General features: G+C 51.6%; 209 protein-coding genes, 4 tRNA genes, 1 other RNA gene, 3 pseudogenes and 2 other annotated features (1 of these 219 cut by a window edge). Of the genes and pseudogenes, 26 read left to right on the top strand and 191 right to left on the bottom strand.

The window, feature by feature from the left end; translation table 11 throughout:
• Nucleotides 1–9: the start of a DUF1292 domain-containing protein gene (locus ACH6EH_RS10580; RefSeq protein ID WP_397332280.1), read on the bottom strand. Its footprint begins 285 nt before the window's first position; 9 of the gene's 294 nt are visible here — the first part of the coding sequence; it begins with the start codon at nucleotides 7–9; its stop codon lies off the left edge, out of view.
• A gap of 134 nt (nucleotides 10–143) precedes the next feature.
• On the bottom strand, nucleotides 144–698 hold the full coding sequence (locus ACH6EH_RS10575; protein ID WP_397332329.1) for a copper amine oxidase: 555 nt from the start codon (nucleotides 696–698) through the stop codon (nucleotides 144–146).
• Between the two features lie 193 nt (nucleotides 699–891).
• On the opposite strand from ACH6EH_RS10575, the gene ACH6EH_RS10570 reads away from it, so the two are divergent.
• On the top strand, nucleotides 892–1,629 hold the full coding sequence (locus ACH6EH_RS10570) for an MBL fold metallo-hydrolase (protein ID WP_397332279.1): 738 nt from the start codon (nucleotides 892–894) through the stop codon (nucleotides 1,627–1,629).
• Nucleotides 1,630–1,750: 121 nt separating this feature from the next.
• On the opposite strand, the gene ACH6EH_RS10565 is transcribed toward ACH6EH_RS10570, so the two are convergent.
• From ACH6EH_RS10565 to ACH6EH_RS10495, 15 genes are all read right to left on the bottom strand, one after another.
• A complete protein-coding gene (locus ACH6EH_RS10565; RefSeq protein ID WP_397332278.1) occupies nucleotides 1,751–2,194 on the bottom strand; it encodes a GNAT family N-acetyltransferase in 444 nt (147 codons plus the stop codon).
• A gap of 297 nt (nucleotides 2,195–2,491) precedes the next feature.
• Nucleotides 2,492–2,755, bottom strand: a complete 264-nt coding sequence (locus ACH6EH_RS10560; RefSeq protein ID WP_397332277.1) for a hypothetical protein — start codon at nucleotides 2,753–2,755, stop codon at nucleotides 2,492–2,494.
• Nucleotides 2,756–3,035: 280 nt separating this feature from the next.
• A complete protein-coding gene (locus ACH6EH_RS10555; RefSeq protein WP_397332276.1) occupies nucleotides 3,036–4,157 on the bottom strand; it encodes an Ig-like domain-containing protein in 1,122 nt (373 codons plus the stop codon).
• Between the two features lie 11 nt (nucleotides 4,158–4,168).
• A complete protein-coding gene (locus ACH6EH_RS10550; RefSeq protein WP_397332275.1) occupies nucleotides 4,169–4,513 on the bottom strand; it encodes a hypothetical protein in 345 nt (114 codons plus the stop codon).
• Nucleotides 4,514–4,586: 73 nt separating this feature from the next.
• The gene (locus ACH6EH_RS10545; protein ID WP_397332274.1) at nucleotides 4,587–5,237 is read right to left on the bottom strand and encodes a hypothetical protein; all 651 of its coding nucleotides are present in this window, start codon (nucleotides 5,235–5,237) and stop codon (nucleotides 4,587–4,589) included.
• Between the two features lie 401 nt (nucleotides 5,238–5,638).
• Nucleotides 5,639–5,989, bottom strand: coding sequence for a hypothetical protein (locus tag ACH6EH_RS10540; RefSeq protein ID WP_397332273.1), 351 nt, complete (start codon nucleotides 5,987–5,989; stop codon nucleotides 5,639–5,641).
• A 434-nt stretch (nucleotides 5,990–6,423) separates the two neighbouring features.
• A complete protein-coding gene (locus ACH6EH_RS10535) occupies nucleotides 6,424–7,746 on the bottom strand; it encodes a phage portal protein (RefSeq protein WP_397332272.1) in 1,323 nt (440 codons plus the stop codon).
• A gap of 10 nt (nucleotides 7,747–7,756) precedes the next feature.
• Nucleotides 7,757–9,340 (bottom strand): phage terminase large subunit family protein, encoded by a 1,584-nt coding sequence (locus tag ACH6EH_RS10530; protein ID WP_397332271.1) that lies wholly within the window; start codon nucleotides 9,338–9,340, stop codon nucleotides 7,757–7,759.
• 63 nt (nucleotides 9,341–9,403) lie between these two features.
• Nucleotides 9,404–9,823, bottom strand: a complete 420-nt coding sequence (locus tag ACH6EH_RS10525) for a phage holin family protein (RefSeq protein WP_397332270.1) — start codon at nucleotides 9,821–9,823, stop codon at nucleotides 9,404–9,406.
• A gap of 246 nt (nucleotides 9,824–10,069) precedes the next feature.
• Nucleotides 10,070–10,456, bottom strand: a complete 387-nt coding sequence (locus ACH6EH_RS10520; protein WP_397332269.1) for a hypothetical protein — start codon at nucleotides 10,454–10,456, stop codon at nucleotides 10,070–10,072.
• A 305-nt stretch (nucleotides 10,457–10,761) separates the two neighbouring features.
• Nucleotides 10,762–12,219: a TOTE conflict system archaeo-eukaryotic primase domain-containing protein gene (locus tag ACH6EH_RS10515; protein ID WP_397332268.1), complete on the bottom strand. Its 1,458-nt coding sequence runs from the start codon at nucleotides 12,217–12,219 to the stop codon at nucleotides 10,762–10,764.
• A 39-nt stretch (nucleotides 12,220–12,258) separates the two neighbouring features.
• On the bottom strand, nucleotides 12,259–12,450 hold the full coding sequence (locus ACH6EH_RS10510) for a hypothetical protein (protein ID WP_397332267.1): 192 nt from the start codon (nucleotides 12,448–12,450) through the stop codon (nucleotides 12,259–12,261).
• A gap of 36 nt (nucleotides 12,451–12,486) precedes the next feature.
• The gene (locus ACH6EH_RS10505; RefSeq protein ID WP_397332266.1) at nucleotides 12,487–13,317 is read right to left on the bottom strand and encodes a hypothetical protein; all 831 of its coding nucleotides are present in this window, start codon (nucleotides 13,315–13,317) and stop codon (nucleotides 12,487–12,489) included.
• Nucleotides 13,318–13,711: 394 nt separating this feature from the next.
• On the bottom strand, nucleotides 13,712–14,602 hold the full coding sequence (locus ACH6EH_RS10500; RefSeq protein ID WP_397332265.1) for an SU10 major capsid protein: 891 nt from the start codon (nucleotides 14,600–14,602) through the stop codon (nucleotides 13,712–13,714).
• 28 nt (nucleotides 14,603–14,630) lie between these two features.
• Entirely contained in the window at nucleotides 14,631–15,056 is a 426-nt protein-coding gene (locus ACH6EH_RS10495) for a hypothetical protein (RefSeq protein ID WP_397332264.1), read from the bottom strand.
• A gap of 466 nt (nucleotides 15,057–15,522) precedes the next feature.
• On the opposite strand from ACH6EH_RS10495, the gene ACH6EH_RS10490 reads away from it, so the two are divergent.
• Nucleotides 15,523–15,771 (top strand): hypothetical protein, encoded by a 249-nt coding sequence (locus ACH6EH_RS10490; protein WP_397332263.1) that lies wholly within the window; start codon nucleotides 15,523–15,525, stop codon nucleotides 15,769–15,771.
• Nucleotides 15,772–17,348: 1,577 nt separating this feature from the next.
• On the opposite strand, the gene ACH6EH_RS10485 is transcribed toward ACH6EH_RS10490, so the two are convergent.
• From ACH6EH_RS10485 to ACH6EH_RS10470, 4 genes are all read right to left on the bottom strand, one after another.
• The gene (locus tag ACH6EH_RS10485; RefSeq protein ID WP_397332262.1) at nucleotides 17,349–17,693 is read right to left on the bottom strand and encodes a LytTR family transcriptional regulator DNA-binding domain-containing protein; all 345 of its coding nucleotides are present in this window, start codon (nucleotides 17,691–17,693) and stop codon (nucleotides 17,349–17,351) included.
• Nucleotides 17,690–17,911 carry a hypothetical protein gene (locus tag ACH6EH_RS10480; RefSeq protein ID WP_397332261.1) on the bottom strand — a complete coding sequence of 74 codons (222 nt, stop codon included), beginning with the start codon at nucleotides 17,909–17,911 and terminating at the stop codon, nucleotides 17,690–17,692. Before ACH6EH_RS10480 ends, ACH6EH_RS10485 begins: the two co-directional genes overlap by 4 nt.
• 10 nt (nucleotides 17,912–17,921) lie before the next feature.
• Nucleotides 17,922–18,842 carry a tyrosine-type recombinase/integrase gene (locus tag ACH6EH_RS10475; protein WP_397332260.1) on the bottom strand — a complete coding sequence of 307 codons (921 nt, stop codon included), beginning with the start codon at nucleotides 18,840–18,842 and terminating at the stop codon, nucleotides 17,922–17,924.
• Between the two features lie 134 nt (nucleotides 18,843–18,976).
• Nucleotides 18,977–19,048, bottom strand: a tRNA-Val gene (locus ACH6EH_RS10470).
• A gap of 109 nt (nucleotides 19,049–19,157) precedes the next feature.
• On the opposite strand from ACH6EH_RS10470, the gene ACH6EH_RS10465 reads away from it, so the two are divergent.
• The gene (locus ACH6EH_RS10465) at nucleotides 19,158–19,685 is read left to right on the top strand and encodes a L,D-transpeptidase (protein WP_397332258.1); all 528 of its coding nucleotides are present in this window, start codon (nucleotides 19,158–19,160) and stop codon (nucleotides 19,683–19,685) included.
• 128 nt (nucleotides 19,686–19,813) lie between these two features.
• Here the strand turns inward: ACH6EH_RS10465 and ACH6EH_RS10460 are convergent, their stop codons facing one another.
• The 10 genes from ACH6EH_RS10460 to ACH6EH_RS10415 all read right to left on the bottom strand — a co-directional run bounded on the left by ACH6EH_RS10460 (nucleotide 19,814) and on the right by ACH6EH_RS10415 (nucleotide 35,246).
• Nucleotides 19,814–20,197: a VOC family protein gene (locus tag ACH6EH_RS10460; protein ID WP_397332257.1), complete on the bottom strand. Its 384-nt coding sequence runs from the start codon at nucleotides 20,195–20,197 to the stop codon at nucleotides 19,814–19,816.
• Nucleotides 20,198–20,350: 153 nt separating this feature from the next.
• Nucleotides 20,351–23,089 carry an alpha-mannosidase gene (locus ACH6EH_RS10455; RefSeq protein WP_397332256.1) on the bottom strand — a complete coding sequence of 913 codons (2,739 nt, stop codon included), beginning with the start codon at nucleotides 23,087–23,089 and terminating at the stop codon, nucleotides 20,351–20,353.
• A 20-nt stretch (nucleotides 23,090–23,109) separates the two neighbouring features.
• A complete protein-coding gene (locus tag ACH6EH_RS10450; RefSeq protein ID WP_397332255.1) occupies nucleotides 23,110–26,238 on the bottom strand; it encodes a beta-galactosidase in 3,129 nt (1,042 codons plus the stop codon).
• Entirely contained in the window at nucleotides 26,235–27,554 is a 1,320-nt protein-coding gene (locus tag ACH6EH_RS10445) for a glycoside hydrolase family 125 protein (RefSeq protein ID WP_397332254.1), read from the bottom strand. Before ACH6EH_RS10445 ends, ACH6EH_RS10450 begins: the two co-directional genes overlap by 4 nt.
• Before the next feature lie 138 nt (nucleotides 27,555–27,692).
• Nucleotides 27,693–28,610 (bottom strand): carbohydrate ABC transporter permease, encoded by a 918-nt coding sequence (locus ACH6EH_RS10440; RefSeq protein ID WP_138225357.1) that lies wholly within the window; start codon nucleotides 28,608–28,610, stop codon nucleotides 27,693–27,695.
• A gap of 47 nt (nucleotides 28,611–28,657) precedes the next feature.
• The gene (locus tag ACH6EH_RS10435) at nucleotides 28,658–29,596 is read right to left on the bottom strand and encodes an ABC transporter permease (protein ID WP_397332253.1); all 939 of its coding nucleotides are present in this window, start codon (nucleotides 29,594–29,596) and stop codon (nucleotides 28,658–28,660) included.
• An 84-nt stretch (nucleotides 29,597–29,680) separates the two neighbouring features.
• The gene (locus ACH6EH_RS10430) at nucleotides 29,681–31,174 is read right to left on the bottom strand and encodes an ABC transporter substrate-binding protein (protein ID WP_397332252.1); all 1,494 of its coding nucleotides are present in this window, start codon (nucleotides 31,172–31,174) and stop codon (nucleotides 29,681–29,683) included.
• 133 nt (nucleotides 31,175–31,307) lie between these two features.
• Complete coding sequence (locus tag ACH6EH_RS10425; protein WP_138225354.1) at nucleotides 31,308–32,819, bottom strand: response regulator transcription factor; 1,512 nt, start codon at nucleotides 32,817–32,819, stop codon at nucleotides 31,308–31,310.
• Between the two features lie 6 nt (nucleotides 32,820–32,825).
• Nucleotides 32,826–34,634, bottom strand: coding sequence for a cache domain-containing sensor histidine kinase (locus tag ACH6EH_RS10420; protein ID WP_397332251.1), 1,809 nt, complete (start codon nucleotides 34,632–34,634; stop codon nucleotides 32,826–32,828).
• Nucleotides 34,635–34,778: 144 nt separating this feature from the next.
• Nucleotides 34,779–35,246 carry a general stress protein gene (locus tag ACH6EH_RS10415; protein ID WP_397332250.1) on the bottom strand — a complete coding sequence of 156 codons (468 nt, stop codon included), beginning with the start codon at nucleotides 35,244–35,246 and terminating at the stop codon, nucleotides 34,779–34,781.
• Between the two features lie 140 nt (nucleotides 35,247–35,386).
• On the opposite strand from ACH6EH_RS10415, the gene ACH6EH_RS10410 reads away from it, so the two are divergent.
• Both ACH6EH_RS10410 and ACH6EH_RS10405 read left to right on the top strand, forming a co-directional pair.
• Nucleotides 35,387–35,725 (top strand): L,D-transpeptidase, encoded by a 339-nt coding sequence (locus ACH6EH_RS10410; protein ID WP_397332249.1) that lies wholly within the window; start codon nucleotides 35,387–35,389, stop codon nucleotides 35,723–35,725.
• Nucleotides 35,726–35,865: 140 nt separating this feature from the next.
• The gene (locus ACH6EH_RS10405; RefSeq protein WP_138225350.1) at nucleotides 35,866–36,942 is read left to right on the top strand and encodes an AI-2E family transporter; all 1,077 of its coding nucleotides are present in this window, start codon (nucleotides 35,866–35,868) and stop codon (nucleotides 36,940–36,942) included.
• A gap of 96 nt (nucleotides 36,943–37,038) precedes the next feature.
• Here the strand turns inward: ACH6EH_RS10405 and ACH6EH_RS10400 are convergent, their stop codons facing one another.
• The 3 genes from ACH6EH_RS10400 to ACH6EH_RS10390 form a co-directional block, all read right to left on the bottom strand.
• A complete protein-coding gene (locus ACH6EH_RS10400) occupies nucleotides 37,039–37,434 on the bottom strand; it encodes a hypothetical protein (RefSeq protein WP_138225349.1) in 396 nt (131 codons plus the stop codon).
• Between the two features lie 6 nt (nucleotides 37,435–37,440).
• Nucleotides 37,441–38,133: a uracil-DNA glycosylase gene (gene ung, locus ACH6EH_RS10395; protein WP_397332248.1), complete on the bottom strand. Its 693-nt coding sequence runs from the start codon at nucleotides 38,131–38,133 to the stop codon at nucleotides 37,441–37,443.
• 110 nt (nucleotides 38,134–38,243) lie between these two features.
• A complete protein-coding gene (locus ACH6EH_RS10390) occupies nucleotides 38,244–38,531 on the bottom strand; it encodes a hypothetical protein (protein ID WP_397332247.1) in 288 nt (95 codons plus the stop codon).
• A 1,895-nt stretch (nucleotides 38,532–40,426) separates the two neighbouring features.
• Here ACH6EH_RS10390 and ACH6EH_RS10385 point away from each other — a divergent pair.
• Nucleotides 40,427–40,654 carry a DNA-binding protein gene (locus tag ACH6EH_RS10385; RefSeq protein WP_138225344.1) on the top strand — a complete coding sequence of 76 codons (228 nt, stop codon included), beginning with the start codon at nucleotides 40,427–40,429 and terminating at the stop codon, nucleotides 40,652–40,654.
• A 438-nt stretch (nucleotides 40,655–41,092) separates the two neighbouring features.
• Here the strand turns inward: ACH6EH_RS10385 and ACH6EH_RS10380 are convergent, their stop codons facing one another.
• On the bottom strand, nucleotides 41,093–42,688 hold the full coding sequence (locus tag ACH6EH_RS10380) for a hypothetical protein (protein ID WP_138225343.1): 1,596 nt from the start codon (nucleotides 42,686–42,688) through the stop codon (nucleotides 41,093–41,095).
• A gap of 727 nt (nucleotides 42,689–43,415) precedes the next feature.
• A pseudogene (locus tag ACH6EH_RS10375) lies at nucleotides 43,416–44,502 on the bottom strand (transposase).
• A gap of 434 nt (nucleotides 44,503–44,936) precedes the next feature.
• Here ACH6EH_RS10375 and ACH6EH_RS10370 point away from each other — a divergent pair.
• Together ACH6EH_RS10370 and ACH6EH_RS10365 are read left to right on the top strand one after the other, a co-directional pair.
• Nucleotides 44,937–45,566, top strand: coding sequence for a hypothetical protein (locus ACH6EH_RS10370; protein ID WP_397332246.1), 630 nt, complete (start codon nucleotides 44,937–44,939; stop codon nucleotides 45,564–45,566).
• 149 nt (nucleotides 45,567–45,715) lie between these two features.
• Nucleotides 45,716–46,522, top strand: a complete 807-nt coding sequence (locus ACH6EH_RS10365) for a hypothetical protein (RefSeq protein WP_138225341.1) — start codon at nucleotides 45,716–45,718, stop codon at nucleotides 46,520–46,522.
• 570 nt (nucleotides 46,523–47,092) lie between these two features.
• On the opposite strand, the gene ACH6EH_RS10360 is transcribed toward ACH6EH_RS10365, so the two are convergent.
• The 7 genes from ACH6EH_RS10360 to ACH6EH_RS10330 all read right to left on the bottom strand — a co-directional run bounded on the left by ACH6EH_RS10360 (nucleotide 47,093) and on the right by ACH6EH_RS10330 (nucleotide 51,532).
• Nucleotides 47,093–47,236 (bottom strand): hypothetical protein, encoded by a 144-nt coding sequence (locus ACH6EH_RS10360; RefSeq protein ID WP_397332245.1) that lies wholly within the window; start codon nucleotides 47,234–47,236, stop codon nucleotides 47,093–47,095.
• Nucleotides 47,220–48,005 carry a helix-turn-helix domain-containing protein gene (locus ACH6EH_RS10355; protein WP_397332244.1) on the bottom strand — a complete coding sequence of 262 codons (786 nt, stop codon included), beginning with the start codon at nucleotides 48,003–48,005 and terminating at the stop codon, nucleotides 47,220–47,222. The genes ACH6EH_RS10360 and ACH6EH_RS10355 overlap by 17 nt, the downstream gene beginning before the upstream one ends.
• Complete coding sequence (locus tag ACH6EH_RS10350; RefSeq protein WP_397332243.1) at nucleotides 48,002–48,946, bottom strand: tyrosine-type recombinase/integrase; 945 nt, start codon at nucleotides 48,944–48,946, stop codon at nucleotides 48,002–48,004. The genes ACH6EH_RS10355 and ACH6EH_RS10350 overlap by 4 nt, the downstream gene beginning before the upstream one ends.
• A gap of 145 nt (nucleotides 48,947–49,091) precedes the next feature.
• Nucleotides 49,092–49,177 (bottom strand) — tRNA-Leu (locus tag ACH6EH_RS10345).
• Between the two features lie 75 nt (nucleotides 49,178–49,252).
• Nucleotides 49,253–50,089 (bottom strand): YitT family protein, encoded by an 837-nt coding sequence (locus ACH6EH_RS10340; RefSeq protein ID WP_397332242.1) that lies wholly within the window; start codon nucleotides 50,087–50,089, stop codon nucleotides 49,253–49,255.
• A 241-nt stretch (nucleotides 50,090–50,330) separates the two neighbouring features.
• Entirely contained in the window at nucleotides 50,331–51,191 is an 861-nt protein-coding gene (locus ACH6EH_RS10335) for a manganese catalase (protein WP_397332241.1), read from the bottom strand.
• 131 nt (nucleotides 51,192–51,322) lie between these two features.
• Nucleotides 51,323–51,532, bottom strand: a complete 210-nt coding sequence (locus ACH6EH_RS10330; protein ID WP_138225327.1) for a hypothetical protein — start codon at nucleotides 51,530–51,532, stop codon at nucleotides 51,323–51,325.
• Between the two features lie 162 nt (nucleotides 51,533–51,694).
• Between ACH6EH_RS10330 and ACH6EH_RS10325 the strand changes: the two genes are divergently transcribed.
• Nucleotides 51,695–52,138: a hypothetical protein gene (locus ACH6EH_RS10325; RefSeq protein WP_397332240.1), complete on the top strand. Its 444-nt coding sequence runs from the start codon at nucleotides 51,695–51,697 to the stop codon at nucleotides 52,136–52,138.
• Between the two features lie 417 nt (nucleotides 52,139–52,555).
• Here ACH6EH_RS10325 and ACH6EH_RS10320 read toward each other — a convergent pair.
• From ACH6EH_RS10320 to lspA, 16 genes are all read right to left on the bottom strand, one after another.
• Nucleotides 52,556–52,629, bottom strand: a tRNA-Ile gene (locus tag ACH6EH_RS10320).
• Between the two features lie 45 nt (nucleotides 52,630–52,674).
• Nucleotides 52,675–52,751, bottom strand: a tRNA-Met gene (locus ACH6EH_RS10315).
• A gap of 116 nt (nucleotides 52,752–52,867) precedes the next feature.
• Complete coding sequence (locus ACH6EH_RS10310; protein WP_175415243.1) at nucleotides 52,868–53,032, bottom strand: hypothetical protein; 165 nt, start codon at nucleotides 53,030–53,032, stop codon at nucleotides 52,868–52,870.
• Nucleotides 53,033–53,152: 120 nt separating this feature from the next.
• Nucleotides 53,153–53,833, bottom strand: coding sequence for a TetR/AcrR family transcriptional regulator (locus ACH6EH_RS10305; protein ID WP_397332239.1), 681 nt, complete (start codon nucleotides 53,831–53,833; stop codon nucleotides 53,153–53,155).
• Complete coding sequence (locus ACH6EH_RS10300; RefSeq protein WP_397332238.1) at nucleotides 53,834–54,634, bottom strand: ABC transporter permease; 801 nt, start codon at nucleotides 54,632–54,634, stop codon at nucleotides 53,834–53,836.
• Nucleotides 54,631–55,548, bottom strand: coding sequence for an ABC transporter ATP-binding protein (locus ACH6EH_RS10295; RefSeq protein ID WP_397332237.1), 918 nt, complete (start codon nucleotides 55,546–55,548; stop codon nucleotides 54,631–54,633). The genes ACH6EH_RS10300 and ACH6EH_RS10295 overlap by 4 nt, the downstream gene beginning before the upstream one ends.
• A 227-nt stretch (nucleotides 55,549–55,775) precedes the next feature.
• The gene (gene pyrE / locus ACH6EH_RS10290; protein ID WP_397332236.1) at nucleotides 55,776–56,423 is read right to left on the bottom strand and encodes an orotate phosphoribosyltransferase; all 648 of its coding nucleotides are present in this window, start codon (nucleotides 56,421–56,423) and stop codon (nucleotides 55,776–55,778) included.
• Nucleotides 56,420–57,157: an orotidine-5'-phosphate decarboxylase gene (pyrF, locus tag ACH6EH_RS10285; RefSeq protein WP_397332235.1), complete on the bottom strand. Its 738-nt coding sequence runs from the start codon at nucleotides 57,155–57,157 to the stop codon at nucleotides 56,420–56,422. The genes pyrE and pyrF overlap by 4 nt, the downstream gene beginning before the upstream one ends.
• Nucleotides 57,158–57,174: 17 nt before the next feature.
• Nucleotides 57,175–60,387: a carbamoyl-phosphate synthase large subunit gene (carB, locus tag ACH6EH_RS10280; protein ID WP_397332234.1), complete on the bottom strand. Its 3,213-nt coding sequence runs from the start codon at nucleotides 60,385–60,387 to the stop codon at nucleotides 57,175–57,177.
• Nucleotide 60,388: 1 nt separating this feature from the next.
• Nucleotides 60,389–61,531, bottom strand: a complete 1,143-nt coding sequence (gene carA / locus ACH6EH_RS10275) for a glutamine-hydrolyzing carbamoyl-phosphate synthase small subunit (RefSeq protein WP_138225318.1) — start codon at nucleotides 61,529–61,531, stop codon at nucleotides 60,389–60,391.
• Nucleotides 61,532–61,606: 75 nt separating this feature from the next.
• Nucleotides 61,607–62,890 (bottom strand): dihydroorotase, encoded by a 1,284-nt coding sequence (locus ACH6EH_RS10270; RefSeq protein WP_138225317.1) that lies wholly within the window; start codon nucleotides 62,888–62,890, stop codon nucleotides 61,607–61,609.
• A 112-nt stretch (nucleotides 62,891–63,002) separates the two neighbouring features.
• On the bottom strand, nucleotides 63,003–63,914 hold the full coding sequence (locus tag ACH6EH_RS10265; RefSeq protein ID WP_397332328.1) for an aspartate carbamoyltransferase catalytic subunit: 912 nt from the start codon (nucleotides 63,912–63,914) through the stop codon (nucleotides 63,003–63,005).
• Nucleotides 63,915–63,916: 2 nt separating this feature from the next.
• A complete protein-coding gene (gene pyrR, locus ACH6EH_RS10260; RefSeq protein ID WP_138225315.1) occupies nucleotides 63,917–64,477 on the bottom strand; it encodes a bifunctional pyr operon transcriptional regulator/uracil phosphoribosyltransferase PyrR in 561 nt (186 codons plus the stop codon).
• Between the two features lie 251 nt (nucleotides 64,478–64,728).
• Nucleotides 64,729–65,982 (bottom strand): LL-diaminopimelate aminotransferase, encoded by a 1,254-nt coding sequence (locus ACH6EH_RS10255; RefSeq protein ID WP_397332233.1) that lies wholly within the window; start codon nucleotides 65,980–65,982, stop codon nucleotides 64,729–64,731.
• Nucleotides 65,983–66,123: 141 nt separating this feature from the next.
• Nucleotides 66,124–67,098 (bottom strand): RluA family pseudouridine synthase, encoded by a 975-nt coding sequence (locus ACH6EH_RS10250; protein ID WP_397332232.1) that lies wholly within the window; start codon nucleotides 67,096–67,098, stop codon nucleotides 66,124–66,126.
• Complete coding sequence (gene lspA, locus ACH6EH_RS10245; RefSeq protein WP_138225312.1) at nucleotides 67,098–67,604, bottom strand: signal peptidase II; 507 nt, start codon at nucleotides 67,602–67,604, stop codon at nucleotides 67,098–67,100. The genes ACH6EH_RS10250 and lspA overlap by 1 nt, the downstream gene beginning before the upstream one ends.
• A gap of 201 nt (nucleotides 67,605–67,805) precedes the next feature.
• Between lspA and ACH6EH_RS10240 the strand changes: the two genes are divergently transcribed.
• The gene (locus ACH6EH_RS10240; protein WP_397332231.1) at nucleotides 67,806–68,540 is read left to right on the top strand and encodes a TraR/DksA C4-type zinc finger protein; all 735 of its coding nucleotides are present in this window, start codon (nucleotides 67,806–67,808) and stop codon (nucleotides 68,538–68,540) included.
• Nucleotides 68,541–68,559: 19 nt separating this feature from the next.
• Here ACH6EH_RS10240 and ACH6EH_RS10235 read toward each other — a convergent pair whose 3' ends face one another.
• The 38 genes from ACH6EH_RS10235 to ACH6EH_RS10050 form a co-directional block, all read right to left on the bottom strand.
• A complete protein-coding gene (locus tag ACH6EH_RS10235) occupies nucleotides 68,560–68,859 on the bottom strand; it encodes a DUF5665 domain-containing protein (RefSeq protein WP_243895882.1) in 300 nt (99 codons plus the stop codon).
• Nucleotides 68,860–69,077: 218 nt separating this feature from the next.
• A complete protein-coding gene (gene ileS, locus ACH6EH_RS10230) occupies nucleotides 69,078–72,164 on the bottom strand; it encodes an isoleucine--tRNA ligase (RefSeq protein WP_397332230.1) in 3,087 nt (1,028 codons plus the stop codon).
• An 83-nt stretch (nucleotides 72,165–72,247) separates the two neighbouring features.
• Nucleotides 72,248–72,515 (bottom strand) — a binding site (T-box leader).
• 68 nt (nucleotides 72,516–72,583) lie between these two features.
• On the bottom strand, nucleotides 72,584–73,078 hold the full coding sequence (locus ACH6EH_RS10225) for a DivIVA domain-containing protein (protein ID WP_397332229.1): 495 nt from the start codon (nucleotides 73,076–73,078) through the stop codon (nucleotides 72,584–72,586).
• Nucleotides 73,079–73,149: 71 nt separating this feature from the next.
• Nucleotides 73,150–73,932: a YlmH family RNA-binding protein gene (locus ACH6EH_RS10220; RefSeq protein ID WP_397332327.1), complete on the bottom strand. Its 783-nt coding sequence runs from the start codon at nucleotides 73,930–73,932 to the stop codon at nucleotides 73,150–73,152.
• Nucleotides 73,933–73,959: 27 nt separating this feature from the next.
• The gene (locus tag ACH6EH_RS10215) at nucleotides 73,960–74,208 is read right to left on the bottom strand and encodes a YggT family protein (protein ID WP_397332228.1); all 249 of its coding nucleotides are present in this window, start codon (nucleotides 74,206–74,208) and stop codon (nucleotides 73,960–73,962) included.
• Between the two features lie 25 nt (nucleotides 74,209–74,233).
• Complete coding sequence (locus tag ACH6EH_RS10210) at nucleotides 74,234–74,671, bottom strand: cell division protein SepF (protein ID WP_138225305.1); 438 nt, start codon at nucleotides 74,669–74,671, stop codon at nucleotides 74,234–74,236.
• A 12-nt stretch (nucleotides 74,672–74,683) separates the two neighbouring features.
• On the bottom strand, nucleotides 74,684–75,364 hold the full coding sequence (locus ACH6EH_RS10205; RefSeq protein WP_397332227.1) for a YggS family pyridoxal phosphate-dependent enzyme: 681 nt from the start codon (nucleotides 75,362–75,364) through the stop codon (nucleotides 74,684–74,686).
• Nucleotides 75,365–75,372: 8 nt separating this feature from the next.
• Nucleotides 75,373–76,221, bottom strand: a complete 849-nt coding sequence (gene pgeF / locus ACH6EH_RS10200) for a peptidoglycan editing factor PgeF (protein ID WP_397332226.1) — start codon at nucleotides 76,219–76,221, stop codon at nucleotides 75,373–75,375.
• Between the two features lie 63 nt (nucleotides 76,222–76,284).
• Complete coding sequence (locus ACH6EH_RS10195) at nucleotides 76,285–76,599, bottom strand: YlmC/YmxH family sporulation protein (RefSeq protein WP_397332225.1); 315 nt, start codon at nucleotides 76,597–76,599, stop codon at nucleotides 76,285–76,287.
• A gap of 153 nt (nucleotides 76,600–76,752) precedes the next feature.
• A complete protein-coding gene (sigG, locus tag ACH6EH_RS10190; RefSeq protein WP_138225301.1) occupies nucleotides 76,753–77,535 on the bottom strand; it encodes an RNA polymerase sporulation sigma factor SigG in 783 nt (260 codons plus the stop codon).
• Between the two features lie 78 nt (nucleotides 77,536–77,613).
• The gene (gene sigE, locus ACH6EH_RS10185; RefSeq protein WP_138225300.1) at nucleotides 77,614–78,336 is read right to left on the bottom strand and encodes an RNA polymerase sporulation sigma factor SigE; all 723 of its coding nucleotides are present in this window, start codon (nucleotides 78,334–78,336) and stop codon (nucleotides 77,614–77,616) included.
• An 82-nt stretch (nucleotides 78,337–78,418) separates the two neighbouring features.
• On the bottom strand, nucleotides 78,419–79,381 hold the full coding sequence (gene spoIIGA, locus ACH6EH_RS10180) for a sigma-E processing peptidase SpoIIGA (RefSeq protein WP_397332224.1): 963 nt from the start codon (nucleotides 79,379–79,381) through the stop codon (nucleotides 78,419–78,421).
• Between the two features lie 225 nt (nucleotides 79,382–79,606).
• Nucleotides 79,607–80,725, bottom strand: a complete 1,119-nt coding sequence (gene ftsZ, locus ACH6EH_RS10175; protein WP_397332223.1) for a cell division protein FtsZ — start codon at nucleotides 80,723–80,725, stop codon at nucleotides 79,607–79,609.
• A gap of 57 nt (nucleotides 80,726–80,782) precedes the next feature.
• Nucleotides 80,783–82,069: a cell division protein FtsA gene (gene ftsA, locus ACH6EH_RS10170; RefSeq protein WP_138225297.1), complete on the bottom strand. Its 1,287-nt coding sequence runs from the start codon at nucleotides 82,067–82,069 to the stop codon at nucleotides 80,783–80,785.
• A 216-nt stretch (nucleotides 82,070–82,285) separates the two neighbouring features.
• Nucleotides 82,286–83,056, bottom strand: a complete 771-nt coding sequence (locus ACH6EH_RS10165; RefSeq protein ID WP_138225296.1) for a cell division protein FtsQ/DivIB — start codon at nucleotides 83,054–83,056, stop codon at nucleotides 82,286–82,288.
• Between the two features lie 65 nt (nucleotides 83,057–83,121).
• Nucleotides 83,122–84,405, bottom strand: a complete 1,284-nt coding sequence (gene murA, locus ACH6EH_RS10160; protein WP_138225295.1) for a UDP-N-acetylglucosamine 1-carboxyvinyltransferase — start codon at nucleotides 84,403–84,405, stop codon at nucleotides 83,122–83,124.
• Nucleotides 84,406–84,421: 16 nt separating this feature from the next.
• Nucleotides 84,422–85,330 carry a UDP-N-acetylmuramate dehydrogenase gene (gene murB / locus ACH6EH_RS10155; protein WP_138225294.1) on the bottom strand — a complete coding sequence of 303 codons (909 nt, stop codon included), beginning with the start codon at nucleotides 85,328–85,330 and terminating at the stop codon, nucleotides 84,422–84,424.
• Nucleotides 85,331–85,485: 155 nt separating this feature from the next.
• Entirely contained in the window at nucleotides 85,486–86,595 is a 1,110-nt protein-coding gene (gene murG / locus ACH6EH_RS10150; protein ID WP_138225293.1) for an undecaprenyldiphospho-muramoylpentapeptide beta-N-acetylglucosaminyltransferase, read from the bottom strand.
• A gap of 5 nt (nucleotides 86,596–86,600) precedes the next feature.
• Nucleotides 86,601–87,698 (bottom strand): stage V sporulation protein E, encoded by a 1,098-nt coding sequence (gene spoVE, locus ACH6EH_RS10145; protein ID WP_397332222.1) that lies wholly within the window; start codon nucleotides 87,696–87,698, stop codon nucleotides 86,601–86,603.
• A 51-nt stretch (nucleotides 87,699–87,749) separates the two neighbouring features.
• Nucleotides 87,750–89,171 carry a UDP-N-acetylmuramoyl-L-alanine--D-glutamate ligase gene (gene murD, locus ACH6EH_RS10140; RefSeq protein ID WP_397332221.1) on the bottom strand — a complete coding sequence of 474 codons (1,422 nt, stop codon included), beginning with the start codon at nucleotides 89,169–89,171 and terminating at the stop codon, nucleotides 87,750–87,752.
• 2 nt (nucleotides 89,172–89,173) lie between these two features.
• Entirely contained in the window at nucleotides 89,174–90,139 is a 966-nt protein-coding gene (mraY, locus tag ACH6EH_RS10135) for a phospho-N-acetylmuramoyl-pentapeptide-transferase (protein ID WP_138225290.1), read from the bottom strand.
• Nucleotides 90,140–90,143: 4 nt separating this feature from the next.
• Nucleotides 90,144–91,562 (bottom strand): UDP-N-acetylmuramoyl-tripeptide--D-alanyl-D-alanine ligase, encoded by a 1,419-nt coding sequence (locus tag ACH6EH_RS10130; protein ID WP_397332220.1) that lies wholly within the window; start codon nucleotides 91,560–91,562, stop codon nucleotides 90,144–90,146.
• Entirely contained in the window at nucleotides 91,559–93,046 is a 1,488-nt protein-coding gene (locus tag ACH6EH_RS10125) for a UDP-N-acetylmuramoyl-L-alanyl-D-glutamate--2,6-diaminopimelate ligase (protein WP_397332219.1), read from the bottom strand. Before ACH6EH_RS10125 ends, ACH6EH_RS10130 begins: the two co-directional genes overlap by 4 nt.
• A gap of 63 nt (nucleotides 93,047–93,109) precedes the next feature.
• A complete protein-coding gene (locus tag ACH6EH_RS10120; protein WP_138225287.1) occupies nucleotides 93,110–95,056 on the bottom strand; it encodes a stage V sporulation protein D in 1,947 nt (648 codons plus the stop codon).
• A gap of 83 nt (nucleotides 95,057–95,139) precedes the next feature.
• Nucleotides 95,140–97,374, bottom strand: a complete 2,235-nt coding sequence (locus ACH6EH_RS10115; RefSeq protein ID WP_397332218.1) for a penicillin-binding transpeptidase domain-containing protein — start codon at nucleotides 97,372–97,374, stop codon at nucleotides 95,140–95,142.
• A gap of 18 nt (nucleotides 97,375–97,392) precedes the next feature.
• Complete coding sequence (locus ACH6EH_RS10110; protein WP_138225285.1) at nucleotides 97,393–97,797, bottom strand: cell division protein FtsL; 405 nt, start codon at nucleotides 97,795–97,797, stop codon at nucleotides 97,393–97,395.
• Between the two features lie 33 nt (nucleotides 97,798–97,830).
• A complete protein-coding gene (gene rsmH, locus ACH6EH_RS10105; RefSeq protein WP_138225284.1) occupies nucleotides 97,831–98,784 on the bottom strand; it encodes a 16S rRNA (cytosine(1402)-N(4))-methyltransferase RsmH in 954 nt (317 codons plus the stop codon).
• Between the two features lie 63 nt (nucleotides 98,785–98,847).
• Nucleotides 98,848–99,285, bottom strand: a complete 438-nt coding sequence (gene mraZ / locus ACH6EH_RS10100; RefSeq protein ID WP_208203002.1) for a division/cell wall cluster transcriptional repressor MraZ — start codon at nucleotides 99,283–99,285, stop codon at nucleotides 98,848–98,850.
• Nucleotides 99,286–99,502: 217 nt separating this feature from the next.
• Nucleotides 99,503–100,771 (bottom strand): adenosylhomocysteinase, encoded by a 1,269-nt coding sequence (locus ACH6EH_RS10095; protein WP_397332217.1) that lies wholly within the window; start codon nucleotides 100,769–100,771, stop codon nucleotides 99,503–99,505.
• A 28-nt stretch (nucleotides 100,772–100,799) separates the two neighbouring features.
• Complete coding sequence (bshC, locus tag ACH6EH_RS10090; protein WP_397332216.1) at nucleotides 100,800–102,431, bottom strand: bacillithiol biosynthesis cysteine-adding enzyme BshC; 1,632 nt, start codon at nucleotides 102,429–102,431, stop codon at nucleotides 100,800–100,802.
• 200 nt (nucleotides 102,432–102,631) lie between these two features.
• Nucleotides 102,632–103,570, bottom strand: coding sequence for an ABC transporter ATP-binding protein (locus ACH6EH_RS10085; protein WP_138225281.1), 939 nt, complete (start codon nucleotides 103,568–103,570; stop codon nucleotides 102,632–102,634).
• Nucleotides 103,567–104,562, bottom strand: coding sequence for an ABC transporter ATP-binding protein (locus tag ACH6EH_RS10080; RefSeq protein WP_397332214.1), 996 nt, complete (start codon nucleotides 104,560–104,562; stop codon nucleotides 103,567–103,569). Before ACH6EH_RS10080 ends, ACH6EH_RS10085 begins: the two co-directional genes overlap by 4 nt.
• 12 nt (nucleotides 104,563–104,574) lie before the next feature.
• Entirely contained in the window at nucleotides 104,575–105,525 is a 951-nt protein-coding gene (locus ACH6EH_RS10075; protein WP_138225279.1) for an ABC transporter permease, read from the bottom strand.
• Entirely contained in the window at nucleotides 105,525–106,457 is a 933-nt protein-coding gene (locus ACH6EH_RS10070) for an ABC transporter permease (protein WP_397332213.1), read from the bottom strand. The genes ACH6EH_RS10075 and ACH6EH_RS10070 overlap by 1 nt, the downstream gene beginning before the upstream one ends.
• Before the next feature lie 25 nt (nucleotides 106,458–106,482).
• Nucleotides 106,483–108,132 carry a peptide ABC transporter substrate-binding protein gene (locus tag ACH6EH_RS10065; protein WP_397332212.1) on the bottom strand — a complete coding sequence of 550 codons (1,650 nt, stop codon included), beginning with the start codon at nucleotides 108,130–108,132 and terminating at the stop codon, nucleotides 106,483–106,485.
• Nucleotides 108,133–108,262: 130 nt separating this feature from the next.
• Nucleotides 108,263–108,637, bottom strand: a complete 375-nt coding sequence (locus ACH6EH_RS10060; protein WP_208202908.1) for a DUF3397 domain-containing protein — start codon at nucleotides 108,635–108,637, stop codon at nucleotides 108,263–108,265.
• A 14-nt stretch (nucleotides 108,638–108,651) separates the two neighbouring features.
• The gene (locus tag ACH6EH_RS10055; RefSeq protein WP_397332211.1) at nucleotides 108,652–109,632 is read right to left on the bottom strand and encodes a ketopantoate reductase family protein; all 981 of its coding nucleotides are present in this window, start codon (nucleotides 109,630–109,632) and stop codon (nucleotides 108,652–108,654) included.
• A 172-nt stretch (nucleotides 109,633–109,804) separates the two neighbouring features.
• Complete coding sequence (locus tag ACH6EH_RS10050; RefSeq protein ID WP_397332210.1) at nucleotides 109,805–110,455, bottom strand: RsfA family transcriptional regulator; 651 nt, start codon at nucleotides 110,453–110,455, stop codon at nucleotides 109,805–109,807.
• 288 nt (nucleotides 110,456–110,743) lie between these two features.
• On the opposite strand from ACH6EH_RS10050, the gene ACH6EH_RS10045 reads away from it, so the two are divergent.
• A complete protein-coding gene (locus tag ACH6EH_RS10045; RefSeq protein WP_138225274.1) occupies nucleotides 110,744–110,980 on the top strand; it encodes a DUF2626 family protein in 237 nt (78 codons plus the stop codon).
• 296 nt (nucleotides 110,981–111,276) lie between these two features.
• A complete protein-coding gene (locus ACH6EH_RS10040; protein WP_397332326.1) occupies nucleotides 111,277–112,278 on the top strand; it encodes a hypothetical protein in 1,002 nt (333 codons plus the stop codon).
• 103 nt (nucleotides 112,279–112,381) lie between these two features.
• Here the strand turns inward: ACH6EH_RS10040 and ACH6EH_RS10035 are convergent, their stop codons facing one another.
• Nucleotides 112,382–113,539 carry a hypothetical protein gene (locus ACH6EH_RS10035; RefSeq protein ID WP_397332209.1) on the bottom strand — a complete coding sequence of 386 codons (1,158 nt, stop codon included), beginning with the start codon at nucleotides 113,537–113,539 and terminating at the stop codon, nucleotides 112,382–112,384.
• Between the two features lie 232 nt (nucleotides 113,540–113,771).
• Here ACH6EH_RS10035 and ACH6EH_RS10030 point away from each other — a divergent pair, with 232 nt between their 5' ends.
• A complete protein-coding gene (locus ACH6EH_RS10030) occupies nucleotides 113,772–114,032 on the top strand; it encodes a hypothetical protein (protein ID WP_397332331.1) in 261 nt (86 codons plus the stop codon).
• Nucleotides 114,033–114,260: 228 nt separating this feature from the next.
• On the opposite strand, the gene ACH6EH_RS10025 is transcribed toward ACH6EH_RS10030, so the two are convergent.
• The 13 genes from ACH6EH_RS10025 to ACH6EH_RS09965 all read right to left on the bottom strand — a co-directional run bounded on the left by ACH6EH_RS10025 (nucleotide 114,261) and on the right by ACH6EH_RS09965 (nucleotide 125,699).
• Nucleotides 114,261–115,592, bottom strand: a complete 1,332-nt coding sequence (locus ACH6EH_RS10025; RefSeq protein ID WP_397332208.1) for a PhoH family protein — start codon at nucleotides 115,590–115,592, stop codon at nucleotides 114,261–114,263.
• Between the two features lie 159 nt (nucleotides 115,593–115,751).
• A complete protein-coding gene (locus tag ACH6EH_RS10020; RefSeq protein WP_397332207.1) occupies nucleotides 115,752–115,889 on the bottom strand; it encodes a hypothetical protein in 138 nt (45 codons plus the stop codon).
• A 92-nt stretch (nucleotides 115,890–115,981) separates the two neighbouring features.
• Nucleotides 115,982–117,070, bottom strand: coding sequence for an LCP family protein (locus ACH6EH_RS10015; RefSeq protein ID WP_397332206.1), 1,089 nt, complete (start codon nucleotides 117,068–117,070; stop codon nucleotides 115,982–115,984).
• Nucleotides 117,071–117,188: 118 nt separating this feature from the next.
• A complete protein-coding gene (locus tag ACH6EH_RS10010; protein WP_138227681.1) occupies nucleotides 117,189–117,485 on the bottom strand; it encodes a YlaH-like family protein in 297 nt (98 codons plus the stop codon).
• A gap of 66 nt (nucleotides 117,486–117,551) precedes the next feature.
• Nucleotides 117,552–119,393, bottom strand: coding sequence for a translational GTPase TypA (typA, locus tag ACH6EH_RS10005; RefSeq protein WP_138225269.1), 1,842 nt, complete (start codon nucleotides 119,391–119,393; stop codon nucleotides 117,552–117,554).
• 146 nt (nucleotides 119,394–119,539) lie between these two features.
• Nucleotides 119,540–120,049: a LiaF transmembrane domain-containing protein gene (locus ACH6EH_RS10000; RefSeq protein ID WP_397332205.1), complete on the bottom strand. Its 510-nt coding sequence runs from the start codon at nucleotides 120,047–120,049 to the stop codon at nucleotides 119,540–119,542.
• A 157-nt stretch (nucleotides 120,050–120,206) separates the two neighbouring features.
• Nucleotides 120,207–120,869 carry a TerC family protein gene (locus ACH6EH_RS09995; RefSeq protein ID WP_397332204.1) on the bottom strand — a complete coding sequence of 221 codons (663 nt, stop codon included), beginning with the start codon at nucleotides 120,867–120,869 and terminating at the stop codon, nucleotides 120,207–120,209.
• Nucleotides 120,870–120,911: 42 nt separating this feature from the next.
• Complete coding sequence (thiI, locus tag ACH6EH_RS09990) at nucleotides 120,912–122,159, bottom strand: tRNA uracil 4-sulfurtransferase ThiI (protein WP_138225266.1); 1,248 nt, start codon at nucleotides 122,157–122,159, stop codon at nucleotides 120,912–120,914.
• Nucleotides 122,160–123,311 (bottom strand): cysteine desulfurase family protein, encoded by a 1,152-nt coding sequence (locus ACH6EH_RS09985; RefSeq protein WP_397332203.1) that lies wholly within the window; start codon nucleotides 123,309–123,311, stop codon nucleotides 122,160–122,162.
• Between the two features lie 121 nt (nucleotides 123,312–123,432).
• Nucleotides 123,433–124,194: a lytic transglycosylase domain-containing protein gene (locus tag ACH6EH_RS09980; RefSeq protein WP_397332325.1), complete on the bottom strand. Its 762-nt coding sequence runs from the start codon at nucleotides 124,192–124,194 to the stop codon at nucleotides 123,433–123,435.
• A gap of 174 nt (nucleotides 124,195–124,368) precedes the next feature.
• Nucleotides 124,369–124,764, bottom strand: coding sequence for a hypothetical protein (locus ACH6EH_RS09975; RefSeq protein ID WP_397332202.1), 396 nt, complete (start codon nucleotides 124,762–124,764; stop codon nucleotides 124,369–124,371).
• 75 nt (nucleotides 124,765–124,839) lie between these two features.
• Entirely contained in the window at nucleotides 124,840–125,064 is a 225-nt protein-coding gene (locus tag ACH6EH_RS09970) for a DUF1540 domain-containing protein (protein WP_397332201.1), read from the bottom strand.
• 128 nt (nucleotides 125,065–125,192) lie between these two features.
• Nucleotides 125,193–125,699, bottom strand: coding sequence for a YpuI family protein (locus ACH6EH_RS09965; RefSeq protein ID WP_397332200.1), 507 nt, complete (start codon nucleotides 125,697–125,699; stop codon nucleotides 125,193–125,195).
• 236 nt (nucleotides 125,700–125,935) lie between these two features.
• Here ACH6EH_RS09965 and ACH6EH_RS09960 point away from each other — a divergent pair, with 236 nt between their 5' ends.
• Nucleotides 125,936–127,861 carry a S8 family peptidase gene (locus ACH6EH_RS09960; protein ID WP_397332199.1) on the top strand — a complete coding sequence of 642 codons (1,926 nt, stop codon included), beginning with the start codon at nucleotides 125,936–125,938 and terminating at the stop codon, nucleotides 127,859–127,861.
• Between the two features lie 122 nt (nucleotides 127,862–127,983).
• On the opposite strand, the gene ACH6EH_RS09955 is transcribed toward ACH6EH_RS09960, so the two are convergent.
• From ACH6EH_RS09955 to ACH6EH_RS09805, 31 genes and pseudogenes are all read right to left on the bottom strand, one after another.
• The gene (locus ACH6EH_RS09955) at nucleotides 127,984–128,244 is read right to left on the bottom strand and encodes a hypothetical protein (protein WP_138225259.1); all 261 of its coding nucleotides are present in this window, start codon (nucleotides 128,242–128,244) and stop codon (nucleotides 127,984–127,986) included.
• A gap of 149 nt (nucleotides 128,245–128,393) precedes the next feature.
• An RNA gene (gene rnpB, locus ACH6EH_RS09950) (RNase P RNA component class A) lies at nucleotides 128,394–128,796 on the bottom strand.
• Between the two features lie 92 nt (nucleotides 128,797–128,888).
• Nucleotides 128,889–130,004 carry a Nif3-like dinuclear metal center hexameric protein gene (locus ACH6EH_RS09945; protein ID WP_397332198.1) on the bottom strand — a complete coding sequence of 372 codons (1,116 nt, stop codon included), beginning with the start codon at nucleotides 130,002–130,004 and terminating at the stop codon, nucleotides 128,889–128,891.
• Entirely contained in the window at nucleotides 129,980–130,738 is a 759-nt protein-coding gene (locus tag ACH6EH_RS09940; protein WP_397332197.1) for a tRNA (adenine(22)-N(1))-methyltransferase, read from the bottom strand. The genes ACH6EH_RS09945 and ACH6EH_RS09940 overlap by 25 nt, the downstream gene beginning before the upstream one ends.
• Before the next feature lie 169 nt (nucleotides 130,739–130,907).
• On the bottom strand, nucleotides 130,908–132,038 hold the full coding sequence (rpoD, locus tag ACH6EH_RS09935) for an RNA polymerase sigma factor RpoD (protein ID WP_397332196.1): 1,131 nt from the start codon (nucleotides 132,036–132,038) through the stop codon (nucleotides 130,908–130,910).
• 42 nt (nucleotides 132,039–132,080) lie between these two features.
• Nucleotides 132,081–133,904, bottom strand: coding sequence for a DNA primase (dnaG, locus tag ACH6EH_RS09930; RefSeq protein ID WP_397332195.1), 1,824 nt, complete (start codon nucleotides 133,902–133,904; stop codon nucleotides 132,081–132,083).
• Between the two features lie 48 nt (nucleotides 133,905–133,952).
• Nucleotides 133,953–134,420, bottom strand: a complete 468-nt coding sequence (locus tag ACH6EH_RS09925) for a YaiI/YqxD family protein (RefSeq protein ID WP_397332194.1) — start codon at nucleotides 134,418–134,420, stop codon at nucleotides 133,953–133,955.
• A gap of 204 nt (nucleotides 134,421–134,624) precedes the next feature.
• Nucleotides 134,625–136,700 carry a glycine--tRNA ligase subunit beta gene (gene glyS / locus ACH6EH_RS09920; RefSeq protein WP_397332193.1) on the bottom strand — a complete coding sequence of 692 codons (2,076 nt, stop codon included), beginning with the start codon at nucleotides 136,698–136,700 and terminating at the stop codon, nucleotides 134,625–134,627.
• Nucleotides 136,693–137,580 (bottom strand): glycine--tRNA ligase subunit alpha, encoded by an 888-nt coding sequence (glyQ, locus tag ACH6EH_RS09915; RefSeq protein ID WP_138225252.1) that lies wholly within the window; start codon nucleotides 137,578–137,580, stop codon nucleotides 136,693–136,695. The genes glyS and glyQ overlap by 8 nt, the downstream gene beginning before the upstream one ends.
• A gap of 326 nt (nucleotides 137,581–137,906) precedes the next feature.
• Nucleotides 137,907–138,662 carry a DNA repair protein RecO gene (recO, locus tag ACH6EH_RS09910; protein ID WP_138225251.1) on the bottom strand — a complete coding sequence of 252 codons (756 nt, stop codon included), beginning with the start codon at nucleotides 138,660–138,662 and terminating at the stop codon, nucleotides 137,907–137,909.
• Between the two features lie 36 nt (nucleotides 138,663–138,698).
• Nucleotides 138,699–138,839, bottom strand: a complete 141-nt coding sequence (locus ACH6EH_RS09905) for a YqzL family protein (protein ID WP_138225250.1) — start codon at nucleotides 138,837–138,839, stop codon at nucleotides 138,699–138,701.
• Between the two features lie 139 nt (nucleotides 138,840–138,978).
• Entirely contained in the window at nucleotides 138,979–139,881 is a 903-nt protein-coding gene (gene era, locus ACH6EH_RS09900; protein WP_138225249.1) for a GTPase Era, read from the bottom strand.
• A 74-nt stretch (nucleotides 139,882–139,955) separates the two neighbouring features.
• Nucleotides 139,956–140,333, bottom strand: coding sequence for a diacylglycerol kinase family protein (locus ACH6EH_RS09895; protein WP_397332192.1), 378 nt, complete (start codon nucleotides 140,331–140,333; stop codon nucleotides 139,956–139,958).
• Complete coding sequence (gene ybeY, locus ACH6EH_RS09890) at nucleotides 140,330–140,830, bottom strand: rRNA maturation RNase YbeY (protein WP_138225247.1); 501 nt, start codon at nucleotides 140,828–140,830, stop codon at nucleotides 140,330–140,332. Before ybeY ends, ACH6EH_RS09895 begins: the two co-directional genes overlap by 4 nt.
• A gap of 28 nt (nucleotides 140,831–140,858) precedes the next feature.
• A complete protein-coding gene (locus tag ACH6EH_RS09885; RefSeq protein WP_397332191.1) occupies nucleotides 140,859–143,129 on the bottom strand; it encodes an HD family phosphohydrolase in 2,271 nt (756 codons plus the stop codon).
• A gap of 14 nt (nucleotides 143,130–143,143) precedes the next feature.
• Nucleotides 143,144–144,115 (bottom strand): PhoH family protein, encoded by a 972-nt coding sequence (locus tag ACH6EH_RS09880; RefSeq protein WP_138225245.1) that lies wholly within the window; start codon nucleotides 144,113–144,115, stop codon nucleotides 143,144–143,146.
• 6 nt (nucleotides 144,116–144,121) lie between these two features.
• Entirely contained in the window at nucleotides 144,122–145,315 is a 1,194-nt protein-coding gene (gene yqfD / locus ACH6EH_RS09875) for a sporulation protein YqfD (RefSeq protein ID WP_397332190.1), read from the bottom strand.
• A complete protein-coding gene (gene yqfC, locus ACH6EH_RS09870) occupies nucleotides 145,312–145,605 on the bottom strand; it encodes a sporulation protein YqfC (protein WP_397332189.1) in 294 nt (97 codons plus the stop codon). Before yqfC ends, yqfD begins: the two co-directional genes overlap by 4 nt.
• A gap of 162 nt (nucleotides 145,606–145,767) precedes the next feature.
• Nucleotides 145,768–146,346 (bottom strand): hypothetical protein, encoded by a 579-nt coding sequence (locus ACH6EH_RS09865; protein WP_397332188.1) that lies wholly within the window; start codon nucleotides 146,344–146,346, stop codon nucleotides 145,768–145,770.
• A 17-nt stretch (nucleotides 146,347–146,363) separates the two neighbouring features.
• Nucleotides 146,364–147,374: a flotillin-like protein FloA gene (floA, locus tag ACH6EH_RS09860; RefSeq protein WP_397332187.1), complete on the bottom strand. Its 1,011-nt coding sequence runs from the start codon at nucleotides 147,372–147,374 to the stop codon at nucleotides 146,364–146,366.
• A 106-nt stretch (nucleotides 147,375–147,480) separates the two neighbouring features.
• Nucleotides 147,481–148,851 carry an NfeD family protein gene (locus tag ACH6EH_RS09855; protein ID WP_397332186.1) on the bottom strand — a complete coding sequence of 457 codons (1,371 nt, stop codon included), beginning with the start codon at nucleotides 148,849–148,851 and terminating at the stop codon, nucleotides 147,481–147,483.
• A 216-nt stretch (nucleotides 148,852–149,067) separates the two neighbouring features.
• Nucleotides 149,068–149,511 (bottom strand): GatB/YqeY domain-containing protein, encoded by a 444-nt coding sequence (locus ACH6EH_RS09850; protein WP_138225239.1) that lies wholly within the window; start codon nucleotides 149,509–149,511, stop codon nucleotides 149,068–149,070.
• Nucleotides 149,512–149,527: 16 nt separating this feature from the next.
• Nucleotides 149,528–149,701 carry a 30S ribosomal protein S21 gene (gene rpsU / locus ACH6EH_RS09845; RefSeq protein WP_005547957.1) on the bottom strand — a complete coding sequence of 58 codons (174 nt, stop codon included), beginning with the start codon at nucleotides 149,699–149,701 and terminating at the stop codon, nucleotides 149,528–149,530.
• Nucleotides 149,702–149,859: 158 nt separating this feature from the next.
• A complete protein-coding gene (locus ACH6EH_RS09840; RefSeq protein ID WP_138225238.1) occupies nucleotides 149,860–150,219 on the bottom strand; it encodes a histidine triad nucleotide-binding protein in 360 nt (119 codons plus the stop codon).
• A 93-nt stretch (nucleotides 150,220–150,312) separates the two neighbouring features.
• A complete protein-coding gene (locus ACH6EH_RS09835; protein ID WP_397332185.1) occupies nucleotides 150,313–153,768 on the bottom strand; it encodes an AAA family ATPase in 3,456 nt (1,151 codons plus the stop codon).
• Nucleotides 153,765–154,943 (bottom strand): exonuclease SbcCD subunit D, encoded by a 1,179-nt coding sequence (locus ACH6EH_RS09830; protein ID WP_397332184.1) that lies wholly within the window; start codon nucleotides 154,941–154,943, stop codon nucleotides 153,765–153,767. The genes ACH6EH_RS09835 and ACH6EH_RS09830 overlap by 4 nt, the downstream gene beginning before the upstream one ends.
• 66 nt (nucleotides 154,944–155,009) lie before the next feature.
• Nucleotides 155,010–157,805, bottom strand: a pseudogene (locus tag ACH6EH_RS09825) (3'-5' exonuclease); the annotation flags it as partial.
• 129 nt (nucleotides 157,806–157,934) lie between these two features.
• Complete coding sequence (locus tag ACH6EH_RS09820; RefSeq protein ID WP_397332182.1) at nucleotides 157,935–159,347, bottom strand: reverse transcriptase/maturase family protein; 1,413 nt, start codon at nucleotides 159,345–159,347, stop codon at nucleotides 157,935–157,937.
• 590 nt (nucleotides 159,348–159,937) lie between these two features.
• Nucleotides 159,938–161,275 (bottom strand): annotated as a pseudogene (locus tag ACH6EH_RS09815) (UvrD-helicase domain-containing protein); the annotation flags it as partial.
• Nucleotides 161,276–161,283: 8 nt separating this feature from the next.
• Nucleotides 161,284–164,775 (bottom strand): helicase-exonuclease AddAB subunit AddB, encoded by a 3,492-nt coding sequence (gene addB / locus ACH6EH_RS09810; RefSeq protein WP_397332181.1) that lies wholly within the window; start codon nucleotides 164,773–164,775, stop codon nucleotides 161,284–161,286.
• A gap of 254 nt (nucleotides 164,776–165,029) precedes the next feature.
• On the bottom strand, nucleotides 165,030–166,394 hold the full coding sequence (locus ACH6EH_RS09805) for a class I SAM-dependent rRNA methyltransferase (RefSeq protein WP_397332180.1): 1,365 nt from the start codon (nucleotides 166,392–166,394) through the stop codon (nucleotides 165,030–165,032).
• 138 nt (nucleotides 166,395–166,532) lie between these two features.
• Between ACH6EH_RS09805 and ACH6EH_RS09800 the strand changes: the two genes are divergently transcribed.
• A complete protein-coding gene (locus ACH6EH_RS09800) occupies nucleotides 166,533–167,507 on the top strand; it encodes a Na/Pi cotransporter family protein (protein WP_397332179.1) in 975 nt (324 codons plus the stop codon).
• Between the two features lies 1 nt (nucleotide 167,508).
• On the opposite strand, the gene ACH6EH_RS09795 is transcribed toward ACH6EH_RS09800, so the two are convergent.
• The 18 genes from ACH6EH_RS09795 to gpr all read right to left on the bottom strand — a co-directional run bounded on the left by ACH6EH_RS09795 (nucleotide 167,509) and on the right by gpr (nucleotide 186,257).
• Nucleotides 167,509–167,940: an NUDIX hydrolase gene (locus ACH6EH_RS09795; protein WP_397332178.1), complete on the bottom strand. Its 432-nt coding sequence runs from the start codon at nucleotides 167,938–167,940 to the stop codon at nucleotides 167,509–167,511.
• A gap of 84 nt (nucleotides 167,941–168,024) precedes the next feature.
• Nucleotides 168,025–169,362 (bottom strand): tRNA (N(6)-L-threonylcarbamoyladenosine(37)-C(2))-methylthiotransferase MtaB, encoded by a 1,338-nt coding sequence (gene mtaB / locus ACH6EH_RS09790; protein ID WP_397332177.1) that lies wholly within the window; start codon nucleotides 169,360–169,362, stop codon nucleotides 168,025–168,027.
• A gap of 2 nt (nucleotides 169,363–169,364) precedes the next feature.
• The gene (locus ACH6EH_RS09785) at nucleotides 169,365–170,132 is read right to left on the bottom strand and encodes an RsmE family RNA methyltransferase (protein WP_397332176.1); all 768 of its coding nucleotides are present in this window, start codon (nucleotides 170,130–170,132) and stop codon (nucleotides 169,365–169,367) included.
• Nucleotides 170,133–170,241: 109 nt separating this feature from the next.
• On the bottom strand, nucleotides 170,242–170,925 hold the full coding sequence (locus tag ACH6EH_RS09780; RefSeq protein WP_397332175.1) for a site-2 protease family protein: 684 nt from the start codon (nucleotides 170,923–170,925) through the stop codon (nucleotides 170,242–170,244).
• A 2-nt stretch (nucleotides 170,926–170,927) separates the two neighbouring features.
• The gene (prmA, locus tag ACH6EH_RS09775) at nucleotides 170,928–171,902 is read right to left on the bottom strand and encodes a 50S ribosomal protein L11 methyltransferase (RefSeq protein ID WP_208202932.1); all 975 of its coding nucleotides are present in this window, start codon (nucleotides 171,900–171,902) and stop codon (nucleotides 170,928–170,930) included.
• A 158-nt stretch (nucleotides 171,903–172,060) separates the two neighbouring features.
• Complete coding sequence (locus ACH6EH_RS09770) at nucleotides 172,061–172,261, bottom strand: YfhD family protein (protein ID WP_138225225.1); 201 nt, start codon at nucleotides 172,259–172,261, stop codon at nucleotides 172,061–172,063.
• 63 nt (nucleotides 172,262–172,324) lie between these two features.
• Nucleotides 172,325–172,696 carry a hypothetical protein gene (locus tag ACH6EH_RS09765; protein WP_138225224.1) on the bottom strand — a complete coding sequence of 124 codons (372 nt, stop codon included), beginning with the start codon at nucleotides 172,694–172,696 and terminating at the stop codon, nucleotides 172,325–172,327.
• A gap of 197 nt (nucleotides 172,697–172,893) precedes the next feature.
• Nucleotides 172,894–174,012, bottom strand: a complete 1,119-nt coding sequence (gene dnaJ / locus ACH6EH_RS09760) for a molecular chaperone DnaJ (RefSeq protein ID WP_138225223.1) — start codon at nucleotides 174,010–174,012, stop codon at nucleotides 172,894–172,896.
• Nucleotides 174,013–174,110: 98 nt separating this feature from the next.
• On the bottom strand, nucleotides 174,111–175,955 hold the full coding sequence (gene dnaK / locus ACH6EH_RS09755; protein WP_138225222.1) for a molecular chaperone DnaK: 1,845 nt from the start codon (nucleotides 175,953–175,955) through the stop codon (nucleotides 174,111–174,113).
• Between the two features lie 93 nt (nucleotides 175,956–176,048).
• A complete protein-coding gene (gene grpE / locus ACH6EH_RS09750) occupies nucleotides 176,049–176,645 on the bottom strand; it encodes a nucleotide exchange factor GrpE (RefSeq protein WP_233281173.1) in 597 nt (198 codons plus the stop codon).
• A gap of 33 nt (nucleotides 176,646–176,678) precedes the next feature.
• Nucleotides 176,679–178,241: a TCP-1/cpn60 chaperonin family protein gene (locus tag ACH6EH_RS09745; RefSeq protein WP_397332174.1), complete on the bottom strand. Its 1,563-nt coding sequence runs from the start codon at nucleotides 178,239–178,241 to the stop codon at nucleotides 176,679–176,681.
• Between the two features lie 15 nt (nucleotides 178,242–178,256).
• A complete protein-coding gene (gene hrcA, locus ACH6EH_RS09740) occupies nucleotides 178,257–179,291 on the bottom strand; it encodes a heat-inducible transcriptional repressor HrcA (RefSeq protein WP_397332324.1) in 1,035 nt (344 codons plus the stop codon).
• Nucleotides 179,292–179,536: 245 nt separating this feature from the next.
• Nucleotides 179,537–179,998: an N-acetyltransferase gene (locus tag ACH6EH_RS09735; protein WP_138225221.1), complete on the bottom strand. Its 462-nt coding sequence runs from the start codon at nucleotides 179,996–179,998 to the stop codon at nucleotides 179,537–179,539.
• Nucleotides 179,999–180,075: 77 nt separating this feature from the next.
• Nucleotides 180,076–181,254, bottom strand: a complete 1,179-nt coding sequence (gene hemW / locus ACH6EH_RS09730; protein ID WP_397332173.1) for a radical SAM family heme chaperone HemW — start codon at nucleotides 181,252–181,254, stop codon at nucleotides 180,076–180,078.
• A 139-nt stretch (nucleotides 181,255–181,393) separates the two neighbouring features.
• Nucleotides 181,394–183,211 carry a translation elongation factor 4 gene (gene lepA / locus ACH6EH_RS09725; protein ID WP_397332172.1) on the bottom strand — a complete coding sequence of 606 codons (1,818 nt, stop codon included), beginning with the start codon at nucleotides 183,209–183,211 and terminating at the stop codon, nucleotides 181,394–181,396.
• Between the two features lie 86 nt (nucleotides 183,212–183,297).
• Nucleotides 183,298–183,684, bottom strand: coding sequence for a hypothetical protein (locus ACH6EH_RS09720; protein WP_138225218.1), 387 nt, complete (start codon nucleotides 183,682–183,684; stop codon nucleotides 183,298–183,300).
• Between the two features lie 51 nt (nucleotides 183,685–183,735).
• Nucleotides 183,736–185,049, bottom strand: a complete 1,314-nt coding sequence (locus tag ACH6EH_RS09715) for a stage II sporulation protein P (RefSeq protein WP_397332171.1) — start codon at nucleotides 185,047–185,049, stop codon at nucleotides 183,736–183,738.
• A gap of 206 nt (nucleotides 185,050–185,255) precedes the next feature.
• Entirely contained in the window at nucleotides 185,256–186,257 is a 1,002-nt protein-coding gene (gpr, locus tag ACH6EH_RS09710) for a GPR endopeptidase (protein WP_397332170.1), read from the bottom strand.
• A 192-nt stretch (nucleotides 186,258–186,449) separates the two neighbouring features.
• On the opposite strand from gpr, the gene rpsT reads away from it, so the two are divergent.
• Nucleotides 186,450–186,722, top strand: a complete 273-nt coding sequence (gene rpsT / locus ACH6EH_RS09705) for a 30S ribosomal protein S20 (protein ID WP_138225215.1) — start codon at nucleotides 186,450–186,452, stop codon at nucleotides 186,720–186,722.
• 111 nt (nucleotides 186,723–186,833) lie between these two features.
• Here the strand turns inward: rpsT and holA are convergent, their stop codons facing one another.
• From holA to ACH6EH_RS09675, 6 genes are all read right to left on the bottom strand, one after another.
• Nucleotides 186,834–187,853, bottom strand: coding sequence for a DNA polymerase III subunit delta (gene holA / locus ACH6EH_RS09700; protein ID WP_397332323.1), 1,020 nt, complete (start codon nucleotides 187,851–187,853; stop codon nucleotides 186,834–186,836).
• 267 nt (nucleotides 187,854–188,120) lie between these two features.
• A complete protein-coding gene (locus ACH6EH_RS09695; RefSeq protein ID WP_397332169.1) occupies nucleotides 188,121–189,428 on the bottom strand; it encodes an anti-sigma factor family protein in 1,308 nt (435 codons plus the stop codon).
• Nucleotides 189,425–189,973: an RNA polymerase sigma factor gene (locus tag ACH6EH_RS09690; RefSeq protein WP_138225213.1), complete on the bottom strand. Its 549-nt coding sequence runs from the start codon at nucleotides 189,971–189,973 to the stop codon at nucleotides 189,425–189,427. Before ACH6EH_RS09690 ends, ACH6EH_RS09695 begins: the two co-directional genes overlap by 4 nt.
• A 118-nt stretch (nucleotides 189,974–190,091) precedes the next feature.
• Nucleotides 190,092–192,791, bottom strand: a complete 2,700-nt coding sequence (locus ACH6EH_RS09685; protein WP_397332168.1) for a ComEC/Rec2 family competence protein — start codon at nucleotides 192,789–192,791, stop codon at nucleotides 190,092–190,094.
• A gap of 103 nt (nucleotides 192,792–192,894) precedes the next feature.
• Entirely contained in the window at nucleotides 192,895–193,413 is a 519-nt protein-coding gene (locus ACH6EH_RS09680; RefSeq protein WP_397332167.1) for a deoxycytidylate deaminase, read from the bottom strand.
• Between the two features lie 53 nt (nucleotides 193,414–193,466).
• Entirely contained in the window at nucleotides 193,467–193,994 is a 528-nt protein-coding gene (locus tag ACH6EH_RS09675; RefSeq protein WP_397332166.1) for a ComEA family DNA-binding protein, read from the bottom strand.
• 123 nt (nucleotides 193,995–194,117) lie between these two features.
• Here ACH6EH_RS09675 and comER point away from each other — a divergent pair, with 123 nt between their 5' ends.
• Nucleotides 194,118–194,960 carry a late competence protein ComER gene (comER, locus tag ACH6EH_RS09670; RefSeq protein ID WP_138227675.1) on the top strand — a complete coding sequence of 281 codons (843 nt, stop codon included), beginning with the start codon at nucleotides 194,118–194,120 and terminating at the stop codon, nucleotides 194,958–194,960.
• Here the strand turns inward: comER and leuS are convergent.
• The 20 genes from leuS to spoVAC all read right to left on the bottom strand — a co-directional run bounded on the left by leuS (nucleotide 194,941) and on the right by spoVAC (nucleotide 214,905).
• Nucleotides 194,941–197,382 (bottom strand): leucine--tRNA ligase, encoded by a 2,442-nt coding sequence (gene leuS, locus ACH6EH_RS09665; protein ID WP_397332165.1) that lies wholly within the window; start codon nucleotides 197,380–197,382, stop codon nucleotides 194,941–194,943. The two genes, comER and leuS, sit on opposite strands and share 20 nt — an antisense overlap.
• An 86-nt stretch (nucleotides 197,383–197,468) precedes the next feature.
• Nucleotides 197,469–197,704, bottom strand: a binding site (T-box leader).
• Nucleotides 197,705–197,746: 42 nt separating this feature from the next.
• Nucleotides 197,747–198,619 carry a helix-turn-helix transcriptional regulator gene (locus ACH6EH_RS09660; RefSeq protein WP_397332164.1) on the bottom strand — a complete coding sequence of 291 codons (873 nt, stop codon included), beginning with the start codon at nucleotides 198,617–198,619 and terminating at the stop codon, nucleotides 197,747–197,749.
• A gap of 53 nt (nucleotides 198,620–198,672) precedes the next feature.
• The gene (locus ACH6EH_RS09655) at nucleotides 198,673–199,746 is read right to left on the bottom strand and encodes a Gfo/Idh/MocA family protein (protein ID WP_397332163.1); all 1,074 of its coding nucleotides are present in this window, start codon (nucleotides 199,744–199,746) and stop codon (nucleotides 198,673–198,675) included.
• A gap of 53 nt (nucleotides 199,747–199,799) precedes the next feature.
• On the bottom strand, nucleotides 199,800–200,966 hold the full coding sequence (locus ACH6EH_RS09650; RefSeq protein ID WP_397332162.1) for a Gfo/Idh/MocA family protein: 1,167 nt from the start codon (nucleotides 200,964–200,966) through the stop codon (nucleotides 199,800–199,802).
• A 23-nt stretch (nucleotides 200,967–200,989) separates the two neighbouring features.
• Nucleotides 200,990–201,838, bottom strand: a complete 849-nt coding sequence (locus ACH6EH_RS09645; protein ID WP_397332161.1) for a sugar phosphate isomerase/epimerase family protein — start codon at nucleotides 201,836–201,838, stop codon at nucleotides 200,990–200,992.
• A 286-nt stretch (nucleotides 201,839–202,124) separates the two neighbouring features.
• On the bottom strand, nucleotides 202,125–202,895 hold the full coding sequence (locus tag ACH6EH_RS09640) for a class I SAM-dependent DNA methyltransferase (protein ID WP_208202941.1): 771 nt from the start codon (nucleotides 202,893–202,895) through the stop codon (nucleotides 202,125–202,127).
• A 15-nt stretch (nucleotides 202,896–202,910) separates the two neighbouring features.
• Nucleotides 202,911–203,831 carry a CvfB family protein gene (locus tag ACH6EH_RS09635; RefSeq protein ID WP_397332160.1) on the bottom strand — a complete coding sequence of 307 codons (921 nt, stop codon included), beginning with the start codon at nucleotides 203,829–203,831 and terminating at the stop codon, nucleotides 202,911–202,913.
• Nucleotides 203,828–204,172 carry a ribosome silencing factor gene (rsfS, locus tag ACH6EH_RS09630; RefSeq protein WP_208202943.1) on the bottom strand — a complete coding sequence of 115 codons (345 nt, stop codon included), beginning with the start codon at nucleotides 204,170–204,172 and terminating at the stop codon, nucleotides 203,828–203,830. The genes ACH6EH_RS09635 and rsfS overlap by 4 nt, the downstream gene beginning before the upstream one ends.
• Nucleotides 204,169–204,783, bottom strand: coding sequence for a bis(5'-nucleosyl)-tetraphosphatase (symmetrical) YqeK (gene yqeK, locus ACH6EH_RS09625; protein ID WP_397332159.1), 615 nt, complete (start codon nucleotides 204,781–204,783; stop codon nucleotides 204,169–204,171). Before yqeK ends, rsfS begins: the two co-directional genes overlap by 4 nt.
• Nucleotides 204,746–205,330 (bottom strand): nicotinate-nucleotide adenylyltransferase, encoded by a 585-nt coding sequence (gene nadD / locus ACH6EH_RS09620; RefSeq protein ID WP_397332158.1) that lies wholly within the window; start codon nucleotides 205,328–205,330, stop codon nucleotides 204,746–204,748. The genes yqeK and nadD overlap by 38 nt, the downstream gene beginning before the upstream one ends.
• A gap of 26 nt (nucleotides 205,331–205,356) precedes the next feature.
• Nucleotides 205,357–205,647: a ribosome assembly RNA-binding protein YhbY gene (yhbY, locus tag ACH6EH_RS09615; protein WP_397332157.1), complete on the bottom strand. Its 291-nt coding sequence runs from the start codon at nucleotides 205,645–205,647 to the stop codon at nucleotides 205,357–205,359.
• A gap of 61 nt (nucleotides 205,648–205,708) precedes the next feature.
• Nucleotides 205,709–206,569, bottom strand: a complete 861-nt coding sequence (aroE, locus tag ACH6EH_RS09610) for a shikimate dehydrogenase (RefSeq protein ID WP_397332156.1) — start codon at nucleotides 206,567–206,569, stop codon at nucleotides 205,709–205,711.
• A 48-nt stretch (nucleotides 206,570–206,617) separates the two neighbouring features.
• A complete protein-coding gene (yqeH, locus tag ACH6EH_RS09605; protein WP_138225198.1) occupies nucleotides 206,618–207,745 on the bottom strand; it encodes a ribosome biogenesis GTPase YqeH in 1,128 nt (375 codons plus the stop codon).
• Nucleotides 207,742–208,269 carry a YqeG family HAD IIIA-type phosphatase gene (locus tag ACH6EH_RS09600; RefSeq protein WP_138225197.1) on the bottom strand — a complete coding sequence of 176 codons (528 nt, stop codon included), beginning with the start codon at nucleotides 208,267–208,269 and terminating at the stop codon, nucleotides 207,742–207,744. The genes yqeH and ACH6EH_RS09600 overlap by 4 nt, the downstream gene beginning before the upstream one ends.
• 182 nt (nucleotides 208,270–208,451) lie before the next feature.
• Nucleotides 208,452–210,686 (bottom strand): DUF4129 domain-containing transglutaminase family protein, encoded by a 2,235-nt coding sequence (locus tag ACH6EH_RS09595; protein ID WP_397332155.1) that lies wholly within the window; start codon nucleotides 210,684–210,686, stop codon nucleotides 208,452–208,454.
• Complete coding sequence (locus ACH6EH_RS09590) at nucleotides 210,683–211,930, bottom strand: DUF58 domain-containing protein (protein ID WP_397332154.1); 1,248 nt, start codon at nucleotides 211,928–211,930, stop codon at nucleotides 210,683–210,685. The genes ACH6EH_RS09595 and ACH6EH_RS09590 overlap by 4 nt, the downstream gene beginning before the upstream one ends.
• Nucleotides 211,931–211,933: 3 nt before the next feature.
• Nucleotides 211,934–212,890, bottom strand: a complete 957-nt coding sequence (locus tag ACH6EH_RS09585; protein ID WP_138225194.1) for an AAA family ATPase — start codon at nucleotides 212,888–212,890, stop codon at nucleotides 211,934–211,936.
• A 192-nt stretch (nucleotides 212,891–213,082) separates the two neighbouring features.
• Complete coding sequence (gene spoVAE, locus ACH6EH_RS09580) at nucleotides 213,083–213,433, bottom strand: stage V sporulation protein AE (RefSeq protein ID WP_138225193.1); 351 nt, start codon at nucleotides 213,431–213,433, stop codon at nucleotides 213,083–213,085.
• Between the two features lie 5 nt (nucleotides 213,434–213,438).
• A complete protein-coding gene (gene spoVAD, locus ACH6EH_RS09575) occupies nucleotides 213,439–214,452 on the bottom strand; it encodes a stage V sporulation protein AD (protein WP_138225192.1) in 1,014 nt (337 codons plus the stop codon).
• A 3-nt stretch (nucleotides 214,453–214,455) separates the two neighbouring features.
• Complete coding sequence (gene spoVAC / locus ACH6EH_RS09570) at nucleotides 214,456–214,905, bottom strand: stage V sporulation protein AC (RefSeq protein ID WP_397332322.1); 450 nt, start codon at nucleotides 214,903–214,905, stop codon at nucleotides 214,456–214,458.
• 477 nt (nucleotides 214,906–215,382) lie between these two features.
• On the opposite strand from spoVAC, the gene ACH6EH_RS09565 reads away from it, so the two are divergent.
• Nucleotides 215,383–216,456, top strand: coding sequence for a M42 family metallopeptidase (locus tag ACH6EH_RS09565; protein WP_397332153.1), 1,074 nt, complete (start codon nucleotides 215,383–215,385; stop codon nucleotides 216,454–216,456).
• A 475-nt stretch (nucleotides 216,457–216,931) separates the two neighbouring features.
• On the opposite strand, the gene ACH6EH_RS09560 is transcribed toward ACH6EH_RS09565, so the two are convergent.
• On the bottom strand, nucleotides 216,932–217,789 hold the full coding sequence (locus tag ACH6EH_RS09560; RefSeq protein ID WP_397332152.1) for a phytanoyl-CoA dioxygenase family protein: 858 nt from the start codon (nucleotides 217,787–217,789) through the stop codon (nucleotides 216,932–216,934).
• Between the two features lie 133 nt (nucleotides 217,790–217,922).
• On the opposite strand from ACH6EH_RS09560, the gene ACH6EH_RS09555 reads away from it, so the two are divergent.
• The 7 genes from ACH6EH_RS09555 (at nucleotide 217,923) to ACH6EH_RS09525 (ending at nucleotide 226,744) form a co-directional block, all read left to right on the top strand.
• Nucleotides 217,923–218,816: an AraC family transcriptional regulator gene (locus tag ACH6EH_RS09555; RefSeq protein WP_397332151.1), complete on the top strand. Its 894-nt coding sequence runs from the start codon at nucleotides 217,923–217,925 to the stop codon at nucleotides 218,814–218,816.
• Between the two features lie 60 nt (nucleotides 218,817–218,876).
• Complete coding sequence (locus ACH6EH_RS09550) at nucleotides 218,877–219,881, top strand: LacI family DNA-binding transcriptional regulator (RefSeq protein ID WP_138225188.1); 1,005 nt, start codon at nucleotides 218,877–218,879, stop codon at nucleotides 219,879–219,881.
• Between the two features lie 169 nt (nucleotides 219,882–220,050).
• On the top strand, nucleotides 220,051–221,901 hold the full coding sequence (locus tag ACH6EH_RS09545) for a cache domain-containing sensor histidine kinase (protein WP_397332150.1): 1,851 nt from the start codon (nucleotides 220,051–220,053) through the stop codon (nucleotides 221,899–221,901).
• Entirely contained in the window at nucleotides 221,867–223,534 is a 1,668-nt protein-coding gene (locus ACH6EH_RS09540) for a response regulator (RefSeq protein ID WP_397332149.1), read from the top strand. The genes ACH6EH_RS09545 and ACH6EH_RS09540 overlap by 35 nt, the downstream gene beginning before the upstream one ends.
• Before the next feature lie 93 nt (nucleotides 223,535–223,627).
• A complete protein-coding gene (locus tag ACH6EH_RS09535; RefSeq protein ID WP_138225185.1) occupies nucleotides 223,628–224,920 on the top strand; it encodes an ABC transporter substrate-binding protein in 1,293 nt (430 codons plus the stop codon).
• 93 nt (nucleotides 224,921–225,013) lie between these two features.
• Nucleotides 225,014–225,895 carry a carbohydrate ABC transporter permease gene (locus ACH6EH_RS09530; protein WP_397332148.1) on the top strand — a complete coding sequence of 294 codons (882 nt, stop codon included), beginning with the start codon at nucleotides 225,014–225,016 and terminating at the stop codon, nucleotides 225,893–225,895.
• A 12-nt stretch (nucleotides 225,896–225,907) separates the two neighbouring features.
• On the top strand, nucleotides 225,908–226,744 hold the full coding sequence (locus tag ACH6EH_RS09525) for a carbohydrate ABC transporter permease (RefSeq protein ID WP_397332147.1): 837 nt from the start codon (nucleotides 225,908–225,910) through the stop codon (nucleotides 226,742–226,744).
• 120 nt (nucleotides 226,745–226,864) lie between these two features.
• Here the strand turns inward: ACH6EH_RS09525 and ACH6EH_RS09520 are convergent, their stop codons facing one another.
• Nucleotides 226,865–227,272 (bottom strand): rhodanese-like domain-containing protein, encoded by a 408-nt coding sequence (locus tag ACH6EH_RS09520; RefSeq protein ID WP_397332146.1) that lies wholly within the window; start codon nucleotides 227,270–227,272, stop codon nucleotides 226,865–226,867.
• 204 nt (nucleotides 227,273–227,476) lie between these two features.
• Here ACH6EH_RS09520 and ACH6EH_RS09515 point away from each other — a divergent pair, with 204 nt between their 5' ends.
• Nucleotides 227,477–227,836: an alcohol dehydrogenase catalytic domain-containing protein gene (locus ACH6EH_RS09515; RefSeq protein WP_397332145.1), complete on the top strand. Its 360-nt coding sequence runs from the start codon at nucleotides 227,477–227,479 to the stop codon at nucleotides 227,834–227,836.
• Between the two features lie 23 nt (nucleotides 227,837–227,859).
• Here the strand turns inward: ACH6EH_RS09515 and ACH6EH_RS09510 are convergent, their stop codons facing one another.
• From ACH6EH_RS09510 to ACH6EH_RS09500, 3 genes are all read right to left on the bottom strand, one after another.
• Complete coding sequence (locus ACH6EH_RS09510) at nucleotides 227,860–228,402, bottom strand: YdhK family protein (RefSeq protein ID WP_397332144.1); 543 nt, start codon at nucleotides 228,400–228,402, stop codon at nucleotides 227,860–227,862.
• 248 nt (nucleotides 228,403–228,650) lie between these two features.
• A complete protein-coding gene (locus ACH6EH_RS09505) occupies nucleotides 228,651–229,622 on the bottom strand; it encodes a tRNA dihydrouridine synthase (RefSeq protein ID WP_397332143.1) in 972 nt (323 codons plus the stop codon).
• A gap of 324 nt (nucleotides 229,623–229,946) precedes the next feature.
• Nucleotides 229,947–230,444 (bottom strand): hypothetical protein, encoded by a 498-nt coding sequence (locus tag ACH6EH_RS09500; protein ID WP_397332142.1) that lies wholly within the window; start codon nucleotides 230,442–230,444, stop codon nucleotides 229,947–229,949.
• Between the last annotated feature and the right edge of the window lie 242 nt (nucleotides 230,445–230,686).

Genomic DNA, 230,686 nt, shown 5'->3' with positions numbered 1-230,686 from the left:
ATCACTCATTGAATGTTAAACCTCACTTCAATTAAATTATCAATCCTTGGTATGGTAACACGGAAGCCGGGACCAGGTCAATTTCAGGCAGAGCCCCGCTTGATCACTGCGAGGTCCATCGGGTGAACCTACAATGATCGGGCTTATTTCAGCACAGTAATGATTTTTTCGGCAACCTTTTCATAGCCCGAGTTTCCCGTCAGCTTGACATAGAAGCCTACCGAATATTTGCCGACGGTATCGAAATCGTACGTAAAGTCATAGGTTCGAAACCAGAAATTATCCTTGCCCTGCAGGTTGCTCTGAGACTGAATGTCCTTGATGCTGCCTGAAGGATCTTCAATCGCTACCTTGACGGACTCCACATCATCATGCACGGAATCCACCTGGCTGAACACGTTAAACTTTAATTTGCCCCGGTTCACGTTCCCGAATGCCGTATCTCCCTTGAACAGAAAGATATGTACATTCGGCTTCACGACCTGTACCTTGCCGGCACTTTTATCCCAGTCTGAGGCTGCATTCATATCCCGCAGCGGCACATAAATCTTATTATCAATCAGATAGGCACCATCCTTCAGCTCCCGACCATTCATCAACACCCGGATCTTGTCCTGAATCGAATCTGCAAACAACAGCGTGCTTCCGCTCATTAACGTGATGACCAGAGCTGCGGCTGTGATTTTTTTCCAACCCAGCTTTACCTTCATGTCCATTAATCCCCTCCATTGATTCTCGCTGATACATGTGTATACTACACGACAAAAAGTAAAGTTGCGGAGAATCACGTAATTTATGTGTATTTTACCGGGAATGGTGCAGAAGACGTTGATTAGGTACAATATCAGTATGTCCAATCGCATGAAATGGATAAGAAGGAGGAGGATTCCATTGACCTTGAAATTGCAAATGCTAGGTACCGGCAGCGCTTTTTCCCGAAAGTATTTCAACAATAATGCATTGATCTTTGATGAGAACTTTACACTCATGGTCGACTGCGGCGTCACCGCACCTACGGCCCTCCATCAGCTGGGACGCTCCTGGGACTCTATTGATGCCGTGCTAATCACGCACACCCACGCCGATCATGTAGGAGGACTGGAGGAGCTCGCGTTCCAGATGAAAATGAGATACCAGCGTAAAATCCCGCTGTACCTTGCAGAGCCTCTGGCAGGCCCGCTGTGGGAAAACACCCTGAAAGGCGGTCTGTACCAGGAAAAATATATTGAATCGCTGGAGGATGTGTTTACTGTCATTCCGCTGCCGGTAGGGACGCCCGCCGATCTCTCGCCCGGCATCACCGTGGAGCTGATTCATACCCGGCATATCCCCGGAAGGGACAGCTATTCCTTGTATCTCAATGGCCGCGTCTTTTATAGTGCCGATATGACCTTTGATCCCCAGCTGCTGCACCAGCTGGTCACAGAGCGCCGCTGCGATACGATTCTGCACGAGTGTCAGCTGGAGGGAGAAGGACAGGTGCATACCACGCTTTCCGAGCTGCTGAGCCTGCCGGAGGAGCTGCAGTCCAACATCCATCTCATGCATTATGCCGACAACATGGAGCAGTTCCGCAACTCCACCGGCCTGATGAAGTTTCTGGAGCAGCACCGCGTGTATGAGCTGTAGCGGCTGACTGGCTACAATCCACTAAGGCAAGAAAAGCCTACCCTCCGCGTTAGGAGGACAGGCTCTTTTTCGGTTTCACGTCTGGCCTCTCATGCAGCACGCATGCAGTCTTGGCAAGACCCTACAGCTCCTTCACCATGCGTACATGCGGAATTCCGGCATCATCGAAAGGCTCGGTAGAAGTGGTAGTATAGCCCAGCTTGGCATAGAAGCCTTCCGCTTGACACTGGGCGTCCAGTACGGAGGATTCCAGCTTCAGCTCCCGCGCTGCATTTTCCATAGCCAGCACGAGCACCCGGCCGAGCCCTTTGGTACGGAATTCCTGCCGTACAGCAATTCGCTGCATTTTGGCTGCATCCTTGTTGTAACGAATGACGCGTCCGGCTGCGGCAAACTCCCCGTCATATTTAATCAGGATATGCTGGGCTTCAGCATCCAGGTTGTCGTATTCATCAATCTCCAGGTCCTCAGGAACCTTCTGCTCCTCCACGAACACTTCCTTGCGGATTGTGAGCGCAGCCCTGAGCTCTTCCTCTGTCGATACATTAATGATTTCTGCTGCCATGTTCTGCACCTCTTTCACGCCCTGCTTGTTCTATTAGCGGTCATTATAAATGTCTGTGTATACAGCTGAACCATTATACAAAACAATTGATTTTCTGTATAGTGAAAGGAATAGCTTCACTGAAGGAGGAAATATTTATGGGTCTTGGAGGCACGATTCTGGCTGCGGTTGTCATCGCCGTGATCCTGATTGTTCCGATGTTCTACACCATCAAAAAAGGCTACTCCCGGAAATGGGACGAGGAATAGCTTCACCATTCCTCGTCCTTTCTCATACGTACAGAGTGCCTTCATATCATTATCGTCCCTGCAGCGGGCTTGACGGCTTCAGCGTCGGCTCCTGAATCAGCCGCTCCCCTCTCCCGCTAGATGGGTACACGTCCTCACGTACCGAACGCTCATACACATCCTTATGCACCGGTGACGACGGAGCCTCCAGCAGCGGCAGCGTGTCCGCCCGGCTTGGAATATTGCACCCGGCCAGAAGCAGCATGCAGCCCAGCGCTATGACTGTACCGGCTTTACGAGCCGGCAAGCTGTCGTCTTTATTCTTCAACATCATCCCTCCTGCTCACGCTACCTGTTAAGGATAGCATTGACTAGTAGAGGGAATTTTATAAACAAAAAAACCTTGATTTCTCAAGGTTTTCTTCATATAGGACGGATGGGGATCGAACCCATGACCCCTACCCTGTCAAGATTACTGGGAGTCAGCACCGGTTTATCCCTTATCCATCAACGTTTATAATTCAATGACCATCACTCTTAAAAACTCGATAGTGTAATTATATAGTGGTCAACTTTGAATGTAAAGTGGTTTATCCAAATTTTAGGTTAGTGGTCTAAAGAGCACTCTTAATTCTAATTCTATACCAAGCATGTACTGATGGATCATCAACCAATGATACCTTCAATTGAACGTAACCTAGATTGTCACCACGAACCACACAGGAATTATTTGTTCTGCTTGTTATCACTGCTAGTGCTGTAGTAGCAACTTTATCGTCAGCGAACATTTCCCATAGGATTGTTTTACCTGTTGTAATATCTGCACCGTTGTAAACAGTAGCATTATAAGTCTTACTTTTGTTTTTGAGAATTTCTGTAGGTGTTGATTCAGTACTTGTAATGGTAACTGTATAAGATGCTGGAATTTCCTCAACCGTAACAATGATGAAATCCTGAATTGATTCACGTGTTGCATTGTACATTCTAATTGTAACTACACCTGCTCTAATGGCTGTTACTAGCCCTGTATTAGAAACTGTAGCAATTGATTCATCTGTACTTGAAAACGTCACAGGGGCGTTATTGGTGCTTGTATATTCCAATTGGAAAGTGGAACCCACGTAAACACTTGATTCGATATCAATGATGTTTACAGGGCAGGACAATGCTCCTGCAATCCCATTTACAACATCATCTGTAGCAGGATTAATGGAATCTTGTTCACATCTAATAATCATGATTCCTGGCTGACTGAAACGGTCAATTCCGACTATTTTAAATGCCTGTCCGTATAGGATGAATCTAGTATCAATTTTAAGTCCAGAATCATTATAATACTGTGTAGTGTAGACAGTTATCTCCCCATCTTGGATAGATAGTACCTTCCCATCAGTTATACCTGAATTTCCAACAGTAATAAAGCAATCCAGAGCAATAAAACGACATCCAGCATTGACTGTAATAGTATGAGGTAATCGGCGCATGATTCCTTTGTATTTGTCATACCGCTGCCCATTAACTTCACTAACAAGCAGATACTTATTATCTTCATAAATAACAATGTCACCCCTATGCAGAGGTGACAGACTAGAAATTTTCTTATCATCATATTCCTGTTCAAGATTCGTATTATCTATCATTGCTTGAGTCGGATTGTTATTGACTAAAACATCTGTCCCAAACTGTTCCATCAGAAAAGCGTAATCTTGATTATCATGGTCAAATAAATTAATCATACATTCACCTCTTATCGGCTAAACAACATAAATGTGTTTGAATTGTTACTTGATTGATTAATGGTCATGCTGCGTATCTTCCGTTCAAGTTGGTCAATCCGGTTTTGAAGGGACTCAGCAAAATCTGAAACGGTAAGATCATCTTTCTTATAGGCCTTCATGAGCGCTGGATTGTTCGCTACACTGTGCAATATGGATAATGCTGCCGAATAAATTTTACGTTTATCATCAGCAGATGAAGCATCATATTCAGATTCTGGATTTGTAACTCCCTCTTCTGCTAAATAAATAGAAAACTCAGCCGAGGTTAACGTGATGTTTTTTGTTTCGAGTTCAAGCCGTTCAATATGATTCATTTATAATGCTCCTTTCAATTTAAGGTAAACAAAAAACCTACCCGAGAAGGTAGGTCTGATAGGCGCTGTTAATTTAAGTTATGTTGCGGATTGCATGTTGTCTTCGAATGATTACACTCATTATACTGTGCCAATGATGGGCATCTTGTTGTGCTTGAATTAATCCTGGGCTATCCTTTGTTAAACCAATTGGTGTGTTGAGAAAGTAAATATAGAAGTTCGGCTTTTGAAAATCATCGACAACTACTTTTAATCTGATGCTGTTAACAGTAGTACTACTACTTTTAGTACCCGATAAACCACCAATGACTGCTCCGGCTCCTCCTGCTAATACTCCTCCCACAATAGCGCCACCCAACTGACTTCCTCTAGATGTTTTAGTTACTGAAGATTCATTTTCAATAATTTCGGATTCAACAACATCTGAGAAATTAATTATGTAATCACCAGATTCATCCGAAAACAGAAGTTTACTTGAATTTTCATCAATTGATATTGAACTATCTTTAGATACATATTGCTGACTAGGCTTGAATCCTTCAATTGTATATTGTCTGTCTGCAATTTCTTGACTTCTCATCTGTTCTTGTCTATTTTCCTGAGAAGAGACAACGATAAGCCAGATAACCCCTATTAGCGATAACCAAAGATAAGAAGCGTTAACATTAAAAGCGGCGAACATTAAACCAAATGCAATCAATGCACTACCAATGAATATTTTCATATAATATCCCCTTTACGATATACAATAATGATCCAATTTATATTTCGATAATACCACATTGGTAAAATATAGGTTTATGGATTCGGAAAATTATGTAGTTAGTGGTCTGAAATTGGTGGAAAGCAAAACACAAGCACTCGATTAAGAGTGCTTATAAGCGAGAATATTCAATTAGGTTATCCTGCTTACATTTTGGACACCAAATACTAACTAGATATTTGTCATCGGTAGTGTTTATTATTTTTCCAACTGGTTTGTCATACTTCTCCACATCAATAATTCTTGAATTTGCATGTTGACGGATTTGGGCCATCCATTCAAACTCATGATTACAATTATTATATCTGCTATTGCACGTATGCTTCCCTTCTATACGCATAGAGCGACCTCCCCATAATAGTTTAATTCCATGATACGCGCATTAAGTCAAAGTCATGCACTTTGTTTACCAACTCACTGTACTTTGTTTTAAATAATGCTCTGTCTTCCAATGAGAAAGAAAACATATGAGGAAGTTGACATATCTTGTTGAGCGCAATCTCATATTTACCTAATTCCATTTCCATGATAACAATATCTTCTCTTTGTAATTTATGTGGGAGATGTTTAGTAATCATGTAACTAATAATGTTGTCGCAGCCATCAAATATCTTCTTAACATCATCATCGGTATTGATTGATCCGTGAATTTCACTTCTACCATCATATTTAAAATGCTTATGAGAATATGGGCGTAGTTTATTATCCTCCATTATATCTCCCTCCATTTTTCTTTTTTTGTTCATGTGTAATTACATATGCTAGCGGAACATTTTCCAGATTTGGGGTATTGGCTCCATCATAATCCACCGCCGATCACTTGTAAATATGCAGATTAATACAAATGACTGGCTAAACGGCTCTAAAACACACCAAAATAGACCACTATCTACTCAATATAGTGGTTTATATGGTACATAATATATCTTATATACCATCTAGGGGGGATTCAGCACACTCCTCAAAAAAAGCGAAAAAAATGTGACGAAATTGTGACTCAATACTGTCCAGCGCTATATATAATGGGACACCTGCACTATACTTTCTATAGTAACAGGTGCGCGTTGGCGAACATTACACTTTACATTACATCCCCATATTATCGCTACATTTTCACATAATCAGCATCCATCACATACACTTACTTTTAGTTAGCAATATTATCTGCTTCACTGTTACGCTTGCTTTCACTGTCTCTCTCACTGCTTAACCTTACCATCTCACTGTTCACATCATTTGTATACGGACTATGCCCAAGTATGCTTTCAATGCTGATAGCACCCATCTCCTTCAACTTAGTCAGATTATCAATGATATCCTTCTCAGATTGTGGCATAGCATATTGGAATACAATATCTAACGTTTCCCATTCTTCATCCGTAAACCGTTTCCCCTGTAACTCCAATAGTTTTCTGAACTTATCATGCCTTATCTTCATACCTTCACGGATAAACTTTTCACTCATCATTGCTCTAATATTAGCCAAACTAAAGAGCAGTTTAATACTGACCTCAGACAGATTGCTAATATCAACCTTGCCCATACTTACAGCAGGAGTACAACTAATATCAAGCAAACTGGTCATCAAATGTTTATACAAGGTTTCAAATGCATCATGATCAAATTGATTCTGAGCAAACATAAAATCTGCATCTGAATCAAGAACAAGCCCACCACCTAATACATCAGTAGGCAATCCTTCTCCTTTTAATGGCTGACCTTTCACAATAGGAATGCCTGTAATGTATTTATAGAATGCATCCACACTCTTACTAATCAGGTCTTCCATGGAGTCCAGGATTGTAATGTAGTCCTCTAAATCGCTTCGTCCATATACATCATTGATAGGATTATCATTACGATAGATAACAGGCAACCCAGTTAGATTATTGTATGAATTCTTGAAATGTAAATCTCCACCTGCATTTGTATACTTCTCTACACGGTCAGGATAGTAAACATTATAGAAAGTAACATGATTGATTGTATAACTCTCTACAAACGCAATGTATTCATTCTCACTGTCTACAACTGGATATGAGTCGGCTGCATCAATCAGTTTGCTTGTAATCTTGCCATCCTTCACGTACACATACTCATAGGCGTTACCATAGCGATTCACATTATGTACAATATCAAAATCAATCTTATCGTATCCGTTCTTATATATCCCCCTCAGGGCTTCAACAACCTTCTCATTCCCTGTTAGAGTAACTTTATTGCCAATCAGATACGCTGTCCCAAACTCAAGCAATCGCTTGGCATATTGAAGCACGATCCGTCTCGGAACAAACTCTTTACCATTGAACATTTCATTGGGACGCTTATTGATACCATGGACACCAGCCAGATATTCTTTAACGTCTAAAATATTCATGATTCGCATCTGGTTCTGAACTTCACCAACATAATCTACAAACCAATTGTTACTATATCCATATTCATCAATAAATTCATTAACGGTTCCCATTTCATCGCTCCTATACATACCATTTATTGTTTTTCTTTGCTTGAACGGCTAAAGCATGGGCAATGACCATATCATCATGGTTATTAGCACCCTTCTTGTTGCCCATTTTTCCGTTTACCTCAATAAAAAGAATCATTTGTTGAAGAGTTTCCCTATCGTTAATAAGGATCAACCCTTTTTCAAATGATTCCTTGAAGTCACTTATCATAATTGCTTTTGTCTTATCTGTAGTAAGCCAGCCAAGAGCAAACTTCTTATTACCCTTCTGGTCAAAGGTTTTGTGCTTATATAAATTCATATATTCATGGTCATTCCGTAACCGTTCGATCACTGGAAGCCCATAACTGTTCTTCTCACAAGCCAGGAACGCATAGTTATAATATCTGCCGATTGTATTCAATATCTCTGCAAATTCATATACACTTACCTTATTATGAGCAAAGGCAAGCACCTGAACCCCATCAAGATCCATCAATGTTAATGTTGATGAGTCACCGCCTGAGCCGCTTGATACGTCACTTCCACCGTAGTATTTAACACCACGTTTAGGTAAATGGTAGACATTCAAACCTTTACCTATAAACTTATGCAACGATTCAGGTAATTCAGTTTTCAACTCATCTTTTGCCATAGGTTCAGGAACACTTTCTAAACGTTCCAGAATCTTGGATTGGTCAAATACATTCTGTCCACTTGTCTTAAATGCTTCTTCTGGATAGGAAGGAAACTCTGTCTGAAAATCCGTTAATGACATGGATGACAGTTTCCATTGTCTCCACATCAACATTCTCAGATTAGCACCCATATCCATAATGCGCTTTTCTTCTTCTGTCAGGTCATTTTTACTTAGTCGCTGTCCTTTGTTCTGCACCTTATACCACTCTTCGGCTATATCATGTTCAAACCTGAACTGATCTTTATACGCATTACTTGTCCAGCCATAGAAGAACGCCTTATAGTTCGTCTTACCTTTCCAAGAGCGAATAAACAAGTCATAGTAATAGTTACCTGTACCGTTAGCCGTTGTTTCAATTACTAATTTACTTGTAGGGTTTTTGGCTAATGCTTGCTCTAAACTGGTTAGTACCTTGGATTGGTCACCTTGATAAAAGGCAAACTCAGATAAGAGCACAAATTGATATGTATTACCTCGGCCTATCTGCTTACCGTCACTTGCCGCAATCTGTACCCGTGAACCGTTGCTTAAACACAGTTCACCACGGTTATCTCTGTCTGTCTTAGGGAACGGATATTTAGTTCTCGGCAGATTATCATTCATGAACTTCAGACGTTCAAACAATGCCGTTACTGACTCACCGGACAATGAGACAATCATGTAACTGGTGTTCGGATACTTGACCGCATTGTATAAGCAATATGCCAAACTCATAGTACTGAAACCAATCTGTCTGGACTTGGCTATAATATTGAATTTCTGCATCTCGTCAATGAACTGACTTTGTTCGGAATTGAGAAGAAAAGGAACTGTATTCCCTTCATTGTCTACAATCTTTACAAAGTTCTTGGCAAATGCCTTAAAATCATCCATTACCATCTCAAACTTAGTTTTTTTCTTAGTTGTTGCTACTGCCATTACATGACTCCTTTCAGAAACACAAAAAAGAGCCGCCATATCTGACGACCCATTCTCAACTCATTATGTATTTGATTCTTGCTTATCTCGACTCTTTAAAACCTTAATCACATGCTTAACCTTCTCAGGTAACGGAACACCCAACTTACCACCGTTTTCAGTTAGGCTAATAAATTCAATGACACAAAAAGCACCCGATACACCATCAGTGATTATCCCACCACTCTTCAACACAGCAATTTCAATGAGATACACTGCACCTATCAGCAAGATGATATATATTTTCTTGATTAATCCTTTGGTTCCGATACGGCTGCTTATGTTCTTTTCATACACCCCAACCATGATACCAGTTATAAAATCAATTGCCATTAGTCCAATGAGCACAGTAAATACTAATCCAAATCCCCCTACCATCCAGGACACTAATCCTGTGGCTAGACCAATCAGGAATTTAATAAAGACATCTATCCTTTCCACCATTTCACCTCCTTATTATAGAGCCATCCGTCAATGTTGGGAAAGCGGGACAAGTAGTGACATCCCATCCCATAATGCTCTATACAGTGAACAGCACACTCACTACACTTCCATAGGTTTTGCCGTGAACTTCTATGTTTGGCTACATGTCTGAACTTATGGATACAGAATAACTGTCTTAACGTCCTCCGTCCCCTACCCATCTTCACTTGCACCTTTTCCCCTATCATCATCAATTATCAAGATTGTTTATAGTTCCAGTTCATCCTCTTCCTCATTTTCAGGAGTGGTAAAGAAACTTTCCGCTTCTTTGTTATGTAAGTTGATTTCCTTCATCAATTTGAGCATCATTTCAATATCTTTGGGATTCGGATTCGCTTCAACCTTGAGTTTTAAAGTTTCATAAATCTTCAACAGATCATTCGCCTGTTTAGTCGCCAGAACAATGGAAGTAATATGTTTAAACTCCGGTGTCCGTTCCCAGCGGTAATAGGTTCCCATGGACTTCAAATCCACTTGCTTGAGAAATTCTTCTTCGGTCATCTGCTTCTCTCTATCCATCCACAGATTGAATTTATACTTGATGTAAAGTTGCTTCTTGTAAGGTAGTTTCTTTAATACTTCATAGATTGTCATTTCCTTAACCTCCAATCACTTGATACAGATATTTTGCAACATTGGATATAGTCACCCATACATTGAACACCACATATCCGATAAGGATGTACAGTATCACCTTATTGATTTTCTTTACGATTGCTTTCTTCATTCCAATCTCTCCTTTAGATAATTTCATTTTCACTTACTTTTATATAGTTGTACGATATTAGGGTTAATACATTATTTATATTATTTTAGGCACTCTAGGAATCACTTAAAGCATTGAAGCCCTGTATATCAAGGTATTAGAACCATATCGGGCAACAATATATAAATATGAATCAACTAATCAAACTCTGATACTGTCTTCTAGGTAACAACTTTTTCAATTCCTTATCTGTAAAATAAAACTTCAAACACAATTCAATGTCTTTTGAATTCTGAGTAATAAATACATTGGATTCATTCTGACTAAGGCCATTTTGTCCTAAGGACAAACGGTACAGATTAGGTGGCTTCCTTTGTAATCCTTTTCCTGTTGGTTTTCGATTTCGGTCTTCAACTTCAATTACTCCTAATTTAATCAATTTGTTAACCTGAGAAATTGCAGTCATCTCAACTAGTCCTGTTGCTGCTTCAATGTCCTTAAATGGCATATAAAAAACGCCTTGCATATTCGCATGACGTTTAGAATGGATGAGCATCGCATATGTAATTAGTTTTTGATTCTTTTCTGGACACTTCTCCATAATCCACTTAATTTCATCGAACGTAACGGTTAAATCCTTATTGCCAGCACTCAGATTATAATCCTTAGCGAACATGTTATTGATCATCAATTCAATCTCTTTGTAACATTGCTCTAGTGGTGTAGAGAACAATTCTGGATTCTGTCGTTTCATCCATTCATTTAGTTCCAGTTTGCATTGCTCTTTCTCAAGCCCTTGATATTTCAGATATAAGCCAATCAAGAACAGTGTATTGTTTCGGCTGCCCTTAACCTTCAATCCATTCTGCAGAAGGTCAATCGCCCGATCAATGGAATAATCCTCTGACTGGTCATAGTTCTTCAATGGTTTGTGTGGACTTATTGCATCTTCGGTTTTAATCATATCCAGTGTGTCAATGTCGTCTAAATCCTCGGTATTGATGATATTCAGAATCGTTTCGGATTTCATTTTCTGTATCGTGTGCAGATATGATTCGCTTTGTTCCTTATCCATTACCTTGAGTCCATCTTCAACGTTGCAGAAACCACAATAGCGGCCTGTCTTTTGATGAATCCCCATTGGCAACTTAACACCTGCTTTATCCGTTACTCTAAATTCAACCTTGTTGCCTGTATCAGAATGACTAAGAACGCCAGATTTTCTTACAACGTAATTGAAGAACTGTTTACCGTGTTCATTTTTAATCAAATCTTCAAAGAACATGTCAACGTGATAACCTTTGTTACCGCTGAAACTAATGTAGTACTTGTTGATTCCCAACTCATCTAATGTGTTCGTGATTTTGTATGTGATCCATTTCGCCATATCTAATCCACATGGGAAATCCACATCAAACGTAATAAACTTGGTCATCAGTTTGCCGCCAAATGTACCCACAGTAAATTCACCATTCAAATGCTTCTCAAACTGCCAATCTAATAATGACTTTACTTTTTTACCACTGCTGTTCATCTGACCTGCAATATGCGTGCTGTATTTGTCTTTGTTATATCCGTTTTTGTATTGAATTAAGTAATGCCCTCGCTGGATAATATATAAATCGCTTAACTTTTGAATCACCTTGTTCATTGAATCCCTCCATTATAAGCCATTCCATTTAATCAGTAGTTATTTTCCTTTTCTTTGTTCCATGAACGCTGTTACTGCCTTGTACAATTCATCTGATTTATTGAATTGCCAGAACTGATCTTTAGATTTGATGTTCAAACCCGTACAGTTAAACTCAATGCCTTTGTCATAACGCAAATGCTTAACCAATCCCTTGTCATAAACATAGAAAAAGTTGTTATCTCGCTCCATAGTTACTAATCTCCTTTGTTATAGGAAAGGCAGTAATTAAACTGCCAATGTTCCTGCTGTGTATTTGAATTTATTCTTGTGAGTAAGAGCGATACTGTATAGACCTTTAATATCGTGTTTGCTGTATTCTTTGCCTTTGTCCAATTCGTATGGCCTTGAAGTCTTGAAGGTGTGTGTTAGATTGAATTGCTCTGCTGATAAACTTAATGGAAACTCAAATAAGCCCTGCATGGCTGCAAGGTCGATGTTTGACGTTAAGATTCCATTATCATTCACCTGAATCTGTGCGTCTAAGTTGTATTGTTTCTTAACTCGGTAAAACTCCTGTTTAGTCGGTTCAGATTCCAGTAGGTCGATTAACTCATATAATTCAAGCCGCTCTAACCAGTTTCTATTTGTCTCTTTGAAATCTTTACTGTAATAACCAAGAAAGGTGCTATCAATTGCCATCAGAATTAACTTGGCTTCTCTATTCTTAGGCAACGGAACCTTATAATAACTCAGTATTTGCAGTAATGTAGAGCCACAGAACTTATGATAGTAATTGTCCCTGCTGATTCCTGTTACCGCATTAACATTTGCCGCATTTGGATTTACTCGATCAAGTTTATGTAATTTGGTAATATGGTTATCCCATATCATTCCTTGTTCTAGGGCAATGTCTACCCCGATAACTTTTTTCCCTGTAACGTTCGCTTTGTAGACATGATTGAAATCATAGAAATAGTTGACCTCATAACCCTTAATCCATTTCAGATACAAGCATGACAGGAGCGAATCCAGGTCATTGGATAAACACAAATCATATTTGCCTTGCTCAGTTTCATTTGTCCATTGTGGAAATTTATCTCTTAGTGTTTGTTGCATATTAGATGATTGGATCTCATCTAACCCTTACATTTTGATACTCCCTATTTTATTGACTCCCTGATATTTTGGCTAAATTGAAATCTAACCGTTAATCAAAAGGGAGTTAAATTGAATCTAATCATTTTCACACCTGCCTTTTAATTGGGATAGTTATTAATGTACTGTTGATACTTTTCGACTCGTTGATCTGACATTTCACCTTTGTTGTTCTCATAAAGTGAAACCAGTGTACTGCTGCATTTCAGATGTTCTGCAATCTCTATCTGTTTTATTTTTCTCTGTATTCTTTTCAACTTCCATTCCATTCGTTCTGGCATGATTGATCTCCCTAAAATTTTTTATAAAGTAAGAGGACAGGCCATAATGACCTATCCTCGTTAAATATTATTGATTAGGCTTTAAGAGTGTACTGTGCTACGGCTTTCTTGGAACCAACACGCAGAGTTGCTTCTGCAACAACATGACCACGTACAGAGTCGCCCACTTTTGCCAGTGCTTCAAATTCAGGTTGACGCAAGAAGTCGATTGCCAATTGATTCACATCAAATACAGTCATCTTGTCGGCGGCAGCGTGACGGGAAAGCAGGAAGTAAACAGTACCATAGTTAGTTTGGATTCCCGATACTTTCAGACCGAATACATCATGGTCGGCAATGTAGGAATATTTGCTGTCATACAGTGCGTCAACTTTCTCTTTGATGTCAGCATTAACAAGTGCAAAGTATTCACTAGATGGATTGCCCTGTTCCCACAGTTTCTTAACAGTTGCTTTAACTTCTGCTTCAATAAGAGTTGCGGAAGTTGCACCTGTAATTTTGTTAGCGGCATCTGCCCACTGTTCCAAACCATCCATACGACGAACAAACGGGGATACAGAACCATCGTTACGAGTACCAGAAGTAAATGCTTTCTCCATTGCAACTTTCATTTCAATAAGACGATCAGCCACTTCACCGCTGAACACATTGCCTTGACCAGTTACATTGATTGCATTTTGAGTACCGGAAATGGAAACACCTTTCTCAAAAATTTGAAGAATGTTGTTCAGTTCAGCACGTCCAGATTGATAGAATGCAGGGTTCTCATTTCCCTCGACTACACTAATATCAGAAGTTGTGTCAAAAGTGCGCTCTCTCCAAGTTTGAACAGTACCGTTTGCTTTACCGACAAGCCCACGTGCCAAAAGCAGGGAAGTCAGCGGAGTGTCTTGAATACCAATTTTCGTAATTTCATTCACCAAAGAAATTTTTTCACTTGCAGTCAGGTTAGTAGATTTAAACATGATTAATAATCATCCTTTTCGTAATAGTTTAATTGAACATCTTGCCTAATTTAGCGCCAATCATGCCTACAACGTCATTGTTTGACGCTGCCTTCTCATATGCAGAAGTTTGTTTATGCTCTCCTGGGACATATGAGGTGTTTACTTTTCTCGTTTCAAGAATGCCTTTCAGAGTGTCAATCTTCGTCTTTAATTCATCCACACTGGATACACTCAACAAGTCAGCAAAATCTTCAAAGCCGCTTGCCTTCAACTCGATTGATAATTCTTTCTGGAACAATTCCTGTTCACGTTGCTCAATGGCTTTTTCTGCATCTGTCTTCTCCACTGGCTTGAACTGAAGCAGGTCATTACGTTCAGTCATCATTGGTGCAAGAATTTCAGTTTCCCATTTCGCTTTCTCGGCTGTAACAAGTTCATTCACCTGTTCCTGCGTAAATGTTTGGTCTGACATTTAATCCATCCTTTCTTGATTCCTCCGACTAAATTTTTTTATAAAAAATAGACACCCCATTACGGAGTGCCTTAATTCGGAGGTTATAAATTTGGAAATCAATATGTGAAGGTTGATCAGTCCTTCATTCATCCTACAGGCAATTGTAGAATCAATGAAAAATTCATCTTCTCTATCACTATATAAAAATAATTAAAAGTGTCGTAAAGCCCTGATACGTAAGGGGAAATTGGCTGTTTCTAAACTGTCTTATTTACTATCCAATCTGATAAATACGACATAGCAAATGTTCTAATACGTCAATGTTAATAAGGACATATTGACCTTTTTTAAAAGTTTTCTAAACCCTTAACATTCCTTTCCCTATCTCCTTCCACATGGACACCTTTGACCCTTCCAAAAATCCCTTGTTATATATGGCTCATTTGCTCATTATTTTTAAAAAGTGTGGAGTTTTTTTGCAATTTTGAAGGAGTATTGGGGAGTTAAGCAGGGCAAAGGTGGGGATGTGAGATCAAAGGACAAAATGCCTTTGAAAACTATCTCTGACGTTGCCGAGTTTATAGACGAAGACGAACGAACAGTTAAACGCCTCCTCAAACTAAATTCCCTAATCCCACAATTGCAAAAACTTGTATCTGCTGGTGTTTTAGGCACAACGGCTGCCGAACAATTGGCATATCTGACTGAGGATGAACAGGAAGCACTGTTCTAACATGGTGAATCACCATGTTACGTTTTTTGTGAAAATTCGGATGTAACGGAGGTACACCCGTAAACTTAATCATGATGCACGAGTGAGTTTAAACTAACACTTGATAGGAAATTATCTCATTACCGTAATGGAAATGAGTTTTGATTATCGTGAATTGTGATATCCCACCAAAATGGGTACACCCGTAAACTCACTAACGAGATGTTATTGAGTTTCGATTATCGTGAATCGCGATATCTGAAAACTCACTAACCATTCGTTATTAAGTTAACTCTTTGCTTTGTATATTAGGTTAAGATATGCTCTCCCTTAAAGACCATCAGGTTTTTATGTATGTTCAGTTGATGGGATGCAAGAAACGTTATTCTATATGGTTTTTTTACCAAGATGTTAGAAACTCAAAGGTGGATTACCATTGAAAAAAGTCAATAAAAACAACGTATAATGAAAAAATCCTAAACCCTTAACATTTTCTTTTTCTTCTCATGCTTTCTCTAGCATGTCCCCTTAAAGGGCATCATGTTTCTGCGTATGTTCAGATGGATAACTTAAAAAGGCGCTATTTTATAAGAGTTTTTTAAAGTGTTGCCATCATAAAGGAATGCCGAAAGATTGGATTATCGTTCAAAAAAGTCAATAAAAATAGGCTATAATGAAAAAATCTCATTTCAAACACCTTTTTCTCTTTCTGTTTCCATGACACTCCCCCTTAAAGGGCATTAAGGATTTTGGGGAAAAGTCAGTAAATATAAGGATTTTTTCATTTATGGAGACAAGGAGACAACATGAAAACAGTCAAAAAACTCAATGTTTATAAGGCATAATGAACTTGTGTCAATTGTCGACACTATCTATTCCCTTAAAGGGCATCGTGTTCTTGCATGAAATGCTTATAAAATAAGGATTCCCAACAATCTGAGAAGCATGAACCAGTGAAAAAAGTCAATGTTTATATGGGAAAATGAGAATTTCTATTTTGGTAAAGTTTTGCGTGCCATTATGTCGTGCAAACATCCCTATCATATGGACACCTTTGCAGTGTTCAAAAAACTCAGAATAAATAAGCGTTATTTGCCTGTGTTTGCTTAGTCAGCGGTACGTTTTTTTACAAAATGGTAGGATTACCTCTCCTTCATCGTGCAGGAGTGTATCTCTGTTTCACTATATAAAACTTTTGAGTAGTGCCGTAGACCGTTGGTACATATGGTTATTTTGGCTGTTTCTAAACATCTAGTTTTTTATATTTATTTTTATTCTGTATCACTATATAAAGTTTTTGCAATGTAGTCGTAACCCTTGGTGTATGTGGATTTTTTAGCCGTTTCTAAACTTGGACATTATTTCTCACTCTGTATCACAATATAAAGTTTTTTTAGATATCCGTAACCACTTGATACATAAGGGATTTCTGGACATTTCTAAAGTATGACGCTGTATTCATACTGATAAATAGAATTAAACAAAAGACCGAGAAGCCTTATGTAGTAAGGGATTTCGGCGTTTTTATTGAATTTCTAAAGCGGTAGTTTTTTTACAACACAACATAAAAGACAGGGGATAATCCCTGCCTTATATGCTTATGATATTAACCTTTTGATTTTACGCTCATGAGATACTGCTACAGGAACACTACCATCTGGGAATTTAAGCATCCGTAACTCTTTATCATAGTCTGTAGCGTGCTCAGGATTAACAATGATCCCACGATTTGAAACAGTAAGGTTGAATTGTTCCAGCGCTTCTCCTAAATCGTCAACTCTGGTGATGGAGTAATAAATTCCTGTACCAGTATGATATTCAAACTTGCCTGTTTCCTTGTTTGCAATGACTACATAGTGAATATCCTCCAGTGAAAGCCATGTTACATTCGGCTTCGCATACGACATATTAGAATCTACAACTGGAATCATTGGTAAGTTCATAAATTAACCTTCCTTCCATATTCAAGAATAATATGATTTCTGACTTGACGTATACCCTCTATTTCCTTGTCTATTTGCTTTTTGCGTTCAGGAGTAGTTGTTGGTTCAGCCGCTTCTCTAACGAGCCGTAGATGCTCACTCATGTGGATTAGCAACCTGTCACAAGTTGCTTCATCCATTCTTCGGATGATGTGATTCAAATCAGTTTGTTCAGTCATGGTATCCACCTCACAAGTCCAGAGAATTAAGAGGGTTAAATTTCTCATTCTGTTCCGCTAACGCTGTTCCCCATAGAGCAAAGTATTTCAAAGTCATCGTAACGTTGGAATGTCTCAGCAATTTCTGTACAGTACCAATGTCACAGCCAGCCATGATCATTCTGTGGGCAACGGTATGTCTGAATGTATGAGCAGATAACCTTACATTTTTAAAATTCATAATGGCCTTTAGATGCTTGAATACCATTTTCAGTGCATTATCAGTTAGTTGCTTCCCATTCCGATCTGTAAACACATATTCAGGCATGTCAGAGAAGTACTTTTCAATGAACATCCGGTACTCAATAAACTCACGTTTCAATTTGTCTGTCATAGGGATACTGCTGGCAATTCTCTTTTTACCTGTAACCGTGATTACTTGGTTTACAAAGTCCATGTCTGACCATCTAAGATTGATTGTTTCACCTAACCGACAAGCAGAGCCAAGTAAGAAGATGATCAGGAAATAGTCACGGTAAGCATAGAGCGACTTGTCACGGTATTTAATGGACTGATAATAACGTAACATCTGTTTAATCTGTGCATCCGTGAACACTTCAATTTTAATTTCTTCTTTTGCAAAGATGATTCGTTTGGTCGGATTCGTTTTAGGCGTGAAAACTTCCATTTCAGATTCAAAAAAGTTAAAGAAAATCTTGAGGATATGCAGTTTAGAATTCACCGTTGTAGGATTATTCCCTCTTTCCTTTGCAGCAAGAAGATACTGTTTGACAAGTGATGCTGTACAGTCCTCAACGTTGATGATTTCATTCTGAACACAAAATTGATGGAACTTGTCTAACTCAGCCATATAAGCAGCCAGGGTACGATCAGACACATTACGGTATTCACGGTCAGATTTAAACTCAGACAATGCAAACTTTAACAACATACAAAAAGCCACCACCTTCAAGGATATGAGTCCCTAAAAGTGATGGCTTGTTTGCTTATAAACGTGTCACTGTGTGACCACTAATCATAGATGAGGGAAGAAAATGCTTCAAACCCTTGCTACGACTCTTCATATAGGACGGATGGGGATCGAACCCATGACCCCTACCCTGTCAAGATAGTGCTCTCCCGCTGAGCTACCGTCCTTCAATAAAATATATAATAGCATGATCGCTATCTATAAAGCAATATATTTTTTTGAGGGCACCATTCATTTCTTCGCGCATATACTGGAGGGCGAAAGAGGTGAGTGCTCATGCTACGGCTATGGTATTACAGTCTGATCTGGGCTCTGCTCCTGGCTGCAGGAGTACCCGGTGTTTCCAGCGGCTTCGCTGCAGCAGAGGCTGCAGAAGCGTCTGCTGCTCCGAAGCTAACCAGTACTTATGCGCTGCACGAGCAGTTTATCCTGATCGAGAAATCAACGAACACACTGACGTATTTCGAGAAGGGAAAGGCGGTGAAAAGCTTTAAGGTCGCCACTGGAAAGAAGCCATCCTTCACCCCAGAGGGCTTGTTCTTGATTCACGAGAAGGTGAAGAACCGCCCCTACTACAAAGAGAAGATCAAGGGTGGAGCCCCTGACAATCCGCTCGGTGCGCGCTGGCTCGGCCTGAATGTCAAAATAAACGGCAAGCTCAGCTACGCCTACGCCATCCACGGCACGAACAGTCCCTCCTCCATCGGCACATATTCATCCGCAGGCTGTATTCGAATGCATAATGAAGATGTCATCTGGCTGTATGACACGGTGAAGATGAATACTCCTGTACTTATAAGATAAATACTTTCCCATCTTCGGAAATCGGAAAAGACTGCAGCAGTGGAGCAGGACATGATCGCCTTCTACTCCAGCTGCTGACCGCCCTGCTCCTATAGAAGCCGCAAGGAAACGCGTCGCTGTCACGCTGCCTATGAGCCGTAAGGCGCACCAAACTCCAGGATGTTCCGATCGGGGTCCAGCACATAAATCTGAGCAAAGCCGGCCACACTGTCCGGCCGAGCTTCATAAGGGATGCCCTGCTCCTCCAGCCATGCTTTTGTGTCAGAGTGACTCTTGACCCAGAATGCAAAATGACCGTCTACCGTATCAATCCCCCGCTCCCTTAATGTATCTCCGCCTGGATGCTCCAGCAAATGCAGCTGCTGATCTCCGACCGCATACCAGACTCCAGTGGAATTAAAGGGAGGCCGGGGAATCTCCTGCAGCATCAGCTTCTCTGAATAAAAGACCCTGGCGATGTCCAAGCTTCGGACGGCCAGGCTGACATGATGTAATCCGTTGAAATGAATCATTTCTTGCCCTCCTTGGATCATTGTATTCCTTTCATTATAACGGATCACAGGGGCGCTGTCCTTGTCCAGTGAGGGTGCAGTTACGTCCCCTTCATCCCACATAAAGAGGGCCGCCTCCCGGAGAATGCATTCTCCCGAAAGGCAGCCCTGTTTTTACTTCGAAGAAGCCTGAACACCAACCGTCACAATCTCATACGGCTTAACCGTCAGCTGCAGCGGCTGTGTGCTGCTGAAGACCTGCTGCTCTTCCTGCTTCTGCTCCAAAATCGTCGTTTTGTACGCAGCAGCTTCTGCAAGCGTGGTGCCAAGCTCCAGCTCTGCGGCTTCGCCGCCCAGGTTGAACCAGCGAAGCATCCAATCCCCGGAATCCCGGTTCATCTTCATGGAAGAGAACGCCAGCTGCGGATGCTCCCAGGTAAACATGGAATAGCTGGCTGGCAGCTTTCCTTCATGGACCCCGGTCTGAACCGCTGCCCATGGCACCTGGAACTGGTAGGCCTGCGCAAAAGCGCCGTCCTGAATGCCGCTGCCCTGATGTGGAATGACCTCCAGATGAACGGTGGACTCCCCGATGCATTGAGCTTCCGGCGTCGGGAAGAAGCCCCAGTCGCCCAGCTCACCTACGGCGCGAAGCAGCGTAACGGCAATCGTATTGCGGCCGTCCCGCAGCACTTCATATTCGTTAAGGCCCAGGTTCGCTACCGTCAGGCCGGCACCCTCACCGCTGACATCCACGAAGGCCTGCTGATGTGCTGTATTGCTTGGATTCTCCCACTCTGCTGCCGGCTCGTTGCTGCGCTCCGCCACCTCAAACATAGAGTCCGCCCGGTGAACCGCGGTCTGCAGATCTGTCGGGAACCACACACGCAAGCGATGATCCTTACTCTGATTATTGAAGGTAACCGACATTTGCACGCCTTTAGCGTCACGCTCCAGTGTAATCACCGTCTTCAGCTTCAGTGTAACGGTCTCGCTTGCACGCTGTGCTTTCCGCTCCGGATAATAGATGAGCTCAATCTGCTCCTGCAGCAGCTTGTCATCCGCCGATACCGGTATATCCCACTCATGCACCACTTGAAGGGAAGCACGGAACGGAGTATCCGCAACGACCGTAATTTGTGCTTCAAGCCCTTTTGTACTCAGAGCTTCTTCCCCTTCCGGCTGCTTGAACATATATTCGTTACCGATGTCGCCTGTGTTCTCAAATATCCCTTGATCACGGTATACCTGTCCGCTCAGCTTATCGGTCAGGGTAAAGGAGCCGTCTGCATTCAGCTCGACCTTCAAGGCATCATTCTCCATGATCCGGTCGCTGCGGAGCAACGAGCTGTCATGGGACGAGGCGGCTGCGCCTTTTACCAGCGCCAGCGTCTGATAGCCCAGTGCCGGTACATTGGCGGCATAAAGGGTAACATTCACCCGGCGGCACATATACGGCTGACGGAAGCGGTCATCCGGCAGATCATAGCCGAATTGCAGCCCCAGATCCTCCAGCGTAAAGAGAACCGGCTGTCCCTGCTCGTCCACAACCGTCATCCCGGAAAGATCAACCTGCTTCATGCGCTCTGCTGTTTCCTTCAAAGAATAGCCATCGCGGAAGTAGAGCCGCTCGGCATCCAGCGTTACCGTCACTGTACCGGTTCTCTTCCAGCCTGTCGTGTTAAAGACGACGAATGGTACCGCGCCCTCACCCCACTGGGAGAATGCCGAGGTATCAATGACGTTCGCGATCGCGGCCTTGCTGTCGTCCGCGATATTCTCCGCTACATGGCGGCTCTTCTCGAAACGGGTCACCATCTCGCGGTGCACCTCATCGACACTGCAGCCGCAAATGCTGTCATGCGGATGATTCTGCATCAGTGTCTTCCACGCATAGGTAAACAGATGATGCGGGTATTCTTGTCCTGCCAGGCTTGCCATAGAAGCGAGCGGCTCCGCTACCTTCTCCAGTATGCTCTGTCCGGTCTGGTTCATCTGCTTCAGATATACCCGGGCGGAGGCTGTATTTACCAAGGTCCCCCAGCCGTCGGTACGCTGGCTGCGCAGCTCGCCTTCTACGGTGGACAGCTCTTGGCCCAGATGCTGCCGCAGCTCAACCAGATACTGATCAAAGGTAGAGTGTACAAATTCCGTATCCGGATACAGCTTGCCCGCCGTCTGGATCGCTTCCGGCAGATCGGTCTGGATCGGCTGATGGTCACAGCCGTTCATGTATAGCAGCTGACCCGTCGATGCATATTTCTCCGCATCTGCCAGCTTTCTTTCCCAGTAAGCCTTCGCTTCCTCTTTATCTGCCGGCACCTCATTACCGTTGCTGTACCAGTTGGCAAACAGAATTCCGAGTACCTTCGAGCCGTCCGGACCCTGCCAGGTCAGCTCGGAGAAGGAGGATTCATAGCCGCCGTCCGATACGGTATTATTGAATCCGGTAGGCTTGACGCCGCGCCCGAAGAACGCGTTGTCGATGCCGGACTGCACCATCAGCTGCGGCGTTTGGCCGGCTAAGCCGAAGGTATCCGGAAAGTACCCGATTTTGGACACCGTACCGTATTTAGCCGCATCCTCATGGCCAATCTGCATATTCCGCACGTTCGCTTCACTGCTTGTTAGAAATGCATCCTGCAAAATATACCATGGACCGATCTGAATGCGGCCGTCATGAATGAGCTGATCCAGCTGCTCTTTTTTCTCCGGCCGCACCTGCAGGTAGTCATCCAGAATAATCGTCTGGCCGTCCAGGAAAAAGTACCGGTATTCCGGTTCCTTTTCCATGGTCTCCAGCAGGGTATCCATCAGCTCGATCAGACGAACGTGATGCTTCTCATAAGGCAAGTACCACTCTCTGTCCCAGTGGGTGTGCGAAATAATATGTGCTTTTCTGGACTGCGTCATTGTGAATTCATCCCCCTTGGTTAGCCTTTAACGACCGCAACGTGAACTTCTGCCGGGCGGTACACGGACATCAGGCTTCCGTCCTGATCCACGGCAAACAATACGCTGCGATCGGTTTCCAGATTGAAGAAATAAGTGCAGCCTGTTCGGGGATCGCGAACCTCCACCGGAACATCAAACGACTGCTCTGAGCTGAACACATACAGCGAGCCCTCGGCAAAACGCAGCACAGTTCCATATACGCCGGCCAGATGGCCGCCATGAATCCACTCCAGCTCGGACTTGGCGCAAGCCTGCTTCAGCATATAGCTGTACAGAGCCGCCACCGGCTCTATGCGATCATTCAGCTCCACAGGCAGCGGACACCAGATCAGGCGACCGGTCCCCATCTGAACACTGTGCAGACCCGTAACCCCCTGTTCAAGCTTACCCCCACTGCGGACTTCCTTGCTGACCTGAGCGATTTTGCGGCTGCCGTAGGACACCGGGTAAACGGTGTTTCCAATTTCAAGAGCTTCCTCGCGGCGGACATTCACCATTTTGGCTTGGCCCAGCTCATTCTCAAGGCGACCGACCTGACGCCAGTAAGCATCGAGGCTAAGCGGTCCCGTCAGGAGAAGTACAGCTCCGGTCTCTTCCACGATCGACACCAGCTCTGCAAAGGCCTGGTCATCCAGGTTATGAGCGCTCGGCAGCAGGATCCATTTGACCGGCTGCTTCCGCAGCGAGCTGAGATCATATTCGCCCACGGCGCGGAAAGGCATGTTCAGCTCATAAGCCAGAACGCGCGTAGCCGTGGTGGTTGCCTCTATGGCCAGCTTCCGGTTGGAGAAATCATTGGAGTATGGGAAGACGACAGCGCCCTCCTCCAGCTCGCGACCCTTGAACAGATCCCGAATGCCATTCATAAAGATTCCGAAGTCATAGGATACGTCGGCCTCCGGCTTCTCCGTTCCGTCCGCGCGAACCGCCCCAATGTGGGATTCATTCGCATTATCCATATAGAAGTTCGTATTCCAGATCCATTGCACCGCTCCGGCACCGCCGGTTGAGAAGGCATAGGCATATTTACGCTCCAGTATGTTTCGCAGCTCTGCCTCACTGCGCTTTCCGCGGCCTTCCGGAGTCTCCACATACATGATGCCGGTTTCCTGAATGAGATTCGGCTTATCCGGCGTTTTGGCGAAGATCCCATCCCACACCAGATTATCGTTCAGCCACCAGGAATGCACGGTTGTATAGTCAGCGGCTTCGGCGTAGAAGAACGGAGATGGACGCTGGGCGCCCAGCGCCTCATCCTGTCCTACTGTGACCAAATGATCCGGACATTCGTCCTTGATCGCATCATACAGCTCCTTGGCCCAGCGGTTGTGCATGTCCATCGAAAAGAGTGCGTAATCCAGCCAGCGTGTTCCCTTCTTGGCCTGATGCATATCCTGAACGTCGAAATTAATTTCCTCCGCTTCCGGCGGAACCACATTGTCGAAATCCGGTAGCTGCACCGGAGTCATATTCCAGCGCTCCTGCAGCACCTCAATCTCACCATGACGCTCGCGCAGCCATTCAATGTAAGCCTGGCGCTCAAATTCATCTCTGGCTGAACGCGGACCATCCGAGAAGATGCGCGGCGGATCAAACATGGACGGCTCGTTGATCAGATCCCAGTCTACATGCTTGGTGTTCTTGTGACGCGATACGATCGAGCGGATAAAGCGCTTCTGAGCCTCAACGCTTCGGGGATCCAGATAAGGATTCTTGCCCTCCCACGTTTCCGGGGTAAAGGAGAAGAACGTAAAGGTCACCTGCAGATCATGCTTTTTCGCAGTTAGGAAGAAGGCGTCAATGGAACGCATGACCTCCTCGGACGCGTGTCCATCCACCTGCATAACATTGCGGTAAGCCGTCCACAAGCCGGTACGGATCCAGTTGATGCCGGCTCGCTTCATCTGGGCCATATCGCGGTCCCACACATCCGTATTGGGCAGGAACAAATATTTACGCGCCACATCTGATGTCATATAGGTCATCCCCACCACCGGCAGCGGCCGTCCGTCTTTGATAAAGTAGTCCCGGTCACAGGTGATCGGCGTGCCCTCTGACAGCAGCTCTGCATCCAAGCGCCAGAAGCCCTGGCGGAGTGTCCGCGTTTCACCGTGAGGACCGGCGGCGCTGCAAATGACGCGGTAGGCGCCCGGTATCAGCTCCATCGGAACAGGAATACGGATAAAGTCCATCTGGCCGCTCACCTCGACGGTCAGCTCATGCTGCCATACTTGAGATGACTGCTCTGTATGCTGAACCGTGATCCGGAACGTCCAGGATTCCTTTTCACCTGCCGTCAGGCGCTTGGACAGCCGCTGCGTTTGCAGCGTCAGCTGTGCCCGCTCTCCAGCTTCGAAGGAAGCGTAGTTCGGCTTGATCCACAGCTCGGTAATGCCTCGGGCTGCATAGTCACACCAGGAGCCCAGCGCCTTCAGGCCTTCTTCTCCCCATAAACCGCGGCCGGCCGGCTGATTCACAAAAATCCAGCGGCTGCCGATAAAAGGACCGCCCGTGTTCTCCCACAGCACGACCGGTGCCGATACCTCTCTGCCATTGTCCATGATTCCCTTAACCAGCGGGTAAATCCGGGTATCCATCGGTCCAGCCGAGCCCATCTGCTCCGGCAAATCACTGCATTTCGTGACATGCGGGACGAGATTCCAGGTCGGCTCTACCGGAAGCCATGCGTCACTGCCGCTAAAAACAGAAATATCCTGATGGCTGATCAAGCGCGAGACACGCGCACTGTCAACCGGCAGGGTTTCATGAATGTGAAGCTGCTGATGATAAGCGGTTTGCTCCGGCTCACAGACCCAGCTCTCACGCTCTTGCCGGACCGGAATTTTGAACGGTGCGCCGCCGATGGATAGCAGCCCGCCGCCATTTTTCAAATATGCAAGAATGGCAGGCCAGGCCTGCTTCGGGAAATAAGGCGCATGCAGATTGACGAAGCAGCTGCCTTCCCCGGCAGAGGCCAGGGCCTCTGACAGCGTGGAAGCGTCCTGCACCGAGCCCAGCGCCTGCAAGCCTTCCGCTGCAGCAGGAAGACTGCTGTCAGCGGCGGCAGGAAACGCGGGATCATACAAAAAGATCACGTTATTCTTCATAGAATCCCATCCTTCATCGCTTTGTACACGAGCTGGGAGAACAGGCTGTTCGACCAGGCAAACCATTTTCTTGTAAATACAGCCGGATCATCGACATGGAAGCCCTCATGCATGTACCCGGTATCTGCGTCTGTAGCCTCCAGCATGGAGATCATCTCCAGTCTTTCCTCGTCGGTCGATGACGTTATGCCCTGCATGGAGAGTGCCATATGCCATACATAATCCGGCGGCGTGTGCGGACTTCCGATGCCTCTGGCCACTTTACCCTCGAAGTAGAACGGGTTCTCCTTGCTCAGCGCGAATCGTCTCGTGTTCTGGTAGATCGGATCATCAGCACTCACATAGCCCAGGTAAGGAATAGACATGAGACCTGGCGTCCCGGCATCATCCATCAGGGAGTAGTTGCCGAAGCCGTCCGTTTCGTAAGCATAGATCGGACCGAATTCCGGATGACGATAAATGCCGTAGAGCTTAATGCCGTGGTCAATCTCCGCTTCCAGCTGCTTCAGATCTGCCAGCAGCGCCATATCGCGGAAGATCCATTCTGCAAATTCCTGCATATGGCGCAGCGCAACGACAGCGAACATATTGCCTGGAATGTTGTAATGGAAGTCGCATGCATCATCACTGGAGCGGAAGCCGGACCAGACCATGCCCGTATAGTTCACCGGCATGCCGAGACCGCCATTGCGGATGGAATCCTCCGGAATGCCGTTGTTGCGCATAAAGCGGTACGGGGACTGCTCGAAATGATGCTGCTCTACCTTGAACAGCTCGATCACCTTTAGCATCGCCTGCTTGAAGCCGGCATCGAACACATCGGTCAGGCCCGTTTCCTTCCAGTACAGATATGCCAGACGAATCGAGAAGCATAAGGAGTCAATTTCAAATTTACGCTCCCAGACCCAAGGAGACATTTCTGTAACATCTGTCGTATTCCAGTGCCAGTCATTGGCTGATTCGTTAAAAGCATTCGCATAAGGATCAATCATAATGTAATTCATGTGCCGCTTGATCAGTCCGCTCAGAATGCGCTGAAGATCAGGGTCATTCTTCGCAAACGGAATGTAGTGCACGACCTGTTCTACCGAATCCCGCAGCCACATGGCCGGAATATCACCGGTAATCACGAAGGTTGTTCCGTCCTCCATCAGCTTCGTCGTCGTCTCCAGCGTATTAGGAAAAGTGTTCTTGAACAGCTGCAGCAGCTTCGGACGGTGAGAAAGCTTGTCCTCTGCTTCCTTTAGCACATCCTGGATGGACTGGGGAAGCTCCAGTGTCGGCATCGGTATTTTGGGAAGTCTGAATTGTTCCATGCTATAGATTCGCTCCTTTGACGGCTTGAAATTAGAATTAGGCAGCATCTGTTTCTTCATTCGTTTATTCGAAAGACCTTCGGTCAAGCATCGGCCTGATCGAAGGTTTATTGGCCTCCATTACTCATCCATATTGAATTATTCCTTTACAGCACCAATAGTCAGACCTTGAATGAAGTAACGCTGGAAGAACGGATAAGCCAGCACGATCGGTCCGGTTGCCAGCACGACCATTGCCATCCGGGACGTATCCTGCGGCAAGGACTGCAGGGCTGCCATGCTCAATGAAGAGTTCTGGGAATTTTGCAAAATAAACTGCATGCTTGTCTCAATCCGCATCAGCATGGATTGCAGTGGAACCAGATCCGGATCATCGATATACAGCAAAGCGTTGAACCAGTCGTTCCAGTAGCCCAGGGTGCTGAACAGGCCGATTGTGGCAAGGCCCGGCAGCGACAGCGGGATCACCAGCTTGTAGAAAATTTTGAACTCACTCGCTCCGTCAATCTTGCCGGACTCAATAATAGCATCCGGGACACTAGTGCTGTAGAACGTCCTGAGGATCATAATGTAGAACGCATTGACCGCCAGCGGCCAGATGAGCGCCCAGATGGAATCCTTCAGGCCCAGCAGCTGCGTCGCTACGATGTAGGTCGGAACGAGACCACCGTTAAAGAGCATCGTGAAGAAGGCGAAGAAGGAGAAGAAGTTGCGGTATCTGAAGCTTTTTCTAGATACAGCGTAAGAGTACAGTGCGATCACGAACAAGCTGATCAATGTACCCACAACCGTTACAAAGATGGTGACACCGTAAGAGCGCAGCAGTGCGTCTCCGGTCTGAAATACATATTTATAGGCTTCCAGGCTCCATTGCTCCGGAATGATCTGATAGCCGTTGGTGGCAAGAGATTTCTCATCGGTAAATGAGATAATAAGAACGAACAGGAATGGGAACACACACAGAAAGGCAAAGATGCCGGCAATCAGGTTTGCTCCGATATTCCATCCCTTCGACAGCTGGTGAAAATCCTGTGGTTTAGCGTTGCTTTTAGACACGGCGCGAACCTCCCTTGAATTAAACTCGGAACATACATGGGTAAAGCCTAGAACAAAGCGTTATCTTTATCGTACTTGCGGACAATATAGTTAGATGTAATGACCAGGACGAAGCCGACAACGGACTGATACAAGCCAGCAGCGGTCGTCATGCCGATTTCACCGGTTGTTTTAAGTCCGCGGTATACGTAAGTGTCAATAACGTTGGTAACGGAATACAGTGTTCCGGAATCCCGCGGTACCTGGTAGAACAGACCGAAGTCAGCGTAGAAAATTCTGCCGATTGCAAGCAGTGTCAGAATGGTCATGAGCGGCTTCAGCATCGGAAGCGTAATCGCTTTGATCTGCTGCCACTTGTTAGCACCGTCAATCATAGCAGCCTCATACAGCGATTTATCAATGCCCATGATCGCGGCCAGATAAACGACACTGTTATAGCCGATCGCTTTCCAGAGACTGACGAGAGTTAGGATAATCGGCCAATATTTGGCTTCGGAGTACCACTGAATCGGCTCGGCTCCGAACCAGCCAAGAATTTGGTTCAGCATCCCTTTGTCATAGCTCAGGAAGCTGAATACGAAGTAGCCGACGATAACCCAGGACAAGAAGTAAGGCAGAAACATACCGGTCTGGTACACTTTCGCCAATCGCTTATTCACGATTTCAGAAAGTACGATCGCCAGGGCTACGGAGAGCACCAGGCCCAGCACAATAAAGACAAAATTGTACAACACCGTGTTTCTTGTGATGATATATGCATCATTTGTACTAAACAGGAATTTGAAATTATCAAACCCTACCCATTCGCTATTGAATATGCTGGCCAGAAACCCGTCCCGGCTAAAGCGATATTCCTTGAAGGCGATAATCGTTCCGAACATGGGCAGGTATGAGAAAAAGAGAAACCAGATCGCACCCGGCAGCACCATCAACAGCATTGCCTTGTTGGTCATAATATTTTTAAAAAAGCGCCCAATTGCTCCCATGCTTGCGTCCTCCTCTGTATGAAAGAATAGGAGGGGCGGTTTGTACAACCGCCGCCCCTCCTATACTAGTGTTGTCTTCAATAATTACTTGCTCGCTTTCCACTCGTCGATTTGCTTTTGAGCTTCAGCGATGACTTTGTCCATACCTGCGGACTTCAGTCTTTCATTTGCTTTTGGAATGAATTCTTCCGGACTTACTGTACCCGTCATCAGCGGGGACCAGAACTCTTCCTTCACGTTGTTCAGTGCAGCCAGCTCAGTGGACACATTCGAAGGATCGAAGTTGAAGCCGAGAAGCGGGCTTGCTGTACCAGCGTCATTGAACTTTTTGAACTCTTCCCACTTGTTCTCAGGGTCTGCAGGGTTCAGGTATGTCAGCATGATGTTACCCAGAGCAAAGGTAGGCATATCGTAGTTCTTGGATTCTGGCAGGTTCTCCATCACGTTCTCGCTCACTTTCTTGTAGTGAACGCCTTCGATGCCGGAGTCAACCATGTTACGCAGTGCTACGTCCGTGTTAAGCAGGTTCAGGAACTTCATGGCCTCTTCCGGATGCTCGGAGTTGGCAGAGATGGCCTGCAGAGATCCCATGACGGACCAGTTGTAGATGGTTGCTTCGCTCGCAGGGGTGGATACTACAGGGTATCCATAGCCTTGGCTCCACAGGTTGTCTGCAAATGGCTGGGAAGTTGCACGGTCCATAAACCAGTTGCCGGATGTGAACAGATCCTGGGTAGACGTTGTTGTTGCAGCTTCAGGCGAGATGTAACCAGCCTTGTAGTACTTGTTCATCGTTTGCAGATCTTCCATAAGGTCCGGCTGATCCAGCACGTTGATGACCTTCAGCTCTGGATCGTTCATGTCCACAGCCATTGGCAGATTCTGAATAATGTAGTCGTATGGCAGCGTGTTCAGCGGAGAGTAGTCCTTGCCTACCGCAAATGGAACAACATTAGGCTCGTTTTCCTTCACAGCTTTCAGCAGCGGCTCCATATCTTCCAGCTTTTCCACGCCTTCAATGCTCAGGTTGTGCTTGTCAAGGAGCGTTTTGTTAAAGCGCCATACCTCTTGGGCAGGAAGCTCTTTGTTTGCAGGAATACCGTAGTTATGTCCATCGACCTTGGAGCCTTCCAGGAACGCTGGGTCCAGCACTTCCTTGATGCCTTGGCCATGGTCTTCAATGAGCTGATCCAGCTCCATGAATGCGCCTTTTCTTGCATTTTGAACGTAGTCAAATGCCCAAGAGCTTGTGAACAGGATGTCCATTGGCTCACCGGAAGCCGCCATAACCTGCATTTTTTGCGTATAGTCACCATAGTCGATCATCTTGATGTCAACGGTAACGCCAATTTTCTCGGCCGTGTACTTATTGATTTCCTCTTCCACCATATCAATGTCCTTCTGTGGAGCACCGATGGTGTACCAGATCAGTTCAGTCGCTTCAGCGGGCTTCTCGGACTCGTTGCCTGCGCTTTCATTTCCAGCTTCATTGTTGCTTCCTCCGCAAGCGGAAAGCAGCATGGATGCGGACAGCATTACTGTCAGTGGCAACAGCCATTTCTTTTTTGTTTTGCTCATGTTTTACGTCCTCCCTTTTATGTCTCTCATTGCTTGCTACACCTATAAGGTTACCGGATGAAAACATTTTCATATAGGCGAAAAATTAAAGGTATTATGGTGAAAATAAAGAAAAACTGCTCTGAACCTTACATCAGAGCAGTCCTCGAAAGTCACCGGGTGACATGCCAGCGAACTTTTTGAATTGTTTATAAAAATATCCTGTTTCCCAATATCCTACCTGTTTTGATATATCCTGCACCTTAAGAGGCGTCGTTCTAAGCAGCTCCTTGGCCTTCTCGATGCGATATCGGTTAATGTATTCAGCGAAGGTTTCACCGGTTTCTTTATGAAACAGATGCCCCAGATAGACGGGATGGATATGATACTGCGCACCCAGCAGCTTCAGGGACAGGTCCTCGTGATACGCCTCATGGATATGCTGCAGAATCTGCTGGATGACAGGGCTTTTCACATCACTGTTCAGTGCGTCTACCAGATCGCTGACTGCAGCCTTGATGACCGAAATCAACTCATCGATTGCTCCCGCAGCTACAATCCCGTTTAACGTTCTTTTCAAAAAATCCGGGGCTGCGCTGTACTGAATATCACTCAGCTCCATTTTGAACCTGACGATCAGCTCCACCGCTGCACTATGCAGTATACCCGGAACGATCCCCGGCGTATTCCGCAGCGACGCAAAGTCATGATCGATCTGCCGGAACAGCTCCTCCTTGTTCCGGGCCGCAATCGCCTTCGCATAGTCAGGCCAGTGCAGCTGAAAAGCCTTGGCGGTCTCTTCCTTCCGCTGCTGAATATCTACATAGTCCACATAAGAAGGCTGCTGCAGCACAAGAAAATATTCCTGCGCCTCCTTGGCGTGCAAATAGCTGTCCGTTCTGCCTTCACCTAAGTCCTCCACGCTTCCCAAAGAGATCGAGATCACTTCATCATAGCAGCGCTCCCTGATTTGCCGTAGCTGGCGGATCGCCCGCGGCTTCTCCAGCTCCGGGTCCTGCATCGTGAAGATGACAACAAAATCTCCATCATCATCGACAAAATAAAGCACCTGCTCCTGCTGCTCCGCCAGCTCTCTGAGCACCCGCTCCAGCCTGACGCTTTGTCCCCGTAGCACCGATACCAGCACATAAGGCTCATCAAGAGACAGCCCCAGCAGAGCGGCGCGTTCCGCCAGCTCTTCTTCACGGATTTTGCCGGTGAGCCAGCGATACAAAATATTGCTTTTTAGAACAGACATATCATATTCATCCAGCAAGTAGCTGGCCTTCACCGCATTTAGCTTGCTGATCGTAGCTGACAGCGTCTCCTCCAGCTCCTCCAGGTTGATCGGCTTCAAGAGATAATTCTCAATCCCCAGCCGCATTGCTTCCTTCAGGTAGTCGAAATCGTCAAAGCCGCTCAAGATAATCACCTTGAGGTTCGGATGAACGGCTCGGGCCTCCGCAATGAGCTGCAGTCCGGTCATGACCGGCATGGAAATGTCCGTAATGAGCAGATCCGCCGGCACCTCCTTCAGCTTCTCGAGCGCCTGCCTGCCGTTTCCGGCATGTCCCACGATCTCCAGGTTAAAGCCCTGCCAATCCACAGCATCATACAATCCCTCAATGATAAACGGCTCGTCATCCACAATGAACACTTTATACATGCAGCTTCACTCCTTTGCCGTGACCGGAAACATGAGCTTCACGGTGGTCCCTTCATCCTCGGTGCTGTCTATTTCCATTCTGCTCTGCGGGCCGTAGGTCAGTCTCAGGCGCTCGCTGACGCTCCGCAGCCCGAACGACTCACCCGGCGCTTCCCCCGTGGAAAGACGCAGCTGCAGCGATTCCAGCTCCTCCGGACTCATGCCCTTCCCGTTATCTCTTACCGTTACCTCGACCTGATCCTCGTGACATTCAGCCAATATTTCAATGCGGTTATCCTCCCGTTCCGGAAGAATGCCGTGGACGATATAATTCTCGATCAGCGGCTGAAGAGACATCTTGATCATCGGCATCTCTTTCAGCTCTTCATCCACATGTAAATTATAAATAAACTTGTCTTTATAGCGGATCCGAAACAGCTCCAGATACAGCCTGCAGGCTTCCAGCTCATCCTTGAGCGTGTAATTCTCTTTCTTCTGCACCATGTTCTTGAACAGGACCGACAAGCTGTAGATCATATCTCCGACATCTCTCGCTCCACGGGACAGCGCCCTCATCCGGATGACCTCCAGCGTATTGTAAAGAAAGTGAGGATTGATTCTGGCCTGCAGCGCCGACAGCTCGGCATTCTTCTCATTAATTTCGGCTTTATAAACCTTATCGATATATTGAACAAGCTCATCTAACATCTCATTAAAGCTATGGGCGATCTGCCCCAGCTGATCTTCCTTCGTATCCTGTATTCGGGCTACAAAATCTCCCGTCTCTACCTTGCGCATAAACCGGATTATGTTATTCGTTCTTTTGGAATAGTTCACAATCAGGAGAGCGGGCAGGCTGATTGCAATCAGGATCCCAATGGAGGCGACCAGCACAATCGTATCCCGAATCCCCTGATAGCCTTCGGCCATTTCAGCCACGGGGGCTACCCCAACGACCGTGAAGCCGCCCTGGTTGTTGGACAGAGTGACCGTATAGGACTCCTCTTCCAGCTGGACGGTTGCTTCTGAATTAACCAGCCGGTCCGCATAGGGATAGCGTTCCCCATTGTACCGGCCGGAGGAATCATACATTACCTTGCCGTCAGCCGACAGCATCATGACATATCCCTTAATCCCTGGCGCATAGCTCTCCAGCAAACGATCCAAATCCTCTGCCTGGTAATAGACAAGCAGCTGTCCCAGGTTCTTATAGGTTCTCATATCATTGATCGGCATGCGAATGGAATACACCGGCGTCTCCTGATCCTTGACCAGGTTCCTCACCCATTCATTCGGTACCGAGACACTCGGACTCTCCAGCGCCATCGCATCCGGAATGTAGGAGCGGCTCTGATTCGCCTGGTACAGCTTGGACATTCCGCCCTGGGTGTACACATACATATACTGCTTCTCTGCACTATAGAGCATTAAATTACGAATGCCGGGATCATCGTCCAGCGCCTGCCGGAAGTAGTGAAGCACGCTTTCGCTGTTCCCGATCGGAGACTGGGTCATCCGGTCAATCCGCTTGGCCATATATTCATCGAAATCATTAATTAAAAAGTAAGAGGTATCCTGTCCCAAGGATGCACTCCGATACAGATCATTCGTATAGGATTGCACATTTATGTACTTCTGGTGCACGTAACGCTCCACCCGCTCTACCGCTTCCCGCTGATTCCCCAGCTCGTTGCGAATGACGGACTCAGACATCAGATTAAACATCAGGTAGGACAAGGTGACAATCGTCGTTACCGCAATGACCACGAACAGCAGCAGCATCTTGGTAAACATATTATTTTTCACATACGTGCGATACACGCTGCCGGCAGACATGGGTCCGTCCTCCTTAGCATGAGTTTGTTACAATTCGTACCCCATATCATACCACGAATTTCCCCGCTGTCCCGCTGTTATTATCAGGAAAAAATAAAAGATGTCCTTCTCAGAAGGACATCTGCCAGAGCCAAGTGTCTAGTCTTAGCGATTTACTACACTGTTGCGGTTGAATATTTCGCTGACTCTTCGGCGATACGCGGGCTCACAGGCAAGCAGTACGAGAACCTGATCCTGCTCAATCTGCTTCTCATACCAGCTTGCTTCATCTTCCGGTATGCCCATTCCGGCCAAAGCCTTGGCGAGCGAGTCCTCACCGCCTCCGATGCCGGCCCCTGCAGCACGTTCGGCAGCAGGCCCTGACACCGCCGCCGGCTCCGGCAGCACTTGAAAGCCTGCAGCAACCTCGCGGAGGATACCAACCACCATTTTTGATGAATCCCCGGTCTGAGGCGGCTGGGTGCCTGTAAGCTGGCTCAGCTTCTCCAGCATTTTGACACGCCTTGAAACGACCGAGATGTCTTCGGCCTGAATTCCCGCTTCCTTCAGCTGCCGAACCGTGTTGTACAGATCCGCCTCGGAGTCAAACACCCCTGCCATCAGTATATTCATGCCCCTATCATCTCCCTGAGTCTGAGTTAACAAGTATTAACCATAAGCGGCGGCACGCCAAACGCACAGATGGGAATACCGGAGTTGCATTCTCCAGATTAAGTATTACTGCATAAGATGAAGTTAAGGGAGGGAGCAAAATGCCCAAATACCGCATCATTGTCGATCTATCCGACTTCGCGCTGTACCTGCTGGACGGAGACATCGTCATCCGGCAATTTCCGGTGGCGATCGGGAAGCTGGCAACGCAAACACCGCCCGGCGAGTATACCATCGTCAATAAGCAGCCCAATCCGGGAGGTCCTTACGGCTCGTATTGGCTTGGGCTTTCCAAGCCTCACTATGGCATTCACGGTACGGACGATCTAGGCTCGATCGGCAGAGCCGTGTCGGCAGGCTGCGTCCGAATGTATAACGAAGACGTTAACACCTTGGCTGCGCTTGTTCCTATCCACACCCAGGTTACAATTCGGCCGTAAGCTAGCGGTTGGCAAAGGCAAAGAATGGACCTGGGACAGATGTTGTCCAGGTCTGGCAATATGGTTAATGAGAACTGTCAAGTGAGACGAGCCGCTTGATGCGGCGGCTCCAGATTACATACCCGGGAGGGATTTTCGCAATGCTTCAGAACAAGTATTTCCGCACCTGTCTTGGCATTATCGCCTTTTTACTTATTGTATATCTGCTTACGAAGATCAGCTTCCTGTTTCGGCCCTTTGTCGATATCTTCAATCTTCTGCTTGTACCTATTGCACTGGCCGGCTTCTTCTATTATTTACTGCGGCCGGTCGTCGACTATTTAGAGAAGCGGAAGATCAAGCGGGCACTTGCCGTACTGATGATCTATTTCGTCTTCGCAGCCCTGTTCGCCCTCTTTATTGTCACCGTTTGGCCGACGCTGCGCGAGCAGATTGAGAATTTCATCTCCAACGCACCAAATCTCGTACAGGATGTCCAGAAGCAAATGGATGAGCTGAAGAAGAACTCCATCATCGGCCAGTACATTCCTTCCGAGTCGGAGCTGTACAATCGAGTGTCTGAGTATGCCAATCAGGCTGTGGACTGGGTTACCAACTCCATGAGCAATGTCATCTCCGCTGTGTCGAATTTCTTCATTATCGTTGCGACCGTGCCGATCATTCTCTACTATATGCTGAAGGAAAGCGGCAAGCTGCCTCCGAAAATCCTTGGCATGCTGCCCCGCCGCTACCGGCGTGAGGGCCATGAGGTGCTCGGTGAAATGGATAACGCCCTCAGCAGCTTTATTATCGGCAAGGTTATCCTGAACCTGGTGCTCAGTGTTCTGATTTATATCGGTTTTCTGATCATCGGCCTGCCGTACTCTCTGCTGCTGACACTGATCTCCTTCGTGCTGAACTTCATACCTTATGTGGGAGCGATCCTGGCAACGATCCCCGTCGTGATCGTCGGCTTCATTGAATCCCCCGGCACGGCGATCTGGTCTGTGGTTGTCATTATTGCCGCCCAGCAAATCCAGGATAACATCCTGACGCCAGTCATTTATGGCAAGCAGCTGGATATCCATCCCTTAACAACCGTCGTGCTCATTCTGGTGGGAGGAAACTTCTACGGTATGCTCGGCGTACTGCTGGCTATTCCTGCTTATATGGTGATCAAGATTCTAATTGTACGTATTTACGAGCTATTCCTTGCCGAAAAAGTCGAAAACGCCTGACCTATCCCAAAAAACACCCTGATCTCAACGCCAAGCAGCGGCAGCGCTCTTGGCCTGAGAATCAGGGTGTTTCATTGTCAGTGGCTAACGCAATGGTTAAGCCTTGCCACGAAGAGACCGCACGACGAAGCAGTGTTCGTCCTTACGCAGGCGAAGCCCATTCGATAACGTAACCGTATCCCGGTCGTGGGCAGTCAGCGTCTCCTGGTAGGCTGTTAACGTATCTCCTTTCCACACCATAACACTGGAGCGGAAATATACGGCATTATCAAACTGGATGGAATGCTGGATGATATATCCGATTCCGTTCAAGGCAGGAGCATGATCGCTTGGCTCTACCTTGGCTACTAAATGAAAGGGAATGCTGACTTCCCCGGGAGAAAGAATCATCCGCTCCTGGACGGTATCCCAGGATTTCAGCACGCCTTCAGTCAAGGTCTTATCCTTATCCCGCTGCTGTACTGCAATGCGTCGGCCCACCCAATGCTTCAAAGACAATCACCCCCGATGATGTGTTTCGTCCGGAAGCTCCGGCAGCTTCCAGTCGACAATCTCCATGTCGTGCTCTTTCAAGAAAGCATTGGCTTTCGTGAACGGCCGGCTGCCCAAGAACCCTTTATGCGCTGCCAAGGGGCTTGGATGCGTCGATTCCAGCACCAAATGGCGCGTCCGGTCGATGAAGGAGCCTTTTTTCTGTGCGTAGCTGCCCCATAGCATAAATACCAGCGGCTCCTGCCGCTCATTCAGCTTGTGAAACACGGCATCCGTAAAGGTCTCCCAACCTAACCCTTTATGGGAATTCGGCTGTCCTTCCCTAACCGTCAATACCGCATTCAGCAGCACCACACCTTGCTTCGCCCAGTGCATCAGCGACCCATGATGAGGAGCAGGCACCCCCAGATCCTGATTCAGCTCTTTATAAATATTATGTAATGATGGCGGAATCCGGATGCCCGCACTAACCGAGAAGCTTAAGCCTTCGGCCTGCCCTGCTCCGTGATACGGATCCTGACCCAGAATGACTACCCGGGCTTCCCGGCAGGCCGTCTCTTTCAGAGCTCGAAAAATATCTTCTTTCGGCGGATACACCGTGTGTTCCTTGTATTCTACAGCCAGCTTCATACGCAGCTCTTGAAAATATGGCTTGCTGATCTCGTCCTTTAGCTGCTCGTCCCAGTCGTTGTTAAACAAAGTCCAGCGTCCTCCCCGTCATTTGCTGCTGTCAAAGGTTTGTATACCGATACTACAACGTTTTGGCATAAAAATAAACCGGCTTTTTTCCTAATTTCAGGGAAAACCGGTTATTTTGATGCTTCGCTTCCACGCTCTATACGGCGAACTGTGGTCAAATCCGGATCATAAGAGTCGCCAGGCGCCCGGCTTTCGATCTCCGCTATAACATACTCTCCTACCATAAAGCGCTCATGCTCCCGGACTGGCAGCCAGAAGCCGTCTACAAGGATCTGCCCGGTCTCAGAAGAAATGTCTTCAATCTTTCCTTGTACGATAAAGTGACCGTCCCCTTTCGCACACCCTGCGAGCATCATAGCGACCGCCAGCACCATGAGGCTGGTTGAAAGCCTAGTCATAACATTGTTTTGTATTTTTTCCAGCTTCCTGTCGTTTTCTTGAAGAATAACAACTTCTTTCTGAAGCGCTTTATAGACAGAATATACGGATGTACCGATCAAGATCATAATAATGCCAGCAATCGGGAGAAGAAGACGCAAAATGGCTATGTTGTAATAATACATTTCGGGGGTGTCCGATCTCGTTGTTTGAGGACACTCCGGATAAGCAACGAGCGCACGGGTGAGTTTCCAATCTTATTATCATTTGATATCATGCGAAGGGAGTTCTCATTAATCCTATTCGGCAATGGTCCCATCAACGGCACTTTTTGTAACTTTCTTCCTAATATTGCGTCTTTTATGTTACCCACATATAAACACAACATGAAACCAAAATAGTTGCGCTGCATAACAATCCCATCAAGGTGCTCAAGCAGCCGCTGCGGCATGCCAAATCCTCTGCCGCAGCCATGGCATTACTTCTGCGTCAGGGCGGCGCGTCCGCCTTTCAGATGATCTCCAACGGATGGAGAGGGAAGTAATTTGCTTGCCACGCAAACCAGAAAGCTGTTCATGGCAGCTAGGCGCTAACGAGAATGCCACCGGCCTCCTCCGTGAGTTTTTCCCGCAGGGACACGATTTCTCTTCTGACCTTTTTTTATTCGTTCCTATAACTTAATCTATTTCAAATGAGTCTTATAGTAATGAAAGTCAAAAGGTGAGTAGCATTGAATTTTATGGAAAGGTTGTGAAATTTTGAACATTGCGGGAAGCAAATTATTATACCTACTTGGACTTGCAAGTGTAATCAGTTTGCTTTCGACCATTTTCTTTATGATTTTCCAAAGCGATTTTGAACTGTCGACTGAATACTTCAGTGATGTAATCCAATTCACGACGATCGGCTACACTTCGCTTATCTACATCTTAGTGCCCCTATTCTTTTATTTGTATAGGGATGCTAGAGTAATAAATCTAATCATCATCGCTGCTGCAGTATTAGTTGTGCTCGCAGTTATCGAACAGATCATGGTAAGTCTAGATATCCATTCAGTCGGGTCGTACCGTATCTCTTCTGCATATTTATCGTATGGATTGTTTATAACGGGGATGATGATTTATAAGAAGCTCAATCCTTCTAAAAATGCTATGTCCGTCTTTGCAGCACTATATCCGATCAGCCTTATCGCTTTTTTGTTTATTATCTGATGCATATGACCCGTTTGACCATATTCCAGATATACCGACCTGTACTATCAAACCAACCAGTATTAGTATCTCGCTCCATGACTTGAGTCCTGTCTTCCTTCTTGCAGCGAATTTGTTCAGAACCAGAACCGTCCAAGAAGATTGCATCAAAGCAGCCCTCTGCAATAAACTGTAAGCGTACAACTTTTGTGCCACATAAGCACTTCCATCCTTCTTGATTGTACAAATTGATCCAAGCAGACTCGAAAAGATTGCTTTGATTTGAGCCCGCTGGCAGACTGAGGTAATGTCTAGCTGGATCAAGCAACACCTTAACATTCCCACACGATTTGGCAAAAACACAACATTAACCGAAGTGTTCAGATACGTCACTCTGCGGACAAATCGTAGTCCGAGTTAATTACAGATATTGGTTAATCGACAGGCCTGATTTGATATAATAAATTTATAGTGGGAGGTGAACAAGATGCAATGAACGAGAAAAGAAGAAAGACGAGATGGATGAACCGGTCAGGAGCCTGCAACGGGCTTCCAGAAGGGCTCGTGCATATAAGGTGTCATTCTTCTTTACTCGACCATATCTCAGGGAGCTGATCAAATGAACGTCCACAAGATGAATAAAGCAACGATGATTCTCATCGTTGCTTCTATGATCATCAGCCTTACAACAATAGCCATACTCATTGTAAAATGGTGATATCAAAATGACTTACAATTTCGCATCCAAAGAAGAATTGGCTGACTGGATCTCTAATGAACTTGTCAGCACTGCCGAAGCCATCGAGATCCTTGAGAGCACACGCCAGAACCTTCACTCGTTTGTAAAACGCGGAAAGCTTACGCCAGTTAAAGAAACCAACCGTGAACGATTATTCTGGCGATCTGACGTCCTCGCTCGCAAAGAAGAAGCTGCCGTTTATAACCGGAAATAACCCGCCTCAATGGCGGGTTTTTTATCTCAGAGATATCTTTCATTCCGGATCGGGCAAACACTACTATCGCAAAAATCCGTTCCCAACGGCAAAAAGGCTGATGAAAAACCAATCCTGAATTAATGCAGTTGATTAGCTGTAATTCGGTTTCAATCAGAACGATTTCATACGCTTGTTGATAGTTCTCAAGCATGTGTTCTCCTAATCTTTCTACTATGTTTTATAGTGATAGTTTTGGGAGGTTACACTATCTATTTTACAGACTCCGTCCAAACAAACCAAGCTTCGCAACGTGTGCAATACATCCCTTTCGGATGACCTCTTGATCGAATCCACAGCATGGACAGCATTGACTGTCGCTCAGTAGTAAAGCTTTTATATGTAGTTTATCTCGTCAAGCACTGATTTCGGTTTTGAACCCATTTTAATTTACAGATTTTAAATGAAATCAGGACCATGGTAAATGAAATCAATTAATCTGAGACCTTTTCTAACAGCGGTCTTAATTGATGAGTTTTGCTCATTTTTCAAAGCATATAGTAACCCAGGAATGTCACCTATTTCACGACAACACTCCGCAAGTGTCCGAATCCAATATATTCTCCTAGAAGGTTCTATTTCTCCCACGTTCATTATAGCTGTAATTGCGGTACTGATATCGATCTCCTCATTGACAGTCTGTTCAATAATAGTATTAGTTTCTGCGCTATCTCTTCCTTTGTTTTGTTCAAAGAATTCGTGTAATCTCGATTGTCTATCGTCAATCTTCTCCGCTAGTGCTAACATATCATCTAATAACACTGATCCCTCCATGAGTGGTTCATTATTGTTAATTGATACTACTCCCTCATAAAGTTCAACAATCTTTTTCCTGAAGTAACCATTGCTAAACTTCTCAACTCTTTTCAGATAAGCTATTAGCTCTTTTAAGTCCTCTGTTTTCTTTACCAAAAACCAATAAGGCAATGACGTCCCTTGAACACCAAGACTTGCAGAAATAAACGGCCAAGTCTGTTGGGCAGGTATCCCTAACTTATTTTCTCCAATATTTAATTTATCCAGACCCACCCCAAAGATGTCTAAAATAAAGTCTGGATGTGGAAGATCAACTACCTTATTCTTTAACCTACCATTAGCAATTCCCACATCTGCAAACCATTGGTCATTAATTTGGTTGAATTCTCTTCGCAAAAACTGTGGGGATACCGACAATGCGGCGGGATTTTGCTGATCTATCCTAACTGGAAATGCTTCACCACTGCCTGCAGCTCGAAGTAATGTTGTTGGAACTGCTCTGTTTAGCGCATCCAAAAGAAGCACTATATCACTTGCTGTGGGCGTTACGCTTACTCTTTCAAATGCATCAATCCACTCTGGTTTTACATCATTTAATTCCGGTAGAATAAGGAACGCTGAGCTGATAAGGACGCTCTTTTCTTGGGGTACATTCGAAGCATTTACTTGATTAGCCAACTCCTCAATTAACGTAGCTCTATCTTTGGTAATATCGTGTGGTTTCGGAATAAAACTCAGGTAAGGTTTGATTCTAGAAGACTTTGATAAAAGGAATAAAAATTCTGAAACATCATTAGCAAGTATTACTACAACTTCCCTTGAAGGGCCAAATCCTGCATGAAATCCTCCTGCTCGGGATTTCGCAAGAATTCGAAATTTTGAGGTCTTATCTATTAACTCCTTCAAATGCTTTTCTGGATCAAGGACACCCTTGACTAAAAAACTATTTTTCGCATTTTCTTTTTTTAGCAACGTGATAAACTCATCGAATATCTGAGAGGCTGACTTAAATTTACCATCACTAGTTAACAGTCCTTTAAAACCGTAATTCTGCGTCATACAGGCATTTATTGCCTGCTCAGCAGCTGCGCCTATTAATCCTACTTCAGACGCATACAATGCATTTGTTTCTCTAATGCCGCTTCTCAACGGTAAGGACAAGCCAATTAAGGCTAGATTTAGGCTACTTACACTAGCTTCTAGTAATCTTATGCTGTCTTTACATAAAAAAATAGGCATTTTGATACTCCTGACATTAACAGTATATGTAATCTGTGCATCCAATTACCTATAATATACCAGATAATAAACTGAGTAACTATGTTTTTTCCTCTACAAGGAACGTATTCTACAATCCGAATGAGATGTCATAACTTACCACCTGATCAGTATAACCTTGTACATTATAATTACATAGAGGTTTTTATATGTTTATTGATCCGATGTTACTCGCAACCGCGCAATCACCGTTCTCGGACTCGCGCTATATATTCGAACTTAAAGTATCTCTATAAATCAACGTGTACATTATTAAAAAAACAATCCCAATCCTTTTGTACCATGTATAATTAGCTAAACTTAAATTTGCACATAAATATCATACTGTACAAAATATCCGAATTGAGTAGCCTTGAATCCTTACTTCTACAACAGAAAAATGCTTTTATAACCCAATCAATCTCCAATCAAATTTCTGAAGCTTCAGGTTTCATAAATGGTGACTATTATGATAGCAGAACTAAGATAGAGACAATAGTGAAGGCCTTGTACGGCAAAAAGGCACTTGCTCATGGAGCAATAGTGAAATAAGTCTAGTGAATCGATATGAAGCGCTTATTTTAATTGAGCATTTTGCATAATTCCTTTTTTGACCTCAAGACAGTATGATCTAATAGCGCTCAACTTTGTTAGAGCACTCCGATTCTAAAAAAGGGCAGACCTGCAGAATTTTTGACTTTGCTCATTTTTAAGCTGCTGTTTGGTTCTTTTTACAAGCTGCAGAAAGTGCAGAGACAAGCAGTACAATCGCGTTTAGATACTGGTGAGTCGTCACTTTCTGAATCCTCCAGACATGCATCTCGTCTGCCGTACGTAAGATAGGTTTTCATTCTGGAGTTACATCGCTCTACGCTGGTGCGTTCGTTCCTTCCAGCGCTTTGTATCCCGATGCGGGCTGCAATATCACCGGAGGTCATCCTTTGCATCTACTTTAACTACCATGCCGTAGTTAGAAGATGAGCAGGCGGTCATACCCAGGGGACAATCCACCTTGCCGGTGGCGTGAGGGCATCGGAACTTCAAATAATCGCCATCGGCGCCCCAATACGTCATCGCAAATCCCATCGAACACCGAGGTGTTCCGTTGGTTGTCATCCCGACAGGAGGCTCTTTCTCGCCTCGGGGATTGAGAGGAATAATGGCTTGCGCCTTCACGTTTCGGGCGGCTTCATAGACCTTCATTTGGTCGTACCACGCATCAAGGATGAAGAATTTCGTGCGTTTATCGACAGCGAATTTCTCGATCAGACCGGGAGCCATTTCCCCGTCGTTCACATGTGCGGGCGTGACTTCGAGAGCTAATGGAAGCTCGCTTTTCTTCTTAGGCTGTTTTTTTTCGTAAGCATGGATAGCGGCGCTATCGATCGCAACGTGACTTCCGTCGATGATGCCGTCTTGCCTACAACGTTTGACCAAGTCTTCAGACAGCTGCTTAGCCAGATCTTCTTCGTCAGTTCGGCAAAAACTCGGCTTAATGTAGCGATAGACTGAGCTTCGCGATCAAGCGGAAGTCCACATTGACAACGAAATCGAAGATCGGTATCCAATCGATGATGCAAATCGGTAAATGTCTGAATGTGCTCGAGAGGAGCAGCGAGAAGTGCACGCAAAATGCCTTCTCTACAATGCCCATTAGCCCCTCGGGGTGAACGACTTATCAGCTCTTTAGCGTACGGACGAAGATCCAAAGTTCTAAAAAATATAGGCAATCGATCTTTTGAATGCATTTTTAACAGATCTTCAAAGGAAAATAGACTTTCTTGGAGAATATACAATTACAAGTGACTTCACTTCCTTGGCTCGTTTTCTGGTTTGGTCACTTGAAAACTTCTCCAAGTTGGGGTGAAGTCCTTTTTTTATGTTTGAAACTCCTTGTTTATCAAGGGCTCAGATTAATGCAAAATGCTCAATTAAATAAATTCCAAGTGGTTTTAAAAAACCGATAAGGAGCTCTATTGCAGCGAACGAACGGTAGTAGCAAGGCTCCAAGTAGGACAGGCAGGGCGACTAGTCTGGCTTGGGTCTGCAGATGGGCTGCCTAGTTTATTAAAAAATAGTTTTTTAAAAAAACGTAACCTTTTGTGTTTGGAATTGTTTATTAATATGAATATCCATCCTTAAAGAAAGGAGAACACAATTAACTAGGGAAGGTGAGACTTTCGCAGACCAAATTTTCACGAAAAATTATGAAATGAGAGGATGTATCTTGATGTTTAATGCGAAAAGATTACTTTCTTTCTTGTTGGCATTTGCTCTAGTTTTTTCGGCTATGGGAGTCGTTTCAGCCGATGTTTCACCTGAGGAAAAACACTTACAGACAGCAATCACAGAAGGGCGATCTACCACCCCAATTTCAGAGCTAAGTGAAGAAGAAGCCAATCGAGTAATCGAGAAGCTCAATGAAACTGCTGAGGTAATCGAAGTTGAGGTTACTAGACCAAGTACGACACCTGGAGCAAGTACGACACCTGGAGCAAGTGTTCAAGCCGTTGATGTTGCTGTTGTTAAAGTACGTCCAACATACGGGTTTTACAAAGTTAATGGTGCAACCGGCCATGTTTCCGTACACTTAGAAGTATGGGTTGAAGGTGGTGACATAGCTACCTTAATCAACAGGGTCAGGGGCTATGCAGCTTTTGCGACAAATGTTGAAGGCGTACGAGAAGATATTAATTACGTTCCTTTCCCACCAAATAAGGTGGTGTATGTTACAGAAGAATCAGATATACGTATAGATTTTGATACTGATCTGGTATTGTGGGAGGGTTATGCGACTGTTTCTTTATTAGGTGGATGGTCTGACGCAGATATTTTCTTCGATAACGAAAGGTACTTATAACCCATTTTGTTACTACTTAAAGTAATGAGATCATGACGCGTGAACAAAAGTGTATTATTGGCGTGCAGCGCACAAGACTGCACGCCCATTTTTATTCGGCCATTCGTTGACCTGGTTTGATAAATCCTATTTAAGGGAGTTTTATTAAAATGAAGATTCTTTCTAAAATCGATAGGCAGGCATCTAACGATCAATATGATGTTGCTTCTTTGCATCAAGATACGATTAAACAGGAAGTGCATTCTGTCAGAGACAATAAAATAGTAACCCGAACAATTGTTGATGGTGATATAGAGTTCACGGAATCAGTATTCGACCCAAAGGTAATAGCAGATGTTATCGTTGAAAACATAAACATTCAATTATCATTATATCAATTTTATGTCTATTACAGTGGAGTTAAGAATAAAGAAGCGCATAAAAAGGAGAAATTAGTTTATGAGCTTCGTTATCCTAATGAGGGAAGCAAGGTAAGTAATGAGTTATTATCTAGTTTGCTTACTGTCTTTGATTCCTTGAATGTGGTTTACAAAAAAAATATGATGATTATTGCTGCGATGCTATCCGATATAGATACAAAAATAAAAATCTATGATCTATATAAAAAATTATATGAGAAATCTCTGTTGAATCCATTTATTGTAGCATTTACAAACGAAATGAAAGTAGGGGAAATGGAAATCATGGGGAGTGCTGTCTTTCAATATGAGCCTTTCCTCGACGATATAGAATCGATTATTTTGAATCAGAAAGAAATAATGTTCATTGATTATATTGAGCAACAATTGAACCTATCCGATTATTTCATGTTTTATTGCTATGGTTGGAATGAGGATGAAGTTGCGGCCAGTGTATTACTGAAAAAGCTAGCCAAATATTTTAAAAGAATATTTTTAACTTCAAAGCCTGATCCATTCTCTTCGGAGCTTCTCATGATATATGCGGAACGTAAGTGATACTTTAAGGTGGTATGGAAGCGGTTATTATGTAGAGTAATAGGCTCCCAGCACCAGTTCAGAGGGATACAAAATGGTCAGTGATGCGATAGCTAAATTGAAACAGGCTCGACAAGCTCCAGAAGCTCGATAATAGGCGTGCCTCTTTTAGTAGGTAGATGCAAAGAGAGGGATATGGCCAGTCGTTCTCTTATCACCGGGATCCGGTGTAGAACGCGATATGTATCTAGGGATTATCTTCAAATCTTGTGCCCATGGAATATGTTATTGTCACTATTTGTGCCCCGTACGAATCCGTGTTTACCGTATATCCTGATGGTAGCTATACTAAGCAAGGCAAACTTTTCAATGGGGAACCTCTCTTTTTTATCCAGATTATACCATGATATTAAAATACCAGCTATTAATATTTACAATTAAAACATGTACGCTAATCGAAGTTTTTCCGTCATTTTAGCGCACCATTATCGCAAAGGTATACTCCCCTTCCGGACGTGTCAGAAGAGTTAACTCAACGGTAATATTCGCTTACAGCGTCCGGCATACGTATACGGAATCGCCTACCTCCGCCTACCCTAAACGGATCGACACCGGTATGCCGTTAAACAGGACGTAGAGTATTACAGCCGCGATTACAACGCCGATAAATATAGCCGTCATTGTATCCGCCGTGTCTACCGTTTCGGGTTCGTTCCTCTTATCCGGATCGTTCATGGCGCGCCTCCTTCCGCTTGTATCGATTCGCCTTATACTGCGTTATCGCCGTCTTGTACGATTCGACAAATAGGCCGACCGGATTCTTAACGTCAATCTTCGGCTGGTTCGTGCGCAGGTCTATCGCAGTATACGCGTACTGTTCGGCTGCTATTGCGATAATCTCCGTATCCAGGCGGCCGCCGAAATGACGTGATAATGCCGCGTAGATGTCCGCGAAATAGAAATCAGCGACCGAATGCGTATCGTTTAGCGGTAGTCCGGAGAGGTGGCGAGATAAGGCGGAAAGAATCGGATTGGCCGCGTCATACATACATTCATTCTGTAAGTCATTATTATTTAAAGTCTTAATACCTTGGGTCGGATTCTCCGCGCTTGAGTTTTCCACGTCCGGTATTTCCGATTGTGGAGAATCAACGTGTGGGACAGGCGTATCCACTTCCGGATTATCCGTATATGGATCTGGCCGCTCATACACTACCGTTTCATAGCCGGTTATGCGTCCGTTCTCACGCGTCTGGTGGCGTTCAATATATCCGGCAGCTTCTAATTCTTTCAATGCGGAATAAACCGCGTCTTTGCCGTCTTTTGACCGCTTAACGAGATCGGATACGTATACGCGCCAGTTTGACGGCTTAGACAGCAGATAACCGAGTAGCCCCTTCGCTTTCCATGATAGGCGCTCGTCCGATAGGAAATACGGATCTATAATTGCGTAGCCGCTATCACGCTTCTGGACGCGGACGATGCCGCCTGATGGCTTCGTCATGTTATCGCCCCCCTCCGCTTAGTTTTAGCGGTAAGCTTCTGTACCGGACTCGCCTTTGAATGCTGCGCTTTGAGATCGTCATTGACTAGCGCAATATACCGCCTTGTCATTTCCATAGTCGCATGGCCGAGCGCTCGCTGTGTCGCAAAGGCATTCGCGCCGTTTCGTAAGAACTCAAGCGCAAATACATGGCGCAGATCATACGGACGGATATGCTTTCCGATCTGTTTACCGTATAACTCCAAGCGGTCGCCCCAGGTATGGCGATTTAATTTCCGCCCTTCATACGTGCAGAATATCGGAACATCATCCGACCACTCTTCCGCTCTGACGGATATAAGTTTGCGAATAGATTTAATTGTGATATCGCAAATAGGTAAAGTACGCGCGATTCTACTTTTCGCTACCTTTGACGGCACGTAAATTTCTTGCGCGGAATAGTTGAAATCTTGCGGCAGCAAGGACAGCGCCTCAGACGGACGTATGCCGGTGTCCAGCGTCAAAAGGATTAACGTGTAATCTCGCAAGCCTGCGAATGTCTTCTGGTCTGGCGCGTCCAGCAGCGACTTTAAAACGTCTGTTTCGACTGCTACCGCCCGATTCTCTATCTTGCGTTTCTTTAGATTGGCGAGTGGATTTGCGGAGATATACCCTTGTCCTACGCAGTATTTAAAGAATGCGCGAAGATAGGTTAAACGGCTGTTAAACGTGGCCGGCTTAATATCATCGGACATATGCGTAAATACAGCTTCCTTAAGCGCCTCCATCGAATCCCAGGCGTTAGGATACCGCTTGAATAGTAAATTGACGGTTCGATCGTAATCGTGCGCCGTCTGTTCGCTGATTCCGTCTAACTGCTTATGGCGCTGGAACTCCGATAGGACCTCGCGCCAATGCGGACAGGCGGATTCTTCCGGTTCTATAATCCGTAATCTGGACAAAACAAAAACGCCTCCTTATTCGGAGACGTCTTCGAGTACCTTGCGCGAGTCCTGCGTACCTGCGGAATGTTCCGTTACAGATACGAAGGACCTCACCGCTATTCCGCCCAATTTTCCGTTGATGTGAGCGCATTTTTCCGCGTAATGCCGAGGACGGGGGTCGAACCCGTACGGTAGTCACCTACCGCAGGATTTTAAGTCCTGTGCGTCTGCCAATTCCGCCACCCCGGCATGATATATCGTCTTGGCGACAAGAACGATAATAACATGCTTGGCAGCTCATTGTCAACGACAAATGATTGGCAGCTATTTAGAAATATCAATAAAGCCTTCCCCGAACACATCCCGCACGTCATGAATACTGACGAAGGCATTCTTGTCCTCGGCGCGGACAATTTTTTTCAGCATGGCGATTTCCTGCTTGCTGATGACGATATACAGCACATCCTTGGGCTGGCCTGTATAATAGCCATATCCCCTCAGTACGGTCACTCCCCGATCCAGCAATTCCATCACCCGAACGGCAATCCGGTCATGATGGCTGGATATAATTGTGACCGCTTTTTTCGGATTCAAGCCCTCAATAATAAATTCCATAGCTTTCGTTCCGATGTACAAAAGGACCACGGTGAACATCACCTTCTCCACACCAATAACAAATACTGAAATTGCCGCCACAATCAGGTCAAAAAACAGCAACGCATAGCTCACATTCCAGTCCCAATACTTCGTCGCCAGCCGCGCCAAAATCGTCGTGCCGGCCGTCGTACCGCCTACCCGGATGATCAGCCCGATCCCGACACCTGCCAGCAGGCCCGCAAAAATAGCGTTAATAACCGGCTCACTCGAAGCTATCCGCCAATGCTCCGTCAAATGGAGAAACAGCGCATTAAAGCCCACCGCAATGATCGTGTACACGGTAGTTGTTTTATCCAGCAGCTTGTAACCGACCAGCAGCAAGATCCCATTCAACAGAATGCTAACCACCGCAGGTGACCAGCCCAGCAAATAGTAAAGGATAATCGAGATCCCGGTCACTCCGCCCTCCCCAAAATCATTCGGGATGACGAATACATTCACAGCCAGCGCGAACAAAAATCCGCCGATGATCAGCATCAGCATATCGTATAGTCTTTTTTTCATCCTCTTTCATTCCTCCACCTGGCGATAAATCACCATAAAAAAAGCGATTAAAGGAATAAACATCCCTTTAATCGCTCAAAGTGCATCGCTGCAGTCTTTAGCTCTTTTAACAATCTCCATTATAGTAATCGTGCTCCAGTTTGTAAACAACAAAAAGACACTGCGATATCCGCAGCATCTATGGTATATGCTCTAAAGTATAAACCATCCGGATCTCTATGTATGGCCAGGCACGAAATGTCTAAGCCATTGGCGGCTGATGGGGTCCCGGATTCTGATCCCTCAACACGTGAGGAGGCGTATCAAAAACATATGGCGGTGCTGGTGGAAGCTGTGGTGCAGGCGCAAGCGGCTCCGGATGTGCAACGTATTGGAATGTTCCTCCATCCGGTGCCGTACCCTGAGCCCATGGCCCGTAGGCGCTGGCGTCTCCCCGGGAGAAGTTATACAGCACATGGGACACCGCTTGAATCTCGCATTCCTTCGGGAAGGTAGACGGAACAATTACCCCTTCCTTCTCCTCCAGCTCCCGAATTGCAGCAATCCACTGATTCTGATGCATGGTGTCTCTCGCCAGAAGCCAAGACAGCATATCACGCACGCCACGGTCATTCGTCATCTGGTACAATCGGGATACCTGAAGACGCCCCTGGGACTCGGCCGTTAGATTCATGCGGAAATCAGCTAACAAATTCCCGCTCGCGGCAATGTATTTACCATTCCAGGGGTAACCGTTGCTGTCAGACGGCGCCGCACCCAGACCCGTAACGATCGCATGCTGTGGATTACTCCCCCCGATAATGGCAGCCACCACCGGATCTCCCATCGCCTGCTCCAGCGTTTCCATGGGTGCATTCTCCAGCAGCCGGGCGATCATGGTAGCAAGCATCTCAACATGAGCCAGCTCTTCCGTCGCGGTATCCATCAGCAAATCCTTATACTTGCCGTCCCCACGCACGTTCCAGCCCTGAAATAAATACTGCATCGCCACCGTGATTTCTCCAAATTGACCTCCCAATACCTCCTGCAGCCTTCTCGCAAATACCGGATCCGGGCAGTCTGGCTTAGCATGATATTGCAGCTCTTTAATATGAAAGAACAAGGATCGTCACCTCTTTGTAGAGTTATACCTGACTGTATGTGGCGAATGTCGTCGGTATGATACCTTTACTGCAAAATAATAATCCAAAACGATCAACTCCTTGTACCCGAAACAAGGTCCAAGCCTTACATTCAAGAAGCGCGGTTCGTGCCTTTCTTACGACGCATAGCCAAAATGTTCTCTGTTCGAAACACCCTTGGAGCACCTGACTTCAAGCAATCTGCCCGTACCAGATGGCCCCTAACGCCAAGCACTTCGATCTCCCGCTGCGTGATCGCTCCCAGCCGGTCTATATAAATAATTTCAACAATATCTCCAATGTACTTGCGTATATTATTCATGAACAGCCCCTCCTCATCCAATAAAAGAGAACACTTGTTTGTGTTATATACTTATTATACCCGAACACTAGTTCTCTAATCAATGGCTAAATATCGATGTGACGGTGCACTAAGGAAGTATATGGAACTTTATCAACGCGCCTACGTAGTCCTTTTTACGAGGTGATTGAGATGTTTTCCATGGTTCTGGGATTAACACTGTTGTATGTTGGAATTCAAATATTTCGCCATCCTGATGCTGATCTTCTTCGCTGGTTCTCCCAAATTCCGGAGGAAGTAGTTCGAAGCAAAGAAGAATTGCTAAAAGAACGAATCGGTGCTCTGCTCACCATTTTTTTAGGCATTGTGATGTCATTGTCAGGAGCGCTTTCTTTTTTCGATGCTTCCAGTCTCGGGCTATTTATCTTTAGTTTCATATTGGGCTTGATTACAGTAATATTTGGCATTTATGCGGTCAGAAATCCGGAATGGGGCTGGCTGCAAATGCTCGGATTGGATACAGAAAACGACGATTTGCATCGTTGGTTTATCCGAATCATTGCTAAAGGCGTTGTGATATTTGGGCTCCTGTGTATGCTGCTAAGCGCCCAGTTTCTTTTTGCATAAAATATGTTCACGCTGAATGTCATCCTTCATAGGAATCAAATCTGTTTCGAAATGAGGTGTAGCTGCTTGAAGAAGATCGAACATTTATTGCATTTGTGTATTGGAGGCACTGTACTTTTCGGAGGAATTTTTGTGTCAAGATATTTTATAAAGAAAGAATTTAGTGGAATTGAGCTAGGTCTAGCCAGTATCTTGCTTCTTGCTATCCTATTTATTAGATATTGGAAAAAGATGAGGAGATAAACAGCGGCGCCTACGGTCAGAAACGATGATGCTATAAAATCAGCTCATTAAATGTTATGTGACCATTTATGTGACCAAATTAAAAAATCAGGAGTAAAACGGTATTAATTTACTTTCCCCATCAACCCCCATAAACAGCAAAAAACCCTTGCAGCGCAAGGGTTTTTCAATAAGTGGGCCCTGAGGGACTCGAACCCCCGACCAGTCGGTTATGAGCCGACCGCTCTAACCAACTGAGCTAAGGGCCCTGATCATATACCAAATCCTATAAGTACATTATCAAGTAAGAACATTGGTTGCGGGGGCAGGATTTGAACCTGCGGCCTTCGGGTTATGAGCCCGACGAGCTACCGAGCTGCTCCACCCCGCGTCAATAAAAAATCAAACAGCGACAATAAATAATATACATGATCTCGCAGCAGCAAGTCAAGTCTGAAATTCTGGAATTCACAGTGTGGCCTCGGGTTATCTTTGCCAGTTATGAATTTAAGGAAGATATCGGACTCCATATTTGCCCTTTCGAGAGCGGTACACTTCAACGGCTCGAGGATCACCATAGCCAAACAGCCAGGCATCCTGCTCCAACCGCTTGGCGAAGCAGCCTGCCTGGAATTTGGTGGTATACAGCTTGCCATAATAAACCCAGTTCATTGGTATCATCTCCCTTTGAGCATGTCTAACGCAGTGTCGTTAGTATGCCCAAAGAGCCCGATTACATGCCAGGCTCACCCTGATCATTCTTCAGCTTCACAAGCTTCCATAGATCGTAATTTATTTATCATCCGGAGACTTTACCGCAGAAGCCTCTTTACTGTCATCCCTATCGGGATCATCAGCGGTACCGTTAAGCTCCGGTTCAGCAGCAGAAGCTGCAGAACTCCGGGAGTCCGGCTCAAGAAAGCCGTAATAAAGAATGCGCATCATTTGCTCCCCCACAGCATTAGGACTTCCCAATCCTTCATACCAGGGTACTCGTGCAGAGTATTCTTTGATGAAGCTAAGAAAGGCCACGAGAATATGGGGAGAAATATCCTTACGGATCTGCCCTTTTTGCTGACCTTTAAAAATCAGAAGCTGCAGCTCAGGAAGCACCTTTTGTTGATGAAAAGACAGCATTTTGTCCATCTGCTCCGGAAATTTTGCCAGATCCGATACGAATGGCTCACTGACGGCCGGAGAGAAGCGTTCCTGCTCTTGATACAGCCTCGTAAATGCTTCCAGAGGGTCCTTCGCCTCATCCAGCAACTCCTGAAGCTGAGCCCAGGACTCTGCTATCATTAAATTCACAACCTGATCCAGGAGGCCTTCTTTACTCTGAAAATGATTATATACCGTCATCTTCGACACCGGTACAGCTTCAGCAATCTCCTCCATGCTTGTCTGCATGATGCCTTGGGATAGAAAAAGAGACTTGCCGGCCTCCAGCATCGCTTTTCGTTTCGCAGTTGTCATCTACGGAATATCCTTTCTCTGCAGCAGCGCAACACCCACGACCAGCCCGGCAGCATACAGGCCTAACGGCACCAGCCACCCTGCCGCGCCCAGTCCCCCGCCGCTGACGATATCTGTTGCATCCACCAGCTGATACGGAGAGAGCAGTGCAATCAGCTCCATCCATTCGCTACTCCCGGACAGCATATCCAGGAAAAAAGCCAGTACAGCCACCCCGCACGCAATCCCCATAGCCGTCCGATCGGAAGCGAACCACGAGGTCAGCATATACCCAATCCCCATAAAGCACAGCACGAGCAAGTAGCCCGACCACAGCAGCAAAAGCACTTGGCTCCATGAAAGCTCACCCGATGCCTTGCTGTAAAGAAGCACCAGCAAAATGCCGCTGCCTGCAATATACACCAGGCTCATATAAATCCAGTGCGCTGCCGCTTTGGACCAAAATATACCCGAACGACGGTAAGGAAGCGTGAACAGGTATTCACCTGTGCCGCGATCCTTCTCCTTGGCAATGCTTCCCGCAGCCCAGGCAGCAGCAAATGAAGATAAAATCACGATGAAATATGGAAACACCTGTGTCGCCAAATACCCCTGCAGCGTGCGGAAGCTTTCGACATCCAGACCAAAGGCCTGAACCAATCCCGGCGGCATGCTTCCCAGCAGTCGCTCCATTTCGGGATTATCCACGAATGCATCTGCCTTAGCCAGCAGCAGCAGAATGAAGACGACCGTTACCCCAAGACACGTAAAAAAAGCACGTCGATTCTGCCGCAGCTCATGAGAAACAATGTTCCAGCTCACGCTTCTTCCCCCTCTTCATTACGTGCCTTGTAATCGTCCATGAACAGCTCCTCCAGCGTCGGCCGGCGAATTTCCAGATCCTGCACCGGCAATCCCGACAACGCGGCAAGCAGCGAAGACAGCTTCGGTCCTGATGCCTCCAGCGTATGATATATGCCGTCAAACTGTATTTGAGCATCCAGCTCCTTTAGCGGCAAGGTCTCCCTCTGATCTCCCGGGGTATCAAATTGCACGGAGACCCGGTGTGTACGACCAGAAGACAGCTCTTCAAGCCGATTGACCCGCAGCAGCTGTCCTTCCTTAATAAAAGCAACCCGCTCACAAAGCTTCTCCACCTCAGATAACACATGCGTCGAGAAAAAAATAGTCATGCCCTCCTGACGGTTCAGCTCTGACAGCAATTGAAACAGCTCTCGCTGGATCAGCGGATCCAGTCCAGAGGTTGGCTCATCCAGAATAAGCAGCTCGGGCTGATGCAGCAGGGATAGGATGATACCGAGCTTTTTCCGATTACCCAATGAGTAAGATTTCATTTTCAAATTCGGATTCCACTGCAGCCGTTCTGCGTAATTCATGGCTGGTGTATCCTTGAGCCTCCGTCCGTAGGCCCGGGCAGTGAGCTCCAGCGCCTGCTTTCCCGTCATTTGGGGATAAAGCATCACTTCAGACGGCAGATAACCTATACGCTTGCGCAGCTCCGGCTTTTCTCGATCCAGAGCCTCTCCCAGCACCTGCAGGGATCCGGATGTCGGATGAATCAGCTGCATGAGCATACGGATGGTTGTAGACTTTCCAGCTCCGTTGGGACCAATAAACCCGAAGATTTCCCCTTGCCGCACCTCCATATTCAGTCCCGTAACCCCGATCCGTTGTCCATATTGCTTGCTGAGGCCTACCGCTTCAATGGCGAGCATAACCACACCTCTTTTATACTTTTATTTTACTCATAGTCTAATTATATGTTAATAAAAAGCTATAATTCAATATATTTTATACTTATAATCATAATCATATAAAAATCACGAGTCATCAATGCCACTCCACCACCTACATCCACGCAAAAAAAGACCGAAGCTCAAAGCCGCCCCTCAGGCAGCCGTCTTCGGTCTTTGTCATATAGCTCCAGTTAAGTGAAAATGCGCTACTGCTTCTCGCCGTAGGCAGCCGGATTGGCTCTAAAGGATTGCAGCAGCTCCAGATCTTCCTTCTGGATTACACCCTTTTCGAGAGCTACTTCGGTCAACGCCGTGTAGTTAGAAAGGCTTTGCAGCGGCACACCCGCTTCCTCAAACGCCTTCTCGGCCTTGTCCAGCTGATAGCTGAAAATCGCCAGGACGCTTTGAACCTGTGCACCGGCTTCCTCTACAGCCTTCGCCGCTTTAATAGAGCTTCCCCCGGTGGAGATTAGATCCTCAATTACGATGGCCTTCTGACCCGGCTTGATCTGTCCTTCGATCAGATTCTCCTTGCCATGGCCCTTGGCCTTATCGCGGATATAGGCCATAGGCAGATTCAGCTTCTGGGCAACCCAGGCAGCATGAGGAATGCCAGCTGTTGCCGTGCCTGCAATGACGTCCGTGTCCTGGAACTGCTCCCGAATGATCGCCGCAAAGCTCTCCGCTATGAAGTCCCGAACTTGTGGATGAGACATGGTCAGCCGGTTATCGCAATAAATCGGAGATTGAATGCCGGATGTCCAGGTGAAGGGGTGATGCGGACGCAGGGCGACAGCTTCGATCTCCAGCAAATACGATGCGATTTGCTGAGGTACTCCGTTCAAGGTATTCATGTCAACATCATCTCCTCTATAATTTGCTCTGCAGCTTCCCTCGGATTCTGTGCAGCTGTAATCGGACGTCCCACCACCAGATAATGGCTGCCGCGGGCAATCGCTTGTCCCGGGGTAAGCACGCGGGACTGATCGCCAATACCGCTGCCGGCAGGACGGATACCTGGGGTCACGGTCTGAAACTGCGGACCGCACGCCGCTGCAATAGCTGTCACTTCGAGAGAAGAAGCTACCACACCGTGAAGGCCTGCCTGCTGCGCCATTTTAGCATAACGAACAACCGCATCCTCTACAGTTCCGGAAACGCCAATCTCCTCGTTCATCATCTGCTGACTCGTGCTGGTGAGCTGAGTGACCGCTATGATGGAGGGCATGACAAGGCCCGGGGTTTCCGCAACGGCTGCTTCGGCCCCGTCCTTGGCTGCTTCCATCATCTGCACGCCCCCGGCTGCGTGCACATTAAACATGTCCACACCCAGACGTGTTACGCTATGAGAGCCGCCCTTTACAGTGTTGGGAATATCATGCATCTTCACATCCAGAAAAACACGGTAGCCCCTAGCTTTCAACGCCCGGACAAAATCAGGTCCCGCCGCATAAAAAAGCTGCATGCCTACCTTCATATAGCACGGGATGCCTTCCAGCTGACGGATCAAATCAGATGCTTGGGAAGCATCCGGATAATCCAGGGCCACCATCAGGCGGCCCGCCATGGATTCATAACCGGTATTCATGAAATTCCTCCCTCTTTTTACTGTAGAACCGGCATCGCTTCCGAAGTGAAGTTAATTGTCTCCAGCATCGTCAGCAACTCACGTACAGTATCCAGAGAGGTCATGCATACGACTCCGTTCTCAACCGCTTCACGGCGGATTCGGAATCCGTCACGCTCCGGAGTCTTGCCTTTGGTCAAGGTGTTGAAGACAAAGTTCGCTTCACCCGTCCGGATCATATCCAAAATGTTCGGGGCACCCTCAGACAGCTTGTTGATCGTCGTTACATCCAGCCCTGCTTCCTGCAGCGCCTTCGCAGTACCGCCTGTCGCGAGAATTTTGTAGCCCAGCTTGTGGAAGCCCTTCAGCAGTTCAGTCGCCTCCGCTTTATCCTTGTCGGCAATCGTCGCTACAATGGCTCCTGTGGAAGGAATCTTCATGCCTGCACCGATCAGACCTTTGTAAAGTGCTTTGGCATATTTCACGTCACGGCCCATAACCTCACCCGTGGATTTCATTTCCGGACCCAGGGTTGGCTCAACACGGCGCAGCTTCGCGAAGGAGAATACCGGTACCTTTACCGATACATACTCGCTCTCTGGCCACATGCCTTCCTGATAGCCCAGATCCTTCAGCTTGCTTCCCAGAATCGCCTGGGTTGCGAGATTCGCCATCGGGATTCCCGTCACTTTGCTCAGGAATGGAACTGTCCGGGAAGAACGAGGATTCACCTCAATCACGTACACCTCATCCTTGTAGATGACAAACTGGATGTTGACGAGTCCGTAGGTTTTCAGTTCCTTCGCAATCTTGATCGTAATTTCCGTGATCTTGTCCTTCAGCTGCTGGCTCAGATACTGCGGCGGGTATACAGCGATGGAGTCGCCGGAGTGAACTCCTGCACGTTCCACATGCTCCATGATACCTGGAATCAGAACGGTCTCTCCGTCACAGATCGCATCCACTTCCACTTCTTTGCCCAGCATGTAGCGGTCAATCAATACCGGATGCTCCGGATTAATCTTCACAGCCTGCTCCATGTATCCCAGCAGCTCGCTGTCGGAGTAGACAATTTCCATCGCGCGTCCGCCAAGAACGTAGGACGGTCTTACCAGTACCGGATAGCCCAGCGATTGCGCAGTGCCTACCGCTTCATCCACTGAGGTCACGGTGCTGCCCTGAGGCTGTGCAATGTTCAGACGGGAGAGCAGCGCTTCGAATTTCTTGCGGTCCTCCGCTTCATCAATGCTGGCAAGACTCGTACCCAGAATGTTAACGCCTGCTTTTGCGAGCGGCGCAGCCAGGTTGATCGCCGTTTGACCCCCGAACTGGACAATTACGCCGATTGGCTTCTCCTGCTCGATCACATTCATGACATCCTCGAAGAACAGCGGCTCAAAGTACAGTCTGTCAGATGTACTGAAGTCCGTCGATACGGTCTCCGGGTTGTTGTTAATAATCACCGCTTCATAGCCGGCTTTTTGAATGGCCCATACGGCATGGACGGTCGAGTAGTCGAACTCGATGCCCTGTCCGATACGGATCGGTCCTGATCCCAGCACGACAATCTTCTCTTTGGCAGAGCCGATCACTTCATTCTCGGTTTCATACGTAGAGTAGTAGTACGGTGTGGACGCTTCAAACTCGGCCGCACAGGTGTCTACCATTTTGTATACCGGACGAAGTCCGTGCTCATGACGCAGGAAGCGGATGGACTCTTCCGTTGTGTGGGAGGACGCCCCGCCTTCTGTGCGAAGCTCGGCGATTGCGCGGTCGGTAAAGCCCATGCGCTTGGCTTCGTACAGTGTTTCATAAGTCAGCGATGCTTCGCTGCGGATGTGCTCCTCATACTTGATAATGCCCTCCAGCTTGTCAAGGAACCACCAGTCGATATGGGTAAGGTCCTGAATTTGCTGCAGTCCGTAGCCGCGGCGGAACGCCTCGGCAACCAGGAACATCCGCTCATCATCCGGCTTGACCAGGCGCTGCTGCAGAACTTCCTCGCTCAGAGAAGCAGCCTCCTTCAGATGAATGCGGTGCACGCCGATTTCAAGGGAACGAACCGCTTTGTGCATCGACTCTTCAAACGTCCGGCCAATCGCCATAACCTCGCCGGTGGCCTTCATTTGCGTACCCAGCTTACGGTTGGCCGAAGTGAACTTGTCGAACGGCCAGCGTGGAATTTTGCTGACGATGTAATCCAGGGTTGGCTCAAAGCAAGCGTAGGTTTGGCCTGTAACCGGATTGACAAGCTCATCCAGCGTGTAGCCCATCGCAATCTTCGCTGCCATTTTGGCAATCGGGTAGCCTGTCGCCTTGGATGCAAGCGCGGAAGAGCGGCTTACCCGCGGATTTACCTCAATAACATAGTATTGATAGCTGTTTGGATCCAGCGCAAACTGCACATTACATCCGCCTTCAATATTGAGGGCACGAATAATTTTCAGGGATGCCGATCTCAGCATCTGGTATTCACGGTCGGACAGCGTCTGGCTCGGTGCCACAACGATACTGTCTCCGGTGTGTACGCCTACAGGGTCAAAGTTTTCCATGTTACAAACGACGATACAGTTATCGTTCGCGTCCCGCATAACCTCGTACTCTACTTCTTTCATGCCGGCGATGCTCTTCTCGACGAGACACTGGTTGATCGGGCTGTAGCGGATGCCGGAGGATACGGTCTCACGCAGCTCCTCCTCATTCGCACAAATACCGCCGCCGGTGCCGCCCAGGGTGTATGCCGGACGCACAATCAGCGGGTAGCCGATTTCATCGGCGAAATCCAGCGCTTCCTGCAGTGTAGTTACGATCGTGCTCTCTGGAACCGGCTGCTCCAGCTCATGCATAAGTGCACGGAACAGATCACGGTCCTCCGCCTTCTCAATAGAGTTCAGCTGGGTTCCGAGCAGCTTCACATTCTCCTGCTCCAGAATGCCGGCACGAGCAAGCTCTACCGCCATGTTCAGGCCCGTCTGGCCGCCAAGCGTCGGAAGCAGTCCATCCGGACGCTCCTGGCGGATAATCTGTGTTACAAAATCCAGCGTAATGGGCTCAATGTATACTTTGTCAGCCATATTGGTATCGGTCATGATGGTGGCCGGGTTGCTGTTAATCAGGACAACCTCGACGCCTTCTTCCTTCAAGGCCTCGCAAGCCTGGGTACCGGCATAGTCAAATTCTGCAGCCTGACCGATAACGATCGGGCCAGAGCCGATAACCAGAATTTTTTTGAGTTGTTCGTTTTTAGGCATATTAGCGAGCTCCTTTCACGGCTGCAGCGAGTTCCGCCTGGCGCGGCTTGCGAATTTCATTGGTTTTATGCTGACGAATCATTTCCAGGAAATCATCGAAGAGGTAGCTGCTGTCATGAGGACCTGGCGCAGCTTCCGGATGATACTGCACGGAGAATGCCGGATACTTCTTATGCTTCAGGCCTTCTACGGTTTTGTCATTGTTGTTGATATGAGTTACTTCAAGATCAGTGCTTGCCACTGAATCCTCTTTCACTGTGTAGCCATGGTTCTGCGAAGTGATGTAGCAGCGGTCTGTCGCCAGTTCTTTCACCGGATGGTTGCCGCCGCGATGGCCGAACTTCAGCTTCTCGGTGTCTGCACCGGAAGCCAGCGCGAATAGCTGGTGACCCAGGCAGATGCCGAAGATCGGGTATTCTCCGAGCAATTCCTTAATCATATCCACGGCATATGGAACATCTTTCGGGTCCCCAGGACCGTTGGACAGCTGGATGCCGTCCGGATGAAGGCGGCGGATTTCATCAGCCGTGGTATCATGCGGAACCACGATCACGTCACAGCCGCGGGCAGTCAGCTCACGCAGAATGCCGCTTTTTGCGCCGAAGTCAACCAGAACGATCCGTTCTTTTTGACCCGGGCTGGTGAACATTTGCGGAGTTGAAGTACGCGCAACCTGGTTGCGCAGCTGTGGAATCGACGTGTCTGCCATCATCTCCATCAGCTCTTCGACTGATTTGCTTGACGTGGTCAGAATTCCCTTCATCGTACCATGGTGGCGGATGATTCGGGTCAGCATACGGGTGTCAATGCCGCTGATACCGGGGATGCCATACTCTTTAAGCAGGCTGTCCACGCTGTATTCTGCACGCCAGTTGCTTGGAACAGGCTCATGCCGGCGGACGACAAAGCCGTGTACAAAAGGACGGATGCTTTCAAAGTCATCCCGTGTAATCCCGTAGTTGCCAATCAAAGGATACGTCATGGTCACGATCTGACCGCAGTAGGACGGGTCGGAAAGTACCTCCTGATATCCGGTAATCCCTGTATTAAATACGACTTCGCCAGTCATTTCAGCATCTGCGCCGAAGGATTTGCCGTTGAACAGCGTTCCATCCTCCAGTAACAATCTAGCCTGTGCCTGCATTCCATTCACTCCTGTCATCTATATGTTAAATAATTTATAATGTCAAACGCCTAAATGTGACTGAGCTGGACTCTTTTATGAGTATTTCAGCTCTCCATCCACCCAAGTCATTACCGGCCAGCCCTTGAGCTTCCAGCCCGTAAACGGGGTGTTGCGGCCCTTGGTTGCAAAGGCTGCAGGGTCAACCGCCTGCTCCAGATCCAGATCAATCATCGTGATGTCTGCAGGTGCCCCCGGCTTCAGCACTCCGCTGTTCAAGCCGAATACGCGTGCAGGATCACTGGTCATTCGCTGAATGAGAAACTCCAGGGTCCATTGACCGGTTTCGACGAACTTGGTGTACAGCAGCGGAAACGCGGTTTCAAACCCGACGATTCCGAATGGAGCCAGCTCCATCCCTTTCGCCTTCTCCTCTTCACTATGAGGAGCATGGTCGGTCACAATCATGTCAATGGTACCGTCCAGCAGGCCCTCAATGCATGCCTGTACATCCCGCGGCGATCTCAGCGGCGGGTTCATCTTCCAATTGGCGTCCAGGCCGGGAATGTCCTCATCGGACAACACCAGATGATGCGGACATACCTCTGCGGTTACCTTGATTCCGATTGCCTTGGCCTGGCGGATCAGGCGAACCGACTGCTCTGTGCTGACATGGCACACATGGTAGTGTACTCCTGTCGCTTCTGCGAGCAAAATATCACGGCCGACGTGAATCGCTTCCGATTCGTTCGGAATTCCTTTCAGTCCGTGGCGCTCCGCAAAAGCCCCTTCGGTCACACATGCACCCTTGACGAGCGAGTCGTCTTCGCAGTGCGCGATAACCGGCATGCCCAGAGACACCGCCTTTTTCATCGCGTTCTTCATCATCTGTGCGTTCTGCACACCCACGCCGTCATCCGTAAAGCCGATCGCTCCCGCTTCCTTCAACGCTTCAAAATCGGTAAGCTCCCGGCCCAGCTCGTTGACTGTAATGGCGGCGTAAGGCAGCACCTTGGCAAGCCCGGCTTGCTTCGCCTTCTCCAGAATGAGGGATACCGTCTCCGCCGTATCCGTAACCGGCTTGGTGTTCGGCATGCAGGCAATTGTCGTAAAGCCGCCTTTCACAGCGGAACGACTGCCGCTTTCAATCGTTTCCTTATGCTCAAAGCCCGGCTCTCTCAAGTGAACATGCATATCAATGAATCCCGGGGCTACCAGCCTTCCTGCTGCATCCACGATTTCAGCCTGCTCACCCTGCTGGGGAAGCTCTTGATCACCGTTCATCATGGCTTGAATTTGTCCGTTCTCGATTACAATGTGCTGGAGTTGAAGCTGTCCCTCTTCGTTGATCACCTTGGCGTTCTTAATTATTTGTAGCACGTTTAGGTTCCCCTCCGCTGGAGAAGCGCGACCGCTTCTTGTATATTGTATAATATTAATTCAGTTTTGTGTATATTTATTAATTTTGTCCCTGAAAAAAATATTCCTGCTGCTAATCCCTCATCGCCCGTTCCATGACCGCCATGCGCACTGGCACGCCGTGTGCCATCTGTCTGAAGATGTAAGAGCGGTCACATTCAACAACGGCATCGTCGATTTCCACGTTCCGGTTAACCGGAGCTGGATGCATAATAATGGTATGTCCCGATAAGGAGGCTGCGCGTTCCTCGGTTAGACCGTATTGCTCGCGGTATTCCTCACTGGACTGAAACAATCCGCCGCTATGCCGCTCCAGCTGCACTCGCAGCATCATGACGACATCCGCCTTCAAGGCTTCTTCCATACTTACATAAGGAGCATGCTCGGCAAGTTCCGGAGCCGACATCACGGACGGGGCGCAGAACTGCACCTTCGCTCCGAGCTTCTGTAGTGCCCAGAGATTGGATCTGGCGACCCGGCTATGCTTAATATCTCCGATAATGGACACCGTCAAGCCCTGCAGCTCGCCGAACACTTTGCGCATCGTGTATAAATCCAGCAGCGCCTGCGTCGGATGCTCGTTGTTTCCGTCTCCCGCATTAATCAGTGGAATCCTCACTCGCTGCGCCAGCTCCTGCAGCACGCCGGACGGCTTCAGTCTGACCACACCTGCATCCACGCCCATGGACTCCAACGTGCGTACTGTATCGTAAATGGATTCACCCTTCTCGACACTGGAGGCCGCTGCGGTGAAGTTCAACACCTGAACACCCAGCCTCTTCTGCGCCATTTCAAAAGAAAATCTCGTTCTTGTACTGTTCTCAAAAAACATGTTGACAGCAAACTTTTTGTTCAGAATCGGCACCAGCTTCTCGCTTTGCTGCTCCCAATATGAGGCCCGGTCAAGAATCGCCAGAATGTCCTCGCGGCTCAGATGCTTTAATCCCAGCAGGCTGCGCTCCTGGATCGCGGTTGCGGTACTCATCATTATCGTTCCTCTCTCTGTGAGATGGTGACCTCGTCCTTGCCGTCATACTCCTGAAGCGCTGCCGTAATTTCTTCGTGCTTGGAGGTCGGCACATTCTTGCCGATGTAGTCCGGCCGGATCGGCAGCTCGCGGTGACCGCGATCTGCAAGAACAGCCAATTGAATCATCCGCGGCCGCCCGCAGTCCATCAGCGCGTCCAGCGCGGCCCGGATCGTGCGGCCGGTATAGAGCACGTCATCGAACAGGATGACTTTTTTGTCGTGGACATTAATCTTCTCTTCCGATGATGACATCAGCACTTCCTCACACGGCTTCGGTGTCGTTCCGTCCCGGTCATCCCGATAAGAGGTTACATCAATCTCACCCCAAGGAATCGGCGTACCTTCAATCTCTTCAATTCGTTCTGCAATCCGCTTGGCCAAAAATACACCTCGGGTCCGAATGCCGATCAGAACGCAGTCTTCAATGCCCTTGTTCTTCTCCAGGATCTCATGCGCAATTCTTGTCAGGGCGCGGCGGATTGCCGTTTCATCCATAATCACATGCTGCTCACTGCTCATGGGTTACCCTCCTTCTAGCTTGATTAGCGCCTGGTGTCAGTGTCCGCGGATACAAAAAACTCCTTGCCGCAAAGGCAAGGAGTATATGATATACACGTAGAGATTCCGATAAGTCTCTTGCTGTCCGCAGACAAATAGAGCCTACCCTGTAATGAACCTCGGTTCACGTTACCTTGCCAGCCTCACGGGACTGATTTAAAGGTGCTATTCGATTACTTGAAGTATGACAGGTCTCACAAGGAATGTCAATGTTAAAATTCAAACTCCACATCACTCAGACGCTTCTGGATTTCCTCAATGACCCGCTTCTCATCTTCAATGCCGTTCGCAATGAAGGTCACGGAGAAACGCACGAAGCTTCCAGCATCATCCCAAGGCACTGTGGAGATCAGCTTCTCGCGAATCAGGTACTGGGAGAAATCCTCACCGGAGGCAAAGCGGGCGCCGCCCTTGATGCCTTTCGGTGCTTCAACATACAGGAAGAAGGAGCCCTTCGGCTTCTCCGCCTTGAACCCAAGCCCGTTCAAAGCATCAACCAGCATATTGTGGCGGCGGGAATATTTCTCGGCGATTTTCTCGGTAATCTCCGGATGGTCCAGCCCCCACGCTGCCGCCTTTTGAATGGCGATAAATTGCCCCGAATCGTTGTTATCCTTCACATCACCAAAAGCCTTCACAATAAGCGGGTTCCCAGCGACGAATCCGATCCGCCAGCCGGTCATGTTGTAGGATTTGGACAGGGAGTGAAGCTCGATCCCTACATCCTTCGCTCCGGGAACAGACAGAAAGCTCAGTGGCTTCAAGCCGTCATAGGTCAGTGCTGCGTAAGGTGCGTCATGAACGACAACGACATTGAACTTGCGGGCCCACGCCACTACCTCTGTGAAGAACTCAACGGTAGCGCTGGCACCGGTTGGGTTATTGGGATAGTTCAGGTACAGCAGCTTCGCGCGCTTCGCGATCTCTTCAGGAATTGCAGTCAGGTCCGGAAGGAAGCCGTTCTCCTTCTTCAGCTCTACCGTGTAAACCTCTCCGCCCAGGTACTTCGTATGTGTTCCGAGTACCGGGTAGCCCGGCACCGTCATAATTGTGACATCGCCCGGATTAATAAAAGCTGAAGGAAGCATCGCCAGAGCGGGCTTGGAGCCGATGGAGTGCAGCACCTCGGTCTCCGCATCTAATCCTTCCACATTAAACACTCGGCTCAGGTAACGGACGGCAGCTTCTTTGAATTCAGGAATCCCGTTGTCGGCATACCCCCGGTTCTCTGGCTTCGCCGCTTCTTCAGCCAGCTTGCTGATAATGCCGCTGTCTGCCATCTCATCCGGCTCACCAACACCCATATCGATTAGTTCTACATCCGGGAAAGCTTTTTTGGCGGCTGCCTTGGCACGCTTGATCTTCTCGAATTTATAGATGGATGTGTCTTTCCCGTAATTTGCTCCGCCAATGCGGTCAGCGAAGTTATTCTGAATATATGTTTCCTGATATTGTTCAATATTCATAATTTGCATTCATCTCCTAGATTAGCATTTGTTCCATTCCTTCATATTGAAGCAAAACCGCAGAATGAGCCATGTATAAATCATCAAATGATTTGTACTTTTGCGGACAAGAAAATAAAGGCATTAAGTAGAAAAAAACTGCTAGCGGCTCCGGAGTGCCGTTAACAGTTCTTCCATATCACGGGGCAGCGGAGCCGTAAACTCCATATATTGCCCTGATTGGGGATGCAGGAAGCCAAGCACCGCAGCATGCAGAGCCTGCCCATTCATCTTGATGCCCTTGCTTCGCCCGTATACGGGATCACCCACCAATGGATGTCCGATATATTTCATATGCACACGAATCTGATGCGTCCGACCCGTTTCGAGCTTGAGCTCCACCAGATTGTAGTCACCAAGCCGCTCCACCACAGAGAAGTGGGTTACAGCATGCTTGCTGTTCTTATCTGTAACTACATACAGCTTCCGGTCTTGCGAATCTCTGCCAATCGGAGCATCAATCGTACCCTGATCATGGCTGATATTGCCGTGGACTACAGCAAGATAGCGCCGGGTCACACTGTGCTCCTTCAGCTGTGCAGCCAGTGAAGCATGTGCCTGATCATTCTTCGCCGCCATAATAAGGCCGGAGGTGTCCTTGTCAATACGGTGAACAATTCCGGGTCTCAGCTCTCCATTGATGCCTGATAAATCCTGACAGTGATACATCAGGGCATTGACCAATGTGCCCGACGGATGTCCCGCTGCCGGGTGCACAACCATGCCGCGCGGCTTGTTCACCACGATGACATCTGAATCCTCATAGCTGACCTCCAGCTTGATATTCTCCGGCACAATTTCAACCGGCTGCACCTCAGGCACCGTAAGCACCACATGATCGTCTGCTGCCAGCTTATAGTTGGATTTCACCGGCTTGCCGTTGACGAGTATATGGGCATCCGTAATCCACAGCTGAATTTGTGAACGAGATGCCGTGCCTGTCAGCTCCTCGGCAAGAAATTTATCTAATCGTAGCTTGGCCTGCTTCTCCGACATCTGCCACTCCTGCACGCGCTCCTCCAGTTCATCAGCCGGCTGTCTGCTCTCATCTGCAATATATTGGTTATGCTCCATCATTAGGATTGTCCTTCCTGATTTGTGCTCGAAGAAGACGATTGCTGGGCTTCCTGCTCCCGCTTGCCCTCCATAAATGTATCGAGGAGAATCAGCCCTACACCGATTACAATACAGGAGTCCGCAATGTTAAAGATTGGGAAGGTGTATGATCCGAAATTGAATTGAAGGAAATCAACAACCTCACCCATAACAAGCCGGTCGATAAAATTGCCGAGCGCGCCGCCCAGCACCAAAGAAAGAGCTACGGGCAGCAGCCTGCGCCCTTCGGATTTCACTTTTTGCATATACCAGATAATTCCGATCACAACCAGCGAGGTAACCACGATAAAGAACCACAGCTGATTCTGCAAAATACCAAACGCAGCACCGCGATTTCGGCTGGACGTAATTAAGAAAAAGTCGCCAATGACGGGAATCTGCTCTCCCAGCGCCAGACGGCTAGCGATCAAATATTTCGTTCCCTGATCGATAAGGAACACAATTAAGGCAATCAAATAATACATCACAGCAGCTTGTCACTCCGATCTTCTCTCGTCACTCTAGAACTCTGCCTTTACCGGGCAGAACTCGTCTTATTGTAGCACAGCGTATTTGAAACCGTCCATTCCTGCCCAAGTAAACGTACATTTTCCGCCTGTAAAAACCTCGCTCTCCGTGCAACCTATAAGCAAATACACCGCCTTAGGGCTTGAAGGGAGAGTGTAGCTATGCCGCATCTCAGCAATGCCCAGCTTCAGGAGCTTCGCAGCCAGCTTCTAGAACGCAAGCAAGAGCTGGAGCGATTGAACGCCAGCCATAATCATGGTCTTAGCATTTCGGAAAGGGATACTACCGGAGAGCTGTCCCATATCGATAACCATCCCGGGGATTTGGCTACAGAGCTCTATGAGCGTGAAAAGGACCTTGGCCTTCAAGATCGTGCCGAGCTGGAGCTCGAGCGCGTCATGACTTCCCTTGAGCACATGGAGGACGGCACATACGGGATCTGTGTCATTTGCAGGCAGCCGATTCCGTTTCAGCGTCTGCAGGCCGTTCCAGACACCCAGTATTGCAAAGATGATTCTCCCCGCAATATGCCATCACAGCGCCGTCCGGTCGAAGAGCAGGTGCTTTATCCGCCTTTTGGAAGATCCAGTCTCGATGAGCACGAATACTCCGGATTTGACGGTGAGGATACACTGCAAACTCTCGAGAGTATGGGCAGCTCCAATACACCGGCGATGGCAGAAGATCGCGAGGTGCACAGCTATAACGACATGGATTATGAAGAAAATGATGATCTTGGCGGATTTGTCGAGCTTTACGAGAACTTTGTTGCGACCAATATAGACGGCACCGAAACCTTTGTGGTACGCGGACCTCATTACGACAGCTATATAGAACAAGGTGAAGGAAGCTACCTGCTGGATCCCGGCAGCCAGGAAGACGCTGACTATGAATGACAAGCCTGTCCTGCCTGCTCTATCGCAGCTCCAGCTGGCGCTGAACAATCTGTACAATATCTGCGATATAATCCCCGACAATCGGAAGATTTAAGGCACCCAGTGCCTGAAGCAGATAAATAATCGTCGCCGCAAAAAAAGTAAATCCAATCGCAATCCCGATCCCCCGGGCTGTACCGGCAAGCAGGTTCAAGCCTACCAGCTTCCAGGGGCGGTGCAGCAGCTGCGTATATTCCTGAATCCGGGATTTCTCCAGCTGCTGCGCCATGCTTACGGTCAGCTGGTACATCCGGCTGACCTTTTCTTCTTCCGTGTTCAGGGACGCCTCATGCGCCGGAGCTGCACCGGTTTCTGTCCTTTCCGCCACGACCTGTTCCCCCTTGTCGCTTTCATATCCTACCTATTATGTGACAGGAGCCGCATTGGCATTCTTCAAGGCTTCTTCCACCAAAAAAAGAGCTGTTCTGCAGCCGGAGATTTCTCGTCTCCGGCTGTCAAGAACAGCTCCTTCGTTAGGGTGATCACCTTCACCAGCAGTTAGGCCATGTGAATGCCTACGCTTTTACCGCCGAGCTCTACCCGTTCCATCTCTCCTTCAGTACCAAAGGACACGCCCGTAACAAGGACATTTTCCTGCAATACGTCCTGGAATGCCGTAATGGCAGCCTGCAGCACCGGATCGCATTCCAGCGTCAGCTTCACACGCTTCTCAATGGGCAGATCAAGCTTCTTGCGCGTATCCTGAATTGCACGCACAACCTCACGCACCCAGCCCTCCTGCTCCAGCTCTGGCGTAATATCGGTGTTGAGCGCTACCGTCAGGCCATAGCCGGAAGCAGATGCAAAGCCTTCCTTCGCCTGCTTCTCCACCAGCAACTCCTCTGCAGTCAGATTCAGCTCCTGCCCATCCGGTGACGTCACGTTCACTCCGCCGTTCTGCACAACGGTCCGCGTTTCGTCCGGATTCATTCCTTTCAGGAAGCCCTGCAGAAAGCCGACATTCTTGCCATACTTCTTGCCGGCAGCCTTGAGGTTCAGCTTCAGCGTGAAATCAACAAAGCCGCTGTCGCTGTTTTCAACCACAATGCTCTTCACATTGATCTCGTCCTTAATGATGGCCTCGTAATCCGCCAGATGGAACTCGCGGTCCATGGAAATGATCAGCTCCGAGAGAGGCTGACGCGTCTTGATTGCCGTCTCGTTACGCACATTCCGGGCTAATTCAACGATTTGGCGAGCCGATTCCATATCCTGCTCCAGTGTCTTGTCAATCATGGACTCATCGGCTGCAGGGAAGTCGGCCAGATGGACACTTTCGCCGCCGCCCAGGTTCACGAAGATATCCTCGGCAAGCATAGGCGTAAACGGCGCCATGACTTTGGACAAGGTTACAAGAACATAAGTCAGGGTGCCGTAAGCAGCCAGCTTATCCTCACCCAGGCCGCTGCCCCAGAAACGATCGCGCGAACGACGGATATACCAGTTGCTCAGCTCATCCACATAAGCCTCAATCGCTTTGGCAGCATTCAGGAAGTCATTGACCGCCAAGCCTTTATCCACGGTTTGGATCAGGCTGTTCAACCGGGACAGAATCCATCGGTCCAGCTTGTGGTCCGAGCCCTTGAACTCATGCTCTGCCGGGTTATATCCATCGATGCCTGCATACAAGGTCAGGAATGCATGTGTATTCACCAGTGTATCAATCACCTTGGACTTGGCTTCACCGACGATGCCTCTGGAGAACCGCTTGCTGTTCCAAGGTGCACTGTCGGCTAGCAGCGCCCAGCGGAAAGCGTCCGTACCGTATTCGTCAATGATCTCCCATGGGTCAATGACATTTCCTTTGGATTTGGACATTTTCTGTCCGTTCTCATCCAGGATATGCCCGGTCGCCATCACCGCCTTGTACGGGGCTTTGCCCGTGAACAGCGTGGATACCGCCAGCAGGCTGTAGAACCAGCCACGAGTCTGATCAATCCCTTCGCAGATCATGTCTGCCGGGTACTGATTCTGGAACAGGCTGTCTTCCTTGAACGGATAATGATATTGGGCAAACGGCATGGAGCCGGAATCAAACCAGACATCAATAACCTCTGACGTACGCTCCATCACTTCTTCACAGTGAGGACACTTTACCTTAACCGCATCCACGTAGGGCTTGTGCAGCTCCAGATCCTCCGGCACGTCTCCAACGGCATGCTCTCGAAGCTCGGAGAGACTATGAGGAACGAACTGATGCTTGCCGGACGGGCAAACCCATACATTCAGCGGAGTTCCCCAGTAACGGTTCCGGCTGATGTTCCAGTCCACCAGATCCTCCAGAAATTTACCAAAGCGTCCGTCACGTACATGACCAGGGTACCAGGTTACTGAATTGTTGTTCTCAATCAGCTGATCCTTGACTGCGGTGGTCTCGATAAACCAGCTTTCCATCGCATAGTACAATAGCGGAGATTTACAGCGCCAGCAGAAGGGATAGCTGTGCTCGTACTTTTCCTTGCTGTAGAGCAGGCCCTGCTCGGACAGAGCTTTTACAATGTCAAGATCACAGTCCTTCACGAAGCGGCCCGCAAAATCCGTCACTTCTTCGGTGTAACGGCCCTGCGCATTGACCACGTTAACAAAGCTGATGCCATGCTCCCGACAAGTACGGTAATCATCCTCCCCATGCGCCGGTGCCATATGCACAATACCGGTTCCGCTTGCATCCGTCACGAAGGAGGCGCCTACGATGATATTGCCTTTTTCCGGCTTGACGTACGTAAAAGGAGGGGTATAGCTCTTGCCCACCAGCTCAGACCCTTTCACGGTCGAGAGCACCGTGTAATCGCCCTTCATCACTGCTTCCACCAAATTCTTCGCAACGATGTAAATACCGTCTTCCTGCTCGACACGGGCATAATCCATATCCGGGTTCACGGCCAGGGCAACGTGGGAAGGCAGTGTCCAAGGCGTCGTCGTCCAGGCCAGCACATATTCGCCGCTGTCCTGAAGCTTGAACTTCGCAGTCGCGCTGAGGTCCTTCACATCCTCGTATCCTTGTGCGACTTCGTGAGAGCTTAGAGTCGTCTGGCAGTCCGGACAATACGGGCTGACCCGGTGTCCCCGGTACAAGAGGCCCTTGTCATGAATGGTAGCCAGGATGTTCCATACACTCTCAATGTATTCATTCTGCAGGGTGATGTAAGGATCGTCGAGATCCGTCCAGTATCCGATCGCTTCGGTCAGCTCCCGCCATTTGTGCTCATATTCAAACACGCTTGCCTTACATTTCTTGATGAAATCCTCGACGCCGTAATTCTCGATTTCATGCTTGCCGGAGATTCCCAGCTGCTTCTGAACCCCTAGCTCCACCGGCAGGCCATGCGTATCCCAGCCCGCTTTGCGGATCACCTTGTAGCCCTTCATCGTTTGATAGCGGCCGACAAAATCCTTGATGACCCGGCCCAGCACATGCCCGATATGGGGGGCTCCGTTGGCCGTCGGAGGACCTTCATAGAAGACGTAATGCGGCTTACCTTCACGGTTCGTGATGGATTTCTTGAAGATGTCTTCCTTATTCCATTTCTCCAGAATCCGGAGCTCCCGGCTCCTCGCTCTTTCCTTCACATCCACTTTGTTCATACGTGTCGTTCTTCCTTTCCTTGTGCAGGTTAAATTTCCATGTGTATTCCAGCAGAAATCCACAAAAAGAGGCCCCCGCCCCTGTAAGGGACGAGAACCTTTCGCTCGCGTGACCACCCTAATTCCGTAGCTGCATTGACTGCACAACGGCACCTTAAGTCCATGCTCAAGGGCATGGTACCGATGTAACGTTCGGTCATACGGCTGCTGCCTACCCACAAGCTCTTACACTGCTTCGGCACAGCTTCTCCGGGAGGATCTTCCTTTAAGGTCTGAACATTGGCTTTCAGCACGCGGCCAACTCTCTGGAGATCAGATGTCCCAAAGTACTTATCCCATCAACGAATTCACACTATACATTCCTAGTTATGATAATAGTTATAGTCCCTTTACATCCAAATGTCAACTCTGGCGTATTCCTAGTAAGCTTCCCGGGTTTCCAGGCTCGGCTCACGCTTCTCCAGCGATTCCCACCCGTCATGCTTCAGAAGCTCCAGCTGAGCCTCCACCAACGAGCGGAAGCGTGTACGGTAGATGGACGCCTGCTTCTTGAGCTCCTCTACCTCCAGCGCGATCTTCCGTGACTTCCCGAGGGCGTCATTGATAATCCGGTCGGCATTCTTCTCCGATTCCTTCACGATGAGCTCGGCTTCCTTCTTGGCATTAATCTTGACCTCATCGGCCGCTTCCTGAGCAACAATGATCGTCTTGGACAGCGTCTCTTCGATATTCGTAAAATGATCCAGCCGCTCCTGCATAGCCATCAGCTGGTTCTTCATTTCCTTGTTCTCGCGGATCACACTCTCGTAATCCTTAATGACCTGGTCCAGAAACTCATTGACCTCATCCTCGTCATAACCGCGGAGCCGGCGGGAAAACTCCTTATTATGTATATCCAGCGGCGTTAATGACATGATGTCCACCTCCTATAAATATGAGCTTGCTCTTGGTTTTCGACAAAAAAACGGCAATTCCTTCAAACGGCTCAAGTATATTTGCCGACCTTGACGCGGTATCGCCCTTTCTTCGTCAGCCCACCGGTTTCAAGCACCTTAAACCTTCCCAATCCCTGGATCGAGACCATGTCGCCGTCACTAAGGATCGCAGAAGGGTCTTCCTCCACCTTCCAGTTGACCCGGCATCGTCCTGCCTTGATAGGGTCGAGAATCTTGGCGCGGCTCATGCGGTGAACGTCACTGCTAATGCCGTCCAGCCGAAGTGACGCCACTGTCAGCTCCATTTCCTGCAGCTTCGTCTCCTTCACGCGGAGCTTCTCCACAGGCAGAATCTCTGTCATCACATGAACCCGGTGAACCTGGCTTAAATTGAGGTGCAGATAAGATGAAATATCAGCGCTTACGACTGCATGACAGCCATCTTCCAAGACATGAATATCTCCGATCTTGGACCGCTTGATGCCAAGCCCCAGAATAGAGCCCATGTAATCACCATGCTCCAGCGCCAGAAACTTCTGGTCCCCTGAGGTCACAGACAGCACCTGCAGCCCCCAATCCTCTCCGGCAGGGTCCCGGTAATCCGGGGCGACCCAGCCGCGCGTTCTCTCCGCATCCGGATGCCCCCCCTCAAAAAAAACATGGACATCGGGATGGCGATGGGCCAGGCTCTCCAAAATATAGCGCTGGCGCGGATCCAGAAAATCCGTCAGCTTCACCTCGTGATATTGACCGGCATGCTCTACCCATTCCCAGGCCTTGTCCACGAAATCACGTTCATCCCGGTGAAAATGGTTGTATATATCTGGCTGCATCATCTTATCCCGTGTCCCTTCTTAACGTTAGCTTAGATAGCCAATAATGGCGTATACACCGTTCTGGGCCAGACGCAAGACGAACAGGGCCACAATCGGAGAAATATCCAGCATTCCGCCAATCGGCGGAATAAATCTGCGGAAAGGCGCCAGGTATGGCTCTACCAGCTTGCCCAGCAGCTCACCAATAAAGCTCTCCCTTACGTTCGGCAGCCATGACATAAGAACATAGACCAGAATCATATAGAAATAAATTTGAAATAACACATCTACCAAGCTTACAAGACCTGTCAAGCAACACTCACCTCATTCTGTTATACTCGTGCTCCTCACCGAGAATTTCCGAGATGGAGCCCTGAATTTCTACGGTGTCCGGGGTGCAGAGAAAAATATTACCACCAAGCTTGGAAATCCCGCCTCCCAGAGCATAAACCGTTCCGCTTAGAAAATCTATGATTCTCAAGGCCTGATCATTCCGTACGCGCTGGAGATTGACCACGACCGAGCGGTAGGATTTCAGCTGATCTGCAATTTCCTGCGCCTCCTCATAGGAGCGGGGCTCGATTAATACAACCTTCACATTTTTCTGAGAATGTATACTCACCACATTGCCGCCTTTAAGGTTTCTACGGTTGTCCACCGGAGGCTGCTCCTCCGGCTCGTCCAGCACTTCACGCTCCACAACCTCTTCTTCCTCCTGCAAGCCGAGGAAATTCATAAACCGGTTCATCACACCCATGAAGCATTCCTCCTACTTTCCCACTAAAATAGAGCCCAGACGCACCCAGGTCGCTCCTTCTTCAATGGCGACCTCGAAATCATTAGACATTCCCATCGAAAGCTCCGTCATTGGCTCCGGCGTCAGCGCCTGTCTGTTCAACTCGTTTCTTAGCTGTCTCAATCCGCGGAATACCGGTCTTGTATCCTCTGCAGACGATTCATAAGGAGCCATGGTCATTAAACCCTGAACCTGAATATGCTTCATGCCGCTCAATGTTTTAAGAAAGTCAGCGGCCTGTTCCGGCTTCAGTCCGTATTTGGTGGACTCGCCTGAAATATTGACCTGAACCAAAGCGGATACGGTCAGGTCCAGCTGCTCGGCCCGCCGGTCGAGCTCCTTGGCCAGGGAAAGCCTGTCCAGCGAATGAATATATGAAAACTTGCCGATGACATCCTTCACCTTATTGCTCTGAAGATGGCCGATAAAATGCCAAATCCCCCGCTCTCCCAAAGCACGCCATTTCTCCTCAGCAGTCTGCCAGCGGTTCTCGCCAATGTGAACGATGCCCTCTTGAAGCACCTCTTCGGTCATCGCTGTCGAGACATATTTCGTCACAGCGATCACCTTCACCTCATTCCGCGATCTTCCGCTTCGCCGGCAGGCCTCGCTGATCCGCTGCTCTACCAGGTCTACGCGCTCTTTCAAACCCAAGGGAAAGCTCACCTCTTTCTGATTCCCATCCAGCTAGCCATACGTCCTGTAACGCCGCCGTCCTTCCGGTATGAGAAAAACAAGTCATTGCGGCAGCTCGTGCACCATGTAGTACATTCGATATGATCCGCCAATATTCCTGCTTTTATCATAATGTGTCTGTTTATTTCTTTCAAGTTTAGCATCGTCTTACCGCCGCCTTTTTCCTCAAAAAAAGGTTCCCTCTGGCGTTCCTGTCGCTCTCGCGAAAGCTGCAGCCCGGCAATCCGCGCCATGACCACCTGATCCACCTCGTAGCAGCACATCCCGATCGAGGGCCCGATGGCGCACCGGATGTCAGCCGAGCGGCTGCCGTAATGCTCATTCATCCGCTCAACCATGGCTTCAGCGATACCGGATACGGTCCCTTTCCAGCCGGCATGAGCCAGACCCACAACACCGCGTACCGGGTCCAGGAAATACAAGGGCACACAGTCGGCATAAAAAGAAGTCAGCAGCACCCCCGGAACGTTTGTCAGCAGGCCATCACTATCCTGAATGGCTGTATGGCGGCCGGTGCTGCCCGCTCCGCGATCCTTCTCCCCAATGACGGCAATCCTGCGTCCATGCACCTGCTCGGCGCAGGTCCAGTCCTGCAGGGTAAAGCCGAGGTGTTCTGCAAGCATACGGCGGTTATGGATGACGGTATCATGATCATCCCCGACGTGAAACGCCAAATTCAATGTATCGTACGGAGCCGTTCCAAGACCACCCCTGCGGCCGGTAAAGCCGGCAGTTATTCCGCCTTCTTCTTGATCCCAGGAAGAAAGCGTAAAGTGCAGCGGCGTCTCCGGCTCCTGCTGTTTGAATACATCCATTTCTCCACTCACCTCAACATCAGTGTACCAGAAAATGAGCTGCGCTACATCGCAGCTCAGCTCTCAATACATTTTTCGATCCCGGCGCTGTGTCTCCGGTGTCTCCACATAGGTCTCTGCACTCGGCTCTTCCACGGTCTTGCGGACTTCTTCCATCTTGACCAGCACGACATCGGACCCGATCTTGACGATATTGCGCCAAGGTATAATAAGGTCGCTTCCCCCGCCAAACAGCCCCATAAATTTACCGTAGCTGGGGACGACAATGGCGTCAATGCGCCCCTGCCTTAAATCAAGCTCCAGATCGCTGACCTGACCAAGCCGCCTGCCATCCACAATATTGATAACGTCCTTTGTCTGAAAATCAGAAATCTTCATATCCTTTTCCCCACCATCTGGTTCTCGTATTGTCGTACTGCTACCACTATATGACGTCAGGGCAGGAAATAAGCTTCTTTCAGACATAAAAAACGATCCCGTTTACCGGGATCGCAGCTGTTATAGAGGACCTATTGCATGTCAAATGGGCTATTAAGTTTTAACGTGCTTTTGCATCTGCTTGATGGCGGACTTTTCAAGACGGGACACCTGGGCCTGTGAAATGCCGATTTCGTCGGCGACCTCCATTTGGGTTTTGCCTTCGTAGAAGCGCATTGACAGGATCATTTTCTCCCGTTGTCCCAGCTTGTGCATCGCCTCACGCAGTGCAATCTCTTCAATCCAGGTAATATCCTTATTCTTGTCATCACTGATCTGATCCATCACGTAGATGGGGTCTCCGCCGTCATGATAAATGGGTTCGAACAGTGAAACCGGGTCCTGGATGGCGTCCAGCGCGAACACCACATCCTCCTTCGGAACATTAAGCGCCTCCGAGATTTCAAAAATCGTCGGTTCCCGTGAATTCACATTCGTCAGCTGATCCCGAATCTGCAGCGCCTTATACGCAATGTCGCGCAATGAACGGGAGACGCGGATCGGATTGTTGTCCCTCAGGTAGCGCCGGATTTCGCCAATGATCATCGGGACGGCATACGTTGAAAACTTGACATTTTGGGAAAGATCGAAATTATCAATGGCTTTCATCAGGCCGATACAGCCTACCTGGAACAGATCATCGACAAATTCACCGCGATTGTTAAATCGCTGAATGACACTGAGCACGAGCCGCAGGTTGCCATTCACTAATTTCTCTCTGGCTGACCGGTCATGATTCTGCTGAAGCTCGTGGAACAGATGCCTCATTTCTGCATTGGTCAGAACCGGCAGTTTGGCCGTATCCACACCGCAAATCTCAACTTTGTTTCGAGTCATGCTGACTAAACCTCCCAAGGAGAAACATTACTGTACATTATCTCCTGAGAGGCTCATTTTATTCCTTTCCTTTTCCATCTAAACCATCTTGTTGAATTCCTTACGCAGCCGCTTAATGATCCTTTTCTCCAATCGAGATATGTATGACTGGGAGATGCCGAGCAGATCCGCGACGTCCTTCTGCGTCTTCTCTTCACCATCCTGCAGGCCAAAGCGCAGCTCCATAATAAGCCGTTCCCGGTCGCTCAGCTTATCCAGCGCCTTCTGCAGCAGCTTACGGTCTACCTGCTCCTCAATGTTGCGGTAAATGGTATCATTCTCCGTGCCGAGCACATCAGAGAGAAGCAGCTCATTGCCGTCCCAGTCGATGTTCAGCGGCTCGTCAAAAGATACCTCGCTTCGCGTTTTGTTATTGCGTCTGAGATACATCAGGATCTCGTTCTCAATACAGCGTGAGGCATAGGTCGCCAGCTTGATCTTCTTCTCCGGATCGAACGTATTCACCGCCTTGATCAAGCCGATCGCTCCGATTGACACCAGATCCTCGATGTTAATGCCGGTGTTTTCGAATTTACGCGCGATATATACGACCAGCCGGAGGTTGCGTTCGATCAGCATCGCCCGGATGGCGGCGTCCCCGGTGGGCAGCTTCTTGAGGAGATATTCCTCTTCCTCCCGGGTCAAAGGGGGCGGCAGGGCCTCACTGCCTCCTATGTAGTAGACCTCCTGGCTTTTGAGGCCGAGCAAGAACAGAACACGGTAATACTGCAGCTGCAGCGCTAATCTCCATTTGACGGGCATTTTTTTGTCCTCCTAAAAGCATTTCTTCGAAGAAGAAATGCTAACTTCGTAAGCATAAACCTGGCATTTCTCCGTTTTCTTTTTACATGGCGCTAGAAGTCGCGCTCTTGGGCTTCTCGCTCCGGATTTCCTCCACCGGGCTGGATGCCAGCTCCGGGTGAATAATCGCCCGGTACGCGCCGTCACTGGATAAGACTCCGCCATCAAGCCCGATCAGCAGTCTCGTGCTTTCATGCACTTCGCCGTTCATTACAATCCGGGCGCGGTCCGGCTTCATCGCCAGCATAAAGGCCGCTCCGCGGTTAATTCCGCGATAAGGAACCAGCCGGAGGCGGTCCTGCAGCTCCCCTGCAGCCTCGCCCAGCTCCAGGATAAGTTTGTCCGGTTCAGACAGCCTCGCTCTCCAGGAGGACGGTATGCTTTCTTCCCATAGCGAAGCCTCCATGACCATGACGGGCATACGGGTAAGCGGATCACTCAGCTGATTGCCTGTATCCAGCAGCCCCGTGCAGGACACCGTAACGTCCCCCATGACTACGATAACCTCCCCTAGCAGCGTTTCCCGCTGCTCCACCTGGCGCCTGCTTGTCTGAACCGCACGGAACAAGGTAATCGCCGCAAAAAAACCGATCGCAATAAACCAAAAGCTGATTTTTAACTCAAAGGTAAGCCCTCCCGAGGCCGTATACCATATTCCGCTGAACAATTCACCCGAGCTCTGCAGCAAATAATGAAAGCCCACGATTCCGCCCGCAGCAGCGAAGTTGACCATATAGAACGTGCCCAGATTGCGCAGGTAGCTTTGCAGGCTTATGAAGCCGAAAGCGATCCATAGCATGGCCAGAGACAGCACGAACTTAATTACAAAGGTAAACATAAAGTTGAACGGGGGCAGAAACATCATCAGAACATACATGGCGCCCGTGAATGCCGAAAGCAGCAGTCTCCAGCGCTTGGGCTTGATTTTGCGCATCCAGGCAGTCAAAGCTAGCAGCAATCCATCAATAATCAGATTCACTAGAAAGATCAGGTCAATATACACCATTTGGGGCCTTCACCCGCTTAGCCGGAATTTTCGGTCATCAAGGATGGGTATGGGAGATATGAACAGTATAAAGAAGATGTCTCTTCAAAGTCTGTCTAAACATGGGGGCTGTGCTCCGACTTTTTTTGTCGAATGAAGGGGTGTGACAGAAAAAAACCGGCCCGAAGGCCGGCCTTTATTCTATCCAGCAGGGTTCCGCAGCGCATAGATCTCTGCGTTCCTGTATTAGTCGTTGTTACGGGATCGATTCCGAAGGAAGGTTGGAATATCCAGTTGATCATTGCTTACCTGATTGCCAAAAGGCCGGAGATTCACATTCCCTTTGTCAGAGGGCTGGGACTGCTGCTCACTTTGAGGAGCCGGACGGCGCATTTGAGGCGGAGTCGCAGGCTTCGTTTCAAAGCCAGTGGCAATAACGGTCACCTTGATTTCTTCCTTCATATTCTCATCAATGATGGCACCGAAGATCATATTGACCTCCGGGTCGGAGGCTGAGGTTACGATCTCGGCCGCTTCATTGACCTCATACAGGGATAGATTGGATCCCCCGGTAATATTCATGATCACGCCTCTGGCTCCTTCAATCGAGGTTTCCAGGAGCGGGCTCATAATGGCTTTACGTGCTGCCTCTGCTGCCCGATTCTCGCCTGTTGCCATTCCAATGCCCATCAATGCAGAGCCGCGCTCTGTCATAATGGTCTTGACGTCAGCAAAGTCAAGGTTGATCAATCCCGGAACCGCGATCAGGTCGGAAATGCCTTGTACCGCCTGGCGAAGCACGTTGTCGGCTTCCCGGAATGCTTCCAGCATCGGCGTCTTTTTATCGACAATTTCCAATAGCCGGTCGTTCGGAATGACAATCAGGGTGTCTACCTTTTCCTTGAGAGACTCGATGCCTACCTCCGCATGGGAGGAACGCTTGCGGCCTTCAAAGGTAAACGGGCGAGTGACTACACCCACCGTCAATGCTCCGCACTCTTTGGCGATTTCAGCAATCACCGGGGCTGCGCCGGTACCGGTTCCTCCGCCCATGCCCGCTGTAACAAACACCATATCTGCGCCCTTGAGCGTGTTCATAATCAGATCGCGGGACTCTTCTGCCGCCTTCTTACCGACATCCGGATTCGCGCCGGCGCCCAAGCCGCGTGTAAGCTTGTCCCCGATCTGGAGTTTATGTTCGGATTTTGCAAGGTGAAGGGCTTGAGCGTCTGTATTTACGGTAATAAATTCGACGCCCTGTACGCCGTTCTCAATCATGCGGTTCACAGCATTGCTGCCACCGCCGCCTACCCCGATGACCTTGATCTGGGCCAGGCTTTCCATTTCGAAATCAAATTCCAACATCTATTCCATCTCCCCCTCAATGTGCGTGGATGGCACGTCCACTGCCAAATGAACCCGCTAAATAAATTCGCTGAACATATTTTTTATTCGTTCAATAAATCCCGGCTTCTGGCTGCTTTCTTCCTGAGCTGCTGCGGCAGGATTTTGCTTGGCGCGGTTCACCGGTTTTTTGCTGTTGCTGTTTCCTGCGGAGGTGCTGCCTCCTGTAGTGCGCACCCGCATGCTGCGGATTGCGCTGTGAAGGATGCCGACACCACTGCAGTATCCTGGATCGCGAACGCCGATATAATCCGGTGAGGATATACGGACGGACGCAGCCAGTTCGTTCTGTGCCACCTGCAGCACACCAGGCATAGACATAGTACCACCCGTAAGTATATAACCTCCGGGAAGCTCATTGTAACCCAGGCGCTTTACTTCCTGACGGATCATCTGGAAAATTTCCTGAACCCGCGGCTCCACAATGGCTGCCAAATCCTCCTGGGTAAACTCCTTGTCCACATTGCTGCCGATCCGGGTTACCTTAAAGGTTACGTCTGAAGCGGCGCTCTCGAGCCACGCACAGCCGTATTTCAGCTTGACCTTCTCCGCTTGGTCGGTCAAGGTACGCAGACCGTAAGCAATGTCATTCGTTACGAAATCGCCGCCAATGGGAAGCGTGGAGGTGGCTGCAATACTGCCGCCTTCAAACACTGCAATACTGGTAGAGCCTGCGCCGACATCAACAAGCACGGAGCCCATGGTCTTCTCATCCTTCGACAGCGCCAGCTGGCCTGATCCCAGGGGAACCAGAACGAGGTCCTTGACCTTCAGGTCGGATTTCTCCACACAACGCAAAAGATTATGTATGGCCGTCTTGGCACCCGTAATAATGATAGCTTCCACCTCTAGCCGGACGCCGATCATTCCGCGGGGATCTGAAATACCTTCTAAGCCGTCAACTACAAACTGCTTTGCTACCACATCGATAATTTCACGATCCGGAGGAAGAGCAACCACCTCGGCTGCCTTCAGCACCCGGTCGATATCCTCTTCTCCAATCTCGCGATCCTCGTTCGATACCGCCACGACGCCGTGACTCGATTGAAGCCCGATATGATTCCCGGAAATGCCGACGTACACTTCGGATATTTGAATGCCGACCATACGCTCCGCATGATCCACAGCTTCGCGGATCGAGTGTACGGTCTGATCGATATCTACAATTGCACCTTTTCGAATTCCCTCCGAGTCGGCAGATCCAACTCCAATAATATTAAAGGTTCCATTATTAATTTCCCCAATAATAGCACGAACTTTGGATGTACCGATGTCCAAACTAACAATGATGTCATTGTTGCTCAAGCCCCTGGCACCTCCTGTTTTTCATCTGGTTTCATAATTTCATCATTAAATAAATACTATTTCATAATAACACTTCTCTACTTATTCCACACGCTCAGTGCTATCCCTCTTTTTTCTACAATTTTTTTAATGCCAACATCTGCTAGAGCAGGGCCGAAAAGTCAGAGAAAAAAAAGGGAAAACGGCATGCGCTGTCTATGATTGTACCACTCTTTGCTACTCCTGAGTAGTGGGCTCTGCGGCCTCGTCCTGCTCGCCTTCAGGCTGAAACGGCTCGTACGAATCCGCCTCCAGCATGGTGATGTAGCCAGGCTGCTGCATCTCAATGACCTGATTCAAATATTCCACCTTGTTTCCCAGCAATGAAACGGCTGTAATCACTTCGAATTTAGAGCGGGTATACAGCTTGATCCGGTCGGGGAACGAGGGCGTCGGGGACGGGGTGATTTCGGAAATATCAGCGGTCAGGCTGTTCGGGATCTTCGCCAGCACCTCACTGAGCTGAGCCTTCAAGGGATCCTCTGGATCCCAATGCGTTAGGATCGGCTTTTCGACTGCGATCCCGCTGGCCGATACCGGAACCGATGTCCCGGTCGCCAAAATAGCCTGGAGCGCCCCATCCTCTGCAATTTCAAACGCGACCGTCGGGTGCTCGGCGACCGTAATCTCGATGACACCCGGAAACCGCTTGTCCACCTTCGCAGCCTGAATGGTTCCGTCCGCTTCCAGGGCCTGCTGAACCTGGTCTGAATCCACTCCGAAGAACTGGATTCCTTCTTTCAGCCCCGCCTGCTCCAAGAGCAGCTTGTCCGGCTGAAAGGTATTTCCTTGAATGGATATGTCCGAAACCTTGCTCAGCGGAGACCGAAAAAAAAGCACGGCCAGCAGCGCAGCAAACAGAAGCATCAGGACAAGAATGATTTTTTTCGCAGCCTTGGGTGCTTTGGGCCTAGCCTCTTTCAGCGCAGGAATGTGGTTGTTCTGCATATCCTCTCTCCCTGTAAAAGACCCGGTCATTCCCTTTGTTCCTGCGAAGAGAATGACCGAGCTGATCAATTTGCTAAATCCAGCGGCTTGGTCACGGGTGAGTGCCGCATCATTCTGGCTCCCAGTCCTTGAAACATCTTCTCGATCCTGTCATATCCCCGGTCAATATGATGCACCTGCTCCACAATGGTAGTGCCTTGAGCCGCCAGCCCTGCAATAACGAGGGCAGCTCCTGCACGAAGATCAGTGGCTTCTACAGTCGCACCGTAGATTCGCTGTACCCCCCGAATGAAAGCGCAGTTCAGGTCGGTCGTGATGTCCGCTCCCATGCGGCACAGCTCTTCTACATGCTTGAACCTTCCTTCGAACACCGTTTCCTTCATGATGCTAAAGCCGTCAGCCAAGGAAAGGAGCACCATGACCTGAGACTGCAGATCGGTTGGAAAAGAGGGATACGGAGAGGTTACGATCCGCTCCACCGCTTTGGGCCGGGCCATACAGCTTACGGTCATTATATCATTGCAGATGCTGGTTTGAACACCTGCGCGCTTGAGCACATGAATCAATGAGCTCAGGTGGGAAGGATTGCAGTGAGTCAGGGTAACCTGGCCCCGGGTGGCCGCCGCAGCGATCATCACCGTCCCTGCAACGATGCGGTCGGGAATGATTTCGTACTGACACGGCTGCAGCTTCTCGACGCCGTGAATCGTGATCGTATCGGTTCCTGCGCCGATAATATTTGCACCCATGCTGTTCAGGAAATTTTGCAGATCCTGAATCTCCGGCTCGCGGGCCGCATTGCTCAGCACGGTCGTTCCCGACGCCGTGGCGGCAGCCATCATGATGTTCTCCGTCGCGCCGACACTGGCGAAATCCAGATGAATGTCTGCGCCGACAAGCCGGGATGCCTTGCAATGAATCTTCTGGTCGCTTTCGTCAATCTCTGCTCCGAGCGCCTGCAGCCCCCGGAGATGAAGATCGATTTTACGTTCTCCGATGGCACAGCCGCCGGGCTGGTAGATCGTTACTTCTCCGAACCTTGCCAGCAGAGGACCCATCAAGAAGATGGAGGATCTCATCTGCTTCATTAAATCTTCCGGCACATGAAACGAATTGGCGGATGCTGTATCCACAGTGACACTTTCCAGCTCATGCTTGCACTTGGACCCCAGACGGCCGAGAATGTTGAGCATGACCTCGATGTCCAGCAGATGCGGGACATTGCTCAGCTTAAACTGTCCTTCTGCAAGAAGGCAGGCTGCGAGTATCGGTAAAGCGGCATTTTTTGCTCCATGGATACGTATAGTTCCTGATAGAGGACTTCCGCCCTCAATCACCAATTTGTCCAATGTATCACCTCCGAGTTTACCGCTCCCCCATGACGTAGACTTCGGGAACCAAGGTGACTCCGTTGTTCTCGGATATGGTGTCCTGAACCATCTTCATAAGGGCGAGCACGTCCTCTGCTGTCGCTTGGCCGGTATTCTCGATGAAATTGGCATGCTGCCTGGATATTTCCGCACCGCCGATCCGGTGTCCCTTCAAGCCGGCCGCCTCAATCAGTCGGGCTGCATGATCCCCCGGCGGGTTACGGAACACGCTGCCGGCGGTTGCAGACTGCAGGGGCTGTGTACGCCGGCGCCGGTCCTTGTAAGAGGCCATCGCTGCGGAAATCTCCTTCCTGTCTCCCCGGCACAGTTGAAATTCCGCGCGGGCGACGATACCTTTACGCTGATGCAGGATAGAGTGACGATAACTGAACTCCATATCCTTTGCAGCGTACGTAACCAATTCCCCAGTTTCCAGCACAATGTCAGCGGACTTGAATATACGTGACACATCAGATCCGTGAGCGCCGGCATTCATGTATACGGCCCCTCCGACCGACCCCGGAATGCCTCCGGCGAATTCCAGTCCGGTCAAGCTTTCCTTCCCGGCCAGCACACTCAGCTTGACGAACGACAGGCCTCCGCCGGCGGTAACGATCTCTCCATCAAAGGATACCTCGTCAAACCCTTCCCCCAGCTTGATCACCGCACCGCGGATGCCCTTGTCGGACACGAGCATGTTAGAGCCTCGGCCCAGCTGAGTCCATGGAATCCGGGCCTCGTGCAGAGCCTGCAGCAGCTCGGAGAGCTGCTCCTTGGTCTCCGGAATAATGAGAGCATCAGCAGGTCCGCCGATCTTCCAGGTCGTGTACTTGGACAAAGGCTCGTTCCAGAGGACCGCTCCGACATGTTTTGTAGATAATAATGATTTCAATTGCTGCTGCATGCTGATTTCCTCCTTGATCAAACCGAAAAAGCCGTTTCCCTGCCGAAGTAGAGAGGGCCGTGTTCGGGTCATACCGGCCGCTGTTGGATGATTGTCACGATTTATAGAGTATCTTATGTAAGGCTCTACAGGTGTGTGACAGCCGCCCAGCCGTTTTACATTCTCGTCGTTAATCGATGTATTTCTTTCAGGATTACCGCCGCTGAATCCGGTTTTCCAAGACGTTTGGACTCTCTGGACATGGAGGCCTGAAGGGCCGGGTCCTGAACAATATCGGTAATGTCTTTCCACAGCCGTTCCTCAGTAAGCTCTTTCTCCAGAATCATCCGGCACGCCCCCGCCTCCTCCAGCTCCCTGGCATTGGCTTCCTGATGATTGTTCGTCACATTGGGCGATGGAATGAGAATGGACGGAATGCCCAGTGAAGTGATTTCCGCGAGAAAGGAAGCCCCGGCGCGGTTAACAATCAGCGACGCTGCGGCCAGCACCTCCGGCATGTTGTTGATATAAGGAACAATATGCAGCCGGTTTGGCATCGTCCCCAGCATCTGCAGGACGGCTTCGCGGGTTTTTTCGAAATAAATGTCTCCGGTGACGTACACAAAATGAACATCCTCAAGCTGCTCCAGCCTGCTGGCCATGCCAATCATCGCCTGGTTGATCACACTGGCTCCCCGGCTGCCTCCGGTAATCAGAACGACCTTGCTGTTCATCGGAATCCCGAGAGACGCGAAGCCGCGTTCCCGATTCGCCGATTGCACACTGGTTGCCCGGGGGTTGCCGGTATACACGACGCGCTTTCCTTTTCGGAACGCTCCTTCAGAGCCCTTGAAGCTGACGGCCACGGTATCAGCATATCGGCTGAGAAACTGGTTGGTCAGTCCTGGAATGGCATTCTGTTCATGAATCATCGTCGGTATACCGAGCTTCGCTGCCGCATAAACGACCGGTCCGCATACATACCCGCCGGTACCGATGACGACATCGGGCTTGAATTCAGTCAGCAGCTTCTTGCTCCGGGTTACTCCTTTAAAAAAACGCATAATCGTTTTGACATTATCCATAGACAGCTTTCTCCGAAAGCCTGTAATATCAATGCTTTCAAAGGGAAGTCCCTCCTGCGGGACGAGTCTGGCTTCCAGTCCTTTTTCACTGCCGATATATAAAAAAGCGTTGTTTGCGCTTTCCGCCTCACATTGTCTGGCAATGGCCACGGCGGGGTAAATATGCCCCCCTGTTCCGCCGCCGGTTAATACAACACGCATTCCGTTCACCTCGCATAACGGGAAATATTTAATAAAATACCGAGCGCAGTCAGCATCAGCGTCAGAGAGCTTCCTCCGTAGCTGATCAGCGGCAGCGTAATACCGGTAACCGGCATCAGCCCGATGACGACGCCGATGTTAATGATGACCTGGATCGCAACCATGCCGATGATCCCTGCAGCCAGCAGGCTACCAAAGCTGTTATTGACGGTCATCGCCGTCCGCATGCCTCTCCAGATCAGAATCATAAAGAGCAGAAGGACGATGACCCCGCCGATAAATCCCAGCTCTTCGGCCAGAATAGCAAAAATAAAGTCGGTCTGGGGCTCAGGAACATAGCTGTACTTCTGCCGGCTCATCCCCAGTCCCAGCCCGCCGAGCCCGCCGGGGCCTATGGCATACAGGGATTGAATAATCTGATAGCCCGTTCCCAAGGGGTCAGACCAAGGATCGAGAAAGCCGGTAATACGCTTCAGGCGGTACGGCGCCGCCAGAATCAGGCCGACGAAGCCCGCTGCGCCGCCAAGCGCGAGAAAGCCCAAATGCTTCATTTGGGCACCTGCCGCAAATACAATCATCAGCGCGGCGGCCAGCATCACAGCGCCTGTACCCAGATCCGGCTGCAGCATGATAAGGCCAAAGGCCAGACCAATCAAGCCGAGTGGCGGCAGCAGCCCCTTAGTAAAGGAACTGATCTGATAGTCGTCCCGCGAGAGCCATTTGGACAGAAACAAAATCATGCCGAGCTTCATAAACTCCGAGGGCTGAATGCCGAAGGAGCTGATCCCGAGCCAGCTGCGCGCGCCGCCGCGGACAACACCGACCCCTGGAATCAGTACGATGACCAGCATGACGAAGCAGAGGAGCAGGCCGAGCTTCGCGTACTTTTTCCACACTTTAAAATCGATATGGGCAGTTACATACATGGCACCCAGGCCCAGCACAGCGAACAATAGCTGCCGTTTCACGAAATAAAAGGAATCCCCGTAATCATGAAAAGCCAGGACAGAGCCTGCACTATACACCATGACCATTCCGATGGTCAGCAGGGCTAGAATACTGATCAGGAGCCATAAATCTGGCGCCGGGAGCTTTTTGTTCATGGAGAGGCCACCTTTAGCAGGGTAAGTAGGGGCTTATCCACACCCCCCTACTTACAGATTATGCACCGCCTCTTTAAAAATGCGTCCGCGTGTCTCGAAGGAGTTAAACATGTCCCAGCTCGCACAAGCCGGCGACAAAAGAACAACATCTCCCGGCTCTGCCAGCTCGGCTGCCTGTTTCACCGCTGACGCCAACACTGCGGCGGCATCCTCTCCATTATTCACCAGGACAATGTCCTTTAGTCCGGCCTGCTCTGCGGCATGGGCCAGCTTCTCTTTGGTCTCGCCAAGCAGCACGGCTGCCTTGACACCCCCTTTAAAGAACGGGACAAGCTCCAGATAATCTGATCCCCGGTCCAGACCGCCGGCAATCAGCACGATTGGCTGCTCAAAGGAGGTCAAGGCCATGGAAGTGGCCTTGGCATTGGTGGCCTTGGAATTATTGTAGTAGGCTACGCCATGATGCTCTTTTACAAATTCCAGTCGATGCTCTACCCCTTTAAAGTCTGTCAGCGGGCCGGCAAGCATGGATACAGGCACACCGGCAGCGATTGCAATTGCAGCCGCTGCCAGCGCATTCTCCACATTAAACCGGCCGGGCAGGCCGATTTGGTGGACGGGAAGAATGTCATGAGTGATGCCCTGCTCATCCGTATAGACAATACGGCGTTCCTGCTTGTCCTCAAGCTCTGGAAGATAAGGAGGCATGACGTACACACCCGTTTGAAGCTGCTCCTGCATCGAGAACGGCAGAATTGTACTTTGGATATAAGGCACAAGACTCCGGCATACCGGATCATCCCAATTCAGGACTGCGGTATCGTCCGGAGTTTGATTGGCGAACAGCTTGGATTTGGAGGCAATGTAATCGTCCAGATCCCCATGGTAATCCAGATGGGTTTCAGTAATATTCAGCAGGCAAGCGACACGGGGATGAAAGTCTTCTGTCCCCTTGAGCTGGAAGCTGCTAAGCTCTACCACCATCCAGTGATCTTCTTGCGCCGCTTGCGCCGCTTCACAGAGCGGCGTGCCGATATTACCGGCTACAATCGGCTTCATCCCGGCTGCGGCAAGAAGCTTGCCCACCCAGGTGGTCGTCGTTGTCTTGCCATTGGAGCCAGTAATCCCGATCATCGGTGCCCGGCACAAATGCTGGGCCACCTCTACCTCAGTCACGACCGGAATCCCCAGCTCGCCCGCCTTCACGATCGGTGCGGCGCGATAGGGGATACCGGGATTCTTGACCAGCAGCTCCACACCGGGATGCACCAGATTGTCGGGGTGTCCGCCACAGATAACCTTGATGCCGGCGGCTTCCAGCTCTGCGGCTTCCGGGCATTCCTCCCGCGGCTTCTGATCATTCACCGTTACGGCTGCACCTGCCGCGTGCAGCACTTTGGCCACCTGCAGCCCGCTTTTGGCAAGCCCTAACACAATGACTTCCTTACCGCGGTACTCTTCCGGATGTTTCATCTCTACAACCCCTCGTTAATATAAAGTCCGATGCCTGCTAATACAATGCCGACAGCCCAGAAGGTGATCACAACGCGCCACTCCGACCAGCCGGACAGCTCGTAATGGTGATGGATCGGGCTCATCTTGAAGACACGCTTACCGCGGGTCTTGAAGGAGATTACCTGAATAACGACCGAGAGCATTTCAATGACGAACACACCGCCGATAATGAGAAATAACAGCTCGCTTTTGGTCACGATAGCAATGGAGCCGATAGCGCCGCCAATGCCCAATGAGCCTGTGTCTCCCATAAATACCTTGGCGGGATGGGCATTGAACACGAGAAATCCGAGCACTGCACCGATCATGGCTGCGGCACAGAACGCAGCGGCAAACGATGTAGATTGTATCGCCACCAAAGCGTAAGCCCCGAAGGCGATCGCACTCACGCCGGAAAGCAGACCATCCAGTCCATCCGTAAAATTGACCGCGTTGCTGATCGCCAGCATCATCAGCACGATGAAGGGATAGTAGAACCAGGGTCCGAAATCAAACGACCACGCCGTCCCCGGTACCTCGATCGCCGTGCTATGACCGTTATTCAACAGCAGCCAGCACATGATTCCTGCGAACAGAAGCTGTCCGAACAGCTTCTGGCGTGCAGTCAGGCCCAGGGAGCGTTTGAAAACGATCTTGATATAGTCATCCAGAAACCCGATAAGGCCAAAGCCCAGCGTGCCGACCAGCAGCACGTAGAAGCTGTTATCCACAGGGGCGAATTTCAGAAAGGTCAGAGTGAACGCAAGCAGAATCACCACACCGCCCATCGTAGGCGTACCGGCTTTTTTCAAATGGCTTTGAGGACCATCATCCCGAACCTGCTGACCGAACTTCATGCGACGAAGCAGCGGAATCAGCAGCGGAGCGGAAATAACAGCGAGTATGAAGGATACACCCATTGTCAGCAATAAGAGTTGAAAGTCCACCGTATCACCCCCTCACATCATTTTCGTTCTGCGGAAGCTGCTTGAGCGCATCCACGACTTCTTCGAGCTTCATGCCCCGGGAGGCCTTGACCAGCACAAGATCCTGTGAGCCTACAGACTCCACGAGCGCTTCAATCAGAGCTGCTTTATCCGTAAAGGCGCTGATCTGCGCTTGGGATAACCGGGTTTGGGCCGCTTCCGCGATGTGCAGGGCAAGCGGTCCGTATGTATAAAGGTGATCGATATGCTCTACCGCGATATATTGTCCGATCTCTGCATGGTACTCCTGCTCCTGATCTCCTAGCTCCAGCATGTCCCCGAGCACGGCAATCCGCCGTCTATAGCCATTCATGCCTGCCAATACATCCAGTGCTGCCTTGACAGACAGCGGACTGGCATTGTAAGCATCATTCAGCACGGTTACCCCATGTGTGGTTTGAATGGCTTCAATGCGCATGCTTGTCAGCTTGAGGGAAGCAAAGCCTTCACGCATATCCTCTCTGCTGACGCCAAAATGAGACGCTACTGCCATGGCAGCCAGCGCATTAATGACATTGTGCTTGCCTAGCAGCGGAAGACTGAAGCTTTCGCCGTCATACAAGGTGGAGGTGAATATTACCCCCTTCTCATGGAACATCAGGCCAGCGGGTGAATTATCATTGCTTGGCTCTGTCCCAAACTTAAAGACCGAATATTGCTCTGGCTGCCGGGTTTCAGGCTCAGCAAGCACTTCATGCAGTAAAGGCTCATCCCCGTGAAAAACAAGGAGGCCGCCTTCTTGAAGGCCGCTTAATATTTCTGCCTTGGCGCGGGCAATCTCTTTTCTAGAGCCAAGCTGCAGCAAATGGGACTCCCCGATATTCGTAATGACCGCCACATCCGGGCGGGCAAGCTTTGAGAGCAACTCAATTTCATGCCGCCCGCTCATGCCCATTTCCAGAACGACAATCTCTGTATCCGCAGACATCCCCAGTACAGTCAGCGGAAGTCCGATCTGATTGTTGAAATTGCCTTGCGTTTTGTGCACGTTATAACGGGTCCCGAGCAAGGAGGTTACCATATCCTTAACGGTCGTTTTCCCGTTACTGCCTGTGATGCCCACGACCTTAACGCCGGTCTCTCTTAGGTATGCAGCCGCCATAGACTGTAGCGCCAAAAGCGTGTCCTCCACTAGAACTACCGGCCCTTCGGGCGGGGTGCCGTGGTTTGTCTGCCACAGCACCGCCGAGGCTCCCTGCTGCAATGCCGCCTCTGCATAATCATGGCCGTCAAACCGTTCCCCGGCCAGCGGCACGTACAGACAGCCCTGCGGCAGGGTCCGGGAATCGGTAGACACCCCTTGAATGCTGATGAAATGATTCTCACTGTGTATAAGCACACCGCCGCACATGGCTGCGATGTGTTTCAAATTGGTATGGATCACAATTGTCTGCCCCTTATCGCTTCTTTTGCAACAATACGGTCATCAAAGTCCAGGACTTGATTCCGTATCAGTTGGTAGGTTTCATGGCCTTTCCCCGCAATCAATACTACATCTCCCGGGCTTGCCATTTCAATAGCCTTTTTAATCGCGTCCCGCCGATCCTCAATCAGCTCATACCTTTCCTGCGGAATACCTTCTGCTTTCAGGCCGGCTTCAATATCTTGAAGGATCTGTGCGGGATTCTCCGACCTTGGATTATCCGATGTGATAATGATCTGGTCGCTCCACTGAGCGGCAATCCGTCCCATAACAGGACGTTTGCTGCGATCCCGGTCGCCGCCGCAGCCGAATACGGTCAGAATCCGCTGCTGCGCAATTTCCTTCATCGTTCTTAGCACATTGTCCAGGCCATCCGGAGTATGCGCATAGTCCACGATAACCGCGAATGGCTGCCCCTCCGTCACCGGCTCCACCCGGCCTTCAACGCCATGCATCTTCATAAGACTGGCCGCGATGCTCTCAAGCGGCACTCCCTCCAGCAAGGCAGCCGCAATGGCAGCCAGTGCATTATACACATTGAATCGGCCGACCATCTTCAGCTGGACATCCACCTGCCCGCGGAACGTCTCGGCACGGAAAAAGGTGCCTTGAGCGCTCACGGAAATATTAACGGCGCGAACATCCGCTTCCCGATCAATGCCATACGTGATGACCTCTGCTGCCGTCAGCTTGGCATATACCTCCGACGATGGATCATCGACATTCATCACCGCATACTTGCGCCGTTTCGGGTCCTTGGAAAAAGCATTGCCCAGCCGGGAGAAAAACAATCCCTTCGCCGCTCGGTATTGCTCCAGAGAAGCATGATAATCGAGATGATCCTGCGTCAGATTCGTGAATACCGCGGTGCGAAAATCAGTTCCTTTGACCCGGCCCTGCTCCAGTGCGTGCGAGGATACCTCCATCACACAGAGCTGGACGCCGCTCTGCGCCATTTCACTCAAGGAGCGCTGCAGCTCCAGAGCACCCGGTGTCGTCCGGGATACCGGGTATGAGACTCCGCCAAAAGACATTCGAAGCGTACCGATCATTCCGGTCTCGACGCCGTGGTCATTCATAATCTGATGAATGAGACAGGTCGTGGTCGTCTTTCCGTTCGTACCGGTGACTCCGATCAGGGTCATTCCGTGGCTTGGCTGCTGGTAGAAAGCATCTGCCAGCGCGGCCAGAGCAAATCGGCAGTCCTTGACGACAACTTGCGTAACCGGTATATCCAGCTGCCGGTTTACCAGCAGGGCGACAGCGCCCCGCTCCACCGCTTCCGCGGCATAATCGTGACCGTCCTTCTCGTAGCCCGGCAGACAGATAAATAGATCTCCCGCTTTCACCTGCCGCGAATCACAGGACAGGCCTGTAATTTCCGTATCCCCATCACCGGCAATCGCCGCCGCCGCAAGCACATCCATCAGCTCTTTCAGCTTCATCGTCATCCCCCTATACGCGGTGACTCTGGTTCCGCCATTCTAAATCCATGAAAAAGAGAGTCCCTAATGACTATGCTCCTCTTCGCCGGATGCATTCCCCATATATATTCGAATGGTTGAACCTCGCTCCACCCGGCTGCCCGCTTTGGGAGCCTGGTTGATGACGACGTTGCCTGTGCCTGACTTGGCCAGGTTGAAATTCATATTCAGATCCTCATACAGATCCTGAATGGTGGCTCCTACCAGATTTGGCACGGTAACTACCGGAGTTTCGCCGTATTTGTATTCCCTTGCCAGCTGATCACTGCGCTTGGGCACCTTTAGGTAGTGCAGCGAATCCTCCAGAATGTTCTGGACAATAGGTGCCGCGACGACGCCCCCGAACTGAATGCCCTTCGGATTGTCCACAGCAGCGTACACGACGATCTCCGGATCGTCAGCCGGCGCAAACCCGATAAAAGAAACAATATGCTCGGTAGTGGAGTAGCGGCCGTTAATGACCTTCTGGGCGGTTCCTGTCTTGCCTCCGACACGGTAGCCGTCGATAAATGCCGGGCGGCCGGTCCCTTTGGCTACAACGCTCTCCAGCGCTTCGCGAATCTGCTTGGAGGTTTCTTCCGAAATGACCTGCCGGACGGGCGCAGATTCAATCTCATCCACAACCTCACCGGTTTCCGGATGAATCCAGGCCTTGGCGACATGCGGGGTATACAGCTTGCCCCCATTGATCGCAGCCGAGACGGCAGCCACCTGCTGGATGGGAGTTACAGACACCCCCTGTCCGAACGAGGTCGTTGCCAGCTCCACGGGACCAACCCGGTCCAGCTTGAACAGAATCCCGTTCTCTTCGCCGATCAGGTCAATGCCGGTTTTGGTACCGAAGCCAAAGTCGCGGATGTAATCGAACAACGTTTCTTTACCCAATTTTTGACCCAATGCGACAAAGCCGGGGTTGCAGGAGTTCTGGACGACCTCCATAAAGGTCTGGCTGCCATGGCCACCCCGCTTCCAGCAGCGCAGTCTGGCACCGCCAACCTCAACGAACCCCGGGTCAAAAAACATGTCGTTCTTCAGATCAACCTTTCCCTCTTCCAGCGCTGCAGCAAGCGTAATAATCTTAAAGGTAGAGCCCGGCTCATATGTCATCCAGATCGGCAGGTTCCGGTTATATACACTCGAATCCGCCTCACGGTAATGGGCCGGTGAATATCCCGGACGGCTGGCCATCGCAAGAATTTCGCCGTTTTTGGGATTCATGGCGATGGCCCAGCTGGCGTTTGCCTGGTATTTCACCATGGCCTGATCCAGCTCCCGTTCCATAATCGACTGCAGAGACTTATCCAGCGTTAATTCCAGATGAAGTCCGTCCTTCGGCTCGACATATTTCTCCGAGGAACCCGGCATCAGCCGTCCTCCCGCATCCGATAAATACGAGATGCTGCCGTTCAGGCCGCTCAGCTGGTCATCGAATTTTTTTTCGGTGCCGGTCAGGCCCTGATTGTCAATGCCGGTAAAGCCAAGAATATGTGCCGCCAGCCCTCCATAAGGATAGTAGCGCATATTATCCTCGGCTACGACGATGCCCGGCAGCTCCAGATCACGAATTTCCTGAGCCAGCTCCATCGTGATCTTTCGCCCGCCGGGCTTCAGCCGCTCGACCATTGAACCCTTTTTGGTAATCACTTTATACACCTGATCCTTGGTCATACCCAGCTTGGCTGCCAGCAGCTCTGCCGTCTTGTCCGGCTCTTTAATCTGGACCGGAATAGCCATAATGGTGGGGGTACTGATATTCGTAACGAGCGCCTCTCCGTTCCGATCGAGAATGTTGCCCCGTTCGGCGGTATAGGGAATATTACGGCGCCACAGCTCCTCCGCCTTGGCCGACAGCTCTGCGCCTTCACCCAGCTGGACATAGGCAAGCCGGATGACCAGGGCAGCAAACATCATTACAAGAAATAACAGGCTCCAGAACAATCGCTTTCGTCTAGATACTGCAGAAAATTTCAAAGCTCATTCCCTCCCCGTTCACCTGTTTACTCATAGAAAGCTCTATCTGATGAGTATTCGGTACAAACGGGGGATAGAACAAGCTACTCCTCGTCCTTCTCTCCGGACTCCTGCCCGGCTTCAGCTTCGTCCTCCTCCTCAGGAGGCTCTCCCTGCAACGATTCTGAGGACGATTTCAGCGTAAGGTACACCACCCGGCCGTCCTTCTCCTTCGTAACCTTCTGATCGGCAATATAGCCTTCACCCTGCACATTGACCTTCACCTTCATCAGGTTCAGAATCTCCATAGCATCACGAAGTGACTCCCCCCGCATATCCGGGATTTCCATCTGGGCTGCATCCTCGGTCAGGAGGTAAATCCGCTGGCCGGCAGACAACGCCGTTCCCGGCGCGGGAACCTGCTTGACCAGGCTGCTTCCGCTGCCGAGCACCTCATACACGAAGCCTTCAGCCAGCAGCTTGGTCTTGATATCCTTCATGCTCATGCCGGAAAGCTCCGGTGCAACCCGTGTATCTGGCTGCAGTGCCGCTGCTTTGGCGGCTGTCGCATCCTCGGCAGCCTCCTCGGTCTTGGGAACACCCCAGTATTTCAAAGTCTGGGATACAATCTTCTGGAACAGCGGCGCTGCCACTGCGCCGCCCCCGAGCTGATCATTCGGCTCATCCACAATGACGAGCACAGCGATTCGGGGATCATCGACAGGAGCATACCCCGTGAAGGAAGCCACCAGCCTTGTGTTATCACTGTAATCACCCTTAACGGCCGTTCCGGTCTTTCCTGCAACACGGTAGCCCTCGATAAAGGCGTTATAGCCTGTGCCCTGCTCCTGATCGGCAACAACCTGCTCCAGGTAACCTCCGGTCTTGCGTGCGGTTTCCGGTGTGATGACTTGACGCACCAGCTCCGGCTGAATAACCTGAACCTCACCGGTGTTAGGGTCCTGAATTTCCTTGACGATTTGCGGCTTCAGCAGCTTGCCCCCGTTAGCCACAGCAGATATGGCTGCAATCTGCTGAATCGGGGTAACCGAGACGGCATAGCCATAAGGCACGGTGGATATGTCAATGTCCCGGCTCATGTTCAGAATCCCCAGACTCTCGCCCGGAAGCTCGATGCCCGTCTTGCCGCTAAACCCGAACAAATTAATGTAATTCGTCAGCCGTTCCTTGCCGAGCATTTCATAGCCCAGCTTGACGAAGGCAACGTTACTGGAGCGTTTGACGCCCTCCAAATAAGTGATCGTTCCCCAGCCGTTGCGCTGGATATCCCAGTGCGTCCGTCCTCCGGCCCGAATCGATCCGGATTTATAATAGGCATTGGGATCAAATAAATTCTCCTGGATAGCACTGGCAAGCGTCACGATCTTGAAGGTTGAGCCCGGCTCGTAAGTGGAGCGGATCGCATGATTATAATAATTGCTGTAATCCGATGCTACTTCCCAGTAAGTATTGGGATCAAAGGTAGGCAGATTCGCCATCCCGAGAATTTCCATGGTGTTCGGATCTGCCGCGATGACGGTCATGCTGACGGGCTCATATTGTTCATAAACCTCCCGCATGGCTTCCTCGATATAATGCTGAATGGTATCGTCAATGGTCAGCTTTATATTGCTGCCATTCTTGGCCGGCTGATACACATCGTCCGCAGACGGCAGCTTGACGCCTTTCTTATCGCTTTTATATCTGGCAAATCCGTCCACGCCCTTGAGCTGCTCATCGAACATGAGCTCAAAGCCGTCCCGTGCCTGTCCCTGCCGATCGGTATAGCCCAGAATATGGGCTGCCAGTGAATGACGCGGATAAAAGCGCTTGTTCTCCGCAATCAGGTTAATTCCGGAATCCGGAACCTTTCCTTCCGACTGCAGCTGCAGCTCCAGCTCGTCCATCAGGCCCTGAATTTCCTCCCGCTTTTCTTCGCCAATCTTCCAGCCTTCATTTCGCACCTCGCGGTTGATCAGGTAATTTCCCTTATCGTCCTTGGCTGTGACCAGCTTGACCAGCTCATCCTTGTTCTTGCTAAGCAGCCGGTTCAGCCCATCAACCACCTCGTCCTGCAGCCCGTTGGCTTGAATTACCCTCGGATTGACCACTACGGTATAAGCCGGTGCATCCATAGCAAGGATATCGCCGTCCCGGTCCGAGATCGTGCCCCTTGAAGCTGTGAGCGTCTGCTCCCGTTCCCAGTTCTGCATCGCTCTTTCCCGCCAGGAGTCCATATCGACGACCTGCAGCCAGAATACACGGACTATCAAAACAGCAAAAAAGAGGGTGATGAATCCCCCTATTAGCAGTGAACGCATTTTAATTTTTTTGATCATCGGTTCAACCTCACTATCCTAGTTTCCCGACGCCTTGCCTGCAGTACCTGCAGCATTGCTATGGCCCGGTAAGTGAATGGCCTCGCTCTGCTCAGCCTGGATATATCCAAGCTCCTTCGCCTTTTGAACAATTCCCATCTCCAGTGTCTGCTTCTTGACCTGCAGGACATCCATGCTCTTGCCTGCTTCATGGATCTGATAGTCCGACTTCTGGATCTGCCGGTTGAGCTCGTACATCTTGACATGGCCCATTCCGATCCAGCCCATCACCGCGACTACAAACATGACAGACAGCAGATAGAGCAGTTTTTCTTTCTGGGGCAGCTGGGAACGGCGTCTGATTACCGTTGTTTTCTCAACATATCCATTGTGGCGTTCCTTCTGTCTCTCCTGAACGGCCAGGTTTCCGCGGGTATAGGCCATGGCTGAATTCTCCTTGTTTGTTATTGGGTCAATCTACAATTTCTCGGCTATGCGCAGCTTCGCGGAGCGGGAACGCGGATTCATGGCGATCTCCTCATCCCTTGGAATGATCGGCTTCCGATTCACCAACTTCAGCTGTCCTTCTCCCCCGCCGCATACGCACATTGGAAAATCAGGGGGACAGGTGCATTTGGCAACATAGCTGTTAAAAATTTGCTTACAAATCCGGTCCTCCAGCGAGTGGAAGGTAATGACCGAAACTCTGCCGCCTGGAGCAAGGCATTTCACGGCCTGATGCAGCGCATCCTCAAATGCCCCCAATTCGTCATTCACGGCAATGCGCAGCGCCTGAAAGCTTCGCTTTGCAGGATGGCCTCCCGTGCGTCTTGCAGCAGCAGGAATCCCTTCTTTGATGAGCTCCACCAGCTGCCCTGTCGTTTCAACACGCTGATTGGCTCTCTTCTCACAGATGACCTTGGCGATCCGCCTGGAAAACTTCTCTTCCCCATACTGATACAGAATTCTGGCAATTTCCTGCTCCGGCCATTCATTGATAATCTCTGCTGCCGTAAGGCCCGCTGACTGATCCATTCTCATATCCAGCGGTGCGTCATGGTTGTAGCTGAACCCCCGTTCTCCTTCGTCGAACTGAGGCGAAGAGACACCGAGATCGAACAATATTCCGTGAACGCGCGACACGCCGTCAGCATCCGGCTCCACCTGCTCTTGCAGCACCTGTTCAAGATCTCTGAAGTTGGTTTTGACAAGCGTCACCTTGTGCTCTTCCTGGCCCAGAACCTCCTTGGCGTTATCTAGCGCCCAATCATCCTGATCCAGTGCAATCAGACGACCCTGATCACCAAGCTGGGAAGCAATTAAAGCACTGTGGCCGGCTCCTCCCAGCGTACAGTCCACGTAAATCCCTTCCTGCTGGATGCGCAGCCCCTCTGTCGCTTCTTCTTTTAGTACCGTGATGTGATGAAACAAGCTGCAGCCCTCCATAATGTGCAATTCATCCTGAACATTGTCTTATGTACGGATTGTCTTTCTCTATAAGTCAAAATTAAAATCAACCAGCTTCTCGGCAATATCATTAAACGCTTCTTCTGACTGCTGGTAGTATTCATTCCATTTGTCCTTGCTCCATACCTCGACCCGGCTGGATACGCCGATCACGACACACTCTTTATCCAGCTTGGCGAACTCACGGAGATTGGCCGGTAAATTTACCCTTCCCTGTTTATCCCATTCGCATTCCGCTGCACCGGAGAAAAAGAACCGTGAAAAGGCCCGGGCATCGGATTTCATCAGCGGCAGTGATTTGAGCTTCTGTTCCATGACAGCCCATTCTTCATGAGGATAGACAAAGAGGCATTGATCCAGCCCCCTGGTAACAACAAAAGAGCTGCCTAACAGTTCCCGGAATTTGGCAGGGATCGTTAATCTGCCTTTATCATCGATGTTATGCTGATACTCTCCCATAAACATCCGGTCACTCACCCCTTACCCCATTTCCCCCACTTTACACCACTTTCCACCACATTAGAATAATAGATTCTTCGTTTTTAATCAAATTCCTTCTCGTTTTTAACCATTTTTTTCAGGATTACCGGAAATTCCCCAAATTGAAAAAAGCTCTGCCGCCCCCTTGCAGGAGAGACAGAGCTTCTCGAAGACTTGGCCAAACCCTTATAAATCTGTGATTTTAGTGCTCGGCCCAGCTGTCCAGGTAGGATTTCTGAACCTCGCTAAGCTGATCAATTCCCATTCCGAGACTCTCCAGCTTATAGCGCGCTACCTGCTCGTCGAGCTCGTAAGGCACGTTCACGACCCGGCTTCCGATGCTGTTGTGCAGATCGTTGACATATTTCAGGGAAAGCGCCTGAAGCGCAAAGGTCATATCCATAATTTCTGCCGGGTGGCCGTCTCCCGCTGCCAGGTTGACAAGGCGTCCCTCGGCAAGCAGGTAAATCTTGCGTCCATCCTTCAGCTGATATTCCTCAATGTTGCGGCGGACCGTCCTTACAGACTGGCAGCGGGCTTGCAGCTCCGGCTTGTTAACCTCTACATCAAAGTGACCCGCATTGGACAAAATCGCGCCGTCCTTCATCACATCGTAGTGCTCACCCGTGATGACATCCCGGTTACCCGTGACCGTGACGAAGAAGTCACCCTCGCGTGCCGCTTCATGCATCGGCATAACCCGGAAGCCATCCATGTACGCTTCCACGGCCTTGATTGCATCGATTTCCGTGACAATGACATTCGCTCCAAGGCCCTTGGCCCGCATCGCCACGCCTTTACCGCACCAGCCGTAGCCCACGACGACCACAGTCTTGCCCGCTACAACCAGATTCGTTGTCCGGTTAATGCCATCCCACACGGACTGTCCTGTGCCGTAACGGTTATCAAACAAATATTTACAGTACGCGTCATTAACCGCAACCATCGGGAACTTCAAGGCGCCTTCCTTCTCCAGGGCTTTCAGGCGCAGAATGCCTGTAGTCGTCTCCTCCGCACCGCCGCGCACAGTTTCCAGCAGCTCTGGACGCTCTGCATGCAGGATCGTCACCAGATCTCCGCCATCGTCGATAATCAGATCCGGCTTGGTTTCAAGTGCCCGGATCATCAGCTCTTTATATTCTTTCGGCTCCGGATTATATTTCGCAAACACGGTAACGCCGTCCTCTACCAGCGCTGCACACACATCGTCCTGTGTTGACAGCGGATTACTGCCCGTAATGGTTACGTCCGCGCCGCCAGCCTGAATAACCTTCGCAAGGTAAGCTGTTTTGGCTTCCAGATGAAGAGAAATGGCCACTTTCAGTCCCTTAAAGGGCTGCTCTGCTTCAAACTGCTTACGAACCTTGTTCAGCACAGGCATATGCGCCTCAACCCAGTCAATCTTCAGATGTCCTTCCGGTGCCAGACCCAGATCCGTAATAATACTGTTCTCTACTGATTTGGAACTCAAATGTAACGCCTCCCATGAATCATATAATTTAAAGATAAACCGCCCGGTGCTGTCCGGTATCATCATAAGGCAAGCTCATCAGCTGATCAATGAGCCCCATTCCGTAACGGTTCAAATAATAAAACACATTATATACGCGCTCCTGCGGACGTCCAAGCGGCATCAGCTCGGTTTCAAAGCAATCCCACTGTCTCAAGGCTGCACGATGCTGCTGCTCCAGCGCAAGCCTGGAGCGGTCCAGCAGGTAGTCCATTTGTTCCAGAATTTTGCCGTGGTTCACTTCACCCAGGCGCATCAGACCTGGCTGCAGCCGCCCCAAGTCCTGAAGCAGCGGCTCATACAAAGCGGTAAAAGCCGCCTTCGTCTCCTGAAACCGATCACTCAGCCCGACCTCATCCTGCTCCTCCAGCCAGCGGCTTCGCTGCTCGCCCAGTCCCTGCACAATATCCTGGAAGCTCACGTTGTATTTATCCATCCATTTGGGCAGCGTCGGGCTGACAAGGCTGAGTGACATTCGCGGCACGATCAGCGGCATCTGAAGCTCCAGCTCCTGAAAAGCATGCCGCGTGATGGCCCAGTACGAGATCTCCCCTTGGCCCAGCACCGTACCAAGCACTGGGAGAACAGCATCCTGCATTAAGGGCCGTGTAAGAACATTATTGCTGAAGCGCTCCGGATATGCACGCAATTCATCCAGCAGCTCCTCCTCCGAGAAGGAGACCAGCCCCTTGCGGTCTGTAAACCGGCCTTCCTCCTTGAACAGCAGGAGCCGCTTGTCCTCATGCACATAAAACAGATTAGCTCCATCAGGGTGCACCTCGGCCTGAACCTCATACGAAAGGCTCTCGAGCTCTCCTGCTGCTCTCTTATACGCGTCAGTCAATGCATCACTGCGGGTAATCAGCTGTTCAAAGACCGGCTTCTCCAGAGCTCTCAGGCCCCGGTCTGCAGAATCCATCAGAACCAGGCCATGCTTCCCGAACAGCTCTCCCATCAGCTGGGCAAAGGCTCCGCTTAGTTCTTCATGCTTCGACGCCCGCTGCAGCACATCCAGCACGTCCTTCTTAAACGGACTATCCTCCAGCAGCTGCTGAATCTCTCTTAATGCTTCATCCCATTGAGTCCGGCTCACCGGAGTGTAGCTTACAGAGGTGCGGGATGCCCCTTCGCTATCCATACGGATTCTGGAAGGGCCCTGATCTGCAGCCGGCAGGTAGGTATGATTTACCTCATCCCAGTCATGGTCCTCCCCGGCAATCCAGAATACGGGAATTACCGGTCGGCCCAGCATAGCCTCTGCCTTCCTCGCTGCCTGAATGATAGTAATGGCCTTATAGATGACGAGCATGGGGCCTGTGAACAGACCGCTCTGCTGCCCCCCGGCAATGACCAGAGCATCCTCCTTCTCCAGCAGTTCCAGAGATTTATGTACCTCGACATGTGTATTATGGACATAATCATTGTAGCTGCGCAAACAGCCTGCCAGCGCCGAGCGGCTGATATATCGGCCGTAGCTCTGACTCAGCCAGTCTGCCCGCTGCTTCCATGCCGCAGGTTCCCAGGGACTGCCGCCGTAAAATGGACTCACCTGATCGTAATGATGTATATAGTCATACGAAAGCCGGGAGCCGCCGGACAAAGGCTCCGGAATGATATTCATGAAAGCTCCTCCTATTCTCGCGGGTGCTCAAGTTAACTTACTTTATTAAAGCCTTTCTTGATTGTACCGAATGTGAGGCTTCTCCGTCAAAGGAAAAGAAAACAGCAGGGCACAGCAGGGCCCTGATCAAAAAAACCGTTCCTTCTGCAAATGGATCCTGCCGGCCACTTGCAAAAGAAACGGTTATGTTGTCACACAGCTCAAGCATACGGCTTGCTCACCCAGTGCCCCGGTGACACCTCAACCAGCTCGGTGTCCTGCTCTTCCAGCAGCACGGTTCCGTCCTCGCCCTTCACCGCCGAGATCGGTCCCTGACCGCTGTCCTCCATCGTCAAGCGCTGCTTGCTGCTTTCAATTTCCGGATCCGGGACCGGGATGGCAGACAGCAGGGTTTGCGTGTACGGATGAATGGGATTCCCATAAAGCTCCTCGCTTTCAGCCAGCTCAACCATTTTGCCCAAATACATGACAGCGACCCGGTCACTGATATGCTTGACCATAGACAGGTCATGGGCGATGAAGAGGTACGTCAGTCCAAGCCGCTCCTGAAGGTCCTTGAGCAAATTCACAACCTGTGCCTGGATGGATACATCCAGCGCAGATATGGGCTCGTCACAGATGATGAACTTCGGATTAACCGCCAGAGAGCGGGCAATGCCGATCCGCTGCCGCTGACCGCCCGAGAACTCATGGGGATACCGCGTGGCATGATCGCTGTTCAGCCCGACCATATCCAGCAGCTCCTCGACCCGCTTCTTCCGCTCTGCGCGGCTGCCGGCCATCCCGTGAATGTCCAGCGCTTCGCCGATAATATCCGTGACCGTGAATCTGGGATTCAAGGACGCATAGGGGTCTTGAAAGATCATCTGCATATCGCGCCGCATGACCTTCATCTTGCGGGGTGACAGCTTGTAAATATCGGTGCCCTGAAAAAACACACTCCCCGCTGTCGGCTCATACAGCCGCAGAATGGTGCGGCCTGCCGTCGATTTGCCGCAGCCTGACTCACCGACCATGCCAAGCGTCTCTCCCTCATGGATTGTAAAGTTAAGGTCATCTACAGCTTTCAGAACCTTGCCTCCGCCCACTTGAAAATACTTTTTCAGCCCTTGCACCTGGAGCAGGACGTTCTCCTTCATGACGGCTCCGCCTCCTGTGCCATCGGATGCAGATTCCAGCACCGGGCCATATGCGTATGACTGAACACCGTTGCACCCGGATCGATCCGGGCGCAGATTCTCATAGCCTCCTCACAACGGGCTGTAAAGGGGCAGCCCACCGGCGGCTTAATGAGATCCGGAGGTGTACCCATAATCGGAATCAGCGGCTCATCCTTTGGCTGATCCAGGCGGGGCATGGAACGCAGAAGACCCTTGGTGTACGGATGACGAGGGTTTTTGAAAATTTCCCATTTGTTCCCCGTCTCCACAACCTCACCGGCATACATGACAATCACACGATCACACATCCCGGCCACGACGCCGAGATCATGAGTAATAAGGATGATCGACGTCCCCAAACGACGCTGCATGTCCTTCATCACATCCATAATCTGCGCCTGGATAGTAACATCCAGCGCGGTCGTGGGCTCATCAGCGATCAGCAAAGACGGGCTGCAGGCGAGTGCGATGGCAATCATGGCCCGCTGCCGCATACCGCCGGAGAACTCATGAGGATATTGATGAAAACGCTCCTCGGCATGCTTGATGCCGACCAGCTTCAGCATCTCCACGGCTCTGCTTTTGGCAGCGGAAGAGGACAGGCCCTGATGCTTCTCCAGCCCTTCTGTGATCTGGCGTCCGATCTTGAGCGTCGGATTCAAAGAAGTCATCGGGTCCTGAAATATCATGCCGATATCCTTGCCGCGGATGGCTTCCATCTGCTTGTTGCTTTTTTGCAGCAGGTTCTCGCCCTTGAACAGAATCTCCCCTCGCTTGATCCGCGACGGCGGTGAGGGAATCAGACGCATAATGCTTTGGGCGGTCACGCTTTTGCCGCTGCCGGACTCCCCTACGATGGCGACAGTCTCGCCTTTATGGACCTCAAAACTCACGCCGCGGACCGCCTTCACCTCTCCGCCCCTGACCTCAAAAGAAACATTCAGGTCCTTGACCTGTAAAATCGGCTCCATTTCATCACACTCCTACTTTTTCAGCTTCGGATCCAGCGCATCCCGTAGCCCGTCCCCAAAAATATTGAAGGCGAGCATCGTCAAGCTGATGAACAGCGCCGGAAACAGCATCCGCCAGGGATAATACATCCAGCCCGATAACGCATCATTGATCATCGAGCCCCAGGACGCAACGGGTGCCTGCACACCCAATCCAAGGAAGCTTAGAAACGATTCCGCAAATATCGCATTCGGCACCGACAGGGTCAGCGTCACGATAATGGGACCCATGGCGTTCGGAATGAGATGGCGGAACAGCAGCCGTGACGTGCCGGCGCCCATGGACCGGGAGGCAAGGACATATTCGCGGCTCTTTAGCTGCATAATTTCCCCGCGCACGATCCAGGACATATTAATCCAGCCTGTAATGGTCAGTGCCAGAATGATCGTGCCCAAGCTCGGCTCGAAGACGACGAGCAGCAGAATCGTAACCAGCAAGTAAGGGATGGAATATAAAATCTCGGCGAATTTGTTCATGATTTCATCTACACGGCCTCCGAAATACCCCATCAAGCCGCCGTAGATCACGCCGATTACAAGATCGATCGCCGCTGCTGCCAGCCCTACCGTCAAGGAGATTCGCGCGCCCATCCAGGTGCGAACGAAGACGTCTCGTCCGAGATCATCCGTCCCGAACCAGTGCTCTGCGGAAGGGGGCAGATTCGTGCTCATCAGATCATTCGTTTCGTAATCATAGACCGAGATCATCGGTCCAATGACCGCCATGATCAGGATCAGCAGCATGATGAGCATACCTGCCATGGCGAGCCGGTTTTTTTTCAAGCGTTCCCAGGAATCCCGCCAGGCGGAAAGGCTCTCGCGCTGAATGACCTCCGACTGCTTCTCATCCGGACCGATCTTCTGAAAGTCCTCCGCCTTCAGGGCTTCGTCAAAGCTGTGTGTCGCATTACTATTGACTGCCATCAGGAGCCCCCCTTCCCGCTGCTCAGCTTAATCCGGGGATCAATCAGGCCATACGCGATATCCGTCATAAACCGGGCCAGCATAAGCAGAATGCCATAGAAAATGGTAATGCCCATAATGACCGTATAATCCCGGTTGGTAATGCTGTCGACGAATTGCTTGCCGATGCCGCCGATCCCGAAAATCTGCTCAATGACCACCGAGCCTGTAATCACGTTGGCCGTCATCGGTCCCACATACGTCACCACCGGCAGAATCCCGTTCCGGATCACGTGACGAAACATGATAGCCAGCCCGTTCAGTCCCTTGGCCCTGGCCGTCTTGATGTAATCCGAGTGCAGCACTTCCAGCATGCTGGAGCGGGTCAGGCGGGCGATAAAGGCCACGGGCTGGGCGGAAAGCGCAATGACCGGCAGCACGTAATCGAGAGGGCTGTCAAAGCCCATAACGTTAAACAGTCCTGCTTTTTCCGCGAGAACATATTGCAGCAGCGATGCCAGCACGAAGCTGGGAACGGCAATGCCCAGCACCGAGAGAATCATCGCCGTGTTGTCAATGAGCCTCCGGTGATAGAGGGCAGCCAGCATACCCAGCAGTACGCCGACGAGGACAGAGAGGACAATCGCAGCCAGCCCCAGCCGCAGGGATGGACCGAACGTATCGACAATGATCTCTGTCACACTTTGGTTCTGCTGCTTCATGGACAAGCCGAAATCTCCGGCGGCGATATTGCTTAAGTATTTTGTATATTGCTGAAAGACCGGCTTGTCCAGATCATACTGCTCCATCAGCCTTGCCAGGATTTCAGGAGAAGGCTTCTTCTCCCCCATAAACGGGTCTCCCGGTATAGCCTTCATCAGAAAAAAAGTGGCGGAGATCAGAATGAACAACGAAACCAGCATATACAAAAACTTGCTCCCTACGTATTTCAATTCTGTACCCTCCTTGACATCAGCATCACTCTACATAGGCGCGTGTAAAATCAATATCACCCTTGAAGTCAATGCCGATGCCCTTCATCCAGGGCTTAATCAAGGAGACGCTGGAGTAATAGTAGATTGGCATCACGATCTGCTGCTCCTGGACCAATATTTTTTCAGCCTGAGCCATAAAGTCCATGCGCTGGGTATGATCATCCGTGGCATAAGCATCCTCTACCAGCTGATCATAGACTGCGTTCGAGAAGCCGGTATCATTGTTGCCGCTGCCTGTTTTCCAGATATCAATATAGGTCATGGGGTCATTGTAATCTGCGCCCCACCCTGCCCGGGCGATCTGGTAGTTGAGATCGGTCCGGTTCTTGAGAAACACACCCCACTCCTGATTCTGAACCGAGACGTTGACGCCGAGATTTTTCTTCCACATATCGACGATCGCAAGGGCGATTTTCTTGTGATTATCATCGGAGTTATAGATCAGGGTGACCGCGGGCAGCGCCGTATAGCCTTTCTCCTTCATGCCCTGCTCTAACAGCTGTTTGGCCTCTTCTATATTTTCTTCAAAATAATTCTCCGAGACCTCTGTGCGGAACTCCTCTTGCTTCCCCTTGATCCCCGGCGGAACGAAGCCATAGGCCGGAAGCTGTCCGCCCTGCGTGATCTTGTCCACAATGGCCTGCCGGTCAATGGCCATGGAGAAAGCTTTTCGGATATTCACATTATCAAAAGGCTCCTGAGTCGTATTGAACACATAAAAATAGGTGGACGAAATCCCCTTGATGTTCAGCTCGTCCGGCATCTGCTCCTTCACCGCCGCCAGCTGGTCTGTCGGGATATTGCCTACGGGATGACCGGCATAATCCAACTCATTGTTGCGGTAGCTGGACAGCTCGGTAGCCGAGCTGTTAACGATGCTCATCTGCACTTTTTCAAGCTTGATGTTATCCTTATCCCAATACTGGTCATTCTTTACCATCTCAATCTTTTGTCCCTTGGTCATGGACGCCAGCTTGAACGGTCCGTTGCCAATCAGCGTCTCAGGCTGGGTAGCCCATTTCTCATTGTCCTTGACAGAGGCGTGAAGCGGGAAGTAGGTCTGAAACGACATCAGGCTTAGAAAATACGGCGTCGGGTTCTCAAGTGTAACCTCCAGCGTATAATCATCGGTCGCCTTGACGCCGACGTCCTCGGCTTGATCAAGCTCTCCCAGATTGTAGGCTTCAGCATTTTTGATATAGTACAGCTGGTAAGCATACGGAGGAGCAGGCGCAAAGGAAGGATCCAGCACCCGTTTCCAGGCATATTCGAAATCCTTCGCCGTGACAGGATCACCGTTGCTCCATTTGGCATCCTGTCGCAGGGTAAATACATACGTCAAGCCGTCCTCAGAGATCGTCCAAGACTCCGCAGTACCGGGAACTTCTTCACCGTCCGGCCCTTTGCGTGTCAGTCCCTCGAAAATGGCATTAATGATCGTATTAGAGTTATTGTCCTGTGCTTGTCCGGGGTCCAGCGTTGGCGGCTCGGATGCAATATTCATCCGGAATATCTGCTCCCGGGGCTTGTCGCCTGCAGCCTCCTCCTGATTGCCTGCTCCGCAGGCGCTAAGCAGGGATCCACAAACAAGCAGGGCTGTCATGAGCAGCAGGTGATACGTGCGCTTTTTCATCTTATACGCTCCTTCTTCAAATTCTTGATCGTTCAAGCTAAAGCTGAAGTTCATCAAAAAAAGTCCTGCAGGATGCTCCCTGCAGGACTTGCTTGAGATGATGCCGGGGTGACATAAGCCTATCTTCCCCTCACATCACCTGGAATATGTATTGAACCACGCCAATAAATGTAAACAATATGTAGCTGATGCTCATCGTGACAAACGCCAGTCTCCAGACGACACGGAACAGGCGCCGGCCATCCACCCTGCCCTTCCAGCGGTTCTGCGCTCCACCAATAATCCCGGCTGTAATAAGCAGCAGCAGCAGCGTCAGGTAGAATCCCCATCTGGATTCAAACAAAATGTTAAACAGCGCAGACACAGATATTAATAGGAATAGGGTCGTAACGTCCATAGAGACTCGAATCGCCTGCTTCTTATCCCGGGTTCGGTAGTAGGCGATTCCATAAGCAAGTCCGCCGGGTATAAACGGCACCGCACTCATTGCGATGAGAATGTTCATGACGCATGCCTCCTTTAATGGTGTAAGCCTTCGATCAGCCGCCAAATGAGACGATGGGCCGCAGCCTGTACCCCGCATCCCTCAGCCAGGTGCACAATGCTTCCGTTAATTGCAGCAATTTCAGTTTCCTTCCCCTCCTGCACATCCTTTAGCATGGAGGAGGTGTTGCCCGAAGTGGCGCGGCAGACGCCGAGAATGCGCTCCCATAAATCCTCGTCATAGGAGATTCCACAGGCGCGGTATACGGCCGTCCCCTCCTCATATAGCAATCTCATGAAGGCAATCCGGTCGTCCGAGGCCAGCAGCTCTCCATTGGTGACACGCCAAAGTGCAGTTAACGGATTAATGACGGCATTGATCAGCAGCTTCCGGTAGATGAATTTATCCAATGAATTCGACAGAAAGGTCTTAAATCCTGCTTGATGCATCAGATTCTTCAGCTCCAGCTCCCCGTTACCGCTATGATCCCCAGGTGCCCCTTGTAATGCAGGCACCGGTGAATGCAAAGCCTCGATCAATCCCAGATGCGTTTCCCCAGAGCCCGCATGCACAACCTCTGCGAGCCCTGCTCGGGCAGCCCCTTCTGTCGTCACTGCCGTGTACACCTGCCAGGCAGGGAGAAGCTTGTTCAGCCATTGAACATGTCCCGTACCATTTTGCAGACAGACCAGGCGGTGTCCTTGATAGGGCACAAAGAGCTGTTCCGCAGTCTCCTTAACAGCACCCTGCTTCACAGTCAGCAGGGTAAAGTCTGCATCTTGCGGCCCTCCCCGCCCATGATACTCATCAATAGAGCTTACTGTAAGCCGCTCCTGATCTGCGGCCTGGATGGCTACCTGTCCCTCCAGATTCCGGATTACGATTCCGCTGTGCTGAATGACTTCCTTCTGCTCCCGAGTCCGGCACCACAGCGTCACCCGCGCTCCCGCATATGCCAGCCGGCCTGAGAACAGCAGGCCTAGCGAGCCTGCTCCGACAATATGTATACTCAGCATTACTGCACTCCGCCTATCTTTAGGTTTTTGCTGTATAGTATATATGAAATGCCACACCCCTGCCCATGGAGGCACGAAATTTCTGTACAATAAAACAAGGAAACAACGGCTCAGGCTCAGCTCCTGTACCGCTATTTCCTTGCTGGCTGTATCTGCATATCACCGCGGGGCGCTATTCGATCCGCTCCAGATTGCCGTTGGCATCCATCTTGAATCGAGTCTTCAGCTCTTCCTCTTCCTCGCTCAAAAAAGCGAGTCTTCTTGCCCGGTCCATAATCTGAATCAATGCCTTGTAATCATCATTTACGACGTGATAATCGGTCTTGACCAGGCTAACCTCCTGGGACAGACGCGCATTTTCACTCCGCAAGCGGGCAAGCTCCTCTTCCTTCTCCCGAAGTGTACGCTCCAGCGCGCGATGCTGCTTTCCGCTTTCCTGCAGCCCGCCCTTCCATTGCCGCAGAAAACGGATGACCGCATCAATGGACAGCGATTCCTCGCTGGCCGTTTCTCCTTTGTAGCCCTCTGGCGCAAAATCTGTCTCAGTCAGGCCTGCCACCTGAGCTCCGCCTGCCGCCGGCTGCTTCTTGTAATAGCTTCGCTTTTGCCGCTGGGATTTCGCGATGGCGATGGCTTCCTCATACTTTTTACGGACACAGCTGTTCCACCGGAACCCGCAGGCTGCCGATGTCCGGCCAATCCGTTCGCCAACCTCCTCAAACGCTGCCAGCTGTGTGCTTCCTTCCCGAATATGCCGTAAAGTCACCTCTGCCAATATTAAATCGTCTTCCTCGCTCCATGCATCCTGTCTCACTGCCGACATATTATAAACCCTCCTAACAACATCCTAAAGTAACCGTCTTCACGTCCGCTTCCTGCGGCTGATGAATAGGGTATAAAAGCTGGTTTATTCATTCCTATGCTTCTCATAGAGTTCATAGAATCTATTTGATACTAAATTGTATTTCCACTTTGGGGACAGAACATACGCCAGCAGGCTTTTTTAAAAAAATGAACAAGCCGCTGCACTTAGGCGTTTACACGTTTTTGCCATGGCGGTATAATGTACATAGCAATAAGGGTCCTTACATATGAGAGGAGGATATGAATCGTGGCACGCATGTTCCGAGTGCTCGGCTTTTTTACGTTAACAATCGGTTTAATGGCATTTGCCGGCGAATTGGTTGAAATGGCTCTGCTCTTCTTCCTGCAGACGGCCTTCTTTGTAATTCTGGGATATCTTAAATTCACGGAGAGAACGTATATTACGCTCTTCTGGGCTTATATGCTCGTAACCTTCACGGGTTTCAGCTATTGGACGATCTTCCATATGGGTATGCCACTTTAATATCCCGGCGTAAACAAAGTAAAAAAGCGATCAGGCCTTGCCGGTCGCTTTTTTACTTTGTCATCAACGTAGGCTTATCGTGGATGAAGAAGCCGCTGTACAAGCATTTCTATTTGCGTCGAGATCATCATATGCTGGTTAAATAGTGGAGAACTTCCCGAAATGGCGTTTATTCTCTCAAGGGGGTAATTGAGGTGTACATACGTTTCTTAAAGCCTTGCATCCTAATATGCTGCTGCCTGGCCTTGATATTCTCCCCGGCTGGCTCTTCTCCCATCGCAGCATCCCCCCTTCCGATGACCGTGGACTCTAAAGAAGCGCGACAGTTGCTACAGGACAGCCTGTCCATCGTTGAGATCGATAAAGAAATCCAGCGTATCGAGCTCCGGCAGCAGGAGCTGCGGCAGGATCAGATATCACTGGAGAAGCAGATCCGTCAGCTGGAGCAGGATATCGACGTCAGGCGCGAGCAGGCCGGGCAAATCCTGAGAGAGTATTATATGGGTGAGCGCAGCAAGCTGTACACGCTGCTTTTGTCGGCCAGCAGCATTTCGGGATTTTTTAGAATTATGGAATTTTATGAGCTGGTGATCCAGAATGATCGTCAGGTGCTGGGGGATTATGAAAGGCAGTACAAGGCGCTGAGTCAGGCCCAGAGAGAGTCCAGTCTTAACGCTATACAGCTGGAAGAGGTGAAGGACAGCCTGATCCGGCAGCGCTCGCGCATTGTTTTGCTGGAGGAGCAGGTGAACAGCACCCTTGAAGGAAGCAGCAATCCGGAGGCCATGACCCGGCTTATGGAGGAGTTTACGATGTATTGGGAGAATGTCGGCTTGTACGAGGTCAAGCGGCATTTCCGGGCCCTTGCGGATGCCATGCAGCAGCTGCCGGATTTCATCCAGAGCGGGGAGAGCATCCTAAAGACCAATGGCCGTACTTATACCATCAATTTGCACGAGGAGCAGCTGAACCGCTTCCTGCGCGCTCAGAACGAGGTGTTTGAGGCGTTTGCGTTTCAGTTTGAAGGCGGAAAGGTCATCGCGGCAGGAGAAAGCGGCAGTCTGTCACTGCGGATTGAAGGGCAGTATTCCATCGTCAATGAACCGGAGAATGCAATTATGTTCGAGGTGGAGAAGCTTGTATTTAATGAGCTGGAGCTGCCGGATACGACCCGTCAAGAGCTTCAGAAGGAATTTGATATGAACTTCTATCCCAAGATGCTGGTCTCGTTCCTGAAGGCGACAGAGGTGATCAGCGATGACCAGCGGCTGCTGGTCAAGCTGCAGCTGGATCTCTAATTCAAAAAGAGGATGCCTCACCGGTTAAAGCCCCGGGGGTGCATCCTCTTGCTGTATCTGCTGTCTTTACCTAAAAAGCGCCGGGCACTCCTTCTTGCTAAGCTCATTCGGAAAGCAGCTGCTGGATACTGGATTCATAGACCGGGAAGCCCTCCGGCTCACCAAAGGTTAGCTGTGCGGATGCCCCCTGCTGCAAATAAGTCTCCAGGGACTCAAATGCAAGCGGCGCAGGCAGCGGAGTGATCGCGCTGTCATCCATCACGGTTCCGGAGGATAATAAGGAATAACGCCCGGTCACGCTCAGCCATTCATCACTTCGGGCAGCGGCTTGGGTCATTGCCCCAACCCATGTGAGAGCGGTGCTGGAGGTCTCCCGTCCTCCTGTTAATGCAAAGCTTCGCGACTGGATAACTGGTGCGAAGCCGGAGTTGTCCGGAGCAAGCAGCATAACCTCGTAGCCTTCCGGCCAATCCTGGTTCACGTCAGAGGCGGCGGCGATGCGCAAAGGGGCCAGCTCCGCTGAACCCTCAGCTATCCGCTTCTGATACTCTTCCGTGCTTTCCTGGAGCAGCAGCTTACTAAAGGACGGTATATCCAGCTTCGCTGTCTCCTCTTCTCCTGGATGCTCGGGATTGCCTCCGGCCGCAAATACGGCGGCAGCAAAGGCGTAGGGATCCGCTGGGTCGATGGAGAACAGCGGGCTGCGCTGCTCCCGATACGCTGCAGGCTCCGGTGGCTCCTTCCCTGCTTCATATACCATAACGTAAGGATCAGCATCCAGTGGAATGCCCCACTGATAGCCGTTCCACTGTAGCAAGGGCAGCAGCCCGGCAGGAAGAGCGGATTCCGGGATTCCGGATGGCACCGCCTCCAGAGGAAACAGCAGGCCTTTGATGGCCAGCGGCTTAATATAATGACTGTCCAGCAGCAGTATATCCGGTCCTTCACCCAGCCGGAGACGCTCTGTCATGCTGCCTTCATCCCAGTCTTCCATATTCTCAATGTTGACCTCAATGGAGTTCAGCTCCATAAACTGCTCATTCCACTGGTTCAGCTGGGCCAGCTCCTTCTCCCCCATACTGACACCGACCGTAATGGGCCCGGGATCGGGCTTCTCAAGCCCCGGCGACGGATCGGCCGGGAGTAGAGCTTCACCGGGAAGCTCCCGCACACCACTAGGAGTGATATCGAAGCTTGGTGATAAGCTGGTTAATGACAACAGCAGCACTGCGAACAAGAAACCGTATTTTCGGCGCCTCACGGCTTGAATCACTCCCTTTTTCAGATTGCTGCCCTTATATTACCAGACTTGCATGATGCTTGTCTTACCTTTTTCTGTTAATTATCACTTCATCACGCCACCTTATCCAGTAAATAAAGAGGCTGTCCAAAGATCTAAGGTCTTGCGGGATGGCCTCGTTTGTTGTTGTGAAATGCTCCGCGTACGAAACGTTCCTCCCCTCGCTGTTGATTGATTCTAGTAAAGGAGAAATTTGGGGGCAAAGGCGACCGCTACCGCTGGTCCGGAATCGTTTCGTCCTCTCCGCTGCTTCGTTGTATGGGGCAAAGCCAATGTAAAGCACAAGGCGAGGCTGCAACAAAAGGTTCAAACCTTGTTTGCCGCCATAGAGGAGAACGAGCAGCAAGAAGAACGGGAGCATACGGGACAGGATCTTCCCGAACTCGGTGAGGCTTCCTCCCTGACCAGCGAAAAGCTTGAGAGTGCTGTGCGCAGAAAACAACCGAGGGTTTAGACGTTTTCTGCTTCGAGGCCTGTCCAAAGTGAGCCTTGAGGTCGGATGGCTTTCGCTTCCCCAAAACCTGTTGAAGAAGGCGGCAATAGACCACAATAAAGACATGGCGGTGCTGGGATCACCTCCCTGACTCCACCATGTCTTTATTTTTTGCTTCAGATCTCACTCAAGTGAGCTGCCTCGTTAACTTTTGTGACAGCCTCTTTAATCATTTCCCGGAAAATATAGTTAGAGCAAATCCGCAGCAAGCTGAGCCAGCTTGGACCGTTCCCCTTTTGTCAGGGTAATATGGCCGCTAAGCCCTTCTTTCTTGAAGGTATCGACGACGTAGCTCAGGCCGTTGCTGACGGCATCCAGATACGGATGGTCAATCTGCTCCGGATCACCCATCAGAATGACCTTGCTGCCTTCACCCGCCCGTGAAATAATCGTCTTCACCTCATGACGGGTCAAATTCTGGGCTTCGTCGATAATAATGAATTGGGACGGGATCGAGCGTCCACGGATATAGGTCAGGGCCTCTACCTGGATACTGCCCAGTCCCATTAAGATCTTGTCGATGTCCCCAGACTTTTTGGTATCGAACAGAAACTCCAGGTTATCATAGATTGGCTGCATCCAGGGCCGAAGCTTCTCATCCTTCTCCCCGGGTAAATAGCCAATGTCCTTTCCCATCGGAACGACGGGACGGGCGATAAGCAGCTTCTTATACTTATGGTCATCCTCCACCTTGCACAGCCCAGCAGCCAGCGCGAGCAGCGTCTTACCGGTGCCGGCTTTGCCGGTAATGGTCACGAGCGGGATGTCATCCTGAAGCAGGAGCTCCAGCGCCATCCGCTGTTGAACATTTCGTGCAGATATGCCCCATACTGGGTCATTGCTCAAGTAGAGCGGCTCCAGGCGGGCTGCTTCCGCATCTACCTTCAGCAGGGCTGACTTGCCGCTTCCCATCTCATCCTTTAGAATGACAAATTCATGCGGATTTAAGCTGTAGCTCAGTCCCAGCTGGGAAATTGGCAGGTATCGGTAGCTGTAGAACTCATCAATCACGGATGGATGCACCTTTAATGTGCAATGCCCACCGTACAGCTCGCTGGGATCTGCGGTCCGGTCAGATAAATAATCCTCTGCGGTCAGGCCCAGGACATCGGCTTTGATGCGGACCAGCACATCTTTACTAACCAGCACCACCGAGCGTGGCGCGGCCTTCTCATCCTCTTCCAATTTATAATTCAAGGCAACGGCCAGAATGCGGTTATCATTCGTAGCCTCGCTGAACATCTCCTGAACCTTAACAAAGCTGCGATGATTCAGCTCTACCTTCAAACTTCCTCCATGTTGAAGCGGTACGCCGTCGTGAAGCTGTCCCTGCTGCCTAAGACTATCGAGAAGGCGGGATACAGAGCGTGCGTTACGGCCGAGCTCATCCGCATTTCGCTTTTTGGAATCGATCTCCTCCAGAACAACGGCCGGGATAATGACCTCATGCTCTTCAAAAGCGAAGATCGCTTTGGGATCGTGCAGTAGAACATTAGTATCCAGTACAAATATTTTCTTCATCGATATCCCCTCCACAGCTTCTTCATAACAAGATAGGAACCCTTTTGAATGCGGCTGAATTAAGCTGAATTAAAGCTGCTGAATCTAAAAAGCAATCACCTCCTCTCCATGACTATGAATCTCCCAATCCAACAAAAAAAGCCTGATGATCATAGATCATCAGACTTCAAGCTCATAGCAAAACAACATAGCGCACGGCTTCAGCAGAGCCTGCTGAAGTACACAGCCGCACACCGGTGAAAAGACAGGCTCTTCACAGGCCGACTGCCGGAGCATCTCAATAACTGCTTTAGACATCACAGTGTGGGACATCCGCGTACGCCTCCTGTAGTTTGGATGTGGATATGCTTTATTGTATTATACAACCTCTGAAAACTTGACTGCAAATCTTAAGATCCGGAAGCGGAATTCTCTGCAGCTTCCTCCGATGCCTTGCTGTGCTTGCCGGCCAGCTCGTCCTGCAGAGCCTGCTTGGCAGCCTGCAGCTCATCCCCGTTAATGTACACGAACGGACTGCGCCACTGTCCCGTTATCGGCACAAACCGGACATCCTTCTTATTGATATCATAGTAGGTCTTAATGATGTTTTTCATCTGGTCGTTCTCCAGATCCGTCGTCATATTACCACCTACAGCATCCAGCACCTTATACGCCTTGACCGCACCCCCGAACGATTTCATCTGGTCAATCAGGGAATGCAGCACCTCGCTCTGACGGGCATTCCGGTCAAAGTCATTGGATTCCTTAGTCTTGACCTCACAGTTCATCGACTTGCGGTAGCGGACATAATCCAGCGCTTCCTTGCCATCCAGGCTTTGCGGGCCGGCTTTCAGATTGATATGGGTGCCATCCTGGGAGTCTCTGTGACACATATTGTACTGCACGTTAACATCCACGCCTCCAAGAGCGTCCACAACATCCCGGAAGCCCTGAAAATCCAGCACGGTTACATAGTCAATCGGAATATCAAAATATTGACCCAGCATGTCCTTCATTCTTTCTTCCGCCGGAGCCTCTCCCTGCTTCTCCAAATTTCTAAAGGTTGTATAAAATGAGTTCAGCTTCCGGTCCGAGCGGTAGCCTTTCAGCTGGAGTGAAGTGTCCCGCGGCAGTGATACAAGGGTGGCCGTGTTCGTCTCAGGATTCATCGCAGCGACCATGACAACGTCGGTCAAGTAGGTTTGATGCTCCGGCCTGTAATCTGTTCCCAGAATGAGCATCGTCAGCGGCTTGACACTCGCCGACTTCTCCGGCGGGACCGGATTATTATTGCCTGTACTCAGGATCGTGTCCTCTGCCTTCAGGTACAGCGAGCCTACATAGGCTGCTCCGCCGAGAATGACCAGAATGCATACGATCAAGAACCATCTGGCCAACGTCGCAATGGGACTGCGCTTTTTCTTGGACGATGCTTTCTTCTTCTGCCCCGCTGCATTGGAACGGGCTCTTGGTGGAAGATTGGGTTGACCTGTACTCATGACTAAACACCTTTTCTTTCCATTAAGATCATTGAGGCGTATAACCATTCACCTTCTTAGTTATAAACGCTTCACAGGTAAAAAAGTTGCCGGCATATGCCGGCAAACTGTCGTGGAATTATGGAGTTTTGGGCTGACCTTCGTTCTTCTTTCTCTGACGATCCTCTACGAAATAACGGATGCGTACCATGAGCATCAAGCCGACGGCAACGAGGAGGCACTGAATAATCGGCAGCTTGTCAATTTGAAAAATCAACAGCATGCCGCAGCCTAATGCCATCAGCAGATACAGCAGCACCTCTTTCAGAAGAGGCATCTTCTGCTTGACGCGAAACACTTTATTGTACACATAAGCGACAAGCGCAAAAATAATGATATAGGAAATCAGCGGATGCTCTGCAAACCAGACCTGCACGGTGATCATTCACTCCTTTATCCAGAGACCTGAAGCGGCCAAGCCGCAGAGAGCAGGCACGTGGTGCTACAGATTGGCTTGAGCCATTTTGCGGTGCTTCTCAGCACGTTCCCGCTCACTCTTGTTCAGAATTTTCTTGCGGAGACGGACAGACTTTGGCGTAATTTCGCAATACTCGTCATCATTCAGGTATTCCAGCGCCTGCTCCAGCGAGAAGATCCGCGGCGTCTTCATCTTCACCGTGTCATCCTTCGTCGCCGAGCGTACATTCGTCAGCTGCTTCTCTTTACAGATGTTGACCACAATGTCGTTGTCACGAGTATGCTCACCAACGATCATGCCCTCATACACCTCGGTGCCTGGCTCCAGGAACAGGGTTCCGCGGTCTTCAACACCAATCATGCCGTAGAATGTCGTGTTGCCATTCTCTGTAGAGATCAGCACGCCCTGATGACGTCCGCCCACTTGGCCGCCATGCAGCGGTCCATAGCTGTCGAAAGCATGGTTCATCACGCCATAGCCACGGGTCAGAGTCAGGAAATGCGTCCGGTAGCCGATCAGGCCACGGGCCGGGATCAGGAATTCCAGGCGAACCTGGCCGCTGCCGCTGTTGATCATGTTCACCATTTCGGCTTTGCGAGTTCCCAGGCTTTCCATGACAGCACCCATGCTGTCCTCCGGTACATCAATAATCAGGCGTTCAATCGGCTCCATCTTCGCGCCGTCGATCTCTTTCACAATGACCTCTGGCTTGGATACCTGCAGCTCGTAGCCTTCACGGCGCATGTTCTCAATCAGAATGCCCAAATGAAGCTCACCGCGTCCGGATACGACATACGCGTCCGGGCTGTCGGTCTCCTCGACTCTCAAGCTGACATCGGTTTCCAGCTCTTTAAAGAGACGGTCACGCAGCTTACGGGAGGTTACCCACTTGCCTTCGCGGCCTGCAAACGGGCTGTTGTTCACGAGGAACGTCATTTGCAAAGTCGGCTCGTCAATCTTCAAGACCGGCAGCGCTTCCGGGTGCTGTGGATCTGCAATCGTCTCTCCGATATTAATATCCTTAATTCCGGCGATGGCAACAATATCGCCCGCGCCGGCTTCTGCAACCTCCACCCGCTTCAGGCCCTGGAAGCCGAACAGCTTCTCGATTCTTGCCGTCTTGCTGGAGCCGTCACGCATAATGACCGTTACGGATTGTCCCTGCTTGATTACACCGCGGTTCACGCGTCCTACGGCAATTCGTCCCAGGTATTCGTTATAGTCCATCAGGGTTACCAGGAACTGCAGCGGCTCTTCTACGCTTTCCGTCGGGGACGGAATATGGTCTACAATTGTTTCGTACAGTGCAAGCATGTTATCATCCTGCTGCGCTGCATCCAGGCTGGAGGTTCCGTTCAGCGCCGAAGCGTAAACGACCGGGAACTCCAGCTGATCGTCATTCGCGCCAAGCTCGATGAACAGATCCAGAACCTCGTCAATAACCTCAGCCGGACGGGCAGCCGGACGGTCAATCTTGTTCACCACGACGATCGGTGTCAGATTGTGCGCCAGCGCCTTGCCGAGAACGAATTTCGTCTGCGGCATGCAGCCTTCGTAAGCGTCTACCACGAGCAGGACGCCGTCAACCATTTTCATAATACGCTCTACTTCGCCGCCGAAATCCGCGTGGCCTGGAGTGTCTACGATATTAATGAGAAAGTCTTTATACGTAATAGCCGTATTCTTGGCCAGGATGGTAATACCGCGTTCCCGCTCCAGGTCATTGGAATCCATAGCTCGTTCCTGCAGAGTTTCGTGCTGCTGGAAAATACCGGACTGCTGCAGCAGCTGATCTACCAGGGTAGTTTTGCCATGGTCAACGTGGGCGATGATGGCAATATTGCGAATTTGGTCTCTCGATTGCATAAATTTATCTCAAATCCTCTCTTTTCGTATGGGCCACAAAGAAAGCGCCGGACATTAGATCCATCCCGACGCGCCTCAACAATACATCTTATTCTATCGTTTAAGTCCTTCAAAAATCAAGTCTTTTCAGAAAACTTCCACCGTGATTACCAGCCCCGGCTCCACCGGCTGTTCTTTTTGCGGCTGCGACCGTAGATCATCCACACCCCAGCTATAATCAAACCGAGAGCCACCACATAAATGACACTCGTGCCCCACCATGTAAATACGAGCAGCAGCAGTGATAAAGCAATCAGCCCGGAAGATACGAGAAAGGCTCCTCGGGATCGTGGAGATTCAAAAAAATCGTATTCGTAAATGCCGACGCCTACTCCCAGAATCAGAATCGGCCACAGGGCGTTCAGCAGATGCCAGCCCCCGAGGCTGCAGATCAGAAACAGCACGCCATACACCGTTAAAATGCCGGCAGGGATTAACAGTTCTGCAGACCTTCTTCTTGCAAAGTACCACAGATGCAGCAATACTCCGGGAACAAGCAGCAGCAGCGGCCACAGGTTACGGCCCAGGAATGCAAAGAAGCCCAGCTTTCCGAGGAAAATAAACAAGCCTGCTGCGATAATGAACAAGCCCAGTGCCAAATCCTTTTTGGAGGACATTCCATCACCCTCTCTTGTCTGATGTATCTTCTCATTGTGAAGCTCTAGTCAAAGCGAATGATGCCATGCTCTTAATATTATCGGAAAACGACAAAAAAAACCATAACCGCGACGATGCGGTCATGGTCTTCCTTCTTGGTATACCGGGTTCTTGGAGCTAGGCTTTCTTGTGCCGCAGGCCGTGCATTCCCCCGGCGGCAATGACAGCACAGGCAAGCAGTAAGGGCACTAGAGCATGAAACGCAGGCAGCCAGTACAGGATCAGCACGCCGGTCTTGGAATCATTCAGCAGCATCTCCCCGGCTGTATAAGCAAGCACTCCGGCACCCAAGTACAGCAGCAGTGGAAACCGGGCCAGCAGACTGGAGATGATGCCACTGCCCCACACGACAATGGGAATGCTGAGCACAATGCCAATGACCATCAGGGCCAGATCGCCCTTGGCTAGTCCCGCAATGGCAATAACATTGTCCAGGCTCATTACAAAGTCGGCCGCAAGTATCGTGTAGACGGCTCCCCACATGGAGGCCGGCTCGCGCAGGTCACCATGCTCCTGCTGCTGATCCTTGATCAGCTTGAACGCAATCCAGAGCAGCAGCAGCGCACCGGCAGCCTGCAAATACGGAATGTTAAGGAGCAGAACTGCCACAAAGGTGAGCAGGCATCGCAGAATGACAGCACCGGCTGTACCGATCCATATCGCCTGCCGCCGCTCCTGCTCCGGCAGATCCCGGCTGGCCATCGCAATGACCAGAGCATTATCTCCACTAAGCACCAGATTGATCATTAAGATTTGTCCGAGCAGCAGCATTGTATCCATGTTGCACCTCCCCTCATAACTGATATGAGGGACTTGTCTCTTCTAGAACCACTCCTCCCGGATCACGGATTCCTTCCCTTGCGTATGCGTGGACGCCCATTGATCCGGAGTGATGACCAGGGTTTCCGTCTGCTCTACGGCCTGCTCCAGCTTGTCAGACAGGCCCGGGAGCGTCGCTTCCACCTTCTGTACGATACGCAGGTTGGGATTGGTGGTCGGTGATTTCGGGATAAACAGCGTGCAGCAGTCCTCAAAGGGCTGAATGGACGTGTCATAGGTTCCGATTTCCTTGGACAGCGCTATAATCTCATGCTTGTCGGCCGTAATGAGCGGCCGCAGCAGCGGCAGCTCGGTCGCCCGGCCAATGACGTTCATGCTGGGCAGTGTCTGACTGGCCACTTGACCCAGGCTCTCGCCTGTAACCAGGGCAAGTGCACCTTCCCGTTCCGCAAGCCTTGTGGCAATGCGCAGCATGGCCCGGCGCATAAATGTAATAATGAGATTATCCTGTCCAATGCCGGTGAACGAGGTCTGCACCTCGGTGAACGGCACGAGATGCAGCTTCAACGTGCCAGAGTACTGAGATAGAATGCCTGCCAGCTCAATGACCTTTTCCTTGGCCTGCTGGCTTGTGAATGGATAGCTGTAGAAATGGACGCATTCCACCTCCAGCCCTCTTCGCATGGCGGAGTAGGCGGCCACCGGACTGTCGATGCCCCCTGACAGCAGCAGCATCGCCTTGCCGTTTGTGCCCAGTGGAAAGCCCCCTGCGCCCTGAATGGACTCATGGAACAAATAGGTGCGATCCTCTCGGATCTCGACCCGCAGCTCCAGCTCCGGCTCCTTCACATTGACGCTGAGCTGCGGGAAGGCACGAAGCAGCGGCGAGCCGACAAGATGATTCATGTCCTGGGAGGAATGCGGGAAGGCCTTCCATACCCGCCTGGCGTTTACCTTGAAGGTTGTTGAAGGCGCAAGGCTAGTCTCGCTCATAAATTGGAGCGCGCTGGACACGATGGACTCCAGCTCGGATGGACAAACCTTAACCGGACTGATGGAGACAATGCCGAACACTTTTTTCAGATCAGCCAGCACCGGCTCAAAGGGGTGACCGTTCAACCGGACATATAAACGTCCGTATTCCTTCAGGATATTCACGTCCGGATATGGCTTCAGCAAGGCCCGTACATGCTGCAGGATGCTTTTCTCAAACCGGTTCCGGTTCTTGCCCTTTAAGGTGAACTCTCCAAAGCGGAGGAGAAGCATATCATAGGTTGGTTTCACCGTCATTCACCCCTTTCTGCCCGTCATTGGGGCCAGCTGTGCTACAGCGCTCTTGAGCGCAGCTCCCAGCTCTCGAACCTCAGCCTCTGTATGCTCCCAGCCCAGACTGATCCGGATACCGCTTGCCGCTTCATCCGCATTTCGTCCCATTTCTATCAGCGTCCGGCTCGGCTCGCTGCTCTTGGAGGAGCAGGCCGACTTGGTGGAAACTAAGAAGCCTCCCTCCTCCAAGGTATGGACCAGCACCTCCGGCTTGAGCCCCGGAAAGGAGAAATGAACAATATGCGGAGCCCCATGCTCACTGCTGTTCAGCATCAGCTCCGGCATGTCCGCAATATGGTGCACCAGGATGTCTCTGAGCCGTCTGGCCCGTTCGTAGAACTCCGCTTGCCGCTCTGCCGAGAGTCTCATCGCTTTCGCGACTGCCGCTGCGGCAGCCACATTCTCCGTGCCTCCGCGATACCCGCCTTCCTGCGATCCTCCTGCGATAAGCGGATAAAGCTGCACGCCCTGCTTGACATACATAATTCCGGCTCCTTTGGGACCCTTGAATTTATGAGCAGACAGCGTGTACAGATCTGCCTGCCAGTCCTGTAGAGAGACAGGCAGCTTGCCAAAGCCCTGCACGCCATCCACATGGAACAGTACGCGGCTGTTCTTCTCCTTGATCCGTCGTCCGATGTCTTCCAGCGGCTGCACCGCTCCGGTTTCATTGTTCACATGCATGATGCTGACGAGCACGGTATCCTTGCGGACGTGCTCCGCCAGCGCTGCAGGATCGACAGTTCCGTCACCAGCGACAGGCATCCAGGTTACTTCCCATCCCAGCTCCTCCAATTGCCGAAAGGCTTGATATACGGAGGGGTGCTCCGTTACAGCTGTGATCAGATGCCGGCCCCGGGACTGATAATGCATCGCAGCTCCCTTAATCGCCATATTGTTGCCTTCTGTGGCTCCGGAAGTGAAGACGATCTCGGACGGCAAGGCTGACAGGGCCGCGGCGCACACCTCTCTCGCTTTTTTCAGAAGCTTGGCTGCATCCTCTCCAGCCCGGTGCAGTGCAGATGGATTGCCATAATAAAGGCTCATGATGTCCGTCAAGGTCTGAATAACCTCCGGATAAGGCGGCGTAGTTGCCGCATGGTCGAAATAATGCACAGTGAATCCTCCTTTAACCTCACAAACGAAAAAAGATCAAACGAACGGCTGAGCGGCCTTTAAGCCTGCAACAACCTTCCCCGTTTGACCTGGTATGAATTTGTGGTATCTGTGTGATGGCTCACGAAACCTCATATTTGGTACGAGACTGCAAGACTTTATAAATATAGGACTGTGTTTCGGCAGGCAATAGCTCCAATCGGTTCAGCAGCTCCTCATCGGACGTAATTCCAAGCCTGGATACCCGTCCCGGGCCGGCATTATAAGCGGCCAGCGCCATGCCGGTTTCCCCGTTGAAACGGTCCAGCTGATACGCTAAATATTTGGTCCCACCGTCAATATTCTGTGCCGGATCAAAGGAATCCTGAACTCCCAGCCCGCGGGCAGTCGCATCCATTAGCTGCATCAGCCCCTTGGCGCCTGCAGAGGAAACGGCCTGAGGATTAAAGGATGATTCCGTATCAATCACGGCTTTGATCAGATCTGCCGGCACTCCATACCGCTGCGCAGCAGCCTGAATCAGCCCATCATAGGATACGGATGTTCCGGTTGTATGCTCTTTAGCAGCTGTCACGCCGGAATTATATGGTAATGACGCCTGTTGAATTCCGCTAGCACTCTGGGCAATAGCAGACACCTCACTGTCAGTATTCAGCTGCTGCCACAATAGTCCATCCTTCCAGATGACTCCGGGAGCGAGCTGAACCGGCTGTTCCGGCATGGGCATACTGGAGGCATCCATGGATTGGCTCAGTACGGCAGCGAACTCCGCAGTCTGTCCACTCTGCCTCGGGAGCGTGGTGTTCTGCGTCTGTAAGCTAGATTTGTCTGCATTATGGGCGCTGAAGGAATACACGGCCGTCTTATCACTTTGAAGCGGGATCACGTGCATAGCTTGTATCACATCTTTCTTCAAGGTCTGGTTCCATTTTACATCCTTTTGTCACCGGGAACCAGAGGTCAATGACAAAAAATCTAAAAAGTGTTGATTTCAGCACAACAGGCCGTTTTGCATGGACTGCAAAAGACGGCCTGTAGTTGACTTTTTTGCGATGAGTTACCGGGCAAACGGAATTAATACAAAGTAGCTTACCGTCGCGATCAGACCGAGGCCAATCCCCCAGGCGCCCAGTGTCCGGCTGCCTTGGGCAAATGAATAATAGCCGGTTACCGCCGCAATGGGACCCAGAATAACGGACCACATAAACAGGGCGAAGATTCCGATGACGAGCCCCACATAGCCAACGGCTTTGCCGGTATTCACATCCTTGGCTGCTGTGTAGCCACTTTGCTCACTGCGATCTTGGGTAGTATTCATGCTGTATGGCGGCATAATTTCTGTGCCGTATTCTTCCTGATGCTCACGCCGCGGATAATCGGTGCGGCTGCGCTGTGATTCCACGACCTTAAACTGAGTTTCCTTGCGCCGACTGCGGCTGTCGTGCTTTTTCATGAATGAGACCTCCCTGAAGTCATGCTTGCTTCCATGGTCTGTTATCTCTGTACCTGAACGAGAGGGGCTCTTTGCTTACTCTTTTGGCCTGAAGGTTAAGCAGCAGGTGGACGACGAGGTGTCAGCAACAACCCGGTGGTTGTCCACAAACGCCTCATCGGCAAATTCGTCATTTAGATGTACATCGGAATGCTTGTCAATTTCAATCATGATCATGTCGGCCTGACAGACATTTTGTTCTCCCCAATAATTGCAGTTACTCACACTGCATTTCACATATGGCTTGGCTCCATTGGCCATTTGTCATCACCTCATCAACATTTTCTCCTTTCCACGAAAGGCGTATACACCCTGCGGCATGTTAGATGGTGTTAAACCATACAAAAAAAGAGATGCCGGTATCGGCATCCCCTGTTCACAGTATAAGGTTAAGCGTGTTTACGTTCAGATTGAAGACGGCGTTCTGTAAGGTAGTCGCTTTCGTAATAAGCCAGATCGTCACGCAGCTCTTCATAGGTTCGGGTAATGTTCAAAATGACATCTCTTACCGGACGAACCGGCTTCTTGCGGAAACGAATCGCGTCCTGACCTGTGTAAGCATAACGTCCATCCTCGGAATAGCTCTCGTTCTTCGGGTAGAAGAAGACGTTTATACAGCGGTGGTACACGTTATACAACGCCTTGTGTGCGAAATCCTCATCGAAGTTCGAACGGCGCTGCACAACACCCAGCTTCTCGTAAGAAACCTCAGAGAACGCAAGCAGATGGCGGAGATCGGAAAGAAATCCCTTGTAAAATTGAACAGTCTCTTCATCCTGGTCTGCGGCTAGCTGAGACAGGGTGTGTTCATTTAGAAATGGCTCGATCATGCTTATGGCGGATTTCAGTTTTTCCCTTGTCTCCGCACACAGATTCTGAAGATTGTCAGCTGGCATTACGGTTGCTCCCCCTTAATGTTACTGGCCGGTTGAGAGTAGAATTCTGCGGCCAATGTCATGTACTATCCTATCATAAATATGTCCATTTTTAAAATGCTTTCACGCCTAAATGTTGTCACTTGCTCAGCATGCTTATCCTTGTAGTAACCGCCTTCCGCCGCTCTGAAGCATAAAATTGCGTCTCAATCGTTACGCTAAAGGAAAAATGATGCCTGCGAGGTGACCTAAAGACCATGAAATCAAGCCGGATCTGGAGCTATGTAATGGCCGCTTCACTGCTGGGCCTGTCCCTCTTTTTTCTGCTTAGTCCTGATCCCGAACCTTCACAATCACAGCCGCATATGGAAAAAGCAGCTCAGCATGAGGAGGCCTCTCCTGCACAGGAAAAGACGATAAAGCTGTCTGCCCTGGAGGGAGATCTGGAGGTGACCGACCGGCTTAGCCGGATGGATACGAAGCAGCATCTCCAGTCGATGCTGAGCCATACACAGCTGCGAACTCCCCGGGCTGTGCGCGCCTTCCTGTCGGAGCATCAGCGCTCTCACCGCCGCTACGAAAGCCTGATCTGGGTTAACCTGAACAACGGCCATTCCGAGGAGGTGCTGCGTGACGGCTCCAGCCTCAAGCAAAGCAGCACCTCTTATCTCAAGTATATTAAGGAGGCCCGGCAGCAGCTGAAGCTGAACAAAGCCTATCAGTCCCCTTTATTTACTTCGGGACAAGACAGCTTTTACATTACAGCCGAGCCTTCTACAGATGGGTCCTTCGGAGCCATTGCCACGGTCAATCATATTGTCATGTCCCAGGTCAAGGATCATCAGCGTAAGAACCTGCGCCTGATTCCTTATCCGAAGGAGGGGATGTACAAAGTGGAATCCGTCCATAGTGATACCCTCCGGGACTTGACCGTAAAGACCGGTCATGACAACGAGAAGGCAAGCCATTATTACGAGAATGAAATTGTAGTTTCCTTCCGGGAGGACCTGGATCAGGGAGACATGCAGCAAATGATGAAGGATATTTCGGGGAAATCTCCTCGAAAGTTAGGATACGCTTATATATTTCAGTCTGCAAATATGACCTATCCTCAGCTGAAATCCTATTTTACAGAGAAGTGGACTCCGCTTTATGCCGAGCCCCATTATCTGTACCTGACCAACACGACGTCCAGTGCAGCGCCGAGCCAGAGAACCGAGAACAGCAATCTCCCGAATGACCTTCTCTTCTCCCAGTACCAGTGGAATCTCCCGGCCATCCAAACCCAGCAGGGCTGGGAGCTGTCCAAGGGAAGCGAGGATGTTGTCATTGCTGTGATCGACACGGGCGTTGACCTCCAGCATACCGATTTGAACGGGCGTCTCGTGGACGGCTATAACGTCGTTAACCCGGATCAATCTCCAAATGATGATGTCGGTCATGGCACACATGTAGCCGGCATCATCGGCGCCTTGATCAACAATGGCGAAGGCGTCGCCGGCATGAGCTGGTATAACAAGATCATGCCGATCAAAGCGCTGGACAGCAGCGGCTCGGGTACGACCTACGCAGTGGCTGAGGGGATAATCTGGGCCGTCGACCATGGTGCGAAAGTGATTAATATGAGCCTCGGCAACTATGCCGATTCTCAGTTTCTGCATGACGCCATCAAGTATGCTTATGACCGTGACTGCCTGCTCGTCGCGGCATCCGGCAATGACAATACCGAGCGCCCCGGCTTCCCTGCGGCATATCCCGAGGTGCTCGCGGTAGCAGCAACCAATCCGGATATGACGAGGGCTGAATATTCCAATTACGGCGACTACATTGACGTGACCGCGCCGGGTACGAACATTGCAAGCACCTATCCCGATAACCAGTATGCCGCCCTCTCCGGCACCTCCATGGCCAGTCCGCATGTAGCAGCCATAGCGGGCCTGATCCGATCGCTAAATCCGGAGCTGACGAACCGGGAGGTCATGGACCTGATGATTTCCCAGGCTCATGATCTGGGCGATCCCGGCAAAGACATATATTTTGGAAATGGCCAGGTTGATGTATTTCAATCCCTTCAGGCTGCGGACAGCAGTGAAGTGCCGCTGCAGCTATGGCCGCATCATGTCCTGAACCGGATGCAGGAAGAGATCAAGCGGCTAAACGGCTCTGTCAAGCCAACGGAATAACCCGTGCACACAGCAGCAGATGCCGTGATAAGATGATATGGCAGGTAGCCGCAATCTCCATCTGGAAGCAGCCTGGACCCCGCTCCTGTTATGGAGGGTTCCAGGCTGCTTTGTGTACATCTTTATCTCTTGCTGCGGGACTTGGATTTGCGTGACTTCCGGGAAGCTTTACCGGACACTGCTGCAGCGGCAACAGCCTCTCCTTCTGTATACGTATAAATATGCTGTTCTACAGGGACACAGTGAACTTTGTCAATAACCTGGATCGGGTGAATGACCGGTACAATCTGCGGGACATAATGGTCTCTGACGATGACAATCGGTTCACACACAATGGGAGATACCGGAGGACATACCGGCGGGCATGGTCTGGCCAGTGACATGCGGTTCAACTCCTTTCGATTGATGATACCAGCATATGCACGCAGGACAAAAGGGTATGGACACCTGTCCTTTACCAGCACGAAAAAGCGCTTGATCCTCCATGCAAGGATCAAGCGCTTTGTACATACATCAATCAGGCCGTTGCAGTTAGAAAAGTTTGCCGTAAGCCGGGTTCTGTGCTCTTCGTGGTCATAACGGGAACTACCCTGCCACCATAAGCGACAATCATCTATCTAGGCCGGTCATTACTGAACGGCTCCAGCGACCAACCTGAACGCGCCTCGGGCTAAGGCTGCCTTCTCGAAGAAGGCTGCGCTCCATTAGGTCTTGCTCCAGGTGGGGTTTACCAGGAATGAAGTCACCAGCATTCCTCGGGGTCTCTTACACCTCGGTTCCATCCTTGCCTGTGCCGCTGACGCGGCCATCGGCGGTCCATTTCTGTGGCACTATCCTTCAGCTCGCGCTGACTGGACGTTATCCAGCACCCTGCCCTGTGGAGCCCGGACTTTCCTCTCGCGGTTCTCACCGCCAGCGATTGTCTGTCAAACTTTTCGGACAACACTACATAGTATACAGCCTGGATGTGAGGGTTACAACCCTTAAAATCTCCCAATGTTTGCGGGAGTCAAACGCCATATCCAGATTACATGAAGCGGAACGGCTCGGTATTGATCCTGGACGCAGTTACCTTCGTGGCGGCGCCCTGCTGCTTCAGCTTCTCACTCAGCCAAAGGGCGACCTTCTCCTTCATAATCTTCTCTGCATTATGCCCGGGGTCAATGAGGCACAGACCGGCCGCGAGCGCGTCCAGGGCTGTATGGTAATCCACATCGCCGGTGACGAGCACATCAGCGCCCTTGAACATCGCCGCATGCATAAACTTGCCGCCGGACCCGCCAATTACAGCCGCCTTCCGGATCACCCTGCCCGGTTTCCCCACAACTCTGACATGAGGAACGTCTAACTGCTGCTTCACCACCTCGGCAAAATCCTCCAGGGTCATTTCCTGCCGCAGCTTTCCGGTACGGCCAAGGCCTAATGTGCGGCCCTTCAGCTCCAGCGGGTACAGATCATAAGCAACCTCCTCGTATGGGTGGTGCTTTAGCAAGGCCTGAACCACTTTTTTACGGATTCCGTCAGGAACAATGGTCTCCACTCTGACCTCGTCGACCCGCTCCAGCTTTCCCGGAGCTCCGATGAACGGAGAGCTGTCGGCTAAAGGCATAAAGGTACCAAAGCCCTCTGTATTGAAGCTACAGTGGCTGTACTGACCGAGATGACCGGCGCCGGCGTTCAGGACAGCATCCAGCACCTCCTGATGATGGCTCTTGGGGACAAAGGTTACCAGCTTGTACAGCGTTTCCGTATGCACCTCATGAATACTGACCGGATTTTGGATACCGAGCGCCTCGGCCATCCAGTCGTTCATCCCGCCTTCGGTAATGTCCAGATTCGTGTGGCTGATGTACACGGCAATATCATGCTTGATCAGCTTTTCGTAGATCCGCCCCATAGGGGTATCTGTCTGCAGGCCCTTCAACGGTCTGTAAATGATGGCATGATGCGCAATGATCAGATCTACACCCGCTGCCACAGCCTCATCCACCACTTCCTCTGTCACATCTAAAGCGATGAGAACATGAGAGATTTCCTTATTTAGACTTCCCAGCTGCAGCCCAATCCGGTCATCGGGCTCGGCTGCAGATTTCGGAGCCAGCTGCTCCATATGCTGAATTACGGTTTGTCCTTTCGCAAGCATGACAGCACCTCCTTGATCATGTGAATATGGTCCTTCAGCTCCTTAGCCTTGACCTCGGCTGTAGGTAACTGAGACTGCTCCACCATCGCCAGCACCCCTTCTGTCTTGCGCAGCTCCGAGCTCCATTTCTCAGCAAACACCGAGGTTGGTTGCTTGATCAAAATAGGCCCGAAGCGCAGCAGCCAATCGGCTGACAAGAGAATGCCGCAGTCCAGCGTATAATCCTGATACAGCATCCCGTTAGAGGACTCTGATCCTTCCTCAGGTACAGCCGTCAGCACTTCGTAGATTTTGCCATCTTCTTCAAGAATGCACTCATCCACCAGTACCCAGCCATGCGCCAGTAGCCATTTTCGCAAAATGTCCTCACCCACGTTCGGCTGCAGCACGAGACGGCTGACACCCTCCAGCTTGTCCATGCCGTTGTTCAGAATGGCCGCAATCAGGCTTCCGCCCATACCTGCAATCGTGATGACATCGGCTTCGCCAGGCTCAAGGACCTGAAGCCCGTCTCCTTTTCGAACAGATATCGAGCCGGCAAGGCCTTCCTGACGCACCTGTCTTTGAGCCGCCTCATAGGGGCCCTGATTAACCTCGCCCGCAATAGCGGAGACGCATACGCCTGCCTGAACGGCTGCCGATGGCAGCAGCGCATGATCCGAACCGATGTCGGCCATTCTGGAGCCTGCCGGGATCCGGTTCAGTATAGCTTGTAAACGATTTGAAAGTTTCATGATGGACTCCTTCCTTATTTGGTTTGCAATCGTGAAAGAAAAGAGCTAAAATTGATTCAAGCAAATCAAGGAATTAATTCCAAAAGAAGCAAGAAAATTCATCTCAGACCATCCACTCAGATGAAAAAAAGACCTGCTGCAACAATGCAGAAGGCCTCAAAGAACAGCGTTACTCGAGAAAATCCTTCAGACGCTTACTGCGGCTGGGATGACGAAGCTTGCGCAGTGCCTTTGCTTCAATCTGACGAATGCGCTCCCGCGTAACGCCAAATACCTTGCCCACTTCCTCCAGCGTCCGGGTACGGCCGTCATCCAGCCCGAAGCGAAGACGCAGCACGTTCTCTTCCCGCTCGGTCAACGTATCCAGGACATCCTCCAGCTGCTCCTTTAATAGCTCATAAGCCGCCGCGTCGGCTGGTGCCAGCGCTTCCTGATCCTCGATGAAGTCTCCCAGGTGGGAATCGTCCTCTTCACCAATCGGCGTTTCCAAAGACACCGGCTCCTGCGCGATCTTCATAATCTCCCGAACCTTCTCGACGCTCAACTCCATCTCAGCCGCAATCTCCTCCGGAGACGGCTCACGGCCCAGCTCCTGCAGTAGCTGTCTCGAGACGCGAATCAGCTTATTAATCGTTTCCACCATATGAACAGGAATACGAATGGTACGAGCCTGGTCGGCAATCGCCCGGGTAATCGCCTGACGAATCCACCAGGTTGCGTACGTACTGAATTTAAAGCCTTTTTCGTAATCGAATTTCTCAACGGCTTTAATCAAGCCCATATTACCCTCCTGAATTAGATCCAGGAACAGCATGCCACGTCCTACATATCGCTTGGCAATGCTGACTACGAGGCGAAGGTTGGCTTCAGCCAGACGGCGCTTGGCTTCCTCGTCCCCTTGATTAATGCGCTTCGCCAGCTCCACCTCATCGTCTGCGGACAGCAGCGGCACCCGGCCAATCTCCTTAAGGTACATGCGCACAGGATCATTGATCTTGATCCCGGGTGGTAGCGACAGGTCCTCATCAAAGCCGAAATCCTCACTATGGTTCTCTTCCGGATCGTCGGATTGGCGGCGCTCCCGGTCTTCATCGTTCTCATTTACAACCTCGATGCCCTGGTCGCCCAGCTGCTCGTAGAACTCCTCCATCTGTTCCGGGTCCTGATCAAATGGAGACAGCTTCTCCATAATATCTTTATAGCTAAGTACGGATCTTTTTTTACCCTGTTCAATCAATTGATCCTTGACTTGATCCAGCGTAAATTCCGTTTCTAGTTCAGTATGCTGATCCTTCGCCATTCTTTCGACTCCCTCCTCCCTAGAAACAATCAAGCATAGCCGTCACTGTCTCTCTAGGGCAATAATCTCACTTGCTATTTGGGCGGCTCGCAAAAAATCACCGGACCGTTCCGCTTTCATCATTTCTTCTTTCTTCTCGGCGATCTGTTTCTGCTTCGGATATTTGAGAACCTCACGGATGCAGTCATCCAGCACCTGAACATTCCACTCCTGCGGATTTTCCATCATCGAAATTGAGCTTACCGTTTTCTCTAATCGGTCATCATGAAGGGAAGACATAAACCGGCTGGGATCCGGCGGCTTGTTCTGCGCGTAATAAGCATATAGATAAGCAGCAATCGCCGCATGATCTTCAATGTTAAAAGCTTCGCCGAGATGCTCGCCCACATACCGGGCCGCCTCCTCATCCTGCAGCATTAAGGAGAGCAGCCTCCGTTCCGCGGCATGATAGGCCGGCAGCAGCGCCGGTGTGGCGATCTGCCCTTTTTTATGCCTACCATTATTCCACCTTTTGTCCGGATTATCCCCATGCTCGTTCATTTTTTGCATGGATTGGCGCAGCAAGTTGCAATCCTGCTTCAAGCTTTCATAAGACAGCTGAAGCTCGGTAGCCAATTCCCGCAAATATACCTCCCGCTCTGTTGAGGAGCTGAGCTCCGCAATGACCGGGAGCGCTTCACGGGTATAAGCGATTTTGCCCTGTTCTTCTAGCAGTATATGGTTTTTTTTCAGATATATAAGCTTGAATTTCGTGGAGGCCGCTGCGTTCTCCAGCACATGGCGGTAACGATCCCCGCCGTACTTCCGGTAATAATCATCCGGGTCCAGTCCGTCACCCAGCAGAGCAATCCTGACCTTCAGCCCGGCGCTCTCCAGCATAGGCAGCACCTTCATCGCCGCATTGAGTCCTGCCCGGTCTCCGTCATACGAAACAATGACTTCTTCAGCCATCGATTTCATCACCGAAATCTGCTGCTCTGTCAGGGAAGTGCCCATTGTAGCGACGACGTTCTGAAAACCCGCTTCCCAAGTCGAGATGACATCTCCATATCCCTCGCACAGAATGATCTGACGCTGCTTGCGGACAGACGTCTTGGCCTGATGTAAATTGTACAGTGTACGGCTCTTGTTAAACAGCAGGCTCTCGGGAGAGTTCAGGTACTTCGGCTGACCCTCTCCGAGGATCCTCCCCGCAAAAGCAATCACCCGTCCGTTGCGGTCATGAATCGGAAACATAATCCGGTTGCGGAACTTGTCTACATAGCCGTCACGGTCATGACGGGCAGAGAGCAGTCCGCCCTTCTCCATTTCCAGCAGGTCAAATTCCCGTTTCCCCAGAAACTGAACCAGCGTATCCCAGCGGTCAGGTGCAAAGCCGAGTCCGAATTGGTCAATCAGCTTGTCGTTGAAGCCCCGGGATCGAAGGTATGCCATGGCTTCTTGACCGTGCTGTGTATTCTTGAGCAAAAAATGATACAGCTTTGAGCACAGCTCGTACGCCTCATACAGCCTTTCCTTCTCCGGATTTCTTGGCACCGCGTGTGATGGAGATCCCTGCCCCTCCGGCAGTGCAATATCGCTTTCCTCCGCCATAATCCGAACGGCTTCCGGAAAGGAATAGCCTTCCATCTCCATTCTGAACTTAATGGAATTCCCGCCCTTTCCGCAGCCATAGCAGTAAAAAATCTGCCGTTCCGGCGTCACGGTAAAGGATGGCGTCTTCTCCGAATGAAAGGGACATAAGCCCTTCATGTATTTCCCTTGCTTGGACAACTGCACATATCTGCTTACCGTATCGACAATATCATTCCTGGCCAGTACCGACTCAATTACATCATCCGGAATACCGCCCTGTCCGGTAACCATTTGCAATCACCTTCATCTCTTTTAGCACGTAAATAATATTCGCTGTGCTTATACATTCTCCTGCAATGCCTTTAAAAGTTTTGTCAGTTTATGTTGAAAAATTTTTCGATCCTCTTCGGTCAGCTTGCGAGGTCCCTTGCCATAGTGTCCGGATTTTCTTGCTTTTGCCTTCTGATACCGCGTATCCAGCAGAAAATCAATATCCTGATCGCTGTATGTTCTCCCGCGAAAGGAGATCACATAACAGGACTTAGATAATGCCAGGGCGGCAAGCCCATAATCCTGGGTCACGACCACATCACCGCGGCGGATATGATTCGCAATATAAAGATCGGCGCTCTGGTCGCTGCGGTCTACCTGGATGACCGTGATGCCTTCTCCCGGCTCCTGCCGATGATCAAAGGAAGAGACAAGCAGCACGGGAAGTCCATGCTGCAGCGCGGTTTCGGCGATCTCCTTCTTTACGGGACAGGCGTCCCCGTCCACAACGATGCTTCTGGTTTCAGATATGCTCATTAGTCCTCACCAAGCCTCTATTCATCGTCCATGCTTCAATGTATTATATACGTCTTGGCCAGATAAAAATCCTTCTTCCGGAGAGAGCCGCCTGATTCTTCCAAAATCTATGGTCTCCCCTGAATAACGACAAGCGGCCGCCCCTTAGCAGGACCCCGCTTATCGCCACGCATTATTGAAGATCAGCCCAAGATTGCCTGATGGCTACCAGACCAGTTTCGTAAAGTCTGCGAATCTCTTCACATCGCCGTCAATGCCGGAGAGTAGTGCCAGACGATTCGTTTTGACAGCCTCATCCTCTGCCATAACCATAACATGATCAAAAAATTCGGTGATCGGCTTCTCCAGCCCGCCCAGCAGCTTCAATGCAGCTTCACCGTGAGATTGCTGGATCGCATCCAGATACTGCTCTCTGACGCTCTGCCAGGCCTCGTACAGCTCGGTTTCCTGGGTCTCCGCGAACAGCTCCGGATTTACTGCAAATTTGCCTGCCTTGGCAGCTAGATTGCTGACCCGGTTGAAGGATTCCACTGAAGATTTGAAGCCGCTGTTCTCCTGTACCTCTGTCATCAGCGCCTGACCGCGGGAAACGGCGGAGACGACCCCATCAAAGCCTGCCGAAATGACCGCATCCACGACATCATAGCGCTGATCCTCAGACAGCAGCTTTTTGACACGAAGGCCGAAGAAGTCCGTTAGATCCTTGCGGATTTCCTTCTCGGAGCGCTTGAGATCATGACGCTCTGCGTGCACGGCCAGCGCAATATCGAACACCTCCGACAGGGAGAGTGAAAGCTTGTGCTCCAGCACGATCTGCACAATACCTTGTGCCTGGCGGCGAAGTGCGTAAGGGTCCTGCGAGCCTGTCGGGATGATACCTATGGAGAAGCAGCCCGCAATCGTATCCATTTTGTCAGCGATGCTGACTACAGCTCCGATCATGCTGGCCGGTGCCTGATCGCCTGCAAAGCGAGGCTGATAATGCTGGAACACCGCTTTAGCTACAGCCTCCTGCTCCCCGGCCTTGCGGGCATAATCCTCGCCCATCACGCCCTGCAGCTCCGGAAATTCATACACCATTTGTGTCACGAGATCGAACTTGCAAATATCGGCAGCGCGGCTGACCTGGTCGCAGGAATCTGCTGTCAAGGACAGCCTGGATGCCAGCTGATCAGCAATACGACGAATCCGTCTGACCTTATCGCCAATCGTTCCCAGCTCCTCATGGAAGACGATGCTTTCCAGCTTGGAGAGCGCATCCTTGATGTTCAGCTTCTGATCTTCTTCGTAGAAAAACTTAGCATCGGACAGACGTGCACGCAGCACCTTCTCGTTCCCTTTGGCGATGACATCCAGCGAACGGCTGTCACCGCTGCGAACGGTGACGAAATAAGGCAGCAGGCTGCCTTCCTGATCCAGCACCGGGAAATAGCGCTGATGCTCTCTCATGGAGGTAATCAGCACATCCTGCGGAATGTTCAGGAAGGAAGGGTCAAAGCTTCCGTACAGCACCGTCGGCGTTTCAACCAGAAACAGCACTTCCTCCAGCAAATCCTCCTTCACAGCAATGTTCCAGCCCTTTTGGTCCGCCAGTGCCTCAATTTGCTCGGTAATCATCTGCTTGCGCTCTTCTACATCGACAATGACATGCTCCGCCCGAAGGACGTCGATATATTGTGATGCCTCGCTGATGACCGCTTCCTTCCCAAGGAAACGATGGCCGCGAGTCGTATTTCCTGCCTTCACTCCGGTTTTTTCAAGCTCGATGATGTCCGAGCCGTACAGGGCAGCCATCCATTTGATGGGACGGACAAACTTGAATTCATGCGTGCCCCACTTCATATTTTTGGGGAAGGTCATGGAGGTTAGAATGCCGAGCAGGCCCTCTGGCATCAGCTCCGCCGTCTCCACACCGATGCTGTTCTTGGTTACGTAAATGTATTCCACACCGCCAAGCTCTTTGAATGTGAAGCTGTCCGGATCCACGCCTTGGCTGCGGGCGAAGCCGAGTGCTGCCTTGCTCCACGCTCCCTGATCATCCAGGGCGATCTTCTTGGAAGGACCTTTGACCTCCTCGCTCATATCGCTCTGACGGTCCTGTGCCTCGTGAATGATCACAGCGAGACGCCTTGGTGTGGCATAGGCGGTGACTTCAGTGAAGCCGATGCGGGAAGCCTCCAGCCATTTCTGCGTCTTGTCCTTCAGTTGGTCCATAGCACTGCGCAGGAAGCGGGCAGGCACCTCTTCAAGCCCAATTTCAAACAGAATATTTCTAGGCATGGTCAGCCCCTCCTTTCTTGATTAACGGGAACCCGAGCTTCTCGCGCTCCTCGAGATACGTAGCCGCCACCTGACGGGCCAAGTTACGGACTCGCATAATATATCCGGTACGCTCCGTCACACTGATCGCCCCGCGTGCATCCAGCAGATTGAACGTATGGGAGCATTTCAGCACATAGTCATATGCAGGAAATACGAGCTGCTGACTCATCGCCTTGTTGGCCTCTTCCTCATACATGTTAAAGAGAGTGAACAGCATTTTTACATCAGACACTTCAAAAGTATATTTGGAATGCTCGAATTCCGGCTGATGGAAGACATCGCCATACGTAATGCCATGAACCCATTCCAGCTCGAATACATTCTCTTTGTCCTGAATATAAGAGGCAAGGCGCTCCAGGCCATATGTAATCTCGACCGCTACCGGATTGGCATCAATGCCGCCTACCTGCTGGAAATAGGTAAACTGCGTAATTTCCATACCATCCAGCCATACCTCCCAGCCCAGTCCCCAGGCTCCCAGAGTTGGGGCTTCCCAGTTGTCTTCAACAAAGCGGATGTCGTGGTCCAGCGGATTGATGCCCAGCCGCTCCAGGCTCTCCAGGTACAGCTCTTGAATATTGTCCGGAGACGGCTTGATAATAACCTGAAACTGGTGATGCTGATACAGCCGGTTCGGATTCTCGCCATAGCGGCCATCGGCCGGGCGGCGTGAAGGCTCTACATAGGCAACATTCCAGGGCTCGGGTCCGATTGAGCGCAGGTATGTCATGGGATTCATCGTCCCAGCACCCTTTTCCGTGTCATACGGCTGTACGATAATGCAGTTCTGCTCTGCCCAAAATTGCTGCAGCGTCAAAATCATTTGCTGAAAATTCATTCTCCACACTCCTTGTCTCATTGGATACGTCTCACTCATTTCTAGCCTCTGCACAACAAAAAGCTCCCGCCCTACGTCTGTTGTACAGACATAGGGACGAGAGCATCAGCTTCCCGCGGTTCCACCCTACTTGGTTCCTGCATGAGGAACCCACTTTATCCCTTCAAGATGCTCCCGGAATGCCATTTCGTGAAGACGATTCTGCCGGACTTTCACTGCCACCGGCTCGCTGAAGAGGATCGTGATCCACTACTTTTCCGATCAACGCATACACTACTGTGTGAAACTAAAAATATAACATATGATAACCAATTTTAATGATTTCGTCAAATATCATATTTGTCCATCTGGTCCAGAAAGCCTCTCGATTTCAATTTGAGCCCCAGCTGAATATCCATAAACGCGCGCATGGCCTCTTTGAGCTCAGCCTTAGTCTCCTCCTTGATGTCTATGCTGCCCAGCCTGCGAAGATCCAGCTGCGCAAACAGGCGAAGCACTCGGAGCGTTCTTGGCGCAATCGGCATAGCGGGAGGATCCAGATGCTTGCAATAGCGGCAGATGACTCCGCCAAGAGTAGGACTGAGCAGCAAATCCTCGTCCTTTCTTTCGTTCCCGCAGGATATGCACACCGAGAGCTCGGGGCCATATCCTGCGGCCTGCAGTATTTTCATCTCATACAGATTCAATATGACCTGTGGATCCTTATCCTCCTCCAGCGCTGACAAGCAGGCCTTCAGCTGATGAAACCAGAACGCCCCGGTCTCATCATCCTGCAGCACCCGGTCAAGCAGCTCGCAGGCGTAGGAGGAATATGCTGCCTTGATGAGATCGGCACGCAGCTTGTGATGGGACTCAATCAGCTCCCCGGCGTTCAAGGTCGCAAGGCCTGTACCATTTCGAAAATATACATATTCACCGTACGTAAAAAGCTGGGTCAAGGCAGCATGGCGGCTCTTCACTTTTTTTGCGCCGCGGACTAGAACCCCTACCTTACCCGCGACTTCGGTGCAAAGCGTAATAATTTTGTTCCCCTCGCCGTAATCCATGCTGCGGATGACGATGCCTTCCGCCCTGTGTAGCATGCCTGATCACCTAACCATTCCTGACGCAGCCAGAAATTATTCATGCTCCTCAAGCCCATCTGCCTCTTCACCTGAAAGAGCGTCCTCCGGCTCTTCCGGTATGCCGGTCTCCTTGTACAACAGATAAGCATCGACATCTCCTGTCATTGCAAAATACTTCCACGAAAAATCTCGCATTCGTATTCATCCTTTCCTCGGAAATGACGTCTCCCATCTACGAGGTTAGGATGTGCGCTGGACATCGTTTTATGATTAACAGTTGTTGGCAGGCTGCTCTATGATGAGTGAGGCTTCGGCAGAGGAGATGAACGCATCATTATTGTCCGCGGTGAAATCCGAGATCCCGGAGCACCCGATCCTGGTTGCGCCAATCTTTTTTAACCTTAACCCACAGCTCCAGGAATATCTTTGAGCCGAGCAGCTTTTGAATGTCCTGACGGGCCTGCTTGCCGACTTCCTTCAGCAGCGACCCCTGTTTACCGATAATAATCCCCTTCTGCGAATCCCTCTCCACAAAAATGACTGCCGAGATGTGAACGGTCCCATTGCTCTCTACCTTCATATCTTCGATTGTCACCGCAATAGAGTGCGGAACCTCTTCCCTTGTCATATGCAGAATTTTCTCGCGAATCAGCTCGGCACAGACGAACTGCTCCGGATGGTCGGTTATCTGATCCTCAGGATAATACTGCGGTCCCGGCGGAAGATATTTCTGAAGCTGATCCAGCAGCGTGTTCACGTTGTTGCCCTGCATGGCGGAGATCGGAATAATCTCGGCAAAATCATGCAGCTTGCGATACTCTTCAATAAGCGGCAAAAGCGCCTCCGGCTCAATCTTGTCGATCTTGTTCATAACCAGAATAACAGGCGTCTTTACCTTCTTCAGCTGCTCGGCGATAAACCGGTCACCGCCGCCAAAGCCCTCTGAGGCATCAATCAGAAACAGAACCGCCTCTACCTCTCCCAGCGTACCCAGCGCCGTCTGGTTCATGAAATCACCCAGCTTGGACTGGCGTTTGTGAATACCCGGCGTGTCCAGAAAGACAATCTGAGAGCTGTTGGTTGTGTATACCCCGTGAATCTTGTTCCGGGTAGTCTGCGGCTTGTCGGACATAATGGCAATTTTCTGCCCAATAACCTGGTTCATCAAGGTCGATTTCCCCACATTGGGCCTGCCGATTATGGCCACGAAGCCGGATTTAAACTGACTTTTATTCATAGCTTCCTCCAGTAAAAAAAACATTGTTGTTCAGGTCATCCGCGCAAAGCCCTGGTCCGCCGCCGACTCCATCATTACCAGGATGAGAGCCAGTCTGTGACAGGAACATAGAAAATGATGCACCCTGTCACCACGGCGAAGCCTGCCGTGACCAGCACCGCACCCGCCGCTGCATCCTTGGCCCGCTTCGCCAAAGGATGTGCCTCTGGAGAGACCAGATCCACCACAGCTTCCACCGCCGTATTTAACAGCTCGGCGGCCATGACCAGGCTCACTGCCAGCACCAGAAACAGCCACTGCACGGTCCCTACATTCAGCAAGGCCGCAGCAAGAAATACAATCGCTGCGGCGGCCAAATGGATTTTCATATGAGTCTCTGTTCTGATGGTTTGAAGAATACCCTCCAATGCATAGCGAAAGCTGGCTCTCAGGGAATACCTCGCCGGCTTCACTGCCGCGCCAGGCCGACCTTCTCCAGCACGGCCTCCTGCTTCGACATCATTTCCGCCTCACTGGCCTCATCCTGATGGTCATAGCCCAGCAGATGAAGAAATCCGTGCACGAACAGGAATCCGAGCTCGCGCTCCAGCGAGTGGCCGTATTCTTCGCTCTGCAGCTTGGCCTGGGGGACAGAGATGATAATATCGCCGAGCGAATCAGGAATCATCTGCTGCTCGTTCTCTTCATCCAGCTCGTAGATGATATGCAGCTCCTCATCGGTTTCCTCGTGCATGGCGAAGGACAATACGTCAGTAGGACGGTCAATGCCGCGGTATTCCTTGTTCAGCGCATGGATCTGCTCATTGTCTACAAAGGTCAGATCAACCTCCCCATCACTCACGCCCTCAGACAGCCCCGCCTGCTCCAAGATGCTCTCTAGCAGCGCAATCAGCTCATCATTGATGTCAAACTCATCCTGCTCATTATTCCAAACCAGCTGCAAGCTCATTCTCTGCAACGCTCCTTCACCTTGATGATCATTCCTGCTCCGCAGCCGGCTTGCCGGACTGTGCCTCGGCCGATTCCGGCTTGCTCTTCTTCATTTCCTCAGGATACTCAATCCGGGAATGGAAAATTCCCATGACGGTGGCCTTCAGCGTCTTCGCAATCACATCCAGCTCTTTCATCGTCAGATCACATTCATTAAACTGATTGTCATCCACCCGGCCCTTGATGATCTTCTCAATCATCGTCTCCACCTGCTCCACCGTAGGCTTCCGCAAAGAACGCACCGCAGCCTCAACGCTGTCGGCGATACCGACAATCGCGGCTTCCTTCGACTGCGCCTTCGGACCGGGATATCTGAAATCATCCTCAGTGAAATCCGGCTCGCTCCCCTGCTCCTGTGCCTGCTTCAACGCCTTGTGGTAGAAAAAATGCAGGAAGCTGGTTCCGTGATGCTGCTCTGCAATGTCGCGGATCGGCTTGGGCAGATTGTAATCCTTCTGCATTTCCACGCCATCCCGGGCATGGGCGACAATAATAGATTTGCTGAGCTTAGGCTCCAGCGAATCATGGGGATTCTCCATGTTGCTCTGATTCTCAATAAAATACATCGGGCGCTTTGTCTTGCCGACATCGTGGTAATAAGACCCCACCCGGCACAGCAGCCCGTCTGCGCCAATGGCCTCTGCCGCAGCCTCGGACAAATTGCCTACCATTACGCTGTGGTGATAGGTTCCCGGCGTTTCGGTCAGAAGCTTGCGCAGCAGCGGATGATTCGGATTGGACAGCTCCACCAGCTTCAGGGCGGACAAGATCCCGAAGGTCACTTCAAAAAATGGCATGAGGCCAATCACCAGCACAGCCGTTAAAATTCCGCTCGCTACAGCAAATGCCAGGGCGTACATGCTCTCGCTCCGGCTCCAGTCCGAATCGTGGACAAGCAGCAGGATAAGCACGGACAGCGCACCGAACAGAGATACCATAATACCGCCCTTCAGAAGAGCAGAGCGCTGACTGGCGCGGTGGATTGCGAACAACGCCACACAGGATGTGATGACCGCAAAAAAGCCAAAACGAAAATCAAACATCTGACTCTTGTCCACATTCAAAATTACACTGGACAGAATGCTGAATATAATGACGCTGAAATACGCAAGTCTCATATCCATCAGCAGCGTAACCAGAATGACCCCGATCGCTACTGGGGCCAGATAGCCGACATATACCCGTTCCTCGCTTTGCAGGAATCCGGCCAGATGCATACATATCAACGTAATGACATAGATCAGAACAAGCATCAAAATTTGTGAGTTGTTGTATTTGAATATATTAACATCAGACTGGCGGATGAACATGAGCAGACCCAGTGATAACAGGATGCTGAATAGCAGGAGGCCTACCTCCGGCCAGTAGGTAACCTCGTCCTTGAGCAGCCCGTTCTTACCCAGCAGGTCATACAGCTCCGGCGTAATCAGCTGCCCCTTTTGTACGAGGATATCCCCTTGCTTGATATAAACAGGAGGCGTATTCTCACGAGCCTCGACCTTGGCCTCCTTCGTGGCGACCTCATTATAGAACTTATTCGCCGTAATCACGAGCCGGGCAAGCTCCTGCACAACCTCTCTGGAGGTTCTGTCGCTGAGCGAGCTCGTGCTGACCAGCTCCGCTACCTTTGCTCTGGCTGTTTGCGCATCGACAATTTCATTCATCAGCCGGGACACAATGTCTCTGGCTACCGTCTTCATCTTCGATATTTCTTCAGGCTCCAGCCTTGGAATCTTGATGAACGTTTCCTCGGGCACCCGGTAGGCCTGCTGCTCGATCACAGTCTTCATCTCATCCAGCAGCTCATCCGGGTACCCTTCCGAGCCCTGGTTGCTGGAAATAAAGCTGTCTACAAATTCATCCACCCGCTGCGGAATTTCCTCGCGGTAGATAGAAATTTTATCTTGAACCGAGACCTCGTCCTGATTCAGCCGATCAATCCGCTCGAACAGTTGCTGCACAAGAATATCGTTACGAAGCGGGATATACGTATAGATCGGCTGAACCCTCTCCGCCGCTTCCTCCTGCGCCTTCAGCGTGGCCTTGCTGTCTTCAATCTGAGCCGGCGCCGGGATGCTCTTCTCGCTTCGCGTCCCGACCTGGATATCATATCGCTCCGGCAGCAGCTTGAGTGACAGACTGATATAAATCAGGAGTGCCAGCAGCAAAAATAGAATATAGCGTGTTGCCACGCTATATTTCCAGCCGTTATGACGAATAGACATGGACTTGTCCGTCGATGGTTTATTAGGAGCCATAGCGACAATCCCCTTTAAACTTGGTTTTCTGCAGCTTGATCATAGGCAACGATAATTTTTTGAACTAAAGAGTGCCGTACCACATCCTGCTCCGCAAAATACACAAAGCCGATATCCTCAATCTCCGAAAGGATGATCTTGGCTTCCACAAGTCCTGATTTCTTGCCCCGGGGCAGGTCAATCTGGGTAACGTCACCCGTAATGACCATCTTCGAGCCGAAGCCAAGCCGCGTCAGAAACATTTTCATCTGCTCCGGTGTTGTGTTCTGGGCTTCATCCAAAATAATAAAAGAATCGTCCAGCGTCCGACCGCGCATGTAGGCAAGCGGTGCAATCTCAATCAGACCTCTCTCCAGCGCCTTCGCTGTCTGATCCGGTCCCATCACATCATACAGTGCGTCATAAAGCGGCCTCAGGTAAGGATCTACCTTCTCCTGCAGGTCTCCGGGCAGAAAGCCCAGGCTTTCACCTGCTTCAACGGCAGGGCGGGTCAGCACGATACGCTTTACTGTCCCCTCCTTCAGCGCGGAAACCGCAAGCACAACGGCAAGATAGGTCTTGCCTGTACCGGCAGGGCCTACACCGAAGACGATGTCCTTCTTCTTGATCGTGGTGACATAATGCTTCTGGCCGATCGTCTTGACGCGAATAGGCTTGCCGCGGAACGTCGTTGTAATCTCGCCTTTATAAAGATCCAGCAGCTGGTCCGCACGCAAATCCATGGCAAGCTCAACGGCATACAGGACATCTCTCTCTGTCAGAATGTATCCGTTGCGGACGAGCTGCAGCAATACCTCAAACAGCTGCTGCAGGCTCTCCACATGGGCAGGCTCACCGGAAATCGTAATAACAGCCTCCCGTGAAGCGATTCTGGCAGGAATCCTGGATTCAATCATTTTTAGAAATGCATCCTGCGGCCCGAACAACGAAAGTCCTTCAGACGCGCTGTGCAAATGAATCTGAGTGCTGGTCGTTTGCTGTGACAAATAGCCTCAATCTCCTTGGTTATATACTATGGGAAGTTCTTTCGCGATGACCTCTTCCACCTCGAAAAGCACTTTCATATAAACTTTACCATTCTCTTTCTGATCATGCAAAATTTTTTGGCTCACCAGACGGCTATCCGGCCCATATTTTGCCAAAATATCCCGAAACGCGCTGGCCAGCCCTTCCTTCTTGGCCTCCTGCTCCGTCACAGTCTCCGTATTCTGACGCACCTCCATCTCTTTCTCTGTCATCCAACCCAGCGGAAGCGGATGATTGCGCCAGGTCAGCGGATCGTAAAGGGTCAATACCCTGCTGGATTCAAAAGGCATCTCGCCGTAGCCCCATAGCTGCACCGCCCGGTTGCCCAGCACCAGATAGGATCTTTTTTTGAATTCCCCGGTCAGCACATAACTTTTTTTCTCAAGGGGCACTTCAATCTCATATTCATGCCATACCAGGCCCTTAACCTCTCCCTTGGCGACCACCTGCTGATGATTCTCTTCATCGCCGAGCAGCCCGGAGATCAGAATATCCCCTTTCTTGACGCGGCTGTTAACCGCTACCTGAGGCAGTCCTTTTTCTGCATAAATTGACGTAACCACAGCATCGGCCGTGCTGACCAGATGGCGGGGGCTTTGCAGTGGAGACTTCTTGGGTACCGAGGCCTCCACCACCTGAATTGTAACGCTCGTCCCGTCTCTTTCAACCCCGACCCAGGAGGTGCCGGGCAGCTGAGCCGCCAGACTGGCTGAGAGCTTGTCCATGGACTTCAACCGGAAGATCCACTGATATGTGTACAGTCCCTCCTGCTTCGCAGCCTGCAGCACATCCTCTGTAGCCACCTTTTCATTTCCTTCCACCCGGATGCTCCATACCATAGAGGACATGAGCAGCAAGAGCGCGAAGAACACCACGATGCCAGCCGCAAAAATTTTTCGCCGCAGCAGGCGAGCTGCCCGAAACGGCAGCCCATGGCGTTCCAGGATGCGTGTTCGACAGCCTGTCCCTTTCAAAATCGGACGCAGCTCTTTAAAGTCAGAAAGCAGAAGCTTGAACGATGCCGACGCTGAGCCGGTGGGCTTCATCTCCCAGACCGGAATGCCCGCTTCGGTAATGGCATTAATAAAGGAAGACAGCTGCTCCCCCCGCACACTTACTTTCAAATATCCGCGGATTTGTATCATAGTCGGTATATTCAAGGCTTTTCCCCTCTTTCTATGTACTGAATACGCTCTACCCTTCCTTGCAGGGTAACCTCTGTGCTTTGGATGGCCCGAATGGACAGCTCCGTTCCTGTGATCTCTAAAGCACCCTGCGCCAGGGACAGGACAAGCTTATCGGATGAAAAGTGAATGACGCCTTTATGATTCTCGATATGAAGCTCATGATTGCCTATCAGGGTCAACCGCGGCAAGTCATACAGCAGATCCTGCGGCAAATCAAGAATTTCCTGGGTCCATCTCTGCAGCTTGCGGCTGATGCGGGACATAGGATGCCCTTCCCCCTTCCTGTACGTTACACCTTATGCCCGCACAGCCCTGATTATGCTACCGGACGCTGTTCCGCTTCTATCACTACGAACAAAAGCCGCTTGAGAAGTAGCTTCTCAAGCGGCTTGTTCATAACCTGTCGATATGTTTAGACTTATGGATTACCGGCGTCGGCCCAAGGGCCTCTTGGCCCGCGGAGGACCGAGAATTTCGGACCAGATCACGCCCTGCACGGCGCGCTCTTGCAGCTGAGACTTGCTCAGACCGCGTTCCTCCTGCATGCTGTCTTCCTCTTTCAAGGGCGACGGCCGCCGTAAAGCCGTTTGATCCAGCTCGGCGAATACGCCCTCAAGATCTCTCTGCATTTGGCGTTTTCTGTCGTCCAAGCCTTCGCTGACCTTCTGCGGGGACAGCTCCCTTGCAGCAGATTCCATTCTGGAAGCGGAATCCTCATACGGATTGCGGTACTCCTGCTGCTCATGGTATGGAGATACATACTCCTCTTCCCGGGTCTCCCGCCGAGATCTGCTGTCGTTCGTACTCTGGGCAACCTTCCCCGGCCCAGCATGCTGATCCGCTGGCTCCGCCCTCTTGGAAGGCTGACGCTCATTACGGCGTTCATTCCCAAAGGTTGGCATGCGGGTCGGCTTGTCATCACTCTTGCCAGACTTGCCGAGAAAGCTGAAGAGGAAATACCCTGCAATGGCAACGAGGTATAAGTTATCCAGGATCCATTCCATCAGGGCTCGCCTTCTTCCTACTTGTTATTGTTGGGGTCATTCTGAGAGTCAGAGCTTTCGCCGGTCTTCCCGAGCTGGCTCCGCATTTGCGTGTCGGCTTCAATGTTCTTCAGGTTCATGTAATCCATCACGCCCAGTTGTCCGCTGCGAAGCGCTTCAGACATAGCCAGCGGCACCTCGGACTCGGATTCGACCACGCGGGCTCTCATTTCGACAACCTTCGCCTTCATCTCCTGCTCCTGTGCAACCGCCATCGCCCGGCGTTCCTCAGCCTTGGCCTGGGCAATCCGCTTGTCGGCCTCTGCCTGCTCTGTCTGCAGGAAAGCACCAATATTCTTGCCTACATCCACGTCTGCAATATCAATGGAAAGAATCTCGAATGCCGTGCCGGCATCCAAGCCCTTCGACAGAACCGTACGGGAGATCAGGTCCGGATTCTCCAGAACGTCCTTATGAGTCGAAGAAGAACCGACAGTCGTTACGATACCTTCACCGACACGGGCAATGATGGTTTCTTCGCCTGCACCACCGACGAGGCGGTCGATATTGGCACGCACCGTTACCCGAGCTTTTACCTTCACTTCAATACCGTCTTTAGCGACTGCCGCGACAATCGGAGTCTCAATGACTCGTGGATTAACGCTCATTTGCACGGCCTGCAGTACATCGCGGCCGGCCAAGTCAATGGCAGCTGCCCGTTCAAACTCCAGCGGAATGTTCGCGCGCTGAGCTGCAATCAAGGCATTAACCACCCGGTCCACATTACCGCCGGCAAGATAATGACTCTCCAGCTGATTGATATTAAGGCCAAGCCCCGCCTTGGTTGCTTTAATCTGAGGGTTCACAATTCGGCTCGGTGTTACCCGGCGAAGCCGCATAGCCACGAGGGTAATGATGCTGATCCGCACACCGGATGCAATCGCCGAGATCCAAAGCATGAGCGGAAAGAAGCTGAAGAACACGCTCAGTAAAATAATCGCGACCACGCCGATAAAGATAACAGGGATGAGAGAATCGCTCCAATTCAAAGTGCATCTGCCTCCATACGTTATATTTGTTTGTTGATGGTTACCATTTTACCAAATTACAGCAGGTTATCAACCGCACCTCGTCAGGTTCCCCATAAACCTGGCACTAGATCGATTCCTCGGGAACCTGCTCCACGACAATCCGGGTACCGTCTGTTTTTAGAACACGGATGCTGCTGCCGGAAGGAATAAAGCCGCCGGCCGTAACTACGTCCATCCGTTGTCCGCCGATATCCGCGGTTCCGGAAGGGCGAAGCGGGGTGAGCGTAATCCCTGTCAGCCCTATCAATATATCCCGTTCCTGAACGGGAATATACCCGTTCTCCCGGGACAGGCTGTCGCTCAAAATAAACTTGTTCCAGATGCCGCGCTCCTTGAACACGAGTGCAACCACCACAATAGCAATCAGCGCACATACCGCTGCAATGCCTAAAGACCATGCGACATGAGTCGTTGTGTAGGCAGCCTGCACCACCCCGAATATAAGGCTGATCGAGCCAATGACGCCCAGTATGCCGAAGCTTGGCACGAACAGCTCCATGGCCAGCAGCGCAATTCCGATGACGAAGAGCAGCCACGTCTCCATCCCGGCAAAGCCGGCAACCGAATTTCCGAAGAAATAGAGCACGAAGCCGGTAATGCCCAGAACGCCCGGGATTCCAAAGCCAGGCACGATCAGTTCAATCAAAACGCCTGCAATGCCCATAAATAAGAGCAGCGTCATGACGAAGGGGTTCGTCAGAAAGCTCGCCAGCTTCTCGGAAAAGGTCAGCTCCATTTCGAACACTTCATTGCCGGAGAACCCCATGAACTCTATAACCTCATTCACAGTTCCGGCCATGGTATCGGAGTAGCCCACCTTCAATGCTTCCTCTGCCGACAGCGCAACAATGTCTCCAGCCTCCACAGTTCTTCCCAGCTCGGTTAATTCAACCGCCATCTTGGGATCCGCCATACCGGCAGCGATCTGCTCATTTCTCCCGCTGGATTCGGCAGCACTGACCATCTGGGCCTTCCACCAGGATACAAGCTTGGCATCTTCTACAGGATTTCCCATACCGTCTACCATGGATGCCGAGCCGATCATGCTGCCAGGAGCCATGGCTATTTTATCCGCGTTGAGCGCAATATAGCTGCCGGCAGAAGCCGCATCTCCCCGGATAAATGCAACCGTGGGAATATCCGTCTCTTGAAGCAGAGTACCGATCTCGCCCGCCGTGTCCACCCGGCCTCCCGGTGTGTCAATCTCCAGAACAATCAAGCCAGCATTCATCTCTTTAGCTTCTTGAAATGCCCGCTCCAGAAAGCTGCCGAGCCCCTGCTCGATCTGCTGCTTCACCGGAATGACATAAACAGCGCCGCTCTGGGCTGCAGCTTTGGCAGTCGCTGGACTCAGAAGCATGACACCGAAGACCAGGCTCCATAGCAATGACATTGCCAGCAGGCCTAAGCGCCGTTTTAGCACAGTCATTCTCATTAACTCCCCCTCCTCGTCAAATTTGCTTGCCACTTCCTTATTAATCTATATTGTGAACGGACACTTATGTTTATGTATAAGTCTCCAGGCACATTATACCTTACATACGTATGAACGCTCTTGAGGGTTTCACAAAATGCCCGATCAGGTCTCCAGGCTTACCTCTCTCAAAAAGAAAAAACATCCCTTGAATATTCAAGGGATGTTTACCTTATGTTATGACAGAAATTGCTGAACCACTTGATTCACTAGTTTTCCATCCGCGCGCCCTTTTACTTTAGGCATCAGGGCGCTCATCACTTTACCCATCTCGGCTTTTGAAGAAGCACCGGTTTCCTGGATGGTCTGCTGTACAATAACTTTAATTTCTTCTTCAGTAAGCTGATCCGGAAGGTAGGCGGTGAGGAGTTCAATTTCTGCTTTAGCATCGGCTGCAAGATCGTCACGACCCGCTTGTTCAAATTCCTGGAGGGCATCTTTGCGCTGTTTGATTTCACGACTTAAAATATCAAGCACTTCGTTGTCATCCAAACTTCTTTTCAAATCTATTTCAAGATTTTTAATCGTTGAACGAACCATTCGAATAGTGGAGAGCTTGAACTTGTCCTTGCTCTTCATCGCTTGCTTCATATCTTCGTTCAATCGTTCGCTAAGATTCATGCTAAGTTATATCCTCCTAAAACTTTCTCTTACGAGCAGCCTCGGACTTTTTCTTGCGCTTTACGCTTGGCTTTTCATAATGCTTGCGTTTCTTCACTTCAGCCAAGACGCCATCTTTCGCGATGGAACGCTTGAAGCGACGAAGTGCAGCATCAATTGTCTCGTTTTTGCGAACTTTCGTTTCAGACACCAGTTTTCCCTCCCTCCGACCAGACCGTCCAAGAGCAATAACACGGTTCATCATTCTTCATTATAAAGTAAACTTAAATATGGTGTCAACCTCATTGCCCTTTTTTTAAAGCAGAAACTGCAGACGGTTCATTTTCCTTAACCGGACTGCAGGAAAAGCTAGGCGTGAGAGGAAGAGCCTGCTACTAATGCACCCAGCCGGGTGCCTCCCAGCAGATGGTAGTGAAGATGGTGCACGGTCTGCTCTCCATCCCGGCCGCAATTGTTAATAAGACGGTAGCCGGAAGCATCCACACCCAGCTCCTTCGCAGCCTGCTGCGCCGCCTGGTGAATATCTGCGATCAACGGCAGATCCTCCTCCAGCACCTCGTTCATGGACGAAATGTGCTTTTTAGGGATGATGAGCACATGCACCGGCGCTGCTGGCTGAATATCATGAAACACCAGCACCCGGTCGTTCTCCAGCACTTTTTTGGAAGGAATGTCACCGTTCACTATTTTACAAAACAGGCAGTCCATACAACCCTTGCCTCCTCCAAAGAATATGATCTATTCATCATACAAAAATCGAGGGAGCTCGTCCACTGATGACACGGATCGCTTTGCACGCTGCTACATCGTTTCAAGCATAATCTGAGAGCCGCCGCCGACATGTCCTGCCGGGCGAATGACCAGCTTGCGGGGAAGCCTCGCCCTCAGCTCAGGCACATGGCTGATGATTCCGACCGTCAGCTTGTCACTATGCAGCCGTTCCAGCGAGGTAATGACCGTATCCAGCAGCTCCGGGTCCAGGGTGCCGAACCCTTCATCCAGGAAGAAAAACTGCAGCGGATACTGCCCTCTGAGCTGAATTTGGGCGGACAGCGCAAGCGCGAGCGACAAAGAGGTCAGGAAGGTTTCCCCGCCGGAGAGTGTGGATACCGGTCTGCGGATTCCACCGTTGGCATCATCTCGAATGACGAATCCTCCGCCGGAATCCACCTCAAGGGCATACCGCTGATTCGTCAGGCTGCGCAGCCGCTGTGAAGCAGACTGGCTGACCTGCATAAGCTGCTCTTCAGCAATATACTCTACAAATGCATTTCCTCTCAGCGAGGCTTGCAGCTTGGCAAGCCTTTCTCCCTCCTCCTGATAAAGGACCCGGTTCTCCTCCAGCTCCATAAAGCGGCTGTGGCGCCTCTTCAAATCCTCCAGGTCACGTTCGGCACGGGCATGCTGCTGCAGCGCTGCTTCATCCGCCTGCCGGCTCTCCTGAAGATCACGGCAGCACTGCTCCCAATCTTCTTCCTGGAACCTCGTGCCGCCGAGCTTCAATGTCACATCACTCAGCCGCAGATTCCATTCCTTCTGGGCATCCCGGTGCTGCTGCAGCGCCTCACGGGAGCGCTCCATGTCCTCGGCAGGCATACCGGCTGCAGCCAGCTCTTCCTCTGTATCAAAGGGTGATTCCGACAGCGCCTGCTTCCAGCGCTCCTGTGCACCCCCGGCATGCTCTCCGGCAGATTCCGCAGCCTGTCCGGCGACAGCCGCCTGCTTGGCGGCATGTCCCTTCACCTCCGCAGCTTGTTTACTTTGCTCAGCCGTGCGTGCAGCCGACTCTCTCAAGCTGCTCAGCCGCTGCTTGCAGCCTTGAAGCAGCTCCTCAGCGGAGTGGTCACCGACCCAGCTTGCCAAGCGCTCCTCCTTCTCCTTCAGGAGCTCCTGCTTGCCCTGCCGCTGAGCTTCCCACTGGATCAGCTGCTTTTCTAATTCCCGAAGCTGTCCTTCCAGCTCCTGAATAACCTTCTGCTTCTCCTCAAGGAACGGAATACTTCGCTCCAACCCTTCCCGCACAGCTTCAGCCTGAGCGTCCTTCTCCCGCAGAGCAGCCAGCTCGGCTTCCACGGTATCGAAGTTGACCTTGGAAACACCCGTAGACCAGGCTTCTCTTAAGGCTTTAAGACTGTCCTTGGCGAGGGCTAGACGCGCCTCCACCTGCTGCAGCTGTGATGCACTGTGCTCTAATGCAGTTTCTTTGCGGGCCAGCTCCTGAGATAAAGACTGCAGCTGGTTCTGGAGATCAACACTCTTTAAGCGGCAAAGCTGCAGCTGCTCTTCCAGCTGTAATGTCAGCTTGTGAAGATGTGCCGCGGATTTCTGCAGCTGGGACAGCTGCGGTGCGTCGGGGTGGATATCTGATCCTGCCGCCGCCTCTGCCAGAGCAGCTTGAATTTCCGCAGCCTGGTAGAGGGCTGTTTCCCCCTCCGGGCTGGAATGGGCAAGCTGCCCATGGCGAACCTCCTCACTAAGATCAGGAACAGCGGCTCCCTCATGCTGAAGCTGCCGCAGCTTGAGCCGCAGCTCCTGCAGCTCCTCCTGCAAGGCCGCAAGCTGCTGTGCCTGCTCTGTCCCCTCATGCTTATCTAACTCCTCCAGGGCTGGCTGCGGGTGCTCCAGGCTGCCGCATACCGGGCATGGCTTGCCGTCCGACAGCGCAGCTGCCAGAGACCGTGACAGGTCATGCAGCTCCTGAAGCCTGACATTCTCCTGAAGCTGACGGTACAGAGCAGATACCTGATTGGAGGTTCTCTCTACGAGCTCAATGATGTCAGTGCCTGAGCTTCGCAGCGCCTGAGCCTGAGCAGCCAGCACCTGCATGTCCTGTTGAGCCAAAGAGGCCGCTTTCTGGGTATCATTAACGGCTTGCTCTGCCTGGCGGCAGCGCTCAGCCTGCGCTGAGGCTTCAGCTTCCTGCTGCTTCAGCTGCTCTTCCGCCGCAAGGATGGCCTGCTTCCGGTTCATCGCCTCGGACAGCGCCTCGCGGTCCGACAGACGAACCTCCAGCAGCTTCAGCTTCTCCTGCAGCTCTTCTCTCCGTTTCAGACCCTTATCCAGCAGCTGCCGCTCTTTGTCCAGCTGCTCACTGCCTGCAGTGTAGGAGCGCTGAGCCCCCTCTGCCTGAGAGCTCAGCCGGGTAAGCTCTGCCGAAAGCAGTCGCCGCTCTTGCTGCAGCGCTACGGCCTGCTCCAGCTGCTCCAGCCTGGAGATCAGCCCCGGTTCCTCAGCGGACAGCTCCTGCTTGGCAGTATGCTCAGCTTCCTGCAGCCGGTTCGCTTCTTGGTCTGCTGCTTCCGCGGCCGCCTTCAGCTTCTGAGCTGTCAGTAACAGCTCCTCATAGCGTTGTACAGCAGCCCGCATATCTCTCAAAGAGGGAAGCAGCTGCCTAGCGGATGCAGACAGCGTGAGCCGCTGCTCCAAGCTGTTCATTTCCTGCTCCCGCTCGGACAGCTCATTCAGCCGGGCTTGAAGCCGGCGGCGCTCGGTATCAAGCTCCCGAGCCCTGGACAGCTCTTCGTACTTTTTCTCGACTGCTGTTAGCACAGCGCGGCTTTCCTTGGCTGCAGACACGGCCTCCTTCAGGCTGCGCTCCGCCTTGGCAACGTCGTCCTTTCCCGCGCTTCCCAGGCCTTGCTGTTCAGCTTCCACGGCACGCAGCGACCCGGCATTCTCCTTCACCCTGCGGCTCAGCTTCTGCGCCAGAACATCACCGTAGCGCTCCAAATGAAATAGGCGCTGCAGCATTTGCCTGCGCTCACTGCCCTTCAGTGACAGAAACTCAGCAAATTTACCTTGAGGGAGCACGACTGCTCGGGTGAAATCATCCATTTTCAGTCCGATTTTCTCTTCCACACATCGCGTGACATCTGCCAGCTTGTCTGCGATTACACACTCCTCATCCTGCTGCACCTCAACAAATCGGCTGAGTGTATTGCTTACAGACAGCTCGTTCATCCGCTTGAAACGGCGCTCCACCCGATAACGCTCCGGGCCGCTTGCAGAGGACAGCTCGAAGGTAAAGGATACGTAGAGCGTATCCTCCGAATGGTTCATAATGCCCTGGGTCCCGTTCTGCGCCCGCTCAACCTTGCCGTACATAGCCAGGGTAATGGCATCCAGCAGCGTGGACTTCCCGCTGCCCGTAGGACCAAATATCCCGAACAGACCGGTTTCGCACAGCTGTGTAAAATCAATTTCCTGCGGCTCCCGGTAGCTCTGCAGACCTGAGACCTTTAACGATACCGGCTTCATTCCGTCACCTCCGTCACGGGGGCTTCTTCCTCATCGACCAGCTCCAGAAACAGCTGAACCAAGCTGTCATCAGGCTCGGCACCACCGGTCTGCCTTTGATAAAATTTACGGAACAGCTCCGGCAGCGGCAGGCTGGTCCGTGCAGCCTCCAGCTCCAGCGCCGCCATTTCAGGGTACACAGGCCGAATATGCACAATGCCCTCCCGGCTCTTGCGGAGCCGTTGAATGTCGGAGAGTCCCATCGCTTCCGTCAGGTGGACCTCCAGGTCGATAAATGCGGACGGATCCCGTTCTTCATCCAGCCAGCGGTACACCTCCTCCAGCCCGCCCCGGGCTTTCCAGCGGACCAGCGGCCGGCCACAGCTCAGAAACAGCTCTTCTACGACCGGAACCCCTCCGGGAGACGCCTCGATCAGCGTTACCGATTTGGCCTGCCCGGCTTCCGAAAAGCTATAGGCGAGCGGAGAACCGCTATATCGGATGATGCCATCTCCTTTGACCGCCTGCGGACGATGAAGGTGACCCAGTGCCGTATAACAGGCACCCGTGCTCAAAGCGGAAGGATCAACCGTATAAGCGCCGCCCACCTGAATAGGGCGCTCCGAGTCCTCCTCCAGCCCCCCCAGCACGTAGATATGGCTCATCGCCAAATTCACCGTCTGAGGCGAGAAATGACTACCCATTCTCCTCATGAGGCTGCCGACCCTTTCACTATAGGCTCGGCGCAGCTCATCCTCTTCCCCGCCGATCGCCAGCAGCTCGTTCAGCCGGGACTCCGAAGGATATGGCAGGGCGGCGATGATCGCCGTTTCGCCGGTACGAGCAGCCTGAACCTGAACCGGCTCAGCACTTGGCAGCCCTACTAAAGTAATCCCTCTCCGCTGCACCAGAGGCGTTACCGAAGCTACCCGCTCCGGCTGATCGTGGTTCCCTGCAACCGCAACCAGCTGCCGTCCTCCCTCACTCAGCCGGGCCGCTGCTTCATAGAACAGCTGCTCGGCTGCAGCCGGAGGGTTCACGGAATCGTAGACGTCACCCGCCATCAGAATCAGGTCCGCCTGCTGGTCCTTTGCGAGCTGCACCAGCTCGTCAATGAACTGCTCCTGCTCTGCGAGCCGGCTTCTTCCCTCCAGCGACCGGCCCAAATGCCAGTCGCCGGTATGCAGTATCCGCATATCTAGCACTCCCCCCCCATTAAACACTTTACATCTATCGCACAGAACTGAACGCATTCCTCTCGGCTAGAGCTGAACCGCCTGTCCTGCATCAAAAAAGTACAGCCATTTCTCCTGAATCGGTTCGCCCAGAATTTCCTCCAGCGCCTTGGCGTACAGCTCCAGCTGGAATCTGTACTGCTCCTTCAGAGCTTCGATCCCGCCCCGCTGCTCAAGGACCTTGTCTGTTTTGTAATCCAGCAGGATAAGCCGCTCATCCTGCCGGAACAGGCAGTCCACAACCCCTTGAATCAGGACACATTCTTCCTGAAGCAGCTCCTGTACATGAAGAGCATCCTTGACAGGCCCTGATGCCGGATCCGGGAGCAGATACGCCTCCGTCGCGGGGAGCGCATAAGAAAACGGCATCTCCCGCCACACCTGGCTGGCCTGAAGCAGCATTTCTCCTGCCGAAGAGGCAAGCATGTCCACAATATCCTGCGGTTGAACTGCCTCCGCCTGCTCCCGGGTAATCAGCTCCTTGTCTGTGAGCTGATTCAGCAGCTCTTCCACGGCAGCTGAATCCAGTCCGGCTACCAGCGGGACATGCTGCATGACAGTATGGTACACCGTCCCCCGCTCGGTAGGCGTCAATTTGTAATCCTCCATGAATTTAGGACGTCTCAAGCTTAAGGTAAAGCTTCCGGCCTGATTTCCGTTAGAGCCTTCCTGCTGCAGCGCTTCCTCCGCCCATTCCCGCGGTGGATGCTCCTGCATCGCCAGCTGCTTCTTCATTTCGGTTACTGACGTTTTGGCGGCAATGCCGGACGCCGCCAGATATGGATACTTCCAGCTAATCCGGCGATACAGCTCCTCTCTCATCTCTTGAGGACTCTGGCCGCTCTCCCATGGAATGTCCTGTACCGGCTCCAGTCTGTTCAGAGCCGCCTCAATCCCTTCCCGGCGCTCCTGCTCTGCACTGCCCGGACCCTCTGCTGCATGACTCTGGTGCCGGGGTGCGCCGGTCATAAGATACTCATCCGATTTCACGGTGATCATCCAGGAGTCAGCACCTGGAAACATGTCGGCATGCCCCGTTTCCGGCAGCTCCGCCGCCTCCCTCAGTATGGCTGCCGACGGATGCCGAAGAATTGCAGGTCCAATCCAATCCATGTAGCTGCGGCCTCTGGCCAGCATATAATCCGGCAGAAGCATGCCATGGACGCTGTCCACCTGAGACCAGTCCTTGATTTTGTTCAGCAGCTTCTTCACGGTACCGATCAGTATGAGCTTCTCTTTCGGGCGCGTCAGCGCCACATAGAGCACGCGCATCTCTTCAGCCAGCAGCTCTAAATGCGATCGGCGCCGGATGGCCAGATTGGGCAGCGTAGGATACGAAACCCGAAGCTTGCCATCCACATACTTCGGCCCGAAGCCCAGCTCCTTGTGCATCAGAAAGGCGGCATTCAAATCCTGCTGATTAAAGTTCTTGGATAGCCCGGCCACGAAAACGACCGGAAACTCCAGCCCTTTGCTTTTATGAATGGTCATGAATCGAACTGCGTTACCCTGGCCTTCATCCTTGCTGCCAGCCCCTAAATCTCCGCCGTTATCGCGCATCCGGGAAATAAAGGTCAGAAAGCGGAACAGCCCTCTGGAGGAGGTATCCTGCTCATACTGCACCGCCCGGTCATAGAGCGCCGTCAGGTTACTCTGGCGCTGGCTTCCTCCCGGGAGTCCTCCCAGCCAGTCAAGATACCCGGTTTCACTGTAAATTCTCCAGATTAAATCACTCAAGCTGCCATGCCGCGCATCCAGCCTCCAGCTTTCCAGCCGATCCCGGAAAGAGATCAGCTTGGCAGCGAGTCCGCCCGACAGCTCCGGCTGCGGTGCCGGTTGTCCCGGACCTGGCTTCACGCCTTCCGCCGGCTGCGCACCGGACAAGCTCTGGCCAGCCGCCGCTTCAGCCGTACCGGACAGCTCCAGCCCAAGATTCCAGCGCCCTGCCGCAAGCCCTGCTGTGCCTCCCGGCGCTGCCTCCATCGTCGCCTGCTCTAAGGCTGCGCTCAACGCATCATAATAAGAGCCGGCTGCAAAGAGTCGCACCTGGGCCAGCTCTTCCTCTGTCAAGCCTACGATGGGTGAGCGAAGCACCGAAGCCAGCGGTATATCCTGCCGGGGATTGTCGATCACCCGCAGCAGCGACAGCATAATTTCGACCTCGACGGCCTGAAAATACCCCCGATTCTGCTCTCCTGAAGCCGGGATGCCCTCCTGAACCAGCTCCTCCATCATGAGCGGCGCCCACACGCTTGCAGAACGGAGCAGAATGACGATATCCCCGTACTCTACAGGTCTCATCGCTTTTTTCACTTTGTCAAATACTAGCAGCGGCTTTCCGGTGTCTCCCATCATCTCCCGGATGCGCACAGCGATGGCTCGCGCTTCCAGCTGCGCGTTTTCCATCTCCTGACGCTCACTTTCTTCCGCAGGCATGCCTTCACCGGCATCACTCCCCGCAGCATCCTCTAATCCCATAGAGGAGCCCGAAGAGTCCGCATTCTCCCTGTCAATCAGGAGCAGCTCAGGCGTATGCATCCCGGAGGGAGACGCGGCATACTCTGATTCTTTTTCCACTGCGGGAAAAGCAGCGCCACAGACGAGCTCGGCACGGGAATCATATTGAATCTCCGCCACCGATTCGTTCATAATCTGCCTGAACAGCATATTGACTGCATCCACAACCTCCATCCGGCTGCGGAAATTTCGAGCCAGATCAATGCGGGCTCCCTGTCTTAATTCAGCTTCATCCGCCTCGTTTACCGAAGCATAGGTTTTGTATTTATCCAGAAATAGTCCCGGCTCTGCAAGCCGGAATCGATAGTAGGTAAGCCCCTCGCGCCTGATTTCATCTCGGAAACAGGTTTCAAAGAACTCCCCTCCGAACCGCACGTACTTGTCTCCAAGTATACGGCTCTCCACTTGTCATGTTGACCAGATATCCAGTGACGTTTAACGCGCAGCATCAGACCAGCCGGGGTCCAGATCCGGGTCAGCAGCAAGATATGGTGAATGAGTCCGGGGAAATCCTCCCCTATGAAAATACAAGACTCTTCTCTCCCCATTCCTGCTCTGAACCGGGACCCCCCAGGATCTTCCTTCTTTAAGCTTCTCCTTCACCCGGGAGGTGCTGGACTGATATTTATGAGCCAATGTCGCCAAGCAGCTATACTCCATTACATAGCTCAGCTGCTGCAGGTACGTGCTCACGTTGACCGCCATTTGGTAAAAATGGTACAGCCCGCGCAATCGCACATTGTACCATGCCACAATCTGAGCGTCCGGACGATGAAGAAGTGCTGGAGCATGAAGCATCCTCCAGGATTTATCGTCTATATTCTTTACCAGCTTGTGTTTGGAGATAAAGCGCCGGACTGTATCCTGCGGCATATAAAGCTCTATGGTTCCACGGTCTGTGCTGTATGCATTTTTGAAGCCTGTTTGAGAGTTCCAGCCATTCTTCAGCCTTAGAATATGCCCTAAAAAACAAACACCGACAGAGGCATGAGCCACCTGCGTTACTCCGCCTGGAAGCTTCAGCTCGCGGGAGATGAACGCCTTCATCTCTGCTGCAAGCGCTGTGCAAGACTCCTTGCTGCCCCACACAGCAGTGACGAAGGTATCCCCGTACCGGATGCAGTGGATGCGGCCCGGACCCGGGCTTGGATTGGAGCTGATCCATTGGTCAAACGGATGCCAATAAATATTGGCAAGCACGGAGCTGAGCGCACCGCCCAGCGGGGTACCGCTATAGGTCCTGCCATGCTTCCAATCCTCCAGGTACCCGGCTCTCAATAGCTTCCAGATTAGCCGGATGAACTTCGCATCGTCGATTTTGTCCTGCAGCAGCGAGATCAGCTTGTGGCGGGAGAAGTCTGTGCAGTAACCCCGGATCTCCCCTTGAATGAGCCACGGTGCATCCTTGAAATGCAGCTTCGCTTCCTGCAGTGCCGTATGGCAGCTGCGGTTCGGTCTGAAGCCATGGCTGGAATCCTCAAAAAGAGGCTCATATATTGCGGTCAGCAGCAGCCTGCAAATTTCCACAATCAGCCGGTCCGCATAGGCAGAGGTGACTAGAAACTCCGGTTTGCTGTTCTTGTTGGCACCCCCAGCTCGATTTACCGGCTGCGGCTGATACGATTCATCTCTCATTCTTTCGATGATCCCGTTAATGTCTTCTATGCGGGGCCGGACAGCTCCGTTACCCCCGCGGCCTGCGACCTGGTCCTCCTTCGCATGAAGGAGATCATAGGCTCGCACATAGAAATCGGGATTATAGAAATGACGATACAATCGTTTATATACATAGTCAGGCTTTTCACTGGATATTTTGGTCAATAGGTATAAAGCTTCGCCAGAATTCATGGAGCCTTGCGCTCCTTTCCGCAAAATGTTATACCGACAAGCTGCCTTCCTTCGCCATGTAACAGGCTTTCCCTGTCGCGGACTACTACGAAGGCTCCGTTGCCTTATGGGATATTCCATCCTCTGCAGGATATAGCCGTCTCTGGCATTCCCACTTAGGCAATCCCCATTTAGTCACATCGGTCCAAGCTTGATAAGTTGCCGGATGGTCCTTTCGTCCTTTCCACCTGTTCAGGTGTGCGCCAGCGCTTGAGTAGCTCTCGGGTATTTCCTCGAATTATAGCATTTATGAATTCGAAGTGCAGGGCAGCGGCTTGGTTTTTCGCTGTCCATAGCGCTGGGGCAGGCAGCTAACATTCCTGCCGGGAAGCATGGCCCCGCTGAGACTAGACTTGAAGCAGTATAGCTTTCATCCTCATACCTATCTTAATGTCTCGCCGCTCAGTCGTGACGGGTTAGCTCGTCAACTTGCGACTTTCCCAACATGCTGCACTCCCCTTCCGGTTTCCCTTCCGGATGAGTTGGGTGACATGGCCTTCATACCCTCAAAGACCCCCCGGCTTAACGGGGAAAACCGATGCCCCTTATGGGCGCACAATGCTCTGCTTTACATCACCGACCATAAATCGGTTGCCAGGCCCCTCTCTTGAAATCAGTCGAACGATTTCCTCCTGAACGCTGTTCGTATCCTGATATTCATCCAGCAGCACCTCGTCGAACTGGCTCTGATATTCCAGCGCCGCGTCGGAGGGCTGAGTATGCCCGGGTGTGGAAGCCTCGTGTCTGAGAATTTTCAGACAATAATGCTCCAAATCGTTGAAATCCACCGTGCTCTTGGACGCCTTGGCGTGCCTGTACCGCTCCGCAAAAGCAATGACGGTATCTACGAGCTCCTCCATCACTGGCGCCGAAGCATGCAGCTCCTCCAGAAACTGCTCTGCCGTGCGGCCGAACAAGGAGGTTTTGAGCTCTGTCACGATCTTTTTAACAAGGTCTCTCAGATTCTTGACCCGCTCCTGCAGCTCCGGCAGCACCTCGCTCTTCTTGACCGCCTTCAGCTTCCCGAACACTCCCTGCTGAAACACTGCATACAGCTCTTCCCACGGAGTGCTGTGCAGCGCATCGGACAAAGCATGAACCAGCTGCAGATCATCTTCCAGCGTACTCATATACGCTGCCGGACCACCGGGCGCTGATGCCGCCTCCTTGGCTTGTTCCAGCAAGCTCGCCGCTCCGGCGAGGGCCAGCCTGGCATCCGCCAGGATGCTTTTCACCCAAGGCGTCGCTCCCAGCGCCGCTGTGTCCTTCAGGGAGAACGCTGCAGCTGTGTCCCGCAGCCACTCATCCGGCCACGGATGACTCCGCGAGAAATCATACAGACGCTGAACAAGCTGATAAAGGGCGTCATCGCTTCGCTCTCCACTGAACCAGTCAGCCAGCCGGAGAAACTCTCCCCCGTGCTCGGCATCGCCGTATTTCTCCTCAAACAGCTCCTCCAGTACGTCCTGACGGAGTAAATCCGCCTCATGCTCGTTCAGAATTCGAAAGCCTGGATCCAGCGGAATGAGCTGATAATAACGGCGGATCACCTCCATACAGAAGGAATGCAGCGTAGTAATGGACGCCCGGCCCAGCATGGCCAGCTGGCGGCGAAGATGCTCACGATCCGGAGCCTTCTCCAGCTCCCGCTCCAGCGCCTCGCGGATCCGTTGCCGCATTTCGGCAGCAGCAGCCTTCGTAAACGTTGCTACGAGAAGACGATCTACGCTGAAGCCGGCCTCCTCATTGATGACTTTTTTAATAATGCGTTCGACCAGTACTGCCGTCTTGCCGGAGCCTGCTGCAGCGGCAACCAGAATGTCATTCCCGCTCCTCATAATCGCCTGCCACTGATCATCGCTCCACATGCTGCCTTCCGGCTTGCTCATCACTGCATTCACTGTGCATCTGCTCCTTTCTCATGGCCCAGCCATTCCCAGATTTGATCCTTGCCCGGCTTCTTCAGCAGCTGATATTGATTGCCTTCCATGCTTTCATCAAACTGGCAAACCGGCCGGTAAGAGCAGTACGTGCAAGCCGTTTCCTGCTGAATCCGGTAAGGCTCAATCTTCACTTCGCCGCCTGTAATCCTTGAGCCAATGCTGACGATATTTTGCCGGACTGTCTTCAGCAGGCTTTGCCATTGCTCTGGATCCGCGACAGCAGCGCTGCTATAGAAGCTTCCATCGGCTTTGACGGCGACCGGGATGATGGAGGAGTGACCCTTCTCCAGTCCTGCATCCATAAGCGAGACCGCCTCCCGGTCAGCCAGCAGCAGCCCCTTCATCTTGAAACGCTTCAAAAGCTCCTCCGCCGCCTGATCCGCAGTCAGCCCGTTGGGAGACTGCAGAACCGGATCATGGACGTGGAAATACAGTGTCCCGGCGGGCAGTGCGCTCTCACCCAGCCAATCCTCGGCAAAAGTAAGAAGAACATCGAGGTAGGTGAGCATCTGCAGAGAAAGGCCGTAATACACCTCGTGCAGCTTCAGGTCCTTCTGGCTGGATTTATAGTCAATCACCCGCAGCAGCAGTCCGTTCTCACTGCGCGCCATATCGACACGGTCAATCCGGCCGATAATTTCCATTTCGACGCCTCCCGGCAGCTCAAAACGAAGCGGAGGAATGTCCTTGCCCGGTCCGAAATCCAGCTCCAGCCCGACCGGTTCAAAGCTCCCCCGTCTGGATTGCTCGCCCAGAATGATAGAGGCCCGCCCCACAATGCTCTTCAACTTTCGGGAAATATAGCCGTAGCGCTTGGAACTGAGCAGGATTTCGCCCTGCAGCTTCGGTGCCAGACGGTCAACGGTCGCTTCTGCTTCCCGCAGACATTCCTCCGGACTCAGATCGCCCCAGCTTCGCTTCTGCTCCCGAAACCGGGAAGCCATATCGCTGAGCGCCGCATGAAAGAGCTGGCCAATATCAGGTGCCTGAAGCCGGTATGTCTGCCGCTCGGCAAGCTTCAAGCCGTGAGAAGCAAAATGGGAAAATGGACAAGCCACAAACCGCTCCATGCGGGAGACGCTTGAACGAATACGGCTGCCATACAGTCTGCGGCTCGTTTCGGCCTCTAGCTGGGCGGTCTCATTCCTATAGGAGAGCGAGGAGAGCTGCTGGTCCAGCTGGCTGCGCCAGGCCGGACTTCTCGCATACCAGTTATATACCTCCCACCAGAGCGGCGGGAGCGGCTCCCCGTGTTTCCAGTCCCGCAGCCGTGCGGTCAGGAAGGCAAGAGATCGCATCTCTCCTGCTACGAAGCCGGACTGCTCCTGCGATGACATTCCGCCATGCGGTCTTAACGGCAGCACGGCCTCCTTTAATGGGAACATGCCCTTGATATGCCGGATCAGCTCGGATGGCAGCAGGGTCTTTCCTTCCTGATCAGCAGATGGATAGCTGATCCACAGCTGCCGGCTGGCCGTTGTCAGCGCCGAGTAAATAACAAATCGCTCATCCAGCAGCCGGCGTGAAATATTGGGTGCAAGCTCCATCCCGGACGCCTCCAGCGTCACCCGCTCCTGCTCGGACAAAATACCGTCATCCTGGAACTGCGCCGGGATCACACCATCGTTCACACCCAGCAGAAACACATATTTGACATCTCCGGTCCGCGTCCGGTCCATCGTGCCCACGAGCACTTGATCTAAAGCCGGCGGCACGAGGGCCAGCTCCAGCTCCGACAGACCGGTATCCAGGATGCCGGCAAAGGCCTCGGCGCTAAATCTTTCGCCCCCCATCATCTCCACAATCTGATCCAGCACCTCCAGCACTGCGCTCCATACCTGGCGGTGCTCCCGGGCAGCTTCCGGCCTTCCCTCATTCAGTGCGGCGCGGCTCATCAGCTCCAGCTTCTCGGGAATCATGGCCTCCTCCAGCAGGCGGAATACCGCTGTACATTTGTCCTTCGCGGTGGCGCCCTGCTTCAGCCTCTTGTCAAAAGCTTGCAGCGGAACGGTAACGGCCAATCGGCACTGCTCAATGAGCTGCAGACCTTCCTCCCGGCGCGACCGTCCTTCATCCTCCAACGAAAGGCTCGGCATGCCTCGCCACGGCTTTCCGTCCGTCCACCGCGTGCCATGAATACCGCTGGCCAGAACGTGATTCTCCAGCCGGTCCATATCCTCGCGTGACAGGCTGCCATCCAAAGGCAGCAGCAAATCCGTCTTTATGCAGCGGAATACATCCTCGTACCGCCATCGCCGCACCGCAACCTCCAGCGAGGAACGGATAAACTCTACGAGCGGATGATGCAGCTCATTTCGCTTCTGATCCAGGAAATAAGGAATGCCGTAATCACGGAACAAGGGACCGATGAGAAATTGATAATCTCCCGGATTGCGGGTCAGAACAGCCATTTCCCGATAGCGGGCACCTTGCCGTGCAAGCCGGAGCATTTCCCGGAGCGCCCCTTCCACTTCGGCCCGGCGGTTCCCCGCAGCATAGAGCTTGATGCCCTCTGGCGGGCTGCTTCCGCTCCACTTTAGCCTGCGGTCAAAGCCCCGTTCCAGATGCGCCAGCGCGGGGCTGTCCTTGAAGCGGGGGAGATGCTCTGCGTCCAGCACCGTATGCTCCACGTCCAGCCCTGCCTCGCCCGCCGCTCCCCGCAGCTTGCTGTACGTTACCGCCGTGGGATGAAACAGATCCAGCTCATGAGGAGTCATTCCTTCCGGGTAAGGCTTGTCCAGCGTCAAAGCGATGGTCACCGAGCGGGCATGGTTCATCAGCTCCCGCAGTACAATATATTCCTGGGGAGTAAATCCGTTAAAGCCGTCAATCCACAGGTCCGCGTCCCGGATATAGGAGGATTTCCGGACACAGTCTGCAAGTGCAGCCAGCGTATCCTCATCGTCCTTGTACAGCGGAGCCATCTCTTGCTCGAAATCCCGATACACCGCCAAAATATCCTCCAGCTTGCGCCTTAGCAGCGGCGGGCTGGTACTTGTGGACGCCATCTGCTCCAGCTGCTCCTGCACACAGGAGGCATCTACGCAGTAGCGCTTCATCTCGGTATACAGCTGGCTGAGCTTGCCGACAAAGCCGAGCTGCTCCCCGGAGGCGCCGAACAGGTTGAGCTCATCCTTGCGCCTTTGGATAATTTTGTACAAGAGCATGCGCTTGCCCTCTTCACCGATAACCACTTTCGCCGCTCCACCGGTTTCCTGCATGACCCGATACGCCAGGCGGCGGAAGCTGAGCACCTGCGCCCGAAGTGAGCCCCGAACGCCCGGAGCAGTCACGAGCGCATGCTCTGCATCAAATGAGCCCTGCTCGGGCACGAGCAGAATCAAGGGGTTGCCCTGCGGAGCTTCAGCAAGGCGGCTGGCTATTTCCTCTCTCATCCGGGTGCTCTTGCCGCTCCCGGAACGGCCGATCAAAAAACGAACTGACACAGGCAAGCCTCCCATTCTATACTGTCTGTTTTCCTCGTAAAATACTGTCTATCATTATAGCATACATGCCTCTATCAAGAACATGTGTTTGGATAACACTGGCAGCTTTGAAATGATAGGAAGTCTAGGGGGACCGTATGCATAACAGTATCGCAAGGAAGCCCAAAAAGCCGGAAGGGACTGCTCCCTACCGGCCTGAACGCAGGTCTTATCTATGCATTGAAATTGCTGAGCAATTATACGTGACAGCGAGACTACTTGCTGCGAACCTCAAAGACGGCAAATTTCAGGTAATGCCCTTCCTCCACGCCGAGAATTTGCGGGTGGTCCTTGCCGGCGGCGCGCCATTCCACCAGACGCAGCTGCTTGCCCGCATCCTGCGCGGCTTCGTGGATCGTCTCCAGAAACAGCTCCGGCTTCATATGATAGGAGCAGCTTGCCGTCACCAGATAGCCTCCCTCGTTCACCAGCTTCATCCCGTGAAGATTGATATCCTTATAGCCGCGGCAGGCCCCTTTAACCGCTCCGCGCGTCTTGGCGAATGCAGGCGGGTCCAGAATGACCACATCCCACGTTCGTCCTCCCCCGGCCGTCAGCGGCTTCGAAGTATCCACCTTGCTTCCTTTTGCAGCCCGCTCATGGCGTTCCTCGGTCCCCTTTACCTGATTACGCAAGTATTGAAAGGCATCATCCACGACGAATTCCACGCGGTCCTCAAAGCCGTTCAACTCTACATTTTCACGGGCGCTCTGGATGGCATGCTCGGAAATATCAAGGCAGGTCACCTTCTTGGCCCCGTACTGACAAGCATTCAGCGTGAAGCTCCCGGTATGTGAGAAGCACTCCAGCACCGTTGCTCCGTCCCAATACGGAAACGTCACTTCTTTTCCACTTCTGTTTACGGGCACTAGCGTCTCTTGTCCATCTATGTCTCGACTCTGAAGCTGAATGCCGCTCCGCTCTCCCCAGCCTGTCATCAGCGGTGCGATCGAAGCCCGGTTCTCACGCTGATCGAAGAAATATCCCGTCTTCTGACCTTCCTCAATGTCGACCTTGATCTGAAGTCCGTTCTCCAGGACGGTGACATAACGCGGACATTCCCCGTACAATGCGCCCTTACGCTGCTCCAGCCCCTCCAGCTCCCGCACGGATACATCACTGCGCTCATAGATACCCTTTGGCTGCATAACCTCGATCAGTGCCTCTGTAATGGCTTCCCGGCAGCGATCCATTCCGAGTGTGAGCAGCTGTACCACCAGCACCTGATCAAAACGGTCCACAATAAGACCCGGCAGATAATCCGCCTCTCCATACACCAAGCGGTACGCATGATCTCCCTTCAGGAAGCGCTCCCGATGCTTCAGACAGTCCTTAAAGCGGGAAACGAAAAACTCCTTGTCCATAGCCTCCAGCGGCCGGTACGACAAGAGGCGTACGGTAATTTGGGAGCTCGGGTTGTAATACCCGCTACCTAGGAATCGTCCCTGGTGGTTCAGCACCTGTACGACGTCACCAGCGGACGGAGACCCTTCTACCGAGGCAATTTCACTTTTGAATATCCACGGATGTCCCTGCTCCAGCCTTTTTTTTCGATTACGATCCAAGATCACGCTTGGCATGCTTGACTCACTCCCTGATTTCCTGAATTCATAGTCATTCCTTGAGCTAGAAGACCGCACCGGACAAACCCTGCATGTCTCCCCGCCATTGTTCATATATTCTCAGTACTTACTCTATAAAAAAAGGAGAGCTCTCTGTTGCTTCATTCCCTGTGGTTCCCCATGCTGTATGGGCTCGCGCTGTTCTTGTTCGGCATGAAGGTGATGGAGGGCGCCTTGCAGCGCTGGGCCGGCCCGCGCCTTCACCAGTGGCTCCATTATGCCGCAGCCACGCCGCTCAAAGGCATGCTGACCAGCGCCGGGCTGACGGCTTTGCTGCAAAGCAGCACCGCTGTCACCGTGATTACGATTGGCTTCGCCAATGCCGGCCTGCTTGGTCAGGCCGGCATTCTCGGCATCATTCTCGGCACGAACATCGGCACAACGCTGACCACAGAGCTGATCAGCCTGAACATCGGTGCGGCTGCCTTCCCCCTGCTCCTGCTCTCCCTGCTCATTTGGGCAGGAAGCATCATCTGGAACGAGATGGTTCTATCACGCAGCTCTTCTCCCTGGCTCGGTCGCCTGGAGCAGCTGCAATTTCTGTGCCTGGCCGTTGCCGGCTTCGCCATGGTACTGCTTGGCATTACGGTTATGCAGTCCATCGGCAAGCCGCTTCAGGAGATGGGCGTCTTCGCCTGGTTTCTGGAGCAGGCAGAGCGAAGCAGCGGCTGGGGGATTCTGGCCGGCGCCATGCTGACTGCACTGATGCATAGCAGCGCCGCCGTTGTGGCCATGACCATGAGTCTTTGCCTCAGCGGGGCATTGCCGCCTGAGCTTGGTGTTGCCATGGTGCTCGGCTCCAATGTCGGCACCTGCGTGACCGCGATCCTAGCTGCAGCAGGAAGCACTCCGGCCGGCAGGTTCGTTGCCGGCTCTCATCTTGCCTTGAATATCGGGGGCGTTATACTGTTCGCTCCCTTGCTGCCCCTGCTGACACAGGTATCCGGTCAGCTTGCAGGCGACCCGGCGGGGCAGATTGCCCATGCCCAGACGATCTTCAACGTGGTCTGCTCCCTGCTCGCTCTGCCGCTTTGCTATCTTCCGGTCTGGAAGAAAGCAGCAGCCTCTTGACCTATACCTCGATGTTCAGAAGAGACAAAGCTCTCCGCAGAATAGGATCATTGTTCCTGTAGCCGTTGCTCTGCTGCCTGCTCCAGGCCTGCAGCGGCTCGTACCATTCCACACCGTTGATCTCTTCCAGCTGGGGCTTCAGCGCCCCTCCCGAAGCCTCTACCAAATAATAGTGGACTTCTTTATCCACCCGGCCATACTGGGGATGATTATACGTATAAGCAATAATATCGACCGGCGACACGATTCTCCCCGAAATTCCGGTTTCCTCCAAAATTTCGCGCAAAGCCGTCTCCTCTACGGTTTCTCCTGCTTCCATTTTGCCCTTGGGCAAAGATATTTTGCTGTAGCGGTCCTGAATAAGCTGAATTTGCAGATAGTCGTCTACCCGGCGATACACCACGCCTCCCGCAGAAATTTCCTTCCGGTTCATGTCTGATTCCTCCTTCATGTGCAACAAGGATTCCACTTCCTATTCGGAAATGAAATCCTTGTGATCAGGCTGTTGCTTACTAGGCTACAAGGCTGCTGCCAATCCGTTCTCGTGGACGCTGATCAGCTCACCTTGGCACTCATTAACACCGGCTTGAGTAATTTGAACCCGGCACAGTTTCCCTTCCAGCTCTGGTCCACCGTCGAACACGAGCTGCAGGTAATTGTCACTGTAGCCCTGCATCTTGCCGCCCGGTCCGCCCTTGTATTCACGCTCTGGAATCACCTCAACAATGCGGCCGACAAACTGCTCGGCATAGGCCAGCTGCAGCTGCTCGGACAGATCAATGAGCTCGTGGACTCGGGCGTTCTTCACCTCGTCCTCCACCTGATCCTCCATCCGCGCCGCCGGCGTACCGGTACGCTTGGAATACGGGAAGACGTGCATTTCCGAGAATCCGATCTCCTTCATGAGATTGTAGCCGTTGCGGAACATCTCATCTGTCTCGCCAGGGAAGCCGACAATAACATCGGTCGTAATAGCCAGCTCTGGCATCGCTTCGCGAATGAGCTTCATTTTGGTCAGGAACTCTTCGGTCGTGTACTTTCTCCGCATCCGTTTCAAGACGGTATCGTCTCCGGCCTGCAGCGGAATGTGCAGATGGCGGCACATTTTGGTGGAACGCTTCAGCACGTCCAGCACCGCATCGTCAATCTGGCTCGCTTCAATGGAGCTGATCCGGATGCGTTCCAGCCCGTCCACCTTGTCGAGATCCCACAGGAGGTCAGACAGGCGGTAGTTGTCGAGATCATCGCCGTAGCCGCCCGTATGAATGCCGGTCAATACAATCTCTTTATAGCCGGCATCCACCAGCTGCTTCGCCTGCTTAATAATGCTGTCCGCATCACGGCTGCGCGACAAGCCGCGGGACCATGGAATAATGCAGAACGTACAGAAGTTGTTGCACCCATCCTGGATTTTGAGGAACGCACGGGTCCGGTCAGCGAAGTCCGGCACATCCATCTCCTCAAACACCCGGGTCTTCATAATATTGCGCACGGCGTTGATCGGCTGGCGGGTCTGCTCGATTTCATGCACAAACTGCATGATCTTGTCGCGATCCTGGTTGCCGATGACAAGGTCTACACCAGGAATGTCGAGAATTTCAGCCGGCGAGGTCTGGGCATAGCAGCCCGTAACCGCGACAATGGCATCCGGATTGCGACGGACCGCCCGCCGGATCATTTGCCGGCTTTTCTTATCACCGGTATTCGTAACGTGGCAAGTATTGATCAAATAAACATCAGCGGTTTGTTCGAAGTCCACTTGCTCGTAGCCTTCATTTTTGAAAAGCTGCCAGATGGCTTCGGTATCGTAAAAATTGACTTTGCAACCCAACGTATAAAACGCTACGGATGGCATATTCAAACTCCCCCCATTTCTCCAAATTCATACAGCGCACAGGCCAATGCGGTCATCCCCGCGGTCTCCGTGCGTAAAATCCGCCGGCCAAGGCCAACGGTCGATGCTCTCGCCCCCTCGGCCTCCCGGCACTCCTCTTCCGTAAAGCCGCCCTCGGGACCGACCACGATCAGCAGGCTGACAGGCTCATCCCCGATCAGCCTCTGCTCTGCAAAAGGCCGGAGCACGTCCCGCAGCTGCAGGCCCTCCTCCTTCTCATAGCAGAAGCAGACCAGGCTGTAGCTGGAGAACGCTTGAAGCAGCTTCTTCCAGCCCACAGGCTGCTCTACTCCGGGAACCCTGTTCCGATGAGCCTGCTCCGCAGCCTCCTTCGCAATCTTGCCCCAGCGTTCCAGGCGCTTCTGCTCTTTCTTGGCATCGTATTGAACGATGGTCCGGCTGGACAGAAAAGGCAGAAATGACACGGCCCCGAGCTCGGTGCATTTCTGGATCACCAGCTCCATTTTGTCGCCTTTAGGCAGGCTCTGGGCAATGGTCACCTTCAGTCGAGGCTCGCGGGTCATCGCCAGCTCCTCTACTACCCTTGCTCTTACACCGTCCTGCTCCAGGCTCTCGATGGCAACGCGCGCTTCACGGGAAATCCCGTCACTGACAATCAGGACATCCCCCGGCTTGCCTCTCATCACTTTTGAAATATGTCTCGCATCCTCACCCGTAATCCATACCTGCTCTTGCTGGAACTGCGCGGGTGAAATGAAATATCGCTGCATCGTAAACCTACCTTTATGGATTCATATTCAGGTCCATTGCTTCAGGCCAAAACACCAAACTTCATCATACCTCTTTTGCCCCGTCATGACCAGTGAAATCTATGAGACTTTAGCCGCCGAACAACGCTGTAAACAGATTCAGGAAGAACACAGACAAGCTGTACGCTGTCTCATACATCGGGCGGATCGTGTAGTTTTGAAACCCGGGAATAAGAATAATTAATAAAAAGACCAGAATCGACCATTGCTCCACGCTTTGCAGCTTTGCTGCCACCCGCCGCGGAACAAGCTCTACCAGAATCCGGTATCCATCCAGCGGAGGAAGCGGAATCAGGTTAAACAGAAACAGAAAGAAATTCAGCACAATAAAGGTGTCAAAAAAGATATGAACCGCATCCACTGCCCGTTCATTGCTCATTGCATCAATGGCACCGAGCTGATACAGCGCTCCGTAGATCAAGCAGCCGGCGATGGCGAGCAGCAGATTGCTGAGCGGCCCTGCCGCCGATACGATGATGCTATCCCGGCGCGGGTTCGAGAAGTTCGCCCGGTTTACCGGAACCGGTCTGGCCCAGCCAAAGCCGGCAATCAGCAGCAGGAAGATGCCAAGAAAGTCGAAATGCACCGCCGGATTCAGCGTCACTCTCCCCAACAGCTTGGCGGTAGGGTCACCCAGTTTATTAGCGAAGTAAGCGTGAGAAAATTCATGCACCGTAAATGCAATGATCAGGGCAATCAGGAAAAAGGGCAGCCTTTCCAGCGGATAAAACAGCAGTTGATCGAGAAATTCCATCGCTACCTCTTCCTCGCTACGAACGCAACCCAGTCATCCTCGCGGTTCATATCCGCAATGTCAAACCCGGCCTGAATCAGCGCTTTCTCTACAATTTCAACCTTGTTCTTGTAAATTCCAGAGGCGATGTAGATCCCGCCCGGCTTCAGTGCTGCGTAGACATCGTCCACGAATAACAGAATCACCTCTGCCAAAATGTTCGCAACCACAACCTCCACCGGAGGCTTTACCGCAAAGCCCTCTGCCATTTCGCTGCGCTGAAGTACAGAGAGCAGATCGCTTTCGACGACCGTAATCTGGTCCTGCATTTTGTTCAGCTGCGAATTCTCCTTCGCGCTGGATACCGCAACAGGATCCAGATCCAGGGCCAGGACGTTCCTGGCGCCCAAATGCACAGCACCGATTGCCAGAATTCCGGAGCCAGTGCCCACGTCGATGACGGATTCTCCGCCTTGAATGACCTGCTCCAGTGTACGCAGGCACAGTGCGGTGGTCGGATGCGCTCCCGTTCCAAAGGCCATGCCGGGATCCAGCTCAATAATGCGCTCCTGCGGGGCTGGCGTATACTCTTCCCAGGTGGGCTTGATCACCAGGCGCTCTGACACAGCGATGGGCTTGAAATACTGCTTCCAGGCTGTAGCCCATTCATCCTCGTGGACGCTCCGGTGTTCAAAGGCCGCCGGCCCGGCATCAATACCGAACTGCGCCAGCTCATGGATCCGCGGCTCCAGCTCCTGCTGAACCGTTTCCAGACTGACGTCCTGTGAGAAATACCCTTTAATCACAGCTTGTCCTTCCGGGATATTATTAAACGGAATGACCTCATCATACCATTGCCCAAAGGTGGTATCCCGCTTGCGTTTGGTAACGGCAGACTCTTCAATCGAGACCCCTCCCGCTCCCGCTTCATGCATAAAATTCGAAATCATCTCCACGGCCTGCTCCGTGGTATGTATAGTCAATTCGTGCCACAGCATATTTAACAGAGTCCTCCTCATATTTACATAAATTATATTGTACTATATGAAGGACCCTGTGCACAAAGGCAGCTTTACCCGTATGAATCCATAAGCAGCAACAGCAAAAGGCTGCTCCGCCAGGAACAGCCTCTTGCTGTCGAAGACAATGGGTTGCTTTACTTCAAGCCGTGCTCGTGATGATCAAACATTTCTTTAACCTGGCGCTTGTCTGCTGCCTCACTTCGACGAATCGCTTCCACATCATCCCGGTCCGCTTCCAGCGCCGAAAACTCTACATCTTCATATTTTGCCGATTGCAATGCAATTCTTTTCTGTGTCTGGTCTGCGATTCTTCCCAGCTTGACCCTTCTCATCATGCCATGCCTCCTGTGCCTGGAATATAAGTGTGATTCTTGGTGATCCACAGCAGCTTTCCGCAGCTATACGTAGCCCCCGGCATCCTCAACGATTTTGAGTGCCTGATGATGGACGCCCTCATCGACCACAACTGTAAGTAAAATATCCCGGCCGCGAAGCCCATCCTGCTCGCCGGCGCTCATGCCGCTCTCGGAAGGTCCTGCTGCACCCAGGATGCCGGCAGACAAATTGCTCAGTGCCGCATCCGGGGTATACGCGTTCAGGCCGGACAGCCCGCCGCCGATCGCATTCGTCATGCCGCCCATCTCTTCACCGGGCTCCGTGCTGAACCGGTCGATTGACAGATCGGCGACACGCAGAGCGTGCAGCTTCGCCGCGGCTCCTTGGGCCTGTTCCGGGGTATTAAAGTACGCCAGAATGTTTTTTTCAGCCATGAGTATTCACCTGCTTGTTCTATGATTGTTCCTTTCTAGATTGTGTAAACGGGTCTTCAATTATTCGATGAGGAAGAGCATTTCTCTCCCTTGTTCAGCACCAAAAGAGCCGTTCCCTGCAGCCAGGCTGCCTTGGAAACGGCTCTTTACAAGATCAATGATAGGACTTTGACTTCCATCCCGGCCACTAAATGGCCTTAGTCCCCTCTAAACGCTCTCTTCACACGGTCAAAAAAAGACTGTTCATGCTCATGGGTCTGCTCCCCGTCAAGCGAAGCAAATTGACGCAGCAGCTCCTTCTGGTCGTCACTGAGCTTGCTTGGCGTTACGACCACGACCTTGACATGCTGATCGCCCTGGCCCATGCCGCGCAAACGCGGAACTCCCTTGCCCTTCAGGCGGAAATACGTGCCGGTCTGGGTTCCCGCTGGAATTTTCAGCTTGACTTTTTCCGTTAAGGTAGGGATTTCCATCTCGTCTCCCAGTGCCGCCTGCGCAAAGGTGAGCGGAATCTCGCAGTAGATGTCGTCGCCCTCACGCTCGAAGAAATCATGCGGCTTGACGCGGATTACGATGTACAGGTCTCCGGCAGGTCCGCCGCGCAAACCGCCCTCCCCTTCACCGCTCATCCGCAGCTGAGCGCCATCATCTACACCGGCCGGAATACGCACGTGAATCTTGCGCTGCTTCTTCAGCTTGCCGCTGCCGCTGCAGGTGCTGCATTTTTCCTTGATGATCTGGCCGCTGCCGCTACAGTTCGAGCAGGCACGGCGGTTCACCATCCGCCCGAACGGCGTATTCTGAACCACCTCCTGCTGACCCGAGCCATGACACACGCCGCAGGTCTGCGGCTTCGTACCCGGCTTCGCGCCAGAGCCATGACAGGTATCACAGGACTCGGTACGCGGAATGGTAATGTCGCTTTCTTTACCGAACACCGCTTCCTTGAATTCAACCGTCATCGTATATTGAAGATCATTCCCCCGCTGCGGAGCATTGGGATCACGACGGCCGTTACCGCCGAAGAACATATCGAATATATCTCCGAAGCCGCCAAAGTCGCCGGAGAAGCCGCCGCCGCCCATTCCCTGGTTCGGATCGATATGGCCGTATTGGTCATAGCGTGCGCGATGCTGATCATTGCTCAGCACGTCATACGCTTCTTTAACTTCCTTGAATTTGGTCTCGGCGTCATCTGCCTTGTTCACGTCCGGATGATACTGGCGCGCCAGCTTCCGGTATGCTTTCTTGATTTCATCCTCCGAGGCATCCTTCCCAACGCCAAGCACCTCGTAATAATCTCGCTTTTCAGCCACGGTTCCACCCCCACTCACGGTTTGTACTGCTGGACATAAGGAAAGTCAAAGTGCGGGACTCGCGCTTTGACTTTCCCAATAGACTCAATTGATCCAGCTTACCCTTTGTTCTTGTCTTCGTCAACAACCTCGTAGTCGGCATCAACAACATGATCCTTCTTCGCAGATCCGGCTCCTTCTTCACCTGGTGCCGCATTGCCCTGCTCCTGAGCTGCCTGCTCATACAGCTTCACGGACAGCTGCTGTACAATTTGAGTCAGCTCCTCGGAAGCAGCATTAATTTCTTCCAGATTGTCGGATTCCAGTGCCTTCTTCACTTTCTCCTTCGCCTCATTGGCTTTGTCAATCTCGGAAGCATCGACCTTGTCTCCAAGATCCTTCAGTGTCTTCTCGGTAGTATATACGAGCTGATCCGCACTATTGCGGGCTTCAACAAGCTCTTTACGCTTCTTGTCTTCCTCCGCATGGAGTTCAGCGTCCTTCATCATTTTCTCCACTTCCTCATCGCTCAGGCCGCTGGAGGAAGTAATCGTGATCTTCTGGCTCTTGCCGGTGCCTTTGTCAGTGGCAGACACGTTTACAATCCCGTTGGCATCAATATCGAAGCTAACCTCGATTTGCGGTACGCCGCGCGGAGCCGGAGGAATATCACCCAGCATGAAGCGTCCCAGCGTCTTGTTGCCCGCTGCCATTTCCCGCTCACCCTGCAGGACGTGAATCTCAACGCTAGGCTGATTATCAGCATAGGTGGAGAACACTTGGGATTTGCTTGTTGGGATGGTCGTGTTGCGCTCGATCATTTTGGTAAATACGCCGCCGGCTGTTTCGATGCCGAGGGACAATGGCGTTACGTCGAGCAGAACCACGTCTTTCACGTCGCCAGTCAGTACGCCAGCCTGTACGGCAGCACCCAGGGCTACAACCTCGTCCGGATTCACGCCTTTGTGAGGCTCTTGACCCGTCAGCTTCTTGATCGCTTCCTGCACAGCCGGGATCCGTGTAGATCCGCCGACAAGCACGACCTTATTGATGTCACTTGCGCTCAATCCGGCATCGCTCAGCGCCTGGCGTGTAGGTCCCAGGGTACGCTCTACGAGAGAAGCGGACAGCTCTTCAAATTTGGCACGAGTCAGGTTGATCTCCAAGTGCTGCGGTACCCCGTCAGCTACCGTAATGAACGGAAGGGAGATTGTCGTGGTCAGGACACCGGACAGCTCTTTCTTCGCCTTCTCGGCCGCATCCTTCAGACGCTGTACAGCCGCTTTGTCCTTGCTCAGATCAATGCCTTGCTCTTTCTTGAATTCAGCTACGAGGTAGTCAATGATCACCTGGTCGAAATCGTCACCGCCGAGCTGGTTGTCCCCGCTGGTCGCTTTAACTTCGAAGAAGCCGTCGCCAAGCTCCAGGATCGAGACGTCAAAAGTACCGCCGCCCAGGTCATAGACGAGAATCGTCTGGTCTTCTGATTTCTCCATACCGTAAGCCAAAGCTGCTGCTGTCGGCTCGTTGACAATACGCAGCACTTCCAGGCCTGCGATCTTGCCGGCATCCTTCGTAGCCTGACGCTGGCTGTCATTAAAGTATGCAGGAACTGTAATAACGGCTTGAGTCACCGTTTGACCCAGGTAGGCTTCTGCATCGGACTTCAGCTTCTGCAGGATAATTGCAGAGATCTCCTGAGGCGTAAATTCCTTGCCGTCAATGCTTTCCTTGTGGTTTGTACCCATATGGCGCTTGATCGAAATGATCGTGCGATCCGGATTCGTGATTGCCTGGCGCTTCGCAGTGTCTCCGACGATGCGCTCTCCGTCTTTTTTGAAGCCTACAACGGAAGGTGTTGTACGCGCACCCTCAGGGTTAGGAATAACAACGGCTTCGCCGCCCTCCATTACTGCTACGCAGGAGTTAGTGGTACCCAGGTCAATTCCGATAACTTTACTCATGTAAAAAATCCTCCTTATCATTTGGCGCACATTGGTGTGCGGATGTTCTATGTGTTTTGTATGGATACAACCGGCGGGTCTGGCAAGTCTGTTCTAGCCGCTGACCTTAACCATCGCCGGGCGGAGCACCTTGTCTTTCAGCATGTAACCCTTTTGAATCTCTTCGACAACGACACCCTCTTCATGCTCCTCGCTCTCCACCTGCATAATCGCTTGATGGAATTCAGGATTAAATGGCTGTCCGACACTGTTCATCGGCTGCAGCCCTTCTGCATTCAGAATGCCCTCCAGCTGGCGGAAAATCATATTGACGCCCTTAACCAGAGAATCCGATTCCGGATCGACCGTGGAAGCCGCCATCGCCCGCTCGAAGTTGTCAATGACCGGCAGCAGCTCTGTAATCAGCTTGGAGGAAGCATATTTGGCCAGCTCCTCCTTCTCCTTCTGGGTTCTTCTGCGGAAGTTGTCAAAATCCGCTTGGGTTCGAAGCACCCGCTGCTGCTGCTCTGACAGCTCGGCCTTCAGCTGCTCGATTTCCTGCTGCCGAGGGTCCTTCGCCTCTTCTGCCCCAGCCTGTTCTACCTGCGGCTCTGCGCCCTCTTGAGCTTCCGCATGTAATGTGTCTCCCTGCTGGGCAGGCTCTTCCTGCATGGTTTCTTCTTGAACGTTTATTTCCTGATCCTTATTCAAGATGAACTCCACCTCCTTATTATATTCACATTGCTAATATGGTTCGTTATCACTGCCTGCTGCATCCCGCATCTTAATCACATGGTGAATGCGCAGCACGGCGGCCGCCACTTCTCCAGCAGCGCGCAGGCCATGGAGCTTTACCGGGGCAGGATCGAGAATACCGAGCTCTTCATAATGAATGACCGCTCCGGTATCACAATCCATTCCCATGGCATCACATCCGCTGTTGATCTGGGCGGCCCTTACCTCCTCCATCTTCTCCAGCGGATTATAACCTGCATTGAGGAGAATCTGGGACATCGGCTTTCGCAAAGCCGCAGAGACCGCCTCAATGCCGAATGCCTCCATCCCCTTCTGAGTTTCGCGGCAGCGCTCCAGCTCATAAGAGACCGCGAGCTCGCTTGTCCCTCCGCCCGGCAGAACACCGCCTCGCACAGCAGCCTGCAGTGCGGAAGCCGCATCACCGGCGATCCGCGCAGCTTCGCCGACGACCTCGGAGGTGCTGGCACCGACAATCACTGTCACCGCCTTGCTGCCGTTCTGCCCGGCATTGGCATGAATGCGGACACGCGCCAGAGATTCGTCATAAGAGACGAGCGGCGTGCTGCCCAGCACCGGCATCAGCATCTGCGCTTCCTTGTGCAGTGCAGCCCTGCGGATCGGAACTGCACCGGTCATGCTGCATACCTGCTTCAGGTCAGCGCGGGATACTCTCGGCACGACCATGATTCCATGGTCCAGGCAGAACTGCTCTGCGTCCGGATGAATGCCCTTCTCCAGCACAATCAGCTTGACAGACATATCACGTAAACGCTCCAGATCGGAGGCAAATACCTGTTTCAGATCCATGTACCGGGCAAAGCCGGCTTCGGTCGTCATCACCTCTTCATCCAGCTGGTCCGGCTCCAGTGCATCCATCAGCACCAGCACCTTCGCATCCTTATAGGAGAGGTGATCCCTTGTCATCAGGGGCTTCTGCCGGAGCAGCATCCCTTCAAACACCTCATGCTCGGCATTCTCGAGCGCTGTGATGTCGTCTGCAAGATGATAGTAAGGATCGCGGAGACGCTCCATTCCAGATTTACGGGCAGCTTCCATAATGAGCTGAACAATATCCTGCCGCTCTCGGCCAGCTACATAGACGGTCCGGGCAAGCAGCGGATCTTCCAGGCCTTCAATGCTGCGGATCCGTTCAGACAGCAGCTTCAGCGCCATCTCAATGCCCTGCCGGATGCCTTCTACCACTTTGGAGGCAGGAACGCCCTTTATGATTCGGGCGACCCCCTCCTGCACCAGCGCGCCGGCCAGGACGGTAGCCGTTGTGGTTCCGTCGCCAATCTTCTCCTGCTGGGCTCTTGCAACCTGGATCAGCAGCCGGGCTGCCGGATGACTCACATCCATCTTATCCAGTATAGTCACGCCATCGTTCGTTATAACGACTTCGCCGCGCGGCCCGACCAGCATCACATCAAGCCCCTTTGGACCCAGGGTCCCCTCCACCGCGGAGGTGACAGCCCTGATTGCATTACTGTTATTTATCAGCGTCGAATGCCGGTCATCACCGTCTCCGGGAGACTGATTAGCTTGGCTCACAGCGTTACACTCCCCTTACTTGTACCAATGGGTTAACAGCCGGGTCATATCCCCGGACAACACATTCAAGATGCCCATCACGCGGGCGTATTCCATTCGGGTCGGACCCAAAATCCCGATCGTGCCAATGGCCTTGCCGTCAGCGGAATAGGTTGCTGTAATCAGGCTGCAGCTTTCGAACGCTACATGATTGTTCTCTGTGCCAATCCGAACCTGGAGGCCCGTCTCGCCGGAGGCCGGCGCCATCATCTTCATGAGCGTCGGTGTCTGCTCCAGCAGCTCAAAAATGGTTCTCACCTTGTCTACATCCCGGAATTCCGGCTGGCTCAGCATGTTCGTCGTTCCGCTGAGATATACCTTGTGCTCCTGCTCTCCGTTGCTCAGCGCAATGTCCAGCATCTTCATGAGCTCTTCGTAATGATCAATATGCCGCTGCATCTCCTGACCAATTTCTGTATACAGCCGGGACTTGAGCTTGTAGAGCGGAACGTGGGACAGCTTGCTGTTCAAGAGATTCACCACCTGCTCCATATCCGAGAGGGACACGCCAGGCGGAATACTAACCGTCTTGTTCTCCACATGGCCCGTGCTGGTCACAATAATTGCGACAGCGGTATCCTCATTCAGCGGCAGCAGCTGGAAATGGCGCAGAGACGTATGAAAAACTTCCGGTCCCAGCAGGATGGAAGTGTAGTTCGTCATTTGGGACAAAATCCCCGCTGCATGCTGGATCATTTGCTCCATAGCATTCAGCTTCTCAGCGAAAAAGGCTTTCATTACCTTCAGCTCGGAAGGCTGGAGTGAAAACGACGATGTCAAATGATCCACATAATAGCGGTAGCCCTTATGCGAAGGAATGCGGCCTGCTGAGGTATGGGGCTGTTCCAGAAAGCCAAGCTCCTCCAGATCAGCCATTTCATTGCGGATGGTCGCCGGGCTGTAGCCCACGTCACCGCGCTTGGAAATGCTTCGGGAGCCAACCGGCTCGGCCGAGCGGATATAGTCATCGACGATCGCGCTTAATATCATTCGCTGCCGATCTGTTAACATCATGTTCCCTCCTTGCTGACTGAGACTTGATCTTGTCGTTAGCACTCATTAGCTTCGAGTGCTAACCGATATAACAAAAATACCAAACCAACCGGAGCATTGTCAAGTCAGATCCTCAATCCAAAATGCTTATTTTATCCCCCTGCCGGAGGCGTTCTGGAACGAGATAAGGGCTGCCTGGAGACCTTGTCTCCAAACAGCCCCTAACCGCATTCTTGCTCTGAAGCCTTACATGACTTGCTGCATTAATTCAGTACTTTCAAGACTGCAATTTCGTCACAGGCATGCTGCTTGCTGCAATGGATGCAGTCCGTCCATACCTTTTCGGGAAAAATTTCTTTATCAACAATGGAAAATCCATTCTTCAGGAAAAATGATACCTCATAGGTTAACGCCATCACCTTGGGAAGCTCGCGTTCCCGAGCCTCTTCAATCAGCCGGTCCACAAGCATGGATCCGATTCCCTGACCTTTATGGCCCTCGGAAATGCCTAGCGAACGAATCTCGACCAGATCGCTGCCCAGCTGGCATAATGAACCGCAGCCGATCACATGGCCCTGTGACTCAGCGACTACAAATTCATGAATTTGTCGTTCCAGCACTTTTCTCGACCGGGGAAGCATGATGCCTCTCTCGGCGTAACCCTGAATCATCTGATACAGCGGCTCCACATCTTCTAATGTGGCTTTTCTGCATACGGCTGACATTCTACCGTCTCTCCTTTACGCGCTCCGTCATATATGTATGAATAAATATACAACAGGACGTATACAAGTTCAATAGATTAATTCCCGGTTATACTGCCGATAAATTCGCCAAAAACATCGTTTCCGAACAAGATCCCCTTCTGACTCAGCTTATAGCCTTCATGACTCTTATCCAGCAAGCCTGCATGAACCAGCTTGTTCAGCGGACGCGCAAACACCTCTTCGAGGGTCATGCCGAACTGCTCCTGGAACCGGCTTGCAGAAATTCCATCCAGTACACGCAGGCCTACCATTAGAAAGTCCTCCATCGCCTCCTCCTGGGGAATATCCAGCGTGCTCAGATGCGGCAGCCCTTGCTGCACCGCCTCAATATAAGGGTTTACCCCCTTTACATTAATGTGACGCCGGCGCCCGATGTAACCGTGGGCTCCAGCACCCAGGCCGTAGTAATTCTCATTTCGCCAATACGCCATATTATGCCGGCTTTCAAAGCCCGGTTTCGAAAAATTACTAATTTCGTATTGCTTGTATCCCGCTTCAGCCATCCGGTTCATGAGCAACAGGTACATGTTCAGCTCATCCTCCTCGTCCGGAAGCGGCAGCTGGTTTTTTTGGTACATGGTATGAAAGAGCGTATTCTCCTCCACCTTCAGACTGTAAATGGAGTAATGCGGCAGGCCCAGAGCAAGCGCCTTGCTCACGCTTTCCGAGAGCATCTCTACCGTTTGATTCGGCAGGCCGAACATCAGGTCAATGGACATATTGTGAAAGCCCGCTGCCCGCGCATTTTCGAGGCTTCGATAGACGTCGTCTGTATTATGGATCCGGCCGATGCCGCTCAACAGCTCATTTTGAAACGCCTGCACTCCGAAGCTCACCCGGTTCACGCCGCCCTCCCGCATCACCGACAGCTTCTCAAGATCTGTTGTGCCGGGATTGGCTTCCATGGAAAATTCAATATGCTCGTCCCACTCCGGAAAATGCTTCTTCACCGATTTCAAAAAAAAGCCCATTTCATCCGGCTTCAGCACGGTCGGCGTGCCTCCCCCTACAAAAATACTTTTGATGACGCCGGGCGGATGAGCCTTCACCGTCATTTCCATTTCTTTGTCCAGTGCCCGTAAATAATCCATCACCGGCTGGTCCTTTAGAACGTAAGAATTAAAGTCACAGTAAAAGCATTTATTCGTGCAAAACGGAATGTGAATATACACGACCTCAGTGAGAGGCCCCTGTTTCCGTTGAATGTTACTCATCGTAGTTATTACCTCCCTGGCGGCACGCAGTCCGCGGCTGTGCTTGCTTATCTCCAGCGTGAGTCACGCAGTTCTATTCATAGAACGAAAAAGAAAGCCGTATACTATCGGCTTTCCCTCTCGCTCTTGCATCATCGGTTTAGTTATCGTCAATCTTCAGCACCGCCATAAAGGCCTCCTGAGGCACCTCGACGCTGCCGACCTGCTTCATGCGTTTCTTGCCTTCCTTCTGCTTCTCCAGCAGCTTTCTCTTCCGGGAAATATCACCGCCATAGCACTTGGCAAGGACGTTCTTGCGCATCGCCTTTACGGTCTCCCGGGCTACAACCTTCGTCCCGACAGAAGCCTGAATCGGCACCTCGAACATCTGGCGCGGAATCAGCTCCCGCAGCTTCTCACAGATCAACCGGCCGCGGTGGTAGGCGCGGTCGCGGTGTACGATGAAGGACAACGCATCCACCTGCTCGCCATTCAGCAAAATATCCATTTTGACAAGGTTGGAGGTGCGGTAGCCTGACAATTCATAATCAAAGGACGCATAGCCCTTCGTGCTGGATTTCAGCTGGTCAAAGAAATCATAAACAATTTCAGACAGCGGAATTTGGTAGGTAATGGTTACCCGGGTCGTATCCAGATATTCCATATTCACGAATTCACCGCGCTTGCCCTGACACAGCTCCATAATGGCGCCTACATAATCATTGGGCACAATAATCGCCGCTTTGACATAAGGCTCCTCTACAAAATCAATCTTGCCAATCTCCGGATAGTGAGACGGGTTATCAATCTGCATCTGCTCACCGTTAGTCAGTGTAATACGGTAAATTACGCTCGGTGCAGTGGTAATGAGCGGAATATTGAATTCCCGCTCGATCCGCTCCTGGATGATCTCCATATGGAGCAGACCCAGGAAGCCGCAGCGGAAGCCGAAGCCCAGTGCGCTCGACGTCTCCGGCTCAAAGCTCAGTGACGCATCATTCAGCTGCAGCTTCTCCAGCGCCTCACGCAGATCGTTATAATCGGAGGTCTCGATCGGATACAGTCCGCAGAATACCATCGGATTAATCTTTCGGTAGCCGGGAAGCGGCTGAACAGTCGGTCGTTTGGCGTCGGTGACCGTGTCGCCGACACGGGTGTCGCCAACAGACTTAATGCCCGCCACGATAAATCCAACGTCTCCCACATTCAGCTCGTCCACAATGGACATGCGGGGCTTAAACGCGCCTACCTCAATAACCTCAAAGGTCTTCCCGGTCGCCATCATCTTGATCTTGGAGCCGGATTTGATGCTGCCGTCAATGACGCGCACGTACACAATGACCCCCTTGTAAGGGTCATAGTGCGAGTCAAAGATTAACGCTTTCAAGGGCTCGCTGGCATCGCCCGCCGGTGCCGGAACCTTCTGGACCACCTGCTCCAGAATTTCCTTGATGCCGATGCCTGCCTTCGCAGAAGCCAATACGGCGTCGCTGGCATCGAGGCCGATGACGTCCTCAACTTCCTGCTTCACCCGCTCCGGGTCCGCGCTGGGCAGGTCGATCTTGTTGATCACCGGCAAAATTTCGAGATTGTTATCCAGCGCCAGGTATACGTTCGCCAGCGTCTGTGCCTCGATGCCTTGAGCCGCGTCCACCACCAGCAGTGCTCCCTCGCAAGCCGCGAGGCTGCGGGAGACTTCATAGGTGAAGTCGACGTGTCCCGGGGTGTCGATGAGATTCAGGATATATTCCTCACCGTCATCACCCCGGTAATTCAGGCGTACGGCCTGCAGCTTGATCGTAATGCCGCGCTCGCGCTCCAGATCCATCTGATCCAGAACCTGCTCCTGCATTTCCCGGGAGGAAAGTGCGCCGGTAAATTCCAAAATCCGGTCGGCCAGCGTTGATTTTCCATGGTCTATATGTGCAATGATACAAAAATTACGAATTTTTCGTTGTCTTGCTACTACGTCTGTCATGCCTTACCCCCAACAACCACAGATGTTTGAATCAACTTATTATAACAGTTGAAGGGGTGCTCAGCAATGCTGTGTCATCTTCATTTTCAATCAGTGATGGATCCGAACAAAGAGACGACCCACCGAATGCTCTGATTGGAGAGCCGCTGCAGAAGTCCTCCAGTTTTGTCGGCCAGCACATCTGCAGGCGGACTGGAAGCTTCCGGAAGCAGGATGTCACGCGGCACCGGCTCAAATTTCGGCCTCGCCGGCTCGGGTGCTTTGCCGTAGCCGGCCTCTTGTTCCGGCCCAGCGATGTTTCCCTGCAGGCTTGGTGCCGGCTGCTCGACCGCCGGATATCCCTGCATCTGCGCCGGCAGACCCGCCGCCGTATCCTGCACGGCTCTGCCCTCACCTCCAAGCTGCAATCCGATCAATATGCCGACTCCCGCCCAGAGCAGGAACGCAGCCAGCTTTTTTCCTGATTTCGACAATGCTGCTCAGCTCCTTCCTCATGGTATACATCTGCTTGGCCACGCTCTTCCTTATGGCTGCTTGGCGCTGCCATCCTTTGAGGCGTTTACCTTCTCAGCCTGCTGCTCTTCCCAAATGACCTCGGCCAGCATATCAGCCAGTACCTCGGACGTGCGCTGCAGCTCTTCTTTCGTATTATCAATCCCGCCGATCTCTACCAGAATGCTGTTCGGTGAGAGAGACTGGTTGTACTCCCCGTTGCCCTGATCTGCGGATTTTCCCCAGATGCCTCGTGAAATTCCCGGATAGCTTTTCTCCAGCTTTTGATTGATCCGGTTCGCGAGCTCTTCATTTTTGCGCCAGTTTTGATTGCCATGACCGATGATAAAATAAACCTGTGCGTAGCTGACACCATTAATTTTTGTCGTCGTTTTGCCGTGACGCTGGGAGTCGCGGTGAATATCTATCAGATACGTAAGCTCCTCATTCTCCGCCATAGCTGTCTTGACCGTCTGCCTGGAGTATTTATAGGAATAATTCCAGTTATAATCCGGCACCGTGCTCTGATAATCGCTTTGATCGTGCACCGTCCCGATGCCTTTGGATTCCAGCCGCTTGGCTACCATACTGCCTACCAGCATGATGTTTTTGGACGGAGAGGTCGAGCCAGGATTGCTGCTCTGCTTGGATAATAGCGGATTGAACGCCTCCTGGGGGTGGGAATGGTAGATCAGCACCGTTTTCTTCAGCTCCTGGGGAGGCGCTTTGGGATCCTGCGGTGATGGAGATGGCGAGGAGCCTCCGCTGTTTTGGCCTTCCCCTGCAGAGCCGCTGCCTTCGGCAGGCTTGTCCGGGGTTTCGTTGGCGTCAGGGTCGCCGGAATTTCCAGGGCTGCTGCCTGGGCTTTCTTCAGGAAGCTTCTCCGACTCCAGCACCTCGGGCCGGTAATCAGCCGGGGCCTCTCCCTGTTCATTGCCAGAGCCGCTTCGCAAGGGAACCGGCTGGTTGCTCTTCATCCCCGGAATTTCACTCGCGATCAGGCTCTTGGGATCCCGCGGATTCACATTCGTCAGAAATTCAAATACAAACGGCGCCACCTTCTCGCTGGAGAGCGCTGAAGCTTCCTGCTCCAGTGCAAGCTGTGGCATCTCCATCCCGATCATATCCATGAAGAAGCGGCTGGAGAGGGAAGCGGCAAGTCCCTTCATCGTCGATACCGGTGAAGTATTCAGGCCCTTCTCAGCCATACCTCCGAGACCTAGCAGCAGGAAAAATAGCAGCGAGCCCAGCATTAGCAGCGCCAGCGTCCGGCCCATGCTCAAGCCTTCCATCAATCTTCTCTTTAATCGGGCCATATTCCAGATTCGGAATTTACGGTTGTTCATCCTATTGCCTCCTCTGTCATCCGCGGAAGAGCCGGTCCCGCCAGCCTGTCCGCCCTTCTCTTATACTCCCAATCTATGAGAGCCGCGGATTCGATAGAACCGGAAGACAATCATATTCTTCTATGTTTTAATAGAACACCAAAAAACCGCCTTCACCCTGCCTGTTCGGCAGCATAAAGGCGGTCTCTATTTAAATTAAGAACAACTTAGTGGGTATACGCCCCGGCATTGCCCGGATCCACCGCTTCATGAAGCGCCGCATTGAGACCCGTTGCTACAATATTGGCAATATCCTCAATGAATTCATCAATTTCCTTCGGCGTTACAATCAGATCATGACCCAGCGGCTCCAGCACCTCTTTCACGAGCGCCAGCCGCTCCTGCTCCGGAATGTCATGCAGCATCCCCATAATATGACCGCTTTGCTTCGTTTCCTGGGCAAAATGGGATTTCATCATCTCAATCGCATTATTAACGATGGTAGAGGCATAGCACACCGTTGGTACGCCGATCGCGATGCAGGGCACCCCCAGAATTTCCTTCGTGAGCCCGCGCCGCTTGTTACCGATGCCCGAGCCGGGATGAATGCCGATGTCCGCAATCTGTATCGTGGTATTGACTCTCTCCAGCGAACGGGAGGCCAGTGCGTCTATGGCAACGATCGCATCCGGACGCGTCCGCTCCACGATGCCCTGAACAATTTCGCTGGATTCAATGCCAGTCAAGCCGAGCACGCCCGGTGCGATCGCACTGATCTGGCGGTATCCCGGTGCGACCCGGTCTGGCATCAGCTCGAAATAATGTCGCGTGACCATTACATTTTCCACAACGAGAGGACCTAGAGAGTCCGGGGTTACATTCCAGTTCCCCAAGCCCACAATGAGCACCGAGGATTTGGGGCCAAGACCAATATGCTGCATAAACTGCTCAAACTCTCTGGCGAACACAGCCGCCACCTGCTCCTGCAGCCCGGTATCTCCCTTGCGGAGCTCCGGTACCTCCAGCGTAATATAATGTCCCTTCACACGTCCGATACGCTCTGCTCCCGCTTCATTCTGAACATCCAGCCGGGTGATGCGAATGCCATCCTCCTGCTGGATATTCTCTACGACTCCCGGTATTTGCACAGGCTCCTGACCTGCTAGCATTTCCCTTGATTCTACGGCAAGATCGGTCCTGACTGAATACCGCTGCAAATCAAGCTCCATCTCTGAATCACTCTCCTCTTTTTATTGAGGCTAGTGTGCGGGAGTTCCGTCCAGATTATGCGTGACTCCCTGTTTTTGAAAGTCGTAACTTCTGCTCGTACATCCTATTGCTTTTTGTACCCCCCCGTGCTAAACTATTTTAAGTTGTGAACCATTTCGCGCTATTGAAATGCCTTACAGGAGGTGAATGTAATGCCAAACATTAAATCCGCGGTTAAACGCGTTAAGACAACTGAGAAACGCAACGCTCTCAACGTATCCCAGAAATCCGCTCTGCGCACAGCTGTTAAGAATGCTGACGTGGCGCTGGCCGGTACGGAGGTTGAAGCTGCGAAAGCTGCTTTCCAAGCCGCTTCCCAGAAGCTGGATAAAGCTGTTACTAAGGGTCTGATTCACAAAAATGCGGCGAACCGCAAAAAGTCCCGTCTGGCTAAAAGACTGAACGCACTTTCTTCCCAAGCGTAAGAATGCGATTCATTTATACGTAAATGAAAAACCCTGACAAGCCCTCGGCTGATCAGGGTTTTTAGTATGCTTGCATTCCGGCGTGACTCGCCTCTGGTGTCCACTGTGGACTCAGGCACCCAGCCGCAGCAGAAACAGCTCCAGCCCCAGCACCTTATCCATGGCTCCGGATTTCATCTTGTAGTCCAGCTCTCCCAGCTCGTTTAAAATACTCTCCAGCCTGGCGGTCTGAAACTTGCGGGCCTGCTCACCGGCAATCTTAACGGCATAGGGATGCAGACCAAGCTGGGATGCGATTTGCTGCTGGGAATAGCTTTGCCTCGACAAGGTCTTCACCTGCAGAATAATCCGAAACTGTCTCGTAATGAGTGCAGCAATCTTAATGGGCTCCTCCCGCTGCTTCAACAGCTCGTAAAAGATCGAAAGCGCCTGATTCAGCCGCAGATTCGCAATATCCTCCACGAGAGCAAATACACTTTGCTCTGTGCTGCGGGCCACCAGCTGATGAACGACAGCGCCGGTGATGACGCCTCCCCGGCCGGCAAACAGACACAGCTTGTCCACTTCACCGGCGAGCGTCTGAAGGCCGGTGCCTGCATTTCGGACCAGCATCTCCGCAGCGCCGGACTCAAAGCGGCATTCCTCCTTGGCCGCCTGCTTCTCAATCCATTTCAGCAGATCCTCACCGCCAAGCGGCGTAAAGGCGAGCGCCGTGCCTGACTTTTTCACCGCCTTGACGATTTTCTTGCGTTCATCCAGCTTTTCCTGCGGCACCAGAAACACAATAACACTGTACTCCGCAGGAGCATCCAGATACGACAGCAGCGTTTCCGGGCGATGCTCGACCTTGGCGCTTTCTTTCCCCGCGGTAAACAGCGACGCATCCCTCACGATGATCAGCTTCCGCGGCACCATAAACGGCACCGTCTCCGCTTCCTCGACTACCGCCTGAATCGGGGATTCTCCCAGATCCATATGAATAAGCGCAAAATCCCGGTCCTCTTTATTCACCAGCTGCGCTTCCAGAAATGATAGAAACTCATTCATTTGATATTTCTCACTGCCATACAGCAGATAGACGGGAGAAACCTCCCCCTGCTTGACGGCTTTAGCCGCCGCTTTGGCATCCACCTTGCAATCCACCCCTTTTTGTTCTGTGTACACTATACCAGAAAAGACAGAGGCCGCAAAGGAGCCCTGCGCCTTCATGGCACAGAGCTCCTTTGTCCCAGACACATCTATATAAACGAACAGCGAGGCGTGCTCTAGAAACCGCCCGCTGTCGGTCATACGACGAGGTGAGATTGTACATTTGCTTTAATATATTCTATTCCGAGTCTCGTAAAATGTGCATACTTTTGAAAAAAAAGCTTCCGTGATACGGAGTAATACGGATTGTTACGGCGTTCCCCTCTGTCCCTCACGCTGAGAAGGCTTCTCTGCCGGTGCCTTGGTTTCCGGTGCCGTTTCAGGTTCAGGCCTCGGCTCTTTAACAGCCGGGAGACTGTCGAGCGAGAACACTCGCTTTTTCTCGGTCCCCTCCGCCGTAATATAGTACACAAAGGATTTTCCGTCCTCAGACCATTGTCCACTAATCCATTCCCCCGGTACAATCAGCTCCTGCACCTTGACCGGAGCCGACTCGGCACCCGCTGCCGGAACACTGTATATGACCAAGCGGTCTCCTTCCAGCAGCACCCGGTACCTTCCATCCGGTGACAGCCATTGCACCGGCATCATACTAATGCCGTATTTTGGGTTCCCGGGCGGGACCATCTCCTCCGCGATCATATCCTCTTCTACCGGAGGCCGCGGCTCCTCATCCATGGGTCCCAGCATTTCGCGCTCCTGTGGCGGGGCCGTTTCGGATAAGGACTGATCTGAAAGTCCCTGCGATAAAGCGGGGTCCTCTGGCATGTCTTGCTCCTCTGGACTGCTAGGCGGACCGCTCTCTGCAGAGCCGGAGCTGCCGCTTCCCTCAGGGCTGGACGCTTGGGAGTCTGCTGCCGGCGGCTGGCTATTAGCCCCGGCTCCGTTCCCTGCGGAGCCCGTACGTTCTGCATCCATCGGCGGCTGGCTCTGCAGCTCACGCTGGGATTCACTCTGCTGCGGAAGCTCTTCCTGAGCAGGGCTCTCGCCAGGATCCTCATCAGACTTCAGCTTCTGAGAGAACAGCTCAGCTTCCATCGCAGGAGCCTCCGTCCCGCCCTCTTCGGGGCTGTTCTGATTCTCAGTCGGCATACTTCCAGAGCTCTCACTAACCGCCTCCGGCACGCTTGAAGCGTAAGGAATGTCTGCATCTGAAAGCTGCTTCGGCTCATAGCTCAGCACCGACGCCGTAAGTACGAGCAGAGCTGCTGCCGCTCCGACAGCGGTACGGCCTGCCATGGAGCTCCACCAGGAGCTCCGAGCTGCACGGCGAGGCGGCTGAAGCACCTCTGCCGGCTTTCCGGCCGCTTCGGCGAGCCTGTGATCTCTTGCTTGATCTATTGCATCCAGCTGAGGCAGTATGGAATCCACCAGACTGAACGGAGGCGTGACCGCAGGCAAATCCTCAAGCTCGCGGGATAGCAGCTTCAGCATCTGAAACTCCTCCGCACAGCCGGGACAGACCGCGATATGACGGTATAGTGCTGCCGTCTCCTCCGGTGTCAGATCCTGGTCGAGATGGCGCTGCATGTCTTCCCTCACCTGCTGGCAATTCATCCTGATACACCACCTTTCTGATGCTCCTGAAGCATGTTCTGCAGCTGCTGTCTCGCCCTGAACAGATACGATTTCACCGTGTTCAGCGGCAGATTCAGACAGTCTGCGATTTCACTATAAGATAAGTCCTGTAAATAACGAAGGACGATGACCGTTCGATGGTGATCGGGAAGCTGGTTGATGGCCTCCTGAATGTCCTGGGCCAAATATCCCGACATTACTTCCCGCTCCACATTGTGGCGGTCCTCGAACACCAGATCATGCTCATCCATCGACACCGTAGGCTTGGCGCGGCGGAACTTGTCAATACAAATATTCGTAACAATCCGCTGTACCCAGGTCTTGAACTGAGCCTTCTCTTCATAGGAATTGATCTTGGTGTATACCCGAATGAGCGCTTCCTGGGAAGCATCCAGTGCATCTTGCTCATTCTTCAAAATATAGTAAGCTGTGCGGTACACATGTTGTTCTATTTCTCGCAATAGGGTGATTAGAGCGTCGCGATCGCCCGATTGAGCGGCTCTGATGAGTCCCTGCTCCACCACAGTGGATCCCCCTCTCCCTGCATAAATACAGACGTATCCTCTCTACAAATTGTTGCAGCATATTGTGCGTTTTTTTTGAGGAAACATCATCTAACTATACCAAAAATAATAAGGTCCGTCACCAGACACTTGAGTCCTCTGGCGCCAGCCGGGTCCTTACATGAATGGCTCCGTCCCGCTTGATCCTCATCTGGATTTCTCCCTGCTGATCCGTCCGGTAGAGCGCGGCCTGAAACTGCGCCAGCCGGCTGACAACGTCTGGATGCGGATGGTTGTACCGGTTGTTCACACCGGCAGAAACGACAGCAGCACGCGGCATCCAGGCACTCAGCCAGGCTGACGAGGTTGACGTCTTGCTGCCATGATGCCCGGCTTTCAGCACATCCACCTTCACAGGCTTATTGCTGCCATCCTGCAGCCATCCCTCTCGATCCAGCATCGCCAGCTCCGCTGCCTCATCCGCATCACCGGTAAACAAAAAGCGCGCCCCGTTCATGTCCATGACAAATACTACTGAATGGTGGTTCTGATCCTTGACCTGCTTCAGTCTCTCCTCCATCCCGTCTGCTGCAGGATTCAGGAACTGGATCCTCGTATCACGATCCAGCTGCACTTCGGTATCCCGAACCTTCAATATCGGAATGCCGCGGGCTACCGCTGTTCCCAGCAGCGCAGCTTCATTGGGTGAATGCGAGAAGGTCCCGTTGAACCAGAAGGATTTGACCGGAATGTTCTCCAGCACCGCCTGCAGACCGCCGGCATGATCCTGATCATTGTGAGTAAGAATGACCATATCCAGCGCCTGAATCCCTTCCTTCTTGAGCAGCGGCACAACAACCTTGCTCCCGACCTCAAAGGGGTCCTTGCGAATTTTCCAGGTCTCCTTCTGTCCAAAGCTGATCGTGCCGCCGCCGTCTACCAAAATGTATTTTCCCTGCGGCGTACGAATAAGCATGCAGTCTCCCTGTCCGACGTCCAGAAAGCGCACCATCCCCACACCTTGCTGCGACGGCCCCTGATACCCGCAGTAAAGCAGCACAAGCCAGGCCGCGCTGACTGACAGCAGCGCCGGAACAGCCGCGGCCTCCAGTGTCAGCGCCAGCCTATACCACCCCCGTCTCCGCAGAACCATCGCCACAGACTGGATGGCAGGATGCACAGCCCAAGAGCTGGACCCCGATGCTTTCGCTTCAACAGCTTCATAACGAGGAGAAATTTCCGTCAGCGGCACGGTTTCATCCTGTTGAAGCAGAGAGCGGGGATTTCCTTTGAGCTTGTTGGCAAGCTGAAGCAGCAGAAACAGCAGTACATAATAAGCCATGATCCAGCCTAGCGTCGGAGATGGCCAGATCGTCTGAAAGAGCAGAGACTCGTTCAGCGCTTCAACGATCTTGAAGGTGATGTCATTCAGCAGCTTGATCCAGGAAGCCAGCCATTCCCCGCCGCGGCTCCACAGCAGCCCCAGCAGCACGCATATCATCCCGGCAGGAAGTACAACAAGACTGATCACAGGGACCAGGAGCAAGTTGGCCGGCAGGGACAGCAGTGAAAACTGATTGAAATAGTAAATCGTCAGCGGGAAAGAAATGAGCTGCGCCGCGGTTGTGACCGCAGCTACGCCTGCCAGCCATTTGGGCAGCCAGGACAGGAGCGGCATGAGCCGGGGCACGAATAGCATCAAGCCGGCCGTGACCAAAAAGGACAGCTGAAAGCTGATGTTCATCAGGAAGTACGGATTGTACCACAGCATGATCAGCGCGGCAGCACTGAGAATGTGCAGGCCGTCCTTCAGTATTTTTTTTCGCGCGGCATAAAAGCCAATCATCCCCATCATCCCTGCCCGCACTACCGAGGGACTCGCTCCCGTGAGCAGGACGTAGAGCGGCAGCGCTAGAATGACAGCATTCAAGGAAGCCTCCCTTGTCATGGAAAGCCTGGAGAACAGAAACAGCAGACAGCCTGCAAATACCGCCACGTGCATTCCCGAGATCGCCAGGATATGGGTCAGACCCAGCCGGGAAAATTCCGCGAACGTATCCGGATCCAGATCGCCCCGCTCCCCAATGATAAGCCCCTTCATGTAACCGCCGTGAAAAGAGCCGAAAAGGGAATCGATATGCTGCCCGAGATAAGCTCTGATCTCGTTATTCCCCCGCAGCACCCAGTCGAGAGACCAGCCGCTCAGCAGCTGGACATCGAAAGCCGCCGCTCCTTCCGCTTTAACGATCCAGTGGATTTCCTGATAGTACAAATACTGCCGGTAATCAAAGCCTCCAAAGTTCCGGGCTGCTCCCGGCTTCTCCAGACTTCCGGTAAAGCTCAAGGAATCACCGCGCCTCCAGGACGCAGCAATGTCCTGCTCCTCCTCTGAGACCAGCTTCACCTGCACGCTCACCTTCTCTTGCAGAGAGGTATGGGTATCCAGCCGTTCTAGCCGCAGCGTAAACCGGGCCCGGTCCCCGTCAATCTCCACTGGAGTGAGCATTTTACCGCTTATAGAAGCAGAAGCCGGAATGTGTGCACCGTCTTCCTCGGAAGCGCTGTATGTAAGAAAGGGATCCAGCCTGCTTATGTTGCGGCTGTCATTCCACTCCCAGCTCGCGGCAGACAGCACTAGGCTCAGCAGCAGAATACCGCTCAAGATCACGGAGGATTGACCGAACAGCACGGGGATGACAAGCAGCATGGCCAGACCCCCGAGAATCATGACCTGCTGCATACCTGCAGACATCGCAGCACAGCTGCTGCCGGCTACCCAGCAAATGGCAAACCACAGCAAAGGGCGCTGCAGCATAAGCGCACCTCCTTTCAGCGTCATTAAAAAAGAACCCTTGGCAGCTTGAGCCAAAGGTTCTTCCTTTGCAGAGATTGTATGTCAGCGCCAGGCGCAGTCCATCTGCCTCCGAAGCGCTTTATAGATGTTAATTCTGAACCGTCATCAGCGTCTCCTGCGGCGGTTGGTAATCCTCCAGCAGACGGAACTGAATGCCCTTTTGTGCCATCATAACACTGACCTTTAGGCTGTCCTTCGGATAAGCCCGGTGAAAGACCACTTCTATAATTCCGCTGTTTGCCAGCATATTGGCACACGTCCAGCACGGCTCGTCTGTCACATACACTGTGCTGCCCTCGCGGTCAATCCGGTCTGTAAACAGCAGCAGATTCTGTTCGGCATGGATGGTGCGGATACATCGCTGCTTCTTCACCATCTCCTCTTTACCGGCAGCAGTAACCAGCTCATAATCCTCTACAATCATGCAGCCCGCCTCCGAGCAGTCCGGCACGCCCATCGGGGCGCCGTTATAGGCGGTTCCTAGCAGCTTCTTCCCCTGGACCAGTACTGCTCCGACATGCCTCCGATGGCACTGAGAGCGGGTGGAGACCATAAATGCAATATCCATAAAATACGTATCCCAGTCTTTACGACGATCCTGGCTCATCTGTATGCTCACCTGTCTCTATATATTAAAGTTGATTTTATTGTAGCACAGGGTTAAAGCGTGATGTAAGACTGCATTTTCTCCAGCATTTTGGGCCCGATGCCCTTGACCTCCATCAACTCGGCTGCACTTTTGAAGGGTCCATTTGAGCTGCGATAATCAATGATCGCCTGCCCCTTCGCCTCCCCGATGCCCGGAAGCTCCATTAAGGCGTTCAGATCCGCCGTGTTAATGTTGATTTTGCCGGCTGCAGCATCTCCTGAACGGACTGCTTCCGGCTCCTGAGATGGCTTCACCTCTATGCTGGCCTCAACATTTCCCGCAGTCGGCTGCGCCTTCCCGCCTGACACCTCTGGCGGGGAGCTGTTCCCGGCGGATTCCTGCTTGAGTGTAAGGGCAGCCGGTTCCTCATGCTTCTCAGCGCCGGATGGAGCGGGGGCAGAAGCCTCCAGAACCTCCTGCACCTGATCATTCAGCGGCTTCCAGCCTTCCGGTACCGCATCCCCTCCCCCGCCGTACAGAATCAAACCGCAGCCCAGGAGCGTAAGGATGACACTTGCAGCCATGTGGCTCTTTCTCATTTCTTCATTCCTTTCTGAACTTCATCAATTTATCGGCATGGTCCAACCCTGGCTCTGCATACGTTATCTGTAATACACAGCACTTCTGTGCTGTAATGACGTGAAAGGAGGGAAATCCATATGTTGAAAGTCGGTTTTATCGGGGCAGGAAGCATGGGCAGTCTATTAATTACCTCCCTCATCCGCTATGGAGCCCTTCAGCCGGAGCAGGTCTATATCAGCACTCGTACACCGGAGAGAGCCAAGCAGCTGCTGCTGCAATATCCAGAAATCCGGCTGTGTGAACGAAATAGTGACCTCGCCTCGCAGGTCCAGCTTCTGTTTCTGTGTGTAAAGCCGGGGGAGTTCAAGACGGTGATTGATGACATCGCGGACGCCCTGGCCTCCGAGCACATGATCGTTTCCATTACAAGTCCGGTCCAAATTTCACATCTGGAGTCTGCACTGCCCTGCAAAATCGCCAAAATCATTCCCAGCCTGACGAATCAGACCGGCGGCGGTGCCACACTGTGCATGTATGGCTCCAGAATCAAAGAAAAAGACAGGCTGCTTTTGGAAAGCCTCCTGTCTTGTATTAGCAGGCCCATCCAGGTACTGGAATCGCACACAAGGATTACATCCGATTTTTCCAGCTGCGGGCCTGCTTTTTTAGGTTATTTTCTGGAAAAATGGATTACCGCCGCCATCGAGCTGACCGGAGCCGACCGTCCCTCTCTTAACCGCCTTGCTGGTGAGATGCTGCTAGGCACCGGCAAGCTGCTGACCGAGGAAGGCTTTACCCCGGAGCAGCTTCAAAAGCGGATCGCTGTCCCGGGAGGCATTACCGCCCAGGCGCTGTCCCTGTTCGAGGAGCGGCTGGATGGCCTCTTCCATGAGCTCATCACCACGACGCATGACAAGTATGAGGAAGAGCTGGAGAAGCTGGGTACGGTATTCGGCACCGCGCTTAACCGGCCACGATATTGACCAGCTTGCCCGGTACGGCAATCACCTTGCGTACACTCTTTCCTTCCAGCGCCTGCTTGACATTTGGAAGGGAGAGACTATGTTCTTTCATGGCGTCCTGATCCAAATCCTTGGATATTCTGGCACGATCCACGATTTTGCCATTCACTTGCACTACAATTTCTACTTCCGCATCTACCGTAAAGGCCTCATCATACTCCGGCCAAGGCTCGTAAGTGATCGTGCCGGCATATCCCAGACGGCTCCACAGCTCCTCTGCCAAATGCGGCGCCAGCGGAGACAGCAGCTTCACGAAGCCTTCCATCGCTTTACGGGGCAGCTCTTCCGTCTTGTAGCCTTCATTGATGAAGATCATCAGCTGGCTGACCGCGGTATTAAAGCGAAGATGCTCAAAGTCCTCGGTCACCTTCTTGACCGTCTTGTGCCAGCTCCGCTTGAACTCATCCGACCCTTCACCGTCCACCAGCTTGGTGCTCAGCTCGCCATTCTCTCCGACAAACAAGCGCCAGACACGGGAGAGAAAACGATGAATGCCTTCGGCGCCGTTCGTATTCCAAGGCTTCGTAGCCTCCAAGGGTCCCATGAACATCTCATATACACGCAGCGTGTCCGCTCCGTACTCGTTGACAATGTCATCAGGGTTGATGACGTTGCCGCGTGATTTGCTCATCTTCTCGTTGTTCGTGCCAAGAATCATACCTTGATTGACCAGCTTCTGGAACGGCTCCTTCGTGTCTACAACACCCAGATCATACAGCACCTTGTGCCAGAAACGGGCATACAGCAGGTGAAGCACTGCATGCTCTACCCCGCCGATGTACAAATCGACCGGCAGCCAGGCCTTCTGCTTCTCCTTGGAGCAAATTTCATCGTTGTTGTTCGGATCAATGTAGCGCAGGTAATACCAGCTGCTGCCTGCCCATTGTGGCATCGTATTGGTCTCCCGGCGGGCCTTCATGCCGCTCTCCGGGTCTACCGTCTCTACCCACTCCGTTACGTTAGCAAGCGGGGATTCTCCAGTGCCTGACGGCTTGATCTGATCGACGTCCGGCAGCAGCAGGGGCAGCTGGTCCTCCGGCACCGTCTTCATTGATCCGTCCTCCAGATGAAGAATCGGAATCGGCTCTCCCCAATACCGCTGACGGCTGAACAGCCAGTCGCGAAGACGATAAGTAATCTTCTTGCGTCCCTTTCCGTTCTCCTCCAGCCAGGCGGACATTTTTTCAATAGCATCTTCGTTCTGGAGCCCATTCAGGAACTCGGAATTAGTATGCTCACCCGCTCCGGTGTAAGCTTCTTCCTCCACGTTACCGCCCTTTACAACCTCGATAATATCCAGGCCAAATTTCTTCGCAAATTCCCAGTCACGGCTGTCATGACCCGGAACGGCCATAATGGCACCGGTGCCATAGCCTGCCAGCACATAATCTGCAATCCAGATCGGCAGGCGCGCCCCGTTCGCCGGATTCACAGCATAGGCGCCTGTAAACACACCGCTCTTGTCTTTGGCAAGGTCTGTCCGCTCCAGGTCGCTCTTGTGAGCCGCCTGCTCCTGATATTGCCGGACTGCTTCCTTCTGCGCTGCCGTTGTAATGTCCTCCACCATCTCATGCTCCGGAGCAACGACGCAGTAGCTGGCTCCAAACAAGGTGTCGGGACGGGTGGTGAATACAGTCAGCTGCCGGTCATGACCTTCGATATCAAACACGACCTCAGCACCTGTGGACTTACCGATCCAGTTACGCTGCATATCCTTAATGCTCTCGGACCAGTCCAGTTCCTCCAGATCCTCCAGCAGCCGCTCGGCGTAATCCGTAATCTTCAGAATCCACTGCCGCATCGGCTTGCGGATGACCGGATGTCCTCCCCGCTCGGACTTGCCATCAATGACCTCTTCGTTCGCCAATACTGTGCCGAGTTCAGGACACCAATTCACAGGCACCTCGGCTACATAAGCAAGGCCTCTCTTGTACAGCTGAATAAAGATCCACTGGGTCCATTTATAGTATTCCGGATCGGTGGTGCTAATCTCGCGGTCCCAATCGTAGGAGAAGCCGAGAGATTTGATCTGTCTGCGGAAATTGTTAATATTCGCAATTGTAAAATCACGCGGGTGCTTGCCTGTATCCATCGCATACTGCTCTGCAGGGAGGCCAAAAGCGTCCCAGCCCATGGGATGAAGCACATTATAACCGCGCATCCGCTTGAAGCGGGAAACGATGTCTGTTGCCGTGTATCCTTCCGGATGGCCTACGTGAAGCCCGGCGCCGGAAGGATAAGGGAACATATCCAGCGCATAAAACTTCGGCTTGCTGTCATCCTCTTCCGTCTTGAATGTCTTGTTCTGATCCCAGAACTCCTGCCATTTCGGCTCGATCGCCTGGGGCTGATAGCCATGGCCCGTCTGTTGATTGTCACTCATCTTTGCCAGCTCCTTCTCTACGTTCACACTAACCTGTGAGATCAAGGGATTGTAGCCAAAAAAACCTCTCGTCTCCAGCGTATAACGCTAGGGACGAGAGGTTGTTTCCCGTGGTACCACCCTAGTTAGTGTAAGGCATGCTTTGCCTTAGACTCACTTTGCACCTCTAACGCAGGTGAGACGACGATAATTATCGGCTAGCTTACGCCGAATAGTCACCGTTACTCCGAGGTGAGTTCACTTCTGCTGTCAACCGGCTTGCACCTGACGCCGGCTCTCTGAGTGACAGGGATGAAATGATAGTCCTCATCATCGCATTGCTTTTTTTAAATTGAATGTCGATATTATAACCGAATATTCCCTGCTAAGTCAATGTAGAAATGCGGCTGCTGCGATACTCTTCCGGGCTGGCGCCTACCATTTCCTTGAACATGCGGCTGAAATGGGCCAGATGGTTAAAGCCTGCCGCCCGTCCGGCCTCCGTGACGGTCATGTCCGGGTGCAGCCACAGCAGGATCTTGGCCTGGTTAATGCGCCGGCTGTACACATATTTCAATACCGTTGTCCCCGTAACCTCTTTAAAGATGGCAGACAGATACGGCTTGGAAAGGTGAACCGCCCGGGCGATCTCGTCCAAGGTAAGCGGTTCATCATAATGCTGCTCTACAAACGTGATCACATGCTGGACATGCCGCTCCTTCTCGGAGTGAGAAGCCTGCTCCACCACCGTTTCCGTACAGAGCTCGGCCACGAACAGAAGCAGCTCCGCAAGACGCAGTCCCTTCCGGTCTGCAGCCCACGCTCCTTCCAGACAGGAAAGACGCTGCATTTCCCTCAGCAGAACCTCGAATTCCTCCCGCTCTGCCCCTGCAAGTCTCAGCCGATAATTACTGAGCTGCTGAAACGGCCGCAATGCAGCAGAGGACAGCTCCTTGCTCAGCCACTGATCCAGAATGTCCGGTTCAAAATGTATGATGCTGCGGACATATTGATCTCCCTGCTCAAGGTGAGGACAATGCAGCGTCAGACCGTTCATGAGCAGCAGGTCACCTGGCTTCAGCGCATAGAACCGGTCCCCAATCAGATACGTGCAGGCTCCCGCATGAAAATAAAACATTTCATATTTAGTGTGAGAGTGGAATATACCGCTTGGAATGCGGCGATCGTTCATGTATGTAAATTCATAGGGCTGCCCCTGCCGGGCAGGCTCACCGTGAATCTGGAATCCCGCTTTCATAAAGCTTCTGCCCCTTTACGCACCATGGATTCCTTACATTATAAACGAAAGCGCTAAGGAATACGAACTGCCTGCTGCTGGGCGATGACACAGAGCTCCCCGGCTTTAAGCGCATGCTCCTGCGTCATCGCCTTCTCCGTGCGCTCCAGGCAATCCAGAATCAGCTCCCCGAAAAAAGGATACCCGACCTTGCCACTCAGCTCCAGATGATGCTCTCCGATTCCATTGACAAGATAGAGGTGATCGCCTTGGGGACTGCGGGCAATGTCAATATATTTACGCAGCTCAATATACCCTTCGGTCCCGAGAATGATCGTTCTGCCATCTCCCCAGGTACCCAGCCCGTTTGGCGTAAACCAGTCTACCCGGAAATAGTTCGTTGCGCCGTTGTCTCCGATGAGGGTTGCATCCCCGAAATCCTCCAGCTCCGGATATCCCGGGTGTCCATAATTCGCCACCTTGCTGCTGACAACCTCTGCATTCTTGCAGCCGGCAAAGAACAGAAACTGCTCGATCTGATGGGAGCCAATATCGCATAAAATGCCGCCATATTGTGCCCGCTTGAAGAACCAGTCCGGACGGTTTCCTGCATCCAGCCGGTGCGGTCCTGTCCCCATGACTTGAATGACCCGCCCGATGGCGCCGTCCTGAATGAGATGGCCTGCATGAATTGCACTTTCTACATGCAGCCGCTCACTGTAGTAGACCATATATTTTCGTCCGGTCTCCGCCGCCTTGATTCTTGCCGCTTCCACCTGCTCCAGGGAGGTGAACGGCGTTTTGTCCGTAAAGTAGTCCTTTCCGTGGGACATTACCTGCAGGCCAAGCTCACAGCGAAGGGATGGAATCGCTGCCGCTGCAACCAGCTGCACCTCCTTGTCCTGCAGGATTTCCATCGCAGAGGACGCCACCGACACCTGAGGATACTCCTTGCAAAAGGCCTCTACCTTGGCAGGATCGGGATCATACACCCATTTCAGTACAGCGCCGGCTTCGACAAGACCGTTACACATCCCATAAATATGCCCGTGATCCAGCGACATGGCTCCAAATACGAATTCACCCGGCTTTACCACCGGCTTGGGCTTGCCCGAAGGGGCATAGTTCATCCCATTGCTCCGATCCATACTTCATCCTCCTTTATTTGCTCTATCCATCATCAGGATCTAAAGCTTCTGAACTAGATGAAAGAGTTGGACATATCTACCTCTGGTCCGGTGTCCCGCACCGTCTTCTCGTAGGTGGAGTGCTGAATACGCTCCTGCAGCTTCTCTAAATAAAGCTCCTCGTCCAGCGGCAGCTCCACCCAATCATCCAGCCACGTAGACAAATGCATCGCATTTGAGAGCGTCAAGCCCTTAATTCCTTCTTCTCCCGGTGCAATTAATGGTGCATTGCTGTTAATAGCGTCGCTGAAATTTTGCAAAATCCCTTCATGCTGAGAGTTGCTGCCCGTAATCGGCACCTCACACTTCCAGCTTTCCGGCTGACCGAATTTGCCTTTAAAATCCCGGTTAAACTCCGGCTCACTAACCCGCAGCCTCCAGAAACTCAGCTTCTCATCCTCAATGACGATTTTGCCGCGCGTTCCGGTCACCTCCAGCCGGTTCGTCCCCGGCGCTTCCCCCGTCGTTGTGATGAACACCGCTGTGGCACCATTCTCATATTCAGCGTATGCCGTCACATCATCCTCCACCTCGATGTTACGGTATTTACCGAATGAGCAAAAAGCCCGGACTCGTACAGGCATCATCCCCGTAACCCATTGCCACAGGTCCAGCTGATGCGGAGATTGGTTCACCAGCACACCGCCGCCTTCCCCTGCCCAGGTTGCGCGCCAGCCTCCGGAATCATAGTAGCTTTGAGAGCGATACCATGAGGTAACAATATAATTGATGCGCCGAACCTCTCCAAGCTCGCCGGATTGAATCATCTCCCGCAGCTTTTGATACAGTGGATTACAGCGCTGATTGTACATAATGGAGAATACTTTCCCGCTCTTGGCCGCCGCTTCATTCATTTCCCGCACCTGCTTCGTATACACACCGGCCGGCTTTTCAATCAGCACATGCAGGCCATGCTTGAACGCTGCCATCGCTTCCTGCGGATGACCGTAATGCGGGGTCGCAATGACCACGGCATCCACTTCGCCGGAGGACATCATAGCCTCGGCATCACTCCAGATCGTAACCTCTGGCGGCAGCTCTGCCCGCGCCATCTCTTGCTTAGCCGGCTGAAGATCACAGATCGCTGCCAGGCAAGCTCCTTTGATCTTTCCTTCCGCCAGGGAGCGGGCGTGGTTATATCCCATTCCCAATCCGATCACGCCTATTCTTACCTTTTCCATATGCTTCCCCTCCATATTTAATCTTAGCGCGCCCATTCTTTCATGAGTGTAACAAATGATTGCAGCATATCCTTCGAGCCGAGCACACCGCTAAAGTCTTCTACGCCAAAATATCCCTCATAGCCGACCGCCTTCAGATCTGCAAGCACCTGCGGCCAGGACGCAACGCCCTCCGCCAGCGGCGCCCATTCCGGTCTCCATTCTGTACGGCCATCCGCTGCTTGCTCACTCACAAGCCATGCATTCTTGACATGGACATGTGCAAGATAAGGGCCGAGCAGCTCCAGGCCCATTCGGTAGTTCTCATATCCCTCGTGCACCATGTTGCCAGGATCGTACAGCACGCCGATATGCTTGGAGTCAAACCGGGAGACCAGACGATGTGCCAGCGATGCGCTCGGAGCAATCGTCTTCTGGTGCGTCTCTACAAGGGCCTTCACCCCGTATTCTGCAGCCAGCTCCTCGACCTGAGCCAGATACGCAACGCCTTGTTCAAAAAGTGTGTTGTAATTGGTGCTTCGGTCATATCCCGGCACCCCGGCGCGGATGAAGGAAGCGCCAAGCAGCTTTGCTGCCTGCATGACCTTGCGTGTGCTTTCTATGTCACCACATTTTAAATAGGGAACGACGGCAAGGGATTGGATCTGCTGCTCCTCGGCGGCCCGCTTGAATCTGAGCCAGTCCTCCTGCCCCCCCTCCGGGTCCATTGAGCACCGGTTATGCTTCCAGAAAGAGGGCTGCTCATGCTTCGCCTCTGGTGGAATGCCCTTGAATCTCCATTCTATGCCGTGGATTCCAGCTTCCTTCGCCGCAGCGGCCAGCTCCTCCGGCGTCAGATCTGGAACGGATACTGTAAATACTGAAAACTTCATATTGATAACTCCTCCCGGGAATAAATTCTTAGGTTGTGTTTGTGTCCTGGACTGTAATCGCTTACGATACCTTACGGCTACAGTCTACCACAGCACCTGAGACGCTTCCTACAGATTACAGAGAGTACCTTAATCTCAGTCAAACAGAGCAGACAATTCGGGATTTACAGGCAAACGGGAAGGGTCTCTTTGTCCGGAAAGCCGCCGTGGTCTGACAAGATGAGAGAATGCAAAAAAAAAAAAGCTGTTCCCCTCAGGATTTCACAATCCGCGGGAAACAGCTCCTTTATTTTACAGCGACATAAAATAATCTTCGGGCGTCCTCTGTCGCTTCCACCCATTCAAAATCCGCGTAGCATTTCACGTCGCGGAAGCCGGCCTTCGTCAGCTCCACCTTCATCCATTCCGGGTCGTACCCCCGCTGAATGTGGGTTTCCTCAAAGCGCCGGTATATGGTGACGTCATTCTCATCTCTTGCAAAAATCGATAGATGATGCTCAATCTCACACCGGGGTGCGTCGAGCTCACAGGTCCAGATGTAGGATACGTCCGGCTCATCCAGCACAAAGGGCTGCTCTTCATCGTACCGGATCAAGGTCAGCGGGTGGTGAACATCAAATAGAAACGTTCCGCCCTCCTTTAATCCGCTGTATGTACGGGCAAACGCAGCCTGAATATCCTCTTCCTCCAGCAGGTAGTTCAAGCAATCGCAAAAGGAGATGACGGAATCCACCGGCTCCGGCAGTTCCCACTCCCGCATATCCTGCTGAACCCAGCGGACACTGCCATCCCGGTACAGCCGGCTTCCGTTCGGTGTTTCCTCCAGCTTCCGCCGGGCGATCGAGAGCATGTCTGCTGAAAGATCAATCCCGGTCACCTCAAAGCCGGATTTCACAAGCGGGATCGTAATGGTGCCCGTTCCGCAGCCCAGCTCTGCCACGCTCTTCGGCATGCCATGCTTCTCCCAGGCTGTCCGGGCGAATCGCAGCCACTGCGGATAGGGCATATCCTCCATCAATTGATCATAGACATAGGCAAACTTGCGGTATGACAACATGCTGACACCACTTTCCTAACGCTTATCGTGATTCGGGTCATCTCCGGCCGGGGCGTCTTCCCGCGTTGCAAGATAGGTCCAGCTTTCCTTCTGCGTAATCAGGCCGTCCTTCATCAGCTTGCCCAGGGCACGCTTGAAGGCGGATTTACTGATGCCGAAGCGCTGCTTGATAATGTCCGGCGGAGTAGCATCCGAGTAAGGCATTGCGCCGCCCGGGCGCTCCTTCAGGAAAGCAAGAAGGCGATCCGCATCATCGGTTCGTCCCACTTCCTTACGCGGCACCATCGACAGGTTGACCCGTCCGTCCTCGCGGATATGGCTGACACGGACCTTGACCTCTTCTCCAAGACGCAGCAATCGCGTACGCTCCGAGGAATGAACCATGCCAATTGCCCCGAAGCCAAGCACGCCTCCGTCGATGATGACGAAGGTGCCCATTTGCAGCGGCTTGTACACACGGGCATTGAACCACTCGTTCAGCCAGGAGTCAGGCGCATGAAACGCCAGCGGGGCCAGCTCCTGTTCTCCGGCAAGCCTTGCTCTGAGACGTCCCTGCTTGTCGTGCTCCATCATGACATACACATGGTCCCCGATCTGCGGATGCAGCTCCTTCAGCTCCGGCAGCTCACGGATGGGCAGCAGCAACTGTCTTCCGAGCCCCATTTCGAGGAAGCAGCCCAGACGTGGATGCACGTCTGCCACCATCAGCAGCGCGGTTTCACCGAGCGTCAGATAAGGCTTTTTCATCGTAGCCGCAATCCGGTCCTCGGTATCGAAGAAAATAAACACTTCCACCGTGTCGCCCGGCTTGATTTCAGACGTCAGCTCCGAATAATGAAGCAGCACATCCCGGTCGCCGCCATCCAGAAAAAATCCGTACGGTGACACCTCCCGGGATACTTCGAGCTTCGTCATTGTTCCGGCAATCAGACTCATACGTTCTCCACCACTTTAGCGTCTGACCAAAGGCGCTCGATGTTGTAATATTCGCGCTCGTCCCGGTGGAAGATGTGAACCACAACATCCCCCAGGTCCATCAGGACCCAGCGTGCTGCATCCATGCCCTCCAGTTTGACAGGAACGCCGGCATCATGGACTCTTTTGCGGATTTCCGTCGCAATGGCCTGCACCTGGGTGTCTGAGTTTCCGTGGCAGATCACAAAATAATCAGCAACCAGCGAGATGCCTTTCAGATCCAGCGCGACAAGATTCATCGCTTTTTTATCCTCTGCGGCCGCAACGGCCATATTTAACAATTCATTCGGTGTTATGGTCATGAATTCCCCTCCATTATTGGCATTTGCTTCATTAAATCATTTCGGGCCTGTACGGTCAGCACGTAAATGGCTTTATTCTTCTCTACCAAGTGGCTGATCGTCGTGCCCAGTCCGGCGGCAAGCGCCTCTTCCAGGCTATGGTTGGCCAGTTTGCGTAATTTATTCACTCCCGGAAAATCCCTTCCGGGCTCGATATAGTCAGCCAGACAAACCACTTTCTCCAGCAGGCTCATGCCCTCACGCCCGGAGGTGTGATAGCGGATCGCATCCAGAATGTCCAGATCCTCAATTCCATATTCCTGCTGCGCTACAAACGCACCGACCTCGGCGTGCCATAGCTGCTTATCCTCCTGCAGCAGGCCGGGATTCAGATGATTCTCTCTCAGCACCTGCTCCAGCCGATCTGTGGGCCAATATTTGGCAACATCATGCAAAATGGAGGCAAGCTCGGCTTTCACCGGGTCTGCGCCGTACTGCTCTGCCAGCTTGACCGCTGTTTCCATGACGCCGAGGGTGTGCTGCCAGCGCTTTGCAGGCATTTGAGACGACACCGCTTCCATTAGCCGCTCCCGGTTATACACGATAGATCCCGCTCCTTGTAATATAATCATAGACCGGTTCAGGCACCATATAACGTATGGATTTCCCGGCCGCCATTCTTTCACGAATGACCGTGGACGATATGTCCATCATGGGCATGTCGCAGAGATGGACACGCTGGCTAAGGAATTCAGGAAGCAGGTCCAGCTCCAGCCTGGATCCGGGACGGTTGACACCAATAAAACTCAGCAGGCCGGACAGCTCTTCAATACGATGCCATTTCGGGAGATAGTTAACCATATCGGCTCCGATAATGAAATACAGCTCACTGTCGGGCTGCTGCTGCTTGAGCGCGGAGATCGTATCGATGGTGTAGGACACTCCTTCACGCCGAATTTCAAGATCCAGGGCCTTGAAATCCGGATGAGAGGAAATGGCCAGACAGGTCATTTCATATCTCATCTCTGCCGTCACTCCGGCCAGCACCTTATGCGGCGGCGTATGGCTCGGCATAAACCACACCTCGTCCAGTCCATAGGCCTCTCTGGCGGACTCTGCCGCCATCAGATGACCCATGTGAATGGGATCAAATGTCCCTCCCATGATCCCTGCCTTCATCGGCTTCGCCTCCTCTTATTGTAGGGTCAAGGAAGCTCGATGGTCTTATGGTCCTTGGATTCCTTGTACAGCACAATCGTTTTGCCAATAACCTGTACGATGTCTGCACCGGTTCCTTCGGCAAGCTCCGCTGCGATATCACGCGGCTCCTCCATGCAGTTATTCAGCACCGACACCTTTAGCAGCTCTCTCTTCTCGATCGCTTCGTTGATGTGACGGATCAAGTGCTCATTGCTGCCTCCCTTGCCTACCTGAAATACCGGATCCAAATGGTGGGCGAGTGCCCGTAAATGTCTTTTTTGCTTTCCAGTCAACATGCTATCTCATTACTCCCTTATCCATTTCAAATGTGATGCTATTCTTGGCTGCTGCCAGCTCTCAGAAGCTGCCCAGTACAGCCTGCCTCATAACTTCTACCGGTGCGGGCAACCCCGTCCAGTACTCCAGAGCATACGCCCCCTGATAAACAAACATCCCGAGCCCGCTGTGGACCTTACAGCCCCTGGCTTCACTGACTTCCAGCAGCTTCGTCTTCAGCGGATTGTAGATGAGGTCGCTGACCACGATTCTTTCTGGAATCCAGTCGGCACGAATCGGCAGCTCATCTACATGGGGATGCATTCCGACAGAGGTCGTGTTGATGATGACTTCTGCAGAAGCCATCACTGGCTCCGCCTCTGCTTCTCCGTACCCTTGGGCCGCGCTGCCAAGCCCGGCATCCTCAGCCAGCTGCACCGCTCTTGAAGCCGTGCGGTTGATGATAGATATCCGGGCCGGCAATTCCAGAGAGAGCGCATGGACGATACCCCGCGCAGCTCCGCCCGCCCCCAATACGACGACATGCTTGCCGCTGAGGTGTGGAACAGCCTCTTCCTTCAGGGATCTCACATACCCGATACCATCGGTATTGTAGCCCTTCAGGCGGCCCTGATCATTCACGATGGTGTTGACCGCTCCGATCATTCTTGCGCTCTCATCAATCTCATCCAAGTACTTCATGACCTCAACCTTGTGCGGAATCGTCACATTTACTCCGCGAAAGCCGAGCGTCCGGATCGCCTCCATGGTCTGCTGCAGCTGCTCCGGCTTCACATGAAGCGGCACATAGTGACCCGCTGTCCCCAATGCCTCTAAGGCTGCATTATGCATCGCCGGCGACTTGGAATGGGCGATCGGATCCCCCAATACCCCCAGCAGTAAAGCCCCGCTGTATTGTTCCAGCTGTTCGCTCCCCGTCATTTCCCTTCTCCCCATTTCGTTAGCTTGAGCTTGTCCGTAAAGCCCTGCTTAAATCATAGACGGGCGTGTCAGTACCCTCACGCCTTTCGGCGCATGCACAGCGGTTAAAGCGCCTTGATCCCCATTCACTTTAATCCAGCCCAGGCCCGAGATAAAGATATCCCAATTGGAGCCCTTCGGTATTCTCAGCTCATGACGCGTCCAGTCTGGCATGTGCTCCAGAGATTTCTTGGAGGGCGGTGAGAGTAGCTCGCCCGCATGGTCTGCGTAAAGTGCATCTGCCCGCTCCAGCTTTGTGCGGTGAATCTTCAAGCTTCCACTGATAAAGGCAGTAAACGACTGGTGTGCTCCCTGAATGAAATCAAACCGGCACATTCCGCCGAAGAACAAGGTCTGTCCTTCATCCAGCTGATAGACCAGCGGCTTGAGCGGATTCTCTGGCATCACCACGCCCAAGTCCTCCCGAACCACCAACTCACTGAATCTCCATGGGTAAACGATTCCCGGAGTATCGATAATCGCACGTCCGTCATCCAGCGGAATATGAACCATATCCAGGGTCGTACCGGGATAACGGGAGGTGGTGAGCTCTTCATCGAGATCACTGTAATCGCGGATCAAACGATTGATCAGGGTCGATTTGCCGACATTGGTCGCGCCAACTACATATACGTCCCGGTCTCCCCGCGTTTCAGCGATCGTTTCCAGAAGCCGGTCAAAGCCCTGGTTCTTCTTGGCACTGCAGAGAACAATCTCGCTTGTCCGCAGCCCATGCTCCTTGCACTGTCTTTGCACCCAGTTGCGCAGCTTGTTCCAATTCGTCACTTTGGGGAGCAGGTCAATCTTGTTCACAGCCAGAATAACAGGGTTGTTGCCTACAAAGCGCTGCAAGCCCGATATCAGGCTGCCTTCAAAATCAAAAATATCCACGATATGAATGACAAGCGCCTCTTGATTACCGATTTGTCCCAGAAGCCGCAGAAATTCATCCTGGTCCACAGCGACCGCGGCCGCTTCGTTGTAGTTCTTAATTCGGAAGCAGCGCTGGCAAATGACCGGCTCCCGGCCGGCTGCCTTCTCTGGCAAATACCCCGGCTTGTCCTGTGATTCATGCTGAAGTGCAGCACCGCACCCCCTGCATTTCTTGATGTCTTGTCCGCCTGCCGGCTCAATCATTCCTTGTCCTCCTCTTTCCATAATCCCAGTCTGCGCAAACGGGTTAGCGCAATGCGCTCTACACGGCGATTGAAATAACGCGTAACCCATCCCTCATCATGCAGCGCAATCGGCAGCACCAAAATGGTGAATAAGCCCAGCCGGTTTCCGCCGTACACGTCTGTAAGCATCTGATCTCCGACCACGATCGTTTGATCCGCTGTCAGATTCATCATCTTCATCGCTTTACGGAAGGGCAGATTACTCGGCTTGCGGGCTTCATGCACATATTGAATATCCAGCGGAGTGGCAAATTTCGATACGCGCTCCAGCTGGTTATTGGATACAATAATTAATTGAAATCCGATTTCCTTCACCTTTTTGAACCATTCCAGCAGCTCCGGTGTCGCGAGAGGCGCCTTGGCTCCCACCAGGGTATTATCCAAATCCGTAATAATTCCTCGGTAGCCCTGCTCGTATAGCCCCTCCAGATCAATATCGAATACGGTACTGACTCTTTCCTTGGGAATAAGCATCTTAAACAATGGATTCACCTCAATTTCATAGGAAAAACTATACCATATTCCAGAAGCTTAGTCTAAATAAACAGCTCCTGGATTTAGGATAGCCCCATTCATGAATTTGCATCAGTTTTTTTGGGTTAAAGGCCCCGTCCTTCATGAAAAAGCCGCCCGCCGTTCCGTAAAAGGAAGGCGAACGGCAGCAATCATACGGGCTTTGCCTTTTTTATACCCTTTTTCAGCCGAACTGCATCTTCATGAACAGCCCGCCACGCCTCCGGCTCCACCTGAACCGGGCTGTACCTCGCATGCTCAAAGCGGCGAAGCAGCGGCTCAAGCAGCGGCGTCAGCGCCGGCTGCTGCTCCCTCCACCGGAGCACGGATTCCCGGAGCGTTTCATTATGTCCCTGCTGCAGGCCCTTCCTGCGGACAGACCGGAGCCAGCGCTCCGTCTCTGCCACTACCTTATCCGCTGGAGTGAGCGGCTTGCCAGTCGACAGCCGGGCTCTCAAGAAACGGAAGCTCCAGCGTCTTCTCCAAATAACATAACCGAGCCACAGCAGCAGAACGATGCCAGCGGCAGTTCCAAGCAGCGCAGTCAAGCTGCCAGAGTCCTCTGAAGCCGAGGCTGCAGGAGCAGCAGCCTGCTCCTCTTCCTCCTCTTCTTCCGCAGGCGTCTCCTCTTCCGGCTCCTCTTCAGCAACAGGCTCCTGGGGCTCTGCCCCTGCCAGAATCGGCATCGTGAAGCCTGGCGTCGCTTCGACCGGAATCCAGCCGTATTCCCCGAAATAAATCTCCGCCCAGGAGTGGGCATCGGCATTGGTTACCGTATAGCTGCCCGAGGCTGTTCTGGTGCCATCCGGCGACATATACTGTTCATTCGGGACGTTGCCGGGAGCGTAGCCCTTCACCCATCGGGCGGGAATATCCAGAGAACGGGCCATCATGACCATCGAGGTGGAGAAATAATCACAATAGCCTTCCTGGATCTCAAACAAGAAGCTGTCTACAAAATCATCGCTGCGTTTGCTAGACAGATCCGGAGCATTCGTATAGGAGAATTCACTGCTTTGCAAATATTGCTGCAGCAGCAATACCTTCTCATACGGGGTGTCTCCGTTCTGTGTCACTTCCTCGGCCAGCCCGCGGACCCGGTCCGGGAAATCGGAAGGGATCTGGTAATAGCTCTCATCCATCGGAGCATTAGCATACAGCTCATCTGCGGATTTCTCCTTCAGCTCCTCCCACGAAATCATCGGAATCTCCGAGGTTACGGTATACTGCTTCGGATAGGCGGACTGTCTGGACTCGGATGTGAAATGAAGCTCAGCGCCCTCCCTCTTCCAGCGGAGCTCACTGTCTTGTGGCAGTTCCACCTCATCGACGCGGGACATGGAGTACGCTCCGAACAGAACCGGATACACCTCATCATTCAGCATCGTTACGCTCTGCTCCACCGTTGTGGACGGCACGCTGCCCTGTCCTTCTGATGGAAGCTGCTGACCGGGATCAATCGGCTGGCTCCCGCGAGTTCTCTGCCTGTTGGTCCAGCCTGTACCGGAGTAGGTAGAGCGGGTCTCGCCGCGCCAATAGCTTCGCTCCTCCGAGGCAATCGACATAACCGGAGAATAGTCGAAGTTAAAGCCGCCTCCCAGGTTGTTATCCTCCCGCCCATAGCCGGAGGTGCTCTCTCCCCCCGGATTCAGCAGGGTTCCAAGGCCACCGAGGCCGCCAGAACCGCTGGAAAGAGGCATACCTCTCCATTCTCTCCAGGCCGTATAAGGGTCTGTTAACGAGGGCTGAACCGTCGGCATATTGACGCCGGCAAATATAATCAGCGAGAAGATCACCAGAATGTTACCCAATATTTTCAGCGGATTTCTTCGCAGAAGTGCCCAGCCCTGCGGAAAACGGCGGCGAAACCGGTTGAAATGCTCGGTCACCAGCCAAGCCATCCCGATACCGGCAACCCAAGCCGTTTCCTTCCACAGCTCTGTGGCGGTGAAGGAATCCAGAATACCAAAGGCCACAATATTCAGGCCGACGACCAGTAAAACCTTGCGCTTGCTGTTCACCCATACCGCTATAAAGTTAAAGATCGCCCAGGCCGCAAGCGCAAACCATATATAAGGAAGCACATGCTGATACTGATCATCTCTGAAGATCTCACCCAGACGGTCAGGGACCGGAATACTGTAGCTGGACAGCGTCTGGAAGACGGCGTACACAATAAGTGCCAGCTGCAGCGGTACCCGAATGATTCGCTTGAGGAATACCATCGCCTCAATGACGGCTGTAATAGCTAACGCTGCGATGATGCCAGCGGTAGTCTCTTCAAACAGCAGCGGCTCCGTGAAAGACACCCATTGCTGCAGCAGCAGCCAAATCCATAAGAGCTTGAGGATATGGAGCAGCCAGGAGGAATGATGCTTATGTGTCATGATGCCCTCCCTCCCAACGCAAGCGGCAGCTCTTCCAGAGAAGAGACTGTGTATAGCAGCAGTCCTCGGGATTGCAGATAAGAAGTGTAATCTCCGGGCTCTGCAGACTTCTCTGCAGCTGCAATCTTCAACAGACACGGATTCATGCCACGGTTCTCCGCCCATCGGATACATGACACCGCTTCTTCTCCTACTTCCGGAGTAATGATCAGCAGCAGGCAGCCTTTGGGAAGCTCACGCCCTGACCTTTCCAGCGAGGACAGCAGGCTCTCCTTCCGGTCAGCATCTACATCGACCAGATGCTGCAGCATGGACATCCGCTCCCCTTGGGACGTGCTGGGCATAAACAGCTTGTTCTCCTTGCCTGCGGTAAACAATCCGATGCCGGCCTGCTCCCGAGCGCCGGATTCCAGCAAAGATGCTGCCGCAGACACCGCCGTTTCAAACTGTGCGGTGCTGCGGTACCCCTGGGCTTTGCAGTCCAGGAGGATCAGGGTCTGCGGAAAAGATTCATGCTCAAACTCCTTCGATTTCCAGGAGCCGGTCTTCGCTGTAGCGTTCCAGTGAATCCGGGAAATCCGGTCACCGTACACATAATCACGAACTCCATTAATTTGTGTTGTTTCCCGCCGGGAGGCTGCGGGGGTTGTCTGAGCCCCGCCGCCGCGAACATTGCGAAGCTGACGCTGCCATCCCAATAGCGGAATCGTTCTCGGGAGTACGCGGAAGGAGGTGTTCAGCTCGAAGCCTCCGCGATGCTCCATCAGTCCGAAGATATCCTCACTAACGCACTCTGTACGCTGAAAGGTATAGTGGCCACGCTCCAGAGCAGGTGTCTGGAACAGCAGTTCTCCCGTGCCGCGCAGGTTCGGGATTACGCTTTCCTCAAAGGACCAGGAATCCCCGTTATGCCGCTTTAGTACCTCCCGCACAATCAAATAAGGCATGGGCAGCAGGCCCGGAACGGTAACCTGAATGCTGACCTGAACCTGCTCCCCGGCATGAAGCACACCCTCCTGCTGGTCTGACGCCGTTACCGTTCGAGCCGCTTTGACCCGGTTGACTCCCCCCATGCCAAAGCCGATCAGATAGATGGCCAGCAGGCTGACCATGGAGAAGAGCATAAGCGAGGTTTTGCCCCCTTGAAAAAGAACATATAGCAGCACCATGCACCAAACAGTAAGGATCGCTGCGAGATTTCCCGGCTTGATGCCTTTCATGGACATGGATCGTTGATGGCGCATGGCCTATCTCCCCATCTGAACCGGCACTTTGACCTGCCGCAGAATAAATTCCAGTACGGACAGCGTCGTCGTCTTATCCAGCCGGGCTTCCGGACGCAGCATGATCCGGTGGGACAGCACATATGGCGCAAGAATTTTCACATCATCGGGCAGCACATAATCTCTCTCCTGCAAAAATGCATAGGCCTTCACGGCATTCATGAAGGAGATCGTCGCCCGAGGGCTCGCCCCCAGCAGAACTGCCGGATGCTCCCGCGTCGATCTGGTAATGCCGAGCAGGTAGTCCGCAACCGGCTCTCCAAGGAACACATCCTGGATTTCGCGCTGTATGGAAGCGATGGTCTCCATGGAGGTGACTGGCTGCAGCTTGTCCGTCATCTGGCCGTGACGGGAGCGGAAGAGCAGCTCCTTCTCGGTATTGGCATCGGGATACCCCAGGCTCAGCTTCAGCATGAAGCGGTCCAGCTGGGCCTCCGGCAGCATGTAGGTGCCTTCGAAGTCAATCGGGTTCTGTGTCGCACAAAGCATAAAGGGATGCGGCAGCTCATGCGTCTCGCCATCCACCGTTACACTTCGCTCCTCCATGACCTCCAGCAGCGCAGACTGCGTCTTAGTGGTCGCCCGGTTGATTTCGTCAGCCAGCAAAATATGAGTCATCACAGGACCCGGACGGAAGTAAAACTGCTCGTCCCGGGGATGAAACACAGAAACTCCGGTAATATCACTCGGCAAAATGTCGGGGTTACATTGAATCCGGCGGTAATCCCCCTGCATCGTTCGGGCAAGAGCCTTGATCAGCTGGGTTTTCCCGGTTCCCGGTACATCCTCTATCAATACGTGTCCGCCGGCAAGCATGGCGGTAAGCAGCAGCTGAATTTCAAACTCCTTACCGAGCAGGCACGATTCCAGGTTGGATCGCACGGATGAGATGATGCGGATCGATTCTTGGCTTACGGGCATGTATGATAAACCTCCTGTTAGGGAATAAATAGTTGATTTACAACTATTGTACATGATCCCGGGCGCAGAGTACATTCGCCCCTTGGACCCGCCCTTTTTCTCTGCCAAAGCCCCCTACAAACAACAAGAAGCACGGCAGTGACCGGAGAATGCCTCCGAGTCCGCCATGCTTCTATTAAAATAGTTATTGACTTAGCCCTTTGGCCGGACAAACAGCGCCGCCAGAAACGAGAATATAATGGCTGACGAAATACCGGCACTCGTCACCTCGAAAATACCCGTGACAACACCAATCCAGCCATCCCGCTCCAGTTCGGTGAGCGCCCCGTGAACCAGAGCGTTTCCGAAGCTTGTAATAGGAACTGAGGCTCCCGCCCCCGCGAATTTAACCAAAGGATCGTACAATCCAAAGGCTTCAACAACCGCACCCGACACCACCAGGGTACTCATCGTATGGGCGGGGGTCAGCTTGGCTCCGTCCATGAGCAGCTGTCCAATGACACAAATCAGGCCCCCGATCAGAAATGCCCAGAGAAACTGCATGGTCTTTAACCTCCCATCTCCAGTGATACGGCATGTGCAATGCAGGGGATGCTTTCTCCCTGCTGATATGAAATCGGCGACAGCAGTGCTCCCGTGGCGACAACCAGCACCTTCTGCAGCTTCCCGCTGTTCATTTGCTTCAAAATATGACCGTAGGTCACGACAGCAGAGCAGCCGCAGCCACTTCCGCCCGCCAGGGCGTATTTCTGCTTGTCGCGGTCGTAAATCATGAGCCCGCAGTCCATGAAGTTCGTTTGATCCATGGCGATGCCCTCCTGCAGCAGCAGCTCCCGGGTAATAGGATGCCCGACGGAAGCCAGATCTCCTGTGACGATCAAATCGTAATAATCCGGGGTGCGCCCGGTGTCCTTCAGGTGCGCCGAGATCGTGTCGGCCGCTGCCGGGGCCATGGCCGTGCCCATGTTAAAAGGGTCCTTGACACCCAGGTCCATGACCTTGCCAATGGTGGCATGTGTAACGCGCGGTCCCTTCCCTTGGTTCGTGACGACAGAGCACCCTGCACCTGTTACGGTGTACTGGGCGTACGGCGGCTTCTGCGAGCCGTATTCCGTTGGATACCGGAACTGCTTCTCTACGGTACAGTTATGGCTGGCGGTCCCTGCCATCGCATACCGGGCTGCGCCGGAATCCACCAGAAGCGAGGCCACCGCCAGACTCTCCATGGAGGTTGAGCAGGCCCCGAACACGCCAAGATAAGGAACGCCCATCTGGCGGGCAGCAAAAGAGCTGCTAATAATCTGATTCATCAGATCTCCCCCGACATAGAACTGAAGCTGCTCCTCCTGAATCCCCGCAAGCTCCAGTGCTTTTCGGGCCGCATCCTCCAGAAGGCGGCGTTCACCCTTCTCCCAGGTTTTTTCATTAATTTCAAGGTTGTCGTAGATGAAGTCAAAATCCTCGGCAAGCGGTCCCTCGCCCTCTTCCGGGCCGACAATGGAGGAGGACCCAATAATGACAGGCCGATGCTCATACTCCCAGGTTTGTCCGTTAACCTTCATACGTCACTGGCCTCCTCCGGCACCCAGCAGGGCATATATAATTCCGATCACAAAAGCAGCTACCGTACCGAACACAATGACCGAGCCCGCGAGCTTGAACATGCTGGCTCCTACCCCCAGCACCAGCCCCTCTGCTCGGTGCTCAAGCGCGGCAGAGCACATGGAGTTGGCAAAGCCGGTGACCGGAACAGCCGTCCCCGCCCCTGCCCATTGAGCAATCTTGTCGTATACCCCGAAGGAGGTCAAAATGACAGAGATCAGGATCATGACCGCAACGGTCGGATTAGAGGCCTCTTTCGTGCTCATATCAAAAAACGTCATAAAAAACTGCTGAATGGCTTGTCCGATAATGCAGATGAAGCCGCCGACAACAAAGGCCTTCAGGCAGTTTTTCACAATCTGGCCCGGCGGCTGATGCTTCTGAGCGACCGCTTTGTATTCCTCTGCACTCATGGAGCTGACCTTGGAGCCGGTATTAGAGCTGGACTTGGAGTCTGGCAATGTAAAAGCACCTCCGCTGTAAATTCAAACCTAAATCTGTGCCGGTTATATCCCGGCGCTGTTAATAACATTATGGATTGTAAAGACTTGCTTTATGTTTGGGTAAATCATCCATGCCGCGGCGGCATCCCTGCAGCCGCCGCGGACAAGGACATTATAAGAAAAGCACGATGACCAGCAGCACAAACAGCAGCAGGATCATAAGCCTGCTCTGCCAAAGCCGCCGGCATGGATCACGCTCCCAAGGCCGGCATCTCATTGCTCTCCCTCCCTGTGCCCTAGAGGATATGAAATTAAGATATGGTATTCAGTGCTGCATGGATATGTACCTGACTGCAAAGAGAGCTCTGTGCGTGGACTTTTGTGCCGGAACAGCGCATACTAAAGAGTGCAATATTAAAATTTACAGCGAACAAAGGAGTTTATAGCATGAAACAATCAACCCTGGATCTGCTCCGCACCTTAACAGAATTCTCGGCTGCTCCCGGCTTTGAGCGTGACCTCCGCGCCTTGGTCAAGGAGAAGCTGTCTCCATACACTGACGAATTTGTCCAGGACCGGCTTGGCAGCATCTTTGGCGTGCTGCGCGGCAAGAAGAAGGGTCCAAAGGTCATGGTTGCCGGACATATGGATGAGGTCGGGTTTATGGTTACTGGCATTACAGAAGCGGGTATGGTGAAATTCCAGCCGCTTGGCGGCTGGTGGAGCCAGACTGTGCTGGCCCAGCGGCTGCAAATTATAACCAAGCAGGGACCGGTCGTCGGGGTCGTCGGCTCTGTACCGACTCATCTCCTGGATGATGCCCAGCGCAGCAAGCCTGTGGACATAAAGAGCATGTATATTGATATTGGCGCCGATAACAAGAGTGAGGCGGAAGCCTTCGGAATTACACCGGGACAGCAGATTCTTCCGATCTGTGATTTCACACCACTGGCCAACCCTAAAAAAATCATGGCCAAGGCCTGGGACAACCGGTACGGCGTCGGGCTTGCCATTGAGCTGGTTGAGGCTCTTCATGGCGAAGAGCTTCCAAATACACTGTATGCCGGAGCCACTGTTCAGGAAGAGCTGGGCCTGCGGGGTGCAAGGACCTCAGCGAACCTGATTCAGCCTGACATCTTCTTTGGGCTGGATGCCAGCGCGGCCAATGATATGACCGGTGACAAGAGCCAGTTCGGTCAACTGGGCCAGGGTGCCCTGCTTCGTATTTTTGATCCTACCATGCTGACACATCGCGGGATGGTAGAGTATGTACAGGACACAGCAGACACTCACCGGATCAAGTACCAGTACTTCGTATCTCCCGGCGGAACGGATGCGGGCCAGGTCCATCTCAGCGGCATCGGTGTTCCTTCTACCATTATTGGCATCTGCTCCCGCTACATTCACACCTCCTCCTCCATCATCCATACCGATGACTACGAGGCGGCCAAGGAACTGCTGATCAAGCTCGTTAAAGGATTAGACGAGACGACGCTGAACACCATTCTCGAACGCTCCTGACCATATAAAAGGCTGGGCACCTGATTCATCGGCGCCCAGCCTTTTGATTTATATTTTGGCATAAAAAAAGAGCCTCCTGACGGTCTGAGAGGGGGTGTTTCTCACCGACAGGCAGGCCAGGACGAGAATCAACAATAGAAAGCTGCAGAGCAGACACGCCTAAGACTGGGGAATTGCGGGTTTAGCCCTGCAACAAATGAGTCCCACCATTTGACCGCTGAATAAACCAGCAATTCACCGTTGACTGTCGGCAGCCTGCTCCAGCATCTTCTGTGTTAGTATCGTTAACACAGATTCGGGTAGATGGGAGTGGCCTTCACTTATCTTTCGTCCTTGATGATCATTATATGCAGAGATCCAGCAAATATCAACGCATTTATGTTATTAAATTTAACATGTTACTTTTAAAAGTCAGTTTATTTAACACACATATAACACAATCCTAGCGGAAGAAGACCGCAGCTGAAGGATTGGATCATCGATTTTCTTTTGAAGCATCGAACATGACCGGCCATGCGTCACCCTCAAACCGCTCGCCTTCACGGCCCTGCATCATCTGGGCGTTAAAATGGTTATCCCCTTTCGGGCTGTAACGGTAGGTGGTGTCTCCGGTCATCATATGCACCGCCATGGATTTACGCGGCGAGGAGGAATTATTGGCCCCGCTCCCGTGAATCGTGAGCGCGTGATGGAAGCTGACCTGACCCGCTTTCATGATCATCGGCACCGGAGCAAACCTCTCGTTCTCCGGAATCTTCATCTCCTCTTCCTGCTTCTCCATATTCTGCTCAAAAAAATCATTAATGTTCAGCATGCCCCATTTATGGCTACGAGGAACCATCTGCAGGCTTCCATTTGATAAGTCTGTATCTTGAAACGCAACCCAGGCCGTAATAAGCGTCGGCTCACTGCAGCACTGCCAGTATACATAATCCTGATGCCAGCCTACATTCACGGACTCTTTACCCGTTCCCCGGCCCGGCTTGTACAGCAGCTGATCATGGAACAGCCGGATCTGATCCGCCTTCATCAACCGACCGGCGATGGATCCGATGACAGGATCGGTAGCGAGCTTGCGCAGCGTCAGGTCAGCCCAATGGCTGTTGTCTGTCTTGCGCAGTGCCCCGGGACGGTCACGCCCCTCAATCCAATTCGACGCCGGCTCCCTTCCGGTTTCGTATTCCCCACGATACAAACGGTCCTGGTGCTCCATCATTTCTTTCAATTCCTCATCCGAGAAAATAACCGGTGACAGCCAGTACCCGTTCTCTTCAAAAAAAGAAATATCCTGTTCCTTTGGCAGTACATCCTCCAGCACGTTCCGTGTGTTCATAAGATCACGCTCCTGTCGTTACTTGGTTTGTTTTTAAATCTAGGTCTATCATATTGAACAATGACCGACTTGTATTTAGAATAGAGACGTGTAAATTTAAACTTGCTGATCATGTGATGAAGGAGAAGGGGGAATGAATGTGAAGGGGCCTACCTTACAGCATCCCAAGCCGGCGGTCCGCCAGATGCTGCAGAGTGATACAGAATACCGTCTGGAGCTGCCGTACGGCACTGAAAGCCTCATTTACTATATTGGCATCAATCACAAGCAGAACTGGCATACGGCTGTACATTCTCATGATCATTACGAGCTGTGCTATGTAGTCCGTGGCAGCAGCTCTTACATTATCGACAACACGCTGTATCGGATGGACCGCGGTGAGTTTTTGATCACCAAGCCGGGAGAAGCACACTATGGTCTTGCCGAAGAGCAGTCGCCCTTTACTCTTTATTATTTAGGATTTAAGCCGTCCCTGCTCCCCGCGCTCCAGCGCGAGCTGATTCATCTTGGGCCTGGCCGGGTCGCAAAGGATGCCACCGGCAGCATGAGAGCTCTCTTTGAGCAATTGTTTACGGAAATGAAAGAGCCGCAGCTGCTCGATCGAGAAATGACCGGCGCCTTGCTGCAGCAGCTGCTAATTATCCTGCTGCGTTTATGCCGGAATCCGGACCCGGCGACCGGCATTTCTCAGCCGGGTCCCCTGCATCCTGCAGTCATTCAAACGCTTGACTACCTGCATGCGGAAATACGCTATGACCACTCCCCTGAGGAGCTTGCTACACAGTTTAATATTAGCCGCTCCCACTTATCCCGGGAGTTCCGGCAGGCAGCCGGTATGCCGCTGGCCTCTTATATCCGGCTGCTCTGCCTGGACAAAGCAAGGCATGAGCTGCTGCACTCTACCAAGCCGGTGACGGAAATTGCGGAGGAGCTGTGTTTTTCGTCCATTCATACGTTCAGTATTTTTTTCAAGCGGTTTACCGGTTTGTCCCCTTCAGAGTTTCGAAGAAAACAGGGGTCTACGTAGTGCCGCTGCTATATCGCCATGACATGAAAGCATCATCATTAAAGCTTGACGGAGGTTGTTATGCGCAGCAAAATCACAATTCAAAACATTGCAGACCATTTAGGCCTGTCCAAATATGCAGTGTCCCGGGCGCTTTCCGGCAAATCGGGGGTGAGCCCCCAGACCCGGGATCTTATTATTCAGACCGCAGAGCACATGGGCTACCGGACGGCTTCGATGCGGACGCCGGTTCCCGCCAGGCCTGCCACAGATCAGGCTCTGCCTGCTGGCGGAACCGTACTGGTGCTGTTTCCGAACCTGAGGCACCAGAACGATGAATCACCGTACTGGGGTCCGCTGTTTGAAGGGCTGTCTGCAGCTCTGCAGGCGAAATCAATCCGGGTGTTGACCTTGACCGATGTAAGCGGTGATTCCCTGGACTCCCTGCTCCACCCAAAAGCGATCACGGGAGTCATCACGATTGGCAATATCTCCACCTCCGCGCTGCGGGAGGTTCAGCGCTTTCACCTTCCTCTGGTTATGGTAGATCATGTGGATCCGCACATTTCGTGTGATCATATCTTTACAGACAATTGGTCCGCGATGGAGACCCTCGTGAGAGGCATGACAGAAAGAGGCTACACCTCATTTCAATTCATCGGCTTCTCCTCTGAAGCGCAGAGCTACCGGGAACGCTGGCTAAGCTTTCGCACGACGGTGGAGGAGCTGGGGCTGAAGCAGGAACAGATCCCGGAGCTGCTCTCCGCAGATTTGTCATCATTCCCTCAGCTGCTGGAGGAGGTATTCCGTCAGCACGAACTGCCCGAGGTGCTCGTATGCGTGAATGATTTCTACGCTGCTTATACCCTGGATGCACTGCGCAGCCTCTCCATGGAGGGACTGGAGGAATGCGTCTTTACCGGCTTTGATCAAACTCACGCTTTTCCGGCTTTGAAGGCAACCGTCCGGGTGGATCAGGAAACCCTCGGCCAAAGAGCCGTTGACCAGCTGCTATGGCGGATCCAGCATCCGGCGGCACAGCCGGAGAAGCGCCTGATTCAAGGACAGGTCATCTTCAGATCCTGATCCGCTGCTGGCAGAAAGGGAGCACAGACCTCATGATGACGCAGCTGCCTGCTGGTATAGAGCGGCTGCGAATGACTTTGGACTGTTATTCCGCTTATCCTTGATTACGCTTACAATCAAGTGGATGCTGTCTTCATCAGGCTGCTTGTAGAAAGTGAGGCTCCCCCTAATGAGATTATATAAAAAAGCTCTGCAGCTCCGGCAATGGTTTAGCAATCGGAAAATACGGACCAAAATTATGCTGGTCTATCTTCCCCTGCTGCTGCTCCCGCTCCTGATCGTCGGCTATACTGCCAATACGATCTACTCCAGTGCCATCATCAGCAAGTCAACCCAGAGCTTTACGCAAAATTCAGCATTGACGATCAGTCGAATTGACGGCATGCTTCGCAATACCGCCAGCGCCGCCAACATGCTGGCCTTAAACCTGAACCGGGTGCTGGAGGAGGGGCGGAAATCGGGCCAGAATGAGCTGGGACGTTACAACGCGATTAACACGCAGCTAAGCCTCGCACTGCTCGTATTTCCAGATGTAGACTCCATCGTATTTATTGATGCCGGAGGCAAGGTGTATGGGACCCATCCGGAGCTGGAGCAGCGCAGCCTTAGCATTCAGAGCCAGGAAGCATACCGCAGCGTCATGAAGACGAACGGCGTTAACTTCTGGCTGCCCATGCAGCGCCGGGAATATTTGACGACCGATCCCGATGCCGCCCTGCTCACCCTGGGCAAGAAAATTATTAACATTCAGACCGGCGATTCTCTCGGTCTGCTCTTTCTTCACATTCGCGAGGAGCAGCTGTCCGAAGTGCTGCAGAAGCTGAACGCCGAGCCGTCTGGACGCTATTTCATCTCGGATGGACAGGGCAAGGTAATTTCTGCTTCAGATCCGCAGCTTCTGCTCACCGTAATCCCGGAGGACGAAATCCGCTCCTGGGTAAGCTCAACTCCCCAGGGGGCCAGCACACGAATGATAGAGGGTGAGCGCTCTCTGCTCGCCGCCAGCAGCTTTCCGGAGCTGGGATGGAAGCTGGTCAGCATCACGCCCCTGCAAGCTCTGACCAATGGACTGGAGCAGCTGCAATGGACACTGCTGGCGGTCGCGGCACTCTGCAGCCTCTTCGCCCTCCTCGGAGCCGGCTTCCTGTCCAAAATCATTGCCAGGCCGATTGTGGAGCTGGCCCGCAGCATGAAAGGATTTCAAGAGGGGCATCTGGATGTCCAGCTGGAGGTCAAGTCACGCGATGAGCTTGGCTACTTTGTCCTCGGCTTTAATCAAATGCGGCGCCGGATCAAGGAGCTTCTGCGCAATGTGATGCAGGAGCAGAAGAAAAAGCGTGAAGTGGAGCTGGCACTGATTCAGGCCCAGATCAAGCCGCATTTTTTGTACAATACTCTGGATGTGATTTATGCCCTTTCCCAGATGAACCGGATGAGAGAGGTGCAGTATACAACCAAGGCGCTGGCGGACTTCTACCGTGCTGCGCTGAGTCAGGGCCGGGAGGTCATTACGCTGGAGGAGGAAATCCGCATTGTGCGGGATTACCTGGCTATTCAGCATGTGCGCTACCGGGACGTATTCACTTATGAGATCGAGATCAGTCCGGAATGCTATCAGGTTCCGATTCTGAAGCTGACCATCCAGCCGCTGGTTGAGAATGCCATATATCATGGACTTAAAGAAAAGGAAGGCGGCGGACACCTTCATATCCGGTGTGATCTGAATGGAGACGTCATCCAGATCGACGTAGAGGATAATGGCAAAGGCATGCCGGCTGACCAAGCAGAGCGGCTTCTGTATCCTGCCGCCGCCCCTTCTCCTCCCGCTGCAGGCAAGGGTTCCTCCTACGGACTGAGAAATGTCAACGATCGCATTCGGCTGTTCTTCGGACCGGCGTACGGCCTGCAAATTCAAAGCCAGCCAGACTTGGGAACCACGGTCCGCATCTCACTGCCCCAAGCATGGAATCCTGTCACAGAAGGGAATGAACCGTTTGATCAAGCTGATGGTCGTGGATGATGAACAGATTTTTCGAGATTATTTGTGCACCTTGCTGCCCTGGGAGGAATATGGCATGACGATTGCCGCGGTTGCCAAGAACGGACAGGACGCCTTGACCCAGGCGGAGTCCTCCATGCCGGACATTGCTCTGATCGATATCAGCATGCCGTTTATGGATGGCCTGCAGCTCAGCGAGGCACTGAAGCAGCGCAGTCCCCACATCGCTATTGTCCTCGTAACAGGGCATAATGAATTCGAATATGCGAGAAGAGCACTGAAGCTGGGCGTGCAGGATTATATCCTGAAGCCCTTTTCCAAAGAAGAGCTGCTGCTGACACTCCTGCACATTCAAGAGGATATTCTCAAGGTCCAGGAGGATAAAGAGACGCATCAGTCCAGCCGGCGCATGCGGCGCGAGGTGGATCTGAACCGGCTCGTCAGCGGTGAGCTCGCAGACCCTGAGGCCCGGCTGAGTGAGATCCTGCGGGAGCAGGGTGCCGTCCCTGAGAGCGGCCGCTTCCTGACGGCCTGCATCGAGATTGACAATATGAATGCCCGATGGCGCCAGATCAGTGACCGGGAGCTGTGGAAGTTCGCGGTGATGAATATTTTGAGCGAGACGATGGCGTTCTCCGGCAATCATATCGTCTTTAACGGACCGGAAGGGCGAATCGTATGTATCTTTGAAGTCGGCAGCGGTGACGGAGGACCAGGATCTCTTGGTCTCTCCTTCCCTGCCCCGCCGCCGGCAGACTATGTCGAGGGCTGTGAGAAGCTGAAGTTTCTCATCCGCAAGTATTTGAAATTTACAGTTACGATTGGCGTGGGCAGGCTGCACCAAGGACCTGCCGAGATTTCCCTTTCCTACAAAGAGGCGCTGCTCGCGCTGCAGCATAAATTTGTGCTGGGGTATGACCAGGTTATCAATTACAGCACCCATGCCGCGGTCGCCGGCAAGTCCCCGGTCGGCTTGCTGACGCCGAGCATGCACGAGGCGCTGCTGGTCAGTATGCGTGCGGGAAACTGGGAGGAGGTTCAGGATCAGCTGGAGGGGATTTTTGAGAAGCTGGAGTCGGCGCAGATGACGATCGATTACGTGTTTGTCATTTGCATGAGCCTGGTCTCCTTGTGCCTGTCCTGCGTCTCCGAGAATGGACATCCCATTGAGGACTGCTTCGGTGAAGATTTTTACCCATACAGCGACATCGTAACGAAGCCCAATATGGAAGAAGCCAAGCTATGGATCATCGGCCTGTTTCACAAGGCGAACCAGTATATGCAGCTGCACCGCAAGACCAAATCGGGCAAAATTGCCCAAGCCGCCAAGCTTTTTATTGATCAGCATTACACCGACCCGGACCTGAAGGTAGAGCATATTGCAGCCAGTGTGTACATTAACTCCAGCTATCTGCGGGCCCTGTTTAAGAAAACGCATGGTATGACGGTGACGGATTATATTTTGCAAAAACGAATGCAGCATGCCGCCTCTCTCCTGACAAGCGACCGGGCACTCCGGCTGTCTGACATTGCAGAGGAAATCGGATACCATGATCCCGCTTATTTCAGCAGAACCTTTAAGAAATACTTCGGCTATTCACCGAGCGAATATGAAAATCTGCCGCATTCGAAATCCTCCTACATGCGCGAATAATCCAAATTGCAAGCGTTTAGTGCATTAATTCAGCAGCCGGGGCCCGGTATACTAAAGGCATAAACAGATCACAGTCTATGGGAGGTCTTGGTCATGAAAAAAAGCTTGGCCGTACTTTTAAGCTCTGTTCTCGTATTCGGATTAACTGCCTGCGGCAGTGACTCCAAGGAAAGCGCCGGTACGCCGGAGGCGGGCGGACAGGAGCAGACAACCACACTTCGCATCTACGCCCAATACTCGGATGAAGACACCAAGGGATATTACGATTATGCTGCTGCCGAGCTGGCCAAGGAGATGCCTAACGTCAAGCTGGAGCTGGAGGTTCAGGCCCAGGACGATGGACAGAAGCTGAAGTCCTATGCAGCCACAGGCAATCTTCCGGACATTTTCAATGCCGGTCAGGATCAGATCAATCTGTTCCGCAAATCCAACAATATCCTTCAGCTTGATGACTATGCGGAGAAAATGAAATTTAAGGACAACATGCAGCCGAGCGCCATGAACACGCTGTACGCGGATGACGAGCATATTTATGCCTTCCCTTATGCGGGCAACGAGTTCGTGCTCATTTATTACAACAAGGAGCTGTTTGAGCAAAACGGCGTGGCGATCCCGACTACAAAAGCGGAGCTGCTGACAGCCATCGAGGCCTTCCAGGCTAAAGGCATTACGCCGATGTCGATTTTTGCCAAGGAGAAGTGGATCACTACGGCACTGTATGATATTTTTGCAACTCGCTATGATCCAAGAGGGATTAAAGGTCTTGACAGCGGGGAGACGAAGCCAAGCGACGAAGCCTATGGAAAGGCAGCCCAGGATGTGATCGACCTCGTCGCTGCAGGACTGCTGCCGAAGGGCGCAACGAACCTGAATTATGATCAGGCCGCAGCACTGTTTCATGAGGGTAAGGCAGCCATGTTCGTCAACGGACAATGGGAGATTGAGGCTTCCACCAAGGCTCTTGGCGACAAGGCCGGCTACCTGTACTACCCGGCGCCGGATCAGGCCATGTATGAGCAGAACAAGCTGGCCTTCAGCGGCGGCGGAAGCCCGGGCGGCTTCGCCGTCTCGGCCAACACGAAGCATAAGGATCTTGCCGCCGAGGTCGCGAGCTTTATGGCACTGAAATATGCGGAGTTCAAGTACACCCAGAAGGGCAGCCCGATTGTAGCCACCAAGGTTGACATGGAGCCGGCCAAGGCGTTTGACCCGATGATGGTTACGCTGTCCGAGGACATTCCCAACATTACAAGCACAACCGCGTTTGCATGGGGCCTCTCCAATGCCAAGTTCAAGGCAGCGATTGAGGATGCCAGCCAGAGCCTGCTGATGGACGGTTATTCGGCACAGCAATTTGTGTCTGACCTCGAAAGCGCTCTGAAATAATTACAGTCGACCTGAAGCATGTACACACCGGTCAGGTGAGAAGGCCGGTGTGTATTTTTTTCGCCAGATTGAACGCCAGAGGAGTGAGCCTGCATGAATAAATTTCTCGGAAACAAGACCGCCATCCTGCTCTTCATCTCTCCCGCCCTGCTGCTGTTTACGGTGCTCGTCTTTTGGCCGATCCTGCAGGTGTTTTACCGGAGCCTGTTTGAATGGGATGGCCTCACGGAAGGAACCTTCATCTTTCTGGACAACTACAAGCGGATGTTTGAGGACACCCTCTTCTATACCTCGCTGTACAACGGCCTGATCTTTGCACTTATTCTGACCGTGCTCCAGATCAGCATCGGCACCGTGCTGGCGCTGACCATCTCGGATGGCCTAATCAAGGGCCGCAAGCTACTGCGGATCAGCTTTTTTATTCCGGTTGTCCTGTCGATCACGGTCGTCTGTCAGCTTTGGCTCGCTATTTACAACGGAGAGTACGGACTGATAAACAAAATATTTGAAGCCCTCGGTCTGTCCTACCGCCAGGACTGGCTTAGCAACAGCAAAACGGCCATTTTTGCCATCGCCATGGTGAACGCCTGGCAGTATATGGGCTATCATTTCGCCCTGCTGCTGGCCGCCGCACGCTCCATTCCAGAGCAATATATGGAGGCAGCCAAGATTGACGGTGCCGAACGCTGGACCGCACACTGGAAAATTACGATTCCGCTGATGGCGGAGACGTATAAATTTTGTCTGGTCCTCGCGATTACCGGTGGTTTGAATGCGTTTGCAAATATGTACATTATGACCGGGGGAGGCCCTGGCACCAGTACCTATACCTTGACCTATATGATGTACCGTTCAGCATTCCGCGTTGGCGAGTTCGGCTACGGCAGCGCGTCGGCTGCGTTTCTCGTCATTGAATGCCTGATTGTGACCTTTGCTATCAACCGGCTCGTTGCCCGGGAACGGATTGTGTACTAGGAGGATGAACATATGTGGATGAACTTCAGGCGTAAACAACCGTTTCTGCAAATTTTTCTCTGGCTGTATGCCCTCATTTCACTGTATCCCTTGATCTGGATGGTGTTTTATTCCTTCAAGGACAACAATGAGATCTTTGTGACGAATCCGTTCGGCTTCCCCCGGACGCTGCGGTTTGAAAATTACGTGTCTGCCATGACCGAATTCAATGTTCCGCGCTATTTCCTGAACAGTGTGTGGGTATCTGTCATCACCGTCATCGGAACCATTGCCGTCGCACTGCTCTTTGCTTATGCCGTCGCCCGAATGCGATTTCGCGGCAAAACGCTGGCTCAAATGTATATCGTGATCGGCATGTTTGTGCCGGTTCAGGTCATTATGATCCCACTCGCGATTCTCGTGCGTGATTTTCATCTGACCAATACGTATGGATCGATTATTCTGCCTTATATTGCGTTTAATGTTTCCTTCTCTACTCTCGTATTTTATGGTTTCTTCCGCAGTATTCCCTTTGATCTGGAGGAGGCGGCATGCATTGACGGCGCAAATATATACCAGACCTTTTCCCGGATTATGATACCCGTTGTCAAGCCGGCGATTGCCACGATGGTGATCTTTGTCTTTCTGGCAGCATGGAACGAGTTCCCGATTGCACTGATGCTCATTTCCGATGAGGATCTTAAGACGCTCCCGCTCGGCTTGCTGTTCTTTCAAGGACAGTTCACTACCGACTGGGGCGCGATGGGAGCAGCCATGACCGTCGCTTCTCTTCCAACGGTGCTGGTCTACATTCTGTTTAGCGAACAGGTCGAGAAAGCCATGACGGTCGGCTCTGCTGTCAAGGGTTAAACAACGGCTGAAGCCAGGCCAGGATGCGTATATCAGGCATAGACACCCATAAACCGTAGACCTGTCGCTTCACTGCGGCTGTGTCTACGGTTTATTCGTGGATGCCTGCTCCCGGCTGATTTATGAGATGCATGCGCCCATGCCAGCTCGGCGCTGCTCCTGACTCCGACCGGCATCATGCTCCCTGCATACAAAGGCTGCCAGCTCGGGATAGCCCGACTTCTTCAATATTCTTGCTGCTTTCCTGATATGATAAGCCGAAGAAGAGACGATCACAAGCTGCTCTCCTGGCACCAGCTCATTCATGCTGACGTAAGGGAGCCTGCCGATGTAAATGTTAATCGCCCCTGGTAGATGACCCTTCTCGAAGTCGGATGCGTCTCGAATATCTAAAATCTGTATTTGCCGACTTTCCTTGATGTGAAGCAGCTGCTCCTCGCCCAGAAATCTCAGCCCTTTCACAGGCCCCAAGCGATGCTGCAGCAGAAAAAGCACGAGGCCGAGCAGTAAAAATGCTTGCCAGAACACTAGATCTCCTCCCTTCGTTTGTATTCGTAGTTTGTGTATGCTATGGATCACGCCCTATTTTATACCCTGCAGGGTATAAAATCAACTATACGAGGATGGGCACTTCCAAGTGCCTTCTTCCGGGAAGCTTTCATCTTCTTTATAATAAGTGTGCTTCGTTATATCTTCATTCTAATCTTATTTTTTGCCGAAGGAGGACATGCAATGAAAGCTTTGCTGCTACAAGGACCCGGAGAGGTCAGTCAGATGAGAGTTGGAGAAGCGGTTAAACCATCTCCCCAGCCAGGTGAAGTACTGGTTCGTATCATGGCTACCGCGCTGAATCCCGTCGATTATAAAACAGGAAATCAAGGCAATCCGCATTGGAGCTATCCGCATATACTTGGACTGGATTCTGCCGGCATCGTGGAGGAGATCGGGGAGCACCATTACCCTGGACGAGGTCCCTGCTGCTCTAACCGACATCGCGACAAGGCATGTCACAGGCAAGATCGTAGCGATGCTGGGGTAACGGCGAAGCTGACAAGAGTCCTGCCATGTAGGCAAGGCTCTTTCTCAGCTTGACCGAATAGTTGATGAGCTGTCTTTTATAATGGAGATAGTTCATTTTCTGTGACCCATTGATGGTTCTTAACCATGGCCCCACCTGTAGTCGGTATGAAGTCAATCATATACACCGTCGTCGATTGAGCAGAATCCACCGTTGCTTTGGCACCCTTCATTCCAGGCATATGGTCGGCCGTTAAAACTACCGTTGTTCCCGCCTTCAAAGGATCTGAACCTGCATCTTGAATCTCTTCATGAATCACCCATTTGTGGTTCGTTACCTCGTCTCCTCCTGCCACAGGAGTGTAAGACACAGTATAAACAACCGTCTCATATGCGCCTGCCACCGTTGCTTGGGCCCCCTTCATCCCGGGCATATGCTCGTCCCGGATCATCACTTGACTGCCTGCTTGAAACATTGGATTTGCTGCTTCTTTTAACCCTTCAGGAACTTTGCCAGTCGTTGAATGACTAGCATGATCTTCGTGCTGAGTGGACCCTGCCGGGTGCGAAGCCTCTTCCCCACATCCGGCTAGAGCCACCATCAGCACCGAAATAAAGAAGCATATCTTGAGCCATTTCATGTTCAGTATCCTCACTCCTTTTTCTGTATAGCATACCCCCTTATGGTATATCATATGGAGTGAGAATATACCAGCACGAATGTAAGGATGGATTATCTCTTAAGATCGGGTCGATTGATATTCGACGAGGATATAAAAAATGCCCTTCCAATGTTACATTGGACAGAGCATTCATATCGTTTGTTCATCTCCTACCTTGTCGCTACGTACAACGGGCTCGTCCACCGGCAAGGTGTGCACCCTTGCAATTATTCAACATGATCATTAGTAAAGCTGTGTAGCACTTGACGCACTTCATCTGTTGAATTCGTTTGCATGAGCTCATTTTTCAACGCATCTGCCTTATCAAATCCATGAATATATATTTTGAAGAAACGAAGTAAATGAACAAATGGTCTCGGCTCTAGTTCTAATGCATATTTATCATATAAATCAATGTGGTATTTTAGTAGCTCTATCTTTTCGTCCCTGCTGTGCTCTCTAGGCGTCTTCTCAAAAGCAAATGGATCTTTAAATATACCTCTACCAATCATAACTCCATCAAATCCGTATTGTTCTGCCAGCATCAAGCCTGTTTTTCGATCAGCTATATCTCCATTAATCGTTAATAATGTATGGGGTGCAATCTGATCACGAAGCTGTTTAATTTCAGGAATCAGCTCCCAATGAGCAGGCACCTTGCTCATTTCTTTCTTGGTTCGTAGATGAATAGAAAGATTTGCAATACCTTGTCGCAAAATATGGGATAACCACTCACGCCACTCCTCAACATGAGTGTAGCCAAGTCTAGTTTTTACACTTACAGGTAATCCACCTGCTTTAGTAGCTTGTATAATATCTGCCGCAAGCTCAGGCTGTAAGATCAGCCCGCTGCCCTTAGCTTTAGCTGCGACGTTATGAGCAGGACAACCCATATTAATATCAATGCCTTTAAATCCGAGCTTCGCTAAACCGATACTCATTTCCCTAAAATGATCAGGGTTATTTCCCCAAATATGTGCTACCATAGGCTGTTCTTCTTCTGTGAAATATAATCTCCCACGTTCACTATATATAGCATCTGGATTACAGTAGCCTTCAGTACTTGTAAACTCAGTGAAAAAAACATCAGGTCTACCCGCTCGACTCACAACCTGACGAAACACCACATTCGTGACATCTTCCATAGGAGCAAGTACAAAAAACGGTTTAGGTAACTCTTTCCAAAAATTTTCAATCAACGCTCATTCCATTCCTCTCATCTGCATACGTTCATCGCTAGAACAAACAACATTATAACATAATTCATCATGCCATTATTAAGTTTGCCGGCAACTTATGGCCTGGGCAGGATACTATCCATCAGCTAACCTGAACAAGATTTCGTTCATCAAACTGATTCAGGACTGAAATAATATCTGAACATAATGAACCTTTTAATTGCAGGAGCTGCTATCAAAAAAAAGAAACCACATGGAGTTGTTACGCTCGCATGTGGTCATATGGAAGTACGTAATTTCCCAGAACGCAATAAAATAATGTTATGTTCTATTTTAATTCTTGGATTATCTCAAAAGTAAATCTACAGCACTCTCAAGATCAACTGCTTCATAACCAATTTCCAATAAGCACATATCATCATCAGATGCTGGCTCAAAGCCAATTCTAATCTTCGGGATATTGAATTTATGTTTTAATATTAAAAGAGACTCTAATATTTTTTGAGCTTTCAGTCTTACACTCGAATTCTCTCCCTCAAACAGCTCACTTTCAGAAAAATTAATTGTTATATTCCCTAGTTCTTTATCAAAAGAAAAAATTATTAAAACATTCTTTAAGCTGAATCCTAAATCCAACTGGTTCAGAAGCACGTTTCCAGTGCCAACAGGAGAGAACACGTCCCATAAACTTTCAAGTTCATGAAATTCAATATCTGCCTTCGTGTTACGATTGAAGAAATGAGAGTCTTTAACTTCTGACGAGGTAATTTTAAATTCATTAAAAACCAATTTGCAAAGCTCATCTTTTCGAACATCTTCCAGTATGATTTCAAGGTTTTCCAAGCAACCAACTCCTCTTATTTGTCAATAAATCCTTTAAAAATTCTGTTTTGATTAAGTCTTACTCCTCGACCATCTGGTAATTTTTTTTCTAGAAATGTGATTCCCCTAGTGTTAGTAACTCAACTTTCGCAGAGCGAAAATCGTCTTAAATGCATGGTGTAACTGAAGAAATCGCGTATTCAATATAATCGTTGCAAAATAGAAAAACACCACTTCATTTGGTAAAGTGAGAGTGTCGAACA

This window comes from Paenibacillus sp. JSM ZJ436 (genome assembly GCF_044383795.1).
In the GTDB taxonomy this organism is placed as follows: domain Bacteria; phylum Bacillota; class Bacilli; order Paenibacillales; family Paenibacillaceae; genus Paenibacillus_AQ; species Paenibacillus_AQ algicola.
The sequence above is the reverse complement of the archived record's forward strand: the minus strand, read 5'-3'. Positions and strand labels throughout refer to the sequence as shown.

What these genes read in the sequence shown, in the direction of transcription:
- ACH6EH_RS10565 (WP_397332278.1), bottom strand. Translation starts at nt 2,194, where the DNA reads ATGGCAGCAGAAATCATTAATGTATCGACAGAGGAAGAGCTCAGGGCT.
- ACH6EH_RS10560 (WP_397332277.1), bottom strand. Translation starts at nt 2,755, where the DNA reads ATGATGTTGAAGAATAAAGACGACAGCTTGCCGGCTCGTAAAGCCGGT.
- ACH6EH_RS10555 (WP_397332276.1), bottom strand. Translation starts at nt 4,157, where the DNA reads ATGATTAATTTATTTGACCATGATAATCAAGATTACGCTTTTCTGATG.
- ACH6EH_RS10550 (WP_397332275.1), bottom strand. Translation starts at nt 4,513, where the DNA reads ATGAATCATATTGAACGGCTTGAACTCGAAACAAAAAACATCACGTTA.
- ACH6EH_RS10545 (WP_397332274.1), bottom strand. Translation starts at nt 5,237, where the DNA reads ATGAAAATATTCATTGGTAGTGCATTGATTGCATTTGGTTTAATGTTC.
- ACH6EH_RS10540 (WP_397332273.1), bottom strand. Translation starts at nt 5,989, where the DNA reads ATGGAGGATAATAAACTACGCCCATATTCTCATAAGCATTTTAAATAT.
- ACH6EH_RS10535 (WP_397332272.1), bottom strand. Translation starts at nt 7,746, where the DNA reads ATGGGAACCGTTAATGAATTTATTGATGAATATGGATATAGTAACAAT.
- ACH6EH_RS10530 (WP_397332271.1), bottom strand. Translation starts at nt 9,340, where the DNA reads ATGGCAGTAGCAACAACTAAGAAAAAAACTAAGTTTGAGATGGTAATG.
- ACH6EH_RS10525 (WP_397332270.1), bottom strand. Translation starts at nt 9,823, where the DNA reads ATGGTGGAAAGGATAGATGTCTTTATTAAATTCCTGATTGGTCTAGCC.
- ACH6EH_RS10520 (WP_397332269.1), bottom strand. Translation starts at nt 10,456, where the DNA reads ATGACAATCTATGAAGTATTAAAGAAACTACCTTACAAGAAGCAACTT.
- ACH6EH_RS10515 (WP_397332268.1), bottom strand. Translation starts at nt 12,219, where the DNA reads ATGAACAAGGTGATTCAAAAGTTAAGCGATTTATATATTATCCAGCGA.
- ACH6EH_RS10510 (WP_397332267.1), bottom strand. Translation starts at nt 12,450, where the DNA reads ATGGAGCGAGATAACAACTTTTTCTATGTTTATGACAAGGGATTGGTT.
- ACH6EH_RS10505 (WP_397332266.1), bottom strand. Translation starts at nt 13,317, where the DNA reads ATGCAACAAACACTAAGAGATAAATTTCCACAATGGACAAATGAAACT.
- ACH6EH_RS10500 (WP_397332265.1), bottom strand. Translation starts at nt 14,602, where the DNA reads ATGTTTAAATCTACTAACCTGACTGCAAGTGAAAAAATTTCTTTGGTG.
- ACH6EH_RS10495 (WP_397332264.1), bottom strand. Translation starts at nt 15,056, where the DNA reads ATGTCAGACCAAACATTTACGCAGGAACAGGTGAATGAACTTGTTACA.
- ACH6EH_RS10485 (WP_397332262.1), bottom strand. Translation starts at nt 17,693, where the DNA reads ATGAACTTACCAATGATTCCAGTTGTAGATTCTAATATGTCGTATGCG.
- ACH6EH_RS10480 (WP_397332261.1), bottom strand. Translation starts at nt 17,911, where the DNA reads ATGACTGAACAAACTGATTTGAATCACATCATCCGAAGAATGGATGAA.
- ACH6EH_RS10475 (WP_397332260.1), bottom strand. Translation starts at nt 18,842, where the DNA reads ATGTTGTTAAAGTTTGCATTGTCTGAGTTTAAATCTGACCGTGAATAC.
- ACH6EH_RS10465 (WP_397332258.1), top strand. Translation starts at nt 19,158, where the DNA reads ATGCTACGGCTATGGTATTACAGTCTGATCTGGGCTCTGCTCCTGGCT.
- ACH6EH_RS10460 (WP_397332257.1), bottom strand. Translation starts at nt 20,197, where the DNA reads ATGATTCATTTCAACGGATTACATCATGTCAGCCTGGCCGTCCGAAGC.
- ACH6EH_RS10455 (WP_397332256.1), bottom strand. Translation starts at nt 23,089, where the DNA reads ATGACGCAGTCCAGAAAAGCACATATTATTTCGCACACCCACTGGGAC.
- ACH6EH_RS10450 (WP_397332255.1), bottom strand. Translation starts at nt 26,238, where the DNA reads ATGAAGAATAACGTGATCTTTTTGTATGATCCCGCGTTTCCTGCCGCC.
- ACH6EH_RS10445 (WP_397332254.1), bottom strand. Translation starts at nt 27,554, where the DNA reads ATGGAACAATTCAGACTTCCCAAAATACCGATGCCGACACTGGAGCTT.
- ACH6EH_RS10435 (WP_397332253.1), bottom strand. Translation starts at nt 29,596, where the DNA reads ATGGGAGCAATTGGGCGCTTTTTTAAAAATATTATGACCAACAAGGCA.
- ACH6EH_RS10430 (WP_397332252.1), bottom strand. Translation starts at nt 31,174, where the DNA reads ATGAGCAAAACAAAAAAGAAATGGCTGTTGCCACTGACAGTAATGCTG.
- ACH6EH_RS10425 (WP_138225354.1), bottom strand. Translation starts at nt 32,819, where the DNA reads ATGTATAAAGTGTTCATTGTGGATGACGAGCCGTTTATCATTGAGGGA.
- ACH6EH_RS10420 (WP_397332251.1), bottom strand. Translation starts at nt 34,634, where the DNA reads ATGTCTGCCGGCAGCGTGTATCGCACGTATGTGAAAAATAATATGTTT.
- ACH6EH_RS10415 (WP_397332250.1), bottom strand. Translation starts at nt 35,246, where the DNA reads ATGAATATACTGATGGCAGGGGTGTTTGACTCCGAGGCGGATCTGTAC.
- ACH6EH_RS10410 (WP_397332249.1), top strand. Translation starts at nt 35,387, where the DNA reads ATGCCCAAATACCGCATCATTGTCGATCTATCCGACTTCGCGCTGTAC.
- ACH6EH_RS10405 (WP_138225350.1), top strand. Translation starts at nt 35,866, where the DNA reads ATGCTTCAGAACAAGTATTTCCGCACCTGTCTTGGCATTATCGCCTTT.
- ACH6EH_RS10390 (WP_397332247.1), bottom strand. Translation starts at nt 38,531, where the DNA reads ATGACTAGGCTTTCAACCAGCCTCATGGTGCTGGCGGTCGCTATGATG.
- ACH6EH_RS10385 (WP_138225344.1), top strand. Translation starts at nt 40,427, where the DNA reads ATGACTTACAATTTCGCATCCAAAGAAGAATTGGCTGACTGGATCTCT.
- ACH6EH_RS10380 (WP_138225343.1), bottom strand. Translation starts at nt 42,688, where the DNA reads ATGCCTATTTTTTTATGTAAAGACAGCATAAGATTACTAGAAGCTAGT.
- ACH6EH_RS10370 (WP_397332246.1), top strand. Translation starts at nt 44,937, where the DNA reads ATGTTTAATGCGAAAAGATTACTTTCTTTCTTGTTGGCATTTGCTCTA.
- ACH6EH_RS10365 (WP_138225341.1), top strand. Translation starts at nt 45,716, where the DNA reads ATGAAGATTCTTTCTAAAATCGATAGGCAGGCATCTAACGATCAATAT.
- ACH6EH_RS10360 (WP_397332245.1), bottom strand. Translation starts at nt 47,236, where the DNA reads ATGAACGATCCGGATAAGAGGAACGAACCCGAAACGGTAGACACGGCG.
- ACH6EH_RS10355 (WP_397332244.1), bottom strand. Translation starts at nt 48,005, where the DNA reads ATGACGAAGCCATCAGGCGGCATCGTCCGCGTCCAGAAGCGTGATAGC.
- ACH6EH_RS10340 (WP_397332242.1), bottom strand. Translation starts at nt 50,089, where the DNA reads ATGAAAAAAAGACTATACGATATGCTGATGCTGATCATCGGCGGATTT.
- ACH6EH_RS10330 (WP_138225327.1), bottom strand. Translation starts at nt 51,532, where the DNA reads ATGAATAATATACGCAAGTACATTGGAGATATTGTTGAAATTATTTAT.
- ACH6EH_RS10310 (WP_175415243.1), bottom strand. Translation starts at nt 53,032, where the DNA reads ATGAACTGGGTTTATTATGGCAAGCTGTATACCACCAAATTCCAGGCA.
- ACH6EH_RS10305 (WP_397332239.1), bottom strand. Translation starts at nt 53,833, where the DNA reads ATGACAACTGCGAAACGAAAAGCGATGCTGGAGGCCGGCAAGTCTCTT.
- ACH6EH_RS10295 (WP_397332237.1), bottom strand. Translation starts at nt 55,548, where the DNA reads ATGCTCGCCATTGAAGCGGTAGGCCTCAGCAAGCAATATGGACAACGG.
- pyrE (WP_397332236.1), bottom strand. Translation starts at nt 56,423, where the DNA reads ATGAATACCTTGAACGGAGTACCTCAGCAAATCGCATCGTATTTGCTG.
- pyrF (WP_397332235.1), bottom strand. Translation starts at nt 57,157, where the DNA reads ATGAATACCGGTTATGAATCCATGGCGGGCCGCCTGATGGTGGCCCTG.
- carB (WP_397332234.1), bottom strand. Translation starts at nt 60,387, where the DNA reads ATGCCTAAAAACGAACAACTCAAAAAAATTCTGGTTATCGGCTCTGGC.
- carA (WP_138225318.1), bottom strand. Translation starts at nt 61,531, where the DNA reads ATGCAGGCACAGGCTAGATTGTTACTGGAGGATGGAACGCTGTTCAAC.
- ACH6EH_RS10265 (WP_397332328.1), bottom strand. Translation starts at nt 63,914, where the DNA reads ATGAGTACCGCAACCGCGATCCAGGAGCGCAGCCTGCTGGGATTAAAG.
- pyrR (WP_138225315.1), bottom strand. Translation starts at nt 64,477, where the DNA reads ATGAGCAGTGAGCAGCATGTGATTATGGATGAAACGGCAATCCGCCGC.
- ACH6EH_RS10255 (WP_397332233.1), bottom strand. Translation starts at nt 65,982, where the DNA reads ATGAATATTGAACAATATCAGGAAACATATATTCAGAATAACTTCGCT.
- ACH6EH_RS10250 (WP_397332232.1), bottom strand. Translation starts at nt 67,098, where the DNA reads ATGATGGAGCATAACCAATATATTGCAGATGAGAGCAGACAGCCGGCT.
- ACH6EH_RS10240 (WP_397332231.1), top strand. Translation starts at nt 67,806, where the DNA reads ATGCCGCATCTCAGCAATGCCCAGCTTCAGGAGCTTCGCAGCCAGCTT.
- ileS (WP_397332230.1), bottom strand. Translation starts at nt 72,164, where the DNA reads ATGAACAAAGTGGATGTGAAGGAAAGAGCGAGGAGCCGGGAGCTCCGG.
- ACH6EH_RS10225 (WP_397332229.1), bottom strand. Translation starts at nt 73,078, where the DNA reads ATGTCATTAACGCCGCTGGATATACATAATAAGGAGTTTTCCCGCCGG.
- ACH6EH_RS10220 (WP_397332327.1), bottom strand. Translation starts at nt 73,932, where the DNA reads ATGCAGCCAGATATATACAACCATTTTCACCGGGATGAACGTGATTTC.
- ACH6EH_RS10210 (WP_138225305.1), bottom strand. Translation starts at nt 74,671, where the DNA reads ATGGGTGTGATGAACCGGTTTATGAATTTCCTCGGCTTGCAGGAGGAA.
- pgeF (WP_397332226.1), bottom strand. Translation starts at nt 76,221, where the DNA reads ATGGATGTATTCAAACAGCAGGAGCCGGAGACGCCGCTGCACTTTACG.
- ACH6EH_RS10195 (WP_397332225.1), bottom strand. Translation starts at nt 76,599, where the DNA reads ATGAAGATTTCTGATTTTCAGACAAAGGACGTTATCAATATTGTGGAT.
- sigG (WP_138225301.1), bottom strand. Translation starts at nt 77,535, where the DNA reads ATGACTCGAAACAAAGTTGAGATTTGCGGTGTGGATACGGCCAAACTG.
- sigE (WP_138225300.1), bottom strand. Translation starts at nt 78,336, where the DNA reads ATGCCCGTCAAATGGAGATTAGCGCTGCAGCTGCAGTATTACCGTGTT.
- spoIIGA (WP_397332224.1), bottom strand. Translation starts at nt 79,381, where the DNA reads ATGGTGTATATTGACCTGATCTTTCTAGTGAATCTGATTATTGATGGA.
- ftsZ (WP_397332223.1), bottom strand. Translation starts at nt 80,725, where the DNA reads ATGTTGGAATTTGATTTCGAAATGGAAAGCCTGGCCCAGATCAAGGTC.
- ACH6EH_RS10165 (WP_138225296.1), bottom strand. Translation starts at nt 83,056, where the DNA reads ATGCAGAACAACCACATTCCTGCGCTGAAAGAGGCTAGGCCCAAAGCA.
- murB (WP_138225294.1), bottom strand. Translation starts at nt 85,330, where the DNA reads ATGCAGCAGCAATTGAAATCATTATTATCTACAAAACATGTCGGAGCG.
- murG (WP_138225293.1), bottom strand. Translation starts at nt 86,595, where the DNA reads ATGCGTGTTGTATTAACCGGCGGCGGAACAGGGGGGCATATTTACCCC.
- spoVE (WP_397332222.1), bottom strand. Translation starts at nt 87,698, where the DNA reads ATGAACAAAAAGCTCCCGGCGCCAGATTTATGGCTCCTGATCAGTATT.
- murD (WP_397332221.1), bottom strand. Translation starts at nt 89,171, where the DNA reads ATGAAACATCCGGAAGAGTACCGCGGTAAGGAAGTCATTGTGTTAGGG.
- ACH6EH_RS10125 (WP_397332219.1), bottom strand. Translation starts at nt 93,046, where the DNA reads ATGAAGCTGAAAGAGCTGATGGATGTGCTTGCGGCGGCGGCGATTGCC.
- ACH6EH_RS10115 (WP_397332218.1), bottom strand. Translation starts at nt 97,374, where the DNA reads ATGATCAAAAAAATTAAAATGCGTTCACTGCTAATAGGGGGATTCATC.
- ACH6EH_RS10110 (WP_138225285.1), bottom strand. Translation starts at nt 97,797, where the DNA reads ATGGCCTATACCCGCGGAAACCTGGCCGTTCAGGAGAGACAGAAGGAA.
- mraZ (WP_208203002.1), bottom strand. Translation starts at nt 99,285, where the DNA reads ATGTTTATGGGAGAGTATCAGCATAACATCGATGATAAAGGCAGATTA.
- bshC (WP_397332216.1), bottom strand. Translation starts at nt 102,431, where the DNA reads ATGAATATCATTCCGGAGCCTTTGTCCGGCGGCTCCCGGCTTTCGTAT.
- ACH6EH_RS10085 (WP_138225281.1), bottom strand. Translation starts at nt 103,570, where the DNA reads ATGAAGGAGAACGTCCTGCTCCAGGTGCAAGGGCTGAAAAAGTATTTT.
- ACH6EH_RS10080 (WP_397332214.1), bottom strand. Translation starts at nt 104,562, where the DNA reads ATGGAGCCGATTTTACAGGTCAAGGACCTGAATGTTTCTTTTGAGGTC.
- ACH6EH_RS10075 (WP_138225279.1), bottom strand. Translation starts at nt 105,525, where the DNA reads ATGGCAGTCAATAGTAATGCGACACACAGCTTTGACGAAGCCCTGAAG.
- ACH6EH_RS10065 (WP_397332212.1), bottom strand. Translation starts at nt 108,132, where the DNA reads ATGAAAAAGCGCACGTATCACCTGCTGCTCATGACAGCCCTGCTTGTT.
- ACH6EH_RS10060 (WP_208202908.1), bottom strand. Translation starts at nt 108,637, where the DNA reads ATGAACATTCTCATCGCAATGAGTGCGGTGCCGTTTATACCCGGCGGA.
- ACH6EH_RS10055 (WP_397332211.1), bottom strand. Translation starts at nt 109,632, where the DNA reads ATGCTGAGTATACATATTGTCGGAGCAGGCTCGCTAGGCCTGCTGTTC.
- ACH6EH_RS10050 (WP_397332210.1), bottom strand. Translation starts at nt 110,455, where the DNA reads ATGTCGGCAGTGAGACAGGATGCATGGAGCGAGGAAGACGATTTAATA.
- ACH6EH_RS10040 (WP_397332326.1), top strand. Translation starts at nt 111,277, where the DNA reads ATGACCGTGGACTCTAAAGAAGCGCGACAGTTGCTACAGGACAGCCTG.
- ACH6EH_RS10025 (WP_397332208.1), bottom strand. Translation starts at nt 115,592, where the DNA reads ATGAAGAAAATATTTGTACTGGATACTAATGTTCTACTGCACGATCCC.
- ACH6EH_RS10020 (WP_397332207.1), bottom strand. Translation starts at nt 115,889, where the DNA reads ATGTCTAAAGCAGTTATTGAGATGCTCCGGCAGTCGGCCTGTGAAGAG.
- ACH6EH_RS10015 (WP_397332206.1), bottom strand. Translation starts at nt 117,070, where the DNA reads ATGAGTACAGGTCAACCCAATCTTCCACCAAGAGCCCGTTCCAATGCA.
- typA (WP_138225269.1), bottom strand. Translation starts at nt 119,393, where the DNA reads ATGCAATCGAGAGACCAAATTCGCAATATTGCCATCATCGCCCACGTT.
- ACH6EH_RS10000 (WP_397332205.1), bottom strand. Translation starts at nt 120,049, where the DNA reads ATGTCCTCCAAAAAGGATTTGGCACTGGGCTTGTTCATTATCGCAGCA.
- ACH6EH_RS09995 (WP_397332204.1), bottom strand. Translation starts at nt 120,869, where the DNA reads ATGGATACAATGCTGCTGCTCGGACAAATCTTAATGATCAATCTGGTG.
- thiI (WP_138225266.1), bottom strand. Translation starts at nt 122,159, where the DNA reads ATGACGGTGAAACCAACCTATGATATGCTTCTCCTCCGCTTTGGAGAG.
- ACH6EH_RS09975 (WP_397332202.1), bottom strand. Translation starts at nt 124,764, where the DNA reads ATGAAAAAGCACGACAGCCGCAGTCGGCGCAAGGAAACTCAGTTTAAG.
- ACH6EH_RS09970 (WP_397332201.1), bottom strand. Translation starts at nt 125,064, where the DNA reads ATGGCCAATGGAGCCAAGCCATATGTGAAATGCAGTGTGAGTAACTGC.
- ACH6EH_RS09965 (WP_397332200.1), bottom strand. Translation starts at nt 125,699, where the DNA reads ATGCCAGCTGACAATCTTCAGAATCTGTGTGCGGAGACAAGGGAAAAA.
- ACH6EH_RS09960 (WP_397332199.1), top strand. Translation starts at nt 125,936, where the DNA reads ATGAAATCAAGCCGGATCTGGAGCTATGTAATGGCCGCTTCACTGCTG.
- ACH6EH_RS09955 (WP_138225259.1), bottom strand. Translation starts at nt 128,244, where the DNA reads ATGTCACTGGCCAGACCATGCCCGCCGGTATGTCCTCCGGTATCTCCC.
- ACH6EH_RS09945 (WP_397332198.1), bottom strand. Translation starts at nt 130,004, where the DNA reads ATGCTTGCGAAAGGACAAACCGTAATTCAGCATATGGAGCAGCTGGCT.
- ACH6EH_RS09940 (WP_397332197.1), bottom strand. Translation starts at nt 130,738, where the DNA reads ATGAAACTTTCAAATCGTTTACAAGCTATACTGAACCGGATCCCGGCA.
- rpoD (WP_397332196.1), bottom strand. Translation starts at nt 132,038, where the DNA reads ATGGCGAAGGATCAGCATACTGAACTAGAAACGGAATTTACGCTGGAT.
- dnaG (WP_397332195.1), bottom strand. Translation starts at nt 133,904, where the DNA reads ATGGTTACCGGACAGGGCGGTATTCCGGATGATGTAATTGAGTCGGTA.
- ACH6EH_RS09925 (WP_397332194.1), bottom strand. Translation starts at nt 134,420, where the DNA reads ATGAGCATATCTGAAACCAGAAGCATCGTTGTGGACGGGGACGCCTGT.
- glyS (WP_397332193.1), bottom strand. Translation starts at nt 136,700, where the DNA reads ATGCCTAGAAATATTCTGTTTGAAATTGGGCTTGAAGAGGTGCCTGCC.
- glyQ (WP_138225252.1), bottom strand. Translation starts at nt 137,580, where the DNA reads ATGAATTTTCAGCAAATGATTTTGACGCTGCAGCAATTTTGGGCAGAG.
- recO (WP_138225251.1), bottom strand. Translation starts at nt 138,662, where the DNA reads ATGCTACACAGGGCGGAAGGCATCGTCATCCGCAGCATGGATTACGGC.
- ACH6EH_RS09905 (WP_138225250.1), bottom strand. Translation starts at nt 138,839, where the DNA reads ATGCGAGATTTTTCGTGGAAGTATTTTGCAATGACAGGAGATGTCGAT.
- era (WP_138225249.1), bottom strand. Translation starts at nt 139,881, where the DNA reads ATGAATAAAAGTCAGTTTAAATCCGGCTTCGTGGCCATAATCGGCAGG.
- ybeY (WP_138225247.1), bottom strand. Translation starts at nt 140,830, where the DNA reads ATGAGCTTGCAGCTGGTTTGGAATAATGAGCAGGATGAGTTTGACATC.
- ACH6EH_RS09885 (WP_397332191.1), bottom strand. Translation starts at nt 143,129, where the DNA reads ATGGCTCCTAATAAACCATCGACGGACAAGTCCATGTCTATTCGTCAT.
- yqfC (WP_397332189.1), bottom strand. Translation starts at nt 145,605, where the DNA reads ATGTCCCGCATCAGCCGCAAGCTGCAGAGATGGACCCAGGAAATTCTT.
- ACH6EH_RS09865 (WP_397332188.1), bottom strand. Translation starts at nt 146,346, where the DNA reads ATGGAATGGATCCTGGATAACTTATACCTCGTTGCCATTGCAGGGTAT.
- ACH6EH_RS09855 (WP_397332186.1), bottom strand. Translation starts at nt 148,851, where the DNA reads ATGAGAATGACTGTGCTAAAACGGCGCTTAGGCCTGCTGGCAATGTCA.
- ACH6EH_RS09850 (WP_138225239.1), bottom strand. Translation starts at nt 149,511, where the DNA reads ATGAATCTTAGCGAACGATTGAACGAAGATATGAAGCAAGCGATGAAG.
- ACH6EH_RS09840 (WP_138225238.1), bottom strand. Translation starts at nt 150,219, where the DNA reads ATGGACTGCCTGTTTTGTAAAATAGTGAACGGTGACATTCCTTCCAAA.
- ACH6EH_RS09835 (WP_397332185.1), bottom strand. Translation starts at nt 153,768, where the DNA reads ATGAAGCCGGTATCGTTAAAGGTCTCAGGTCTGCAGAGCTACCGGGAG.
- ACH6EH_RS09830 (WP_397332184.1), bottom strand. Translation starts at nt 154,943, where the DNA reads ATGCGGATACTGCATACCGGCGACTGGCATTTGGGCCGGTCGCTGGAG.
- ACH6EH_RS09820 (WP_397332182.1), bottom strand. Translation starts at nt 159,347, where the DNA reads ATGAATTCTGGCGAAGCTTTATACCTATTGACCAAAATATCCAGTGAA.
- ACH6EH_RS09805 (WP_397332180.1), bottom strand. Translation starts at nt 166,394, where the DNA reads ATGCCAAGCGTGATCTTGGATCGTAATCGAAAAAAAAGGCTGGAGCAG.
- ACH6EH_RS09795 (WP_397332178.1), bottom strand. Translation starts at nt 167,940, where the DNA reads ATGAACCGGAAGGAAATTTCTGCGGGAGGCGTGGTGTATCGCCGGGTA.
- mtaB (WP_397332177.1), bottom strand. Translation starts at nt 169,362, where the DNA reads ATGCCATCCGTAGCGTTTTATACGTTGGGTTGCAAAGTCAATTTTTAC.
- ACH6EH_RS09785 (WP_397332176.1), bottom strand. Translation starts at nt 170,132, where the DNA reads ATGCAGCGATATTTCATTTCACCCGCGCAGTTCCAGCAAGAGCAGGTA.
- ACH6EH_RS09780 (WP_397332175.1), bottom strand. Translation starts at nt 170,925, where the DNA reads ATGGAATTTCTCGATCAACTGCTGTTTTATCCGCTGGAAAGGCTGCCC.
- prmA (WP_208202932.1), bottom strand. Translation starts at nt 171,902, where the DNA reads ATGCTGTGGCACGAATTGACTATACATACCACGGAGCAGGCCGTGGAG.
- ACH6EH_RS09770 (WP_138225225.1), bottom strand. Translation starts at nt 172,261, where the DNA reads ATGATGAGAAGGGTCAAGCTGGGAAGAATCGCAGACCAGACACAGAAA.
- ACH6EH_RS09765 (WP_138225224.1), bottom strand. Translation starts at nt 172,696, where the DNA reads ATGGCTGAAAAAAACATTCTGGCGTACTTTAATACCCCGGAACAGGCC.
- dnaK (WP_138225222.1), bottom strand. Translation starts at nt 175,955, where the DNA reads ATGAGTAAAGTTATCGGAATTGACCTGGGTACCACTAACTCCTGCGTA.
- hrcA (WP_397332324.1), bottom strand. Translation starts at nt 179,291, where the DNA reads ATGTTAACAGATCGGCAGCGAATGATATTAAGCGCGATCGTCGATGAC.
- ACH6EH_RS09735 (WP_138225221.1), bottom strand. Translation starts at nt 179,998, where the DNA reads ATGTCAGCCGTATGCAGAAAAGCCACATTAGAAGATGTGGAGCCGCTG.
- hemW (WP_397332173.1), bottom strand. Translation starts at nt 181,254, where the DNA reads ATGAGTAACATTCAACGGAAACAGGGGCCTCTCACTGAGGTCGTGTAT.
- lepA (WP_397332172.1), bottom strand. Translation starts at nt 183,211, where the DNA reads ATGACAGACGTAGTAGCAAGACAACGAAAAATTCGTAATTTTTGTATC.
- ACH6EH_RS09715 (WP_397332171.1), bottom strand. Translation starts at nt 185,049, where the DNA reads ATGAACAACCGTAAATTCCGAATCTGGAATATGGCCCGATTAAAGAGA.
- gpr (WP_397332170.1), bottom strand. Translation starts at nt 186,257, where the DNA reads ATGGAGCTTGATTTGCAGCGGTATTCAGTCAGGACCGATCTTGCCGTA.
- rpsT (WP_138225215.1), top strand. Translation starts at nt 186,450, where the DNA reads ATGCCAAACATTAAATCCGCGGTTAAACGCGTTAAGACAACTGAGAAA.
- ACH6EH_RS09695 (WP_397332169.1), bottom strand. Translation starts at nt 189,428, where the DNA reads ATGAATTGCCAGCAGGTGAGGGAAGACATGCAGCGCCATCTCGACCAG.
- ACH6EH_RS09685 (WP_397332168.1), bottom strand. Translation starts at nt 192,791, where the DNA reads ATGACGCTGAAAGGAGGTGCGCTTATGCTGCAGCGCCCTTTGCTGTGG.
- ACH6EH_RS09680 (WP_397332167.1), bottom strand. Translation starts at nt 193,413, where the DNA reads ATGAGCCAGGATCGTCGTAAAGACTGGGATACGTATTTTATGGATATT.
- ACH6EH_RS09675 (WP_397332166.1), bottom strand. Translation starts at nt 193,994, where the DNA reads ATGAGAAAGAGCCACATGGCTGCAAGTGTCATCCTTACGCTCCTGGGC.
- leuS (WP_397332165.1), bottom strand. Translation starts at nt 197,382, where the DNA reads ATGAGTGACAATCAACAGACGGGCCATGGCTATCAGCCCCAGGCGATC.
- ACH6EH_RS09660 (WP_397332164.1), bottom strand. Translation starts at nt 198,619, where the DNA reads ATGAAAGCGGGATTCCAGATTCACGGTGAGCCTGCCCGGCAGGGGCAG.
- ACH6EH_RS09655 (WP_397332163.1), bottom strand. Translation starts at nt 199,746, where the DNA reads ATGGATCGGAGCAATGGGATGAACTATGCCCCTTCGGGCAAGCCCAAG.
- ACH6EH_RS09650 (WP_397332162.1), bottom strand. Translation starts at nt 200,966, where the DNA reads ATGGAAAAGGTAAGAATAGGCGTGATCGGATTGGGAATGGGATATAAC.
- ACH6EH_RS09645 (WP_397332161.1), bottom strand. Translation starts at nt 201,838, where the DNA reads ATGAAGTTTTCAGTATTTACAGTATCCGTTCCAGATCTGACGCCGGAG.
- ACH6EH_RS09640 (WP_208202941.1), bottom strand. Translation starts at nt 202,895, where the DNA reads ATGTTGTCATACCGCAAGTTTGCCTATGTCTATGATCAATTGATGGAG.
- ACH6EH_RS09635 (WP_397332160.1), bottom strand. Translation starts at nt 203,831, where the DNA reads ATGAGTCTGATTGCCGGAACAATGACGAAGCTCGAAGTATCCCGGGAG.
- rsfS (WP_208202943.1), bottom strand. Translation starts at nt 204,172, where the DNA reads ATGACCATAACACCGAATGAATTGTTAAATATGGCCGTTGCGGCCGCA.
- yqeK (WP_397332159.1), bottom strand. Translation starts at nt 204,783, where the DNA reads ATGATTATATTACAAGGAGCGGGATCTATCGTGTATAACCGGGAGCGG.
- nadD (WP_397332158.1), bottom strand. Translation starts at nt 205,330, where the DNA reads ATGAAGGCAGGGATCATGGGAGGGACATTTGATCCCATTCACATGGGT.
- yhbY (WP_397332157.1), bottom strand. Translation starts at nt 205,647, where the DNA reads ATGTTGACTGGAAAGCAAAAAAGACATTTACGGGCACTCGCCCACCAT.
- aroE (WP_397332156.1), bottom strand. Translation starts at nt 206,569, where the DNA reads ATGACGGGGAGCGAACAGCTGGAACAATACAGCGGGGCTTTACTGCTG.
- yqeH (WP_138225198.1), bottom strand. Translation starts at nt 207,745, where the DNA reads ATGATTGAGCCGGCAGGCGGACAAGACATCAAGAAATGCAGGGGGTGC.
- ACH6EH_RS09595 (WP_397332155.1), bottom strand. Translation starts at nt 210,686, where the DNA reads ATGACACATAAGCATCATTCCTCCTGGCTGCTCCATATCCTCAAGCTC.
- ACH6EH_RS09590 (WP_397332154.1), bottom strand. Translation starts at nt 211,930, where the DNA reads ATGCGCCATCAACGATCCATGTCCATGAAAGGCATCAAGCCGGGAAAT.
- ACH6EH_RS09585 (WP_138225194.1), bottom strand. Translation starts at nt 212,890, where the DNA reads ATGCCCGTAAGCCAAGAATCGATCCGCATCATCTCATCCGTGCGATCC.
- spoVAE (WP_138225193.1), bottom strand. Translation starts at nt 213,433, where the DNA reads ATGCAGTTTCTCTGGGCATTTCTGATCGGGGGCCTGATTTGTGTCATT.
- spoVAD (WP_138225192.1), bottom strand. Translation starts at nt 214,452, where the DNA reads ATGAAGGTTAACGGACAAACCTGGGAGTATGAGCATCGGCCTGTCATT.
- spoVAC (WP_397332322.1), bottom strand. Translation starts at nt 214,905, where the DNA reads ATGAGTGCAGAGGAATACAAAGCGGTCGCTCAGAAGCATCAGCCGCCG.
- ACH6EH_RS09565 (WP_397332153.1), top strand. Translation starts at nt 215,383, where the DNA reads ATGAAACAATCAACCCTGGATCTGCTCCGCACCTTAACAGAATTCTCG.
- ACH6EH_RS09560 (WP_397332152.1), bottom strand. Translation starts at nt 217,789, where the DNA reads ATGAACACACGGAACGTGCTGGAGGATGTACTGCCAAAGGAACAGGAT.
- ACH6EH_RS09555 (WP_397332151.1), top strand. Translation starts at nt 217,923, where the DNA reads ATGAATGTGAAGGGGCCTACCTTACAGCATCCCAAGCCGGCGGTCCGC.
- ACH6EH_RS09550 (WP_138225188.1), top strand. Translation starts at nt 218,877, where the DNA reads ATGCGCAGCAAAATCACAATTCAAAACATTGCAGACCATTTAGGCCTG.
- ACH6EH_RS09545 (WP_397332150.1), top strand. Translation starts at nt 220,051, where the DNA reads ATGAGATTATATAAAAAAGCTCTGCAGCTCCGGCAATGGTTTAGCAAT.
- ACH6EH_RS09540 (WP_397332149.1), top strand. Translation starts at nt 221,867, where the DNA reads ATGAACCGTTTGATCAAGCTGATGGTCGTGGATGATGAACAGATTTTT.
- ACH6EH_RS09535 (WP_138225185.1), top strand. Translation starts at nt 223,628, where the DNA reads ATGAAAAAAAGCTTGGCCGTACTTTTAAGCTCTGTTCTCGTATTCGGA.
- ACH6EH_RS09530 (WP_397332148.1), top strand. Translation starts at nt 225,014, where the DNA reads ATGAATAAATTTCTCGGAAACAAGACCGCCATCCTGCTCTTCATCTCT.
- ACH6EH_RS09525 (WP_397332147.1), top strand. Translation starts at nt 225,908, where the DNA reads ATGTGGATGAACTTCAGGCGTAAACAACCGTTTCTGCAAATTTTTCTC.
- ACH6EH_RS09515 (WP_397332145.1), top strand. Translation starts at nt 227,477, where the DNA reads ATGAAAGCTTTGCTGCTACAAGGACCCGGAGAGGTCAGTCAGATGAGA.
- ACH6EH_RS09510 (WP_397332144.1), bottom strand. Translation starts at nt 228,402, where the DNA reads ATGAAATGGCTCAAGATATGCTTCTTTATTTCGGTGCTGATGGTGGCT.